The 230,686-nt window shown below is 56.4% G+C and carries 192 protein-coding genes, 8 tRNA genes and 10 pseudogenes (2 of these 210 cut by a window edge); 81 read left to right on the top strand and 129 right to left on the bottom strand.

Annotation, left to right across the window (positions count from 1 at the left end):
• The 5 genes from tsaB to OZX74_RS04890 all read left to right on the top strand — a co-directional run.
• Positions 1-203, top strand: partial view of a tRNA (adenosine(37)-N6)-threonylcarbamoyltransferase complex dimerization subunit type 1 TsaB gene (tsaB, locus tag OZX74_RS04910; protein WP_277155880.1) — the 3' end only. It extends 667 nt beyond the left edge of the window; 203 of the gene's 870 nt are visible here — the last part of the coding sequence; its start codon lies off the left edge, out of view; the stop codon is at positions 201-203.
• A gap of 7 nt (positions 204-210) precedes the next feature.
• Complete coding sequence (locus OZX74_RS04905) at positions 211-840, top strand: GNAT family N-acetyltransferase (RefSeq protein ID WP_277155879.1); 630 nt, start codon at positions 211-213, stop codon at positions 838-840.
• Entirely contained in the window at positions 837-1,880 is a 1,044-nt protein-coding gene (gene tsaD, locus OZX74_RS04900; RefSeq protein ID WP_277155878.1) for a tRNA (adenosine(37)-N6)-threonylcarbamoyltransferase complex transferase subunit TsaD, read from the top strand. The genes OZX74_RS04905 and tsaD overlap by 4 nt, the downstream gene beginning before the upstream one ends.
• A gap of 121 nt (positions 1,881-2,001) precedes the next feature.
• Positions 2,002-2,074 (top strand) — tRNA-Asn (locus OZX74_RS04895).
• Positions 2,075-2,310: 236 nt separating this feature from the next.
• The gene (locus tag OZX74_RS04890) at positions 2,311-4,290 is read left to right on the top strand and encodes an acyltransferase family protein (RefSeq protein WP_277155877.1); all 1,980 of its coding nucleotides are present in this window, start codon (positions 2,311-2,313) and stop codon (positions 4,288-4,290) included.
• 176 nt (positions 4,291-4,466) lie between these two features.
• Here OZX74_RS04890 and OZX74_RS04885 read toward each other — a convergent pair.
• Positions 4,467-4,981, bottom strand: a pseudogene (locus tag OZX74_RS04885) (DNA-3-methyladenine glycosylase I).
• A gap of 303 nt (positions 4,982-5,284) precedes the next feature.
• On the opposite strand from OZX74_RS04885, the gene OZX74_RS04880 reads away from it, so the two are divergent.
• Positions 5,285-6,052: a peptidoglycan DD-metalloendopeptidase family protein gene (locus OZX74_RS04880; RefSeq protein ID WP_277155876.1), complete on the top strand. Its 768-nt coding sequence runs from the start codon at positions 5,285-5,287 to the stop codon at positions 6,050-6,052.
• Between the two features lie 161 nt (positions 6,053-6,213).
• On the opposite strand, the gene OZX74_RS04875 is transcribed toward OZX74_RS04880, so the two are convergent.
• Together OZX74_RS04875 and OZX74_RS04870 are read right to left on the bottom strand one after the other, a co-directional pair.
• Positions 6,214-7,851 carry a hypothetical protein gene (locus tag OZX74_RS04875; RefSeq protein WP_277155875.1) on the bottom strand — a complete coding sequence of 546 codons (1,638 nt, stop codon included), beginning with the start codon at positions 7,849-7,851 and terminating at the stop codon, positions 6,214-6,216.
• A gap of 123 nt (positions 7,852-7,974) precedes the next feature.
• Entirely contained in the window at positions 7,975-9,198 is a 1,224-nt protein-coding gene (locus tag OZX74_RS04870) for an NADP-dependent isocitrate dehydrogenase (RefSeq protein WP_277155874.1), read from the bottom strand.
• Positions 9,199-9,347: 149 nt separating this feature from the next.
• Between OZX74_RS04870 and OZX74_RS04865 the strand changes: the two genes are divergently transcribed.
• From OZX74_RS04865 to OZX74_RS04755, 23 genes are all read left to right on the top strand, one after another.
• The gene (locus OZX74_RS04865) at positions 9,348-10,472 is read left to right on the top strand and encodes a GuaB3 family IMP dehydrogenase-related protein (protein WP_277155873.1); all 1,125 of its coding nucleotides are present in this window, start codon (positions 9,348-9,350) and stop codon (positions 10,470-10,472) included.
• A gap of 229 nt (positions 10,473-10,701) precedes the next feature.
• The gene (locus tag OZX74_RS04860) at positions 10,702-11,208 is read left to right on the top strand and encodes an Rv3235 family protein (RefSeq protein WP_277155872.1); all 507 of its coding nucleotides are present in this window, start codon (positions 10,702-10,704) and stop codon (positions 11,206-11,208) included.
• A gap of 80 nt (positions 11,209-11,288) precedes the next feature.
• Entirely contained in the window at positions 11,289-13,334 is a 2,046-nt protein-coding gene (locus OZX74_RS04855; RefSeq protein ID WP_277155871.1) for an AMP-dependent synthetase/ligase, read from the top strand.
• A gap of 32 nt (positions 13,335-13,366) precedes the next feature.
• Positions 13,367-13,849, top strand: a complete 483-nt coding sequence (def, locus tag OZX74_RS04850) for a peptide deformylase (protein WP_277155870.1) — start codon at positions 13,367-13,369, stop codon at positions 13,847-13,849.
• 391 nt (positions 13,850-14,240) lie between these two features.
• Positions 14,241-15,101, top strand: coding sequence for a 30S ribosomal protein S2 (gene rpsB / locus OZX74_RS04845; protein ID WP_277155869.1), 861 nt, complete (start codon positions 14,241-14,243; stop codon positions 15,099-15,101).
• A gap of 97 nt (positions 15,102-15,198) precedes the next feature.
• Complete coding sequence (tsf, locus tag OZX74_RS04840) at positions 15,199-16,050, top strand: translation elongation factor Ts (RefSeq protein ID WP_277155868.1); 852 nt, start codon at positions 15,199-15,201, stop codon at positions 16,048-16,050.
• A 283-nt stretch (positions 16,051-16,333) separates the two neighbouring features.
• Positions 16,334-17,083, top strand: coding sequence for a UMP kinase (pyrH, locus tag OZX74_RS04835; RefSeq protein WP_277155867.1), 750 nt, complete (start codon positions 16,334-16,336; stop codon positions 17,081-17,083).
• Between the two features lie 99 nt (positions 17,084-17,182).
• Positions 17,183-17,737, top strand: coding sequence for a ribosome recycling factor (gene frr, locus OZX74_RS04830; protein ID WP_277155866.1), 555 nt, complete (start codon positions 17,183-17,185; stop codon positions 17,735-17,737).
• Between the two features lie 81 nt (positions 17,738-17,818).
• Positions 17,819-18,805: a phosphatidate cytidylyltransferase gene (locus OZX74_RS04825; protein ID WP_277155865.1), complete on the top strand. Its 987-nt coding sequence runs from the start codon at positions 17,819-17,821 to the stop codon at positions 18,803-18,805.
• Between the two features lie 110 nt (positions 18,806-18,915).
• Entirely contained in the window at positions 18,916-20,139 is a 1,224-nt protein-coding gene (gene rlmN, locus OZX74_RS04820; RefSeq protein WP_277155864.1) for a 23S rRNA (adenine(2503)-C(2))-methyltransferase RlmN, read from the top strand.
• Between the two features lie 186 nt (positions 20,140-20,325).
• A complete protein-coding gene (gene hisF, locus OZX74_RS04815; protein WP_277155863.1) occupies positions 20,326-21,111 on the top strand; it encodes an imidazole glycerol phosphate synthase subunit HisF in 786 nt (261 codons plus the stop codon).
• 112 nt (positions 21,112-21,223) lie between these two features.
• Positions 21,224-21,646, top strand: coding sequence for a phosphoribosyl-AMP cyclohydrolase (gene hisI, locus OZX74_RS04810; RefSeq protein WP_277155862.1), 423 nt, complete (start codon positions 21,224-21,226; stop codon positions 21,644-21,646).
• Between the two features lie 96 nt (positions 21,647-21,742).
• Positions 21,743-22,714 (top strand): prolipoprotein diacylglyceryl transferase, encoded by a 972-nt coding sequence (gene lgt, locus OZX74_RS04805; RefSeq protein WP_277157421.1) that lies wholly within the window; start codon positions 21,743-21,745, stop codon positions 22,712-22,714.
• A gap of 135 nt (positions 22,715-22,849) precedes the next feature.
• On the top strand, positions 22,850-23,515 hold the full coding sequence (gene rpe, locus OZX74_RS04800; RefSeq protein WP_277155861.1) for a ribulose-phosphate 3-epimerase: 666 nt from the start codon (positions 22,850-22,852) through the stop codon (positions 23,513-23,515).
• 50 nt (positions 23,516-23,565) lie between these two features.
• Positions 23,566-23,829: a phosphoribosyl-ATP diphosphatase gene (locus tag OZX74_RS04795; RefSeq protein ID WP_277155860.1), complete on the top strand. Its 264-nt coding sequence runs from the start codon at positions 23,566-23,568 to the stop codon at positions 23,827-23,829.
• A 60-nt stretch (positions 23,830-23,889) separates the two neighbouring features.
• Positions 23,890-24,741: an ATP phosphoribosyltransferase gene (gene hisG, locus OZX74_RS04790; RefSeq protein WP_277155859.1), complete on the top strand. Its 852-nt coding sequence runs from the start codon at positions 23,890-23,892 to the stop codon at positions 24,739-24,741.
• Between the two features lie 8 nt (positions 24,742-24,749).
• A complete protein-coding gene (locus OZX74_RS04785; RefSeq protein WP_277155858.1) occupies positions 24,750-25,358 on the top strand; it encodes a CDP-alcohol phosphatidyltransferase family protein in 609 nt (202 codons plus the stop codon).
• Positions 25,358-26,335: a DUF881 domain-containing protein gene (locus tag OZX74_RS04780; RefSeq protein WP_277155857.1), complete on the top strand. Its 978-nt coding sequence runs from the start codon at positions 25,358-25,360 to the stop codon at positions 26,333-26,335. The genes OZX74_RS04785 and OZX74_RS04780 overlap by 1 nt, the downstream gene beginning before the upstream one ends.
• Complete coding sequence (locus OZX74_RS04775; RefSeq protein WP_277144945.1) at positions 26,335-26,667, top strand: small basic family protein; 333 nt, start codon at positions 26,335-26,337, stop codon at positions 26,665-26,667. The genes OZX74_RS04780 and OZX74_RS04775 overlap by 1 nt, the downstream gene beginning before the upstream one ends.
• Before the next feature lie 6 nt (positions 26,668-26,673).
• Positions 26,674-27,486 carry a DUF881 domain-containing protein gene (locus OZX74_RS04770; RefSeq protein WP_277155856.1) on the top strand — a complete coding sequence of 271 codons (813 nt, stop codon included), beginning with the start codon at positions 26,674-26,676 and terminating at the stop codon, positions 27,484-27,486.
• Between the two features lie 5 nt (positions 27,487-27,491).
• Entirely contained in the window at positions 27,492-27,932 is a 441-nt protein-coding gene (locus OZX74_RS04765; protein WP_277155855.1) for an FHA domain-containing protein, read from the top strand.
• Between the two features lie 53 nt (positions 27,933-27,985).
• Positions 27,986-28,648, top strand: a complete 663-nt coding sequence (locus OZX74_RS04760; RefSeq protein WP_277155854.1) for a MerR family transcriptional regulator — start codon at positions 27,986-27,988, stop codon at positions 28,646-28,648.
• Between the two features lie 120 nt (positions 28,649-28,768).
• Positions 28,769-29,152: a hypothetical protein gene (locus OZX74_RS04755; protein ID WP_277155853.1), complete on the top strand. Its 384-nt coding sequence runs from the start codon at positions 28,769-28,771 to the stop codon at positions 29,150-29,152.
• A 645-nt stretch (positions 29,153-29,797) separates the two neighbouring features.
• Here OZX74_RS04755 and OZX74_RS04750 read toward each other — a convergent pair.
• The 7 genes and pseudogenes from OZX74_RS04750 to OZX74_RS04720 form a co-directional block, all read right to left on the bottom strand.
• Complete coding sequence (locus OZX74_RS04750; protein WP_277155852.1) at positions 29,798-30,145, bottom strand: RNA polymerase-binding protein RbpA; 348 nt, start codon at positions 30,143-30,145, stop codon at positions 29,798-29,800.
• An 84-nt stretch (positions 30,146-30,229) separates the two neighbouring features.
• Positions 30,230-30,754: pseudogene (locus tag OZX74_RS04745) on the bottom strand (DEAD/DEAH box helicase); the annotation flags it as partial.
• Between the two features lie 90 nt (positions 30,755-30,844).
• Positions 30,845-32,874 (bottom strand): annotated as a pseudogene (locus OZX74_RS04740) (DEAD/DEAH box helicase); the annotation flags it as partial.
• Between the two features lie 203 nt (positions 32,875-33,077).
• Positions 33,078-33,542 carry a hypothetical protein gene (locus tag OZX74_RS04735; RefSeq protein ID WP_277155851.1) on the bottom strand — a complete coding sequence of 155 codons (465 nt, stop codon included), beginning with the start codon at positions 33,540-33,542 and terminating at the stop codon, positions 33,078-33,080.
• 75 nt (positions 33,543-33,617) lie between these two features.
• Positions 33,618-35,540, bottom strand: a complete 1,923-nt coding sequence (locus OZX74_RS04730) for a WYL domain-containing protein (RefSeq protein WP_277157360.1) — start codon at positions 35,538-35,540, stop codon at positions 33,618-33,620.
• A gap of 281 nt (positions 35,541-35,821) precedes the next feature.
• Positions 35,822-37,292, bottom strand: a pseudogene (locus OZX74_RS04725) (UTP--glucose-1-phosphate uridylyltransferase).
• Positions 37,293-37,704: 412 nt separating this feature from the next.
• Positions 37,705-38,232 (bottom strand): hypothetical protein, encoded by a 528-nt coding sequence (locus OZX74_RS04720; RefSeq protein WP_277157359.1) that lies wholly within the window; start codon positions 38,230-38,232, stop codon positions 37,705-37,707.
• Between the two features lie 525 nt (positions 38,233-38,757).
• On the opposite strand from OZX74_RS04720, the gene OZX74_RS04715 reads away from it, so the two are divergent.
• The 6 genes from OZX74_RS04715 (at position 38,758) to OZX74_RS04690 (ending at position 42,430) form a co-directional block, all read left to right on the top strand.
• Entirely contained in the window at positions 38,758-39,012 is a 255-nt protein-coding gene (locus OZX74_RS04715; RefSeq protein WP_277157358.1) for a hypothetical protein, read from the top strand.
• On the top strand, positions 39,009-39,428 hold the full coding sequence (locus tag OZX74_RS04710) for a hypothetical protein (protein WP_277157357.1): 420 nt from the start codon (positions 39,009-39,011) through the stop codon (positions 39,426-39,428). The genes OZX74_RS04715 and OZX74_RS04710 overlap by 4 nt, the downstream gene beginning before the upstream one ends.
• Positions 39,419-40,339 (top strand): hypothetical protein, encoded by a 921-nt coding sequence (locus OZX74_RS04705; RefSeq protein WP_277157356.1) that lies wholly within the window; start codon positions 39,419-39,421, stop codon positions 40,337-40,339. The genes OZX74_RS04710 and OZX74_RS04705 overlap by 10 nt, the downstream gene beginning before the upstream one ends.
• Complete coding sequence (locus tag OZX74_RS04700; RefSeq protein ID WP_277157355.1) at positions 40,336-40,836, top strand: hypothetical protein; 501 nt, start codon at positions 40,336-40,338, stop codon at positions 40,834-40,836. Before OZX74_RS04705 ends, OZX74_RS04700 begins: the two co-directional genes overlap by 4 nt.
• A complete protein-coding gene (locus OZX74_RS04695) occupies positions 40,833-41,378 on the top strand; it encodes a hypothetical protein (protein WP_277157354.1) in 546 nt (181 codons plus the stop codon). Before OZX74_RS04700 ends, OZX74_RS04695 begins: the two co-directional genes overlap by 4 nt.
• Before the next feature lie 978 nt (positions 41,379-42,356).
• Positions 42,357-42,430: transfer RNA gene (locus tag OZX74_RS04690), tRNA-Pro, on the top strand.
• A gap of 196 nt (positions 42,431-42,626) precedes the next feature.
• Here OZX74_RS04690 and der read toward each other — a convergent pair.
• Complete coding sequence (gene der / locus OZX74_RS04685; RefSeq protein WP_277157353.1) at positions 42,627-44,762, bottom strand: bifunctional cytidylate kinase/GTPase Der; 2,136 nt, start codon at positions 44,760-44,762, stop codon at positions 42,627-42,629.
• Positions 44,759-45,535, bottom strand: a complete 777-nt coding sequence (locus OZX74_RS04680) for a pseudouridine synthase (RefSeq protein ID WP_277157352.1) — start codon at positions 45,533-45,535, stop codon at positions 44,759-44,761. Before OZX74_RS04680 ends, der begins: the two co-directional genes overlap by 4 nt.
• A gap of 185 nt (positions 45,536-45,720) precedes the next feature.
• Here OZX74_RS04680 and OZX74_RS04675 point away from each other — a divergent pair, with 185 nt between their 5' ends.
• Positions 45,721-46,719 carry an aquaporin gene (locus tag OZX74_RS04675; RefSeq protein ID WP_277157351.1) on the top strand — a complete coding sequence of 333 codons (999 nt, stop codon included), beginning with the start codon at positions 45,721-45,723 and terminating at the stop codon, positions 46,717-46,719.
• A gap of 12 nt (positions 46,720-46,731) precedes the next feature.
• Here the strand turns inward: OZX74_RS04675 and OZX74_RS04670 are convergent, their stop codons facing one another.
• From OZX74_RS04670 to OZX74_RS04570, 21 genes and pseudogenes are all read right to left on the bottom strand, one after another.
• Positions 46,732-47,019: a DUF3017 domain-containing protein gene (locus tag OZX74_RS04670; protein WP_277157350.1), complete on the bottom strand. Its 288-nt coding sequence runs from the start codon at positions 47,017-47,019 to the stop codon at positions 46,732-46,734.
• A gap of 106 nt (positions 47,020-47,125) precedes the next feature.
• Positions 47,126-48,793, bottom strand: a complete 1,668-nt coding sequence (purH, locus tag OZX74_RS04665) for a bifunctional phosphoribosylaminoimidazolecarboxamide formyltransferase/IMP cyclohydrolase (RefSeq protein ID WP_277157349.1) — start codon at positions 48,791-48,793, stop codon at positions 47,126-47,128.
• Between the two features lie 26 nt (positions 48,794-48,819).
• Complete coding sequence (locus OZX74_RS04660) at positions 48,820-50,193, bottom strand: DUF6350 family protein (protein ID WP_277157348.1); 1,374 nt, start codon at positions 50,191-50,193, stop codon at positions 48,820-48,822.
• On the bottom strand, positions 50,190-51,125 hold the full coding sequence (sucD, locus tag OZX74_RS04655; RefSeq protein WP_277157347.1) for a succinate--CoA ligase subunit alpha: 936 nt from the start codon (positions 51,123-51,125) through the stop codon (positions 50,190-50,192). The genes OZX74_RS04660 and sucD overlap by 4 nt, the downstream gene beginning before the upstream one ends.
• The gene (gene sucC / locus OZX74_RS04650) at positions 51,122-52,318 is read right to left on the bottom strand and encodes an ADP-forming succinate--CoA ligase subunit beta (RefSeq protein ID WP_277157346.1); all 1,197 of its coding nucleotides are present in this window, start codon (positions 52,316-52,318) and stop codon (positions 51,122-51,124) included. The genes sucD and sucC overlap by 4 nt, the downstream gene beginning before the upstream one ends.
• Positions 52,319-52,378: 60 nt before the next feature.
• Positions 52,379-52,960 carry an adenine phosphoribosyltransferase gene (locus tag OZX74_RS04645; protein WP_277157345.1) on the bottom strand — a complete coding sequence of 194 codons (582 nt, stop codon included), beginning with the start codon at positions 52,958-52,960 and terminating at the stop codon, positions 52,379-52,381.
• An 84-nt stretch (positions 52,961-53,044) separates the two neighbouring features.
• The gene (locus OZX74_RS04640) at positions 53,045-53,554 is read right to left on the bottom strand and encodes a preprotein translocase subunit YajC (protein ID WP_277157419.1); all 510 of its coding nucleotides are present in this window, start codon (positions 53,552-53,554) and stop codon (positions 53,045-53,047) included.
• A 105-nt stretch (positions 53,555-53,659) separates the two neighbouring features.
• Positions 53,660-54,721 (bottom strand): Holliday junction branch migration DNA helicase RuvB, encoded by a 1,062-nt coding sequence (ruvB, locus tag OZX74_RS04635; RefSeq protein ID WP_277157344.1) that lies wholly within the window; start codon positions 54,719-54,721, stop codon positions 53,660-53,662.
• 6 nt (positions 54,722-54,727) lie between these two features.
• The gene (gene ruvA / locus OZX74_RS04630) at positions 54,728-55,345 is read right to left on the bottom strand and encodes a Holliday junction branch migration protein RuvA (protein ID WP_277157343.1); all 618 of its coding nucleotides are present in this window, start codon (positions 55,343-55,345) and stop codon (positions 54,728-54,730) included.
• A gap of 141 nt (positions 55,346-55,486) precedes the next feature.
• A complete protein-coding gene (gene ruvC / locus OZX74_RS04625) occupies positions 55,487-56,068 on the bottom strand; it encodes a crossover junction endodeoxyribonuclease RuvC (RefSeq protein ID WP_277157342.1) in 582 nt (193 codons plus the stop codon).
• A gap of 6 nt (positions 56,069-56,074) precedes the next feature.
• A complete protein-coding gene (locus OZX74_RS04620; RefSeq protein WP_277157341.1) occupies positions 56,075-56,830 on the bottom strand; it encodes a YebC/PmpR family DNA-binding transcriptional regulator in 756 nt (251 codons plus the stop codon).
• A 53-nt stretch (positions 56,831-56,883) separates the two neighbouring features.
• Positions 56,884-58,073: pseudogene (locus OZX74_RS04615) on the bottom strand (glycosyltransferase family 4 protein).
• A gap of 70 nt (positions 58,074-58,143) precedes the next feature.
• Entirely contained in the window at positions 58,144-59,058 is a 915-nt protein-coding gene (locus tag OZX74_RS04610; RefSeq protein ID WP_277157340.1) for a phosphatidylinositol mannoside acyltransferase, read from the bottom strand.
• A gap of 256 nt (positions 59,059-59,314) precedes the next feature.
• The gene (locus OZX74_RS04605; protein ID WP_277157339.1) at positions 59,315-59,971 is read right to left on the bottom strand and encodes a CDP-alcohol phosphatidyltransferase family protein; all 657 of its coding nucleotides are present in this window, start codon (positions 59,969-59,971) and stop codon (positions 59,315-59,317) included.
• A 29-nt stretch (positions 59,972-60,000) separates the two neighbouring features.
• Positions 60,001-62,034, bottom strand: coding sequence for a threonine--tRNA ligase (thrS, locus tag OZX74_RS04600; protein ID WP_277157338.1), 2,034 nt, complete (start codon positions 62,032-62,034; stop codon positions 60,001-60,003).
• 298 nt (positions 62,035-62,332) lie between these two features.
• Positions 62,333-62,405, bottom strand: a tRNA-Gly gene (locus OZX74_RS04595).
• Positions 62,406-62,476: 71 nt separating this feature from the next.
• Complete coding sequence (locus OZX74_RS04590; RefSeq protein ID WP_277157337.1) at positions 62,477-63,424, bottom strand: cation diffusion facilitator family transporter; 948 nt, start codon at positions 63,422-63,424, stop codon at positions 62,477-62,479.
• A gap of 205 nt (positions 63,425-63,629) precedes the next feature.
• A tRNA-Val gene (locus OZX74_RS04585) sits at positions 63,630-63,702 on the bottom strand.
• A gap of 48 nt (positions 63,703-63,750) precedes the next feature.
• Positions 63,751-63,823, bottom strand: a tRNA-Val gene (locus OZX74_RS04580).
• A gap of 39 nt (positions 63,824-63,862) precedes the next feature.
• Positions 63,863-63,933: transfer RNA gene (locus tag OZX74_RS04575), tRNA-Cys, on the bottom strand.
• 30 nt (positions 63,934-63,963) lie between these two features.
• Positions 63,964-64,036: transfer RNA gene (locus tag OZX74_RS04570), tRNA-Gly, on the bottom strand.
• Positions 64,037-64,263: 227 nt separating this feature from the next.
• On the opposite strand from OZX74_RS04570, the gene OZX74_RS04565 reads away from it, so the two are divergent.
• Positions 64,264-65,142, top strand: coding sequence for a PAC2 family protein (locus tag OZX74_RS04565; protein ID WP_277157336.1), 879 nt, complete (start codon positions 64,264-64,266; stop codon positions 65,140-65,142).
• Between the two features lie 141 nt (positions 65,143-65,283).
• Here OZX74_RS04565 and uppP read toward each other — a convergent pair whose 3' ends face one another.
• A complete protein-coding gene (gene uppP / locus OZX74_RS04560) occupies positions 65,284-66,198 on the bottom strand; it encodes an undecaprenyl-diphosphatase UppP (protein WP_277157335.1) in 915 nt (304 codons plus the stop codon).
• A 296-nt stretch (positions 66,199-66,494) separates the two neighbouring features.
• Between uppP and OZX74_RS04555 the strand changes: the two genes are divergently transcribed.
• Positions 66,495-67,286, top strand: a complete 792-nt coding sequence (locus OZX74_RS04555) for a fructosamine kinase family protein (RefSeq protein ID WP_277157334.1) — start codon at positions 66,495-66,497, stop codon at positions 67,284-67,286.
• A gap of 27 nt (positions 67,287-67,313) precedes the next feature.
• Here the strand turns inward: OZX74_RS04555 and dnaJ are convergent, their stop codons facing one another.
• Entirely contained in the window at positions 67,314-68,459 is a 1,146-nt protein-coding gene (gene dnaJ, locus OZX74_RS04550; protein WP_277157333.1) for a molecular chaperone DnaJ, read from the bottom strand.
• Positions 68,460-68,541: 82 nt separating this feature from the next.
• Positions 68,542-69,633, bottom strand: a complete 1,092-nt coding sequence (gene hrcA / locus OZX74_RS04545; protein WP_277157332.1) for a heat-inducible transcriptional repressor HrcA — start codon at positions 69,631-69,633, stop codon at positions 68,542-68,544.
• A gap of 299 nt (positions 69,634-69,932) precedes the next feature.
• Between hrcA and tkt the strand changes: the two genes are divergently transcribed.
• Both tkt and tal read left to right on the top strand, forming a co-directional pair.
• Positions 69,933-72,032, top strand: a complete 2,100-nt coding sequence (gene tkt, locus OZX74_RS04540; RefSeq protein WP_277157331.1) for a transketolase — start codon at positions 69,933-69,935, stop codon at positions 72,030-72,032.
• A gap of 126 nt (positions 72,033-72,158) precedes the next feature.
• Complete coding sequence (gene tal / locus OZX74_RS04535) at positions 72,159-73,262, top strand: transaldolase (protein WP_277157330.1); 1,104 nt, start codon at positions 72,159-72,161, stop codon at positions 73,260-73,262.
• Between the two features lie 216 nt (positions 73,263-73,478).
• Here the strand turns inward: tal and OZX74_RS04530 are convergent, their stop codons facing one another.
• The 10 genes from OZX74_RS04530 to uvrA form a co-directional block, all read right to left on the bottom strand.
• A complete protein-coding gene (locus OZX74_RS04530) occupies positions 73,479-74,279 on the bottom strand; it encodes an alpha/beta hydrolase (protein ID WP_277157329.1) in 801 nt (266 codons plus the stop codon).
• Positions 74,280-74,472: 193 nt separating this feature from the next.
• On the bottom strand, positions 74,473-75,387 hold the full coding sequence (locus tag OZX74_RS04525) for an HAD hydrolase family protein (RefSeq protein ID WP_277157328.1): 915 nt from the start codon (positions 75,385-75,387) through the stop codon (positions 74,473-74,475).
• A gap of 26 nt (positions 75,388-75,413) precedes the next feature.
• Complete coding sequence (gene secG, locus OZX74_RS04520) at positions 75,414-75,665, bottom strand: preprotein translocase subunit SecG (protein ID WP_277146709.1); 252 nt, start codon at positions 75,663-75,665, stop codon at positions 75,414-75,416.
• An 87-nt stretch (positions 75,666-75,752) separates the two neighbouring features.
• Positions 75,753-76,556 (bottom strand): triose-phosphate isomerase, encoded by an 804-nt coding sequence (tpiA, locus tag OZX74_RS04515; RefSeq protein ID WP_277157327.1) that lies wholly within the window; start codon positions 76,554-76,556, stop codon positions 75,753-75,755.
• A gap of 200 nt (positions 76,557-76,756) precedes the next feature.
• Entirely contained in the window at positions 76,757-77,962 is a 1,206-nt protein-coding gene (locus OZX74_RS04510) for a phosphoglycerate kinase (RefSeq protein ID WP_277157326.1), read from the bottom strand.
• 291 nt (positions 77,963-78,253) lie between these two features.
• On the bottom strand, positions 78,254-79,195 hold the full coding sequence (gene whiA / locus OZX74_RS04505; RefSeq protein ID WP_277157325.1) for a DNA-binding protein WhiA: 942 nt from the start codon (positions 79,193-79,195) through the stop codon (positions 78,254-78,256).
• Positions 79,196-79,400: 205 nt separating this feature from the next.
• Positions 79,401-80,309, bottom strand: coding sequence for an RNase adapter RapZ (gene rapZ, locus OZX74_RS04500; RefSeq protein WP_277157418.1), 909 nt, complete (start codon positions 80,307-80,309; stop codon positions 79,401-79,403).
• 86 nt (positions 80,310-80,395) lie between these two features.
• A complete protein-coding gene (locus OZX74_RS04495) occupies positions 80,396-81,367 on the bottom strand; it encodes a shikimate dehydrogenase (RefSeq protein ID WP_277157417.1) in 972 nt (323 codons plus the stop codon).
• Positions 81,368-81,459: 92 nt separating this feature from the next.
• Positions 81,460-83,931 (bottom strand): excinuclease ABC subunit UvrC, encoded by a 2,472-nt coding sequence (uvrC, locus tag OZX74_RS04490; RefSeq protein ID WP_277157324.1) that lies wholly within the window; start codon positions 83,929-83,931, stop codon positions 81,460-81,462.
• A gap of 44 nt (positions 83,932-83,975) precedes the next feature.
• Positions 83,976-86,912: an excinuclease ABC subunit UvrA gene (gene uvrA, locus OZX74_RS04485; RefSeq protein ID WP_277157416.1), complete on the bottom strand. Its 2,937-nt coding sequence runs from the start codon at positions 86,910-86,912 to the stop codon at positions 83,976-83,978.
• Between the two features lie 375 nt (positions 86,913-87,287).
• Here uvrA and OZX74_RS04480 point away from each other — a divergent pair, with 375 nt between their 5' ends.
• From OZX74_RS04480 to OZX74_RS04465, 4 genes are all read left to right on the top strand, one after another.
• Positions 87,288-88,889 (top strand): ABC-F family ATP-binding cassette domain-containing protein, encoded by a 1,602-nt coding sequence (locus tag OZX74_RS04480; protein WP_277157323.1) that lies wholly within the window; start codon positions 87,288-87,290, stop codon positions 88,887-88,889.
• A 207-nt stretch (positions 88,890-89,096) separates the two neighbouring features.
• On the top strand, positions 89,097-91,082 hold the full coding sequence (locus tag OZX74_RS04475; RefSeq protein ID WP_277157322.1) for a bifunctional ADP-dependent NAD(P)H-hydrate dehydratase/NAD(P)H-hydrate epimerase: 1,986 nt from the start codon (positions 89,097-89,099) through the stop codon (positions 91,080-91,082).
• A gap of 103 nt (positions 91,083-91,185) precedes the next feature.
• Complete coding sequence (locus tag OZX74_RS04470) at positions 91,186-91,851, top strand: HAD family phosphatase (protein ID WP_277157321.1); 666 nt, start codon at positions 91,186-91,188, stop codon at positions 91,849-91,851.
• Between the two features lie 112 nt (positions 91,852-91,963).
• Positions 91,964-92,887 (top strand): LysR family transcriptional regulator, encoded by a 924-nt coding sequence (locus OZX74_RS04465; RefSeq protein WP_277157320.1) that lies wholly within the window; start codon positions 91,964-91,966, stop codon positions 92,885-92,887.
• Between the two features lie 248 nt (positions 92,888-93,135).
• On the opposite strand, the gene OZX74_RS04460 is transcribed toward OZX74_RS04465, so the two are convergent.
• Both OZX74_RS04460 and OZX74_RS04455 read right to left on the bottom strand, forming a co-directional pair.
• Positions 93,136-93,792, bottom strand: a complete 657-nt coding sequence (locus OZX74_RS04460) for a DUF1648 domain-containing protein (protein WP_277157319.1) — start codon at positions 93,790-93,792, stop codon at positions 93,136-93,138.
• Entirely contained in the window at positions 93,773-94,150 is a 378-nt protein-coding gene (locus OZX74_RS04455; protein WP_277157318.1) for a metalloregulator ArsR/SmtB family transcription factor, read from the bottom strand. The genes OZX74_RS04460 and OZX74_RS04455 overlap by 20 nt, the downstream gene beginning before the upstream one ends.
• A 222-nt stretch (positions 94,151-94,372) precedes the next feature.
• On the opposite strand from OZX74_RS04455, the gene OZX74_RS04450 reads away from it, so the two are divergent.
• From OZX74_RS04450 to OZX74_RS04440, 3 genes are read left to right on the top strand one after another with little or no spacing between them, the layout of a single operon-like run.
• On the top strand, positions 94,373-94,939 hold the full coding sequence (locus tag OZX74_RS04450) for a hypothetical protein (RefSeq protein ID WP_277157317.1): 567 nt from the start codon (positions 94,373-94,375) through the stop codon (positions 94,937-94,939).
• 46 nt (positions 94,940-94,985) lie between these two features.
• Entirely contained in the window at positions 94,986-95,543 is a 558-nt protein-coding gene (locus tag OZX74_RS04445; RefSeq protein WP_277157316.1) for a hypothetical protein, read from the top strand.
• Positions 95,540-95,734, top strand: coding sequence for a helix-turn-helix transcriptional regulator (locus OZX74_RS04440; protein WP_277157315.1), 195 nt, complete (start codon positions 95,540-95,542; stop codon positions 95,732-95,734). The genes OZX74_RS04445 and OZX74_RS04440 overlap by 4 nt, the downstream gene beginning before the upstream one ends.
• 93 nt (positions 95,735-95,827) lie before the next feature.
• On the opposite strand, the gene OZX74_RS04435 is transcribed toward OZX74_RS04440, so the two are convergent.
• The 11 genes and pseudogenes from OZX74_RS04435 to pyrB all read right to left on the bottom strand — a co-directional run bounded on the left by OZX74_RS04435 (position 95,828) and on the right by pyrB (position 106,581).
• Complete coding sequence (locus OZX74_RS04435) at positions 95,828-96,919, bottom strand: hypothetical protein (protein WP_277157314.1); 1,092 nt, start codon at positions 96,917-96,919, stop codon at positions 95,828-95,830.
• Entirely contained in the window at positions 96,883-97,209 is a 327-nt protein-coding gene (locus OZX74_RS04430) for a hypothetical protein (RefSeq protein ID WP_277157313.1), read from the bottom strand. The genes OZX74_RS04435 and OZX74_RS04430 overlap by 37 nt, the downstream gene beginning before the upstream one ends.
• A 47-nt stretch (positions 97,210-97,256) precedes the next feature.
• Positions 97,257-97,697 carry a hypothetical protein gene (locus OZX74_RS04425; RefSeq protein ID WP_277157312.1) on the bottom strand — a complete coding sequence of 147 codons (441 nt, stop codon included), beginning with the start codon at positions 97,695-97,697 and terminating at the stop codon, positions 97,257-97,259.
• Positions 97,698-97,780: 83 nt separating this feature from the next.
• Positions 97,781-99,598: an AMP-dependent synthetase/ligase gene (locus tag OZX74_RS04420; protein ID WP_277157311.1), complete on the bottom strand. Its 1,818-nt coding sequence runs from the start codon at positions 99,596-99,598 to the stop codon at positions 97,781-97,783.
• 98 nt (positions 99,599-99,696) lie between these two features.
• Positions 99,697-100,389: an orotate phosphoribosyltransferase gene (gene pyrE / locus OZX74_RS04415; RefSeq protein WP_277157415.1), complete on the bottom strand. Its 693-nt coding sequence runs from the start codon at positions 100,387-100,389 to the stop codon at positions 99,697-99,699.
• A gap of 107 nt (positions 100,390-100,496) precedes the next feature.
• Positions 100,497-101,462 (bottom strand): dihydroorotate dehydrogenase, encoded by a 966-nt coding sequence (locus OZX74_RS04410; protein ID WP_277157310.1) that lies wholly within the window; start codon positions 101,460-101,462, stop codon positions 100,497-100,499.
• A 38-nt stretch (positions 101,463-101,500) separates the two neighbouring features.
• Positions 101,501-102,319, bottom strand: a complete 819-nt coding sequence (locus tag OZX74_RS04405; RefSeq protein ID WP_277157414.1) for a dihydroorotate dehydrogenase electron transfer subunit — start codon at positions 102,317-102,319, stop codon at positions 101,501-101,503.
• A 69-nt stretch (positions 102,320-102,388) separates the two neighbouring features.
• Positions 102,389-103,320: pseudogene (gene pyrF, locus OZX74_RS04400) on the bottom strand (orotidine-5'-phosphate decarboxylase).
• Positions 103,321-103,563: 243 nt separating this feature from the next.
• Positions 103,564-105,070, bottom strand: a pseudogene (locus OZX74_RS04395) (dihydroorotase).
• Positions 105,071-105,205: 135 nt separating this feature from the next.
• On the bottom strand, positions 105,206-105,625 hold the full coding sequence (locus OZX74_RS04390; RefSeq protein WP_277157309.1) for an aspartate carbamoyltransferase regulatory subunit: 420 nt from the start codon (positions 105,623-105,625) through the stop codon (positions 105,206-105,208).
• Complete coding sequence (gene pyrB, locus OZX74_RS04385) at positions 105,625-106,581, bottom strand: aspartate carbamoyltransferase (protein ID WP_277157413.1); 957 nt, start codon at positions 106,579-106,581, stop codon at positions 105,625-105,627. Before pyrB ends, OZX74_RS04390 begins: the two co-directional genes overlap by 1 nt.
• A gap of 371 nt (positions 106,582-106,952) precedes the next feature.
• Here pyrB and OZX74_RS04380 point away from each other — a divergent pair, with 371 nt between their 5' ends.
• From OZX74_RS04380 to menC, 5 genes are read left to right on the top strand one after another with little or no spacing between them, the layout of a single operon-like run.
• Entirely contained in the window at positions 106,953-108,014 is a 1,062-nt protein-coding gene (locus tag OZX74_RS04380; protein ID WP_277157308.1) for a chorismate-binding protein, read from the top strand.
• A gap of 32 nt (positions 108,015-108,046) precedes the next feature.
• The gene (locus OZX74_RS04375; protein ID WP_277157307.1) at positions 108,047-108,235 is read left to right on the top strand and encodes a chorismate-binding protein; all 189 of its coding nucleotides are present in this window, start codon (positions 108,047-108,049) and stop codon (positions 108,233-108,235) included.
• Positions 108,236-108,247: 12 nt separating this feature from the next.
• Complete coding sequence (gene menD / locus OZX74_RS04370; protein ID WP_277157306.1) at positions 108,248-109,975, top strand: 2-succinyl-5-enolpyruvyl-6-hydroxy-3-cyclohexene-1-carboxylic-acid synthase; 1,728 nt, start codon at positions 108,248-108,250, stop codon at positions 109,973-109,975.
• On the top strand, positions 109,965-110,774 hold the full coding sequence (gene menH, locus OZX74_RS04365; RefSeq protein WP_277157305.1) for a 2-succinyl-6-hydroxy-2,4-cyclohexadiene-1-carboxylate synthase: 810 nt from the start codon (positions 109,965-109,967) through the stop codon (positions 110,772-110,774). The genes menD and menH overlap by 11 nt, the downstream gene beginning before the upstream one ends.
• On the top strand, positions 110,765-111,862 hold the full coding sequence (gene menC / locus OZX74_RS04360) for an o-succinylbenzoate synthase (protein WP_277157304.1): 1,098 nt from the start codon (positions 110,765-110,767) through the stop codon (positions 111,860-111,862). The genes menH and menC overlap by 10 nt, the downstream gene beginning before the upstream one ends.
• A gap of 192 nt (positions 111,863-112,054) precedes the next feature.
• On the opposite strand, the gene OZX74_RS04355 is transcribed toward menC, so the two are convergent.
• The 15 genes from OZX74_RS04355 to OZX74_RS04285 all read right to left on the bottom strand — a co-directional run bounded on the left by OZX74_RS04355 (position 112,055) and on the right by OZX74_RS04285 (position 136,000).
• Positions 112,055-115,207: a bifunctional [glutamine synthetase] adenylyltransferase/[glutamine synthetase]-adenylyl-L-tyrosine phosphorylase gene (locus OZX74_RS04355; protein WP_277157303.1), complete on the bottom strand. Its 3,153-nt coding sequence runs from the start codon at positions 115,205-115,207 to the stop codon at positions 112,055-112,057.
• A gap of 68 nt (positions 115,208-115,275) precedes the next feature.
• Entirely contained in the window at positions 115,276-116,127 is an 852-nt protein-coding gene (gene metF, locus OZX74_RS04350) for a methylenetetrahydrofolate reductase [NAD(P)H] (RefSeq protein WP_277157302.1), read from the bottom strand.
• An 85-nt stretch (positions 116,128-116,212) separates the two neighbouring features.
• The gene (metE, locus tag OZX74_RS04345; RefSeq protein ID WP_277157301.1) at positions 116,213-118,552 is read right to left on the bottom strand and encodes a 5-methyltetrahydropteroyltriglutamate--homocysteine S-methyltransferase; all 2,340 of its coding nucleotides are present in this window, start codon (positions 118,550-118,552) and stop codon (positions 116,213-116,215) included.
• A gap of 175 nt (positions 118,553-118,727) precedes the next feature.
• A complete protein-coding gene (locus OZX74_RS04340) occupies positions 118,728-119,801 on the bottom strand; it encodes a tRNA (adenine-N1)-methyltransferase (RefSeq protein ID WP_277157300.1) in 1,074 nt (357 codons plus the stop codon).
• 236 nt (positions 119,802-120,037) lie between these two features.
• Positions 120,038-121,042, bottom strand: coding sequence for an NAD(P)-dependent oxidoreductase (locus tag OZX74_RS04335; RefSeq protein WP_277157299.1), 1,005 nt, complete (start codon positions 121,040-121,042; stop codon positions 120,038-120,040).
• Between the two features lie 50 nt (positions 121,043-121,092).
• Positions 121,093-121,953, bottom strand: a complete 861-nt coding sequence (locus OZX74_RS04330) for an ATP-binding cassette domain-containing protein (protein ID WP_277157298.1) — start codon at positions 121,951-121,953, stop codon at positions 121,093-121,095.
• A 412-nt stretch (positions 121,954-122,365) separates the two neighbouring features.
• A complete protein-coding gene (gene glgA / locus OZX74_RS04325) occupies positions 122,366-123,589 on the bottom strand; it encodes a glycogen synthase (RefSeq protein ID WP_277157297.1) in 1,224 nt (407 codons plus the stop codon).
• Positions 123,590-123,652: 63 nt separating this feature from the next.
• Positions 123,653-124,105: a tripartite tricarboxylate transporter TctB family protein gene (locus OZX74_RS04320; protein ID WP_277157296.1), complete on the bottom strand. Its 453-nt coding sequence runs from the start codon at positions 124,103-124,105 to the stop codon at positions 123,653-123,655.
• 99 nt (positions 124,106-124,204) lie between these two features.
• Positions 124,205-125,746, bottom strand: a complete 1,542-nt coding sequence (locus OZX74_RS04315; protein ID WP_277157295.1) for a glutamate synthase subunit beta — start codon at positions 125,744-125,746, stop codon at positions 124,205-124,207.
• Positions 125,746-130,332 carry a glutamate synthase large subunit gene (gene gltB, locus OZX74_RS04310; RefSeq protein ID WP_277157294.1) on the bottom strand — a complete coding sequence of 1,529 codons (4,587 nt, stop codon included), beginning with the start codon at positions 130,330-130,332 and terminating at the stop codon, positions 125,746-125,748. Before gltB ends, OZX74_RS04315 begins: the two co-directional genes overlap by 1 nt.
• A gap of 210 nt (positions 130,333-130,542) precedes the next feature.
• The gene (gene hemW / locus OZX74_RS04305; RefSeq protein ID WP_277157293.1) at positions 130,543-131,868 is read right to left on the bottom strand and encodes a radical SAM family heme chaperone HemW; all 1,326 of its coding nucleotides are present in this window, start codon (positions 131,866-131,868) and stop codon (positions 130,543-130,545) included.
• 96 nt (positions 131,869-131,964) lie between these two features.
• Complete coding sequence (locus OZX74_RS04300) at positions 131,965-133,245, bottom strand: ABC transporter permease (protein ID WP_277157292.1); 1,281 nt, start codon at positions 133,243-133,245, stop codon at positions 131,965-131,967.
• Positions 133,232-134,461, bottom strand: coding sequence for an ABC transporter permease (locus OZX74_RS04295; protein WP_277157291.1), 1,230 nt, complete (start codon positions 134,459-134,461; stop codon positions 133,232-133,234). The genes OZX74_RS04300 and OZX74_RS04295 overlap by 14 nt, the downstream gene beginning before the upstream one ends.
• 9 nt (positions 134,462-134,470) lie before the next feature.
• Positions 134,471-135,442 (bottom strand): ABC transporter ATP-binding protein, encoded by a 972-nt coding sequence (locus OZX74_RS04290; RefSeq protein WP_277157290.1) that lies wholly within the window; start codon positions 135,440-135,442, stop codon positions 134,471-134,473.
• A gap of 261 nt (positions 135,443-135,703) precedes the next feature.
• Complete coding sequence (locus OZX74_RS04285) at positions 135,704-136,000, bottom strand: hypothetical protein (RefSeq protein ID WP_277157289.1); 297 nt, start codon at positions 135,998-136,000, stop codon at positions 135,704-135,706.
• A gap of 229 nt (positions 136,001-136,229) precedes the next feature.
• Here OZX74_RS04285 and OZX74_RS04280 point away from each other — a divergent pair, with 229 nt between their 5' ends.
• Together OZX74_RS04280 and OZX74_RS04275 are read left to right on the top strand one after the other, a co-directional pair.
• Positions 136,230-137,003, top strand: a complete 774-nt coding sequence (locus OZX74_RS04280) for a histidine kinase (RefSeq protein WP_277157288.1) — start codon at positions 136,230-136,232, stop codon at positions 137,001-137,003.
• Complete coding sequence (locus tag OZX74_RS04275) at positions 137,000-137,734, top strand: response regulator transcription factor (RefSeq protein WP_277157287.1); 735 nt, start codon at positions 137,000-137,002, stop codon at positions 137,732-137,734. The genes OZX74_RS04280 and OZX74_RS04275 overlap by 4 nt, the downstream gene beginning before the upstream one ends.
• A 186-nt stretch (positions 137,735-137,920) precedes the next feature.
• Here the strand turns inward: OZX74_RS04275 and OZX74_RS04270 are convergent, their stop codons facing one another.
• Both OZX74_RS04270 and lepA read right to left on the bottom strand, forming a co-directional pair.
• The gene (locus OZX74_RS04270; protein ID WP_277157286.1) at positions 137,921-138,595 is read right to left on the bottom strand and encodes a nitroreductase family protein; all 675 of its coding nucleotides are present in this window, start codon (positions 138,593-138,595) and stop codon (positions 137,921-137,923) included.
• Between the two features lie 97 nt (positions 138,596-138,692).
• Positions 138,693-140,585: a translation elongation factor 4 gene (lepA, locus tag OZX74_RS04265; RefSeq protein WP_277157285.1), complete on the bottom strand. Its 1,893-nt coding sequence runs from the start codon at positions 140,583-140,585 to the stop codon at positions 138,693-138,695.
• Positions 140,586-140,858: 273 nt separating this feature from the next.
• Between lepA and rpsT the strand changes: the two genes are divergently transcribed.
• The 3 genes from rpsT to OZX74_RS04250 all read left to right on the top strand — a co-directional run bounded on the left by rpsT (position 140,859) and on the right by OZX74_RS04250 (position 142,458).
• Positions 140,859-141,119, top strand: coding sequence for a 30S ribosomal protein S20 (rpsT, locus tag OZX74_RS04260; protein WP_277157284.1), 261 nt, complete (start codon positions 140,859-140,861; stop codon positions 141,117-141,119).
• A 242-nt stretch (positions 141,120-141,361) separates the two neighbouring features.
• Complete coding sequence (locus OZX74_RS04255; protein WP_277157283.1) at positions 141,362-141,979, top strand: DUF2975 domain-containing protein; 618 nt, start codon at positions 141,362-141,364, stop codon at positions 141,977-141,979.
• Between the two features lie 290 nt (positions 141,980-142,269).
• Positions 142,270-142,458, top strand: coding sequence for a helix-turn-helix transcriptional regulator (locus tag OZX74_RS04250; protein WP_277157412.1), 189 nt, complete (start codon positions 142,270-142,272; stop codon positions 142,456-142,458).
• A gap of 68 nt (positions 142,459-142,526) precedes the next feature.
• Here OZX74_RS04250 and OZX74_RS04245 read toward each other — a convergent pair whose 3' ends face one another.
• From OZX74_RS04245 to OZX74_RS04235, 3 genes are all read right to left on the bottom strand, one after another.
• On the bottom strand, positions 142,527-143,240 hold the full coding sequence (locus tag OZX74_RS04245; protein ID WP_277157282.1) for a TRIC cation channel family protein: 714 nt from the start codon (positions 143,238-143,240) through the stop codon (positions 142,527-142,529).
• 242 nt (positions 143,241-143,482) lie between these two features.
• Positions 143,483-144,610, bottom strand: coding sequence for a branched-chain amino acid aminotransferase (locus OZX74_RS04240; RefSeq protein WP_277157281.1), 1,128 nt, complete (start codon positions 144,608-144,610; stop codon positions 143,483-143,485).
• 290 nt (positions 144,611-144,900) lie between these two features.
• Positions 144,901-145,569, bottom strand: coding sequence for a 50S ribosomal protein L25/general stress protein Ctc (locus OZX74_RS04235; RefSeq protein WP_277157280.1), 669 nt, complete (start codon positions 145,567-145,569; stop codon positions 144,901-144,903).
• 347 nt (positions 145,570-145,916) lie between these two features.
• Between OZX74_RS04235 and OZX74_RS04230 the strand changes: the two genes are divergently transcribed.
• From OZX74_RS04230 to OZX74_RS04205, 6 genes are all read left to right on the top strand, one after another.
• Positions 145,917-146,900, top strand: coding sequence for an alpha/beta hydrolase (locus OZX74_RS04230; protein ID WP_277157279.1), 984 nt, complete (start codon positions 145,917-145,919; stop codon positions 146,898-146,900).
• A 243-nt stretch (positions 146,901-147,143) separates the two neighbouring features.
• Positions 147,144-149,186: an AMP-dependent synthetase/ligase gene (locus OZX74_RS04225; protein ID WP_277157278.1), complete on the top strand. Its 2,043-nt coding sequence runs from the start codon at positions 147,144-147,146 to the stop codon at positions 149,184-149,186.
• Positions 149,187-149,455: 269 nt separating this feature from the next.
• Positions 149,456-150,109 (top strand): amino acid ABC transporter permease, encoded by a 654-nt coding sequence (locus OZX74_RS04220; RefSeq protein WP_277157277.1) that lies wholly within the window; start codon positions 149,456-149,458, stop codon positions 150,107-150,109.
• Positions 150,096-150,770, top strand: coding sequence for an amino acid ABC transporter permease (locus OZX74_RS04215; RefSeq protein WP_277157276.1), 675 nt, complete (start codon positions 150,096-150,098; stop codon positions 150,768-150,770). The genes OZX74_RS04220 and OZX74_RS04215 overlap by 14 nt, the downstream gene beginning before the upstream one ends.
• The gene (locus tag OZX74_RS04210; protein ID WP_277157275.1) at positions 150,763-151,629 is read left to right on the top strand and encodes an amino acid ABC transporter ATP-binding protein; all 867 of its coding nucleotides are present in this window, start codon (positions 150,763-150,765) and stop codon (positions 151,627-151,629) included. The genes OZX74_RS04215 and OZX74_RS04210 overlap by 8 nt, the downstream gene beginning before the upstream one ends.
• 332 nt (positions 151,630-151,961) lie before the next feature.
• Positions 151,962-152,867 (top strand): cysteine ABC transporter substrate-binding protein, encoded by a 906-nt coding sequence (locus OZX74_RS04205; protein ID WP_277157274.1) that lies wholly within the window; start codon positions 151,962-151,964, stop codon positions 152,865-152,867.
• A 241-nt stretch (positions 152,868-153,108) separates the two neighbouring features.
• On the opposite strand, the gene OZX74_RS04200 is transcribed toward OZX74_RS04205, so the two are convergent.
• The 7 genes from OZX74_RS04200 to OZX74_RS04170 all read right to left on the bottom strand — a co-directional run bounded on the left by OZX74_RS04200 (position 153,109) and on the right by OZX74_RS04170 (position 160,118).
• Entirely contained in the window at positions 153,109-154,179 is a 1,071-nt protein-coding gene (locus OZX74_RS04200) for a GTPase Era (RefSeq protein WP_277157273.1), read from the bottom strand.
• Positions 154,172-155,578: a hemolysin family protein gene (locus OZX74_RS04195; RefSeq protein ID WP_277157272.1), complete on the bottom strand. Its 1,407-nt coding sequence runs from the start codon at positions 155,576-155,578 to the stop codon at positions 154,172-154,174. The genes OZX74_RS04200 and OZX74_RS04195 overlap by 8 nt, the downstream gene beginning before the upstream one ends.
• A gap of 16 nt (positions 155,579-155,594) precedes the next feature.
• The gene (ybeY, locus tag OZX74_RS04190; RefSeq protein ID WP_277157271.1) at positions 155,595-156,161 is read right to left on the bottom strand and encodes an rRNA maturation RNase YbeY; all 567 of its coding nucleotides are present in this window, start codon (positions 156,159-156,161) and stop codon (positions 155,595-155,597) included.
• On the bottom strand, positions 156,158-157,303 hold the full coding sequence (locus OZX74_RS04185) for a PhoH family protein (RefSeq protein WP_277157270.1): 1,146 nt from the start codon (positions 157,301-157,303) through the stop codon (positions 156,158-156,160). Before OZX74_RS04185 ends, ybeY begins: the two co-directional genes overlap by 4 nt.
• A gap of 6 nt (positions 157,304-157,309) precedes the next feature.
• Complete coding sequence (locus tag OZX74_RS04180; RefSeq protein ID WP_277146644.1) at positions 157,310-157,642, bottom strand: histidine triad nucleotide-binding protein; 333 nt, start codon at positions 157,640-157,642, stop codon at positions 157,310-157,312.
• Positions 157,643-157,806: 164 nt separating this feature from the next.
• Positions 157,807-158,604 carry a 16S rRNA (uracil(1498)-N(3))-methyltransferase gene (locus OZX74_RS04175; RefSeq protein WP_277157269.1) on the bottom strand — a complete coding sequence of 266 codons (798 nt, stop codon included), beginning with the start codon at positions 158,602-158,604 and terminating at the stop codon, positions 157,807-157,809.
• A gap of 128 nt (positions 158,605-158,732) precedes the next feature.
• Positions 158,733-160,118 (bottom strand): polysaccharide deacetylase family protein, encoded by a 1,386-nt coding sequence (locus OZX74_RS04170; RefSeq protein ID WP_277157268.1) that lies wholly within the window; start codon positions 160,116-160,118, stop codon positions 158,733-158,735.
• Between the two features lie 233 nt (positions 160,119-160,351).
• On the opposite strand from OZX74_RS04170, the gene OZX74_RS04165 reads away from it, so the two are divergent.
• The 4 genes and pseudogenes from OZX74_RS04165 (at position 160,352) to glgC (ending at position 163,020) form a co-directional block, all read left to right on the top strand.
• Positions 160,352-160,440: transfer RNA gene (locus OZX74_RS04165), tRNA-Leu, on the top strand.
• Positions 160,441-160,588: 148 nt separating this feature from the next.
• A pseudogene (locus OZX74_RS09125) lies at positions 160,589-161,137 on the top strand (TrmH family RNA methyltransferase); the annotation flags it as partial.
• A 138-nt stretch (positions 161,138-161,275) separates the two neighbouring features.
• Positions 161,276-161,593 (top strand): annotated as a pseudogene (locus tag OZX74_RS09120) (TrmH family RNA methyltransferase); the annotation flags it as partial.
• Between the two features lie 185 nt (positions 161,594-161,778).
• The gene (gene glgC, locus OZX74_RS04155; protein WP_277157266.1) at positions 161,779-163,020 is read left to right on the top strand and encodes a glucose-1-phosphate adenylyltransferase; all 1,242 of its coding nucleotides are present in this window, start codon (positions 161,779-161,781) and stop codon (positions 163,018-163,020) included.
• A 144-nt stretch (positions 163,021-163,164) separates the two neighbouring features.
• Here glgC and OZX74_RS04150 read toward each other — a convergent pair whose 3' ends face one another.
• The 10 genes from OZX74_RS04150 to aroC form a co-directional block, all read right to left on the bottom strand.
• Positions 163,165-163,740: a metal-sulfur cluster assembly factor gene (locus OZX74_RS04150; RefSeq protein WP_277157265.1), complete on the bottom strand. Its 576-nt coding sequence runs from the start codon at positions 163,738-163,740 to the stop codon at positions 163,165-163,167.
• 190 nt (positions 163,741-163,930) lie between these two features.
• Positions 163,931-164,488, bottom strand: a complete 558-nt coding sequence (gene sufU, locus OZX74_RS04145; RefSeq protein ID WP_277157264.1) for a Fe-S cluster assembly sulfur transfer protein SufU — start codon at positions 164,486-164,488, stop codon at positions 163,931-163,933.
• Positions 164,489-164,490: 2 nt separating this feature from the next.
• A complete protein-coding gene (locus tag OZX74_RS04140) occupies positions 164,491-165,762 on the bottom strand; it encodes a SufS family cysteine desulfurase (RefSeq protein WP_277157411.1) in 1,272 nt (423 codons plus the stop codon).
• 295 nt (positions 165,763-166,057) lie between these two features.
• Positions 166,058-166,834 (bottom strand): Fe-S cluster assembly ATPase SufC, encoded by a 777-nt coding sequence (sufC, locus tag OZX74_RS04135; protein WP_277157263.1) that lies wholly within the window; start codon positions 166,832-166,834, stop codon positions 166,058-166,060.
• Entirely contained in the window at positions 166,835-168,058 is a 1,224-nt protein-coding gene (sufD, locus tag OZX74_RS04130; RefSeq protein WP_277157262.1) for a Fe-S cluster assembly protein SufD, read from the bottom strand. It abuts the gene before it with no gap.
• 3 nt (positions 168,059-168,061) lie between these two features.
• A complete protein-coding gene (sufB, locus tag OZX74_RS04125; RefSeq protein WP_277157410.1) occupies positions 168,062-169,516 on the bottom strand; it encodes a Fe-S cluster assembly protein SufB in 1,455 nt (484 codons plus the stop codon).
• A gap of 352 nt (positions 169,517-169,868) precedes the next feature.
• Positions 169,869-171,548 (bottom strand): CTP synthase, encoded by a 1,680-nt coding sequence (locus tag OZX74_RS04120; RefSeq protein ID WP_277157261.1) that lies wholly within the window; start codon positions 171,546-171,548, stop codon positions 169,869-169,871.
• Positions 171,549-171,613: 65 nt separating this feature from the next.
• Positions 171,614-172,060, bottom strand: coding sequence for a type II 3-dehydroquinate dehydratase (locus OZX74_RS04115; RefSeq protein WP_277157260.1), 447 nt, complete (start codon positions 172,058-172,060; stop codon positions 171,614-171,616).
• Positions 172,061-172,176: 116 nt separating this feature from the next.
• Positions 172,177-173,802, bottom strand: a complete 1,626-nt coding sequence (locus OZX74_RS04110; protein ID WP_277157259.1) for a bifunctional shikimate kinase/3-dehydroquinate synthase — start codon at positions 173,800-173,802, stop codon at positions 172,177-172,179.
• 100 nt (positions 173,803-173,902) lie between these two features.
• Positions 173,903-175,087 (bottom strand): chorismate synthase, encoded by a 1,185-nt coding sequence (gene aroC, locus OZX74_RS04105; protein ID WP_277157258.1) that lies wholly within the window; start codon positions 175,085-175,087, stop codon positions 173,903-173,905.
• 97 nt (positions 175,088-175,184) lie between these two features.
• Here aroC and OZX74_RS04100 point away from each other — a divergent pair, with 97 nt between their 5' ends.
• Positions 175,185-175,661, top strand: coding sequence for a peptidase A24 (locus OZX74_RS04100; protein ID WP_277157257.1), 477 nt, complete (start codon positions 175,185-175,187; stop codon positions 175,659-175,661).
• A gap of 440 nt (positions 175,662-176,101) precedes the next feature.
• Here OZX74_RS04100 and mltG read toward each other — a convergent pair whose 3' ends face one another.
• From mltG to OZX74_RS04035, 13 genes are all read right to left on the bottom strand, one after another.
• Complete coding sequence (gene mltG, locus OZX74_RS04095) at positions 176,102-177,280, bottom strand: endolytic transglycosylase MltG (protein ID WP_277157256.1); 1,179 nt, start codon at positions 177,278-177,280, stop codon at positions 176,102-176,104.
• A gap of 25 nt (positions 177,281-177,305) precedes the next feature.
• Positions 177,306-177,761, bottom strand: coding sequence for a Holliday junction resolvase RuvX (gene ruvX / locus OZX74_RS04090; protein WP_277157255.1), 456 nt, complete (start codon positions 177,759-177,761; stop codon positions 177,306-177,308).
• Positions 177,762-177,769: 8 nt separating this feature from the next.
• Positions 177,770-180,451, bottom strand: coding sequence for an alanine--tRNA ligase (gene alaS, locus OZX74_RS04085; protein WP_277157254.1), 2,682 nt, complete (start codon positions 180,449-180,451; stop codon positions 177,770-177,772).
• Between the two features lie 209 nt (positions 180,452-180,660).
• A complete protein-coding gene (locus OZX74_RS04080) occupies positions 180,661-180,897 on the bottom strand; it encodes a hypothetical protein (RefSeq protein WP_277157253.1) in 237 nt (78 codons plus the stop codon).
• 2 nt (positions 180,898-180,899) lie between these two features.
• Entirely contained in the window at positions 180,900-181,331 is a 432-nt protein-coding gene (locus tag OZX74_RS04075; RefSeq protein WP_277157252.1) for a DUF948 domain-containing protein, read from the bottom strand.
• An 86-nt stretch (positions 181,332-181,417) separates the two neighbouring features.
• Positions 181,418-182,092 (bottom strand): histidine phosphatase family protein, encoded by a 675-nt coding sequence (locus OZX74_RS04070; RefSeq protein ID WP_277157409.1) that lies wholly within the window; start codon positions 182,090-182,092, stop codon positions 181,418-181,420.
• 170 nt (positions 182,093-182,262) lie between these two features.
• Positions 182,263-183,162 carry a hypothetical protein gene (locus tag OZX74_RS04065; protein ID WP_277157251.1) on the bottom strand — a complete coding sequence of 300 codons (900 nt, stop codon included), beginning with the start codon at positions 183,160-183,162 and terminating at the stop codon, positions 182,263-182,265.
• A gap of 5 nt (positions 183,163-183,167) precedes the next feature.
• On the bottom strand, positions 183,168-183,962 hold the full coding sequence (locus OZX74_RS04060) for a hypothetical protein (RefSeq protein ID WP_277157250.1): 795 nt from the start codon (positions 183,960-183,962) through the stop codon (positions 183,168-183,170).
• Between the two features lie 5 nt (positions 183,963-183,967).
• Positions 183,968-185,251, bottom strand: a complete 1,284-nt coding sequence (locus OZX74_RS04055; RefSeq protein ID WP_277157249.1) for a hypothetical protein — start codon at positions 185,249-185,251, stop codon at positions 183,968-183,970.
• Positions 185,251-185,424: a hypothetical protein gene (locus tag OZX74_RS04050; RefSeq protein WP_277157248.1), complete on the bottom strand. Its 174-nt coding sequence runs from the start codon at positions 185,422-185,424 to the stop codon at positions 185,251-185,253. Before OZX74_RS04050 ends, OZX74_RS04055 begins: the two co-directional genes overlap by 1 nt.
• 120 nt (positions 185,425-185,544) lie before the next feature.
• A complete protein-coding gene (locus OZX74_RS04045; protein ID WP_277157247.1) occupies positions 185,545-185,985 on the bottom strand; it encodes a DUF4176 domain-containing protein in 441 nt (146 codons plus the stop codon).
• Between the two features lie 92 nt (positions 185,986-186,077).
• Entirely contained in the window at positions 186,078-186,563 is a 486-nt protein-coding gene (locus tag OZX74_RS04040) for a hypothetical protein (protein ID WP_277157246.1), read from the bottom strand.
• Position 186,564: 1 nt separating this feature from the next.
• Positions 186,565-187,530: a hypothetical protein gene (locus OZX74_RS04035; protein ID WP_277157245.1), complete on the bottom strand. Its 966-nt coding sequence runs from the start codon at positions 187,528-187,530 to the stop codon at positions 186,565-186,567.
• Between the two features lie 562 nt (positions 187,531-188,092).
• On the opposite strand from OZX74_RS04035, the gene trpX reads away from it, so the two are divergent.
• From trpX to OZX74_RS04015, 4 genes are all read left to right on the top strand, one after another.
• Positions 188,093-189,154 (top strand): tryptophan ABC transporter substrate-binding protein, encoded by a 1,062-nt coding sequence (gene trpX, locus OZX74_RS04030; RefSeq protein WP_277157244.1) that lies wholly within the window; start codon positions 188,093-188,095, stop codon positions 189,152-189,154.
• Positions 189,151-190,074, top strand: a complete 924-nt coding sequence (locus OZX74_RS04025; protein WP_277157243.1) for an ABC transporter permease — start codon at positions 189,151-189,153, stop codon at positions 190,072-190,074. Before trpX ends, OZX74_RS04025 begins: the two co-directional genes overlap by 4 nt.
• Positions 190,071-190,925, top strand: coding sequence for an ATP-binding cassette domain-containing protein (locus tag OZX74_RS04020; RefSeq protein WP_277157242.1), 855 nt, complete (start codon positions 190,071-190,073; stop codon positions 190,923-190,925). The genes OZX74_RS04025 and OZX74_RS04020 overlap by 4 nt, the downstream gene beginning before the upstream one ends.
• Positions 190,926-191,172: 247 nt before the next feature.
• Entirely contained in the window at positions 191,173-191,562 is a 390-nt protein-coding gene (locus OZX74_RS04015; RefSeq protein ID WP_277157241.1) for a phage holin family protein, read from the top strand.
• A gap of 149 nt (positions 191,563-191,711) precedes the next feature.
• Here the strand turns inward: OZX74_RS04015 and rpsD are convergent, their stop codons facing one another.
• From rpsD to OZX74_RS03970, 9 genes and pseudogenes are all read right to left on the bottom strand, one after another.
• A complete protein-coding gene (gene rpsD / locus OZX74_RS04010) occupies positions 191,712-192,338 on the bottom strand; it encodes a 30S ribosomal protein S4 (protein ID WP_277144570.1) in 627 nt (208 codons plus the stop codon).
• A gap of 270 nt (positions 192,339-192,608) precedes the next feature.
• Entirely contained in the window at positions 192,609-193,907 is a 1,299-nt protein-coding gene (locus tag OZX74_RS04005) for a pyrimidine-nucleoside phosphorylase (protein WP_277157240.1), read from the bottom strand.
• Positions 193,908-193,919: 12 nt separating this feature from the next.
• Positions 193,920-194,872, bottom strand: a pseudogene (locus tag OZX74_RS04000) (sugar-binding transcriptional regulator).
• Complete coding sequence (deoD, locus tag OZX74_RS03995) at positions 194,869-195,579, bottom strand: purine-nucleoside phosphorylase (RefSeq protein WP_277157239.1); 711 nt, start codon at positions 195,577-195,579, stop codon at positions 194,869-194,871. Before deoD ends, OZX74_RS04000 begins: the two are co-directional and overlap by 4 nt.
• A gap of 161 nt (positions 195,580-195,740) precedes the next feature.
• Positions 195,741-196,928, bottom strand: a complete 1,188-nt coding sequence (locus OZX74_RS03990; RefSeq protein WP_277157238.1) for a phosphopentomutase — start codon at positions 196,926-196,928, stop codon at positions 195,741-195,743.
• Positions 196,929-196,930: 2 nt separating this feature from the next.
• On the bottom strand, positions 196,931-197,596 hold the full coding sequence (gene deoC, locus OZX74_RS03985; protein WP_277157237.1) for a deoxyribose-phosphate aldolase: 666 nt from the start codon (positions 197,594-197,596) through the stop codon (positions 196,931-196,933).
• 88 nt (positions 197,597-197,684) lie between these two features.
• Complete coding sequence (pnuC, locus tag OZX74_RS03980) at positions 197,685-198,431, bottom strand: nicotinamide riboside transporter PnuC (protein WP_277157236.1); 747 nt, start codon at positions 198,429-198,431, stop codon at positions 197,685-197,687.
• Positions 198,432-198,714: 283 nt separating this feature from the next.
• Positions 198,715-201,468, bottom strand: coding sequence for a UvrD-helicase domain-containing protein (locus OZX74_RS03975; protein WP_277157235.1), 2,754 nt, complete (start codon positions 201,466-201,468; stop codon positions 198,715-198,717).
• A 77-nt stretch (positions 201,469-201,545) separates the two neighbouring features.
• On the bottom strand, positions 201,546-201,704 hold the full coding sequence (locus tag OZX74_RS03970; RefSeq protein ID WP_277157234.1) for a hypothetical protein: 159 nt from the start codon (positions 201,702-201,704) through the stop codon (positions 201,546-201,548).
• 289 nt (positions 201,705-201,993) lie between these two features.
• Between OZX74_RS03970 and OZX74_RS03965 the strand changes: the two genes are divergently transcribed.
• Complete coding sequence (locus OZX74_RS03965) at positions 201,994-202,572, top strand: xanthine phosphoribosyltransferase (protein WP_277157233.1); 579 nt, start codon at positions 201,994-201,996, stop codon at positions 202,570-202,572.
• A gap of 454 nt (positions 202,573-203,026) precedes the next feature.
• A complete protein-coding gene (locus OZX74_RS03960; protein ID WP_277157408.1) occupies positions 203,027-204,364 on the top strand; it encodes a nucleobase:cation symporter-2 family protein in 1,338 nt (445 codons plus the stop codon).
• 163 nt (positions 204,365-204,527) lie between these two features.
• Here the strand turns inward: OZX74_RS03960 and OZX74_RS03955 are convergent, their stop codons facing one another.
• Complete coding sequence (locus OZX74_RS03955; protein ID WP_277157232.1) at positions 204,528-205,700, bottom strand: ArgE/DapE family deacylase; 1,173 nt, start codon at positions 205,698-205,700, stop codon at positions 204,528-204,530.
• Between the two features lie 174 nt (positions 205,701-205,874).
• Between OZX74_RS03955 and OZX74_RS03950 the strand changes: the two genes are divergently transcribed.
• The 4 genes from OZX74_RS03950 to OZX74_RS03935 all read left to right on the top strand — a co-directional run bounded on the left by OZX74_RS03950 (position 205,875) and on the right by OZX74_RS03935 (position 208,485).
• Entirely contained in the window at positions 205,875-206,219 is a 345-nt protein-coding gene (locus tag OZX74_RS03950) for a hypothetical protein (protein WP_277157231.1), read from the top strand.
• A gap of 116 nt (positions 206,220-206,335) precedes the next feature.
• Positions 206,336-207,082: a LytTR family DNA-binding domain-containing protein gene (locus OZX74_RS03945; protein WP_277157230.1), complete on the top strand. Its 747-nt coding sequence runs from the start codon at positions 206,336-206,338 to the stop codon at positions 207,080-207,082.
• Positions 207,083-207,187: 105 nt separating this feature from the next.
• Positions 207,188-207,934 (top strand): hypothetical protein, encoded by a 747-nt coding sequence (locus tag OZX74_RS03940; RefSeq protein ID WP_277157229.1) that lies wholly within the window; start codon positions 207,188-207,190, stop codon positions 207,932-207,934.
• Positions 207,928-208,485: an ATP-binding protein gene (locus tag OZX74_RS03935; RefSeq protein ID WP_277157228.1), complete on the top strand. Its 558-nt coding sequence runs from the start codon at positions 207,928-207,930 to the stop codon at positions 208,483-208,485. Before OZX74_RS03940 ends, OZX74_RS03935 begins: the two co-directional genes overlap by 7 nt.
• Before the next feature lie 211 nt (positions 208,486-208,696).
• Here the strand turns inward: OZX74_RS03935 and OZX74_RS03930 are convergent, their stop codons facing one another.
• From OZX74_RS03930 to guaA, 7 genes are all read right to left on the bottom strand, one after another.
• Complete coding sequence (locus tag OZX74_RS03930; protein ID WP_277157227.1) at positions 208,697-211,564, bottom strand: glycoside hydrolase family 3 C-terminal domain-containing protein; 2,868 nt, start codon at positions 211,562-211,564, stop codon at positions 208,697-208,699.
• 92 nt (positions 211,565-211,656) lie between these two features.
• Positions 211,657-212,256, bottom strand: coding sequence for a hypothetical protein (locus OZX74_RS03925; RefSeq protein ID WP_277157226.1), 600 nt, complete (start codon positions 212,254-212,256; stop codon positions 211,657-211,659).
• Positions 212,253-213,716: a family 43 glycosylhydrolase gene (locus OZX74_RS03920; RefSeq protein WP_277157225.1), complete on the bottom strand. Its 1,464-nt coding sequence runs from the start codon at positions 213,714-213,716 to the stop codon at positions 212,253-212,255. Before OZX74_RS03920 ends, OZX74_RS03925 begins: the two co-directional genes overlap by 4 nt.
• A 168-nt stretch (positions 213,717-213,884) precedes the next feature.
• Positions 213,885-214,733 (bottom strand): aldo/keto reductase, encoded by an 849-nt coding sequence (locus OZX74_RS03915; RefSeq protein WP_277157224.1) that lies wholly within the window; start codon positions 214,731-214,733, stop codon positions 213,885-213,887.
• Positions 214,734-214,768: 35 nt separating this feature from the next.
• Entirely contained in the window at positions 214,769-214,891 is a 123-nt protein-coding gene (locus tag OZX74_RS03910; protein WP_277157223.1) for a hypothetical protein, read from the bottom strand.
• On the bottom strand, positions 214,888-215,967 hold the full coding sequence (locus OZX74_RS03905; RefSeq protein ID WP_277157222.1) for an MFS transporter: 1,080 nt from the start codon (positions 215,965-215,967) through the stop codon (positions 214,888-214,890). Before OZX74_RS03905 ends, OZX74_RS03910 begins: the two co-directional genes overlap by 4 nt.
• A gap of 131 nt (positions 215,968-216,098) precedes the next feature.
• The gene (guaA, locus tag OZX74_RS03900; RefSeq protein WP_277157221.1) at positions 216,099-217,661 is read right to left on the bottom strand and encodes a glutamine-hydrolyzing GMP synthase; all 1,563 of its coding nucleotides are present in this window, start codon (positions 217,659-217,661) and stop codon (positions 216,099-216,101) included.
• Between the two features lie 440 nt (positions 217,662-218,101).
• On the opposite strand from guaA, the gene OZX74_RS03895 reads away from it, so the two are divergent.
• Together OZX74_RS03895 and pta are read left to right on the top strand one after the other, a co-directional pair.
• Positions 218,102-220,582 carry a phosphoketolase gene (locus OZX74_RS03895; protein ID WP_277157220.1) on the top strand — a complete coding sequence of 827 codons (2,481 nt, stop codon included), beginning with the start codon at positions 218,102-218,104 and terminating at the stop codon, positions 220,580-220,582.
• A gap of 189 nt (positions 220,583-220,771) precedes the next feature.
• Positions 220,772-222,454, top strand: a complete 1,683-nt coding sequence (gene pta, locus OZX74_RS03890) for a phosphate acetyltransferase (protein ID WP_277157219.1) — start codon at positions 220,772-220,774, stop codon at positions 222,452-222,454.
• Between the two features lie 127 nt (positions 222,455-222,581).
• On the opposite strand, the gene OZX74_RS03885 is transcribed toward pta, so the two are convergent.
• From OZX74_RS03885 to OZX74_RS03875, 3 genes are all read right to left on the bottom strand, one after another.
• The gene (locus tag OZX74_RS03885; protein WP_277157218.1) at positions 222,582-226,112 is read right to left on the bottom strand and encodes a BspA family leucine-rich repeat surface protein; all 3,531 of its coding nucleotides are present in this window, start codon (positions 226,110-226,112) and stop codon (positions 222,582-222,584) included.
• A 29-nt stretch (positions 226,113-226,141) separates the two neighbouring features.
• Positions 226,142-226,999: a class C sortase gene (locus OZX74_RS03880; RefSeq protein ID WP_277157217.1), complete on the bottom strand. Its 858-nt coding sequence runs from the start codon at positions 226,997-226,999 to the stop codon at positions 226,142-226,144.
• A gap of 432 nt (positions 227,000-227,431) precedes the next feature.
• The gene (locus tag OZX74_RS03875; RefSeq protein ID WP_277157216.1) at positions 227,432-229,240 is read right to left on the bottom strand and encodes an isopeptide-forming domain-containing fimbrial protein; all 1,809 of its coding nucleotides are present in this window, start codon (positions 229,238-229,240) and stop codon (positions 227,432-227,434) included.
• 876 nt (positions 229,241-230,116) lie between these two features.
• Between OZX74_RS03875 and OZX74_RS03870 the strand changes: the two genes are divergently transcribed.
• Positions 230,117-230,686, top strand: partial view of an acetate kinase gene (locus OZX74_RS03870; RefSeq protein WP_277157215.1) — the 5' portion only. It continues 660 nt past the right edge of the window; only the first 570 of its 1,230 coding nucleotides appear in the window; the start codon lies at positions 230,117-230,119; its stop codon lies off the right edge, out of view.

Here is a 230,686-nt window from a genome sequence, read left to right as displayed (position 1 = left end):
GGCAGAATTTCGGCGAGATGCTGGGTTGCGTCATCGACCATTCCGTATTGGACGCGGGATTGGAAGGTCTGCAGATTTTTGCCGACTGCGCTAACGAAGGCGCGATAAAACCGGTCGAACCGTTATATCTGCGTCGCCCGGATGTCTCGGTACCTAACCCGCTGAAGCATGTTTTGAATCATGCCGGGGCCACGAAGGCTTGATTGCCTGATGATTGTCGAATTCGGCGAACTTGACCAACAGTGGGCATTGGAGTCTGCTTCCAAGATGGAAATGGAGCTTTTCGACTCGCAGGCTTGGGATTTGCAGACATTGCATCACGAGATGGCAGACGCTTCCAGAATTTACCTTGCCGATGTTGTTGGTGTTGCTGACGTCAAAAGTGATACTGAAAGTGGCGATGCCAGCGATGCCGCAGGTTTATCCGCTGTTGCTGAATGTAATGCGTTGTGTGGACGAAAGCCGCTAAAACAGGTTCAACGGGCTGCGGCCGATAGGATCATGCGTGGTTACGCGGGCATGTGGCATGCCGGTGGCCAAGCCGAAATCCTGACCCTTGGTGTCGCCAAACGTTTTCAGAGGAACGGCATTGGCAAGGGGCTTCTCGATAGGCTGATCCAATACGCGCGTCTTTACGGTGTCCGTCGCATCAAACTGGAAGTTCGCGTCGACAATGAACCGGCAAAACGCCTTTATCGTAGTCGAGGATTTGCGGATATCGGTCTACTGCGGCATTACTACCAGCCCGAAAACTTCGACGCCATGCAAATGGCCTTGGACCTCGAAACGCATATCATGGGATTCGGCAGCGTCAAAGAGAATATGGAGCAAAAGCAATGAGCGAACCGACAGTACTGGGTATCGAATCGACCTGCGACGAGACCGCGGCGGCCATCGTGCGCGGACGCACCCTTGTTTCCAACGTGGTCGCCTCCTCCATGGAGGAACACGCGCGTTACGGCGGGGTCATCCCCGAAATCGCCTCACGCGCCCACGCCGAAGCGTTCGTGCCCGTGGTCAGCAAAGCGCTGGCCGACGCCGACATGGACCTTTCCGACATCGACGCCATTGCGGTGTCGGCCGGTCCGGGCCTTGCCGGCTGCCTGGCCGTCGGGGTGTCCGGAGCGAAGGCGCTTGCATGGTCGGCGAACAAGCCGATCTACGGCATCAATCACGTCATCGGTCATATCGCCGTCACCCAACTGCAATTCGGGCCATTCCCGAAAGACACCCTGGCGCTTATCGTTTCGGGCGGCCATACGTCGCTGTTGCACGTCGGAGACGTCGCCCGCCACGTGGACGTCGTCGGCACGACGCTTGATGACGCCGCAGGGGAGTGCTTCGACAAGGTCGCCCGCCTGCTGGGCTTCCCCTACCCGGGAGGCCCCCATATCGACAGGCATGGCCAGCTTGGCGATCCCCACGCCATCAAGGTGCCGCAGGGCCTCACCAAGGGCAAGGCAGGCAAAGAGCATCCCTACGATTTCAGCTTCTCGGGCGTGAAGACCGCCGTGGCCCGTTGGGTTGAGGCACAACAGGCCGCAGGCAACCCGATTCCGGTCGATGACGTCTGCGCCTCGCTGGCCGACTCGGTCGCCACGGTGCTGGCCAACAAGGCCATGCACGGATGTGAGGAATACGGTTCCAAGACGTTGATCGTCGGCGGCGGTTTCTCCGCCAATTCCCAACTGAGGGCCAAACTGCTTGAAGTCGGCGAGCAGCACGGTGTCGAGGTGCGCATCCCGCAGATCAAGCTGTGCACCGACAACGGCGCGATGGTCGCCATGCTCGGAGTCAACCTGGTCGAGGCCGGCATACGTCCTTCTGCTCCCGATTTCCCGATTGATTCGGCCATGCCGATGAACGTCATCAGCGTCTGAGCCGCTTCCTTGAACCGCGACACCCCGCAAAAATCAGGCGACACGCCATTGGAGTTGCGAGCTGACGATTCTTGTATATTATATATTTCTTGTGCGGTGCTTGAGGCTTCGCACGGGACATTCCCGCATAGCTCAGTTGGCAGAGCGTCTGACTGTTAATCAGAATGTCGCTGGTTCAAGCCCAGCTGCGGGAGCGGAAAGATAATCCCGGGAGTTTAACTCCCGGGATTTTTCGTAAGTGGCAAGATCATATCGGCGCGACGTATGACATCAATGTCGTCATTGTTGGATTTTCTTATTTTCCCCGTTCAGGCGGGAATTTAGCGGCGTGTCAATTCCCCTTGCAGCATCTATGCCTTTTGTTATGGTACTGCCTTGTGACCCAAGCTGAGATCGTCACGAATTCATAAGAAGCGTAAAAGAGGTTGATGTGCCACGCACCGGGAAAAGCCCAAATACGGCTGAAATGGATGCGTCCGGTGCCTCACACCCTTCTAACGCGTCTAGGAACAACGCAATCGATGGTCTGAGAGCCTTGGCCATCATCGGGGTGGTGGCCTATCATGTGCGTCCGTCTCTGCTGCGTGGCGGCTTTCTCGGCGTCACGGTGTTCTTCGTCATCTCCGGTTTCCTGATAACCGGCAGCGTGGAACGACGGATGTCCGGACCGCAGGGGTTTCATTATGCAGGCTACCTGTACAGGAAAATCAAGCGTCTGACCTTCCCGTTGCTTTCCCTGATCGCACTGGTCGTGCCGATCGCCTATCTGCTTTCGCCGGGCATGCTTCCGAAACTGCATCTCGATGCGCTGCCCAGCGCGTTGTATGCCAGCAATTGGGTCTATATCTTCCGTAAGGTTTCCTATTTCAGTGCCGCGGGACTCCCGTCACCGCTTACCCATCTGTGGTTCCTCGCACTGACCATGCAGTTCTATCTGGTCTGGGTCTCGCTGCTGTGGCTGATGCACCGGCTCAACCTGAGGCTGTGGACCAGATTCTCCCTTACCCTTCTGATTGCCGCCATTTCCACCGCTCTGATGGTTGTTCTCTATGTGCCGGAAGCCGATGTGTCCCGTGTCTATTACGGGCTTGACACGCGCTTTTCCGAACTCATGATCGGTGCCTTGCTTGCGTTCGTGGTTGAATGGGCAAAAGCGAAACACGGTGGAAAAGATGAAAAGGAAGAAAAAGAAAAATCGATGAATACCGGGAGTTGGTCAAGCCCGATGAATCTGCTGCTCGCCGCCGCCGGATTTTGCCTTCTCGCCGCACTGGTCGTCCTGTATAGCGTTTGCACGGGTAATGATGCGATGCTCTATCGTGGTGGTCTGCAAGTGGTGGCTCTTATCGTCGCCCTGCTGCTCGCCGTCGTTCTGGTTCCGGGCAATCTCTGCCGTTCGCTTTTGGGGATGCGGGTGCTACGTTACATCGGCTCACGCTCCTTCTCGATCTATCTGGTCCATTACCCGCTGCTTGAATTCATGAACCCCGCCATCCGCACACAGCCGTTGCGTTGGTGGGAATGGATCGTGCAATTCATGGTGCTGTGGGCGTCCTGCGAGGCCTTCTATCAGATGGCCGAGGCGGTGCGCAAATCCAGGCCTGCAGGCAAGGGGCCATTGCGCGAAATGCGCCTGATCACTAAGATCCTGGCGTTGTGCGGTGTGGTGGCCGTTGTGCTGTGTACGCTACTGCCTGTCAATTTCAATAGGTTGGCCGGCGAACGTTCGTCTGTCTTACGACGGGAATATCTCGCGGTCGAGCGAAACCTGGGAATGGCGACTGCGATCAGAAGCGACCTGATGACGCTGCGCAGGTCGGCCGTGCCCAAGCCGTCGCTGAATCTGCCTGTGCGTTTGGTGCCGAAGGCCGCCAAGGTACCCAAAAACCTCGATACCAAAGGTTGGACCTACGATGCCGCCACAGGTTCATGTAGTGCGAATCCTCTGATTATCAGCGATTCCGTGGAGATGGGTGCGCACGATTATGTCCAGCAGCATATCCCGGCAAGCATTCAGGACAATATGGTCGGCCGCCACTTTTCCACAGGTGCCGACCTCTTCCGCAAGCATCAGGCGCAAGGCCAGGCCGGAAGCGTTGTCATCATGGCATTGGGGACCAACGACCGCATTGTCGACGAACAACAGGTCGAGGACCTGATAGCGGCGGTGGGCGACGAACCCATATACCTCACTACGGTCCGTATGCCCGATACCTGGCAGGATTCGAACAACCAGATTCTGCGTTCCGTGCTCGCCAGGCATCCGAATGTAGGGCTTCTTGATTGGTATTCGGTGAGCAACATGCATCCTGAATACTTCTACGACGACGGGACGCATCTGACTCCGGGGGAGAACGGCGGCCGTGAGGCCTACGGCATCATGCTGAGGCAGGGACTGTGCGGGCAATGATCCACTGACTATATGTTTTGTCCCTCGATCGTCACGATAGACGGTTTTGATAAATGTGACCAAATATCTCTTACCGGAAGAACTATTGTCGATTTCGGAGCAGTGCAATCCCTCGGATGATTTCTGGGGAAGTGTCTTTATGAAAAGTTTGCCGGAAAATTAACGCGCCTATCGAATCAGTGATCTCTTGCAGGGCATCTAAAGCAACCCTGCAAGTGGTCGTTGACGATGCCCATCGACTGCATATAGGCGTACATGGTGGTCGGTCCGACGAATTTGAATCCGGCTTTTTCATGGCCTTGCTCATATCGATTGATTCCTGGGTTACGGCAGGAACCTCCTCCCGGCTTTTCGGCCTGCGCACGCATGGCCCGTCAGGGGCGAAACTCCAAATATAATCGGCAAACGGCATATCCAGATCAAGTGCGACTTGCGCGTTGTGAATCGTGGCTTCGATTTTCCGTCTGTTGCGAATGATGGCTTTGTTCTCCATGAGTTCGGGTATTTCGTCTCTCATTTGCGCGACCCGTTCGATATTGAAATCGTGGAAGGCCGCATCGATCGCCTTGCGCTTGTTGATGATGGTGTTCCACGAGAGGCCGGCCTGCATGGCCTCAAGCGCAAGCCGTTCGAACAGAGCCTGCGAATCATAGCAAGGCGTACCCCATTCGGTGTCGTGGTAGACCAGCATGTCATGGCTCAGGTCCAGATACGATTGCGGCCAGCAACGCTGCAGGCCATCGGGCTGGACCTTCGACTGATTCGTTGCGTTTTGAGAACTGCTCTCTGATGGCTTTCTTTTGGCACTCATACCTTAGACTTTCTTTTTTGCATTTACGTCTTTTATACTCTCGAGCCTCGGCACCTGTGCAGATCCGGTGGATAACTTTTGCGACACGCCCGGGCGTTGTGGATAACCGGGGGCATCCGACCACACCTCCTGTTTTCAATGTGCTATTTAAAGGTTACGAGGCATAGTGAAAGAGACGGAAACATGGATGCCGATAGTACAGCGAAGGGAGGCACGGCAGTGAAAATGGAAGATAGAGGAAGGCAGTGGCTCAAATGGGCACGACTGAGAGCTGAAAGGGAACAATGCCGGCAAAGGATGATCGATTCGGTTCGGCGTCTGATCACGATTGTTGCGGTTTTTGCGGTATTGTTGATAGGCTTCACAACAGGAGGGCATGAAGCCTTGGCCTTGCCAAGCGACGATATCGGGGAGACGTCATATTCATCTTTGGAAAATAATCAAACTTATGTGTCCGCTCCGTCGACAGGTCAATATTCATTGGGATTCATTGAACCGATTGGCTCTGTGGACCCTCCGATCCATGACGGGAAAGGGTGCAAAGCCGATATGGGATGGCCCGTATTGCCACATGTAGTCATCAGAAGGTTCAAGGCTCCCAAACAGGTTTGGGGTCCTGGGCACCGCGGGGTCGATATCGCAGCAGTGGAGGACACGCCCTTGTTTGCCCCAGCAAGCGGTTTCATCAGCTTTGCCGGCATCGTTGCGGGGAAATCGGTGGTGAGCATCCGCCACAAAAGCCTCACCTTGACCCTTGAACCGGCGCAGACGCTTCTGCCGATAGGGACACCGGTGGTCAAAGGATTGCCGATCGGTACCGTCAAGGGTGTTTCGGACCATTGCACCGGAATCTGCGTGCATTGGGGAGTAAGAAAAAGCAGGAAGGAGTACCGTGACCCTCAGCAATTGGCGGCAAGAAGGAAAATAGTGCTCAAGCCTGTTGCTTCGTAATGGGGCGATTCGGCCCGTTCGAATGGAATGAAGGTCCGTTTTTCGTGAATCCAGAAGCCCGTGTTTAAAAGAGATAAGGCGACGAGAAGAACATTCCCTACAGAAATGTTCTTCTCGTCGCCTTATGAGCCGGAAATCCGAGGGGCAGCAATCAATCCCTTCTACAATCCTGCATCCGCCAGTGAAATGTATCCGGGTTCGATCAGCAGGTGCTTGAGGTTGCCTGCGCTGATGGCCATCGGCTTCTCGTGAATCGTGTCCATCTTTGTGCCGTTGATTGTTGTCGTCTTGACGTAGGAAAGTTCCGTGACGTTCTTCCCTGCCTCGATCGTTGTTGTCGCGCCGGCGATGTCTCCTGACAGTTTTTGGATGTTTTCCATACCTGTCATCCATTGCTTGCCGTTGACTACGTCAGGCATCATATCGGCATAAGCGCCATAACCGGTGATAATCGGCCAAGCCATATCACCTTCGCTGTCAGATTGCGATTGCGTTTCGTCTTCGGTGCCGCTTTCCTTGCTGTCCTTCGGCTTGGGCGGGGCTACCTTGTTGAGATTGTGTTTGCCGGTCAGTGTTCCGACTATGCCGGAGACTTCAATCTCAGGATTGATGTCGGCGGCGGTACCGGTGTATTTGAGGGTGGTCAGCTCATCCACAACCGCGGACGACACGAAATCGTTCATGGCCAGAATGCCATCGACATGAAGCGGCTGGCCTTCTTTGGACGAATCGGTGAGCCTGTCGTTGAGTTCCGTCTTTATCTCGGCTGTTTTGGAAGCCTTGAACGACACCGATTCCCAATCCTTGTCGGTAGTGGATGCGCTGAGCTTTTTCGACGGGCTGATGGCGCGGCCATCTTTGAAGTAGGGCTGCAGCACGTGCCATATACCCGCAAAAGCCTCTTTGGCGAACGTCTGGCTCGTATTGAGAGTCGAATCGGTGTCCTCTCCCACAGGAATCATGACCTCGAGGGATTTCGGATGCATCTTGGTCGTCTTTTCCAAAGCGAGTTTCGAGACAAGCTGCCGGGCTTGCAGAACACCGATCTGGCGTGGGGTCGATAGGCTCACGAAGACATCGGGAGTGAACCCGGCCAGCGGATTGGCGAGAATGACGGTATGCGCTCCGACTTTCCTGGCAAGTTTCAGGGTCTTCGCCAGACGCTTCCCGGCCGCGATTTCGTTCTGTTTGTCGGTTTTGTCCTTGTCGTCTCCGTTTTGTGCTTGCGTCGTCTTGTCTGCCGAGGAGGGAGAAGCCTTGGAACCGGTATTCCCGTTGGCAGCTGTATTGGTTGCGCCCGACGGCTTTTCGGTGTCGTATGCGGGCGCATCGGCGGGATTGGTGACATAATCGCCGTATTGCTCGTTGCCTTTGTTGGCCGAGGTCGCAGGTGCGACGATCAGCGTCGTATGGCGGTTGGAGTCATCCGATGCGGTGGCAAGCTGGTTGACCACATAGTCCTGCACGTCCTCACTCTGCTTGCGGAGGTTGCCGTCCGTCTTCACTTTGATGTTCTTTGACGAAAAGCCCGCATCGGTCAGCGATTTCGTGATGGCGGGGGCGAGCTTGGCCCACTTGTTCAGCGGGGTGTGCGAGGAGATGGAAATCCCATCGGACGGGGTGAACACCATTACATTGCTCTTGGCCACCGCCGAACTCACCGATATCTTGTCGGTGTCAATAGAGGTGGCCCCCGTATCCTGACCCCCGCTGCCGCAAGCGGCTGATGCCGTCGTAAGAACCAGGGCTGTGGCGAAAGCCAGGAAACGGGCCAAGGGGTGCTTGCCGCGCGTCGTCATAAGTCATCCTTCTTTTTATATATTTCGAATTAACCAAAATCGATAATAGTCTGAGGCCGATATGAAAGTGCCATCGCATGGATAATCAGGATGATATGCGACGGCACTGAATAAAGCCTTTGACTAACGTGATTGGCCCAATTCCTTTTGCAGTCCTTCGTCCAAGGCGTCCATGAAACCAGCCGTATCGAGCCAAGGCTGGTCGGGACCTACGAGCATGGCCAGGTCCTTGGTCATCTTCCCGCCTTCCACGGTGTTGATGATGACCTGTTCCAAGGTTTCGGCGAAATGGCCGACTTCGGGCGTCTCGTCGAGCTTGGCCCGCTGCTTGAGCCCTCCGGTCCATGCGTAGATCGAAGCGATGGGGTTGGTCGAGGTCTTCTCGCCTTTGAGCCAGCGACGGTAATGGCGGGTGACGGTGCCGTGCGCAGCCTCGGCTTCCACGGTCTTGCCGTCAGGGGTCATCAGCACGGAGGTCATCAATCCCAGCGAGCCGAATCCTTGTGCCACCGAATCGGACTGCACGTCGCCGTCATAGTTCTTGCAGGCCCAGATATAGCCGCCGTGCCATTTCATCGTGCTGGCCACCATATCGTCGATCAGACGGTGTTCGTAAGAAAGGCCCTCAGCCTCGAAACGGTCCTTGTATTCGGTTTCATAGACTGCGGCGAAGATGTCCTTGAATTCGCCGTCGTAGGCTTTGAGAATCGTGTTCTTCGTCGACAGATACACCGGATAGTGCCGCATGAGCCCGTAATTGAAGCAGGCCCGCGCGAAGCCGCGGATGGAGTCGTCAAGATTGTATTGCACTTGGGCGACGCCCGCACCCGGATAGTCGTAGACCACGTGTTCGATGGGCTCGCTTCCGTCGGCGGGTGTGAAGGTGACCGTCAGGCGTCCCGGTTTGTCGACCTTGAAATCCGTGGCCTTGTACTGGTCGCCGAAAGCGTGGCGGGCCACGACGATGGGCTTCTTCCAGCCGGGGACCAATCGCGGGATGTTGGCGATGACGATGGGCTCGCGGAAGATCGTGCCGCCGAGAATGTTGCGGATGGTCCCGTTCGGCGACTTCCACATCTTTTTCAGGTTGAATTCCTTGACACGTGCCTCGTCGGGGGTGATGGTGGCGCATTTGACGCCGACATGGTGCTTTTTGATGGCGTTGGCCGCATCGATGGTCACCTGGTCATCGGTCGCGTCGCGGTTTTCGATGCCGAGATCGTAATAGTCAAGATTGACGTCGAGATAGGGCAGGATAAGGCGGTTCTTGATATCCTTCCAGATCACCCTCGTCATCTCGTCGCCGTCAAGCTCGGCGACCGTCCCTTCAACCTTGATTTTTTTCATATCTGCCCTTTCTCTGCTATCAGGAAATACGAAGCCATTATCACGCCTGAAGATGTCATCGGCGTTGCTTTGACTGACTGGCGAGACGCTCTTTGTACGTCATTGCCGATCGTCTACGCTCGTCACGTAGGGGAAGTAATCTGGAAGCCATGACTCAGGAAATTGAAATCGGTTTGGGCAAAAAAGGCCGTTTGGCTTATTCCTTGGACGATATCGCCATCGTCCCCTCACGCAGGACCCGCGATCCGCAGGACGTTTCGACGTCTTGGCAGATCGATGCCTACCAGTTCGACGTGCCGGTGCTTTCGGCTCCGATGGATTCGGTGACCAGCCCTGCCACGGCGATTGCCATGGGCAAGCTCGGCGCTCTCGGAGTGCTCGACCTCGAAGGGTTGTGGACACGATACGACGACCCGCAGCCGCTGCTTGATGAGATCAGCCGGCTTGACGAGAGCAGCGCCACAGCCCGTCTGCAGGAGATCTACGCGGAGCCGATCAAGCCGGAACTGATCACCCGGCGTCTTCATGAGATACGTGACGCAGGCGTCACCGTCGCCGGCGCGCTTTCGCCCCAGCGCACGCAGGAGTTCTATTCGACCGTCGTCGACGCCGGCGTCGACCTCTTCGTCATCCGCGGCACGGCGGTTTCGGCCGAGCATGTTTCGCAGAAACACGAGCCTTTGAATCTGAAGAAGTTCATCTACGACCTTGATGTGCCGGTCATCGTCGGGGGAGCGGCCAGCTATACCGCGGCCCTTCATCTCATGCGTACCGGTGCCGCCGGCGTGCTTGTCGGTTTCGGCGGCGGAGCCGTTTCCGCGACACGGGCAACCATCGGCGTCCATGCGCCTATGGCCACCGCGATCGCCGATGTGGCCGAGGCCCGTCGTGATTATATGGACGAATCCGGCGGCCGCTACGTGCAGATCATCGCCGACGGCGGCATGGGCACCTCCGGCTCGTTCGTCAAGGCGCTGGCCATGGGCGCCGACGCGGTCATGCTCGGAGCACCTTTGGCACGTGCGCAGGAAGCACCCGGCAAAGGCACGCATTGGGGTGCCGAGGCTCGCCATCCCTCCCTTCCCCGCGGGAAGCGGACAACAGTCGGTACGGTTGCGCCGTTGCAGCAGATTCTTTTCGGGCCCAGCCATAACGCCGACGGAACGGTGAACTTCATCGGCGCCCTTCGCCGGGCCATGGCTTCCACCGGCTACGTCGACCTGAAGAACTTCCAGCATTGCGACGTAACAGTCACGCTTTCGCATCTGGGCTGATTGAGCGAGTAACCAAGTCGTTTTTCTAAGCGGACTATCTATGTGACCGGGTAGTCCGCTTTTGTATCCAAATTATCCGTTTATGTTCCATATCATCGTTTGTGATTCAAGGTTTTCTTCAAAAATCCTCAATAATCTTGATTTTTGCCGAAATAGCTTCTTCTGCCTTGACAAAGCCTTCAATATCTGTTGCTCTGGAGAGTGAATGTGAACAGTAAATGGAGGTTCAATGATGAACATGCAGATGCAGGCGCAGCCCCAAAAGATGGCATTCGGATATCGTTCCGGACTGCCGACATACGATGGATTCATCCGAATCGAATTGTCGAACCGTCCGGTTCCCTACCATATTTCGCGTTGTTATCCGGGAACGTTGAGCGAGGCCGAATGCCAGAAATTCAGCCTCGCTTCCTGCAGGCTCGCCTGTATGTGTCTTGATATGATACGACGGCGTACACCCCCGCAAAGTCTTCAGCATATCCTGAGCGGCCCCTGCCTCCAACGTCTTGAAACGATGTCGTATCTTTTGGAAAACCATCTGCGTACGCATCAGGAGCTCAAGGAGAGGTTGTGCTATCTTCCCGCGGTTCCAATGCTGGTGTATACCACCTTGGTCAGTCCGGATATCACCGAAACGGTGGTGAGCCTCGCTGTAGGCAAGTCAACCTATTGGGCCACTTTGGTGTTCAAACGCAGTGGATCGCGTTGGATTTGCACGACCGCCGACCTCGGCTGAGCCACCATAAAACATTATTCCGAGTTGCCGGAAGTTACGCTAACGTAGTTTTGGGGCAACGAGCGCGTATAGTTGTGCTTATGTTGCGAGAATTCTATTTGGATCCTGTCACCAAGACCACAGATAAGGACACCATTTATTCACTGTTGTCCAAAAGAGCCGGAAAAGACCCCGACGGCGAGATAGCTGAATGGCTGGACGGAAACACCCAGCAATGGCAAAGCGTGACAGCCGGTGAAATGCTCGATCGCGTGCGCTCGGTAGCCAAGGGACTCATGGGCCTGGGGGCCAAGGCAGGGAGCATGGTCGTCATTTATGCCGCGACCAGTTACGAATGGGGAGTGGTCGACTTCGCATGTGCCGCCATCGGGGCGGTAAGCGTGCCGATTTATGAAACGGATTCGCCCAAGCAGGCCAAAGGCATCGTCGAGGATGTGGACCCGATTGTCGCTTTCGGCGGGGATGCCGAGCATACCCAGACACTCGAGGAACTACGCCGCGACCGCGAAGGCCTCAAGTATGTATTCAACCTGCAGGAGGGCGGCCTGGACGCCATCTCGGATTTCGGGACTTCGGTCAGCGATGAAAAGCTCGACGAAGCCATCTCCCGCGTACGCGCCGATGACATGCTGACCATCGTCTACACCTCCGGTTCCACAGGCAAGCCCAAAGGCGTCATGCTTTCGCACCGTAATTTCGTTTCCACGACGTTCATCGGCTGGGCGGTGCTCGACGACATGCTGTATCAGCCGAGCAGGCTGCTGCTCTTCCTGCCCCTGGCACATTGCTTCGCCCGCTACATCCAGTATGTGGCCATCGGCGCGCACGGCGTGGTGGGCTACACCTCGAGCGCCAAGCATCTGCTCACCGATCTGAGGACCTTCCAGCCGACGTATCTGCTTGGGGTGCCGCGTGTATTCGAGAAGGTCTACAACGCAGCCTCCCAGAAGGCGGGCGCAGGGCTTCAGGGCCGCGTGTTCGGCATGGCGTTCGATCACTTCGTGCGTTGGTCGAAGGACGGGCAGGAAGGCAGGGGCCACACCATTGCCGAACGTATCAAGCACAGGTTCTACATGAAGACGGTCGGCGCTTCCGTACGCAGCGCCTTGGGTCCGAAACTGAAATATCTGGCTTGCGGCGGCGCCCCGATGAACGCCGACCTCGCGCACTTCTTCAACGGCATGGACGGCATCACCTTCATCCAGGGATACGGCATGACCGAAACGGCGGCCCCCTGCATCGTCGCCTTCCAGGACTTCAACAAGGTCGGGGCCGTCGGACGTCCCGGCACCGGCATCGCCATCAAACTTGCCGACGACGACGAGCTGCTGATCAACGGCGAGGACGTCTTCCTCGGCTACTACAAGCAGCCGAAACTGACAGCCGAGGCCAAGGAACCGGGCGGCTGGGTGCATTCCGGCGACATCGCCCAGATCGACGACGACGGTTTCGTCTATATCACCGGAAGAAAAAAGGACATCATCATCACCGCCGGCGGCAAGAACGTCAGCCCCGCCCCGATGGAAGACACCATCGGCACCTGCCCGGTCGTCTCCCATGCTGTTGTGATCGGCGACGGCCGTCCCTTCATCGCCGCGCTCATCGAGCTCGATCCCGAGATGGTGCGCTCCTGGCTAGCCAACAACGGCATGGATGAGAATATGCCCATGCCGGATATCTGCAAGAACGATGCCGTTCGGGCCTTCGTCCAGCAATATATCGATCAGGCCAACAGTTCGGTCTCGCGCGCCGAATCCGTACGTAAGTTCGTCATCATCCCGGATCAGTTCACCCAGGAGAACGGCATGCTGACGCCAAGCATGAAGGTCGTGCGCGGTGAGGTCCTGAAACACTACGCCGATCTCATCAACACACAGGTCTATACTCCTAAGACGCGAGTCAAGCCGGCCCCGTCGGCTACTGCAGGCTTCATCGACAAGACCGCGGAATCCGTACGTCAAGCCACTGATGCCATGACGCCTAAAGTCCGCGAAGCCTATGAGCAGGCCAGGCAGAATGTAGGCGTCCATCTTGCCGAACGCGAAACGGAGCATGACGGCGACGATTCTCGCGAGGATACACCGAAGGCGCAAGAGCAGGGAAACGACTCGCCAGCAGAAAAATAAACGGCCGCTAAAGCATACAGAGGAGCAGAGCATTGTCGTTACGAGAAATAAGGGTCGTGCCGGATCCGGTGTTGAGGACCCCATGCGAACCGATTCGTGAGATAACCCCAGCCGTACGCAACATGGTGCAGGATTTGCTGGATACCGTCGACGACCCCGGCCGCGCGGGGCTCTCCGCCAACCAGATCGGCATCAGCCTGCGCGCGTTCTCCTACAACATCGACGGCAAGCTCGGCTACGTGCTGAACCCCGTCCTCGAAGAGACCCGGGGAGAGCAGTACGGCGACGAAGGTTGCCTTTCGGTGCCCAAGCTCTGGTACAAGACCAGACGCGCCGATTACGCCCGCGTGCGCGGCATCGATCTTGACGGCAAGACCATCGTCGTCGAGGGCACCGGCATCATGGGCCGTATGCTTCAGCACGAGACGGACCATCTCGACGGCCACATCTATCTCGACCGTCTTGAGAAGGAGGAACGCCGCGAGGCTATGCGGCGCATGCGTGAGGGACAATAAGTCAAGCCTTAAAACGGTGATGAACGTTATGGGTTGTTCGGATATCGATGAAACGTCGGTGTCCGAACAACTTTTTATATCGAAGAATCGTTCATCGAGTAACCCGGCTATTATTGCTTGGTTTCCAAGCCCGGATACCTGCCAGGTTACGCGGATACCGAAGAACTGCCTTTTATACCACGTTTGTGCTATTTTAAAGAGCAGTGTGTTAAGTGGATTTCGAAGTGGTCACGTCGCTGAGCAATCCACTCAATATTGTCTAACAAACACACAAATTCGCGTCATGCACGTGACGGACTGTGTCGGTCGACCGACTCGCCTGCAAAAAGGCGGGGACGTTGCACGCAGACCCGCATGGCCAGGCAATAACCGACTGAAAGGTAGCATTATCATGGCTCAAATCACTATGAGCGACATGCTGAAGGCAGGACTGCACTTCGGCCATCAGACCCGTCGTTGGAACCCCAAGATGAAGCAGTACATCCTGATGGAGCGCAACGGCATCCACATCATCAATCTCTTCAAGTCGCTCGACCTGATCGACAAGGCCTACGATTTCATCAAGCAGACCGTGGCCCACAACGGCACCGTGCTCTTCGTCGGCACGAAGAAGCAGGCTCAGGAAGCGATCGCCGCACAGGCCACCCGCGTCAACATGCCGTATGTCTCCGAGCGTTGGCTCGGTGGCATGCTCACCAACTTCCAGACCGTCTCCAAGCGCGTCGCGCGCCTGAAGGAACTGGAAGAGATGGACTTCACCGACGTCCACGGCAGCGGCCTGACCAAGAAGGAACTGCTGCTGCTTGAGCGCGAGAAGAACAAGCTGGAGAAGCAGCTCGGTGGCATCCGCAACATGAACCGCACTCCTTCGGCCATGTTCGTCGTCGACATCAACAAGGAGGCGTTGGCCGTCGAAGAAGCTCACAAGCTGAGCATTCCGGTCGTCGCCATCGTCGACACGAACACCGATCCCGATCTCGTCGACTACCCGATTCCGGCCAACGACGACGCCATTCGTGGCGTCGAGCTGCTGACCAGCCTCATGGCTGACGCCGTGGCGGATGGCCTGCTGGAACGGAGCGGCAAGGCGGAGAAGACCGAGGACAAGGCCGAGCAGCCGATGGCCGCTTGGGAAAAGGACCTCTTGAAGGACAAGGAAGAGAAGCCTGCAGAGAGCGCATCGGCGACCGTCGAGACCAGCCCGGCCGCAGCCAAGTCCGAAGAGACGAAGGTCGAAGAGGCCAAGGCCTGACCGACATTGCATACAAAGGCGGTGTCGGAACCTTCCGGGCTTTCGCACCGCCTTTGGCGCATTCAATACATATTCAGCATTTTTAAAGGAGATATCAATGGCAGCAGTAACAGCAGCTTTGATCAAGCAAGTGCGCGACGACACCGGCGCCGGCATGATGGACGTCAAGAAGGCGCTCACCGAAGCCGAGGGCGACGTGGCACGCGCCAAGGAAATCATTCGCGCCAAGGGCATTCAGGCCGCAGGCAAGCGTGAGGGCCGCACCGCCCAGGAAGGCACCATCGCCTCCCGCGTGGTCGACACCGACAACGGTCAGGCCGGTTACGCCGTCGAGCTCAACTCCGAGACCGACTTCGTGGCCAAGACCCCGAAGTTCGTCGCCTTCACCGACAAGGTGCTCGATAACGCCATCGCCGCAGGCGCAAGCACTGCCGACGAGGTTCTGGCCGCCAAGAGCGAGGATGGCACCGTCAAGGAGAGCGTCGAGGAAGCGGCAGCCCTCTTCGGCGAGCATGTCAAGGTCGGCCAGGTGGCCAAGGTCGAAGGCCCGAAGGTCGAGATCTACGCGCACAAGAAGTCCGCAGAGATGCCGCCGAGCATCGTCGCCATCGTCGCCACCGATGAAAAGGGAGCGTCAGTAGCGCATGAGGCCGCTCTGCAGATTTCCGCCATGGGTGCGAAGTGGCTCACCCGCGAGGATGTGCCGGAAGACGTGGTCGCTTCCGAGCGTCGCGTGGCCACCGAGAAGTCCCAAGCCGAAGGCAAGCCCGAGAAGATCATCCCCAAGATCGTCGAAGGTCGTATGAACGCCTTCTACAAGGAGAATGTGCTGCTCGAGCAGGAGTATGTCAAGGACACCTCCAAGCGTGTGGGCGATCTGTTCAAGGAAGTCGGCGGCCAGCTGCTCGGCTTCGCTCGTATCGAGGTCGGCAAGGGCGAAGAGAAGTGATTCGTCGCTCTCCGCGGTTCTGATCTGATCTGAACAATTGGCCGGTATCTTCGGGTACCGGCCAATTGTTGTCTATCACGATATCCGAGGATTCTTTGTAGCAACAATGTCCGGCGATCGGCTGCTCCTATGAAGCACTGATTCATCGCCGGCAGTAGCGGCTGCGGTCGAAAAGATCAGCCGATCAGGGCAGTGGAGCTGGCCGGGGGACTGCTGTCGCCGTGAACAGATAACCTGTTAGTCAGTAATATGCCGCCAAACCCCAAGAACAGAGAGGCCGCTGATGACTAACGATGGCAAGGACGATACCAAGCGCCGAGTGCTGCTGAAGCTTTCAGGTGAAGCATTCGGCGGTGGTCATATCGGTATCGATACGGCGGTTATTCGCCGTGTCGCACAGGAGATCCATACAGCGGTAGGGCGAGGTGTCGAGGTCGCGATCGTCGTCGGCGGCGGCAATTTCTTCCGCGGCGCGGAACTCCAGCAGGCCGGTATCGAACGCAGCCGTGGCGACTACATGGGCATGCTCGGAACCGTCATGAACTGTCTCGCTCTTCAGGATTTCCTCGAACAGGAAGGCCAGGCCACCCGCGTCCAGACCGCCATCACCATGGGCCAGGTTGCAGAACCCTATATCCCGTTGAAAGCCATTCGCCACCTTGAAAAGGGACGGGTGGTTATTTTCGGTGCAGGTGCGGGCATGCCGTATTTCTCCACCGACACCGTCTCCATCCAACGTTCGCTTGAGATTCACTGCGACGCGGTGCTTATGGGCAAAAACGGCGTGGATGGCATCTATACCGCGGATCCTCGCAAGGATTCGAGCGCCAGGCGTTTCAAGACCCTGAGCTACAAGCGGGCTTTGGTCGACAACCTCGCCGTCATGGATGCCGCAGCGCTTTCCATGGCCCGCGACAACGACCAGCACATCCGTGTATTCGGCTTGGAAGAAGCCGGAAACGTCACCAAGGCCCTGGTCGGGGAGCCCATCGGGACCCTGGTGTCCAACATGGAATCGGAAATCGCCCAATAATACGGCGACATCCCTTTTCGATGTTTTCCAGAAGTCATTAATCCACCCAACACAAAACGCAAACCAGTGGCTCGCATCGCGGGCCGTGAAGGAGAAACCATGGCAAATCCTGTAGAACAAGCCAAGCTGCAAATGCAGAAGTCCGTCGAGGCGACCAAGGAGAACTTCTCCGGAATCCGTACCGGTCGTGCCAACCCGGCGCTTCTGAACGGCATCGTCGTGGACTATTACGGCGCCCCGACGCCGATCAAGGCCGTCGCGTCAATCGGCGTGCCCGAACCGCGCACCCTTTCGATCACCCCGTTCGACGGCTCGCAGGCCAACGCCGTCGAAAAGGCAATCCGCGATTCCGACCTTGGCGGCAGCACCAGGCGAGACGGCAACGTCATCCATCTGACCATGCCGGAACTCACCGAAGACCGCCGCAAGGAATACGTCAAACTCGCCAAAGGCAAAGCCGAAGACGGCAAGGTCGCAGTACGCAACATCCGCCGCAAGGCCAAGGAATCGATCGACAAGTCGGTCAAGGACGGCGATATGGGCGAGGACCAGGGCGATCGTCTGCAAAAGGATCTCGACAAGGTCACCAAAGAAACGACCGAGACCATCGATGAGCTTCTCGATGCAAAGGAAAAGGAAATCATGGAGGTCTGATCGATATTTTGCACTTCTCTCCGGATTACGATCGCGCAGAGAAGTGCAAAATCCATTCGGCAGACATGAAAGAGAAGGGTAATGACCAGCAAACAAGGGCATGAGGCAGGCGACGAAGTGAGTTCGGCGCTCAATGACATCAATAAGAAGACGGGGCGCAACATGCCTCAGGCCGTTGCCACAGCCGTATTCCTCGTCGTGCTCATCGTCGCATGCCTGCTGATCAGGATCGATCTGTATGTCGTGATGATCGCGGTTTTCCTTGTTCTGGCGCTGCGTGAGCTTCATGTCTCATTTGCGACAGTGCATCTTTATATTCCGCTGATTGTACTATGGCTGTGCTGCGTCGGCACCCTGCTCTCCATTTACTACGTGCCTGACCATGTGCTGGCGGCAGGCGTCGGCATCACCGTTTCCACGATCGCGGTCGCCATCGCGGCCAATCTCCGTCATAATGTGGGTAAACGCCTTGCCGGGGCCATCGAAGGAAAACTTAAAGCCGCCCAGGGCATCGAAAAAACGGCGGCCCCATCGGCTGCCAATAAGAAAAACGGCGAAAGCAGCATTGACAATGTCGCGGTTTCGGTGTTCCTGGTACTCTATATTCTCGTACTGGCCTCATGCATCATCCTTCCGGAGACCTTCAACGGCCACCCCGTGGCCCATGCCATCATGCTCATCTTCCTGCCGGCGCTTTCCGACACCGGAGGACTTTTCTTTGGCGCGTTCTTCGGACGTCACAAGCTTTCGCCGCGTATCTCACCCAAGAAATCCGTTGAGGGACTATGCGGTTCGATTCTTTTCGCCATGGTCGGCGCATTGGTGATTTTCGCCATCACCTACCCGGGTCTATGGGCAACACGCTGGTGGATGCCGATTCTCACCGGAGTGATGGTCGGCGTCATCGGCACGTTCGGCGATCTATGCGCCTCGATGCTCAAGCGCGACATGGGATTGAAGGACATGGGCCATCTGCTCAAAGGCCACGGCGGGGTCATCGATCGCGTCGACTCGATTCTTCTATGCGCACCCTTCTTTACCGTATTGCTGTGGGCGACCGGCATGTAACTACTGAGAAATCCCGATTCCAGAGGAATTTCTCTGCGACAATGCTTTTATTCTGCACGGATACCAGCAGACACCCGTAAAGGTTCCTGGTTTATTGAATGATGATAATGATGAATGATGCTGTACAAGACAATTCGAAGAACGGCGGACCCGCAAGCGTTCTTTCACCCACAAACGAACCGGTCGAATCGGGAGTGACCGCCGGAGGCAACTCCGGTGCTTTCCGCGATGTGCTGGCCAAGAACCACGCACGCCGAGGAAAGCCGCCGCTGCACTTCGCCGATATGAACGAGGAGCAGCGCATAGAGACGGCCAAGCAGCTGGGCATGCCGAAATTCAGGATCAAACAGCTCGGCAACCATTATTTCGAACACTTCGACAACGACGTCTCCGCGTTCACCGATTTTCCTGCCGCCAAACGCGAAGCGGCACAGCAGGCGTTCTTCCCGACCCTGATCCGCGAAGTGACTCGTCAGGTCGCCGACAACGGCACCACCGTCAAAACGCTGTGGGAGCTCTTTGACGGCTCGCACATCGAATCGGTGCTCATGCGTTATCCGAACCGTGCGACGCTGTGCATCTCCAGCCAGGTGGGTTGCGGCATGGGCTGCCCGTTCTGCGCCACCGGAGGGCTCGGGCTGACCCGCAACCTTTCCACCGCGGAAATCCTCGAGCAGGTTCGTGTCGCCGCCAAGGCCATGGCATCCGGGGCAGTCGCCGGAGGTCCGGGACGTCTGAGCAATGTCGTCTTCATGGGCGAGGGCGAGCCCATGGGCAACTACAAATCCGTGCTTGCCGCCGTTCGTCAGATCAGTGCCATGCCGCCGGTCGGTTTTGGTATTTCGGCGCGTAACATCACCATCTCCACCGTCGGCGTCGTTCCCGGCATCAAAAAGCTGACGAACGAGGGAATTCCCGTACGTCTCGCCGTTTCCCTGCACGCCCCCAACGACACCCTTCGCGATGAGCTGGTGCCGATGAACCGACGTTTCGATTCCGAACAGGTACTTGATGCCGCCCATGATTACTATCTGGCCAGCCATCGCCGGGTGAGCATCGAATACGCACTGATGCGAGGCATCAACGACCAGGCGGAGCACGCCCGCCAACTGGCGCATCGTCTGAACCATTACGGCGACAACTGGGTGCACGTCAATCCGATTCCGCTGAACCCTATCGAGGGCTCGAAATGGACCGCCTCCAAACCCGAGGACGAAGAACGCTTCCTCGATATCCTGCATAGCGCCGGCATCACCGCGACATTGCGCGATACCCGTGGTTCGGATATCGACGGCGCCTGCGGACAGCTGGCGGCCAAGAATATACGTGCGTAGAAGGGTATCGTTATATCCAGCGATTGCAACCACATGGATTGCCCGCGTATATAAATCGCAGACTATGTTTATTCCATTGAACCGGTATGAACCAGATCAAGCGATGTTTTGAGACGCTGCGTTCCTTGTTCCCAGCGATGAATTAGTCTTGAGTCAGATATCTGACGGTTGAGTAGGAGTTGCACTATGTCATTGGCGGTACGAGTGATTCCATGTCTGGATGTGGATGAGGGACGGGTGGTCAAAGGCGTCCATTTCGAGAACCTGCGCGATGCCGGCGATCCTGTCGAGCTTGCGGGACGCTATTACGATGAGGGTGCCGACGAACTCACCTTTCTCGATGTAACGGCCTCGAGCAGCCATCGGCAGACCATGATGGACGTGGTCGCGCGCACCGCAGGCCAGATTTTCATCCCGCTGACCGTCGGAGGAGGCGTCCGCACCGTGGGCGACGTCGATGCACTGCTGCGCAGCGGGGCGGATAAGGTCAGCGTCAACACCGCCGCCATCAACAATCCCGGGCTCATCAGTCAGGTCGCCGAGCGTTTCGGCAACCAGGTCCTGGTGCTTTCCGTCGATGCACGGCGTGAACAGGGGGAGCAGCACACCGAGTCCGGTTTCGAGGTCACCACGATGGGCGGACGGCATTCCACCGGTATCGATGCACTGTGGTGGGCGAAACGCGCGCAGGAGCTTGGCGTCGGCGAGATACTGCTTAATTCGATGGATGCCGACGGCACCGGAAACGGGTTCGATATCGAGATGCTCAAAGCCATGCGCAAGGTGGTCGATATCCCCTTGATCGCCAGCGGCGGCGCCGGAAAACTCGAGGATTTCCCGCCTGCTGTCGAAGCCGGGGCGGACGCGGTGCTCGCGGCTTCCGTGTTCCATTACGGCAAGATGACCATCGCCCAGGTCAAGGCAACCATGAAAGAGCATGGCATCACCGTCCGTGAGCCTGTACACGCCTGATCCGCCGAATGACCGTCTGGGTATCCTTAACCGGATATGGAGACATGACGTCGAATTCGCAGCTGGCAGGTGATTGCATGCAGAAAATAAGGAAAGTTGAAAAGCCAAAAAGATGAAGAGCAACGATATTGTCTACGATAATGCCGAAACGCTGGATCCAAGGCTTGCGGCAAGGCTCAAACGCGATGACAAGGGGCTTGTAGCCGCCGTCATCCAGCAGTACGATTCCCAGCAAGTGCTGATGGTCGGCTACATGAACGACGAGGCGCTGCGCCGCACCCTCACCACCGGCAGGGTCACGTTCTGGTCGCGATCCCGTCAGGAATACTGGCGTAAAGGAGACACCTCCGGCCATGTCCAGTATGTCAAAAGCCTTTCGCTGGACTGCGATGGCGACGCGCTGCTTGTCGAAGTCGACCAGGTGGGGGCGGCCTGCCATACCGGTGCGCGTTCCTGTTTCGAACAAGGAGGGGAAGTCCCCGTCGTCGTGGGCGAACGCAAGCCGGCGGACGCCGCCAACGACGTCTGCCGCTGAGGTGAGCGGGTTATGGCCACGCGTATGATGGCCGGCAGAGACAATAATCAGTTAACGATGCTTTGAGGGGCTATGACACAAGGATCACCATTGAATTTGTTTGCAGGTCGGAATCTGGCGTATATTCCGTCGCCGACCATCTCGAAAATCGTCATCCCGCAGATAACACTCGGCAATTGGTCGATCGGCCCTGTCTCGATTCGTTTCTATGCGCTGTGCATTCTTCTCGGAATCGTGCTGGCAGTATGGATCTGCGAAAAGCGATGGAAGAAACTCGGCGGCAATTTTGATCAGATTCTCGACATCGCCCTGTGCGCGGTGCCGGCAGGCATCATCGGTGCACGCCTCTACCATGTGGTCACCACGCCTGAACGGTTCTTCGGACCTAGCGGCGACCCGATGGAAATACTGCGCATCTGGAACGGCGGCCTCGGCATCTGGGGTGGGGTGCTGTTCGGCGCGCTGGCCGCTTGGGCATGGTGTCGGCACAAGCATTATCCGATGGCGTTGCTCGGGGATGCCGTCGCCCCGGGGCTTCTGGTGGCACAGGCAGTAGGAAGATTGGGCAACTGGTTCAATCAGGAGCTTTATGGCGCTCCGACCACCTTGCCTTGGGGTCTGAAACTCAACATGACCGGCGCGATAGGTCACACCGAACAATGCTATGACGGTCAGACCTGTCCTACAGGGACGCTTTTCCAGCCTACATTCCTTTACGAGATGATTTGGAACCTCATCGGTGCGGCGCTGATCGTCTGGATCGGCCGCAAGGCGGTGAACAAGCTCAAAGCCGGAAGCCTGTTCACCGTTTACGTGATGTGGTACACCGCCGGACGCACCTGGATCGAGGCGTTGCGCATCGATTTTGCGCACGAAATCCTTGGGGTACGAGTCAATGTATGGGTTTCGATGGTCGTCTTTGTGCTGGGCGTAGTGGCGTTTATCGTCGTGCAGAAGATCGGCAGTTCCACCATAAGCCTGTCCGAACGTCTCCGCACCTTGACGGAAGTCGAAGAACTCGCACAAGCCGACGCCGAACAAGCCAAAGACAAGTCCGAAAAGAAGTAGCCCGGACCAAGGGACACATCAACCTCAACCGACATTGCGAGAGAAAAATCCAATGTCTCCAAAAGCGAATAGGATTCTCAAAGGCTTTGCTACGAGCCGTTTTCAAGTCGTTCGCCCAGCATAGGATATACAGTTATGACCATTCAAATCGCACCAAGCATTCTTTCAGCGGATTTCTGCAATCTTGAACGTGACCTCAAAGCCATCGACCATGCCGACTTGGTCCACGTCGATGTGATGGACCATCATTTCGTCCCTAATCTCACCCTTGGCGAACCTGTGGTCAAGCGTATCTGCGAGGTCACCGACCTGCCGGTAGACGTGCATCTGATGATTGAGGATCCCGATCGCTGGGCTCCCGAGTACGCCAAACTCGGAGCCGCTTCGGTGAGCTTCCATATGGGAGCCGTCCACGCCCCGGTGCGCCTTGCCCGTCAGCTGCACGAGATGGGTTGCAAAGCCTGTTTCGCGGTTCGTCCGGCAGAGCCTGTGGAGCCGATTTTCGACATCCTCGAAGAATTCGACATGATTCTGATCATGACGGTCGAACCCGGATTCGGCGGTCAGAAGTTCCTCGACAACCAGATGGCAAAAGTCCGCCGTCTGCGTGACGAGATAACCCGTCGTGGCCTGAAGACCCATATCCAGGTCGATGGCGGGGTAAGCCCCAAGACGGCCGACATCGTAGCCAAGGCTGGAGCCGATGTGCTCGTCGCCGGTTCCGCGGTCTACGGGGCCGATGACCGAGCCAAGGCGATAGATGACATCCGCGCCAAGGCACAGGCCGCATACCAGGACTGACCCAGCTACGCCAACGCACCATGATGTGCGAAAACAACGGAGAGATAACCATGAAGACATTCGAATCACTGTTCAAGGAACTGAGCGAAAAAGCCGAGAGTCGACCGGTCGGCTCCAAAACGGTCGACGAGCTCGACAAGGGCACGCATTTCATCGGCAAGAAAATCACTGAAGAGGCGGGGGAGACCTGGATCGCCGCGGAATATGAAGGCGCCGAGCGGACCGCAGAGGAAATGAGCCAGCTCATCTACCATATCCAGGTGATGATGATCAAGCACGGCATCAGTCTGGAAGACCTGTATAAGAACCTTTAGGAACCGATGCCAGCGCACACCGGACGACAGCGATAAGCAAAGAAGCGAAGGAGGAGGATAATGCTGAGAATTGCCGTTCCCAACAAGGGCATGCTCTCTGAGCCTGCATGGAGTCTCTTGAAGGAAGCCGGATACCAATTGCGTACCCAACCACGTCAACTGGTGGTCGAAGACCAGGACAACCAGGTTGAGCTCTTCTATCTCCGTCCTTTGGATATCGCCATATACGTGGGGCAAGGCGCCATCGATGTCGGCATTACCGGCCGGGATATGTTGCGCAATACCGATACGGACGCCACCGAGGACCTTCCGCTCGGTTTTGGGGCCTCGACATTCCGTTTCGCGGCTCCCAATGATTCTTCAATTAACACGCTCGAGGATGTCGAAGGCAAGCGGATTGCAAGTTCATTCGACAAGCTAGTCCGCGATTACTTGGGCAAGCATGGACTTCATGCCGACATCACCCACTTGGACGGTGCCGTGGAATCTTCTGTTCAGCTCGGTGTCGCCGATTTGATCGCCGATGTGGTTTCCACAGGTACCACTTTGCATAATGCCGGCTTGAGGATTTTCGGCGATCCGATTCTTCACTCCGAGGCCATCCTCATCCGTTCCCCGCACATCAACGAGGACGATAAGCAGCTTATGATTTTCAAGCGGCGTCTCGAAGGCGTGCTAACCGCCCGACGATACGTGATGATGGACTATGACGTACCGGTCAGCAAGGTTGGCGCAGCCGTGGCACTTACACCCGGACTGGAAAGCCCGACCATCTCACCGCTTCACGACCAGCAGTGGTGTGCAGTCCGTGCCATGGTGGAACGCGAGAAGGTGAATCGGACGATGGACCAACTTTACGACGTCGGTGCCCGAGCCATCATTGTCACTGCCCTGCAAGCTTCAAGAATCTGAACCCTTTTATGAAACTTCCGATCAATTCCAACAACCGTTACAGTCCGGACGCGCGTGATATCTACTTCACCGTCCCGAACCTCATCAGTGTTCTGCGCATCGTCTCGATACCTTTCATCTCGTGGCTGACGGCGCAACACAAAATGATTGCGGCGCTTGTCGTGCTCGCGATTTCAGCGGCAAGCGACGGGCTGGACGGAATCATCGCCAGGAAATGGAACCAGGTCAGCAAAATAGGCCAGATCCTTGACCCTGTGGCCGACCGATTGCTGATATTCTGCAGTATTCTCGCACTGGGCTGGGCCGGGATAATACCATGGTGGATGCTGTTCGTAGTAGGCCTGCGTGACCTCATGTTGCTGGCATTGATCGTTGTCCTCGCCCAGCACGACTACGGGCCTTTGCCTGTTCATTTCGTAGGCAAAGCCGGAACAGCGTTATTGATGATTTCCATCACCGCGCTGATTTTCGCCGACCTGTGGAGCAATACGTTTACGCAGATCCTTCATCTGGGCGCTTTGGCCGCGGGCATCTGGGGCATCATCCTCTATTGGATGGCCGGTTACATCTATATTCGTCAAGGCATCACCCTGCTTCGGCACGATTCGGACCGATAATGGCAAAGCCGGAACGAACACCCGCATCCTTCCGTGTGGAAATCGACGGACAACTGATCAAACGACGCGCGGTGTTCTCGAAGGCCGTTCGAGATCTCGGCCCCTGGCACGCCGTCAGCGAAGACGCCGCTGCCTCCCTCTCTGCACGACACCGGCGCAAAGTCGTCGATGACAGCCTGCGGCTCATCGACGACCTGACCAATCGCCCGCTCGACCCTCTTTTTTCCGATGCCCGGCTTACCCAGCAAAAGCAACGCTCGAAATTCTCCACCTGGTTCACCCGCATCATCGTCTTCATCATCTGCATCGCGGTGGGTTTCGTCGGCATCGTTTTCGTCAGACAGCTCAATACCGACCCACGCAGACAGGTGCGTGCAAGCCTTATTTCAGAACTGCAAGCCCAGAATGCCAGTCTCAAAAAGACGACCACCGAAGTCACCGACTTGCATACCAAGGTCAGCAGGCTTTCCGATTCCATGCCCAATGCTGGACCGGATTCCACCCTTACCCAGGATGAGATGACGAACGGCGCACTGGCCGTAAAGGGATCCGGGATCGTCGTCACACTGGCCGACCCCGTGGCCTCCGGAACCGCAAACGGCAATGGTCCAAGGGAGAACAACGCCAACCATATCCGCGTGGTCACCGATTCGGACCTGCAGAATATCGTCAACCTGCTCTGGAAAGCCGGGGCCGAGGCGATTTCCGTCAACGGTTATCGTCTCGGAGTCTCAACTTCGGTGAGAACAGCGGGGCAGACAATTCTCATAGGAGTGAATCAGGTGGCCAGTCCCTATAAGATAGAAGCGATAGGGAACCAGAAAAACCTGTCGCAGGCAATGGACAGCGACTCGCAGCCTGGGTTGTATCGCACGCTTAACGCCGCTGGTATCAACCCGCAGGTGTCAAGATCCTACTCATTGAGGTTGCCTGCGGCGCAAGCCACAGGTGTGACGCACGCGAAAAGGAGCAAATGATGGCAGCAGTGCTCGGTCTCATCATCGGAGTCATCATCGGCATCTTCGTGAAGCCGGACATCCCCATCGTCCTGCAGCCTTACCTGCCGATCATGGTGGTGGCGGCCCTCGACGCCCTACTTGGGGCGGCAAGGGCGTATTTCGAACGTTCGTTCTCCGACAAGGTGTTCGTCATATCCTTCATCTCCAATGTCCTGACAGCCACATTGCTGGTGCTTCTCGGCAACCAGCTCGGGGTCGGGTCCCAGTTGCAGACCGCCGTCATCGTCGTGCTCGGCATACGAATCTTCTCCAACGTCTCCGCCATTCGCCGATTCATCTTCAAGGGCTGAGCGACCATGGGAGACAAAAAGAATCGCAACATTCTCAGCAGCATGCATATCCAGCATGCCCAGGACCGTGAAAACGACCGGACAGACACCGGTTCCTTCCCCATAGTGCGTCAAAGGCCGAAAAAAATGGGCGGCGGGCTTGTCAGCAGGTTGATGACCAGCCTGTTGATCGTCCTTTTGTGCGCGTTGCTTGGTTTCGGCTATGCCATTCAGCTCAACAACAAGACCTCCACCTACGAGACGATGAGCGAAGAGGAACTCACCAGACTCATCAGCGAAACCAGCACGCAGGTCCAGAATCTCCAGCAGCGCAAAACCGAACTGACCGGCCAGCTCAATTCCTTGAAGGCTGCTGCCAACAAACAGCAGGAAGCGCAGCGTATCGCCAAGGAAAACGAGGATACCAGCGGTATTCTTTCCGGTCGTTTGCCTGCCGTCGGCAAAGGCGTCATCATCACCATTTCTCAAGGAAGCAAGGAACGCATCGATGCCGCCACCATGTTTCAGCTGCTCGAGGAGCTGCGCAATGCCGGCGTCGAGGTGATGGCATTGAACCATGTGCGTGTGGTGACCTCGACGTATATCACCGAGACCAGGAAAAGCCTTGAATGCGATGGACAGATATTGAAGCCCCCATACAGGGTCAAAGCCATCGGTGACCCGCAGAATCTGCAGAATGCCGTCAATATCGCCGGGGGCGTGGGTTCGAGGTTCAAGGTGAAATTCGGAGCCAAGGTCACCGTGACTCCGAGCGAAAGTGTAGATATCAGCGAGACACGCGATGCCGAGCAATATCAGTACGCAAAAACGGTAGAATGAACATTATGACTAATCCGATTCCAAGCGCAGGCGAGACAACCATCATAGGTCTTCCTGCTGTAAATATTCCGGTCACCTCCGCAGGAGACCGTCCGTTGACCCAAGACGATCTTGATACCATGACCAAATTGTCGCCGGGCTCGGCATTGCTGATTTCGACCAGGGGAGCGGTGTCGGGTTCCCGTTACCTCCTCGATGAGGATGAGGTGAGCGTCGGTCGTGACCCGCACGCGGATATTCTTTTGGATGATTCCACCGTCTCCCGCGCTCATGCGGTGTTCCGCCGCACCGGTGACACGTTTGAAGTGGTGGATGCGGGCAGTCTCAATGGCACTTACGTCAATCGTCAACGCGTCGATCGTGCGACGCTGCACAACGGCGACGAGATCATGATAGGCAAGTTCCGTCTGGTGTTTTTCTCGTCATCAGCGGTGGTTGCCAAATAAACAGGTAAGACCGTGCACTGAAACGGTGTTTGCGAGGAGGAGAGGAGGCCAGCATGGACCGAGATGACACGGCATCCATATCTCGTTCCTCCTTTTCGGGCAGGGCACGCAAGGCACGGCATGACACTTCGGCAGACTTGGTGCAGGGGGAGTTGTTCTCCGAACCCAACGAAGAGACGGCCACTCGAGGTTATCGCGGAACAGTGGCTTCCAAGGTCGCCGGCATCACTTACCGTCAACTTGATTATTGGGCCCGCAAGCAGATTGTGGTGCCTTCCATCACCCAGTCGCATGGCTCCGGTTCAAGAAGACTGTACTCATTCAAGGATGTCCTTATCCTGGCGGTTTCCAAGAAACTGCTGGATACCGGCGTCAATCTGCAGAATGTCACGGCGGCGATTAGATTTCTTGCACGGCATCGCACCAAACAGCTTGAGCACATGACCATCATCTGCGACGGTCAGGATGTCAGGGAATGTGAGAACGGCGACGAAGTGCTGAAACTGATCGATCAAGGTACAGCTGTTTTCGCGGTGTCGGTGGGGAAGTTGTGGCATCAGGTCGAGGAGCAGCTCAAGCAGGAAAAACACATGGATATTACGCCAGGTGACTCTCCTGTATCCGCCCTGCCTGTTTCGCCCATTGATGACATTGCTGCAGAACGGATGCGTCAGAAACTCGAAAACCAACGTTTGGAACGAGCTTCGCAGCACTGATATCGGCATTTTTCGTTATTTGCTTTAAAATTATCGAATATCGTTATTTACAGTTTATACTTATTTGGATTCTTAAATTTCAGAGTTACCGACAAACGCCGACACGAAGGTTTCGAGTACATGGCCGCTATACTTCCGGGATTTCTTTGGATTTTCGCTTTGCTCTGGGCGCTGGGAATCTGCGCGATTTGCCTGGTCAACGGTGCACTGCGAAAAAAAGACGATCATCGCAAGGTCGAAACGGTGCAATGGTCGGTCATCATCATGCAGGTGGTCTCGATGTTCCTGTGCTGCGCACCGTACGGAGTCTACAAGTTGCTGCGAGCCCAGATTCACGGCACAATCCATCATGTCTACGCCGTACTTGGCATTCCGTCTGTCATCGTTCTGGGAATCTTTTTCGTAACCGAATTGGTTCTGATGTATCTGCAGGCAGAGCAAGCCCAGAGAAGTATCGTCGATGAGGTCCTCACAAAGCGGCATCACAACGCAACTGTCAGGTGAAACTAAAAAATTACCAAGAACAGTTTGAAGTGATTGCATTGCCGATTGATTGCTACTGCGTAAGTTCACAGCAAAGCCTAGGTAACGACTGCGAGCCAGTCTTTTTGCAAACATCTATAAGCGCATATTGTTGTGTAAACCACTGCAAGCCTAAATATAAAACATAGTGATTGTAAACTGTTGTAGGCAAGTCTGCTTGGTATAACCGCAAAGCATTCTTTATTCATCGGCATCAGTAAGGACGAGCCACGTTATATAAGCAAGCGAAACTAGATATATAACGTAGCGACCACGAGCGATTATTAAGCCAAGCGCGTACTTCGGTATATAACCGCGAGACGTTATATCAAGATTTTCTTAGTATCGTAGGGGATGCGCGCGTCACGTTATGTAAGCCAAGCGAAACTAGGTACATAACGTGTAGCGACCGCGAGCGATTATGTAAGCCAAGCAAAGCTTGGGTATATAACCGCGAGACGTTATGTCGAGATTTCTCCGAAATCTGACATAACGTACATTATCGGATATTTAATTACTTGATAATCCACTACCGCAAGCGTACGAATTCGAATACAAAGAACGGTGACCGCTTGCATATCGTCAAGCCATCACCGTCAGTGAAATCCTTTTTAGTGAACCGATGATTCACTCGTAATCCGGGAACCAACCCTCACGATGCATTTTGAGTCTCTTGTCGAGCAAGTCCTTCAATTCGCTTTCGGTACGACGTTCCATGAGCATGTCCCAATGCGTTCTGGTCGGCTTCTTGATCTCGTCGACCTCATCCGAATCGGCGTCTTCACGTTTGGCGACCTCACCGCAACGGCATTCCCATTCGGCAGGAACGTCCGCGCCCTCGGCGAATGGCAAAATCGTGCGATGACCTTTCGGGCATACGTACGCTACATCAGATCTCGCTGCAAAATCGACGTTTTCATCGGATTCGAGTGACTTCGCCCCGATACTCATACCACGCAGGCTGCGTTCCGCCATACATTCTCCTTGTAGTTAGTCTAGTTCTAAAGTACAGAACAGTTCGGACGAGTCTATTATTCCCTGTCCACAATGTTTTGCCGCTCAGTCGACCCCCGAGTATGCGACGATACCACGGTTGACCAGCTTATTGGCCTTGCTCGCATTCTCGGCAAGATGCGGATTGTCCGCCTCGTAGTAGGTCTGTGCGGTCGAAATCTGTTGAAGGACGTCTGAGAGACGTTTTGCGTTACGAACGAAATCGCCGCCGGTCAGCTCGCTGCCGTGCAGAATCTGGGCGAGATCCTCTCCCCGCGCCCAGTCGTAGATGACATCGACAAGGCCAAAATCAAGCGGTTCTAATTCGTCGAGATCGGCATCCTCCCGCATCATCTCGACATCGGCAAAGACATCCCTCAACTGTCGGCAACTTGAAGCCACTGGACCACCAGGTCCTCCGGGGTAACGCCGTGGCTCGTTGTCTGTTCCCCTGCGCGCCTGATATACCAACGAAGACAGGGTCGCAGCGAGTTCCTCTGGTTCCAGCTCATCCAGGAAACCGTCGGTGATGGCTTCCGAAAGCACCAAGTCGTATTCGCTATACAGATGCCTGAGCAATTGCCCCCGCATGGTGAGCTGATAGTCTCGTGTCACCGATACAGACTGTGATTCGGGCATTCGTTCTGATGATTCGTTCTGATCATTCGACGCTTTCGAAGCCGTTCCGTCATTCGTAATTAAGGAAGACGAATCATGATAGCCTTCTTGCGATGCATCAACGCCGAAATTCTCTTTGGTTTCCTTAAGATAACCGAGTGAGGAAAGCACGGTGCAGATCTGGTCGAATTGGCGCGCAACAGACCCGGTGCGTGACTCGTAGCGTCCTCGTGCATGCCGCAGCTCTTTGGATTCACGCAGCCAGCGATGCCCCCACTTCAGATGGTTCTGGAAGTCCGGGCATGACTTGCAGGGATGCTCGCTTTCTTCGGTTTTCAGTTGCTCGATACGTTTGTCGAGATTGCGGAACTCTGCGCTGCGTTCCTTGTCGCTGGTAAAGCTTCTGCGCTTGAGATGCCTGCGTTCGTCCTTCTGCAGATAGGAAAGCTTCTGGCGGATGGTCATGAATTCCTTGAAATCACCGTGCGAGCAGGCGAACGCCTTTTCATAGCCTGCAACGGCCTTTTCGAGCGTCTGTATACGACTTTCCAAGTCTTCGGCGGACTCGTTGGCCTCCCATTGCGCGAACGAGTGGTCGAGCGTGTCTCGCGCGGTTTCGTAACTGCTGGAATTGAGCAGGTTCACCGCCATATTGAACGTGGGTTTGAAGCTGGAATGCAGCGGATAGACACGTTTGCTGGAAAGCGAGGCGGCCGTGGCCGGCACGAAGCCCTGATGGTCGACGATGATCGCATGCCCGATGGTGTCGATGCCTCGTCTGCCGGCGCGACCGGTGAGCTGGGTGTATTCGCCCGGTGTCAATGTCACGTGGTCCACGCCGTTGAATTTCTCAAGCTTTTCGATGACCACGCAACGAGCCGGCATGTTGATGCCCAAGGCAAGCGTTTCGGTGGCGAAGATCATCTTGATCAGCCCATCTTCGAAAAGCCGTTCGACGATCTGCCGGAAAAGCGCCACCATACCTGCGTGGTGGGGCGCGAAGCCCTCTTCCAACGCATAGCGGAAACGCGCGAAACCAAGCGCTTTGAGGTCGGCGTGGTCGAGTTCGCCTTCAACCATTTCGTCGACGATGGCTCGTATGCGCATCACCTCGTCTTTGGTGGTCAGCTCCAATCCGGCACGAAGGCATTGCTCGACGGCCTCGTCGCATCCGTTGCGCGAGAAGATGAAGTAGATGCCTGGCAGAAGACCCATGAAGTTCAGTTCATCGACCACGGCCCATCGGCGTGGGATATAGCGGCGAACCTGACCGGGCCTACGACGCTTTTCCACTCCCCTGCGATGCCGGTTTTTGCCGCCTCGCCGTTCTTCATGGGCGCGCACGACGGCTTTTCTGTCGAGCTGGTCGATACGGTCGACGAGCTTCGCGTTGAGTTTGTCGGTCTGCACGCCGTTGTTGTTGTGACGGTACAGGTCGATGAGTTCCGGCTCATGCTGGTCGTCGCTTTGTACCATGACGTGCTGTTCAAGCGGCACGGGACGTTTTTCGGAAACGACGAGTTTCGTGGCCCCGCGAACGGATTCTATCCATGCGCAGAAATCCTCGACGTTGGATACTGTGGCGGAAAGTCCGACGATTTTGACGGACTTGGGAAGGTGAATAATAACCTCTTCCCACACCGGCCCGCGGAATTTGTCGGCGAGATAGTGGACTTCGTCGAGGATGACATATCGCAATGCGCGCAATGTCTCCGAATTCTCATAGAGCATGTTGCGCAGCACCTCGGTGGTCATCACCACGATGTTGGCTTCCGAGTTGATGGATGTGTCACCGGTCAGCAGTCCTACGTTCTCGGCACCGTATACGTCCACGAGATCATGGTATTTCTGGTTGCTCAGGGCCTTGATGGGCGTGGTATAGAACGCCTTGACGCTCCTTTCCTGCGCCAAGTGCATGGCGAAATCCGCGACGATCGTCTTGCCGGCACCTGTCGGGGCTGCGAGAAGAACATTCTTGCCGGCTTCAAGCGCTTCATCCGCTTCTATCTGAAAGGGATCGAGCTCGAACGGGAGCCTCCGAGCGAATCGTGCCGCTTCCGAGCGTTCGTAGGTGCTATTTTTTTGAACACCATATAGCGTTGCGACGGCGACAAAGACTGTTCCTCTGATGAATATTGGTCTGTCCGGGCGCTGAAATCCTCGGATTCCAAGGCCGGATGTTTTTTATGACGATAATGATGTGAATGACTCATAGAAGTGAAACTGTCGATTCATGAAAGACGGATATGCTGCTATACAGAGGCAGGATATTCGAAAGGGGCGTTGCAACGGCCATTTAATCGGCCTTTGCAATATTGCGACTGGAATCGTCTCGGCTTTTCTCATCCGACGAAAGCTGACTGTCCAGTATGATGCCGTCAAAAGCCTGGTTTGACGATGGGGAAACCGCTTGGTTCCTTTGCGAAGGAACGTTTCCGGTGAACGGGACCTTGTTATGCCTCCAGATGCTCCAGCGTTCTGCGTGACGGTTATGTCGCGAGATTCGCCGGCGCTCAACTTCGGTTTGTGCAAGGCTGTAACGATGCGCCGCAGTGGAAAGAGGCTGGGTAAACAGCGGCTTTTCCGGACTTTCGCTGGAAGGCTCAGACTGTTGCATCGCATTCAGATAGTGCTGAATTTCCTTGCCCGTGCCCGCAATGCTGCGAGCCGCGCGAAGCGCATGGATACCGGCATAGACCAAACCGACCACAAGAGCGGCAAGCACGACTACGGCGACGATGATCCAACCCCACCAAGGCATGTGACTCCCCTTTCCCGGTTTCAATGATTTCGATTTATCTTATCGCAATCGAAATCTTCGGTTTCCGTTACGAACCTACTTATCCTGCTGAATATTGTTCTCAAGAGTCAGCTCTCGATGGGCTCTGGCTACAATCATCGTCAACAGCGGTTCCGGTGCGACGGCGATGATATGGCGAGCATGCGCGATGGCGAAAGCGACGAACCACGAATCCGAGGAAACCGTGAGATGGACTTTCTCCCCCTCGCCACAAGGTTCGACGGTGGCTCCGGGAAGCGTCTTGGTGAACGCCAGATCAGGTTTGTCGGTGATGAACACGGTCGAGGTTCCGTTGTCGAAGCTCCACTTGCGCAGCTCGGCGACAGGGACATCCGGGATATCAAGCTGGCTTGTCGGCTCGACAAGGTCCGCCTTTTCGATGCGCGAAAGACGCAGGACCTGCCAGATGCGCGGATGACCGGTGGCCTTGTTGATGGTCGTGTCTTTGGCAACGAACTTCTTCTCATCCTTGGGCGCGGCCTTGGCGACATCGGTCCACACGGCGACATAGTAGACGCCTTCATCCACGAAGATCTTGGAGGGAGCGACGAGCTTACGCCGAGTGCGGCCCGTGCCGTCGGTGTATTCCATATCCAGAAGCGAATCAGTGGAGATCGCCCGCTTGACCACGCTGAAACTGCGAGGCTCGACTTCGTAGCCGGTGAGGGAAAGCCAAGGGGTCTCCCCCGGCTTGACATGCTGGCGCAGACGGACATACAGGGATTCCGCCTGTTCGCGCTGAGCCAGGGGAAGCAAGGAGGAATGCGCAAGATAACTCACGGAAGCCGTCAGCATGCTCAGATATTGCTGCGAAATACCGGCAAGACGTTCGAGACCAAGCGAATTGGTGGCCGAGACGATGCCATCGGCATCCAGCAGCGACCAATCGATGTCGAAGAACTGGCTGCCTGCCATCTCGCCATCATCGGAAACGGTGGTGAGCGTGTTGATGTCCTTGCGGATGACGGCAACACCCTTCTTCTTCTCGTCCTCGGTCTTCGGCTCGCCGATGAAGCGTTCCGCAAGCTCATCCAGGGAATACTCCTCGCCCAGATGCGCAGAGAGGAACAGCATCAGACGCAGCCTGCGGTCCACTTCGCTGCCGGTCTGGAAGGAGGAGCTGCGCTTCGAGTGCGACTTGCCGTTTTCGGGGTCGACATCGCTGTTCGCCGTGGTTTTGTTGATGGACGGGGTGACGATGGTCTCCCCCATCTCGCCCTGGCTTTCGTCGGCCAACGTGAAATTGACCGCGGCGTTGAGCCTGCGGTTCCAGGCATCCACCGCTTCTTGAGGAGAGACGACCGAAGAGCCTGGATGCTCAAGCATGAACATGGCCAGATCGTCGGAATCCGTGTAGGCGACGTTCATATGCCCGCCGTCCACGTCGATGGTCGCGGCGAAACGCCGCTGATCGACGACCTTCATCAGATTGTCAGGAATCGGCTGCGTGCCAAGCCCCGGGGCAATCGAGTCAAGCCCGAGTCCCGGCGTCGGGGTCTGCGGCACACGCGGCGCGGTGCGGGAGGCGTGCTGTTCTTCGTGCTTCGACGAGGACGAGGAAATCGACATCGAACGCGCCAGATAGTTCGCGGCGGCGAGCACCGGCAGGTCTTCCTGCTTGAAGCGAAGGCGCACCCTCGGCTCATCGCCCAACTGCAGACGGTAGGATGCAAAATCCTGCCCTTCGGACTTCGAAGAGTATTCGGGTTGACGGGATTCGATGGCTATGCCCATGGCCGCCAACTTGGCGCGGTCACGCTGGAATTGCTTGGCGAACGCGGCCTTGGCCGCCTGATCGGCAAGTTCTCCGTAAGAATCAGCATAAGCCTTGACGCGTTGCGCGATCTGCCGTGAAGTCAACCATTGGGGGAACGCAGATGATAGAACGGCGAGGACATCTAGTTCGTGCTTGCCCCACTTGTCGGAAAAACGTCGCCTTCCGTTGCTTCCTTCTGCCATTAGTCCTCACGTATCGTTATTGTTCAGGTAAAAGCGTGCGACTTGTGACGCACGCCCTTATCTATATTAGATGCTTTTTTTAGTAAATTGCGGAATTTCGCAAATTTAATTCTTTTTATCACGTTTTTTACGCGTGTCCCCGCGCTTTTCGAGGCTATGTGATTGGTTCATCATGCTCATAATTGAGTTTGCCGATCATTCGCATCGAACATCAATACCCAGCGAATAAAGAACCGCAAGGCCATGGTTGCGACATTGCGGTTCTTGACGTTTGTGGCCAATCACCAAAGCCATTCGTCCGGCTCGATGCCCTGCGGACCCACGAATTCGCCATTGGGAACGTAGCTGGGTTTGCCCTGATCCTCCAAGACCGCATCACCGTAAAAGACGACATCGTGGCCAAAGGTCCAGTCTCCGTGGATGGTCACGGAATTGGCGGCCGCCAGCGAAGGGATGGCGTACGGGAAGCGGTCATTGAAATCCTTGATATTGCGATAATATTGCGAATCCAGCGTGACGTCGGGGAAAATGTAGTTGCCGTCCTCCATTTCGTAGGAATCGGTCAGATGGAACCGGTCCGAACGCATGATGAACAGGTCGTCGGTGGTTTTCACCGGCAGGAAGCGCATGCGGTCGACCTGCACGCAAATCGCACCGTCGAAAAGGCCGACTGCCGCGCCCATGGCGGTTTCCAGCTGCACCACTTTCGTGCTGGACGGGATCGGTGGGATCCACGGTTTTGTAATTGCGGATGATCGGCAAGGGCAAAACGCCGTTATGCTGTTCCAACGTGGCCTTCAGCACATCGATGCGCACCCAGATGCTGTTCGTATTGAAATAGGGGTGGCGATCGATATCCTCCGCAGCCTCCCTGTCATCGGGGTGGACCTGCGTCATTTCGCGCAAGACGAGACGGCCGGACTTTTTGTCGCGTACGAGATGGCCGCCCTTGCGATCCGCATAGGTGCGGTTGGCCACTTCTACCATGAACGGCGCACCGGTGTTCTCGAAATACTGGGCAAGGGTACGCGAGGGACGCGCGCCCAGATTGTCGGAATTGGATATGAACAGGTATTCAAAGCCCTTGTCGGCCAGGATGTCCAAGAGACCGGATTCCCAGATGGTGGAGAACAAGTCGCCGTGGCCAGGCGGGCACCATTCCAATTCCGGGTTTTCGGGAAATTCCACGGGTTTGCCGGTCGCTACGTCGATTTTTGGCTCCCGATGCTGCACGATCTGCGTAGGAATGTCTTCCTGTTGGAAATCCTTGTTCTGTTCAAGGGCCTCTATGGTGTCAGCGGAAGTGCGGAAGGAGTTCATCATAGTCAATGGCAGCGGGACGTTGAGGCGCCTTCGGGCCGTGACCACCTGACCCATGATAATGTCGATGAAACGCATCGGCCGCGCCTTGTGACGACGGACCGGAAGCAACGACTTCGCCTTGTCAAGCCCCATCGAGGTGCCGAGCCCGCCATTGAGCTTGAGGAACGCGGTTTTGGCGAAAGCATGGACAGCCTTGTCATGGTCGATGGTCTTATAGACATCGTGGAAACTTGGGACATCGCGCAAAGGTTCTACGTCATCCTCGCGAATCCAGCTGCTGGCATCGTTGTGCCGCCACTCGTCATAGAGCCTTTTGAATTGTGCAACAGCCACATCGCTCATGTGCGCCTCACGCATCTTTTGCGCCGAAGCTTCGAAGGCGTCTTCCAAACCGCACCTCTTTCGTAGTTGTGTTTCTTCTTGCTCCATCGGTCGAGCCCGAAGCTGCAACCGATACACATAGCTTTCAACTGTACTAGCTTTTTTGAAAGCTCGCTGGACACCAAGGCTCTGAAACGTAAATGAACAGTAAAAATGTGAGGTTTGGGGATGTCAAATTGCTGTCGTATTGTGCATGAAATCGCTACTGGAATAGGTTTGTAAAAAGAATAATCGCCGGAACCTTGCGATTCTGGCGATTATTTGTCCGACCAGCTGAATTCGAACCCGCGGTCATCCGTTACTGTCGGCTCTTGAACGGATGTATCTGTGAGATGCAGCAATGAGAAAAATCGCTGAAACTTAGATGTTGCTAAAGACTTCTTATAAAGCAGAAGCAACAATGATGCCGTTGTCTCACGGTTTCAACGTTGATTGGACCGATAGATCAAACAGCGAAAATTTATCTTTGATCCGAAGATTGTCGGAATCGATCCTTGGCAACGTTATATTTATTGCTGCCATTGTACTCACACCATACATAACGGCGATAAGGAATTCTGAATCCGATGCCATGGCTATGTGCAAATCTGCCTGAGTCAAATCCAAACAGATCACGGCCCTCTGGTCTTAATCCAGTAAGATTGTCGCCGAGCCAAGTCTCAAGCAGTTTTCTTTTTCTGCGTTGCCAAACCCAGTAAGTAAAGTATTGGTCATCCTTGAGTGTCTGCCTGTTTCTTAGGAGTTCTACAGTATCGGGTTCCGTTTTCTTATCATAATTTACTGTCCGATCGATCAGGAAACCTGGCACACACAACAAAGCAGTAACCACTATGATCAAAACCAAAATGATGAGAACCAAGCCGATGATTATATCCAAAACAAACCAAAGGCCGGGTAATTCCTGATAGTTGGTTACTACGATTCCTTGTGCATTGACAATGAAACGAGTTAGAGGAAACCCCATCCGGCAAAAATCGAAATCAACCATTTTAGGAAACCCATTATTGTATTTATCGCTTCCATATCATCTCCTTCAGAACAGACATATATAATTATAATCTTTTGTGATGCAAACTTACATAATTGAAACCACGGGATGAAAGATTGTCACACGTAAGTTCTGTATGACAATTTATGTACTCGTATGCGTCGAATTCGTCGGTTGTATGCTTTATTCAGCAGGTGCGCATGAAGTCGTTGCAAATCATCACCTAAATATGTTTCGCCAAAACAAGATACCTAACCTCATCCGGTTTATCGTCATCATCCGGTCATGCCGCATCAGCGCGAGCAACTTTCCGTGGGCTACATTAAGGCAAGGCCACCTGCATCTCGGAATGCCTCAGCAATCGGGCCATCGACGTCATTGACGCCACGAAAGCAAAACGACGGCAATCAAAGAACCTTCAATATTACGAGAGCCTAAATTATTTCTGATTCTATTTACCTGCTGTGCGATCAATGTCGCATGGCAGTGTTGAATACATTGTGATTGGTGTTATCATTTTGTGCTATGAGTGAGATCAGGAGCGGCGAGGCGGTGTCGGCCGGCCACGCCCACGATATGGAGGCGGCGGCGGACGGTGTCACGGGCGCGGTGGGTTTCGGTTTCTCGGTGTCGAACCTGCCGGCCGCCGGGGCGGCGAGGGCCGCGTGCCTGGCGCTCGGGTCCGCGGCGGAAGACGCCCGCGATACCGGCAGAGGAACCGCGATGGCCCACAAGCGGCTGTCGGAGGCGGACCGGTCGAGCGCGGGGACAATGCAATGAACGACGATTACCAGACGCGCATGGACCGCTTGGACGGTCGAATCGCGGATTGCGAGCGACGCATCGGCCAGGCGCAGGAGTCGGCCCGCGAATCCGAAAAACGGGCGAAAGCCTACGACGAGGCCGGCGGGATCCTCGCAGGCTGGGGCCAGCAGGCCTCCGGCATCTGGCAGGACCTGCACCGGCACGTCAGAGGCGACGCCGAATGGCGGCGGCTCGAACAGGAGCACGAGGAACGGGCGGCCATGTGCGCCCAGGCCCGGAACGCCTGCCTCGAGGCCCACGACGACCTCGCCCGCCGGTCCAGGCGCGAGCACGAGCACGCGCTCGACATCCTCGACGAGCAGGACAGCCTGCGGCGCGCGAGACGCGAATACGAGGACGACGGGAACCGGAGGAGGGGCCCATGGGCCTGATCGTCGACAAACCCGAACTGCTGGCCGCGCTCGACCGGTCCGACCGCGACATACGGTCGCAGCAGGCGGAGGCGGGGCGCGCCATGAGCGCCCTCGACGGCCTGGCCGGCGACGCGTCGCTGGACGGCCGGGGATGGCAGGCCGCCAAACTCCACGCCGCAGACGCGGCCAGACCCCGGCTGGAAGCGGCCGTCCGGCAGGGCGACCGGGTCATGGCCGACAACCGCGAGTTTCGCATGCGCCTGGAGTCTCTGATCGAGGATGACTACCTCGACGAGGACGGCATCGCCGACTGCGTCCGGCGCCTACGCCGCAACGACGGCCTCCTGCGCCAGGCACAGGACCTGCTGCCCGCCGACGGCGGCCCCCTGAAGGGCCTGATCGACCAGCTCCGGCAGCAAGGCGAACAGCAGGCCGACCGGCTCGAGGACAAGATACAACGCCTCCACACCCTCGACCAAACCACCCGCAACCTCTACCAAGACACAGCCACGCCACAACCCGGAAACGACACCAACCTCGACGGCGACGCCAACGCTCTCATGGCCAAAGTCGTCAACGGAAAAATGAACCGCAAACAACTCACCGACTTCTTCGAGAAAAAGATGCACATGAGCCACAAGGACGCGGCGGAGCTTGCCTATTTCACCATGCGTTTCCGCACTTATGCCAAAAACAAGAAATTCAGTAGCAAGCAGGCTGTGTACGAGTACGTACGCATCCTCGCTTCGGTCAGCTATAACAGCCGTATATGGCGCACCGCCGGGGAACCTACAAGAACGACAAGCTCATTAGCATCCTTAAGAGAATGGGTTATACCAATGAAACTGCAAAAAAATTCATCGCGGATATGGACAAGATGCATAGTTCAGATGGAAGGAGCAGAGACAGTGTCGATTTCATCCATATGATGGGGTCGTTGTCGTGTATGCTCAATCCCGGTCCCGGCGGAGGGGCCTATCACGCCGGAGGGATGGAACCGGATCTTTCCGGACCAGGCGGAGCAGCGAGCCAACGGGACCGGTCCGCGGAAGCGGCCAGTTGGGGCGGTGACGTTGCCAGCGGGGCCGGCGGCAGAGCCGACTGGAATGCCGATATGGATGCAATCAACCTGAGCCACTACATTCAGGCCCATCCCAAAGTGGACCGTCAGGAAGCCGTCAGAGACTACTATGCGCAGCTTTCAAAAGGCAACTTGGAACGCAACCGCATACGCCAGTTCTGTGGTAATTACGATCCCCGAAACGAAGGAGACCCACAACGTGGGCTGGACTACCTGAAGGAAAACGGCCTCTATATCGCCACAGGTTCGGCGGAGGGCCAGTACCTTGGCGCCGGTATCGGCGAGGACAAGCAGCGGGCCACGCTCAAGGACTTCCTCGACATGCTCCGAAAGGGTATGGGATGAACGCAAGAACGCACAACCGGCACAGAACGGCCATCAGGATTGTGGCAGCCACCGTCATAACGGCTATGATACTGGCATGTCTCGCCGCCTGGTGGCAATTCTTTGCTCCGCTGCCCATCAAACACCGAGCGCATGCCGACATCATCACCCAAACGCAAGCCCTCTACGATAGCGACCCTTACCACGTCCAACAAGCCGTGAAACGCGCCCAAGGAAGCAACATCGTCATTCGCGCGTCCGATGATCCCGGCAACCACCGCATCCAGGCGATAAGCGTCAAGTTCCACGGACTCTATTGGCTGATTGACGAGCCCGCGCATTATGACAATCCGCCATCGGACACGCACGGAGAAACTATCATGGTGTGGATCAGCCGTAAACCATTCACCGATTCTTTCGACCCGGATTCAGCGGTCATCGTCAACAATAAAGATATAACGGCGCTGGATACCAAAGAGTTTCCCCGTTCAACCGACAAACTGCACATGACGCAAAAAGCGCATCAAGGCACTGGCGCTCCAAGCTGCGTGGGAGATAATTGACACAGTGTCAGACAACTGGTGATATATTGCCTCTTATCTTCAGATTCGACGTAGGCAGTATTCTTCTCTACCCCACCAATTCAAATCGTTATTGCGATTCTTGTTATGAAGGGCGAAGGCATCATCATTTATTTTCCCGAGGTGCGAAATCCATGCGTCAATCGAGATTGGCGCAATTAGGCCAATATGAGGAAACTCAGAAGCAGCACCGGCATCACGAAACACATATCTCATTGATCGGAAGGTTACCGTTTTAGGTGTCAAAGACGATGGGAAGCCTGCGGTCATCATGGCTGGTCAAGTCCGACTTTGGCAAATCTGGACAATCAAACACAAACAGCGAATAGGCTATAAATGATCCTATTTCAAATTTCGGGCATCTTTATCAGCACAAAAAGCCACTATTCCACTCAAGGCTATGATTAGAACGATTGCGATTATTTCAATAATAGTAGAAAAATATTTGACCTGCTGGCTCGCCACCAACGCACTACTGCTTAAAAACAAGGCAATACCGACGACTAGAAACAGAAAAGCGCCAACAAGGGAAAACTACGCATATTTCTTGTGTATCTGCTGCCAGATCTCCTCTGAGGCCATTGTCGCCCTTGTTCTGATACCGATCTGACTATTTTTGGCAGTCTTCCCTCTTTAGCTTTGTAATATAAACTCGCGAAATAAATAGCAACTGCTATTAATATAATCAAACCGACATATTCCATGTCATTTCCTTAGAAAATATTCTTTTTAACAAGAATACCGCAGCCAGGGTCCTGTTTCATGGCATGGGGTCATCGGACCTTATGCTCTTGTAAATCGCCAACCTCGAATAGCGAAACACATAGTTGATACCGTTTGCAGCCGTCTTGGCATCCACGGTAGTCAAGGTAACAAAGATCCAGATGCGTCTACGCCACGCCGATAGTAGTGCCAATGTCGCATTTGTGCTAGACTTTCTTCTTGGTGCTTTGCACTGTTCGGGTCGTAGCGCAGTTTGGTAGCGCACTTGACTGGGGGTCAAGGGGTCGCGGGTTCAAATCCCGCCGACCCGACGAGAAAGGCTCGGAATTCTAAGTTTTAGATACTAGGAATTCCGAGCCCTGTTATTTTAAAATACGATTAGCCCTGACACTCATAAAATCCATTTATCGGTTTGATCAAGACTTAATTTTACAAAATAAATGTGGGTCATAAGTTCAGACCAAACTCACGACCCACATTCCTAACGTTCGCTAACGTATATATCCGTTATTTCTTCTTCGACTTGCGCTCGCGGATGTGCACCGAGATCTGGATCGGGGTGCCTTCGAAGCCGAATTCCTCACGCAGCTGGCGTTCGATGTAACGGCGATAACCGTGCTCAAGGAAGCCTGTGGCGAAGATGACGAAGCGCGGCGGGCGCGTCGACGCCTGCGTGGCGAACAAAATCCGCGGCTGCTTGCCGCCGCGCAACGGGTGCGGATGGGCGGACTGGATGCGGCCGAGGAACGAGTTGAGCTTGCCGGTCGGTATGCGCTTGTCCCAAGAGTCCAGAGCCGTGTTCATCGCCGCCAGCAGACGGTTGGTATGCCACCCGGTCTTGGCCGAAAGATTGACACGCTGCGCCCACGTGACCTGATCGAATTCGGTCTGCCATAGGCGTTCGAGACGCTGCCGGTCGAATTCGTCCATCAAGTCCCACTTGTTGAACACCAGCACGACGGCTCGTCCGGCGTCGACGGCCTGGCTCATCACCTTGAGGTCCTGGTCGGAAATCGGCTGCGAGGCGTCGAACAGGACCAGCGCAAGCTCGGAGCGTTCGATGGCGGCCTGCGTACGCAGCGACGAATAGTATTCGGCTCCGGAAAGCTTGTGCAGACGGCGCTTGATGCCGGCGGTGTCGATGAACAGCCAGTCCTCGTCGCCGATCCGAATGATCTCGTCGACCGGATCTCGTGTGGTTCCTGCCAAGTCATTGACCACACTGCGTTCCTCGTGCGCCAGCTCGTTCAAAAGCGAGGATTTGCCGACGTTCGGCTTGCCGATCAGCGCCACACGACGCAGGTCGGTCGGCGTGAGGAATCCCGAGGTCTTCTTGGCTTTGGCCAGCGTATCCACCGCCACGTCGAGCAAGTCGCCCACTCCCCTGCCGTGCATGGCGGAAACCCCGTAGGGCTCGCCCAGCCCGAGCTTCCAGAAATCGGCGGTCAGATATTCGTTGGCACCGTCATCGATCTTGTTGACGGCCAATACCACCGGCTTGCCGCTTTCGCGAAGCATCTTGACGATTCGCTCATCGGTGGCAGTGATGCCAACCTGACCGTCGACCACCAGAACAACGGCATCGGAAAGCCCGACCGCCACCTGAGCCTGTGAGGCGATGGCTGATTCGATGCCTTCGACGTCGGCCTCCCAGCCACCGGTATCGACCAGCTTGAAGTCGGTTCCGGCCCATTCGGCGTCGTAGCTGACACGATCACGGGTCACGCCGGGCGTGTCCTCGACGACCGCGGCACGACGGCCGAGAATACGGTTGACCAACGTCGATTTGCCGACATTCGGCCGGCCGACCACGGCGAGAACGCCGACGGCCTTCTGCTTGGCTGACGGCCCCTCACTGCCGGTTTCGCCGGCAAGCAGAGCTTCGTCTTCCTCATCAAGGTCGTAGCCCTCGAGATTCGCGGCATACTGTTGGTATGCCTGCTCTTCGGCCGCTGCATCGACCAGAGAAATCAGTCGGTCAAGCGTCTCTTCGAACGTCAGGTCGGAATTGTCGACGGTCGTCACGCCGTCGGCGGCCTCGAGGAAGCTGGTGACCTTGGAGTCGGCCTTGTCACGCGCAATGACGTTATCGGCGCCGACACCCGCCTGCGACGCGGACTGCCCGGTGCGCCGGGCCTGACGGACTTCAGGGCGTGCGGTCAACAGCACTCGCACTTCCGCGTTCGGCGCGACAACGGTCGTGATATCGCGTCCTTCGGCGACGATTCCGGCACCCTTCGAGAAGGAGTCAAGGGAAGCTTCGCGGTTGATATAAGCACGTTCCGCGGCGATCAGCAAGTGCCGGACCGGAATGATATTCGAGACTTTGGAGACATGCGACGAAACATTCGAATCGCGAATCGCCTCGCTGATATCCTCTCCGTCAACCAAGACCTTCGAATCGTCGGGATCGACGCCGATATCGAAATGGTCACCGGTGAACAGGTCCCCCACCATTTCGGTGATGGCCTGCTCGTCGACACTCTCCGCTTCCAAATCAGCACCCTGCTTCAGGCACCACCAAGCCGCAGCGCGGAACATGGCGCCGGTGTCGAGGTACGCATAGCCGAAATACTTGGCCAATGCCTTGGAAGTCGAGGATTTGCCCACTCCCGCAGGCCCGTCGATGGCTACTCGAATCACAGCCCTACCTCCTTGGAAAGCGAGCGGACTTCCGTCTGCGAAAGCACGCGGTAGGAGCCCGGCTTGAGATCGCCCAGCTTGATAGGCCCAATCTGCGTACGCACCAGCCTGCGCACCGGGAAACCGACGGCTCCGAAGATACGGCGGACAATACGGTTCTTGCCCGAATGCAACACGACCTTGACGATGGTGGAATCACGTGAGGAATCGATGATGGCGCAGTGATCCAGTCTGATGAGCCCGTCATCCAGATTGACGCCTTGGGTCACCAGACGGCGGCAGATGTTGCCGCTGATGCGCCCGTCCAGCGTGGCGACATACGTTTTCTTGACCTCATAACGCGGATGCATGACGTGTTGGCTGAGCTCGCCGTCATTGGTCATCAGGATGAGGCCCTCGGTTTCGTAATCGAGACGCCCCATATGGAAGATGCGCTCGTACTTGTCGCCGACGATGTCACGAAGCGTGAAGCGCCCCTTCGGATCGTCCATGGTCGAAAGCACCTTCTTCGGCTTGTTCAACGCCAAGGTGATGTGCCGATTGTTCAGCCTGATTCTTGATCCGTCAACGCGAATCTGCTGGCTCGAAGGATCGACACGGGTGCCGAGTTCGGTCACCAGTTCACCATCGACCTCGACCCGGCCTTCGGTAATGATTTCCTCGCACTTGCGCCTTGAGCCGAAACCTGCCTGCGCCAAGAGTTTTTGAAGGCGAATCCCTTCATCGTAATTATCGTGATGCGCCTTTTCGGCGTGTGAATATGCGTGTGGCATCGTTCTCCCAACGTGGCCTTGCGAAACTGTTTGATTCAACGTTTCGTCGCGTACTGTATCAGTTGCCCCTCCATGTGATAGCACATGCTGAAAAGACAAACCAAGACAATTATACAGTACTTACTGCCCCCTTGCTATCATATTATGCTGTATGGCTTCAATCTGTTAATAAGAAGGAATAATTAATGACGGAACAAAAAGCACAACACACGAACAGCAAAGCTGCAGGTGTTATTTCAATTTCTGGTATTTTAAGCGAACTCGTTGGCAGCTTCCTTATTTTTGTAGCTATCTATCTCGTTTCCGCACTCAGCCCATCGCTTTATGGCCCCAGTGCGATTCTTATAGCCGCCACCACCGGTCTCGCCTACGCTGCCATGACCTTCATCTTCGGTAAGTTCTCAGGCGGCCAGTTCAACCCTGCGGTAACCTTGACGGCGATGCTGATCAGCAAAACAGGCATCGTAAACGGTATCTGCTATATCATCGCCCAGGTCATCGGCGCCATTGCGGCCGGTGGCGTCATCAAGCTGGTCATTCCGACCTCCAAGGCCGCTCCGGCCAAGATGTGGTTCGCCAATGTCGTCAACGGCTATGATCAGGGATCCATTTCATCCGCACAGCTGCAGCAGGCCGGCGTAAGCTTCGGCATCCTCTTTGCGGTCATCGCCGAGGTCATCGCCACGATCATCGTCGTAGCCGCTTCGTTGCAAGCCATTGACGATCAGGGTCATGCCTCGAAGAATGCTCCGGCGATGATGGGCATCGCCTACGCGCTCGGCGTCACCTTCACCTACCCGCTTACCGGTTCCTCGCTGAACCCCGCACGTGCCCTGGGCATCGCCCTCTTCGCCAATAAAGTCGGGCTTACGGTAGACCCGCTGAAGCAGTATTTGGTGTTCTTGATCTGCCCGATTCTCGCAGCCGCCGTCGTCGCCATCGTCGTGATCATCGCCCAGCTGATTTCCGGTCGGAATAAGGGAGATGCTCAGGCATCAGACATCACCGCCGATTGGGAGAAGGATGAGGACGAGAATGATTCTTCTGAGAACTCTGATGATTTCCAGATGCCGTCTCTCAGCGATTCGGGTCAGGCCTCGAATTCTGCGGATGCAGACGAAGCCGACAATGATGCTACTATCGAAAGCCTTGATATCAAGGAAACCGAGACGGATAAGGACTGATGAACGGATCGTTTACATCAGCAGTTGAATACTGAAGTAAACGACCAACAATCCGATTCCCAAAACGATACCGATAAAGGCATCGAATCCGACTGAACGGATTTTCCAGGGACTCCGGTCTTTAAGGATCAATCTGATCAGTCCGGTAATGATGGCCGTCGCAGCGAACACCGCTGTGGCGGCCATCGTGTATCCGAAACCTGCCAGCAGGGCGGCGATAATGACCAGGGCAAGCACTCCCCATTCGAACAGTGGTTTGCCTTCGTTTTTCTCGGAGACATAGGGGTGCTTGTGGGACATGGTCATTCCTTTGGAAACAAAAATACCGGTACGCGGCCTATTTTAGCCTTGTACCGGTATTTTGGTGCATCAGACTATCGCAAGTCCGACACCGCAGCGAGCGAACTCAGTGGAAGAAATGCCTCGTGCCCGTCAGATACATGGTGATTCCGCGCTTCTGCGCCGCCTCGATGACTTCCTTATCGCGGATGGACCCGCCCGGCTGCACGATGGCCTTTACACCGGCGTCAATCAGCGCCTCGGCACCGTCGGCAAAGGGGAAGAACGCGTCGGAAGCGGCCACGGAACCTTGCGCACGGTTCGCGCCGTCAGCCAAGGTATTGGCACGCTCGACCGCCAGATGGCAGGAATCGACACGGTTGACCTGCCCCATACCGATGCCTACCGTAGCCTGGTCGTGTGCAAGAAGGATGGCATTGGATTTCACGCATCGTATCGCCCTCCACGCAAATTCCAGATCCTTGAGAGTATCGGCATCGGCGGCTTGGCCCGAAACCAATTTCCATTGATCGGGATTATCGCCCGAAGCGTCGATCCTGTCGATGGACTGCACCAGAATGCCGCCGTCGATCTGACGGAACTGCATATCGGTGTGCGGCCGCTGTGCCACTTTGAGGATGCGTAGGTTCTTCTTGTGCGCCTTCAGCAGTTGAAGCGCCTCCGGCTCGTAATCGGGAGCCACGATGACTTCGGTGAAAATCGGTCGGACGTTCTGCGCCATCTCAAGGGTGACCGTCGAATTGGCTGCGATCACACCGCCATAGGCGCTCATGGGATCGCAGGCGTGCGCCTTGAGGTGCGCCTGCGCAACGCTCTTGCCGACCGCAAGCCCGCAAGGATTGTTGTGCTTGCACACGGCAACGGCAATCTGCGGTGCAAAATCCCAAACCGCGCGCCAGGCAGCATCCGCATCGACGTAATTGTTGTAGCTCATCGGCTTGCCGCCAAGTTGCTGCGCATGGGCGAAGCCGGTCTGGTCCAACACGTCGACGTACAGACTTGCCTGCTGATGCGGGTTTTCGCCGTAACGCAGCCCGTGCTCATAGTTCCATGTACGGGTGAGATGAGCGGGAAACAGCTCGGTTTCATGGTTTTCTTCGGGTTGCTTACTCTCCTGAGATCCGGCGGCGTCCTGCCCGTGCGAAGCAGCGACGTCGACGATGCCCGCCGGTTGAGGCCAATGGCTTCCGGTCCACTCGGCTATGGTGGCGTCGTAAGCTGCTGTAGTCGCAAAGGCCTTGGCGGCCAGCCAGCGACGTTCTTCCAACGAGAACCCGGTGCCATCGGCCACGCGCCGTGCAGCGAGAGCGTAGTCCTGAGGATCGGTGATGACCGCCACACTGGCGCTGTTCTTTGCTGCTCCGCGAATCATGGAGGGCCCGCCGATATCGATTTTCTCGATGATATCGGCTTCGCCGGCCCCCGACCGGACAGTGTCCGCAAAGGGGTAGAGGTTGACGATGACCATGTCGAAAGGCTTGATATTCAATGATTCAAGTTCTTCAGCCTGCGCGGGATTGGTCATATCGGCCAAGATGCCCGCATGAATGTGGGGGTCGAGCGTCTTGACGCGTCCTCCAAGACTTTCGGGGAAACCGGTGACCGCCTGTACTTCGGTCACGTTCACACCGAGTTCAAGAAGTCGTTTCGCGGTGGACCCGGTGGAAACGACTTCGGTTCCTGCCTTGACGAACGCCTTGGCAAGCCCTTCGATGCCGGTTTTGTCATAAACCGATACCAGGGCCCGTTTGACCATGCGATTGGTTGCTGTCATCTGTCTCTCCCTTTGTTGTGGCGGTACTATGGGATTTCCGTCTCATCTTCCGGTGCAAGACCGGTTGCTGATGACGAGACCGAAGAATTGGAAACATCGGGGACGAAAGCGTCGTTATCGGTATCACCGTGGCTGCCGTGCGTTTCGTTGGCGCCCATCTTGCCCTGTGCTCTCAGATATCCGAAGAACAGCCTCATCGCAAAGACCAAAGCGACGACCACAACGGAAAGGAGCCAGGCGGCGGAGAAGCCGAGGGCGCTGGGCAGGCATACCACCCGGGAAGACGCTGCCGAATCGACACCTACGTGGGCCAGGCGGTGCTGTCCAAGAGCACCGGAAGAAAGTCCGAAGAGAACGTTGACGCACAAGGACATCAAGGCGCTGGTCAGGAAGAAGGAAAGCATCGGATACAGGAACTGAACGATGATTTTGCCGACGTTCACGGGCTCGTCCGGCTTACCTGCACCGATGGCGAAGCAACGTGGCAGGAACAGTTCGATGACACCGATGAGAAATCCACAGACAAGGGGTATCGATATGAAACTGATACGGAGCATATCGTTGGAAACGGCCTGTGGGAATATCGCAAAAACCGGCACAGCCGGAAGACCTGCGGCATGGTCGTTCCACAAGGTAAACGACGCCAGATCGCCGATGGCAAATCCGGAACCGAACAGCCATGAAAGCGCCCACAGGCAGAGATTGGGCAACCAAGCCAAGGTGCAGATCGTGGTCAGAATCCGTGACCCTGTCTGCATGTTGGCCATGTGAAAGACGCGAAGCATCGCACTTTGATTGGTGACGACCCAAACAATAAGCGTGACAAGGCCGATGGCGAAATAGCCCAGCAGTAGCGCAAGTGTATTGACTAATCCGAGTTTCAGGGTCACGGCCAGTCGCTGCGAAATATTGGCACGGATGAACTTGACACAACGTTTCATCAATGGGGACTGCGGCAAAGACCCGCATAGAAAACCCACGCTGAACACCATGGCGGTCTTGAGCATCACCAGCCAGACAGGATCCTGGAGGATGACCGCGACGTTCTGCGCGAACACCCACATAATCGCCATCCACAGCAAAATACCGGAGACATAGGCTTGTAGGCTGCGGGAAAGCACTTTGGTCAACCATGCAATCAGCCAGATGAGCAGAACCGTCAAAAGCAGAGGAACAACGCTCAAAGTGATGGCCCCTGCCCGGAAACCCGCGCCTTGGCTTAAGAGCACAATCGCCAAGGTCAGGGGAACAGAATCATTGGAAAGGGTTCCGCCGCCTTCTTCCATGGAGACGACCAACAATGTCAGCGCCATGAAAAAGCCCAGGCACACCGTGAAAATCACGGATGCGCCAAGAGCTATCAGTATTCCCTTGAACCATGGCCGCTGGTGTGTGCTCATGCCTTGGAAGTACCGCCGTTCATGAGCTGGCGAACGAGCTGAGCCGCCTGCCCGGGGGTCTTGCCTACCGAAATACCAGCGGCTTCGAGTGCTTCCTTCTTGTCTTTGGCTGTGCCTTTTCCGCCGGAGACTATAGCACCGGCATGCCCCATCTGCTTGCCTTCAGGAGCGGTGAAACCAGCGATGTAGGCAACCACGGGTTTGGTCATATGGTCTTTGGCCCAAGCAGCGGCATCCTGCTCGGCGTTGCCGCCGATCTCGCCGATCATGACAACGGCTTTGGTGTGCTCATCTGCTTCGAATTGCTGCAGGGCTTCGACCAGCGTCGTCCCCACTATAGGGTCGCCGCCGACACCGACACAAGCGGTAAAGCCGATATCGGAAAGTTCTCCCATCAGCTGATAGGTGAGCGTACCTGATTTGGAAACCAGACCAAGTGGGCCCGAAGAGACAATACCGTCAGGAATGATGCCGAGATTGATGCCTCTATCGGCAGGATCGTCGGTCTCGGGAAGTTTCAGAAGACCAGGGCAATTGGGACCGATGATTCTGATGCCCTTGCGCAACGCCAGCTCAACGCAATAGGCGGTGTCTGCCACGGGAATACCTTCAGTAATGACGACAATCAGGCCGATGCCGGCTTCGATTGCTTCCAGCATCGCATCCTTGGCAAAACGCGGAGGGACGAAAATCACGCTTGCCTTGGCACCGGTAGCCTTTTCGGCTTCGTTGCAGGTGGCATATACAGGGACGTCCACATCACTGTCAGACATATTGACATGGAAGGTCACGTTCTGTCCGGCTTTTCGTGGATTGACTCCTCCGACGATATTGGTGCCTGCATTGAGCATACGAGCAGTATGGTTCATGCCCTGATGGCCGGTCATGCCTTGGACGATGACCGGAGCATCGTCTTCAATAAACAGTGTCATTTCGTGGCCTCCTTGGCATGCATGGCAAGCTTTGCAGCTTCTTGTGCCGCCCCTTCCATGGTGCCACTGACGTGGATATTGGGATTGTGCGCGTCCTCGAGTATCTTCAAGCCGAGCCGCGCGGCGTTGCCGTCGAAGCGAACGACAATCGGCTTGGAGACATTCAGCGTCGTAAGGGCTTCGAGGATTCCGTGGGCCACCTCATCGCAAGCCGTGATGCCGCCATAGACATTGACGAACACCGATTCCACCTGCGGATCGGAAAGCACGATGGACAGGCTTTCACTCATGATCTCCGACGATGCGCCTCCTCCGATATCAAGGAAATTGGCTGGCTTGGCACCGTTGCCTTGTTCCTGCCCGGCACCGGAAACGGCATCCAGCGAGCTCATCACAAGCCCTGCACCATTGCCGATGACCCCGACCTCGCCTTTCAGATGAACATAATGCAGTCCATGCTCTTTGGCACGTTCCTCGAACATGTCCGTATGCGTGGTGTCAGCGAATTGTTTCCAGCTGTCATGCCGGAAGGCGGCATTGTCGTCCAACGATATTTTGGCGTCAAGAGCGCAGAGCTTCTTGGAGGATTCGTCATCGGGATCGCCGATTTTTGCCAATGGGTTGATTTCCACCAGCGTCGCGTCGTTGTCCTTGAAACATTTCCACATTTTGAGCAGCACGTCCGCAGCCTGATCGACATCCGCGTGGTAAAAACCGATCGATTCCGCCATTGTACGAGCAGCATCGAGGTCGAAATCCTCCAAAGCGCTGATATGCAGGCGTTTGACCGATTCCGGATGTTCCCGTGCTATTTCCTCGACCTCGGTACCGCCGTTGGCCGTGGCCAATACGTCAAAATCTCGGGAGGAACGATCGAGGGAAATCGAAACATAATACTCATGGAGCACGTTCTTGGCTTCGGCGACCAAAACGCCGTTCACCTTGTGCCCGCTGATGGTCATCGGCAGAATCTGTTCCGAGGAGAGAATCGCCTCATCCTGCGTCTTCGCGAGTTTTACCCCGCCGGCCTGCCCACGATGCCCGGTACGAACCTGCGCTTTGACGACACAAGGATAGCCGATTTCATCAGCGGCAACGGCCACTTCATGGGAATTCTGGGCGAATATGCCTTCGGGCGTATCGATACCTTGTTCCGCAAGCAAATGCCTTGCCTGATATTCATAAAGATCCATTTGACCCCTCTTACCGATAGATGCTCATCCATCTGTGCTATTGAAGTAAAGACAACTACGTCAGGCAGGCATCGTCACCAAGGAGCTGATCGGTACATCGCCCAAATCGCTTCGTCCCGTAAGACCGATGAGTTCCATCACGAAGCTGAAACCGACGACCTCGCCACCTGCCTTGTTGATAAGGTCTGCAGCAGCCTTGGCCGTGCCTCCTGTTGCAATCAGATCGTCTACAATCAGCACTCTGTCGCCTGGTTGGATCGCGTCTTTTTCGATTTCAACCTTGGCTTCGCCATATTCCAGCGAGTAGCTTTCGCCAATGGTCTCCGGAGGTAGTTTTCCGGCCTTGCGTACAGCGAGGAAACGCTTGCCGAGCCGCGCCGCGAGAGGCGGTCCGATCAGAAAGCCGCGGGCCTCCAGGCCAGCGATGTAGTCGAAGGAATCAGCGGGAACCGGCAGTGCCGTTTCCAGTGCCTTCATCAGGATGGAGAATCCACGAGAATCTGCAAGAACCGGGATGAAATCACGGAACATCACACCCTTTTTCGGAAAGCCCGGAATGGTGCGGATGAGCGAGGCCATGTATTGTGCATCCTCTGCACCGACCTTGCCAAGTTCTGTGATGGTGATATCAGATTGTGTCATGAGCAAGCCTTACTGCCTATTGGCCATTGATTATTGATCTTGGGTCTATGTTCGAGACATCAACCCACAACTGTGAACGAGGAATCACTTGTCTTTTGGACTATCCTCTTGCGTAGCGGCATCATCCTTGGGAGTGCCACCGGCGTTTTCCGCGCCGTCATCCGAGCGCTGTTCCGTTTCTTCGGTTTCGTCGAGACTGTCAAAGGGTTTCTGCGCCTGATCATCGGATGCCGATGTCCGATCTGTCGTATTGTTGACATCCTCTGCATCATTTGCAGGTTCCTCATCAGCATCGACGATAGGGTTGCCGTCCTCGTCCACCTCGTCATCATCGATGAAAGCCGGACGTTCGTATTTCTTGCTGATGGCGCGGAAGGTGAAGCGAAGCTTCGAGCCTTCCGAGTCGATGACGATCTCTTCGTACTTGGTGTCTACGGAAACGACCTCACCGATAATGCCGCCAATGGTCTGCACCAACTCGCCGGGCTTCAACGAACTGCGGAAATCCTGAACCTTCTGCTGCTGTTGCTTCGATTTGCGCGACTGCCACCACATCAATGCAATCATCGCAACAAAAAGAACGAAAATAAAAATCGTATTGCCACCAGTCACAGGTAACTCCAATCGGACGAGACGTTCACTACGGACTTGCTGAAGATGCCAAACTCTCTGATATCTACATACCTACCGTACCGGATTTTAGAATAACTTATTGACATCATCTCTGGGAACAAGGCCCAGATGACGCCAGGCTTTTTCGGTCGCGACCCTCCCTTTCGGGGTACGAACCAGGAATCCTTCACGCACCAGATAAGGTTCGCAGACGGTTTCCACCGTTTCGGATTCCTCACCCACCATCGCCGAAAGATTGTTGAGACCGACCGGTCCGCCGTCGAAATTCCTGACAATGGCGTTGAGCACGGCCAGATCGAGCCTGTCAAGGCCTTCCGAATCGATCTGATAGAGCTCGAGTGCCGCCTGAACATCATCAGGTCCGATTTCATCGAGGTCATGGACAATCGCCCAATCACGAACACGCCGGAGCAGACGGTTGGCGATACGGGGCGTACCACGGCTGCGCAGGGAAAGCTGTTTTGCACTCCCCGACGCCAAACTGATGCCAAGCACACCCGCGCTGCGTTCGATAAGCCGCTCAAGCTCCTCGTGAGGATAGAAGTCCAGATGGGCGGTGAACCCGAAACGGGCGCGCAACGGTGAGGGCAGCATGCCTTCACGCGTCGTGGCACCGATGACGGTGAATCGAGGCAAGGTCAGGGGAATAGAAGAAGCGCCTGGGCCCTTGCCCACCATCACATCGACTCTGAAATCCTCCATGGCGATATACAGCAATTCTTCCGCCGGTCGAGGCAGACGGTGAATCTCGTCGATGAACAGGACCTCACCCTCATCCAGGGAGCTCAGGATGGAAGCCAAATCGCCTGCATGCTGGATGGCCGGACCGGAAGTCACACGTATCGGCACCTGCAACTCATTGGCCACGATCATCGCCAGCGTGGTCTTGCCTAATCCAGGAGGGCCCGCAAGGAGGATATGGTCAGGTGGCACGTCACGTTTTCTTGCAGCGTCCAAGAAGAGCTGTAATTGGGCTTTCAGCAAGGGTTGACCGATAAAACCTTCAAGTGCCCTCGGGCGAAGCTCCTCATCACTGACGGGTTCATTGCCTATCGGCTCGGAGGAAATCATGCGCAACGATTGCTCATCGGCCCCTATGTTGGACTGTGATCCGTTGGTCTCTGCCATAATGATTTAGCGCCCCCGATCCAAAGATGTCAATGCCAGTTTCAAAACTTTGGGAATATCCGCATTCTCCAGCGGCGTCCTGATGTCGTTGTCCTTGCAAACCTTCGTCACCGCGCGAGCAGCGTCGCTTTCCCGCCAACCCAAGGAGACCAAGCCTTCGATGACCTCGGTGGTGCCGGTGTCGTATTCGGGTTCGTCGGAGGCGCGACCGCTTTCGATCTCGTCGAGATTAATGGATCCACGCAGTTCGAGGATAATCTTCTGCGCACCTTTTTTGCCCAACCCCGGCGCCTTGGCCAAGGCCGCCGCGTCTCCGTCCATGACGGTTCTCGCGAGCTTGTCGGGAGGAAGCGTCGAGAGCAGCGACAACGCCACACGCGGACCGATGCCGCTGACCTTCTGCAACTGCAGAAACATACGCTTCGAGGACGGCGAAAGAAACCCGTAGAGTGCAATGGCATCCTGCGATACGTTGAGCGAGGTGAACACCTTGGCATCCTGGCCGGTATGCAGAGCCGAAAGCTCCGCGGCAGGCATACGCACTTCGAAGCCGATGCCGTTGACATCAATGAGAGCGGAGTCGTTGCCGACGTTTTCCACTCTGCCGTTGAGCATTCCTATCATGTCTCGCTCCCGCCGCAAAGATGAGTTAATCCAACTCGACCAAGCATGTATCAATCAATAATTCGAAATCTGAGCGAATCGAGCCTTCACTTGAAAACTGAAAACCGAACCTCAGAAGTATTCGAACATCTGTTCGATAGCTTACATGCCCCTATCGACGCTGTGGCGTTTCTTGGCGTGCTGCTGCGCCTGCGCCCATTGGCGCTGGGCCAAGGTGAGATGCTGCTCGCGTTCTCCGCCCTGGAGCGCACCGGAGGGACGCAGCGCATGGCATATCGCCTGTGCCAAGGCATCGGCCGCGTCGGCGGGTTCCGGAATCTTGTTGAGGTTCAGGATACGCGCGACCATGCGTTCCACCTGGATCTTTTCGGCGCGTCCGTTGCCGGTCACGGCCATCTTGGCTTCGGTCGGCGTGTGGAGGGCCACGGGAATCCCGCGTTGAGCCGCGGCAAGCATCGCCAGTCCGGCTGCTTGTGCCGTGCCCAATACCGTATTGCGGTTTTCCTGCGCGAAGACACGCTCGATGGAAACGGTGTCCGGCACGAACCGGTCGATCTTCGCCGCCAGTCCGTTGTAGATGGCCAGAAGACGAAGATCCTGCGAGATATGCGGATCACTGCGCACGACATCGACATGAACAAAAGAAAGCCGGCGCGACGCGTCGGCTTCAATTACACCGACCCCGCAGCGGGTAAGCCCGGGGTCGACGCCAAGAATAATCACAGCGAATTACTCCGCATCCAGCTGTTCCATGACCTCGTCGGAGGCGGTCCAGTTGCTGTAGATGTTCTGCACATCGTCAAGGTCGTCGAGGTTGTCGATCAACTTGGAGACCTTCTGAGCATCCTCAAGACCAAGATCGATCTCGGTCTTCGGAATCATGACCAGATCGGCCGAATCATAGTCGACATTGGCCTTCTGCAGAGCCTCACGAACCGCGACCATGTCCTCGGGTGCGGTGACGACGACGTAGACTTCGCCCTCGTCCTTGACATCCTCGGCGCCAGCCTCGGCGGCGACCTCGAAGATGTTGTCGTAATCGAGCCCCTCGGAAGGCACCACGATCTGGCCCTTACGCTCGAAATTGAAGCTCACGGAGCCGCTGGTGGCCAGCGAGCCGTTGCCCTTGGTCAGCGTGGAGCGCACTTCGGCGGCCGCGCGGTTGCGGTTGTCGGTGAGGCACTCGATAATCAGCCCAACGCCGGCAGGCGCATAGCCTTCATAGTTGATGGACTCGTAGTTGGCAGCGCCGGCCTCGGCACCGGAACCGCGCTTGACGGCGCGCTTGATGTTGTCCGCCGGCATGGAGGCCTTCTTGGCCTTGACGATGGCGTCATAAAGGGTCGGATTGCCGTCCGGATCACCGCCGCCCAAACGGGCCGCGATCTCGATGTTCTTGATGAGTTTCGCGAACAGCTTGCCGCGCTTCGCGTCGATGGCGGCCTTCTTGTTTTTAGTGGTCGCCCACTTGGAATGCCCTGACATATTGCTCCTAGCAGGTATACGAATACGTTAAACGTAACAATTTTAAAGCAGTTTCACGACAATACACGGGCGTAGACCTCCAAAACGCGGTCGGCCACTTCAGCCCAGTCGTACTGTTTCGAATGTTCAAAGCCCGCCTGACGCAGACGTTGCCGACGTTGTGGGTTGTCCAGCAGCGAAATTATCCGACGCGCGCAATCATGCCCGTCGCCATTGGCAAACAACGCCGCATCCTCACCGTTTTGAGCGACGGCCGCAAACGCATCAAGGTCGCTGGAGACCACGGCGCATGAGGCGGCCATGGCTTCGACCAGGACGATGCCGAAACTTTCACCGCCTGTTTGCGGGGCCACATAGACGTCGAGTGATTTATAGAACCGGGCCTTGTCCTTGTCGCTTATCCTTCCAAGGAATTCGAAGCGTTTGGCCAACGTCCCGGTGGAATCGACCTTGGCGAGAATCTTCAAGGCATCCTGCTCCCCAGTTCCAGCACACAGAAACCTTGCGGAGGGATAGCGTTTGATGATGTCGTTTGCTGCCCGAGCAAAAACGCTGAATCCCTTGCGGGCCTCTCCCATACGTCCCAAAAATCCGATGGTCGGCCGTTCCGGGGTGCCCTGCCAGGTTGCCTTCGGCTCTGCGTTGGCGAAGAACCTGCAGTTGATTCCGTTGGGGATGACGTTGTATTCGATATCGCGCGGACCATAATGATCGACAACTTTTTAGCGGCTTCGGAGACGCAGATACCTGCGGAAAGCGGGGAGAGATAGCGCCTCAGATAGCCCTGGAAGAAACGCAATGCCAACGGATAGGGGTCGAACGCGGCATGGAAGGTGCCGACGAACGGCGGATGGTGGATCATCGTCAGCGGCTTGTGGCTCAACGACGGGGTCTCCGGTTCGTGCAGATGAACGATATCGAAATGGCCCTGTTTGACCCAACGCCGGGTGCGCGGGCCGACGAAACCGAAATAACTGAGGCGTGCCACCGATCCGTTGTAGGGTATGGAAAACGAGGAATCGTTGGTGGTCACCCACAACGGCATGTCCCTGGTGCGTCTTCCGGGCGCAAGCACCTCTACGGTATGCCCGCGTTTCATCAGTTCCTCCGCGAAATCACGGATGTGGAACTGAACGCCGCCAGGCGTCTCAAACGAATACGGGGAGATGATACCGACATTCAGTTTTCTGCCATGAAGCGGATCCGGGCGCTCGATGGTCTCTTCGTTTTCTACATAGGACATGATTCTTCATTCTGCCATAGCTTCGGTATTTCGCGGTTTGATTCCTGGCCAATCACCATAGAGACAATAATCACTTTCCGATGGACTTGGTGTTATCGTCTGCATTGATCTGTCTGAGTTCGGCCAACACGTCATCGGGTACATCCTTGAGTCGGGACATATCCAAATCCTCGACGAAAATCGGCTGCAGCATGTGCCAATCCTCGGGATGCGCAGCAATATCACGGCTCCACACGTCCACCCATGCCTGACTGATGGCGTGAATGGCCTCTTCACGAGGCAGACCGCGGAACTGAGCGATATCGATCGGAGCGCTGAGATCGACGACGTAACCATAGCCGATGCCCGCTTTGCGTCGTGCCTCGCCGTGAAGCCTCTCGCGGAACATATTGACCACGAACAGCGGCTTGCCGGTATCGAGAGCCAGCGTCGCCGGCCCCCGCGCCACCCTGATGGTGGAGCCGAAGGCATGCACAAATTCACCGTACCGGCTCAAGTCACGGTCGGCAAGCAGAGGCACCAAGACGTGCGGCTTGGAAAGGGCATCCTCGAGTTTTTCGATCAGATGCGGTTGGCCGGTAAGCAAGACGGTGATATCCATGCGCTTGCGGATCTCGATAAAGGTGTTGAGCAGTTTCTCGTTTTTCAGCCGTTCCGCGGTTACCGTTACCGGCGCAAGCACGTTGGCCGCAAGGAATCCTTCGTAATCCCAATTTCCCTGATGGCTAATGGCCATGGGAGCGCTTCCTGGATTATCGTGTACCAGTTCCTTGCAAATCGGCAGTCCTGGTCCGATTGGCCGAGCGCGTGCAAGAAGCCGTTCATCGGATTGACCGTCAACGGTCATCGCTTCTGCGAAATAGGTGAAATAGGAACGCATGCCTTGGAGACTGGCTTTGCGGAGGCCCTTTTTTGAAACCGAACCGTCCCGTGATTCGAGAACATGACACAGGTTGCGTTCGAGCTGTCCCACTCCCCCCGACATGCAGCAGCCAGCAAACGTCCGCCGCAAACAAAAAGAGACCGCGCAGCAATGGTTCAGGGACAACACGCGGATGCTTGGCGAGAAATATCAGAAAATTATCAAACATATCGGTAATCGGTCTTTCGGAAATCTTGAAGATAATCGGTTCAATCGATTCATGAGTTTCGGGCTTGTACAAGTAAATCAAGCTTACTTATACGCGAAAGCCCGTCTCGTATCATTACGACAACGATATGAGGCAGGCTTTGCGAAACGGTCAGATGGCGCCGTCGGTCTTCATCTGCCGGCGTACTTCGAGAATACGCTGGAACACGGTAATCGTCCCCAGCACGGCGAGAATGACGATAAAAGCCATAAGCCATCGTGGATCGCTGAAGATGCCACTCAGGAGCATGCCGACAAGGATGATGACCAGGCGGTCGCTTCTGGTGGCGATGCCGTTTTTGGCCTCATACCCTACCGATTCCGCTCGGGCACGGGCGTAGGAAGTCACGAATGAAGTCATCATTGCATACATCGATGCACCGACGCCTACCCAACCGATCACATCGTCCATGTCGACGGTGCCGGAGGCTATTGACATACCACCATGCAGCAGGAAATACAACACGACCGCGACCAAAACCGCCCAATCGGCAATGCGGTCGAGCGTCGAATCCAGGAAAGCTCCGAATTTGGTGCCTCCCGTGGTCAACGCCGCCACCGATCCGTCCAATGAATCGAACGCCGCAAGAATGGCCAGCAGTATGGAACCTGGGATGAGCCAGCCGGTGATTCCCGTGGCAATGGCCACGAGAATCGTACCGACTGCCCCGATAACGGTCACTGCGTTTGCCGTCAGACCCACCGCCACCAACAGCTTTGCTATCGGGGCGATGAGGCGTTTGAACGGTGGTCGTAGTTTCTCAAGCATGCTTTAGCTTTTCCTTGGGGCAGGTTTTCTTACTTCGTCGCTTCTGCGAAATCATCGGCGTTGTTGACCTGGGCACGGGACTTGATGACCTTCAGGATATCGGCCTTGGCCGTCTCGACCGGCACGCCGTTGAGCTGGCTGCCGTCGCGGAAGCGGAAGCTCACCGCGTTCTTGTTGACGTCATCCTCGCCGACGATCAGAGTGAAGGGAACCTTCGACTTCGAGGCATTGCGGATCTTCTTGCCGAAGCGGTCGTCGGAAGTGTCCATCTCGCAGCGCACGGTCTCCTGCGTCAGGGAATCGATGAACTTGCGCAGATGAGGCGCGAACTCGTCGGCCACAGGAATGCCCGTGACCTGGACCGGGGCCAGCCAGACCGGGAAGGCGCCGGCATAATGCTCGAGCAGGATGGCGAAGAAACGCTCGATGGAACCGAATAGGGCGCGGTGAATCATCACCGGGCGCTGGTGGGTGCCGTCCTTCGCGATGTACTCGAGCTTGAAGCGCTCGGGCAGGTTGAAGTCGAGCTGGATGGTCGAGACCTGCCAGGTGCGGCCAATGGCGTCACGGGCCTGCACGGAGATCTTCGGTCCGTAGAAAGCGGCCCCGCCCGGATCGGCGACGAGCTCGAGCTTGGATTCCTCGGCGACCTCACGCAACGTCTCGGTAGCCTCGGTCCAGATCTCGTCGCTTCCGACGAACTTCTTCTCGTCCTTGGTGGAAAGCTCAAGGTAGAAGTCGTTCAGGCCGAAGTCCTTCAGGACCTTCAGCACGAAGTTGAGGATGGACTTCAACTCGTCCTTCATCTGCTCACGGGTGCAGTAGATATGGGAATCGTCCTGCGTCAAGCCGCGCACGCGGGTCAGCCCGTGGACCTCGCCGCTCTTCTCGTAGCGGTAGACGGTGCCGAACTCGAAGAGGCGCAGCGGCAGCTCCTTGTAAGAGCGCTGGCGGGACTTGAAGATGAGGTTGTGCATCGGGCAGTTCATGGGCTTCAGGTAGTAGTCGAAGCCCTGCTTGGTGACGTTGCCGTTCTCGTCGCTCTCCTCGTCGAGGTGCATCGGCGGGAACATGCCGTCCTTGTACCACTGCAGGTGGCCGCTGGTCTCGTAGAGGCCGCCCTTGGTGATGTGCGGGGTCTGCACGAAGCTGTAGCCGGCCTTGCGGTGCATCTCACGGGAGTAATCCTCCATGGCGTTGATGATCGCGCCGCCCTTCGGGTGGAAGACGGCCAGGCCGGGTCCGATCTCCTCCGGGAAGGAGAAGAGGTCCATTTCAGCGCCCAGCTTGCGATGGTCGCGCTTGGCGGCCTCCTCCATGCGGGTCTGATAGGCCTTGAGATCTTCCTTGGAAGCCCAGGCCGTGCCATAGATACGCTGCATCGACGGATTGTGCTCGTCGCCGAGCCAGTAGGCGGCGGCGGTACGTTCCAGCTTGAATGCCTTGATATAGCGGGTATTGGACAGGTGCGGCCCTTGGCAGAGGTCTTTCCAGACGATATTGCCGTCACGGTCAAGATTGTCGTACATCGTGATTTCGCCCTGATTCGGCACCTCGGTGCCGACGGTTTCGTCGATGTCTTCCTTCTTCTTGCCGATGAGCTCGAGCTTGTAAGGCTGGGCGGCTTCCTCGGCCTTTGCCTCGTCCTCGCTGACCACACGGCGGCGGAACGACTGCGAGGACTTGATGATGCGCTTCATGCGCTTGTCGATTTCCTTCAAGTCATCGGGAGTGAAGGGCTTGTCGACGTCGAAATCATAGTAGAAGCCGTTTTCGATGGCCGGGCCGATGCCGAGCTTGGCATCCGGTCGAATCTCCTGGACGGCCTGCGCCATGACATGGGTGGCGGAATGGCGCATGATCGCCAGGCCGTCCTCGCTGTCCAGAGCGATGGGTTCGACGGTGTCGCCGTCATGAAGCGGGGTGTAAAGGTCACGAGGCTTGCCGTTGAGACGTACGGCGATGATGTTCTTGTCATCGGCAAAGAGATCGGTGCCGGTCTTGGTGGCTTCCACCTCCTTTGCGCTTCCGTTGAGTGTGATGGAGATGGTTTGTTCAGCCATGGTAGGTGTCCTTTGCTTTCAGGGTCCGCGTTACTAGGGGCAGACCTGGACGGTAATTCAACAGTGACAACGATATTGGTTATGCCCGACATGAGACTAAAAGCAATATATGTTTAAGGATTCTTACTGTGCAGGGGTTGACAGATATACCTTATTCGGGACACTCAAGGCCGTTCGGCCAAGCCTACGCCCGAACAAGGCATATCTGCCAACCCCAGTCAAGATTGATAAAGAACAACAATTAGTATCTAAAATATTATTGAGATTCGTTGGCACTGCCGTGATGGGAGGGAATGAGAGCGGACAACGGGACTCGGACCCGCGCTCTCGACCTTGGCAAGGTCGCGCTTTACCAACTAAGCTATGTCCGCAAAAGACAACAATCAAGAAATATACCGGAAAGATCGGATTGTTGCAACTTTCGGCGGGTTGAAAGAATAGGTCACTCGCCATCGGGCTTTCGGTACAGATCAGGTTCCACGTAGATTTCGAAACGGTAGAAAGGCAATGCTTGACGCACTGCGGATTCGATCTTGTTGACGGTTTCGACATCGTAGTCACGGTCGAGTTTGGACGTCTGCACCTTAAGACATAGCAGGATATCGTCTTCGGCCATATGCATGGCCTGCATGTTGATCAGCCGGTCCACCCCGCTTGTCTGCTCCACGGCATCTCGAATGCGTGAGACCATCACAGGCTCCACCGCCTCTCCGATAAGCAACGAACCCGATTTGAACCCGAGCGCCACGGCTCCGACGATAAGGATGACGCCGACGCACATGCCGCCTACGGCATCCCAGATCTCATCACCGGTAACCAGCGCCAGGGCGATGCCCAAGCCGGCGAATACCAATCCCACGAGAGCCAGCGTGTCTTCCATCATCACCGAAGCGAGCTCGGCGCTTTTGGTCTTTCGCCAGAACGCGAACAGATTGATGTCGCCGATCTTCAGCGTCTCCATGCGCTCTCGGGCTTCACGAATCGAGGTATGCAGGCCATAGCCTTCCAAGCACGCCGAAATGACGATAACCGCCAAAGAGGCCAGCAACTCGATTGATTCGACGTCTCTCGGCAGCGAGCCGTTGGCAAGCCCGACAAGCTTTCCGAAGCTCTGTGACGACGAGAACCATCCGCCCACGAAGAACAGCAGGGTCGCCACGAGAAACGAGGCAAGGTATTTGGCCCGGTAAAGACCGAAAGGATGGTCCCGGTCCGACTTCGCAGCAGCCCTGCCGCCCACCATAAGCACCAGTTCATTGGCGCAATCGGCCACGGAATGCACCGCCTCGCTCAGCATGGCCGACGAGCCGGTGAACGCGGCCGCAAGCCCTTTGGCGACCGCCACTCCGACATTCGCCAACAACGCGGTCTTTACGGAATCACTTGCCATTCGATCTCCCAAATTATTTTCGCAATATATCTAATGCTCGGAAATCCAATGATAGCGGCAGGCAATGAACGATATCTGCATATCAGAGGACCTGTGATATGCCATTCATGGCGATGCGAATCAAAAATGATGTCAGACCACGACATCAAACAGCGACAGAATAATTGAAAGAACGAGCATAAAATGCTGACTCGTAAGAAAACTGTGGGTGATGCTGGAATCGAACCAGCGACCCCTTCCGTGTGAGGGAAGTGCGCTAACCGCTGCGCTAATCACCCGATTACTTTGAATTATGAAACAAAAACCGGAGTTTCCTCCGGTCCTTGTGGGCGATACAAGATTCGAACTTGTGACCCCTTCCGTGTCAGGGAAGTGCGCTAGCCTCTGCGCCAACCGCCCAGGTTGTTTGGATTCGGAAACCAAAGGTTTCCTCTTCCGAGGTGGGTACGAGAGTCGAACTCGTCTATACGGCTTTGCAGGCCGCTGCCTAACCGATTGGCTAACCCACCGTAAGGTCGTGTACAACTCCTCGGACCTAGAGCGGACAACGGGACTCGGACCCGCGCTCTCGACCTTGGCAAGGTCGCGCTTTACCAACTAAGCTATGTCCGCAAAGTCTCAGTGGATTTCTCCACCGAAGCACGAGAGATAACTATATATGCTCTTGCCCGATTTTACAAATGGCTGCGTGTCGCCGCGGAATATCAATGTTCTGCAGGATAATTGGTCACCTCAATACGGTCTGTGGCAATGTCTGTTTCTACTCCCGTAGATGAAAGTCATTCACCGATGGCTTAAGCCCTCAAATTCCAAGGTTTCCACCAACTACATTAGGATTCATGACAATTGATGCGAAAACAACGAAGCCTATGATGGTCTGCGCTTTCGAGGGGTGGAACGACGCCAGCCAGGCAGCCACCAACGTGATCCGGCATCTCGTGGCCACATATGAATCACGCGAAATCAGGCATATCCGCACCGACAGCTATTACGACCTGCAGTCCGCGCGTCCGATGATCTGCCACATCACCGGTCAGGCCCGTATCGTCTGGCCGCAAACGACCTTCTACGAAATCACGGTTGCACCCGAAACCCGTATCTATGCCCAGATAGCCCCCGAACCCAATTACCGCTGGATCGATTATTGCCGTCACTCCCTGCGTATCGCCGATGAACTCGATATCAGCGAAATCGTGACTCTGGGATCGATGTTCGCCGACTGCCCGCACACCCGCCCACTGCCCATCGAAGAATCAGCGTTGCGACGCGGCGAATCAAGCATTCGCGGAGGTGCCGTCAAAGACTCCGAGAGACACAGCAAAGGTGGTAACCCCTACGACGGTCCGGTCGGCATCCCCACGGTGCTCGACATGTTCGCCGAGCAGGAAGGGTTCAGCACCAATTCGATGTGGGTCTCCGTACCCCAATATCTGGCCGGGGACGAATGCCCGCAAGGCTCGTTGCAGTTGTTGCAGAGGCTTTCGCAGATACTCGGCGTCGAGCTCGATGCCGGAACCCTGCCGCAGCAATGTGTGACATGGAAGGCGCAGGCCGACGTCCTTGCCAATTGCAACGACGACCTGAAGTTCTATATCCACCATCTTGAATCCAAATACGACCTTGACCAGCAGCTCGACAAGTTGGGCGACGGCACGGTTTCACGCGGCGACGCGATAGCCCAGGAGGCCGAGGAATTCCTTTCGCACATCCAAGACTGAATATCACGCTCAACGGATATTCGAATTACTTGTAGGCCGATAACCGCCAGATCATTCAAATGCAAAGTGGCCTGCCGAACTTGGGATCGGCAGGCCACTTTGCATTTGTTAGTATTAGCTCACTCAAGCCCATCGGGCAGATCAAATCAGAGCAGCCATCGGCGCAATCAGGGAAGAAACGGCCTCTGCCGCAACAGGAGAGGCCTGAAGCACGCCGGCAATCAAAAGAATCGCGACCACGACGGCGATGATGATGCGGTAGACGGCGAATGCCTTGTACGAGAACGTCGAAACGAATTTCAGGAACGCGATGATCACGAAATAGCCGACCAGGAAGCTGACCACCATGGCGGCCAATGTCGCACCCCATCCCGGGAAGTTCGGCTCGCTTTTGTAATCCTCGACCGCTTTGAGAGCTTCAAGGACGCCGGAGCCGAATACAGCGGGAATGGCCATGATAAAGCTCACACGCACGGCATCCTCGCGCGTATAGCCCATCGCACGGCCGAAGGTGATGGTGCCGCCGGAACGGGAGACGCCGGGAATCAGCGCCAGCATCTGGCCGACGCCGAAAAGCAGGGCGTCTTTCCAATTCATCTCGCGAACGGTCTTGCGTTCGGGGAATCGCGCGTCAACGACCCACAGAAGGATGCCGAAAAGCAGAAGCACCGTGACGGTGATCCACAGATTGCGCAGCGTGGTCTCGATGGCCTTCTGGAAGAGGAGGCCGGCGATGAGGATGGGAATGGTGCCGATGATGATGTACCAGCCAAATGTGGCATCACGGTCGCCTTTGCCAAGCCGTGATTTCCAGTCTTTGCCGCGATGGCCGAACAGGCAGGAAAACCAGTGGGCCAGAATATTGGCGATATCACGGCGGAAATAAAGGATGACCGCAAGCTCGGTGCCGAGCTGGATGATGGCGGTGAACGCGGCACCCGGGTCGGAATGAAGCATCAGCTCGCCGACAATGCGGATATGCGCGCTTGAAGACACCGGAAGGTATTCGGTGAGCGCCTGGACCAGTCCCAGAACGATGGCTTGGAAGAAATTCATAATCCCTCTTTGTGCGTATCCCCGCCGGGAAACGGCCCACATTCACGTATCGATATGGTGAGTGTCTTGCGGGGGTTCGTGTCTAACGTGTTCAGATTACCCAATATCTCGGAACTTCGGGCGCCCTCGCATGGGATTGTCTCACATCGCTCACACAATCGAAACCACAGGACCGCGTGAGCGCGCGGGACGGACGTCGTGCGACGAATCACGAACCGGTGAAATCCATAAATCCATCGTGCGCAAGCTGGTAGGATTCCTGTATAGCCGCTAAAGGCGGAACAAGGGGTGGCATCATGGCAACATATCGTAAGAGCAGGGCGTTTGCGCCAAAGGGATTCTTCGAGTGCGAAGGCAAAGGCCTCAAATGGCTGGGCGAGGCCCAATCCCAGGGCGGCCCGCGTGTGGTCGACGTGTACGGTTGGGGTGACGGCTGGCTCGATATCGAACGGGTGAACTCCTGCTCCCCTACACCCAAGGCCGCGCATGACTTCGGTGCGGCGCTGGCGCATATGCACGACGCAGGCGCCGACTATTTCGGTTCGGCCCCGGCCGATTATGACGGGACATGCTATTTCGGGCCGTTGCAGGACCCTGTGGCGATGGACACCGGCCAATGGACGAATCCCGTGGATTATCTGGGCGAAGGACGTCTGCTGCCCATGGTCAGGCTCGGCATCGAACGCGGTGAACTGAACGACAACGACCTGAAGATGACGCAGGAAGTCATCGACGCCTTGCCGGATCTGCTCGGCCCTGCCGCCGAAGACAAGCCGGCCCGGGTGCACGGCGATCTGTGGAGCGGCAACGTGATGTGGACCGACGATTCAGGTCAGGCCGAGGCGGTCCTGATCGATCCGGCCGCGCACGGCGGTCACCGCGAAGAGGATCTCGCGATGCTCAATCTTTTCGGTATGCCGTATCTTGACGAGATTCTCGACGGCTACGAATCGGCACATCCGCTCAAAAAAGGCTTCCCGGATCGAATCACCATCTGGCAGCTCTATCCGATTGCCGGGCACTGCGTCTTCTTCGGCGGCGGCTATGTCAGCGAATACCGTGCGATGTGCCGCTCCCTGCTGTCCTGAACGGCACAGGGAAACCGCACACAACCGTTAGTGAAGGGCGTCTTTGATCTTGTCGAAGAAGCCTTTCCTGTTGGTGGCAGGCCTTGCGCTTTGGCTCACCTTGCCGGCATGCGCGTCGTGGCTGTGTGCGAATTGCTCGATCAGATCACGTTCGCCGTCACTGAGCTTGGTGGGAATGTGCACGCTGACATGTGCAATGAGATCGCCGCGCTCTTCGGGCTTGCGGATCTTCGCCACACCGATTCCCTTGATGGAAACGGTCTCTTCAGGCTGGCAACCCTCGGGGATGCTGATGGTCTGTTTGCCGTCGAACGTATCGATATCGAGGTCATGGCCAAGTACGGCCCAACTCATCGGGATCTGGATCCAGCAGTGCAGATCGTCGCCTTCGCGGGTGAACTGCTTGTCCGGCTTGATGCGGATATCGATGTAAAGGTCCCCTGCGCCGCCGCCGCCTTCACCGACCTCACCCTGATTGGCAAGGCGAAGGCGGGTATTGTCTTCGATGCCGGCGGGAACGGTGACGCCGACCTCGCGAGAGGTGCGGATTCGGCCATGTCCGAGGCATGTCGGGCACGGATGCTCGATGATGGTGCCATGCCCTTCGCAACGCTCGCATTGCACCGTCGTCATCATCTGTCCAAGCATCGTTCGTCTGACCTGCTGACGCACGCCCTGACCGCGGCAATCCGGGCAGGTGATCGGCTTTTCGCCATTGGCCGTTCCTTGCCCGCCGCATTTCGGGCACAGCCCGAACGTATTGATCTTCACATGCGCGGTGCCGCCGAATACCGCTGTCTTGAGGTCGATGGAGATGCTTGAAAGCGCATCGCGTCCGGGCTGGGTGCGGGGAATCGGGCCCTGCCCGCCACCGCCGAAGGCATTGCCGAAGAACTGCCCGAAAATGTCGCCCATGTCGCCGAAACCTGCGGAGGAGAAGCCGGCGCCCGCATTCGGGTCGTTGGGATCGATGCCGGAATCATACATGCGCCGCTTGTCGGGGTCCCTGAGCACTTCGTAGGCGTTGTTGACTTCCTTGAATTTTTCCTCGAACTGAGGGCCTGCGATGTCGGGATGGTATTTGCGGCTCATCTTGCGGTAGGCCTTCTTGATCTCCTCGTCGCTTGCGCCACGGGAAACGCCCAACACTTCGTAATAATCTGTTTCTGCCACTGAAATTCCTCGAATGTATTGCTATAACCGATTGATATTTATGCTACGTTCTGCCAGTCATTGTTTCATAAGCCTTGGAAGACTAAGCCGTCTCATCGCTTGCTATCAGGTCCGTCAGATATCTGGCGACGGCCCGCACCGCCGTGATGGTCGTCTCGTAATCCATGTGGGTGGGGCCGATGGAGCCGACAAAGGCGACAGGACGTGAGATCGATTCCATCGCCTCATCCTTACCGGAGCCGTTGCCGGCATCCGACACCTCGTCCGTCTTGCTGCGTCCATAGCCGGAAGAGACCACGGAAGCATGGATGAGCCCGGGCGTTCTGGTCTCGGAACCGATGGCCACACCGACTTCCCCGTCTCCCTGGCTGAGGTCACTCATCAAATGCATGATGACGACCTGTTCCTCCAGCGCGTCGAACAACGGAGCAAGGTCGACGCGGGATTGCTGGTGGGCCAGCTGCGAGGTCCCGGCCATGTACATTTGCCCGGTGCCTTCATCGTGGGCCATGGATTCGACGGTTTTGGCCAGGCTCTCCCCCAGCGGACGCACCGAGTTGTATTCAGGCGCCTTGACGATGGATCGGATGTGCTGCGAGGCCTGCACCAACGGCATATCCATGCATTGCTCATTGACGAGTCCGGAGAACCTGTTCAACGCGACGGTGTCAGGCAACTGCCTCAAAGTAAAGGTATGCTGAGCCACCGAACCGGAATCGGTGATGATCACGGCAAGCATGGTGACAGCGTTCAGCGGGACAATCTCGATATGACGAAGTTTTGATTTGGAGAGGGCCGGCGACGAAACCACTGCGACCTGGCCGGTGATATTGGCCAAGAGACGGGCGGCTCTCTGCAAGGTGTCGGAAAGGCTTACCGAACCCGAAAGAAACGTGGTGATCCCTCGGCGCTGCGCCTCGGAAAGCGGAACGAGAGAAGCGAGCCGGTCGACGAAATAACGGTAACCACGTTCCGTCGGGATGCGTCCGGCCGAGGTATGCGGCTGGATCAGGTATCCCTCTTCCTCCAAGGCCGACATGTCGTTTCGTATGGTCGCGGAGCTTACTCCCAAATCGTGCGCCCGCGTCAAGGCGGTCGACCCGACCGGCTCCTGCGAACGGATATAATCCTCGACCACGGCCCTCAGTACCAGCATGCGTCGTGACTGTGCCATCGGTCCTCCTTCCATGGTCATTTCGATACTCAAAGCGATACCAAATTCTTTGATAAGTATAGCAAAGTATTAGCACTCTTGACCAGAGAGTGCTAATTGTTCCACTCTCAGGGTATTCCGGCATTTCGGAGATTTTTGTTTACGTGAACGTTAACATAACAAAACATACCAAAGACGTTCAAAATCTTACTTTTCGTCGGCTCTTAAAGTTAGCATGAAAGAGCAATGTGAGGGTGCTTTGCGGCGCGGAATAAGCCGCGTTTGCGGCACCCGAAATATTGGAAGGAAAGTATACACCTATGACCGATTTCACATGGTCGGATTTGGACGAGCGCGCCGTCAAGATGGCGAAGGTGCTCTCCGCGGACGCGGTTGAGCGGGCTGGCAGCGGCCACCCGGGCTCTCCCATCTCCCTGGCTCCGATTGCCTACACACTTTATCAGCATTACATCAAGCACGATCCCAACGATCCTCACTGGGATGGCCGCGATCGCTTCATTCTCTCCGGCGGACATGCCTCGTTGACGCAGTACGTCCAGCTTTACTTCTCCGGCTATGGCTTGACCATCGACGATCTCAAGTATTTCCGTGGCGGCGCCGACACGCGTACCCCGGGCCATCCTGAGGTCGGTCTGACCCCGGGCCTTGAGATGACCACCGGCCCGCTCGGCCAGGGTCTCGCCTCCGCTGTCGGCTTCGCCTACGGCCAGCGCTTCGAACGCGGCCTGCTCGACCCGAACGCGCCGGCCGGCACCTCGCCCTTCGACCACAAGGTCTGGGTCATCTGCGGCGAAGGCGACGTCGAGGAAGGCGTCTCCTCCGAGGCTTCCTCGCTCGCCGGCAACCAAGGTCTCGGCAACCTGACCGTGATCTTCGACGCCAACCATATCCAGATCGAAGGCGATACCAAGCTCACCTTCTCCGAAGACATCCTCAAGCGTTATGAGGCCTATGGCTGGTACACCGACGAAGTCAGCTTCATCCAGCCCGACGGCTCCTACAAGGAAGACACCGAGGCTCTGGCCGCGGCGCTCGACAAGGCCGAGAAGGTCACCGATCGTCCGAAGTTCATCAAGGTCGACACCCTGATGGCCTGGCCGACCCCGGGCAAGACCAACGACGAATCCGCCCACGGCTCCAAGCTCGGCACCGAAGCGGTTGCCGGCTTGAAGAAGGTCCTCGGTTTCGACCCGTCCGTCGACTTCCCGATCGACGAAGAGGCTTTGGCCCACGCTCGCAAGGTCGCCGATCGCGGCCTCGAAGCACACAAGGAATGGGACGAGAAGCTCGCCGCCTGGCGCAAGGCCAACCCAGAGCAGTCCAAGCTCTATGACCGCATCAAGGCCCACAAGCTCCCTGTTGGTTTCGACGAGGCCATCGACGAACTCGAGAAGAGCTTCGCAGCCAGCGATCAGGCCGCAACGCGCAAGTCCTCTGGCCAGGTGTTGAACGCCATTGCCAAGGTCATGCCGGAACTGTGGGGCGGCTCCGCCGATCTCGCAGGCTCCAACAAGACCGATATCGACGGCGCAGCCACCTTCGGCCCGAAGGCTGACGAGACCCGCACCTGGCCCGAGGCCAACGAGTACGGCCGTCAGCTGCACTTCGGCGTTCGTGAGTTCGCCATGGGCGCCATCACCAACGGCATCCTGCTTGGCAGCGACACCCGTCCGTACGGCGGCACGTTCTTCCAGTTCTCGGATTATGAGCGTCCGGCCGTGCGCCTCGCCGCGCTGATGAAGCTGCCGAACCTCTACGTCTGGACCCACGATTCCGTGGCCCTCGGCGAAGATGGCCCGACCCACCAGCCGATCGAGCACCTGGCCGCCTTCCGCGCCATGCCCGATATGGAAGTCGTTCGTCCTGCCGACGAGTTCGAGACCGCCGAAGCCTACCGTTACTTCTTCGAGAAGAAGAACACGCTGCCGACCGCGATGATCCTGACCCGTCAGGGTGTGCCGACGCTCGCCGAAACCGCCGAGAAGGCGCACGACGGCGTTCGTAAGGGCGCTTACGTCCTCGTCGATACCGACGGCGAGCCCGATGTCATCATCATGGCCACCGGTTCCGAGGTCCAGTGGGCCGTCGAGGCCGCCAAGACGCTGGCCGGCAAGAACATCAAGGCCCGCGTGGTCTCCATGCCGTCCATGGAATGGTTCGAGGAACAGGACGAGGACTACAAGGAAGCCGTGCTTCCTGCGTCCGTTCGTGCCCGTGTTTCCGTCGAGGCCGGCATCGCCATGCCGTGGTACAAGTACCTCGGCAGCTGCGGCAAGCCCGTCTCCATCGAGCGCTTCGGCCTGCAGGGCGACGGCGCGCAGAACATGATCGACCTCGGCATCACCGCCGAGCATGTGGTCGAGGCTGCGGAAGCCTCCATCGAGGAAGCTCGCGCCTGAGGTTTCCACCTCTTGATGCATAAGCGATGTGGTTGTTCATGAATCTCGTAAGAATCGTAAGCAGCCACATCGCTTGCAACAAATAAAATCTTTCCAATACCGATATTGGAATAAGGAGATAAGAATATGACAGAAGCAACGCAGCGCACCAGTGATTCCGGTGTTTCGATCTGGCTTGATGACCTCGATCGCACCCGTATCACCTCCGGCAATCTGCAGGAACTCATCAAGGACAAGAACGTTGTCGGCGTGACCACCAATCCGTCCATCTTCCAGAAGGCTCTGGCTCAGGTCGGACCTTATGACGAACAGCTCAAGGAACTCGGTCGCATCAACGTCGAAGACGCCGTTCGCGAACTGACCACCACCGATGTGCGCAACGCCACCGATATCTTCCGCGAAGTCGCCGAGAAGACCGATTACGTCGACGGCCGCGTGTCCATCGAGGTCGATCCCCGTCTGGCCCACGACACCGAGAACACCGAGAAGCAGGCTGAGCTGCTTTGGAAGATGGTCGATCGTCCGAACACTTTGATCAAGATCCCGGCAACTCTGGAAGGCCTGCCGGCCATCACCGCCACGCTTGCCAAGGGCATCTCCGTCAACGTGACGCTGATCTTCTCGCTCGAGCGCTATGAGCAGGTCATCGACGCCTACATCTCCGGTCTCGAGCAGGCCGCGAAGAACGGCCACGATCTGAAGCACATGGCTTCGGTCGCCTCCTTCTTCGTCTCCCGCGTCGACACCGCCGTGGACAAGCTGCTCGAAGCCAACGGCTCCGACGAAGCGAAGGCTCTGGAAGGCAAGGCCGCTGTGGCCAACGCCCGCCTCGCCTACAAGCTCTATGAGGAGAAGTTCGCTTCCGATCCTCGCTGGCCCGCACTCGAGGCCAAGGGAGCCAAGAAGCAGCGTCCGCTGTGGGCTTCCACCGGCACCAAGAACGCCGCCTACTCCGACTGCAAGTACGTCGACGAGCTCGTGGCCCCTGACGTCGTCAACACGATGCCCGAAAAGACGCTGAACGCCCTCGCCGACCATGGCGACGGCAAGCCCAGCATCGCCGGCACCTATGAGGAGAGCCAGGCCATCATGGACAAGCTCGCCGCCCTCGGCATCAACATCAAGGACGTCACCGATCAGCTCGAAGCCGACGGCGTCTCCAAGTTCATCGCCTCCTGGGATTCGGTACTTTCCGACACCCAGGCCGGTATCGACCGCGTCAACGGCTGATTTTGGCTAATTCCCTTTAACAGGTAGTCGTAGAACCCCGGGGATATACATTGTTGTGGACGCTCCTTGGCCGCTCGGCCGTGTCTTACGCCACAACAACGCATATCCCCGGGGTTCTATTTATGCTAAAGGAGACTCTTTCTGCCAGCGAATATAAAAATACTGTTGCAACCACAATGTAGTGGAAGTTGATAGAAAAGCCTGATTCTAATTTAACTAACTATTTAATAGCTTCTTGGACCACTCAGCGAGGAGTGATTTTACGGCGTCGGGCTGGTCGATGTGGATGTTGTGGCCGGATGGGTCAATGATTTTGTAGACGGCATTGGGATAGTGCGGAAGCAGGGCCTTTTGGTCCTCGTTGCCGACAATCTGATCCTGTTGGCCGGTGACGATGAGCGTCGGACCGGTATACGTGCCCATGCGCTGTTCCGGATCTCCGTCGAGCCAGTAACGTTTGCTAAGTCGAGCGTTGGCCTCACGATCGCAGAGCTTGGTTCCGGGAAGAATATAGCGCTGGTAGCGACGCCAGGCGTCGAAGGACTGGTTGACACCCATGGTGATGAAATCGATGACCTTGTCCTGCGGCAGGCTCTGGGTCAGCTGCGGGTTCGCGTCCGCAATGACATGCTCGGCCAAACGACGATGCGACATCACCGGATCGACCACAGGAGCAATCAGCGCCAGACCGGCGACACGCTTGGGCTCGCGTGAAAGCGTGTCACGTACCAACGCACCTCCCATGGAATTGCCGAGAAGAGCAAAACGTTGATGGTCGCCGACCAATTCGTTGACGGTATGCATGAACCATTCGGCAAGCTCCGGCAGACCACCGATACCAGACAAGGCCGGTGTCCGCCCATAGCCCGGCAGATCCACATAGATACGTTGCGTCCCTGCAGGAAACGCGTCATCGAGCATCATCAGCGAGCGATGGTCGACACCCATGCCGTGGGCTATGACGATGGGCAGCCCCTCCCCTTTGACAACCGTATACGCTTCAGGCTGCGTGACCATATAACTGCTCCCTTTTCATCCGAACATCTCGAGCTTCAGAATGCTGAATCCTCGAAAAGTATCCTGAAACTTCAGAACACTAAGAAGAGGATTTCCGTTTCATTCGTTTGTCGAACTCATATATTCTATTACCAATTTTATCCGTTTCTGATATTCTGCGAAAAGCCGTATATCGTTGGAAACGGCTAATCGGCTACAAATGGTTTCCGATCCACTGAGCCACTCCATCTTCGTTATTCGACGGGCAGCGGTCACTAGCAATGTCTTTGACTTCCGGCTTGGCGTTGGCGACAGCGACCCCGCAACCTGCATATTCCAGCAAATCCATATCAATCAGATCATCACCGAACGCGACAGTATCCGAAACCGGTATACCGAAGTGCCGGCAGGCCAGATCCATCGCATTGCGTTTTGTGGCTCTGGGATTCATCAATAGCCAGAGGGCATCTTCGGAAATCAGCAAGGCCATGTCATCCGGAACCAACGATCTTACCGATTCCCGCTGTTCATCTGTCGGGAACATCATTATCTTCTGGGCCATTCCCTCCGGCATATCATTGAAATCTGTCAGTCGATACTCTTGAGAAGGCCAGACATCGGTCAAATCGAAATTGGTATAGCGGGTGTCATTGAGTTCGATGCCCATTCGAAGATTCGGAATCCGCGCCAAGATTTGGCGACAGACTTCTACGCAACGCTCGACAGAGACACCAAACCGCACAATATTACCATTCTCGGTATTCTGGTCATCGCCCAATTCCTGAAGCGAAGAATGTTCGCAATCCAAATCGACGACACCGCCGTTATGGTATGCACAAGCCGAAGAGCCCAGACGATGGACCAGATCGAAGGCGGTCATCGGGGGTCTGGCCGTTGCCACCATCACCACATTGCCAACTTGCCGGGCGGTCGCAAAGGCTTTCTCGCTACGCTGCGAAAGCCATCGTTCACCGTATTCGTCGCCGCATAGCACGGTCAAATCCAAATCGACCACCAACAGTTTGCCGCCAGTCGACAAATCAACATCGGTCACATCTGTTCCTTGATGAGAAGAATTCCGGAAAATCATAAAACCCGCAATAAAAAAATGCGTTTCATAAACCAGCATGAAACGCATCAATACAAATACAAAAATTACTTGATCAGGTTGAACTTGGTCATCAGACCCAGCGCGATGATGATCGCGACCCAGAGCAGGGCGATGATGATGGTCCAACGATTCAGGTTCTTTTCCGCGACGCCGGAAGTACCTGCGTTCTGGGTCAGACCACCGCCGAACATATCGGAGAGGCCGCCCCCCTTGCCCTTGTGCATGAGAATCAGCAGCGTCAACAGAACGCTGAAGACAACAAGAATGATTTGCAGAACCAGCTTGACGATTGCCATTGTCGACACAGTTGAACCTCCAGTTCGAAACACTAATTATCTAGTATACCCCGAAGTACGGAAAACGTTCTATTACGCTTACGTAGATCAACGGGAAGAAGCCACGGTTTTCAGCGTGAGGCGGCAGATCTTCGCAAGCTCATCCGCATCGAGCGAGGCACCGCCGATGAGGAAGCCGTCGACATCAGGCTGGCTGATGAGCTCGACTGCGTTCTTCGAATTGACCGAGCCGCCGTACAGGATGCGTACCGCTTCCGAGACCTTGGAACCGAACGTTTCATAAAGGTTGCTGCGGATGGCCTTGGCCGCGTCCTGGGCGCTGGCCGGAGTCGCCACCAGCCCGGTGCCGATGGCCCAGACGGGTTCGTAGGCGATGATCAGTTTGGCCGCTTCTTCGTCGGAAAGGTCGCGGGTGACGTCATGGACCTGGCCGACCGCGAAATCGAGCTCGATGCCCTTACGGCGCTCCTCCATGCTCTCCCCCACGCACAGGATCGGCTGCATGCCAGCGGTCAGCACGGCACGCACCTGATCGACGATGTTGGCATCGTCCTCCGGATGGTACTTACGACGTTCGGAATGACCGACGATGACGTATTTGCAGCCGAGCTGGGCCAGCATGTCAGCGTTGACGTCACCGGTGAACGCGCCCTGGTTGGTCACCGAAACGGTCTGCGCGCCATAGTTGATCTTGAGCTTGTCGGCCTCGACCAAGACCTGTACACTGCGAATCGAGGTGAAGGTGGGCATCAGCGCCACTTCGACGCGTTTGTAGTCAAAGTGGGCGTCGCGCAGGAGCCACGCGAGTTTTTGCACGAAATACGTGGCTTCCAAATGATCGAAATTCATCTTCCAATTGCCTGCCACCAACGGAATACGTGCAGAGGACATTGCTTTCCTTTCCCACTTACCTAAGGCTTGCGTCCGTCAAGGACGAACCGGCGCGACCGCGGTACATGCGATCACGACAATCCATCGCCAAAAAGAATGCGGACATACCAATCGGCATGTCCGCAAACATTCCTGTTAGTAGTGTAGCGCAACTTGACACTCAGCTGCAAAGCGCTACAGCACCAACGGTTTCGATTCGATTACTCAAGCACCTTGAGACCGGGCAGGGTCTTGCCTTCGAGGAATTCGAGGGAAGCGCCGCCACCGGTGGAGATGTGCGAGAAGCCATCCTCGGGGAAGCCGAGGTTACGCACTGCGGAGGCAGAGTCGCCGCCGCCGACGATGGTGAAGGCACCCTTGGCCGTGGCGTCGACCATACCCTGGGCGACGGCCTTAGTACCGGCCTGGAACTGCTCGACTTCGAACACGCCTGCGGGGCCGTTCCACACGACCGTCTTGGAATCGACGATCTTGTCGTGGAAGAGCTTCTGGGTCTTCGGGCCGATGTCGAGGCCCATCTTGTCAGCGGGGATCTTGTCGGCGTCGACGACTTCGGGGGCAACCTCGGTCTTGCCGTCGGGGAAGCCCTTGTTGACCACGACATCGACGGGAAGAATGAGCTCGACACCGTTCTTCTTGGCCTCGTCCATATATCCCTTGACCGTCTCGATCTGATCGCTTTCCAGCAGGGAGGTACCGACCTCATAACCCTTGGCCGCTAGGAACGTATAGGCCATGCCGCCGCCGATCAGCAGACGGTCGGCCTTCTTCAGCAGGTTCTCGATGACGCCGAGCTTGTCGGAGACCTTCGAGCCGCCGAGCACGACGGTGAACGGGCGCTCCGGGTTCTCGGTGGCGCGGGACAACGCCTTGACTTCCTTCTCGATGAGCTTGCCGGCTGCACTCGGCAGATCGGCGGCCACATCGTAGTCAGAGCCTTGTGCACGGTGCACGACACCAAAACCGTCGGAGACGAAGACCTCGCCCAAGGCGGCGATCTTCTTGGCGTAAGCGGCGCGCTCGGCGTCGTCCTTGCTGGTCTCTTCGGGGTTATAACGCACGTTCTGCAGCAGCACAACGTCGCCGTCATTCATCGCGGCGACCTTGGCTCGGGCATCCTCGCCGTAGGTGTCGCTCGCCAACGTCACGTCAACGCCGAGCAGCTCGCCCAGACGCTTGGCGACCGGTGCCAGCGAAAGCTCAGGAACGACCTTGCCCTTCGGGCGACCGAGATGGGCCATCAGGATGACCTTCGCGCCATCGGCACGCAGTTCCTTGATCGTCGGCAGAGCGGCGCGGATACGGCCGTCGTCGGTGATGGTGGTGCCCTTCAGCGGCACATTGAAATCAGCACGGACAAGAACCTTCTTGCCTTTCAGATCTCCTAAATCCTTGAGTGTCCTCATTGGTATCCTTTCCTTGAAAACCACAGCTGAGCGGAAAATCATGTTATCTAGTCAAGAAACAGTACAAAGCTGTGGCCTATGTCACTAGCAATGGTACAGTCTTCGCCCAACAAGAAAGCTCATTTGGGTGAAAATATTTCCGAAAACAAGCGTTAATTTGTGAACGCTAACAATATATATTTCCCAATAATGACGCCGGATTGTCAGTCGATGAACGACGTCGATCCGCTTTTCTATTGCCTATCCAACCGAATCGACAATCAACCGCGAATGGCCGTCGTCACCGCCCTGCTATTGCTCCTGCGCACGTTTGGTCTTGGCCGCCAACTGCAGCAAACGGCGTATACGTCCGGCGATGGCGTCTTTCGTGATCGGAGGATTTGAAAGACGGCCCAGCTCTTCGAGACTGGCATCCGTGTGCTGGAGCCGCAGATCACCGGCCGCCTTGAGGTTTTCGGGAATATCGTCACCCAATATCTCGAACGCCTGCTTGACTTTCTGGGTGGCCTCGGCAGCGGCCTTGGCACTGCGGCGCATGTTCGCATCGTCGAAGTTCGCCAGGCGATTGGCCTTGCCGCGAGCTTCCCCATCCGTGCGCTTGCCGGTCCATTCGCGGGCCGAACGCGGCGCTCCCATCAGCATCAGCATGCGTTCGATGGAATCGGAATCACGAAGTGTGATACGTTCGGAGCTGCGGACCTTGCGAGCCTGGGCGGAGATGCCGAGCCTGCGGGCCGCACCCTGCAATGCCGTCACCGTCTCATGCGAAGGGCAGATGATTTCGAGATAGCTAGACTTGCCAGGATCTGAAATCATGCCACGCGCGAGGAACGCACCGCGCCAGGCAGCCTTTACCTGGGCGATATTGCCACTGATGACCTCTGCAGGCAACCCCTCGACCAGATGCATACGCCGGTCGAGCAGACCCGTCTGCAGAGCAAGCGCGGTCGCTCCGCGCTCGACGAGCAGATCATAGCGTTGCACGATTCCGTTGGGAGTCTGCCTGCTTATTTTGGTGACTTTAGCTTCGCGCTGAAAATAATGCGCGATAGTCTTGCGCAACCATTCGGTCGCCTCAAGCGAATCGAACTGCGCGCGGATGACAGCCTTGTTGCCGACGGGACGCAGACCTCCCCCGAACCGCATCATCGTCGCAGCTTGCGCCATCTTTGCGGTCGGCAAATCCGTCTCCACGCTTGCCAACTCGCTTTTGACCTCGTTCAGAAGAGCCAAAGCCCAACCTCCTACTTCCCGTTCTTCATATAAGTGTAATTGGAACATTAAACGGAGTCATCTCACGCCTATGCCACGGCTATCTGTGATAGCGAATGACTTGGACAAGAATCCATCGTTCTGCTTCCCTTTGTCCGTTTTATGTCGATACCGAATATCCTGGTCCATCACCAGATTCAAAAACGATCGACAATTTCACACCTGGCTATTGTCGCTCATGACGATGCAACTCCCTCGCCGATACCGTCACACTAAGCCCGTGAGCCTTGAACCTTCTCGCCAGCTCATTGCTGATAGCCACCGAACGATGCTGGCCACCGGTGCAGCCGATGGCAATTGTGACATAATGCTTATCTTCCTGAGCGTAACCTTTGATGGCCACCATGATGGCCTTCTCGTAGGAGTCGATGAAATCCCTGGCGCTTTCGCTGGAAAGGACGTAATCGCTGACGGCCTGATCGTTCCCGTTGAGTTCACGCAGACTCGGCACCCAATAGGGGTTGGGCAGGAATCTGACGTCTGCGACGAAATCCGCATCAAGCGGAATCCCGTATTTGAAACCGAAACTGAAGATGTGGACGGAAACGGTTTTCGCGCCGCTGCCAAGCAAAGCCTCATACAGTTTCGTCGAAAGCTGATGGATGCTCAGCGTTGAGGTATCGATGACGGTATCGGCCCGTTCCTTGAGATTTTCAAGCAGCTCACGCTCCTCTCGAATCCCGTCGATAAGGCGGTTGCCGCGCTGAAGTGGATGCGGACGCCGCACGGACTCGTACCGCTGCACCAGAACCTTGTCGCTGGCGTCGAGGAAAAGAATATGGGTACGCACACCCAGATCATCCAGATGACTCAAAACAGCGGACAGATCGTCGAAATAACTGCGTGAACGCACATCGATGACCGCCGCGAGCCTATGGACTTTGGAACCGGAAGAGGTCATCATATCGACCAGCGGTATCAACAGCTTCGGAGGAAGGTTGTCAACCACATACCAACCCATGTCTTCGACGCAATCCGCGGCATGGGAACGGCCGGCCCCGCTCATGCCGGTGATGAGCATGACCTCGAATTCCTTGGCTGGCTTGGGGCTATCGCTATCCGTTTGTGATGACACGACGCTTTCGAAGTCATTCGCATTGGTTGCAGGGGCCGTCTTCTCGACCTTGTTCCCGGTGCTGTCCGATCCCCGCGTTTCCGAAATCACAGTGCCTCCTGTAAGGCGCTTCTCATCGCCTGCTCGAAATCTGCCGTTCCTATAATATGCGCCCCTACCGTCATCAACCGGACTTGGGCAATCGCCTGATACAGCAGCATTTCCTCGCCGCCGATTGCGGTTCCGCCGTTGGCGCGCCAGGACTGCATGAGGTTGGTGGGACGGGGATCATAGACAACGTCCAACAGGGTTTTCCGGGACAGGACAGGCGAGGAACCAATACTGATTCCTTCTAATTGAGCGGCTACGTCATCGGCTCCATGGGACGGAATCGTATTGATGACAATATCAGCTTCAAGCAAATACTTTGCTGATTCTGATAATGACACCTGCTGGTACGTGAAACCGGATTCCGACTGGGCAAGCTGCTTCATGGGATCGTTTTCGTGCTGGTGTCTGGCACACACCGTTACCTGCGCTATCGGGCCTTTACCGGGAACGTTGATTCCCGTACAGGCGGCCAAGGCTGAAAGGGCCGTATTGCCATTGCCGAGAATAACCGCGTTCGCTCCGTTTGGAAGGACTTGCAGATCGAGGGCATTGCCGGTTTCTCTTGTCGGTACGGGGGCTGCATTGTCGAAAATCTGCCATGCATGCGAGAAGGCTTTCTCGATACCCTCCACGTCGGTGTTGTATAGTCTGATATTCGGTTTTTCGGATGTACCTGACCAATCGAATATCGCGGTATTAGCGACAAGGAGTTTGCGAGACCAGTCATCGGACGGGGTTCCGTAAGGCTGTATGGTGCGTTTCAACGGCATGGTGAGACTCAGTCCCACCCAGGTGGAATCCAAACCTTCAAGAAAACCATCCAAGTCAGATTCTCCGACCTCAGCGCGTTTGTAATACCAATCATCCAGTCCGAGAGCTCGATAGGCCGCGTTGTGTAGCAACGGCGAAAGCGAGTGGGATATGGGTTTGCCCAAGACCGCACAGCGATGGTGTATCTCATTGGCCATGGTGATTTCCTGATTCCTTTCCTTGAAGCTCATCTGGTTGTTTTGATTGCCTATTCTGACCTGTTTATAGGGTATTTTCTGATTTTAAGCACTCAAACCGTCCGGGATGTGGCCGTCGATGAAGATTTTGAATCATCGGAACCACTATGGAGGGCATTGTAAACGGCTTCGGCCTTGGCCGTTCCAATTCCTTTGACGTTTTGCAAATCTTCGAGACTGGCTTTTCGGATACCCTTTACCGAGCCGAAGGCACGCAGCAGTTTCTTCTGGTAGCTTTCGCCGATGCCCGGGATGTTGTCGAGCGCGGAGCGAAGGGCACCTTTACGCCGGGACTTGCGGTGATAGGTGATAGCGAAACGATGGGATTCATCACGAACCCGCTGCAGAAGATACATGCCTTCGGACTGCCGTTTGAGGATAAGCGGATAGTCTTCCCCGGGCATCCAGACCTCTTCGAGCCTCTTGGCGAGACCGCAGACCGCCACATCGTCGACACCGCAGTCCTTGAGGGCCTTGGCCGCGATTTCCACCTGGGGCTTGCCGCCGTCGACCACGATGAGGTTCGGCTTGTAGGCGAAATGACGCGGATGGGTGTCTTGTTGGACGACGGCATCCGCACTGGTCAGGCCGTCAGTTTTATCATCTGTTTCATTTTTTTCCTGAACACGTTCACTGCCATCTGCATGCTCAATCTGATTTGTCAGAGTTTGAGAAGACGACTCGGCCTCTTCGATCCGCTTCTCGTTGTCGATGCTCTCGCCCGTGTCTCCGGCGATGTTGCCATGGCGGAACCTGCGGGTGAGCGTCTCGTACATCGCGCTCAGATCGTCAAGCGCACCTTTGCCGTCTTTGCCGCGAATGGCGAAACGACGGTATTCGGACTTCTTGGCTATCGCATCCTCGAACACCACCATGGAGGCGACCTGATAGATGCCGCCGATGGTGTTGGAGATATCGTAGCCTTCGATACGCAACGGGGATTCGCTGAGACCCAACGCCTTGGCCACGTCGTTCATCGCCTGCGTGCGGGCACCGATGTCGCTGATGCGGCTCATCTTGCTGCGCTGCAACGCCTGCTTGGCATTGCTGTCGGCCCGATCCATCAGAGCCTTCTTCTCGCCGCGGCTCGGTACACGGATTCTCACCGCAGCCCCTCGCAGGCCGCTGAGCCATTCTTCAAGTTCGTCTCGTCGGGCAGGCTCAATCGGAACCAATACTTCTCTGGGAACCGGCGAGATCGGGGCCAGCAGATCGCTTCTGCCGGTCTGCATCCTACGCTCCCTGCGGATGCGTGTCGCTTGCGCGCGCGAAAGGCTGTCGGTGGCGGTGATGCTTTGTGTCGCGCCCAATGCGTCACGCCGTTCGACGATGTCGATGGCGCTATCGGTAGAGGCAGAGGCCGGAACGGAGACGGAGCCATCGTCATCAAGACCCTCCGAATCCTTGGCGACTTCGCTGTCCTGTTCCAGCAGTTCCTCGCCGTTGCTGGGAAGATTCAACGGTACGTTGGCCTGGCTCTCCGTCTCCTCCATCATGTCGGAATAGACCTGTGTGATGAGGTCGGCGATGAGGTCGGCATCATCGATGTCCTCGACGCGTTTGACGCTCCAATTGCGTTCGCCACGGATGGAACCTGAACGGACGAAGAACGCATGGATGGAGGCTTCCAGCTCATCCGATTCCATGCCGAAGACATCGGCGTCCACATCCGAATCGAAAACGACCGCGTTCTGCTCGGACATGGTTTTCAGCATGGAGATCTGGTCGCGCAGCCGTGCCGCCTTCTCGAATTCCATGTCGTCGCTGGCCTGTTTCATCTCGCGGGTCAGTCCCGCGATAAAGGATGTGCCGTAACGCCCGGTGAGCACGCCGACCAGCCGCTCGCACATGCGTCGGTGATCTTTTTCGCTGATTCTTTCGACACATGGGGCCGAACATTTTCCGATGGATGCCAGCAGGCAGGGTCGGTTGGTCAGATGTGCGCGGTTGAAGACGGTCTTCGTGCAGGTCCGCACCGGAAACGCCTTGAGCAGCTTGTCAAGGCTATGGCGCAAATCCCATGCCTTGACATATGGCCCGAAATACCGTGTGTCACGGCGTTTGCGGTTGCGTGTCACCCACACCCGCGGATACTGTTCGCCCAACGAGACCGCCAGATAGGGATAGGTCTTGTCGTCTCGGAACACGACGTTGAATCGCGGATCGAATTCCTTGATCCAGGTGTATTCGAGCGTGAGTGCCTCAAGCTCGGTGGCGACCACGGTCCATTCGAGGCTGCGAGCGGTGAGCACCATGTTCTGCGTGCGTGGATGCAGCTCACTCAACGGCTGGAAATAGAAGGTGAGGCGGTTGCGCAGGTTCTTGGCCTTGCCGACGTAAATGACCCTGCCGTCGCCGTCACGCCATTTGTAGACGCCCGGATCGGTGGGAATCTCGCTGGTTTCGGGGCGGAACAGGTCACGGGTGTCCCCCAACAGCCGCTTCGGCTTACCGGCATCCGCCTGAGCGGTCTTACGCCAGCCTGTGGTCGTTGCACCACCTTGTTCGTCCGCTGTTACCGCCATTGCCTGCCTTCCTGCATATCGCTTGGTTCCGCCTCAGTGGCCATTCAGCCGAGCATGGGGCCGAGGTATTTGCCCGTCCAGCTCTTTTCGCATTTGGCCACATGCTCCGGCGTGCCTTGGGTGACGATGGTGCCGCCGCCGTCGCCGCCTTCCGGGCCAAGGTCGATGATCCAGTCGGCGCACTTGACCACGTCAAGGTTGTGTTCGATGACGATGACCGTGTTGCCTTTGTCGACCAGGCCTTGAAGGACCTGCAGCAGTTTGCGCACATCCTCGAAATGCAGACCGGTGGTCGGCTCGTCGAGGATGTAGACTGTGCGCCCGGTGGAACGACGCTGCAGCTCGGTAGCGAGTTTGACACGTTGGGATTCGCCGCCGGAAAGCGTGGTCGCGGGCTGGCCGAGACGGATGTAGCCCAGTCCGACATCGACCAAGGTGTCGAGATAGCGGGAGATGCCGGTATAGGCCTTGAAGAAGTCGGCGGCCTCGGAGATGGGCATGTTGAGCACGTCGGCCACGGATTTGCCGTTGTACTTCACCTCGAGCGTTTCGCGGTTGTAGCGTTTGCCGTGGCATTCCTCGCATTGTACGTAGACATCGGGCAGGAAATTCATCTCGATTTTGATGGTGCCGTCGCCGTGACAGGCTTCGCAACGTCCGCCTTTGACATTGAACGAGAAGCGGCCAGGGCCATAACCGCGGACCTGGGCTTCGGGAGTCTTGGCAAACAGCTGACGGATTTTGTCCCACACGCCGGTATAGGTGGCAGGGTTGCTGCGTGGGGTACGGCCGATCGGGTTCTGGTCGACGTGGATGACCTTGTCGCACTGCTCGATGCCTTCGATGCGTGTGTGCTTGCCCGGCACGATGCGTGCCCCGTTGAGCTTGTCGGCCAGAGACGGGTAGAGAATCGAATTGATCAACGTCGACTTTCCGGATCCGGAGACGCCGGTGATGCAGGTCATCACGCCGAGAGGGATGGAGACGTTGATGTTCTTAAGATTGTTCTCACGAGCTCCGATGACCTTGAGCTGACGACTCCTGTCGGTCTTCCGACGTTTCTTCGGCACCTCGATCGTACGGCGGCCGGCGATGTAGTCGCCGGTAATGGAGCGCGGGGCGTCGATGACATGCGCCGCAGGCCCTGAATAGACGACTTCCCCGCCCTTTTCACCGGCTCCCGGGCCGATGTCGACCAGCCAGTCGGCCTTCTCGATGGTCTCCTGATCGTGCTCGACCACGATCAGCGTATTGCCGAGATCGCGCAGGTGATGCAGCGTCTTGATCAGGCGTTCGTTGTCGCGCTGATGCAGACCGATGGACGGCTCGTCGAGCACGTACATGACGCCGACCAGTCCGCTGCCGATCTGGGTAGCCAGACGAATACGCTGCGCCTCGCCGCCGGAAAGCGTCTTGGCGGCACGGGAAAGGGTCAGGTAGTTCAACCCGACGTCGTTCATGAAGCCGAGACGCGCTCGAATCTCTTTGAGGACCTCTCCGGCAATCACCGCGGCCGAGCCTTCGAGCCGAAGCGACCGAACCCATTTGAGGCTGCGTTCAACCGGCATATCGCAGACGTCGGCGATGGATTTGCCGTCTACGGTGACCGCCAGCACTTCAGGACGCAAACGCTTGCCTTGGCAGGTCTGGCAAGGAACCTCACGCATATAGGATTCGTAATAGAGCTTCATCTGGTCGGAATCGGTCTCGTCATGACGGCGCATCAGGGTACGCACCACGCCTTCGAAACCGGTGCTGTATTCGCGAAGCCTGCCCCAACGGTTGCGATAGGAGACCTTGACCTTGAAATCATGGCCGTACATGATGGCATGCTGAATCTTCTTGGGCAGGTCTTTCCAAGGGGTGTCGAGGCTGAATCCCATTTCCTCGGCAAGGCCTTCAAGGACGTGACGATAGTATTCGCCGGTGCCCTTGGTCATGCCCCACGGTTCGATGGCGTTCTCGTTAAGCGATTTGCTCGGATCGGGAATGACCAGTTCGGGATCGATTTCCAATTTGTAGCCGATGCCGTCGCATTCCGGGCAGGCGCCATACGGGGCGTTGAAGGAGAACGTTCGCGGTTCGATCTCGTCGAGTTCGAGTTGATGGCCATTTGGGCAGGAACGCTTCTCGCTGAATGGTTCACGACGGTTCGGATCCTTTTCGTCCAGATCGACGTAATCGATGACCACGATGCCTTTGGCCAGCCTCAGCGCGGTTTCGATGGAATCGGTAAGGCGTTGGCGGATGCCGTCTTTGATGACCAGACGGTCGACCACGACCTCGATGGTGTGTTTCTTCTGCTTGGTCAGTTTGATGTCGTCGGAAAGCTGGCACATCTTGCCATCGATCAATGCGCGCGAGTAACCGTCGCCACGCAGCAGCTCGAGCAGGTCCTCGAACTCGCCTTTGCGACCGCGAACCACAGGAGCCAGAATCTGGAAGCGGGTCCGCTCCGGCTTCTTCATCAAGATATCGACCATCTGCTGCGGCGTCTGGGCGCTCACGACTTCGCCGCAGACCGGGCAATGCGGGATGCCGGTACGCGAGAACAGCAGACGCAGGTAATCGTAGATCTCCGTGATGGTGCCGACGGTGGAACGCGGGTTGCGGTTCGTCGTCTTCTGATCGATGGAAACGGCCGGGCTCAGTCCTTCGATGAAATCGACGTCGGGTTTGTCCATCTGCCCCAGGAACTGGCGGGCATAAGCGCTCAGGGATTCGACGTAGCGGCGCTGTCCTTCGGCGAACAGCGTGTCGAACGCCAACGAGGACTTGCCGGATCCGGAAAGGCCGGTGAATACGACCATGCGGCTGCGCGGGATGGCGAGGTCGACGTTCTTCAGGTTATGTTCGCGAGCGCCTTGAATCGTGATCTTCAGGTCGCTGGGGATGTGCGAGATGTCCGCGACCAGCGAATTGCCGGTCTTTTTGAGCGGTGCCTTCGCTATCTCCTGGGACAGGAACGAATCGCTGTCCATCAACTTCTGCGCTACTACGCTTGCCGACGAATCGTCGGTCTTTCCTGATGTATGCGCCGTCGATGATGTTGCCAATGCTTACCTCCGCTTGATGCCGAATGCTCCACTGTAGGATAACCCATCATAGCGGACGGTTCGAACAATTGTTCGACAGCCTGTGGTGCAGGCCCGATTCCCGCATATGATTCAAGATCTGCCAATGCCGTAACACCTTGTCTGCGTAACTTGGAATCAGCGCAACCAGAATGCCCGCCCTGTTATCTCGATTACCCTGCGTCTCCTATCGCTTCGTGAAAAGCATACGTGTCGCTATGATGGCATGTTGGTATATTTCACCGTAATTTCAGTAAAAGAAAACAGGACAGGTAATAAGGTATGGCAATCGAGGCGCAAGGGCTGGAAATTCAGATCGGAGCACGTACGCTGCTCAACCCCACTGATTTTCACGTGAGCAAGGGCGACAAGATAGGTCTGGTCGGCCGCAACGGCGCCGGCAAGACCACGCTGACCCGCACCATTACCGGAGACCTGCTTCCCACGGCCGGCAAGGTCCGCGTTTCCGGCAAGCTCGGCTACCTCCCTCAGGACACCCACGCCGACGACCCCGAGCAGAGCGCGCTGGACCGCATGATGAGCGCCCGTGACATCGCCAGCATCATCAAGCGTATGCGCAAGGCTGAAAAGGAAATGACCAACGAGAATCCGAAGGTCATGGAAAAGGCGATGGACAAGTACGACAAGGCGATGCAGGCGTTCGACAAGGCCGGCGGGTATGCGGCGCAGTCCGAGGCGATTTCCATGGCGGCCAGCCTGGGGCTTCCCAACGAAACCATGCAACAGCCGATCGGCACGCTGTCCGGCGGGCAGAAACGTCGTATCGAACTGGCGCGTATTCTGTTCTCCGACGCCGACACGCTGATTCTCGACGAGCCGACCAACCATTTGGACGCCGATTCGATCGAATGGCTGCGCGGCTATCTCAAGCGTTTCGAAGGCGGGTTCCTGGTCATCTCCCACTCCACGGAACTGCTGGACGAGGTGGTCAACAAGGTCTGGCATCTGGACGCGCAGACCGCACAGATCGACATGTATTCGCTGGGGTGGAAGGCGTACTTGAAGCAGCGCGTGGTGGACGAGGAGCGCCGCCGCCGCGAGCGCGAGGTGGCCGAGAAGAAGGCCGCCCGTCTGATGAAGCAGGGAATCCGCCTGCACGCCAAGGCCACGAAGGCCGTCGCGGCACAGAACATGATGCGGCGGGCGCAACGTCTTTTGAGCGAGACCAGTGAGGCGGAGGCCAAGGAAAAGGTGGCAGACATCCGCTTTCCCGAACCGGCGCCGTGCGGCAAGACGCCGATTATGGCCAAAGAAATCTCCAAGGCGTTCGGCTCAAACATCGTCTTTGCGGGCATCAACCTGGCCATCGACAAGGGCTCGCGTGTGGTCATCCTGGGCTACAACGGCGCCGGCAAGACCACGACGCTGCGCATCCTGGCCGGCGAGGACAAGCCCGATACCGGCGAGGTTGACTATGGGCACGGCTGCAAGATCGGCTACTTCGCCCAGGAGCACGACACGCTGGAAATGGACGCGACCGTGCTCGAGAACCTGCAGCATGTCGCCCCCGACCTCGACGACACCCACGCCCGTTCGATTTTGGGCAGCTTCCTCTTCTCCGGAGACGACGCATTCAAACCGGCTCGCGTGCTTTCCGGCGGCGAACAGACGCGCTTGGCTTTGGCGACTTTGGTGACTTCACGCGCGAACGTGTTGCTCTTGGACGAGCCGACCAACAACCTCGACCCCGTTTCGCGTGACGAGATTTTGAAGGCCATCGCCAAGTATGAGGGTGCCATCGTTCTGGTCACCCACGACGAGGGCGCTGTCAAGGCGCTCAACCCCGAACGGGTGCTGCTGATGCCGGACGGCGACGAGGACCTGTGGAGCGACGATTATCTGGATCTGGTCGCCGAGGAGTAGCCTCACGACGTTTTCCGTTTCCGCCATAAACGAGCCGCCGACGAACACCAAACGGCCTGTTGATGGCGGATTTTTTATATCGCGCCATCAATGGGCCGCTGACGGGCGCCGAGCGGCTTATTGATGGCGAGTTCCGCCCACGGCAACCCCATGTGGCCGCGCTGGGGTAACATCGAGCTAGATATCGGCGGACATAGGAGGTCGGCAATGGACGAGGTAACGATGACGGAACTGATGCGCAAGTCGATGCTGCAACGGCGTGCTTTCAGCGTCGAGACCGTGCGAGGCATGGAACGTCCGCTGCTGGATCAGGGCGTACCTCTGATGCGTATGGCCGCCTCAGCTGCGGCACGGGTTACCGCGGAACTACTTGACGAGCATGACATCGACATCGCCGAGGCAAAAGTCGTGCTGCTGGCCGGAGCCGGAGACAACGGTGGTGATGGACTGTTCGCCGCCGCTCAATTGGCTCGAGCCGGTGCCCGGGTCACGGCAATCGCCGTAGGCAAATCCCTGCATTTGCAAGGTCTGCTGGCGTTCACACGCAGCGGCGGTAGACTGCTAATCATCAATCCAGAAGCGGACATTCCAGGCGTTTCCAACGGTTTCGGCGCAGGCGAGGCCGGTGAACGGTTGCAAGCGGCGATTGAATTGACGCAGCAAGCCGATGTCGTGCTTGACGCCATGACCGGTATCGGCGTGCACGGCGCCCTTCGCGGGCCTGCCGCAACGATGGCGAATATCCTCCACCCCACCAACGAGGATGGGACAGAGCCGGAAAAGCCGCCGTTTGTAACCAACACCGAGCAGGAACAGAAGCCGCTTGTGGTAGCCATCGATACACCCTCCGGAATCGGCGTCGATGACGGAACCCTGCCCGGCAGCTATATTCCCGCCGACATCACCGTCATGTTCGGGGCCATGAAGCCTTGCGCGATGCTGCCTCCTGCTGCTTTCGCCTGCGGGCGCATCGTTCTGGTCGATTTCGGCTTCGACATCACGCGCGCCTATCCCGTGGTCTCTTCAATCGACGGCACGGCCGGCAACATGATACGGCTGCCAAAACCAACCGATTCCAAATATTCGCGCGGCGTGGTCGGTCTGATTACCGGATCGGCGAAATACCCTGGTGCAGCCGTCCTGAGTTCCGGCGCGGCCGTCCGTTCCAATATCGGCATGGTGCGTTATCTGGGGCCGGTCAACGCGTCCGATATGGTGCTGCGCAATGCGCCGGAAATCGTTATCGGCAAAGGACGCGTCGAGGCTTGGGCCGTCGGTTCCGGAGTTCCTACGGGTGAGGCGTTGGCGGATAGCACGGACCCGAATACCGGCAGGCACAGCTTGCACGCACCCGATGGCCAGCGCGAAGCCATTGCGGCCCTGCTCAAGCATTATGCATTGCCAGCTGAGAATACTTCCAAGACCATGGATGAAACCGAGATTCCGGTTCATGATCCGGATGAAGAAAAATTGTCATATGTCTCTCAACGAACAGGAACCGTTTGGGGTAATGCCGACCCGGATATCGATTACGAGCGTGAGCCTTGGACCATGCCGCCGATCTGCGTCGACGCGGGTGCGCTCGATCTGCTGCCGGAACGTGTGCCGGCGCATGTTATCATCACTCCGCATGCCGGCGAGCTTGCTGCGTTGCTTCGTCAACGCGGGGAAAACATTGATAAGGCCGACATCACCGCCGAACCATGGCGCTGGGCCAAACGTGCGCACGAGCTGACCGGTGCGACCGTGCTGCTCAAGGGGGCTGTGACCATCGTTGTCGGAGACTCCAACGTGGCGGGATTACCAGTCGGCACTGAAACAGCGCCAGAAAATGCCGATGGAACCAATAAGATGACCACGACCTTTATTTCCGGAAGCGGACCGGCATGGCTATCGACAGCCGGCGCCGGTGATGTGCTTGCGGGCGTCATGGCCGGCCTCCTTGCCCAGCAAGGCGAGGAACAGTTGCAGCACGATCCAAGCCTCAACATCATGGCAGCCGCCAGCGCAAGCTATATTCACGGTTACGCCGCAAGCCTGGCCTCCGAGTCCGACCAGCATGGCTGGGAGCCGCCGGAAATCTTCGACGCGGACAGCACCATTACACCAAGCGGAAAGCCGGGACATCCGATTGTGGCGACTGACGTCATCGCGGCATTGCCTCAGGCATTCGAGGAATTGATGCAGGATTAGCTTTCGGTAACACCGATCATTTGGTTTTCGGCCAATTGATCGGTTTCCGACAGCAAACTGTGCCATCGCACGAAACGAAAACAAGAGCAGGCAGGAGAGAACCATGTCTAACAACGGGAACAATGACGCTTTCAATAGCAACGGCACTGAAATCCATGATGTCATGTTCGACTTCTGCGGGGTTCTGCTGGAGCTCAATTATCGTCCCTGCCTTCAAGGCCGTTTTCCGCAGCAAGTTGTCGATAGGCTTTGTGCGGATGAAAGCGATGTCTACGGGTTCTTCGCCGCCGAGGCGCGTATGGATGCCGGCGAAGACTTCGCGGTGGTCATCAAGGACGTCGAAAAGGAATACGGCGACAAGGCGGCCACGATGTTCCGCTACTATATCGAGCATTATGACGACGCCCTACCGAAGATGATTGACGGTATGGAGCAGCTGCTGACGGATCTGCGCAAAGCCGGTTATGGCGTATGGGGTCTGACGAACTGGTCGGCAGAGACATTCCATTTCGCGTTCGAAAAATTCCCACAGCTCGAACGGCTGCTGCAGGGCACGATGGTTTCGGGCGTCGAAAAGATGCACAAGCCGAACGCCGACATCTTCGATCTTGCCTTGAGCCGCTTCGGACTTGATGCGGGCCGAACGGTGTTCTTCGACGATACGCAGGCCAATGTGGATGGCGCGAAAGCGGTCGGTATCAAAGGGATTCGATTCAGGAATGCAACCGATGCCCGAAACGACCTGCGACGTCTGGGCGTAAATATTTGAACGTAGCTACGATGATTGCAACTATTGTGCGTTGAAATCTTCAGACGGATTCAATATCAACTATCGTTATAAGTTAATCTCGTCGATACACGCGTTGTTATAAACTTCTGCTATGACACTGCTGCAGCTGAAATATATCGTCAAGATCGTGGAATGCGGCTCGATGAACGAGGCCTCCCACGAGCTGTATGTCTCCCAGCCCGCGCTGAGCTCGTCGGTCAAGGAACTCGAGCACGAGATGGGCATCGAGATCTTCACACGCTCCTCGCAGGGTATCGCGCTGACCGTCGACGGTGCGGAATTCCTCACCTACGCGCGTCAGGTGCTCGATCAGGCCGAGCTGATGGAGGAACGCTACAAGCATGCCAAGCCCCGCAAGCAGCTCTGCAGCGTTTCGACCCAGCACTATATGTTCGCCGTCGAGGCGTTTGTCGAGATGATCAATTCCATCGAATCCGACGAATACGAATTCACACTGCGCGAGACCCGCACACGCGACATCATCGACCAGGTTGCCAACATGCTTTCCGAAATCGGCATCCTCTACCTCTCCGACTTCAACAAGGACGTCATCGGCAAGCTCCTGCGCGGCAAGCACCTCGAGTTTCACCCGCTCTTCCGTGCCGGGCTGCACGTCTTCATCTCACGCGACAACCCGCTCGCGTCCAAGACAATCGTAACGATGGACGATCTCAAGCCGTACCCGTTCATCCAGTACGAGCAAGGCGAGGAAGGCAGTTTCTACTTCGCCGAGGAGGCGGTCTGGCCCAAGGACTCCCCCAAGCTCATCACCGTGAGCGACCGCGCCACGATCCTCAACTTCATCATCGGTCTCAACGGCTACACCATCTGCACCGGCATCGACAACGGCGACCTTAACAACGAGAAAATCGTCACCGTTCCGCTCGACACCGACGAGACCATGCTGGTCGGCTGGATCACCAACGAGCGCGCCAACCTCTCCAAGGCCGCCGAAAGCTACCTGGGCAAGCTCAAGTCCGTCATCGCCAGCCACGGCTACACGCTGATTGAGTAAACAGCTTCCGAGCAGTTCCATTAGGGATATTTCATAGACGTTTCTAAGATATGACCGGTTGGAAAGACCGGTTTACCTAGTTATGCTTCATTATCATTTCTTGTTGATTGTTCCGCCAACGTCTCCGTATTTCTTGCCGGCGTAGGAACTGTAGACGGCAAATACAGCTACTATGATGACCAAACCGACAGCAAGGATCGCAAATAATTCAACGAAGCGGGATGAGTGTGCGACGATACCGATAAGTATCAAAGCAACACCGCCGATAATAAATTCCAGGCCGCCGAAATGCTGGCAACGACGCCAGGACTCGCGGCTTTTGAAAGCTCCACGCATACGCATACCGGACCATCCGTTCGGCTTCGTATTCGGCAAGACATTTCAATAACAATGAAGACGAAACCAGTAGCAACGTTCACAATCGGATTCAACGGTATGCTGGACGCCGTTCCTCCCCTACTGAAGCCGTCTGCAATCTCCCAGATAGTCATAATGGTAGACACTGCGAACATGCAGCATCCACCGATGGCCCACACTCGTATCGTCGTTTGCGGGTTCATATCAGAATTCGACTTTTTATGCGCTGAACGTTCAAGAGGGATCTCGCCGAACAACCAACCTGCACATATCAACAACATAAACAGAGGTAGAATGAGCTCTTCATATTTGCTGCCCCAACGGTCTAGCTCACCACTGGCGCTATAATGCGCAGGAACGATATCCGGCAAATACGGCAAGGCGAGCAGAACAATTATCAGCGGCAATAAGCCGAGAAGTACCATCGCGATATTTTGCTTTTTCGCACCGGCTATCACTGCTTTCCAGCTGGTACGTTGCTCGATATCCATGGATTTATCCTCACTCAATTTTTGAGCTTTGATTTTCTTATTTCCGTGCTTTCTCATCTCTCACCGCCTCAGTCGCCACTTCTTGTGAACCATGGATAACGTTTCCCTTTTCCATTGGCTTCGCTTTGTATCGGGAAGCCTTGAAAACGGCATTGCTGCGCTGCAGCTCTTTCAACCAGACGATGGTGTCGTCGAGCACGGTCAGGTTCGGCTCATACCAGATGGTCGTGCCCTCACGGCTATCCGTCACCAAACCTGCCTCGCGCAGCTTTTTGAGGTGGTACGAAAGCCTCGACGCCGACAATCCCGTCGCTTCCGCAAGCTCGCCGGCGTTCATGACCCTCTGCCGCAGCAACTGCAAAATCTCGCGCCGCGCCGGGTCCGCGAGCGCCGACAACGTGGTCTGCACACCCATATCCTCTTCCTTTCATGAATCCCACAACTTATATATTTCAAATGATTTTGAAATATATAAGTAGCATATCGCGTTCCCGTTTTTATTTCAACTTTATTTGAAATAATCTTGTTCAAAATCAAATTGACAACCGGGAATCATCCATGTACAGTTTCTTTTACATAGTAAAGTTTGCTTTACTATAGAAATCGACCAAAAATCAACGGACGTAAGGGAGGCATTATGAGAGTCAAAGATCAAGCTTTAGCTAGTGAGATGAATAAGGAACGGAAGAAAAATACCGGCAACGATGTGAAGAAAGCAGAACAAAACACCCCGCAGACCAGCAAATTCGGAAACCGCACCGTTCTCGGAGGCGGCAAAGTGATACTTTGGGGAATCTCCATCGCCATCGGGTGCGTCCTTGGACTGATTGTGGGCATAGCCATGTTCCTGTTCAATACGAACCTTGGGAAAGACAGGTTGGCAGCTGGAGTCATCAGTGGGGTCGGAATCGCGATTCTCGGCTGCATGTTTGCGCTGGATGCCCTAGCTGATAAACGTTCCGTGAAAGGAGCCGGCCCCGAAGTCGCCAGCGAAGAGAACATCGAACATTCATGGTTTGAAAGCGCAAAAAGCTGGGCCTTCGATGCGATGATCATCAGCGATTTTGCGGTCCTTTTCCTCCTCAAGTTCGCAGCCAACCCCATTGATGTGAAGATAGCCTATCTCGCTGTAGCGGTAAGCCTGATCGTCGGGTTCCTCACAGCCGCAGGCCGATATGCCTATTTAGGTTTTAAAAACGCGTAGTAAAAAGATATTTCCAAGAAAGTAATTGATACAGCGAAAGATTTTTATGAGCAGCAAAGAACCCAACCAAAAAGAAGAATTGCGCACCGAATCAACAAACGCAAGCGATACAGCGAGCCCCGCAACGCCAGTCCTGAAAACTAGTGCTTTTGGCACCAAGACCATTTTCGGCGGAGGAAAAGTCGCGCTTTGGAGCGTATCGTTCTTTGTAGGAATCGCTATCGGTCTGTTAACAGGAGTCGTAGCTTTTCTAATGAGGAAGCCAACCCAATTCAACGATTGGACTTTTGTCATATTAATGGCCATATTGGTAGGCGGCTGCAGCGTTTGCTTCTGTTGGATAGCACTCGTAGACAGAACAACCATTACCGGTGCAATCCCTCATCCCGAAGAGAACGTGGAAGACGCATGGCGTACAAAAGCTATGGCCGCAGCCCTTATCGGAATACTGTTTGCCAACGTAATATTGGTCATGCTGGTAGCGTTCTACGATAAACCTATTCCTGCAACCACGGCTGCAGGAGCGCTGCTGATACTTGAAATCGTCGGAATCGTTACAGGAACTTGTTCTTATTTCATATTCCGTAAAAAGGACACGGAATGAAGAACAACCTTCCACAACTTCGCGAACAACTCCATCTTTCACAAGAAGCGTTGGCACAGGCCGTCGGCGTAAGCCGCCAGACCATCATCTCCATCGAAAAGGGCCGTTTCGACCCTTCCCTACCACTTGCGTTTCGCTTGGCAAAACTGTTTAATTGCAACATCGAGGATATTTTTACGCCAGAATCTTGAGCTTCAGACAAACAGGATACAGGGCGAATTTACCTTATCCCATCTTTTACATTGACTTCAAGCGATTGACTCTGCTGATCCTAGGCTCGAGCACTATTCTTTGGAATCCTTATATTTTAACAACAAATCATGCAACTTTGGCCTTGATTCGGCTTTCCCAGTCTTAGGTTTTTGTGTTTCTTTCGCACGTTCACTAGCGAGTTTTTCGGCTAATTTATTTTGGTTCTCTTTTATACTCTCACCAAGCTGCCCGGCATAATCACCGACAAGTTCAGCACCTTCTCCAAGCTTCTGGCCAGCACCCTTGCCAAATTTTACTGCGCCACTGCCTATCTGCTTTGCACCTTCGCCAATTTCGACGGTGGTATCAGCAATGAGTTTTCCGGCAGCGTCTTTCCAATGCGGCGCCATTTCAATCTCCACAAAATCTGTGTCAACACCGATCTTTACGGCGAATTCCGATAAAAGATCATTCGTTTCTTTTAATGATTTCAAAGCTTTTGTCACTTTGCGAGGAGACCAGACTTTTTGTTCACGAATGATTTGTGCTGAATCTTGAATATTCTTACTCAGCAAGGTAATTTCATTGGCAATATCATGCAGACGTTTTCTACGTGCCGCATTGATTCCCTCGCGATATTGCGACACTTCCTGAGGATACTCAACCATCACCCGATCCAACTCAATGACATACAGCTTATCTTGCTCATTGATCGAATTCGCGATAACGGCACTCCAGTCAGTTACTTCTTTCAATAATGTATCGGTGAGCTTCTCGGAGTCTTTTACGTCTTTCTTTTTCGAAAGATCAGTTGCAAGATTTTTCATTTTAATCAACGCATAGCTTTGTGCACTTGCCAAGTCTTTGGGGCAATCGGCAACTTTCGACCATGTGGTATCAGTCACCATTCCGACTTTGTCACGAATAGTCATGGTCTCGTCAATCATGTTCGCTGTCCCGACTAGATCAGCAATAACCTGATCTTTTTGATCCTGAAGCAGGTTATCAATTTTTCGATCGATCTCCGCCAAATAATCGGTAATCTCATCCATCGACTGCTGGAGCGCCATTTGAGTCATGACTCCACCAACATTCGCCAACATTTCCGGATTGACTTTCGAAGATACCTTGGTCAAATCCTTGAACTTCAGATGATAGGCAATTTGTCCGTGTTCCTTGCGCAATACCCCGGTTCCCGTCGAACCGTATTTTTCATTTGCTCGGCCGACTCTTTGGTGAGCTTCACCCAACGTCCGCTTTGTTGAGAAGCGTCTGCAAGAGCCTGAATACCGGTGCCACAAGCTTGCAAGGCATGGTTATTCAATTTCTGTGTAGGCTCTTTATCCAACCCTTCACTTTTCAGCCAAGCATCAACTGCCGAATCGTCACCCAGCACCATAATCTCTTGATCATCTTGAATGACCTGAATGGATTGCTGATTATCCGGAACAGGAACCATATCTTCTGAAGTCATCGATTCTTCTCTCTATGCAACCAGACGGAACAGAGCAAACGACTACGCTATTTGCCGATGACAGCAATGAACACGCTGTTGTATAGCTTGCTGGCACGTTTTTCAAGCGCTTTGATCTTTTTCGTGTCGTTAGTTTTGGCTTCCTTGACCAGTTCAGTGCCAGTGCGTATCTTCTCCAACTCGACTCGCCATGCGGAAATCGGCGCATCATCGGCAAGCATCGAGGATCGGGTTCGAATCAATTCTTCAACGGCATCACATTGGTTCTCGACTTTTGCGAACAGATCATGTTTGTCCTGAAAGTGAATCTTCTTGGTCAGCTCGATGAACTTGTCGGAGAATTGCTGGTCCTTCAACCAGCCCACAACCTGCTTCACCTGTTCAGGAGGAATGATTTGCTCAATAAGCTGAACAATATCAGCAGCGGTCTTCAATTTGCCGACAATTTTTCCTTTTGACTTGGTTACAGGCTTCTTTGTGGCAGTCATCACAACTCCATGATCGATATTGTTTTCAGATACCTCTTATTATCGCATCACCAAAGCGGTAAACGCAACTATCGTCTTATGAGTCACTGCCTGCTTTTCGGCGCGTAGATGACGTTGTCGATAAGGGCCTTGTAGTGCTCGGTGATGACCTGGCGTTTGGCCTTGAGACTCGGGGTGAGCATGCCGTTGGCCTCGGTGAATTCGTCGGGGACGATTTCGAACTTGCGGATGGATTCGGCGCGCGAGACCAGCTCGTTGGCCTTGTTGACGGCTCGTTCGACCTCGGCGCGGACGATCGGGTTCTCGCTGGCCTCTTTCAAGTCCTTGACGGGTTCCGCCCCTTCGGACTTCAGCCAGGTATTCGTCTCCTGCAAATCCAGCGAAATGATCGCGGCGATGAACGGCTTGCGATCGCCGACCATAACGCACTGGCTGACCACCGGCGAAACCATCACGGAGGCCTCCACCTCGGCCGGCGAGACGTTCTTGCCTCCGGCGGTGATGATGATGTCCTTCTTGCGACCGGTCAACGTCACGAATCCATCGGCACCGATGGAGCCAAGGTCACCGGTGTGCAACCAGCCGTCGACGATCTGGGCCTTGGTGATTTCGGGATGGTTGTGATAGCCGGCGCATACCGCGCGGCTCTTGATGCACAGTTCTCCGGTCTCATCCACGCCGACGGTGACGCCCTGCAGAGGAATGCCCACAGTGCCGATTCTGTACCCCTTGGGAGGGTTGACTATAGCCGGAGCGCAGGTCTCGGTCATACCGTATCCCTCAAGCAACGGCAAACCGACGCCATTGAAGAAATGCGCGATGGTCGCGTTGAGCGGAGCTCCGCCTGATACCGCGTACTCGACCTTGCCGCCGAAGATCTGCATGATGGCGGAATAGACCAGCTTGTTGTAGATGGCGTGACGTATGCGCAACACCCACGGAATGGGCTGACCTGACTGCTGCACCTTCGACCATGCAATGGCGGTCTCCGCGGCATGCGAGAAGATATGACCGGCGACACCGGATCCGGCCTTCTGCGAGGCCGCATTGTAGATTTTCTCGAAAATACGCGGGACGGCGAGAATGAAGGTCGGTTTGAACGTGCGGAAATCGGTCAGGATGGTCTTGAGATCACTCGACAATCCAAGTGTCATGCTTCCGGCAAAGCAGACCAGCTCCATGAATCGAGCGAAAACATGCGCCAGCGGCAGGAACAGCAGCATTCTGCGTCCGGGCTTGTTCAAGGCGTCGTGCATGAACTGAACGCCGGAGATGGTGATGAACACGAAATTGGAATGGGTCAGCTCGATGCCTTTCGGCGTTCCGGTGGAACCCGACGTGTAGACGATGGTGGCCAGATCACTGCCCTTGACCGCTTTTTCGCGCTGCCAGAATTCCTCGTCCGTGACGCCCTGGCCGAATTTTTCGATGGCCTCGATGGCACCCAAAGCGATGACATAGACGTCCTTGAGATCAAGGCAGGAATCGCGCACGACATCGATTTTGTCACGTTGTACGTCATCTTCGGCGAATGCCATCTTGACGTTGGAATCGTTGAAGATCATCCGCACCTGAGCCGGTGAATTGGTCTCATAGACCGGGATCGTCAGCGCACCGATCGACATGACGGCCATATCGAGCGCCGTCCATTGCCAGGAGGTGTGAGCGATGATGGCCACGGAATCCCCCGGCTTGATGCCACGGGCGATCAGGCCTTTGGCAAGGGCGATGACCTTGTCGCGGAATTCCACCGGCGTAAAAGACTTCCACTTGCCGTCATCGCCGACATACTCGATCAACGACTCGTCAGGCGTGCGCCTGGCACGGTCGTCAAGCAGCGAGAAGACGTTCCTGTCACTTTCAATCGGACTATCCAACGGCTGTGTGTATTCCTGTCGCATGCGTCTCCCTTGTCTACGTAATACTAGCGAAACCTTACTCCAAGCATAAGAAATCGGTGCCAACAACCGCGACTGTCCAATTATCTCAATGTTTCATATCACGCACCATACCGCTCGAGATAGTCGCCGGCACGCTTTTTGATATCGTCGTCGAGCAACGGCTTGCCGTCGACGGTGACCATGCGGGAGGCGGCGGCGAAGATCTCGCGGACGTTGGCGATGGACAGCACCGGGAAGCCGAATTCCTGCTCGACCGACCTGACGGCGGACATGTCGGAATCCTTGGTCTTTTCCATACGGTCGACCGACAGCACCAGGCCTACGATATCCACGTTCGCGGCGGACTTGAGCTTCGGGACCACCTCGCGCACAGCGGTGCCGGCGGTCATCACGTCATCGACCAGCAGGACCTTCATGCCGTCCTTGAGCGGCGTGCCGACGAGGATGCCGCCGTCACCGTGATCCTTCTTTTCCTTGCGGTCGAAGGTGTAGCCGACTTCCATGCCATGCATACTGGTCAGCGCGATGGATGTGGAGACCGCAAGCGGGATGCCCTTGTAGGCCGGGCCGAAAATCGTGGCGATGTCGTGCGGCAGCGTGCCGCCTGCGATGGCCGAGGTGATCTTTTCGGCGTAGAACGCACCCAATGTGGCAATCTTACGGCCGTCGTTGAACGCACCTGCGTTGATGAAATAAGGAGATTGCCGGCCGGACTTCAGCGTGAAATCGCCGAATTTCAGCGCTCCGGATTGCAGCAGAAACTCGGTGAAGCGCTGGTCAATCGGTGTCATCGCAGGCTTTTGGGAATTGTGAGTTTGTGATTTGGTTTTGTTTTCGGTCATATTTTTAACCTTTCATATTAATAAACATCATAAAATACTGAATCTTTGGATTCGTCTTACCATGTCTGACCTTTGGCGAGTTTCGCGGCGAGGTCCGGGCGCGAATCCAGCAGGTCGTCGAGTTCACGGGCAACACGCATCGGCGCGGTCGGGTCGACCAAGGCCGCGGCGCCGACCTCGACTGCGTTCGCACCGGCGTACAGGTATTCCAGCGCCTTCTCGCCCGAATCGATGCCGCCGATGCCGATGATCGGAATGCCGGGAATGGCCTGGCGCACGCGCCAGACGAAACTCAGGGCGATCGGGAAGATGGCCGGTCCGGAGACGCCGCCGGTGCGGTTGGCCAGGATCGGCTTGCCGGTGTTGATGTCGATGCGCATGCCGACCAGTGTGTTGATGAGGCTCAGCGCGTCGGCCCCGGCATCCACCGCCGCATGGGCGACTTCGACGATGTCGGTGACGTTCGGGGAAAGCTTGACGATCATGGGTTTGCTGGTCAGCGCCCGCAAATGCTTGATCAGACGGCTCAGCGCGACCGGATCGGTGCCGACGCTCATGCCGCCATGGCTCACGTTCGGGCAGCTGACGTTGATCTCGAGCATGTCGGCCTGGGAGTCGGCGAGTTTGGCGACGACCTGAGCGTAATCTTCATCGCTGTGCCCGGCGACGTTGGTGATGACGGTGGCGCCGAGTTTCTTGAGTCGCGGCAGTTCGTCGACAAGATAGTGGTCGACGCCGGGATTCTGCAGTCCGACCGAATTGACCATGCCGGACGGGGATTCTGCGGTGCGCGGCCCGGGATTGCCCTCCCACGGCACCGGTGCGACGCCCTTGGTGCAGATGGCGCCCATCTGGCTCACGTAGTAGTAGTCACCGCAGGCATCGAGCTGGAACGTGCCTGAAGCCGTGCCGACCGGATTCTTCCATTCCCTTCCCGCGACGATGGTCTTGTGTCGCCATTCGTGGGGTTCGAGAACGTTCATCGGTTTAGCTTGTTCATCCTCTTTCATGTGTTCGTTCATCGCAGCAGCTCTTTCGTTCGTCGTATCCGTCATCGAACTCACGCCTCCCATCCCAGTTCTTCGGTGGTGAAAACAGGGCCATCCTTGCAGACTTTCAATCTTCCGCTCGGCGTATCGACCACGCAGGCCACACACGCCCCATAGCCGCAACCCATCCGCGCCTCAAGGCTCAATTGTGCAGGAATATTACGCTTGCTTGCCCAAGCTGCAACGGCTTTCATCATTGGCGTTGGCCCGCAGGAAAGAATCACCGGCGGCTGACCGGCATTGCTCAATGCGTCTTCAATGTCGTTCAGCAAATCGACGACGTTGCCTTGGGCATTGACGATGCTGTGAGCATGGTCGGCATAAGGCGCGACCAAATCGTCGGCAAAACGAGCGTTGCGATAGCCAAAAACGGAAGTGACCTCACTACCATCGTTGCACTCGCTGAGCTTCTGTGCTGCATACAGCAGCGGCGGAACGCCAAGGCCGCCGCCCACCAACACATAATTCGCGGGCTTAGTGGTATCGAACGGCTTGCCCAACGGTCCGAGTACGTCAATGACATCGCCGGCCTGTAGCAGCGAAAACTCGGCCGTTCCCGCCCCGACAATCTGATAGATCAGTGTCACGTCATCGCCCTCGACCTGGGCCACGCCGAACGGACGAGGCAGCGCCATCGTGGCGTCAGCGGGATAGAGATTCACGAATTGCGCCGGCTGAACGGTTCGAGCAACGTACGGGTCGCGGATGACCAGCTCATAGATTCCTTCGGACAGCATGGAAGCGGCGATTACTTCATCAGTGCGCCTGCCGGGCTTTTTCCCGGCCGCATCAGCCTGCCGTTCGACGGTTTCCGTGGTGACAGTGGGCATAAAAGCGGTTGCGTTCATGTCTCTCCTTCTGAAAAATTCTGTTGATTAATAAGTTTGAAAGTTGCTATTTCAATGCAGGGCTTTTCTCAAGTCGTCGCGCATCGCGATGGCTGCGGCCCGTGCGCTGCGACCGACCAAGTCAAGCGCCTCTTCCTTGGTCATATCTTCGCGATACTCCCCGACTTCTTCCAGGAACCGATGATGCCACGGGATGAATTGACGATGGCACCCCGTCCGTTCTTGTCGAACATCTGTGCGGCGTCGGCAGCGGTGCCACCCTGCGCGCCGTAGCCGGGAACAAGGAAGAAGGTGTGCGGCATGCGCTCGCGCAGTTCCCTGCCTTGTTCGGGGTGAGTCGCACCGACAACTGCACCAAGCCGGGAATACCCATATTTGCCGATGGAGTCCGCACCCCAGCCTTCCACGAGATCGGCTACATGCTCGTACAACTTGTCCCCGTCTGCGAGTTCGAGTTCCTGAATCTCCTTGCTGGAGGGATTTGAGGTGCGCACCAGCGCGAACACGTCCTTGTCGGTTTGCTTGGCAGCGTCGGTGAAAGGGATGATGCCATCAGTGCCGAAGTACGGATTGACCGTGACAGCATCCTCATACCATGGGCGACCATTGTAGTCGTCTTCGTGTGAGTTGATGCGGGTCAGATGCTTGGCATAGGCGGCGGCGGTCGAACCGATGTCACCTCGCTTGATGTCGCCAAGCACATACAGCCCCTGTTCCTGTGCATATTCGCAGGTCAAGCGATAGATGTCTAAACCGATGGAACCGTATGCCTCGTACATGGCGATCTGCGGTTTGACGGCCGGCACGATATCCTTCACTGCGTCGATAATCGCACGATTGAACTCGTAAAAACCCATAACAATCTGGGCACCCGAATCACTTTCCAAAACGTCCTTGGCAACCTTCATTTTGGCATCTATGCCGTCAGCGTTGTTTATTGAAGCCAGAACTCGCTGGTCGTCGCGATTGTTGCTCCTCCCCAATCCCTCAACGAATGATTCGAGATCCTTTTCGTTGAATTCAATCTCCATAGTGCACGCCTGCACAGGAACCAATGCCTGCGTCGGATCCAGCCCGACGACGCTGGGATTGTCTTTGGCTTCGATGGCTTCAATCAGCCGATCCATTGTTCTACCTCGTTTTCTGCACTATCGATACTGTTCTGTTATTGATTATTACAGTTGTTTTGACTGTTATGCTTACCTGTATATCAGTTTGAATTCCGTTTAAACCGTCATCGAATCGTCTTGCTTGTTCTCCAAACTATCCGGTAACCGGCTAAATACCAACCTTGAACCGATGATCGTGGCCATGGGTCTGCCCATAAGCTCCCAACCGTCGAACGGAGTGTTGCGTCCCTTCGAATGGAACCGGGACGAATCGACCGTCCATTCACTGGGTATCAATCAAGGTCAGCTCGACGTTTTCGGGATGTTCGACCTTACTCAAATCCAGCGTTCGTTTCGTCGCACATTTTGCAGAGGTGTTGAGGAGCATCGCTATATCCGTCGGCGTGTGGCCCATCAAGCGCTCAGGAGCCAGCGACATAAGTTCGATCAGCCGTTCGTCGCTGATGGCACCGCCCTCGACTAGCACCTTGCGGCAGACGCCGTACGCGCATTCCAATCCGATGATGCCGTTCGGCGCATCGACCAGCCCGGCAGCCTTTTCCTCGGCCGTATGCGGGGCGTGATCGGTGGCGATCATATCGACGGTTCCGTCGGCGATCGCGGCGACCGTGGCACGGCGGTCCGCTTCACTTCTCAGCGGCGGGTTCATTTTGGCCATCGTGCCATACTTCAATATGTCCTCGTCACACAACGCCAGATAATGCGGTGCCGTCTCGCAGGTGATCGGCAAGCCTTCGGCTTTGGCCTTGCGAACGGCATCGAATGCTCCGGCCGTCGAGACATGCTGGAAATGGATGTGGGCGCCGGTACGCCGGGCCGCTTCGATGTCACGGTTGACGATCGTCAGTTCGGTTTGCGCAGGAATACCTGCGATACCGAGTTTCCTGCTAATCGCACCATCGTTGATGGCACCGGAATCGTGATGCTCGCAATGCTCCAAAACCGGCAGTCCTGTCGCTTTCGAATCAGCCAGAACAGCATCAAGTATCTCGTCGGTAATAGCTGAGCCGTCGTCAGTGATTGCACGTAGCGGATGTTCCATAAGAGGATTATCTGTGCTCTTGATCGTCTTCACATTGGTATTATCGCTTCGCAGTGATTGGCTGGCGGAATCCATGAAGCGTTCATAATCGGCCGGTCGAATCGGCAGTTTTCCTGCACGTCCCAGTGAAGCGCAGACGGAAATGTCGTAACGAATCGGAAGTTTTACGTCGTGCAACTGCTCGTAGCGTTGCAGATAATCGAGCGTGTTGTAGACGCCTACTTCTTTGAGTTCCTCGCCGCCATCTACAACTTCCTGGACATTGATGTCACGTCCGTCGGCCGCCGGCAATGTGTTTGGCATGATGAGCACGCACGTATAGCCACCGGCGGCAGCGGCCTGCGCACCGGTAAGCATGGTCTCCTTATCAAGTTGACCAGGGTCGCGAAAATGCACATGCGGGTCAGCAAGTCCCGGCGCCACTATCAGCGACGAACCGTCGATATCGCCGGAAACGATAGCACCCGACTCAGTAAGCAAGCGTTCATCGTCGACTTCAGGCACAACGAGATCGATGCGCTCGCCGGTGTCCCACACCGCAATGTCATGAATGGTCAGCATGTGCATTCCGTTCTATCAGTAACCGCCTATTGGTTATATCTTATGTGTTCCAGCTTGCTTACTTGCGCAACCAAGCGTTGGAACCTGTGCCCAAATCCGAATCAACACAGCGGATTTCGGCCACAAGCGACTTCGTTACCGCTGTGCTTCCTCGTCGCAATAGTCGCAACGGTATTCACGGCGTTCGGCGTTGGCCAGGTGGAACCGCTGCTCCAATCCCGTCTCGGCGGTGGTCACGCAGCGTGGGTTCTTGCAGGAGATGACACCGACCAAGTGTTCGGGCAGCTCCGGCTTCGCCTTGTCGACGATTCGGCCGCCCCGGACGATGTTGACGGTCGCGTGCGGCGCGATGAAGCCGAGCGCGTCGAGGTTCAGGCCTTCGACGTCCTCGAGCTTGATGATGTCCTTGGCACCCAGCGCATGGCTGGTCGCGTTCATGATGAGCGCCAGCTTGGTAGTGGTCGGGTCGATCTTGAGATAATGCAGGACGGTGAGCGCCGTGCCCGCGTCAACGTGGTCGATGATGATGCCGTTGGTGATGCTTGTGACTTCCATCAGGCCAACACCTCCTTGCTTGTCTCGTAACCGGGCAGTTCGTCGCCCAGCACCGAACTTTCCAGCGCCATGCGCATGAGCATGCCTCGACGTACCTGCTCGAAGTAGGCGGCACGCGGATCGTCATCGACTTCCTTGGCGATCTCGTTGACGCGCGGCAACGGGTGGAGCACCGCCATCTTGGGTTTGGCAAGCCTCATCTTGGCCGTGTCAAGGATGTAGGTGTCGCGCAGGCGCAGGTAATCGTCCTCGTTGAAGAAGCGTTCCTGCTGGACGCGCGTCATGTAGAGCACATCGAGGTCGCCGATAACCGCTGACAAATCCTTCGCCTCCACGTAGGAGCAGGTCGGGCTGGCGTCGATGCGGTCGAGCACGTACTGCGGGGTCTTGAGCTCGTCGGGGCTGATCAGCACGAACCGGATGTTGCCGAAGCGGCAGAGGGTCTCGATCAGCGAATGCACGGTACGCCCGAACGTCAGATCGCCGCACAGCCCCACGGTCAGGTCGGTGACGCGCCCGAAACGCGCCTGAATGGTGGAAAGGTCGGCCAGGGTCTGCGTGGGGTGCATATGGCCGCCGTCACCGGCGTTGATGACCGGCACATCCGAGGAATGGGCGGCAACCAGTGCGGCGCCTTCCTTGGGATGACGCATGGCGATCAGATCGGCGTACTGCGAGACGACCTTCACCGTGTCGTGGATGGTCTCGCCTTTGGTGGCCGAGGAAAGCTGGGCGCCGGCGAAGCCGATGACCTTGCCGCCGAGCCGTAGCATCGCGGTCTCGAAACTCAGGCGCGTGCGCGTACTGGGCTCATAAAACAAAGTGGCCAACACCCGGCCTGTGCAGGTGTTCGCCACTTCTTTTCTATGGGAATCAATGTATTGCGCTTTGTCAAGCAATACCCGAATCTCCGGAATCGGTATATTATCCAACGTCACCACGCTGGAACCGACCAATGATGATCGCCCGCCCCCATCAGCGGGATTCTTCGTAGGTTTTTGTGTTATCGGCATCGGCTCACCTTTCTCTTGGAAGAAGGTGGCCACTTCATGTGACCATTCACAAGATACCCGCACGCGGCGACACGCGCAGGACGTATTCTCGTGTCTGCGCATGTTCGACATATGTGACCAAGCCGTAGTCAGGAAAGGGACTTCTGTCATTTCTTACGTAATGTATCATGAATGGATATGCCAACGCCAACGTCTCACTTGTAATTGTAAGGTCCGGTTAGCATTGACGGCAGATAATAGGTAATAGTATAATTCCGACACAGGTAGCTGAGTCAACGTTTTGTCATTTAGGCATAGGAAAGAGGCTTGTTTCCTTGGCGACGATTTTAAAAGTTAAGACAATCAAGCTTAAGGAAACTTTACAAACGACGCAGGTCATGCATTGGCTGCAACAACAAACTGGCCCAGTTTTTGCTTGGGAGAACCCCGCACGCACGCAACGCCTATTCGCGAGCGGAGTGGCTTTACAGCCACGGGTGAGCCAACTAACTTTTGCGACGGCACGGCAGTGGTTCCAGAATCTGTCCCAACAATTAATTTTGACACCATCAAGTAGTTGGCACGATGTTAAAGCAGTGGGGAGTTTCCTGTTTGACGAAGCCGATGGTCGTACGCAGAATTGGGGTCCGTTAAGTGGCGGCTTACTGTTTGTGCCACACATTTTGGTGCATTATCAAAAGCAGCAATGGCGTTTGACTTTAATCGACGCCGATTCCAGCGCGATTGATCAACTGGGCCAAGAACTGAAAAACCAGCCAGCTTTGCCGGCACAGCAAGGTTGCATTGATGGCTATCATGAAATCAATCCGCAAGCTTGGACGCATAGGGTCCAACAAGCGCTGGATTGTATCCATCAACACCAATTGACAAAAGTCGTTCTGGCGCGGACTGCCCAGGCGCACGTCCAACAAAGCGTGCCCGAAAGCCTGTGGTTGCAATTGCGTCAGCAACACCCCCACGTTTACCACATTCTATTGCGCAATCATGATACTAGTTTCATCAGCGCGACACCGGAAAGACTGGTAAGGTTCCAGCCGCAACGGATTTTAACGGGTGCGCTGGCTGGGACAACACGGCGCAGTGGGAATTTGTCAACCAATCAGGCTTTGGCACAGCAATTATTGCATGACACCAAAAATCTGGCAGAACACAAATTCGTGGTGGATTGGCTCGATCAAAGGTTACGTGCCTTATGCTTAAAGGTCAGCCATGAAGCGCAGCCGCGAATTTTAGCCACAGCTAATTTGCAGCATCTCTATACACCGATTGTGGCACGCGGCAAGTATGACCCGCTGAAAGTTTTGGCCATCTTACACCCCACACCGGCTTTGGCGGGTACGCCGCAACGATTGGCCCAAAAATCATTCGGCGATTAGAGCCCCAAGGGCGCGGCCTATATGGAGCGCCTGTGGGTTATTTCAGTTTAGACCAAGAAGGTGAGTGGGCGGTTGGTATTCGCAGTGGTTTGTTAACTGATCAGGGATTAACGTTATGGGGCGGTGCCGGAATCGTAGCTGCATCACAGCCAACGACCGAATTACAGGAAACGACACACAAAATGCAGTCTTTACTGTCGATTTTTCAAATAAAAGATTGAAGAAGCAAAATCATGAGTGATGGATATGCTTACTTAACACGACAATTGCGCCCTTTATTACAGGCCTTTTTGGTCGCCGGCGTGCAAAAAGTGGTGCTTTCGCCGGGTTCGCGCTCGACTCCGTTGGCTATTCTATTAGGGCAATTAGAAGATCAAGGCAAACTGCAATTGTATGTCGATGTCGATGAGCGTTCAGCGGCTTTCTTCGCTCTCGGCCTGTCGAAAACGAGCGGACAACCGGTATTGCTGGTATGTACATCCGGAACAGCGGCGTCTAATTATTATCCAGCTATTTGTGAAGCGAAAGCAAGCAATGTGCCGTTGATTGTTTTGACAACTGACCGTCCACCTGAATTACAGCAAGTCGGTGCGCCTCAAACATTGACGCAGGATTATATGTACGCGCAGCAGGTGAAAGCTTTCTATCGGTTGGTCATGCCGCAATCTGCAACGACACTGAACGAGATCAAATACAATATTTATATCGCGCAAAAGGCAGTGTATCAAGCCCTTGCTTATCCACAAGGACCAGTGCATTTGAATCTGCCGCTGCAAAAGCCGCTATTACCTAATCTGGATGTGACCGATGATTCATTGCAAGTGCGGCCGATTTTTACGAAGCCGCAGACTTTGCCTGAACCGGCATTATTACAACTGGTTGAGCAATATTTATCGGGTAAAAAGGGCCTGCTGGTAGTTGGCCCAGCACTCAATTGCGCCACCGGCAGTCAGGTTATTTGCCAATTTGCGCAACGCTATCACTGGCCCATTTTGGCCGATCCTTTGAGCGGCTTACGGGGACAAAGCCCCGAAGTTCTGTCTACCGGGGACTGGATTTGTAAAAATATGGCATCCCTACCTGCGAGCTATCACCCCGAAGTGGTGCTGCGCTTGGGAGCCACCCCTGTTTCGGCGGCGTTGAGTTCGTGGTTGACGCAAGCCCAAATTACGACGGTTTATCTCGATGCCCAGCGCAGTTTTTTGGATCACACCTTGCAGACCGATCTGGTTGTTCCTTTTGAGCCAAGCACCATTCTGCCCAAGTTGCATTTGCAAAAAGCATCTCAGAGCTGGCTTTTACAGTGGCAGCAATTGGACCAAACAATTCAAAAAAAGTTACAATCTCATCTATGCAAGACACATACCTTAACGGAACCCAAAGTAGCTTTTGGTCTTGCACAAGCTTTACCACGAGACGCCGCTTTATTCGTCAGCAATTCAATGCCGATTCGTGAAATTGACGATTATTTTTGGCCTGCTGCGCCGGTCAAGCTTTGGGCGAATCGAGGCGCCAACGGGATAGATGGGATTAATTCGACGGCGTTGGCCATGGCCACACAACATCAGCCGGCATATTTATACATCGGCGACCTGGCCTTCTTCCATGATCTAACCGGTTTGATGATGGCGCGTCAATATCAATTGGATTTGACGATTATCGTCCAGAACAATAACGGCGGCGGCATTTTCTCGTTCCTACCCCAAGCCCATGAAACATCACAATTCGAAAAAGTCTTTGGTACTCCTTTGGATTTAGATATTGCCACCATTGCGCGTTTGTATCAAGCCAAATACTGTCAAATAACGACTTTTGATCAATTGACTAGCGCTTTGCACGCTCCCGTCAAGGGTTTGACCATCTTGGAAGTGGCGACACAACGGGCATCACTGGTTTCCTTTGAACAGCAATTGGCGCAACAAGTTACGCACGCCATCAAGGACTTGCCACATGCAAATTAACGTGGGTCAAAATTCATATCACGTGTCCGTTTACGGAGCAGGGCAACCGTATTGGTTGTTCTTACATGGCTTTATGGGGAGCGGCCAAGATTTTGCGCCTATCGCACGGCATATCAAAGGGACGGCGTTGTTACCTGATTTGTTAGGTCATGGACAAAGCGGCAAGCCTACACAGGCCGAATCTTACGCAATGGCTCGTCAAGCCGTGGATTTAAAAAATATTTTACAACAGTTGCAAGTTGAACAACCGCTGCGGCTTGTGGGCTACTCGATGGGCGGCCGTCTGGCGTTATATTTTTCCTGGCGATATCCACAGTTGGTCCAACAGCTAATACTGGAAAGCAGTACAGCAGGATTGGCGACCGCAAAAGAGCGGGAAAAACGACAACGACAAGATCAGGCAAAAGCACGGTTTTTGCAAACCAGACCGTTGGCTGAATTTGTGGCACATTGGGAGCAGCTGCCTCTATTCGCCTCGCAAAAAACCTTGCCGTCACAGTTACAAGAACAAGTGCGGCAACAGCGCCTAAGTCAGGAACCGCAAGCTTTGGCTGCTAGTTTATTAGGTATGGGGACCGGGGTGATGCCCAATTTGTGGCCATATCTGGCGCAAATATCTTTGCCAGTCATGTTGATAACGGGACAAGAGGATCGCAAATTCCAAGGCATTATGCGACAAATGGCTGCCCGGCTACCCCAAGCTCAATTACATGTCATTGCCCAAGCAGGGCATAATGTACATCTGGAACAGCCGCAGTCGTATTGCCGACTATTGAAGGAGTTTTTGCCATGCGTCTAACGGGCTTGAAATTATTACCGATTCGCCTCCATCTCAAGCATCCTTTTGTATCCGCCCACGAAACATTAAGCGAACGCCTGGTGACTTTGGTCGCTGTACGTGATGAAAACGGCAATTGGGGTTATGGCGAGCTGGAAGCATTCACCACACTGTTTTACACGAATGAAACGCAAGCCATCGAGCAAATGGTGTTGCGACAGTATTTGTGGTCTGTGGTGCGAAATCAAGAATTTACGACACCACCAGACCTGTATGCGCATTTACAAGTTTTAAAGGGACATCATTTTGCCAAAGCCGCTTTGGATATGGCGGTTTGGGATCTCTACGCCAAGCAACAACAGCTACCACTAGCCGCGGTTCTAGCCAAGCAAGTTCATGCTCAATGGCAGGATCATGTGGCGGTGGGTATCAGTTTGGGCCTCCAAGACGATGAACCGCTGCTAGCGGCTGCCCAAAAAGCACAGGAACAAGGCTATCAGCGTATCAAATTAAAGGTTAAAGGCAATGCCGATTTGCAGAGGATCGGTCGCTTGCGTCAACGAACGTCAATAAAGTCTTTGACAGTAGACGCCAATCAAAGCTTGCAGTGGACCAAAGATCTGGCGGCAACCATTGATCGCCTGCAGCTGACTTTTATCGAAGATCCGGTGCCCCAACCTAGCGCCAAATGGGCACAGCAGATGCACACTCCAATTTGTTTAGACGAGCCGATCACCAGTGTGGACCAAGCCAAGTATGCTTGGCGATTACAATTAGGTCAAATCATTAGTGTCAAACAGGCGGTAATTGGTGGGCTAACACCAGCTTTAGAATTGATCATGGCGCACCGCCAGTTGGGTTTTGATATTTGGTGCGGCGGAATGCTGGAGGGAGGCATTGGGCGCGCGGCCAATTTGGCCTTAGCCAGCTTAACTGATTTTGCTTATCCAGGCGACTTATCGGCAACGGAACGTTATTATCAAAAAGACTATACGACACCTTTACATGTAACTCAGGGTCTGATGCCGGTATCGCATGACGCGGGAGTCGGTGTCGATTTGCTGCCCATGTACCAAGAATTATTGGACCAACAAAAAACAATATGCTAATTGAGCGATAACGGGGTACGGTGGAAAAGATATCCAAGTCCCACCACACCCCGTTTCAGTTCTACTTGGCTTGGCAACCAGGGCATATCTCAAGATGGAATTAGAGAAAGATTTTCTACTATCTTTTTCGGTAATGCATCATGAATGGATACGTAAAACGCTGATGCCAAACATAGTATAAAGCACTGCCTTTTACTGTCCATAGAACAGACGTTCCATTACCTCGCGGCAGCGGCGCATCACCGCCTGCAAATCATTTCCGAAGTATTGGCCTCGATTTGCATCATATCCAAGAAACGTCGCTACTCCCCCGAGCCCGTAGAAATCCGACGGCAGCACATCGGCCTGCGAAAGCCTTGCGCCCCATAGATAATTGCCGTTGCGGGCGGCGGTCAGCATTTTCCACGCTCTGCGCAACGCGTCGACGTCATCGCCACCGATATATCCCAACCGCTCAAGCTCATCAAGCGCGGCCAGCGTCGAATGCACACGCAAGCCCTCATGCTTCCCCGCATGCTCGAGCTGCAGCAGCTGCACCGTCCATTCGACATCGGAAAGCCCACCAGCCCCGAGTTTCAGATGCTGGTTGCGTTTCACGCCATGTGGCAGACGCTCCGCCTCCATTCGCGCTTTGAGCCTGCGGATCTCGCCAATCTCCTCGTCCGTCAACGCCCGGTCCATATAGCGCAGAGGGTCGGCAAGCTGGGTGAGGAAATCCTTGGCCAATCTGGCATCGCCCGCGGCATACCTCGCTCGCAGCAAGGCCTGACGTTCCCATGTGCTGTACCACTTGGTGTAGTAGTCGCGGCACGATTCATAGGAGCGGATCAGCGGCCCGTTCTTGCCTTCCGGACGAAGACCGAAATCGAGGTCGATTTTCGGCTCCAGGCTGGCAGGCCCCTGCAGGATGTTGCGCAGGTCGTTGACCACGTTGCGCGCGAAGTCGGCAGCCGTTTTTGCGCAATCATCGCTATCTTCGCCCCTTGCGGCCTGCATCGGACGATACATCATGATGACATCCGCGTCAGAGCAGAAATTGACCTCCTGGCCGCCATAACGGCCCATGGCGATGACGCTGATGGCCACCGGAGCGGCATCAAACCCCATTTCAGTGCATTGATGACGGATGGACCATTGCAGAGCCGCTTCGATGGCGGCATCGTAGACATCGGTCATACCGGCCAATCCCGTACCGTCATCGAAAACACCGGAAGTCCACCCAAGGCCGATGCGTTCGATCTCATGCCGTCTCATCGCACGGATGGAAGCGGCGAAATCGTTCATGTTGTCGGCATAACGCGACACCGCAGCCTGCGAGCGCACATCAAGGCTTTCACGGGTTCGCGGCATCAGCATCCCGTCATCGCCGAGCCAGGTCACCGATTCGATGGACTGGTTGAGCGCGTCGCCCAGCAGCCTCGAGTTGGAGAGGATATGACACAGTCTGATCAGCGCCTGCGGTGAATCACGCAGGAAACCGAGATACTGGCTGCCGCCGCCGAAACGTTCCTCGAGCTTGCGCCATTGCAACAACCCCATGTCCGGGTTCTGCCCTTGGGACAGCCATTGGAGTATCGAGGGCAGGAGAATGCGGTTGATCTTGGCCGCACGGGAAACCCCTTCGGTCAACGCCTTGACATGACGCATGGCGGCATCCGGGTCGGCGAAGCCGATGGATTCAAAGCGCTCTCGAGTGGCCTTGTCGCTTAAGGTGATCTGATCGTCGTCCAGTTGCGCCGCGATCGGCAGCATCGGCCGGTAATAGATATCGGAGTGAAGACGGCGCACCTCACGGCGGACTTTGTCGTAACGTTGTACCAGCTGATCGGGCAGCAGGCCGAATGCACGGGCCATACGGCGCAGTTCCGGATTGCCGTCTATCGCACGCGTGTCGGCGTTGCGCACGATATCGAGTTCGTTCTCCTTGACCTTGCCGAGGTCGGCGAAGAGATGCGTGCGTTTCAGCTCCCACATCTGCGCCCGATGCTCCAGCACTCTTTCAAAGCGATAGTCCTTATCGAGCCTTGCAGCTTGCGGACGCGCGACGTATCCTCCGGCCGAAAGCGCCTGCAACGCACCCAACGTGGACCGGCCGCGCAACGATTCGTCGGAGCGGCCATGGACCAGCTGCAGCATCTGCACGGTGAACTCCACATCGCGCAACCCGCCTTTGCCGAGTTTGATTTCCCTGTCCCGCAGATCGGAAGGAATATTGTCTTCGACGCGTTTGCGCATCTTCTGGCAGTCATAGACGAAATTATCGCGTTTCGACGCCGACCAGACCAGCGGACGCGTCAGATCGAGATAGGCCTTTCCCAGCTCTTCGTCACCGACGACAATGCGAGCCTTCAGCAGCGCCTGGAACTCCCAATTGCTGGCCCACTTCTCGTAATAGACGCGACACGAATCGACCGTGCGCACCAGCGGGCCGTCCTTGCCTTCCGGGCGCAAGGCGGTGTCGATCTGCCACAACGGCGGCATGGCGACACCGGGGATGACCGATTGGCAGATTTTTTGCAGCAAGGTTCCGATTTTCGTGCCGATGCGGGTCAGCGTCACGTTATCGATTTTTCTTTCGGTTTCCTCTGATTCGATGGCCTTGACCACATACACCAGATCGCAGTCAGAGACGTAGTTCAGTTCCTGTGCGCCGAGCTTGCCCATGCCGATGACGGTGAACCCGCAATACTCGCTCTGGTCAACATTTTCATTGGCGATATCCAGCGCCGAAGTGATGGCGGCATCGGCCAAATCGGAGAGCATCGCGCTGATTCTCGGTTGAATTTTGACAGGATCGGCTGCAGCGGCGTCCTCGGCCATGATGGCAGATAGCTGAAGGTAATAATCCCTGCGCAACGCTTCGGTACCGACACTCAAGGAGGAAACAGACGAACCAGATGATGTGGAGATTGCGGCATTGACGGCAGTTCTGATATGTAGGATACGCTGGTCGCGAGTAAAGCCGAGGCTCTGGCAGGGATCACAACCGGCTGCGAGGGCGAAGTCAGGGTTGGAACGCATCAGCCCGCCAAGCGCGTCCGAGGAACCGAGCACAGCAATGAGCCGCGAAAACGCCTCGGGCCGGTGAAGAAGCGCCTTGAGTGTCTCGTTGCGGCTATCCGAACGCTCCGGGTCTGAGTCCGGGGTATAGAGTTCCGTCAGATGATACAGCGCCGCATCCGGGTCGCACGCCTTTTGCAGGGAATCGAGAATACTCTGCAAGCAATCGCCGCCGAAACCAAGCTGTGCCAGACGCGCGAACCGGTCGCGAGCGTCCCCGAGATTCTGCACCCCTGCATGAATCAGGTCATGGGTCGTGATTTCGAATTCCTTGGAAGCTTCCATAATCCCAATCTACAACCGGGTCACGTTTTTGCTCGCACGCTCAACATGAATTGACCGCTGGTGCAAACCTATTCCTTGATCGTGAACAATTGCTCGACGTTGGACCATATGCGGCGTGCGATCGCCGGACGGTTCATCGTGTAGAGGTGGATGCCGTCGACGCCGTGCGCCACCAGATCGGAAATCTGTTCGGAGGCGTAGTTGATGCCGGCCTGTTGGAGGCAAGGCAGATTGTCGCCCCACTTGTCGACGATGCGTCGCACCCTTGCGGGAATCTTGGAACCGTTGCGCTTGGTCATGTTGTTGATCGATCTGACGCTGCGTATCGGCATGATGCCGGCTTCGATCGGCACGTCGATGCCTTTGGCGCGCGCCAGATCGAGGAAACGGTAGAAATCCTCGTTGTCGTAGAACAGCTGAGTGATCAGATGGGTGACGCCGGCGTCCACCTTCTTTTTGAGGTTGTCGACGTCGACTTCCAGGCACGAGGCCTCCAGATGGCATTCCGGGTAGCAGGCGCCCATGATCTGCATATCGGGGTCATGCTGGCGGATGTAGGCGGCCAGATCGCTGGCATGTTCGAAATCCCCGCACGGCTCGTTGCCTTCGACATAATCGCCGCGCAACGCCAGCACGCCGAAGACCCCGGCCTTTCGGAAGAGGTCCAGCGCCTCGTCGACCGACGCCTTATCGCTGTATAGGGCGGTCAGATGGGCCACGACCGGAATGCGATAGTCGGCATTGACGGTGTGGGCTATCCTGGCGGTGTTGAGCCGGTTGGCATGGCTGCCATGACGATAGGTCACCGAAATGAAATCGGGGTCCAAACCCTGCAGCCCGTCAAGCGCATCATAGATGGTGCCTACCGGCGCGTGCGGTTTGGGCGGGAACACTTCAAGCGAGAAAATCGGCGAATGCATGTCTTGTCTCCTGTGACAAATGATGTGGCCGGCATCGTTTGCTTCTGCTTGATGTCGGCCACACGTTGATGAATTTCAATCTTCCTTAGTTACGCGAGGCCTGCGAACCATCCGCCAACTCAGCGCGAACCGTCTTGGCGGCCTCGACCATGTGCTCGAGGCTCGGCCAGGTCTCCTCATTGCCGCGGGTCTTCAGGCCGCAGTCGGGGTTGATCCAGACACGGCCGGCATCGGCCTTCTTCAGGATCGCGTGGATGCGCTCGACCAGTTCCTTGGTCGACGGGATGCGCGGCGAATGGATGTCGTAGACGCCGGGGCCCACTTCGGTCTCGAAATGCGCGTCATGGATGGCGTCGAGGACGACCAGGTCCCCTCGGGAGGCCTCGAAGGAGATGACGTCGGCGTCCATGTTGTCGATGTCACGAATGATGTCGTTGAACTCCGAGTAGCACATATGCGTGTGGATCTGCGTGGTCGGTTTGACAGCGGAATGCACCAGGCGGAAGGCGGGAATCGCCCAGTCGAGGTACTTCTTGTGCCAGTCGGAGCGGCGCAACGGCAGCTTCTCGCGCAACGCGGCCTCGTCGATCTGGATGACCTTGATACCGGCGGCCTCGAGGTCGAGCACCTCGTCGCGGATGGCCAGCGCCAGCTGCTGGGTCTGCAGCTCGTTGCTGATGTCCTCGCGCGGCCAGGACCAGTTGAGGATGGTGACCGGGCCGGTGAGCATGCCCTTGACGACGTGCTTGGTGCGGCTTTGCGCGTACTTGCTCCAGCGCACGGTGATCGGCTCGGCGCGGCTCACGTCGCCCCAGACGATCGGAGGCTTGACGCAGCGGGTGCCGTAGGACTGCACCCAGGCGTTCTTGGTGAAGAGATAGCCGTTCAGGTGCTGGCCGAAGTATTCGACCATGTCGTTGCGTTCGAATTCGCCGTGAACGAGCACATCCAGTCCGATCTGCTCCTGATGGGCTATGACCTGGTCAATCTGGCTGGCGATGAAATCGTCATAGGTCTTCTGGTCGATCTCGCCCTTACGTGCCTTCGCACGCATCGAGCGAATCTCGCGGGTTTGCGGGAAGGAGCCGATGGTCGTGGTCGGCAGCTGCGGAAGATTCAGCTCCTCATGCTGCGCTTTGCGGCGCTCGGCACGGGCCGGCTGGCGGACGAAGTCCTTTTCTGTCAACGAGGCAAGACGCTTAGCCACGGCCGGATCGGGTGCCACGCGGCTGCCGTCGAACAAGGCCTGATTGCCGGCCAATGTCTTCGATGTCTTGCGCGTCTCGTCATCGACATCGGCAAGCTTGGCCACATCCACCAACTCACCGAGCTTCTCGACAGCGAAGGCGAAGTGCTTCAAAACCTCCGGCTTCAAGTCTGTCTCGCCTTCGGTGCTGAATGGCACGTGCAACAGGGACGAGGCGGTGGAAACGGCCACACTGCCGGTCTTGGTCTTCAACGCGTCAAGTAAACCGAGGCTTTGCGCGTAGTTGTTGCGCCAGATGTTGCGTCCGTTGATGACACCGGCGAAAATCGTGGTGTTTTGCGCGACACCGTATTTCTCGACGGCTGCGAGATTTTCGTCGCGTCCTTCGATCAGGTCGAGGCCGACCCCGTCGAACCCGAAGAGATTCACGGTTTCGTAGATATCGGCGATGTTGCCGAAGTAGGTGTTGAGCAGGACTTTGACACTCTTGCCCGCGAGCGCGGAGCGTGCCGGCAGGATGGCGGAATAAAGCGCCTTGAAAAGCTCGGTGTCGCCGTCTTCCTTGTCAAGTACCAGATACGGTTCATCGAACTGTACCCACTGGGCACCGAGTTCGGCGAACTTGCGGAGAATCTGCGCGTACACGCCGGAAACCGCGTCGACCAGGCCGCGGTCAAGTTCCAGCTCTTCGGCCTGCGGATTGCGGGCCAGTTTGAGGAAGGTGTAAGGGCCGATCAGCACCGGCTTGGTGAGGGTGCCCTGCGCCTTGGCCTCGTTGAACTCGTCGAAGGGCTTGGTGGAATTGAGCTTGATTTCGGTGCCGGCGTCGATTTCGGGAACCAGATAATGGTAGTTGGTGGTGAACCACTTCTTCATCGGCAGCGCGGTGACATCGCCCTCCGGGCCCTGATAGCCACGGCCCATCGCGAACAGCGTGTCTTCGGGATTTTCAAAGAAAAGCCGACGGTAGCGTTCCGGAATCACATTCAGCAGGATGGCAGTGTCGAGCATCTGGTCGTAATAGCTGAAGTCGTTGCTGGGGATCAGGTCGACTCCGGCATCGGCCTGCAGCTTCCAATGCTCGGCCCGCAGCTGCTTGCCCGTCGCGCGTACGTCATCGAGGCTGGACTTGCCTTTCCAGTAGCCTTCGATGATCTTCTTCAATTCACGGTCGCGCCCGATGCGCGGAAAGCCTGAAACCGATGTGAGAGCTGACATAATTCCTCCAGTGGTTGACAACGCCTATCGAAAGCCTATCAAAAATCGGCGTTCTAAGCTCATCAGTCCACTTAAGGTGTCGTTATAGATTTCGGTTATATATAGATTCCGCTATTCCCGCTTAAGCATGACACTTGGGGAATCGACATATGCATTATCTATAAATGATCACTGCTTAGTGTTCACTGCTATTCGGTTCAATCTCATGCAACTGGTCACCGAGGTCGCGGAGGACCTTGCGCAGCTTGCGGTCGCTGATGTCGCGCAGTTCGAGATCGGCGAGACGTTCGGCCTGTTGCTGCGGGGTCAGGGAATCGATGTCGGTAACCGTGTCCTTGGTGGCGCGGTCGCGCTTGCGCAGGGCTTGGAAACCAGGAGCCATGGCACGGGTGACGATCAGGAAACCGGTGTGCCCGATCATCTGGTGGTCGGGGCGCACGGCGAGGCCCTGCGCCTTCCATGTGCGCTCGAAGGTCTCCTGAATCTCCGGTTCAGTCCAGCAGCCGGCTTCGCGCAACGCCTCGCAGAACCGCGACATCTGCGTGGTCGTGGTGATGTAGGCGACGAGCACACCGCCAGGCGCGATGACACGATAGGCCTGTTCCAGCCGATTCCACGGGTCGAGCATGTCGAGCATGATCCTGTCGAAGGAATGTTCGGGTAGCGTGGCGGCAACACTGTCAAAATCACCGGTGAGCAAATCCCACCAATCCGGGCGTTCGCCGTAATAGAGCGTCGCGTTGGCCTCGGCGATCTTGGCGAATTCAGGACGCATCTCGATGGTGGTCAGATGACCGGACTCCCCCACTGCGTCAAGCAGGTTGAGGCTCATCGCCCCGCTGCCTGCACCGGATTCAAGCACGTTGAACCCCTCGCGAATGTCACCGAGCTGAATGACCTGGGCGATGTCCTTCGGATACATGATCTGCGCACCGCGGGGCATCGAAAGCACATAATCCGCCAGTCTTGGCCGCATCACCGTATAATCCCAGCCGCCGATGGCCCGGGCCGCCTTCCATGGCTTCGGCTTGTCATGGCCCGGCGTGCCCCCGCTTATCTGCGTTTCGCGCTTGGAAGTCACCGTGGTGACGATGGTGCCTTCGGTTCTGCCGATAACATCGTCGTGCAGAATGATGCCGTGGTCGGTCTGCGTCGAACCGCCGGAGACAAGTTGGTCAGTGATTTTCTTGGACTTGCGATCCGTGAACTGGACCTTCTCCCCCGCTTGCAACGCACCACGTCTCGGCATATCCACTCCCTATCGTCACATAATACAAAACTATGACGGGCTACAGCTCGCCAACTTCATCCTGCCTTATATTCTCACGTCGCCTCGATGGAACCCGACGCAATAAAAAATCCAAGCACACCGATCTTCGATAATGCGCTTGGATTCCTTATTCGTTTTTAGCATCTACCTAATGCCTGCAACCTAACTGCACAACGGTGTCTGCCAACCGATCAGGCAAAAGCCGAGCAAAGATCTCAGCAGTCCACCTTATAGACCGGTTCCTTGCCTTCCGTGACACGCTTGACGTCAGTCATACTGTGCATAACCATGTTGCGCACGGAAGTCTTGGTGTAGAAGGCGGAATGCGGGGTGATGATGACGTTGTCCATCGCCGAAAGCTCACGATAGAACTGCGGCAGCTGCGACTCGCTATCGAACCGCTTCATGAACAGGCCAGTCTCCTCGGCAAATACATCAATGGCGGCGCCAGCAATTTCGCGGTTCTTGAGTGCCGCAATCAAAGCCTGCGTATCGATGAGTGGCCCACGCGCCTGGTTGACGATGAACGCCGTGTCTTTCATCATCTTGAACTGCTCGGCACCGATCATGCCGACCATATACGGCTCAAGAGGGGTGTGCAGCGTGAGAATATCAGCCTCGCGAACAACGGTGTCGAAATCGGTGTATTCGAGGAACGCATCATTGGCGGCGTTGGTGATCAGATCATTGCCGATGACGGTGGCGCCCAACGCATGGAAGAGCTCAGCCACGGCGGAACCGATACGGCCGACGCCGATGATACCGACGGTCTTGTGGTAGATTTCGTCGCTCATTTCCTCGGAAACGCGTATGAAATCGCCCTTGCGCTCGTTGCCGAGAATCTGGCCGTAATGGCGCAGCAGATACATGGTGGAGGCAAGCGTGTTCTCGGCAACGGCGCGCGGCGAATACGCCGGGGTGTGGGTGACGAGAATATGATACTTTCTCACATAGTCGAGATTGAGAATATCGAAGCCGACGGTACGCAGCGCGATGTGGTGGACACCATAGTCGACCAGCCTCTGATAAATCTCCTCATCAGCGACATCGGGAACCTGCTGGAGGCTGACAGCGTCATAGTCCCGGTCCTTGGCCATATCAACGGTCTCGAGCGTAAGGTCATCCGGCGTCGTCACCAATTCGTCCTCAGGATGGCTTTTCATCCATTCGTCGACATAGTCCTGCCCCTCGGGACGGATGTTGTATAGGAGGACTTTCATAGCAGTCCCTTTCTTCTCTTTACTTTTTCTATAGTAAATAATATCGGAAATTAATTATTTTCGATGGCATAGGCCGACCACCGGCCCTGATCATGGGTCACTTTGAGCGGCAGGCCGAAGATATGGCTCAGGCGTTCGGCAGTGAAACCGTGCTCAAGGTCACCGGTGTAAATAATGGTCCCGGGCTGCGGGTCGGCCCCGGCGACGTTGTCCGCATGCGCGTCGGTCTCGTTGCCGGCCATGCGTCCCATGATGGCGACGTGGTCGAAACCCTGCGGAATCTCCTCGAGCCGGTGGGTCACCAGCAGCACGGTACGCTCGGTGTCGTGCCTGCCGATGTCGCTCAACGCGCGCAACGCAAGCTCACGGCCGCCCAGATCGAGCCCGGTGGTCGGCTCGTCCAAAATCAGCAGATCGGGGTTGCCCATCAAGGCCCTGCAGATGAGCACGCGGGTGCGCTCGCCTTCCGAAAGTTTGAACATCTGTTTGCCCTCGAGGTATTCGATGCCGAACATGGCCATGAACCCGCGAGCCTTGTCGTAATCGGCCTGCGTGAACTGTTCGCGCCAGCGGCCTGTGGTCGCGGTCAAGGCCGTCAACACGACATCGAGCGGATCTTCCTCGTTGGGGAAGGAACGCGACAATTCGGCGGAGCTCAACCCGATTCGATTACGGTAGGAAAAGACATTGACCTTGCCGAGTCGGTTGCCCAGAATATCAACGGTTCCCACGGACGGGAACCCGCGGGTCGCCATCATGGCCACGAGGCTGGATTTGCCGATGCCGTTGGGACCGAAAAGCACCCATTTCTCACCATATTTGAGGTCGAGGTTCACGTCGGTCAAAATGACGCGACGGTTCCTACGAAATTCCACATTGCTCAGTTTCAGCGCCGAAACGGCCTCACTCATCCCTATCCCCTCATCGTGGTCATGCGTCTATTGCGCGGTTTTGCCTATCAACACAGACTAACCCCGAAGCATCGGCGAAAAAATCTCGGTTCCATAATGTGATGAGGCCACGCAGCCGCTTAGGTGAGGAAACTGGCCACCAAAAGGATGACGGCAAAGAAATAAAGGCAACAACCGACGACGATTTTGAAGGTATGCAACGTTCGTTTCTTGCCGAAGGCCGCAGAAAGGCACAGCGCCGTTGCCAGAATGAAAATGACAACAATCAATGTGTACAGCACATACTGGAACATGTCGTGCCTTTCCTGTTCATCTCCGTCAGTCCGTCGATTTGTGTCAAACGCGGTAAGAGCCTAAGGCCTCTGCAATATCAAACTTAACATTTCTACTCCGAATGACCAAAACAAACCCGTCAACGCAACACCTGACGGTACACGTCCATCGTCTCGTCGGCGATGCGTTCCCAGCTGAACTCGTCACGGGCACGCCTGAAACCGGCCTCGCCCATCGCTTTGGCCCGCTTTGGATCCGACATGAGACGATTGATGGCCGCAGCCATGTCGTGTACGAAATCATCAGGATGCGTCGGCGTGCCGGTGCCGTCATGCTGCTGCTCGATCGGCACCAGATAACCGGTCACACCGTCGACCACGACTTCCGGAATTCCGCCGGTGGCGCTGGCGACAACCGGCAGGCCGCATGCCATCGCCTCGAGATTGACGATGCCGAGAGGCTCGTAGATGCTCGGGCAGACGAACGCGTCGCTGCCGTGTTCCAGCGCGTTGAGCTCGGGACGCGGCAGCATCTCCTCGATCCAAACGACGTTGCCGCGTTCGGCCTTGAGCTGTGCGAACGAGGAACGCACCTGCGCGCCGAGTTCCTCGGTATCCGGGGCTCCCGCGCACAGCACGACCTGGATATCCTTGTCGATCAGGTGGATGGCCCGCAGCAAATAGGGCAGGCCCTTCTGCCGTGTAATCCGTCCGACGAAGAGCAATGTGGGCATGTTTCGGTCGATACGATAACGCTCGAACACTTTCCAGCCCGGATCGTCGGGATCGGGAGTGGCGAAGTCGGCAACCGTGATGCCGTTGTGGACGACGGAGACCTTTGCCGGGTCAATCGATGGATAGGCCGTGCGAATGTCCTGTTTCATGCCCTGAGAGACGGCGATGACACGGTCGGCATGGGTGAAGGCGTCACGTTCGGCCCAGGAACTCAGGTTGTATCCGCCGCCAAGCTGGTCACGCTTCCACGGGCGAAACGGTTCGAGGCTGTGGGCGGTGACGACAAGCGGGATCTCGTGCATCTGAGCCGCCAACCGACCGGCCAGGCAGGCATACCACGTGTGGGCGTGGACGATGTCACCATCGACATCGTTGGCCATTTGAAGGTCCACTGCGAATGTCTGCAACGCCATGTTGGCCTGCGACAGCTCTCGGGGAACGTCGTAACCGACCACGCGCAAGCTGCCGCCGGGTACTTGAGGAACCTCATCAGGTGTTCTGGGGCCGTCGAAGGCGCGAACCGTCACGCCGGCGCGTTCGGCGAGCACTTTCGACAATTCCTCGACGTGCACGCCGGCGCCGCCATAGATATGCGGAGGATATTCGCGGGTCAGCAAATCAATTTTCATACGCGTCAATCAACCTTATTCGCCTGTCACTATTGCACGGCGGCCTGCAGAATGAACCATCGCCTAAATGGCCGTACCGTTGGAGTCAAGGTTCGGGTTGTGCCGATAGTTGCCGGCGGTGAAGAAAAGGCTCAGCACGCCGATGACAAACACCACGGAAACGGTGACAATCAGCCACAGCGGATGCCTGGGCACCCACATCAGCACCGCGAAGGCGACACCGGCGAGGATGATCAGCGTCCAGCTGATGATCCTGAACCACTGGTGCAGCGAATGCGGCGCCTTCATGACTTTCGGATCGCTGTAGTTGGGGTCGAGGTTTTGCGCCGGCGCCGAAAGCTTCTCGGCCTTTGGTTTCCATTCGGCATCGCCGTTCTCCTCGAGGCGACGGCTGCGCTCCTGCAGTGAGTACTCGTCAATGAGCCCTCCGCGGCCACGATTCTGTGGCTGATTGGGCTGCGGCACCCCCCTGCGGCTCTGCTTGGCTTGGGCACGGCGTTCGGCGCGATTCGGCATCTCTGTTCCTTTCGGCTTTTGAATTTCTTTCTTTGTCCGATTTTAGCCCAAACCCTGCCAAGCTGTTTGGGCCGGGACTTCTTGGGCCTACTGGGAGTTTCAGATCTTAGGAAGTGCCATCGGCTTTTGGGTGGAGACGATCGGAGCGGGGAGTTCGGTGGTTCCGTTGAGGAAGCGGTCGACCGCCGACGCACAGCTGCGGCCTTCGGCTATCGCCCAGACCACAAGACTTTGGCCACGTCCGGCGTCGCCACACACGAACACGCCGTCCTGGCTGGTCTCGAACTGCTTGTTGCGTGCGAGGTTGCCCCGACGGTCAAGGTCGACCGGAAGCTGATCGAGAATCGTGGAGGTGTCTGGATGGAGGAAGCCGGTGGATATCAATACCAGATCCGCGTCGATGACCCGCTCGGTTCCGGCAATGTGCTGGCGTTTGCCATCGGCCGTGCGTTCGACGTCGATGACCTTGACACCGGTGACATGGCCGGATTCGTCAGCTACAAAACCGCTTGCCAAACCGGTGTCATCCAACGTCACGCGCTCGGTTGCCGCAACTTCCTCAACCCCAGTGAAGCTGACGGTATCCGTGTTGTATTCGTAGGTTCCGCCTTCTTCCATCGAGGTGGTCGGCTGGTAGAGACGCGCGTAGGTCGGCCAAGGCTGATTGTCCGGGCGAACGCTGGGCTCTTTGGGATTGATCTGCAGGACGGTGATGCTGGTGGCACCTTGGCGAATGGCGGTTCCCAGGCAGTCCGAACCGGTGTCGCCGCCACCGATGATGACGACCCTCTTGCCGGCGGCGTCAATGTCGTTAACCGGCTTCTTGCCTTCGACACGCCGGTTGGCATCGGGCAGGAAATCCATGGCGAAATGGATACCGTCAAGTTCGCGGCCCGGTACGTTCACGTCGCGCGGCACGCCGGAGCCGATGGCGACGACCACGGCATCGTAACGCGAACGCAGCTCGTCCCAGCTCAGATCCTTGCCGATCTCCATGTTTGTACGGAAGACAGTGCCTTCGGCCTCCATTTGTTCGATGCGACGGTCGATCAGATGCTTGTCGAGTTTGAAGGACGGGATGCCATAGCGCATGAGCCCTCCGATCTCGTCGTCGCGTTCGTAGACGACGACGGTGTGACCGGCGCGGGTCAGCTGCTGGGCGCAGGCGAGGCCGGCAGGGCCGGAACCGACGATGGCGATGGTCATATCGGTCAGACGTTGCGGCGGCATCGGCTTGACATAATCGAGCTTCCACGCCTGATCGATGATGGCCTGTTCGTCGGCCTTGATCATCGTCGGCGGCTGGTGGATGCCCAGCACACACGCCTGTTCGCACGGTGCCGGGCAAATCAAACCGGTGACCTCGGGGAAGTTGTTGGTTGAGGAAAGCCGTTGATAGGCCTCCTCCCACTGCCCCTGGCGCACCAAATCGTTGAAGTCCGGAATGATGTTGCCCAGCGGGCAGCCGGTCATGCAGAAGGGGGTGCCGCAGTCCATACACCGCGCGGCCTGCTCCTTGGTCCAGGGCTGGAAGCCGGACTGGGCGTGCACGTCCTTCCAATCGCGGATGCGCTCGGCGACCGGACGATCCTGCGCCTCGTGGCGGGTACGCACCTTCAGGAATCCTCTGGGATCGCTCATCAGTCCACTCCTTCCATCACATGTTCATAGACGTGCTCCCACGCCCCCGGCGCGTTGAAATCGACGTTGTCGGCGCGGGCTTCATCCATGGCCGCGCTCATCGCCACGAATTGCTTGGGCACGATATGAGTGAATCGGGTCTTGTTGTGCTCCCAATCGGCAAGAAGATCTTGTGCGAAAGCCGATCCGGTCTCTTCGGCGTGCCGCTTCACCAGCTGGTGAATATGTTGCGCCTGCGCGTCATCCAACGTTTCGAACAGCAGGGACCCGGACTTGAGAGCACCCGGATTGACCTTGTTCATATCCAGATCGAGCACATAGGTATGGCCTCCGGAGAAGCCGGCACCGAAGTTGCGTCCGGTGGGGCCGAGCACCACGACGGTGCCGCCGGTCATGTATTCGCAACCGTGGTCGCCCACGCCTTCCACGACGAACGTCGCGCCGCCGTTGCGTACCGCGAAGCGCTCGCCGGCCCGCCCGGCGACGTACATCTCGCCGCTGGTGGCACCGAAGCCGGTGACGTTGCCTGCGATGACATTGGTGTGCGGGTCGAAATGCAACGCCCCGTCTACCGGGCGCACGATGACGCGTCCGCCGGAAAGCCCCTTGGCCGCATAATCGTTGACCTCGCCGTAAATGCGCAACGTCTCGCCTCTTGGAATGAACGCGCCGATGGACTGGCCTCCGGAACCACGCAACGTCATGTCGATGGTGTCGTCGGGCAGGCCTTTGGCACCGTAGCGTTTGGTGATCTCGTAGCCGACCATCGTGCCGACGGTGCGATTGACGTTGCGAATCGGCAGGTCGAGGCGAACGGGTTCACGGTCGTCAAGTGCGGGCTTGACAAGCTCGATGAGTTTATTATCGAGCGCCTTGTCGAGCTCATGGTTCTGCGCGATCGTCTGATGCAGAATCGTCCCCGGTGTCGGGCCAGCCTGGGCGAGCACGTTGGAGAGGTCCACGCCATCGGATTTCCAGCGTTTGATGGCTTCGTTCTGATCAAGGCATTCGACGTGGCCGACCGCTTCCTCAAGAGAGTGGAAGCCGAGCTGCGCCAACAACTCACGTACTTCGCGGGCGATGAACATGAAGAAGTTGACCACATATTCGGGCTTGCCGGTGTAGCGCGCCCGCAGCTCCGGATCCTGGGTGGCGATGCCCTGCGGGCAGGTGTTGAGGTTGCAGGCTCGCATCATGACGCACCCCTCGGCCATCAGCGCGGTGGTGGCGAAACCGAATTCCTCGGCACCGAGCAGCGCGGCGATGACGACGTCACGGCCGGTCTTCAACTCACCATCACACTGCACGACGATACGCGAACGCAAACCGTTCAAGATCAAGGTCTGCTGGGTTTCAGCCAAACCGATCTCCCAAGGAGTGCCGGCGTGCTTGATCGCGTTGAGCGGAGCCGCGCCCGTGCCACCATCAGAGCCGGAAATTAGCACGACGTCGGCATGGCATTTGGCCACACCCGCAGCGACGGTTCCCACACCGAACTCGGAGACGAGCTTCACATGGATACGCGCCTTGGGATTGGCCATCTTCGCATCGTAGATCAGCTGCTTCAAATCCTCGATCGAGTAGATGTCGTGGTGAGGCGGCGGGCTGATGAGCTCGACACCGGGGGTGGCATGGCGCACCTTGGCGATCCACGGCGGTACCTTCGCTCCGGGCAGATGACCTCCCTCGCCAGGCTTGGCTCCCTGCGCGAGCTTGATCTGCAGGTCCGTGGCATGCACGAGATAGTCGCTGGTCACGCCGAAACGCGCCGAAGCGATCTGCTTGATTCTGCTGGAACGCATGGGGTCTTCGATGCGGTCGTCGGATTCGCCGCCCTCACCGGAATTGGAACGTGCCCCGATGGAGTTCATCGCGATGGCCAATGTCTCGTGGGCCTCTTGCGAGATAGACCCATAGCTCATCGCACCGGTCGAGAACCGCTTGACAATCTCGCTTTCCGGTTCCACTTCATCCAGCGGAATCGGCTTGCGTCCCTCGGCGAATTTCATCAGGCCGCGCAAGGTCATGATGCGGTTCGACGTATCGTTGACATGCTGGGAATACTTTTTGAACAGGCCATAATCACCGCGTTGGGTGGCCTGCTGCAGCAGGAAGACCGATTCCGGATCGTTGAGATGGTCCTCGCCGGTGCGACGCCATTTGTACTGGCCGCCGACGCGTAGCCTGCGGTGCGGAGTCGCCGTCCATTGGTTCGGATAGGCGACGCGGTGACGGGTGGCGACTTCCTCGGCGATCTGGTCAAGCCCGATGCCACCGACACGCGAGGTGGTGCCGGTGAAGTACTTGTCGATGACATCCTGGTTAAGGCCCACAGCCTCGAAAAGCTGAGCGCCGCGATAGCTCATGATGGTGGAGACGCCCATCTTGCTCATGATTTTCAGCACTCCGGTGGAAAGCGCCTGACGCAGGTTCTCCACGCCTGTCTTGGCATCGACCTTCAGGAACCCGCCGCGAGCGAGGTCCTCCACGGATTCGAAGGCAAGGTAGGGGTTGACGCAGGCCGCACCATAGGCTATCAGCAGGGCGACGTGGTGAATCTCGCGCACGTCTCCCGCTTCCACGGCCATCGAAACCTGCGTGCGGGTATGCGTGCGCAGCAAATGATGCTGCACCGCACTGGTCAGCAGCAGCGAGGGAATCGGACCCCACGTGTGGTTCGAGTCACGGTCAGAGAGCACGAGGAAATTCTTGCCATCGGCGATGGCCTGGTCGATCTCATCGAAAATCTCTTCAAGTCTCGCCTCGAGCGCCTGCCCTCCCCCGGCTACCTGATAAAGGCCGTGGATAACGAACGGCTTGTAGTAGCCGCCGAGCACTTTGGCACGGTCGAGACGCTTCAGCTGGGCCATCTCATCGGAGTCGATGACCGGATTGTCGATCACGATCTTTTTGGCCGCGAGCTGCACATCCTCAAGAAGGTTCGGTTCCGGGCCGATGGCCGAAGCCAGCGAGGTGACGATCTCCTCACGCTCCCAATCCAGCGGCGGATTGGTGACCTGCGCGAATTTCTGGGTGAAATAGTCGAACAGCATGCGGCTGTGGTTGGAAAGCACCGGCTGAGGAGTGTCGTTGCCCATCGCGCCGATGGGCTCCTTACCGGTGTTGGCCATCGGGGCCAGCAGAATCTTGATGTCCTCCTGCGTATAGCCGAAGGCACGCTGGCGGCGAACCACGGAAACGTTGGAATGACGGACATGCTCACGCGCCGGCAGATCGCGCAGACGCACGGCATTGCCTTCGATCCACTTTCGATAGGGATGTTGGCCTGCCAGCTGGTGTTTGATCTCGCTGTCCTCGATCATGCGCCCTTCGAGCGTGTCGATGAGGAACATCCTGCCGGGCTCGAGCCTGCCTTTGGCGACGATACGCTCCGGCTCGGTTTCGGGCAGCACTCCGGCTTCACTGGCCAATACGACATACCCGTCGTCGGTGATCTGCCAGCGTCCGGGACGGAAGCCGTTGCGATCAAGCTGCGCGCCGACCAACCTTCCATCGGTGAAGACGATGTTGGCCGGCCCGTCCCACGGCTCGATGAGGCTGTTGTTGTACTCATAGAACGCACGCACATCGGGGTCGAGCGTCTTGTCCTTCTCCCAAGCGGGAGGCAGCATCATCAACACCGCGTGCGGCAGGCTGCGGCCCGCGAGATGCAACAGCTCGAGGCATTCGTCGAACGTGCCGGAATCCGAATAACCGGGAGTGGTCACCGGCAGCAGCGGCTTGAACTCCCCCAGCAATTCGCTGCTGAATTTGCCCTCGCGCGCCGAAAGCCAGTTGCGATTGCCCTGAATGGTGTTGATCTCGCCGTTGTGGGCGATAAGGCGGAACGGCTGGGCCAGTGGCCAGCTCGGGAACGTATTGGTGGAGAAGCGAGAATGGACGATGGCGATGGTCGTCTTCATTTTCGCAGCGAGGAGGTCGGGGAAGAAGCTGGTGAGCTGCATCGTGGTGAGCATGCCCTTGTAAGTGATGGTGCGCGCCGAAAGCGAGGCGAAATAAACGCCGGCTTCGTGTTCGACGCGTTTGCGGACGCGGAACGCCTTGCGGTCAAGTTCCAGGCCACCCAATGAATCTTCTTCATCGGATTTCGGCGACGACATAACCAGCATCTCGAACGCCGGCATGGAAGCAAGCGCCTGCAAGCCAAGCCCGTCCGGGTTGGTGGGAACCGTACGCCACGCGAGGACTTCCAGACCTTCCTGTGCCACAATATCGGCAATCTGGCGCTTCTGCTCGCTCGCTGCAGCCAAATCGCGGTCCAAGAACGCGATGCCGGCGACATAATGACCGGCTTCGGGCAGATCGGCCTCGATAACGGAACGCATGAACTCATCCGGCATCGCCATGAGGATTCCGGCGCCATCACCGGTGTTCTCTTCGGCGCCCACTGCCCCGCGGTGGTTGAGATTGACGAGCACCTCGATCGCGTCGTCGACGATTCTGCGTTCCGGTTCCTTGTTGAGGGTGGTGACCATGCCGACACCGCAGGCGTCATGCTCTCCCGCCGGGTCATACATACCGACCGCTGGATGAACCGTCAAATCAAGTGGGCTCTTACGTGTCACCACAATCACCTCTAACTTCCGTGGAACCGATGCCATCCGCGAGACCTTAATTGCCTTACAAGTACATACTCAGTCGAAGCGGCTTTCATAGAATATCGTCATGTCATGTCAGGAATGTGTCGCCGTCCATTTTGACGCAAAATCTTCCACATCGTGGACATCGCTTGTTGCGCTGACGAATAGTCCAAGAGGCATTCGTCTAATTATTCGCTACCAACCGCAGATATCAAGTACCTGTTCGATCACGGTGTCGTTGAGCAGACGTCCTCGCAAAGTCGGGACAATACGGTTGTTGTTGTGAATTTCTATCAAACCTGATTGCTCGATTGCTTGAAGTTTTGCTCGATTGACCGTACGTCCGGACGCCTGTTCGATCCTTGAGATATCAAGCCCTTCGTGCAAACGCAACCCCAGCATCACCGTTTCCTCGAGATTTTCCTCGTGCGTGATGGCTTCGCTGCCTTCCCATGGCGCATTGCCGGCATGCAACGCTTCGGCCCATTTGCGCGGATGCTTGATATCCCAAGCCCGCACACCGAACTGGCTAGCATCGGATTGCATACTATTTTCGGCATCGAGTTCAGCTTGATTCCCAGATACGTCACGTTCAACCTGAGTGGTGTCCGTCTTTCTGAATCCGTCTTCGCTCATATCGCGAGCGCCGGAAACCGCATGTTCTTGCCACGCGCCGACGTTCGAGGTGCGATAGTGCGAGTGAGCTCCGGGACCGATGCCGGCCCAATCGACGTTGCGCCAATAGCCCAGATTGTGACGACTCTCATAACCGGGACGCGCCCAGTTCGAGATTTCATACCACTTGAGACCGGCCTGTTCGAAAACCCCGTCCGCAATCTCGTATTTGGCGGCTTCGTCGTCATCATCGGGTTTGGCGATGGTACCTGCCTTGATCTGCCGGCCCATTTTCGTAGTAGGTTCGACGGTCAACGCGTATGCCGAAACATGATTCACACCAAGTTCGATGGCGGTTTCGACGGACTTTCGCCAGTCGTTCATGCTCTCTCCGGGAGCGCCATAGATGAGGTCGACGCTGGAACGCAGGCCGACCCTGTTCGCCGCCTTCACCCCGGCAGTGACGTTGGCCGGCGTGTGGGTGCGGTCAAGCGTTTTCAAAACGTGGGGGACAGCCGATTGCATCCCGAACGAGATACGGGTGAATCCCGCAGCCGCCAAGGTTTCCAGATAGTGCTCATCGGCGGTGTCGGGATTGGCTTCGGTGGTGATTTCCGCGCCGTCCTCGATGCCCCACGTTTCACGCACCGCACGCAGCATCCGACCAAGGTCGTCCGCCGGCAGCAACGTCGGCGTCCCTCCCCCAAAGAACACCGTCGACGCCGCAGGTTCGTCGATGCCGTGCCGCTGCTGCCACGCACGTACCAGCCGCATTTCATCAATGACGAGATTCGCGTAATTGCCACGCGACGCGCCACCACCCATATCGACGGCCGTATACGTGTTGAAATCGCAGTATCCGCACCGCCGATAGCAAAACGGCACATGAATATACACTTCGAACATAGCCCTCTACCCTAGCGGCAGCCCCTTCCAGACATGGGTCAGGAAGAGATGTAATCAGATCCATTGCCGGATTTTCGGCATTTTGCCAGTCTTATTTCAGGTACGACTTCGCTCTTTAAGCCGCTTCGGGGAGCCGAGGGCGAGGCCGACGCATACAAGTGCAATCGCGAAGAGTGCGACCATGCCGGTGGAGGTCGCCCAGCCGCCAAGACTTGATGCGCCTCCTGCATAGGTTCCCAAGCCCATGGCCCGGTCGATGGCATCAAGGTACCAGCGTCCGCACAGCAATTTGCCGATGAGAGCCACAGGGCCGGTCATCACCGAGGAACCGAACGACCATGCGCCGGAGGTAAACGCAATGGCAAGGCCCACCACATTGGCTATGCCGTTGGCGGCGCTTGCGGAGATGGCAAGCCGGCCAAGCACGAAACCGATCGAAATGCCGAAGAACACGTAGATGGCCATTGAACACGTCGCCAGCAGTACCGGGCGCAACGCTAATCCTGCAAGCGAGCCGGTCATGATGCCTGTCACCGCCAGCGAGAGGAGCAGATAATAGATGGTCACCAACGCTCCGATACCCGCGCAGGCCGCCAACAGGCCGAAGCCGGTGGCACGCGGGCGCGTCCGGGACACTTCCATGCGACGACGGGTCGATTCCACGGAAAAGGCCCCGATCACCATGGCGATGACCACAATCATGGACGTGACAATCGGGTACGAGCCCAGCGAAAGCGAGCGGCCGAACACCAATGTTGCCGAAGCATTGCCTGAGGTGCGGTGGGTAGAGACGACGGAAACATGCGAGTCTGATTTGACTGAATGGCCCGCCCTCACAACCTCACGGACGGCGCTATGCATAACGGCAGAGTCGTCAACCCGAGAAGTCCCGTCTTGCACAACATTTCCGGCAAGATATGCCGTACGCAAGTTCGAAAGGAACGTCGAAACCTTCGTTTCCGAGAGATCTTGGGTATCCTGCCCTTTGAGAATCACCCTGAGCTGTTTCGGAGCACGGCCGGCAGAAGCGGCATCCGTGAAGTCACGCATATAGCCTTTCGGCACCACATAGATGGCGTCCGCGGAATCAGTGGCCATGGCGTCCTGCATCGCACGGCGGTTGTCATCGACATGCACAACAGTGTTGGTCTGACCCAAGTAGTTCTGCAGCCCGGTCGCGATGCCACCGGCACCGCCGTCCCGGTCGATGACCGCCACTCGCGACGCAGATGGTGAATATTCGGGCGTCGAGCCATGCGTGTCAGAAACGCTTTGGAACAGTATGGCCGTCATAGCCAGGCTGAGCGCCACAAGATAGAAGAGTATATAGGTTCGATGCCGTTTTGCTACGGTAAGCGCGGCTTTACAGATGTTCATAACGTTGTCTCCTCAACATCGCCACGACAATCAGAATGAAGACGACCATGGTGACGGCCATGACGGCCAGACCGATAAAGAACGGATGATAATTGTCGTAATACAGTAAGTCGTAGAACAGATCGCTCACCTGACGGGCGGGATTGATCCGCGCAATCACAGGCGCTTTGCGCTGCAGGGCGTCTCCCAATGCCATAGCGCCAGTGCCGTACAGCCCGGTAAACATCGACAGGAAGCAGGTAAGGACGACATTCAACGAGAGTTTGGCACGTGTCGTCAGCTTCGGCAAAGCCCCGATGACAAGCCCCATCGCGCTGGCCATCAGTGTCGATGCGGCCACCGCAAGCACCGCCGCCGATTCCCGGCCTGCGACACCGACACCGATGACATAACGCATCGCAAAGAAAGCAACGAGCATGCAGGCGAAGGAGATAACCCAGGAGGCCAATAGTGTGGCGACTGTCTGCCGAATCTTCGGCAACGGCGAGACGCTTGCCCGTATCCCTAGAGCCGTGAGGTTCGCTTGGGTAAGCGTAATGAGATTAATAGATATGGTCGCACCCAACAGGCAGGCCATGCCAAGCATCGCGAAATAGTAGCGTGCAAAACGATGCGGCTTGATCGTTGTAACGCTGACTTGTTTCATGAATCCGTCGGAAGATCCAATGCTTGGCCTGACCTGCGGATCTGCCATAGCGGCATGGTTTTTCGCCGCGACAGCACTGACCACATGCCCTGTCTCATTGTATTGTTGCAACGCGTAATCGAGGGCGGTCACACTCATCGAAACGACCTGATCGCCGGAATTCACCGTCGTGTCCGCGAGCGCCATACGCAACGCTCCGTTATCGTCCACGTAAAGGTAACCTTTGGTCTTGCCGTCCGCCACCATGCGTTTCGCCTCCGTGACCCGGGAGACCTGCTTGATGCTGATGAGCTTCTCGTCATCGTTCTTGGCCGCCTTTCCCCTGGCCTGGCTCTTGTCGCTTGAATCACCTGCAAGCGCCTTGACCACCTGTGCGGCCCCGCTCGCCTTGTTCCAGTTGGAGTCCTCGGCCACCGCCATAGATTGCGGGTCGACATGGATCATATCGTTGATATCGCTGAACATCAGCTGGAACATCGCCAGCATGATCAACGGAAAGGCAAGCACCCAGAAAACGATGCTGGGATTTCTCACCCCGGCCTTGAGATACGTCTTGAACGTCGTGAACATACCGCGCCCCTAGTCCCTCAACGCCTTGCCGGTCATCTCAAGGAACACGTCATTCAGGGTCGGCGGATTCGAGGAGACATGGCCGATATTGGCGCCTGAACGTTCCAGAAGGTCGAGGACATCGACCAGATTGCGCTCGCCGGACTTGCAGCGCACGGTCAGCGTTTTACCGTCATAGTCGACGTCGACGATGGTGGGCAGTGCCTTCAAATCGGCAAGTGCCGCGTCGGCAAGATCGAGCGTTTCGATAAGTATGCGGTCGCCGGTAGATACCATCGCCTTGAGCTCGGGCACCGTGCCTTCCGCGACATGGCGGCCGTGGTCCATGATGAGTATCTGGTCGCAGATCTGCTCGACCTCTTCCATGTAATGGCTGGTATAGACCACGGTCGCTCCAGCACGGTTCAGCCTTTGAATTCCTTCGAGGATGGCGTTTCGGCTCTGCGGGTCAACGGCCACGGTCGGCTCGTCGAAGAAGATGAGGTCGGGTTTGTGCGCGATGCCGCAGGCTATGTTCAAGCGACGCTTCAATCCGCCAGAAAGTTTCTTCGGTCTGTATTTGCGGAAGTCGTCAAGTCCGACCAGCGCGATGGCTTCGTCCACAAGCGGTTTGCGCTGTTCCTTTTTCGGCACGTAAAGCGCACAGAAATAATCGATGTTCTCCTCGACCGTCAGCTCTTCGAGCACCGCGACATCCTGCGGCACCAAACCGATGCGAGCTTTCAGGGCGTAGGCGCTTGGTGTCATCGGTTCGCCGAATACCCTGATATCGCCCGAATCGTAGGTCAAGAGCGAAAGAATACAATTGATCAGCGTCGTCTTGCCACTGCCGTTCGGGCCGAGCAGGCCGAATATTTTGCCTTGCGGTACGTCGAGGTCGAAGTCGTCAAGCACCAGATGGTCGCCGTATCGTTTGACCAGATGGCTGATCTTGACCGCGGGAACGTTGCCGATTCCGCTCGGGTCTTGTTTCGCGTTCATAGATGAACCTTCCTATCTATTGCGAACGTTGTGTATGTTGATGGTTCCATTGTGACGCGGGAAATCGGGCAGGTCATGGTGAGTGTCGTCATTTTCTTTCCGTATCACTAATTACATTTGTCACCACTTTTTTTCTTTGCCGTTTTTGCAGCGCACCATACATGACATCGAAAACCATTGAAACGATATGGCTGACAACAATAAAGCATGATTGGCCTCGATACATAATCCGGTTTTCTGCACGGAGACCGGGTGATACTCTCAAATCGTGAATAGACGGTATCTTGAAGACGCGGCCAGAGCTGCACTGCTGCTTTGCTGCGCCCTGCTTGAGGCGGCAAGACAGCATGGTTCGTTCGACGTCACCGCCATCGCAGCCTTGCTTGCAGCAATATGCTGTTCCACACTGAGCCAATGGCTCCGCAACGACGAACGTAACTTTGGCGGCAATGCGCCCGATTTCGCGCCGCTCCCTCTGCTGCTGTTCTGCATACCATCGTTATTATTTCCTGAATTTCTTGCGTTCATGCCATTGGTGGCGTTCGAATCGATGGTCATTGCAACCGGTCAATCCGAAAATATTTGGCACAAGTTGATCTCGTGTTGCTGGATTCTTCCGCTGGTATGTTCATATTGGATTTACTGTCGTAACGGGCTTCTCCCGCTGAACAACAACAATCGCCCGGCAACCCATCCCGTATTGGATACCGCCATAGTGGTTCTTCTTTCATGTCTCACAGCTCTCCTGGGATATATTTTCTCCGTTTCTGATTGCGAGCACCATGCTTTGCTCTCTCTCAAAGACGCCATCAGGACGACCCGTCGCCGCAACGCGACACAAATCGATTCGTTGCGCGAGCAACAGGAGGAATCAACCCGGGTGGCGACCCTGCGCGAACGCACGCGCATCGCGCGCGAGATTCACGACAATGTCGGCCATCTGCTCACCCGGGCCCTGATGCAGACGCAGGCGGCGAGCGCTGTGGCCAATGCAACCGGCGACGACACCGCAACAAAGCAACTTGCCGGAATCAACGCAAGCCTCAACGAAGCGATGACCATGGTGCGACGTTCGGTCCATGACCTTGAGGACGATGGTACAGATTTCGAAGCACAGATTGCAGACGCCGTGCATGTCATGGATAGCGCAAGGCCAGATTTTTCCGTTACGTTGGATTGCGATATTGAAAATACTCCGGCCCCGGTCGTTCGTTGCCTCACCGCTATCATCCGCGAATCACTGACGAACGTCATCCGTCACTCGGATTCAAGCAGTGCCAGCGTCTCGTTGCACGATTACCCTGCATTCTGGCAACTTGCAGTGTTCAACAAAACAACGACAAAACCACTCAATCAACCTACGAATCCAAGCAGCCCGGACCTCCGTGGGATGGGCCTGGCGGATATCGAGCAACGTGTTCATGCCCTCGGCGGCACCTCGCTGTGCGGCCCATACCGCGACGGATGGCGAGTATTCGTCTCATTGCCAAAAGCTCCATGGACGAAAGCGGACACAAATCCGAACACGAATATCAACACGAAGGAAGAGGAAACGGCATGAAAACGGCAATTGTCGACGACGATCCCATTGTCTGTTCGTCGCTTACCACGATTCTTGAGGCCACGAATGCGGCCGAGGTTCTGTGGACGGCAAACGACGGCGAGACAGCGGTGACGAACTATTTCTCCGACCCTGCGAACCGACCGGATGTGTTGCTCATCGACATCCAAATGCCCGGCGTCGACGGCCTGGAAACCGCACGCCGAATACTCGCCAAAGACAAGGCCGCCCGCATTCTTTTTCTTACTACTTTCGATGACAAGGAATACATCGATCAGGCCATCGCGCTAGGCGCCAAAGGCTACCTCATCAAGCAGGATGCGGCCTCCGTCGGCCCGGCGCTTCAGGCCGTGATGGCAGGTCAGGTCGTTCTCGGAGCGCAAGTGCTGAATAAGCTTTCTACAGCCAACGAACATAACACCGAACGCAATATCAATGCCCCACGCGAGGCCAAAAGAGACGCCAGTGCTCTTACCTCGTTGAATATTCCATCCAACGTGCCTTCAGGCGGCTTCGCCAATGTGCCCGCTTCAGCATTCTCGACATTGAGCGTTCGCGAACGCGACATCGCCGGTCTCGTAGCCCTTGGCCTCGATAACCACGACATCGCCGCCCAGCTCTACCTGAGCGAGGGCACCGTCCGCAACCGCATCACCGACATCCTAGACAAGCTGTCTCTGTCCAACCGTACCCAGCTGGCCATCGCCTGGCTCAACGCCGGTCAGCACTGATTTTTCATCAATCTTAGCAAATTAATTCCGACTAACCGGTTGGATTAATGTACATTTCTAGAGCAAATATGGTTGGGTAAGTGTACAACCATTCGAAAAGTACGGTTGGATTTATACCACTTTTCGATCAAAATCGGGTTGTATTCATCCATAAACAGTTGGAATAACATGAGAAATAAGCAGAGTTTACGCCCAAACGAAACCGGCATCAGGGCCGGCACCTATTTCGAAATGATATTTGGCTATTCCTAGATCGGTGTGGGTGCAGGGGCCTAAGCCGGCTTTGGCTTCAACGGTTCGGCCGTCGGGTTCGAGAGTGAAGACGAATTTCTGCTGGTTTAGAGACGTAGGGGCCAGTAATGCAGCTTCTACGCCGTTACGGAACCACTTTGGAGTTTCCATACCTTCAGGAACTCGCGTAACCTGATCGTAGCGCTTGGAACGATGCTGGTGGCCGTGGTTGGTGCCGTAACCCATGACGATGGCGAACCTTGGCCGTTCGCCGTGTTCCAGCGCGACGTGCTTGGAGAGATGGCGTCCGAACTGGCGCACCCAACCAGTGTCAAGTCCAAGTTGAGTAGCCCGCAGCAAAACGTGGGCACCGTAGTAGCCGCAGCGTTCCTTCCAGTCCGGAGTTTTGTCCGCAACGATAGCGACAAGATTGCGCGCACCTTTGTAGATGCCATAATCGGTGAGGAAACCTTCAAATGCTGCAGGATCATTGATCTTCAGCTGCATGCTCAGGTTGCCTTCGTGGTTGCAACGATCAATGGTCCGCTGAAGCTCGTTTGCGATATCCTGCGGAATCGGCTTGTCCGTATAGCTTCTGACAGCATGCCGCACCCGAATAGCTTCACTCAATTCCATAATTTTCCTACTTTACAGTGCTGTTAGGCACCGCATAGATTTTCATCAACTCAAGACAAGGCACGAACCATCCGACAGGTTCCCAAATGCTTTACTTCACAGCCTTTTCGGCGGCGCGAATCTTATTCTTGGTGTCGATGTCCATGGACTTGTTGGCGCCGGCCTCGCCGGTGGATAGGGCGGCCACGAACGCCTCCTGCGGCACCTCGACATGGCCGAGCATCTTCATGCGTTTCTTTCCGGCCTTCTGCTTCTCGAGCAGCTTGCGCTTACGGGTGATGTCGCCGCCGTAGCACTTGGCGAGCACGTCCTTGCGCAGCGCACGGATGGTCTCACGGGCAATGACGCGCGAGCCGATGGCCGCTTGGATGGGAATCTCGAACTGCTGGCGTGGGATGAGCTTCTGCAGCTTCTTGGTCATCATCACGCCGTAGCTGTAGGACTTGTCGCGGTGGACAATGGCACTGAACGCGTCGACCTTCTCCCCCTGGATGAGGATATCGACCTTGACGAGGTCCGCGGCCTGTTCGCCGTCCTCGTGGTAGTCGAGCGAGGCGTAGCCTTTGGTACGGCTTTTGAGCTGGTCGAAGAAATCGAAGACGATCTCGGCCAGCGGGATGCGGTAGTGCATCTCGACGCGCTCGGGGCTCAAGTATTCCATCGTGCCCATCTCGCCGCGGTGGTCCTGGCACAGGTCCATCACCGAACCGATGAACTCCTTTGGCGTGATGATGTCGGCGGCGACCATCGGCTCGACGATCTGCTTGATCTTGCCGTCCGGGAATTCGCTCGGGTTCTTGACCTCGTGCAGCGTCCCGTCTTCGGCGGTGACCTTGTAGGTCACGTTCGGGGCGGTGGAAATGAGGTCGAGCCCGAATTCGCGGCTGAGCCTTTCGACCACGATCTCCATATGCAGAAGGCCTAGGAAACCGCAACGGAAGCCGAATCCCAGCGCCACCGACGTCTCAGGCTCGTAGGTCAAGGCAGCGTCGTTCAGCTTGAGTTTGTCGAGCGCATCGCGCAGCTCGGGGAACTGGGCATTGTCGATCGGGAAGATGCCGGCATAGACCATGGGATGAGGGTCGCGGTAGCCGGGCAGCGGCTCGCTGGCCGGACGCAGCGCCGAGGTGACGGTGTCGCCGACCTTGGACTGACTGACGTCCTTCGCGCCGGTGATGATGTAGCCGACCTCGCCGGCTCCAAGCGCCTTGGTCGGAGCCATATCGGGGCTGATCACGCCGATCTCGATGGGCTCGTGCGTCATGCCGATGCCCATCATATGCACTTTTTCGCGGCTTTTGAGTTCGCCGTCGACCATACGGATGTAAGTGACGATGCCGCGGTAGGTGTCATAGACGGAATCGAAAATCAGCGCGCGTGCAGGGGCCTTCGGATCGCCGTGCGGCGCAGGAATTTCCAGCACGATCTGGTCGAGCAGGTCTTTGATGCCCTCACCGGTCTTGCCGGAAACGCGCAGCACGTCGCTCGGTTTGCAACCTAAGAGGTTCGCAATCTCCTCGGCATGCTTGTCGGGTTCGGCGCTGGGCAGATCAATCTTGTTCAGGACCGGAATGATGGTCAGATCATCCTCGATAGCCATATAGAGGTTGGAGAGCGTCTGCGCCTCGATGCCCTGCGTGGCGTCGACCAGCAGCACCGCGCCTTCGCATGCGGCCAGCGCACGCGAGACCTCGTAGGTGAAGTCGACGTGCCCCGGGGTGTCGATCATGCCCAGCGTATATTCCTGCCCGTCGAAGGTCCACGGCACGCGCACGGCCTGCGATTTGATGGTGATGCCGCGCTCCTGCTCGATATCCATGCGGTCAAGGAACCGGTCGTGCATCTCACGCTGCGGCACGATACCGGAAAGCTGGAGAATACGGTCGGCCACCGTCGACTTGCCATGGTCGATATGCGCGATGATGCAGAAATTACGGATCAGCGATTGGTCAGTGAATCCCGGTTTGTTCTTCGCCTCAGTCACTGATGACGCTCCTTACCTATACAAACGGTTCTCGGTGGAATCTCTACGATTCCGCTTTTCCTCTTACTAGGTCCCATTCTATCGGCCGAGGTAGGCAAAGGAATGCCGTGATTGTTGCCTACGAACCCCACGGCACCCTGCAACAGAAGGATAAGAAACATGGCAACAGCGAAACGCGTAACCTTATTTCCTTCAAATCCGCGCGAAATATCGGCATACAGTGTTATTCTAGAGTCTTGTATGTCCTTATAGAAAACGTTGTTTGGAGAAATTGTGGCAAACATTAAGTCGCAGAAGAAGCGCGTGCTGACCAATGAAAAGGCGCACAAGCGCAACGTGTCCGTGAAGTCCAGCCTGAAGACTGCGATTCGCAAGACCCGTGAAGCCATCGAGTCCGGAGACAAGGCCGCCGCCGAGGCAGCTTACCAGATCGCCGGCCAGAAGCTCGACAAGGCCGCCAGCGCGGGCGTGGTTCACAAGAACCAGGCCGCCAACCGCAAGTCCAATCTCGCGGTTGCCATCAACAAGATGTGAGATGGCCTAGGGTGAAACGCCTTTAGATCAGTGAAGTCCTGTGGAAAGCAAACAAGTGGTTATGCTTGCTTTCCACAGGACTTTTCGTATCCGGTTATAAATTCCATGGCCTAAGTTGCTTTATTCTATAAGGTTTCATTATAACGAAATTCAATATGAATTTAATGATTATCGTTAATTTCTTGTTGATTAGTGATATGCTCTTGCTATCAAGTCGTTTACGATTCAAAAGGAGCAATGCCATGTACGAAACGAATAAGGTCGACGCCTTCATCATGTGGGCGGCGAAAATCCTCGAGTGGTTCAATATCGCCGCATCGGCGGTTCTGCTGGTTGGCGCGATTTATCTCGGTGTCGGACAACCTTGCCCCGGTTTCCTTAAAGACACCAAGCTACCCAACATCTACGGCTTTGGTCTCGACACAACGTTCCAAAAGGCTTCGGAACATGAGGGAGTACTTGTGTGGTATGCAATTGAAGGCATTGCCGTATTACTCATCATCGCCTACGCCGCCAAAAACCTGAGTGACGCGTTCAAAACCATCCATAATCCCGGAAACGGCGAAGAGCCAACACCCTTCCGAAATTCCATTGTCAAGAACGTACATAGGATAGGCTGGTGCTTTATCGCTGTGGCCATCGTGATAGCCTCCGTTGATTATTGGATCGGCTTTGTAACCGGCTTTACAGGTGGGATGGCAGATGCCTATGGAATTGGTGCGGCCAATCACTACTACGATAGTATTACTGATTCTACCGATGGTTTCGCGTACCTCATTATCGGAATTTTCATGCTATGCATCACAAGAATCCTCAGGTACGGCGAGCAACTGCAACGCGAACATGACGAGCTGATTTAGGAAGACAAATCATGATTTTCAAACAACACTCTGACCGTTCGACGCCTCGGGATGCCACGTCATCCCCGAACGATGAAAACCAATCCACAAATACCGCAAAAGAGGCGGGCCGAAATGATACCACCACTTCCCTATCAGAAAATTGGAGCTCTTCACCACTGACATATGAACAAAGGGTAAGACTCGCCCAACAACAGCACACGACAACTGATGCAGTCACTCCACCCGTTTCGACGGCCAACGAACCTCACCAGCCCAAAGGCACCATCGTCCTTGAGCTAGACAAGGTGATGGTCGACCGACATATGTCGCTCAAGGAGCTGGCGGATGAGGTGGGCATCTCCAACGTCAATCTCTCGAAAATCAAGAACAACCGCGTGGCAGCCATCCGTTTTACAACACTGGCCGGCATCTGCGAGGCGCTGGAATGCCAACCCGGCGACATCCTCAAGTATGAAGTTGACGAAGGGCAGCAATAATTCAACCAAGCGAACGGCAACAACCGGCCAAACATCGGTTAATCAGTCAGCAATTACTGAAACGAATTTCACTTGTTGCTGTCGGTTTTCTTGCCATTCTCTTTTGCCGACAATGGCAAGTAGGCATGACTGCGCTTAATCGCCCCCGGCACCTTCCAATCGAAACGTACCGAAAGCACGCGCAGAACGACGATGAACGCGACGATGACGATATCCCCAACGACTTCGAAGGTAAACGAAATATGCCCGCCCTGATAGGCGCGGGTCACGAACACCGTCAGGATGCTTCCGATCAGGGCAGGCACCGCATACCAATGGCTGTCGCGGATGACTGCGGGCACGACGTTGAGGAGCATGTCTCTAATAAGGCCTCCCCCGATGGCCGTAATCAGCCCCATGAAGACTGCGGTCATCCCGGAAGTGTGATAGATCAGCGCCTTTTGCGTCCCGTTGACCGCGTAAAGTCCCAACGCCAGCGCGTCCAGCGCGACCATCGTCCATTTGAGTCTGTCGACTTCGGGATAGATGACGGCGACGGCGACGCCGGTAACCAACGAAGTAATGACCAAGCCTTTGTCCGAGACGCCGACGGGAGGGAAAATTCCGAGCAAGACATCACGGATGATGCCGCCGCCGAGACCGGTCAGCCAAACGGTCATCAGGATGGCAATGAAATCATATCTTTTCTTAACGGCGCACAGCCCGCCCAAAAGGCCGCAGCAGAAGGTGGCGATATATTCGATGGCCCAGAAAAAGACGTTACTTTCCAGCGCCAGTTGCATTTCGCACATCCTTCGTATTCGGTACGGCTAGTTGAAGAATATACCAGACAACAGCCAAAAACGAGGACGCAAAACGCCTGATCATCGCATGCTCGGCAAGAAACCCCATCGAAGCGGTCGATGGGACAGCAGCTTCAACGCTTCAACATGATTCTGCGGATAAAAAACGACCTGCACATTCCCAACATTGCAAGGTAATGTGCAGGCTGTTTGAAGCCGAAAGCCGGTCGGCGCCGAACCGCTCAGCAGACCTTCCACATCCAATCATGCGGGTCTTCTATCTCGCCGAGCTGGATGCCCAGAAGCTCGTCGCGCAACGCGCAGGTGAGCTCGCCGGACTCGCCGCCGCCCACCTCGACATCGAACGTCTCTGACTTGAAGCGGCCAATCGGGGTGATGATCGCCGCGGTGCCGCAGGCGAAGACCTCGGTGACCTCGCCGGACTTGATGTCTTCCAACAGGTCGTCGAGCTTGATCATCGTCTCGACGACGTCGCGGCCGTGGTCCTGCGCCAGCTGGATGAGCGAGCGACGAGTGACGCCGGGCAGGATGTTGCCCGTCAGCGACGGGGTCTCCAAATGGCCGTCCTTGTGCACGGTGAACATATTCATACCGCCGAGTTCCTCAAGGTAGGTCTTGGTGGCCGCATCGACGAAGCAGACCTGCTCGCAGCCGTGGTCGGCACCGCGGTATTCGCCCAAGAGCGAGGCCGCATAGTTGCCGCCGCACTTGGCGAAGCCGGTGCCGCCGGGGCCGGTGCGGAACCACTTGTCTTCCACCCAGATGCTCACCGGCTTGACGCCGCCGGGGAAATACGGGCCTGAAGGCGAGGCGATGACGCAATAGTCGACAGTCTTCGGGGCGCGCACGCCGAGGAACGCCTCCGAGGCGAACATATAGGGACGCATATACAGCGTGTACTCGCGGCGGGTCGGCACCCAGTCGATGTCGCGCTTGACCAGCGCGGCGACGGAGCCGAGGAAGTCGTCCTTGGAGAGTTCCGGCAGGTAGAGTCGCTTGGCGGAATTGGCGAAGCGTTCGGCGTTGGCGTCCGGGCGGAACAGCCAGGTGCTGCCGTCGGTGTGGCGATAAGCCTTGAGGCCTTCGAAGCATTCCTGTGCATAATGCAGGACGGAGGCACCGGGATCCATGGCAAGCGGACCGTATGGCTGAATCTGGCGATCGCCCCAGCCGCTGCTTTTATGCCAGACCATGTGGACCATGTTGTCGCTGAAAAGCTGGCCGAACGCCGGCTTGTCAATCAGTTTCGCCCGCTCGGCATCGGTTGCGGGATGTGGGTTGTCGAGCACCTTGAAAGGTTCGGTTAATTTCGACAACGCTTCTGGATCATGATGGGATTGCTCAGTCATTTGCACTTCTTCTTTACTTCAGCCGCCGTGGCGGCCGGAATGGTGGTCTGCCGTACGCTTGTGGCGCTTGGTTATGGTGCTACCTTTGCACAGAAGTACACCGGGATGGTGGAATAGTTCACATTTTGAAAACACTGTCCCATCCATTCGACGCTTCCGTGCGCCAAAACCATAGGGCAAACAAATGACCCGCACAGTCCATTACCCATAGACCATGCGGGTCAAACGAAGAGTTCCATGAACCGTCAATGAGTCCAAAAACCTCGGATATCGCTAAAAATACCGGCTAATCACTTCTTGTCGGCATCGGAAGCCGCGGCATCGCCGGCAGAAGCGGCGTCATCACTCTCGGCTGCGGCGCCGGCGGCACCTTCGGCGGTGGTGTCCTCAGCGGAGACCGCGGTGGTGGCGGTGGCGTCCTCAGGTACTTCGACGGTGACGACGGATTCTTCAGGATCGGTGTTGACGAACTCGACGCCTTCGGGCAGATCCACATCCTTGGCGAAGACCTTCTCGCCGTCCTGCAGGCCGTCGACGTTGACATCGATACGCTCGGGCAGCGCATCGACACTGGCGCGCACGCGCAGCTGCTGGATATCGACGAACGCGACAGCCGCGCCCTTCGGGGTGCCCACGGCGAAGACCGGGACCTCGACCTCGATCTTCTCGCCGGCCTTGACCTCGTAGAAGTCGATGTGCTCGACGATGCGCTTGACGGGGTTGCGCTGGACGTCCTTGACGACGGCCATCTTGGAATCCTTGCCGTAGTTGATGGTGAACAGCGCGTTCGTGCGGCGCAGCGCCAAGGTGGTCTCACGCATCGGCAGCTTCACGAAAACGGGTTCATTGCCGCCGGCATAGATGGTGGCCGGAATCTGCTTGGCCACGCGCATACGACGGGCCACGCCCTTGCCGAACTCGTTGCGGACTTCGCCTTCGATGGTAATGGTGTTTGCCATATCTAATCTCCTTGAGATTGCTTTTATTATTCACTGTGTTGTTTCGGTGCACCGACGCGCCGAAATCACAGCCTCAAAGAGACCCGAACCATTCAGCCCAGTCGATAACGGGAATCACTTCCCCTCGCCAAAGCGCGGCAGATATAAAACCTGCCGAAACAACCTCTTCATTATACCGTTGAAGCAGACATCCGCGGAATGCAATGAAAAATAAAAATTTGTGAGCCTGCTCTTTTATAATTTGTATCAGCATTATGCATTATGCATTATGCCAAAGAAAGATTGGAGTCCGTTATGGTTCAGCGCAGTAAAGCCAAAACGTTGGCCGTCGGTCTTTTTGCGGCGGCTTGGCAACAGCAGGCAGTCTTTATGTCGCCGCCGATTATCTGTTCCGATTTGTGCTCGAGCCCGGATCAAAACGTTCGCTGTTCAAAAGCAACCGGCCCGACACCACTCTTGCGGCGCGCCAGCCTCATCACGATGCCAGGGAGGAGGCGCAAGCCGGGCATTGGTTCGACAACGCCAAACGAGGCGTGACGATCAAGGCGTCGGACGGAACACGCCTGCACGGCTGGATACTCGACCCGGATTGCGCCGACCCCCCACGCCATCTCTATGCCATTTGCTGCCACGGATTTTCGGGAGATCCAAAGGAAATGGCGAAATACGCCCATCGTTTCGCCGGTATGGGTTTCACCGTACTCACCCCGGCCAGCCGCTGCCACGAACTGAGCGGCGGAAAATACATCGGCATGGGCGCGCTCGAACATCGCGACCTGTTGCTGTGGATCGACGCCATTGTGGCCAACGACCCGAATGCCCGGATCCTGTTGGACGGCAATTCCATGGGAGCGGCGACAGTGATGCTGGCAGCGGGCGACCCGCGGTTGCCGAAGAACGTCAAGGCCGCCATCGCCGACTGCGGCTACACCGGTCTTGAAGACCAATTCCTATACAGCGCCAGGCACCTCTACCATGCCCCAACATTTCTGGCACGCCCGGTGATCGGCATCATGAGTTCCATCGCACGCCGACGTGCCGGCTACGATTTCAAGGAAGCCTCATGCCTCAAGGCGTTGCGTCATACATCGATTCCCATGCTCTTCATCCATGGATCGGCCGATGATTTCGTCAATCCGACAAGTCTCGACCTCAATTTCCGGGCCTGTGCGAGCCCCGTCAAGCAAAAACTCATCGTTGCCGGAGCCGCTCACGCGATGTCGGCTTCGACCGACCCCAAACGATACTGGAAAACCGTCACAGCCTTTGTGCGCAAAATATTCAAGCTCAACAAGACCAAGGGGTTATCGGGATATATCGTTTTTAACTGATAGCACAATAACAGATGTATTCTTCAGTTCGCATGACAACAACGAAAAGACGAATCCTCCGGCCTGTTTTCGAGCAATCGCAATATTTCCTGCCATCCGTAGCTTGAACAGGATAGACGCCCAGTCACCTTGCGATATATGGCCTCGCTTACGCTACCGTAAGGTGACGAAACGCGACAAATCCTATAGAATTGGCGTTATTACTTGGAATACAGTTTTCATAGAAGGTCGAGGAAAGCGCACGTGTCAGTCATCAATTCACTGAAAAAGGGAACGCTGAAGCTAAGTCAGAAGGCTTTCCATCTGGGAAGCGGCTTCGAGCACCCGGTCAATACCGAGGATCCGGAAACACCGGATTTCAATGACGAGCGCCACCTTGCAACCGTAAAACCCGTCGATTTCTCAACGCTGCCCCATACCCACGAATGGGGGCCGGGCTACCCCACCAAGCTTTTCGTCGACGAGAAGACCGGATTGCTGACCGTGACCACCGCCGGCAATCCTCCGATAGACGACGACATGTCCATTTATGACCTCTATGTCGACCGCGCGCAACGCATGGGCGATGACCCGCTGTACAGCTTCAAGGTCGGCAACAAATGGGTCACCAAAACCGCCAACGAATTCCTCGAGGACGTACGCGGAGTGGCCAAAGGCCTGATGCATTACGGTCTTGACAAGGGCGACGGCGTCTCCTTCATGTCCCATACTTCTTACGAATGGGACGTTGTCGATGCGGCCGTAATGGCCGTGGGCGGCGTGCTGGCAACCATCTACGACACCGATTCTGCTGAGCAGATACGCAACATCGTCAACAATTCCGATTCACGCCTGCTCATCGTCGAGACCAACGACATGCGCAAAAAGGCCGATGGAGCCGTCGAAGACTGCCCAACGCTGGAAAAGATCTATACGCTCGAGGCGGGCGCACTCGAGGAGCTGCGCGATTACGGAAAATCGGTAACCGACGAAACGCTCGACCAACGCATCGATTCCATCAAGAAGACCGACCTGTGCTCCATCGTCTACACCTCCGGTTCCACCGCAGCGCCCAAGGGCGTCGAGATGACGCACGAGCACTATTGCACCACGGCGCTGAACCTGCGTGACTACATGCCCAAGCTGCTGCAACAAAAAGGCAAATCCGTCCTGCTCTTCCTGCCGCAGGCACACACCTTCGCACGCGCGGTCAACTACATCGTGGTCGCCAGCGACCTGCACATCTACATCGCCGGCGGCATCAAGACGCTGATCGGCGACCTGCAGGTCGCCAAGCCGGCCGTCACCATTCTCGTGCCCCGAGTACTGGAGAAGGTCTACAACGCCGCCTCGCAGAAGGCCGGGAACGGCCCCAAGGGCGTCGCATTCGCCGCGGCTGTGGTGGCGGCACAGGAATACGAGAAGGAAATGAGCGAAAACGGCAAGGCCAGCTTCACCACACGTGCACGCCGCGCCGCCTTCGATCCGATCGTCTACAAGTCGTTGCGCGAGGTTCTTGGCGGACAGGCCGAATGGTTCGTCGCGGGCGGTGCCCCGCTCGACCCGGAACTGCTCGCCTTCTTCCGCGGTGCCAATGTGCCCGCCTACGAAGGCTACGGCCTGACCGAAACCACCGCTCCCTGTGCGTTCAACCCGAAGGGCACCCCATTCCACGAAGGATCCGTCGGCATCCCCTACCCCGGTTTCTCGATTCGCTTGGGTGAAGACGGCGAGATCCAGGTCAAGGGCACCTGTGTCTTCCCTCGTTACCACAAGAACGATGAGGCGACCGAACTCGCCTTCACTCCCGACGGCTGGTATGCCACCGGCGATCTTGGCCGTATCAGCGACGACGGTTTCCTTTATATCACCGGTCGCAAGAAGGACCTCATCATCACCGCAGGCGGCAAGAACGTCGCCCCAGGGCCGATCGAAGAGATCATCCAACGCTGCCCGTTCGTCTCTCAGGCTCTGGTGCTCGGCGACAAGCGCCCGTTCATCTCCGCGCTCATCACACTTGACGAGATCTCGTTGCGTTCCTGGCTCGACGCCGCCGGTCTCGACCGTGACATGTCCATGGAAGAAGCTTGCAAGAACGCCGTGGTCCGCGCCGAGGTGCAGAAGTGGGTCGACAAGGCCAACGAAGGCGTATCGCGCGCCGAATCCGTACGCAAGTTCATCCTGCTGCCCGAAGAGTTCACGCAGGAGAACGGCCTGATGACTGCATCGATGAAGGTCAAGCGCCCCGCAGTCATCAAGCACTATGCCAATCTGCTCAACACACAGATGTACACCAAGAAGAAGTAAGCCGAAAACAGGAATGTTTTATCTACTCGGAGTGGCCGCTGATGAGATTTTCATTGGTGGCCACTTCCGTTTTGAATGAACATTTGGGATTTCAGTGCCAGCCAATAGCACCCTATCAGTTATTCATATGGCACAATGTGTGCATTTCGGCGGATTCGCGTCTAGTATAACAACGAGTGCCGCGAATTGAAACTCATTGAAATTTCGGCAATTGTTCGGCTGTGACACTGGTAACGAGTAAGCATTCACCACGAAGCGGGAGGGCAACCATGGACTGGAGCTTTATAGCCCGCAATGCCCACTACTTCGTCGATGCCGGTTATATGACCGTCTTCATCTCGTTGTTCGGAATCGTCTTTAGCATCGTTCTGGGCATCCTTTGCTCGGCCATCGAAACGGCGAATATCCCGGTTTGCAAACAAATCGTCCGCATTTATATCGAACTATCCCGTAATACACCATTGCTGGTCCAGCTGTATTTTCTTTATTTCGGACTGCCGAAACTCGGCGTCTCGTGGTCGGCGGAAACCTGCGCGATCGTCGGACTCGCCTTCCTGGGCGGGTCATATATGGCCGAGGCATTGCGCGGCGGTTTCGAAGCCGTTCCGCAAGTCCAACGGGAATCAGCGCAGATGCTCGGCTTCAGCCCGTCACAAATGCTACTGCATGTCACCGTGCCGCAGGCGCTTTCCACCGCCATTCCGGGAGTGGTGGCCAATATCATCTTCCTGGTCAAGGAATCTTCGGTGGTCTCGGCCATTGCACTGGCGGACGTCATGTACGTCACCAAGGACTTGATGGGTCAGACCTACAACACCTACGAATCGTTGACTTTGCTGATCGTCACCTACCTGATTATCCTCCTGCCGATCTCCATCATCGGCACGGTGGCCGAGAGGAGGTTCGACTATGCACGGCGCTGAGATACTGCTGCAGCCGGGCGTCTTCCCGCGTCTGCTGCAAGGATTGTGGGTCACGATCTGGATTGCCGGGGTCTCCGTCCTGCTTTCGTTGCCGGTCGGGCTGATTGTCGGTTGGCTCATGACCATGCGAAATCCGATCGTGCGGTTTGTGATGCGTGTCTATCTTGATTTCATCCGTATCATGCCGCAGCTGGCCCTGCTGTTCATCGCCTTCTACGGTTTCGCACGCGCCTTCAATTGGAATCTCGACGCCACCGGCGCCTGCGTGCTGGTCTTCGTGCTTTGGGGCGGGGCCGAGCTCGGCGATCTGGTGCGTGGCGCATTGGAATCGATTCCTCGCACGCAGTATGAATCGGCTCAGGTGCTTGGTCTCAATTCGTGGCAGACCTTCAGCAGGGTCATCCTCCCTCAGGCCCTGTGCCGCCTGCTTCCCGCCAGCGTCAACCTCATTACCCGTATCGTCAAGACCACCTCGTTGGCCGCGCTGTTGGGTGTGATTGAAGTGATCAAGGTGGGCCAGCAGATTATCGATGCGAACCGCTTCCAATATCCGGATGCGACGCTGTGGATCTACGGCGTGATCTTCTTCATGTATTTCTTCGTATGTTGGCCGCTCTCCCTTGTGGCCAGAAAGCTTGAAAAGAGGTGGGCCCATGACTGATACGACGGTTACGACGATTCCAACATCACGAGCGAACGCGAACGCCCCGCACGAAACCCTGCATATCCGGCATATCACCAAACAATACGACAATGCAGACAAACCGGTGCTGAACGACATATCCTTCGACGTGCCGGCCGGCCAAGTGTTCGTCATCCTCGGGCCTTCCGGCTCGGGCAAGTCCACGTTGCTGCGCACCATCGCCGGCCTCGAGCCCATTCAGAGCGGCGACATCGCCATCGGCGACGAGGTGCTACGCGCTTCCGGCAAGAAGAAGGACACCGGCAAATCCAAAGCGGCAGGTGCGGCCAATTCCCAAGATAGAAACATCGACACGAATCCTGTCAAGGTCGGCATGGTCTTCCAAAGCTACGACCTCTTCCCCAACAAAACCGTACTCGGCAACATCATGCTCGCGCCAGTACTGGTGCAGAAACGCAAGAAAGCGGAAGTCAAGGCCGAAGCCATCCAGCTGTTGAAACGCGTGGGCTTGGCCGACCGTCAAGACGCTTGGCCGCACGAGCTTTCCGGCGGACAGCGCCAGCGCGTCGCCATCTGCCGCGCCTTGATTGAACACCCTCAGATCATGCTCTTCGACGAGGTGACCGCTGCGCTCGACCCCGAAATGGTGCGGGAGGTACTTGACGTTATCGTCGAACTTGCCGACAGCGGCCAGACCATGCTCATCGTCACCCACGAAATGGCATTCGCCCGCGCGGTAGCCGACCATATCATCCTGCTTGCAGACGGAAGCATTGTCGAAGAATCCGACGACGCGGAACAGTTCTTCACCCATCCACAATCCGAACGCGCCCAGCAGTTCCTGAACACGTTTACGTATGCTCGTGAGAGACAATAGCCGATATTTTTTATCAGCTCAAACCGAACAACAAACAAAGGGAGGTCGAAATGATGAACCGGAACTTACCGAATATGAGCGTGACGGCACGAATGTGCAGCGCTACGGAGCCGAACCGATGTCAACTCATGGCCTCCATGTCTCGCTGATCCGCATTCACCAGATCTGACATCTTGGGTTTGCCGATCCATTACGTAGATATACCGATTTGAATCTGCAATGGACAAACCCGTGCAACATTGGAATTTCGATATTCCATCTTTTCAGATAGAACCATCACTTTTTATATTCACTTCCGATATTACTTAGTAAAAGAAAAGAAAGAAACAACCATGACAACGAATGTATTGAAACGTGCGGCACAAGTAGCGATCTCAGCGGCAGCGGCCGTGGCTATGCTGGCAGGATTCGCCGCATGCGGCCCAAGCGGAGCGACACCGAGCAGTGACAATAATTCCGGTTCCGGCACCTCCGGCGCAGGCAAACAGCAAAGCGCACGCACCCTTGCGGAAATCAAGAAATCCGGTAAGCTCAAGGTCGCCGTTTTCTCCGACAAGGCACCGTTCGGCTACGTCGACAAAGATGGCAAGAACCAAGGTTACGACATCATCTTCGCCGAACGTCTGGCCAAAGATCTCGGCGTAAAACCGGAATACACCACCGTCGACCCGGCGGCCCGTGTCGACGTGCTCGCCAGCAACAAGGTCGACGTCACCCTTGCCAACTTCACCGTCACCCCCGAGCGCGAAGAGAAGGTCGACTTCGCCAAGCCATACATGAAGGTCGCGCTGGGCGTGGTCTCCCCCGACTCCAAGCCGATCAAGAGCGTCGACGAGCTCAAGGGCAAGACGCTGATCATCGCCAAGGGCACCACCGCCGAGCCGTACTTCGCCAAGTACCCCGACATCAAGCTACAGAAGTACGACCAGTACGCGGACGCCTACAACGCTCTGCTCGACGGGCGCGGCGATGCGATGAGCACCGACAACACCGAAGTGCTCGCCTGGGCCAAAGCCAACAAGGGCTTCACCGTCGGCATCACCAAGCTCGGCGACGAACAGCCCATCGCCCCCGCCGTGCAGAAGGGCAACAAGGAACTGCTTGACTACATCAACGAAGAAATCGTGAAGCTCGGCCGCGAACAGTTCTTCCACAAGGACTACGAGCAGACCCTGAAGCCGGTCTACGGCAGCTCCTCCAACCCAGACGACATCGTAGTTGAAGGCGGCAAGATCTGATTTATTCACTGGCTTGACAATAAAGCCAAGAAATAATCGGTCACTACAAGTTGTGCCCGCTAATTCGTATCAATTACGATTAGCGGGCACAACAGTTTACGGAACAGGCTCATTTTCTCAAGCTAATGATTTAAGATACATTTAATTCGTGCCTTTCCCTCTCTGAGGGGTCTGGGAAGTGGAAGCCGGATGTCCCTATGTTTCATGGGGCCCAGCGTCCGCGCTTTTCAAGCTACTTGTATCAGAAGCCTAGACGCTCGAGCTGCTTGGGGTCGGACTGCCAGCCTTTGGCGACCTTGACGTGCAGGTCGAGCTTGGACTTCTGGCCGACGATACGGTTGACGGCGGTGCGCAGGCGCTTTTTGACCTGGACCAGATGCTCGGCACGGTGACCGATGATGATGGGCTTCTGCGAGTTGCGCTCGACATAGATAGAGACCATGACGTGGGCCTTGCCGTCTTCGGTTTCGGGATTGTCAGACTCCCCGGGACGGTCGATGGAGTCGACGACCACGGCCAGCGAGTGCGGCAGCTCATCGTCCAACTCCTCGAGAAACGCTCCGCGTACCAGCTCGGCGATGGTATCCTCGGGCTTCTCCTCGGTGATCTGGTCGTCGGGATACATCTGCGGGCCTTCGGGTATGTTGTCGATCAGCACGCGCTTGACTTCTGAGACGTTGTCGTGGCCCAGAGCGCTGACCGGCACCACGTCGGTGAAATCGGCGAACTGGCTGATCTCGATGAGCTTGGCCATCAGCTCCTGACGGTTGAGCTCGTCGATTTTGGTAACGATGGCGATCAGGGGCACCTTCCAGACGAACTTGCCATGTTCATGGTCATCGTTGCGTTTATTATTTTGAGCACCGTTTCCACTTTTGCCAGCACCGGTATGCTGTTTGCTGCTTTCGCTGCCATCCTTGACCTTGCGCGCGAACTCACTACGCAGCCGGCTCAGGATGCGCTTGTCCCCCGGACCGATCTCCTGATCGGCGGGCAGCAGGAATGCGATCTCGTCCACGTCGCTCAACGACTCATCCACCACGTCGTTCAGACGCTGCCCCAGCAAGGTGCGCGGACGGTGGATGCCGGGAGTGTCAACCAACACCAGCTGGGCGTTGTCGGTGGTCAGGATCCCACGAATGGCCTTGCGTGTGGTCTCCGGACGCGAGGAGGCGATGGCGACCTGCGTGCCGATCAATGAATTGATCAGCGTGGACTTGCCGACGTTCGGACGTCCGACCACCGCCACAAAACCGGAACGATATGGCTTGTTGCCTTCATCCGGCTGTGTGTTGTTCGCTTTATCAGTCATGTTGTTCGTTTTCCTTTACGTCCTGTTTCATGTTTTCATCGGTTTTATTATCATCGTCTTCAGATTTGAATGTTGCCGGCTCCACCACGATGGTCGAAACCTTCTTGCGACGGCCTGCAGAATCGACGGCGGTCAGGCGCAAGCCTCGTGTCACCGCGCTCATCCCGACGATTGGCACGCGGCCGAGCAACTTGGTCAGCAAGCCATAGACGGTGTCCACATCGTCCTCGTCGATATCGACCTCAAAGAGCTCCTCGAGGTCGGCGATCGGCGTGCGGGCAGGCATCTGCCACTTGCGCTCCCCGACCTTTTTAGGCTCGGTGTGCTGGATGCGGTCGTGCTCGTCCTCCAGCTCGCCGACGATCTGTTCGATGGCGTCCTCGATGGTCACCAATCCGGCTATGCCGCCGTATTCATCGATGACCACAGCTACATGCTGACGGGTGCGCTGCATCTCGTGGAACAGATCATCGACCGGCTTGGATTCCGGTACCAGCATCGGTTCCCGGCAAATCGATTTGACTTCGCGCGTTCGAGCCTCCGGGTTGAAGGCCGTGGCGCGCACGGCGTCCTTCAGGTAGGCCATACCGACCAAATCATCAACGTCTTCGCCGATGATCGGGATACGCGAGAAGCCGGAACGCGAGCACAGCTGCAGAAAATGCTCAAGCGTGGAATCGGATTCGACGCAGATCATGTCGGTACGCGGCACCATGATTTCGCGGGTCAAGGTGTCGGAAAGCATGAGCACATTGCGCAGCATCTCGGCAACCTCGGGGTCGAAATCATCGGTTTCGACCAGCCGATCGATGGTCGCACGCCCCTGCTCGCGCTGGATCTTCTCGAGTTCTTCGTCGTCGGAAAGCTCGTCCTCCTTGTCGCGACGGCGCTGGTCTTTGCCTTCTCCGGCCTTGGCGAAAGGCGTCAAGGCAACCGCCAGTGAAATAGTGCCGGAGAATCGCATCATTACGTCGAGCGGCTTCGACGCGCCTGCGGAACGCGGACGCAGCAGCACCGACACCACCGCCACAATCAACGCGAAAATCACGCCGGTGACCAGCGCAACCCACAGCGGCTGCGAAACCAGCATCACGATGATGGCGACCAAAACCCCGTCGAAGACGTTGCAGAAAATACGGAAGAACGCGCAGGAACCTGAGGTTGCATAGCGGTCGACGATCAGCTTCTGCACCTTGTGGACCTTACGAATCTGCTTGGTCTGCGCAAACTTGCCGAGGTCGTCATCATCGGTCTGAATCTCGATGATCCGGTTGTTGAGGCTGGCCTTGGTGACGCGTGAAACCGCGGATTCGCTCGATGCCATCATCAGCGACAACCACACCAGCAACGCCGCCACGATGACGAGCACCACCACGGTGACCATGGTCAAGGTATCCATTTTCTTACGTACTTTCCTAGTTCTTCTCACCGTTTAACGGCTTATCAATGTTACGCCCAGAGGCATGGTTCGCGTCCCATTGGGCCAGCAAATCCGTGGAACCCGCCGGCAACTCGGCCTGCGGCACCGGCTGGTCGCGCACGGCGAAGAAGGTAAGCAACAACTGACGTTGCAGACCGAACATCTGTCTCTCCTGTACAGGGTCGACGTGATCGTAGCCGAGCAGGTGCAGAGTACCGTGAATGGCCAGAAGCATCATCTCGTCCATCGTGGAATGTCCGGCAGCCGCAGCCTGCTGCGCGGCGACCCACGGGCAGATGACGATATCGCCCAACACGCCTTCCATGATCTTGCCATCCTCGCCCGGACGCAGCTCATCCATGGGGAAGCTCATGACGTCGGTCGGCCCCTCGAGCTGCATCCAGCGCATGTGCAGCTGGGCGATCGGATCGGGGTCGACGAAGAGTATGGTCAGGTCGGACTGCGTGCTCACCTGCATGCGTTCCATCACCCACAAACCCAGGTCGGAGAAGAGTTTCGGATCGATCTGCCAGACCGTCTCATTGGTGACTTCGACGCTCAACGGCGTTCCTTTCCGTTCGGTTTGTGCCCGGATTGTTCAGCGGCATGGGCGTCATAGGCCTCAACGATCTTGCCGACCAGCTCATGACGCACCACGTCCTGCGCACCGAGATGGGCGAAGCTGATGCCATCGATATGCCCAAGGATCGATTCGATGGATTTGAGCCCCGAATGCGGCACGGCCAGATCGATCTGGGTGACGTCACCGGTGATGACCATCTTGGTGTTGAAGCCGAGACGGGTCAAAAACATCTTCATCTGCTGTTCGGTGGTGTTCTGCGCTTCGTCAAGGATGACGAACGCATCGTTCAAGGTGCGGCCGCGCATGTAAGCGAGCGGCGCGACCTCGATGGTTCCGTCGGTCATGTAGCGGTGCATCTGGCCGGCGCCGAGCATATCGGAAAGCGCGTCATAGAGCGGACGCAGATACGGGTCGACCTTGTCGTTCAGCGTACCAGGCAGGTAGCCGAGGCTTTCGCCGGCCTCGACCGCCGGACGCGTAAGGATGATGCGGCTAACGCGACCATCTTCGAAAGCACGCACCGCCTTGGCGACGGCGAGATAGGTCTTGCCGGTTCCTGCCGGTCCGATGGCGAAGGTGATGGTATTGGCATCGATTGCTCGAACATAGAAGACCTGACCGGCGGTTTTCGCACGGACAGGCTCGCCGTTGGCGAACGCGATGACACCTGGGACATGGCGATTGGCGAAGGAACGTTTGGCTTGCGAATCATAGTCTTCGTCATCGGTACCGAAACGGGATTTCGTACGCTGGCCCACCCCAGCACCGGCGAATCCGCGCGTATACGAATGCTGCGCATAACCGCGTCCGCGACCGCCGTCACCCATCAGGCCGGCCTTCTTGCCGACCTGCCGGGCCTCGAGCATCCGCCGCACGTTCATCGCATCGGCCGGCGCCTTGTACGCCGCGTCGATGATGTTGTTCAGCACGTCGAAGACCTTGTCGGCCTCGACGTCATCACGCTTGTTGTAAGCGGCGATCTCGATGCGATTGCCCCGTACGAACACGTTGACTTCGGGGAATGCGTGCTGCACTTCGGCAAGCACCTTGTCGCCCGAGCCCAGTACGGCAACCGGATCGAGTTCGGTAGGAATGGTGATGACACGTTTCGCGCTGGCCACCCCTGCCTACTCCTCCATCGTTTCGCCGGTCAGCACATGGGCATGCACATGGAAGACGGACTGCCCGGCATCCTTGCCCGAGTTGAAAATGAGACGGAACGCACCATGGAATTCCTTATCCGCAATGGACTGCGCGACCTCGACGATATGCGCGAGTTCGGCGGGATCGGCCTTGGCCAGTTCGGCCACGTTGGCATAGTGCTTCTTCGGCACGACCAGCACATGGACCTTCGCCTTGGGGTTGAGGTCGTTGAACGCGTAGGTGGTGTCGTCCTCATACACCTTGGTGCTCGGGATCTCACCCGCGATGATCTTGCAGAACAGGCAATCGTCGGCCATATATGCTCCTTGGATAAAAGCTTCTCGGACGCTGTTGCGCCCTACTCCCCCATGCTATTAGCCCGCACGGATAATTACGCTGGCGATTACACGCGCCGATCGTAAAATGTTCGCACAACGTACGTCAAACGCGACGAAGGCATTATTTTCCCCGCAACGATCATTCAGGCGAACCGTCCGAGCGTTCGTGCCAACAGCGACAAAGCCACCGGTCCGGCGGTCGAGGCGCGCATGATGTTGCTGCCGAGCACACAGACCTCGGCACCGGCGTCGGTGAATTGCCCGACCTCGTCATCGCTGATGCCGCCTTCGGGGCCAACCACGACGTAAATCGTGCGCGGTTTGCCGTCATCCAGACAACGCTGTTCGAGTGCGGCGACCTTGCGCTCGATGCCGTCCCAAGTCGCCGTCGCGTCTTGGTGCAGTACAATCACAAGCTCATGATGGACGCAGGCCCGCCGGCAGATCGCCACAACGCCTTTGGTGTTCACACACTCATCCAGCGCGGGTTTCCACGCGCGACGCGATTGTTCCGTGGCGGCCACCAGCGTCTGGTCCCATTTTCGGTCGGTACGCCCGGCCTTCCACTTGGAAATCGAACGATTGGCCTGCCAAGGTATAACCTCGTCCACGCCGATCTGCGTAGCCATATCGATGGCCTCAACGTCATGTCCGGTTTTCGCGAGCGCCTGCACTAGAGCCAGCCTGGTGACCGGCTGCTCAACCGTCGTGAATTCCGAGACCTTGACCAGCCCGTTTTGCGTATCAGCCACTTCGGCGTCGATGCATAGGCCCCGTCCGTCAGAAAGCTGGAGCCTATCTCCGTTTTGCAGGCGCATGGCACCCATCGCGTGCCGTTTGATGGCAGGCGGCAGGGTTATCGTCCAGCCTGCGCGCAGCTCGTCGCGATTGACCGGCACGTCGTCGTTCTCGGCGTCGAATACAAAAAGTGGACTTGTCATGATTCAAGGCTACCGGAGCCTCGGACGAATCGGTTTTACGGCTGGCTTCGATCATTATTTTAAGGCCATTAATGGATATTCAATAAAGCCATACCATCCATGTCCTCGGCTCATTCGCAAGCCAGAACCTACATATGCAGAATATCGTCACGGGAATAGTAGACGGCACCGGCTCGCGGATATTCGCCGGTGAGCTCCGGAATCGTGACGAAACGATAGCCTTTCTTTTTAAGCTTTTCGATGACACCGGGCACGGCCTCGACGGTATGCGGGTGGATATCGTGCATCAGCACGATGGCGCCCGGCTCGATCTGCGACATGATTTTGCGCGTCAAGCTCGCCGAAGTGGCCCCATTCGACCAGTCGTAAGAGTCCACACCGTAAACGGCCACGGCGGCACCTGTCTTCTGGCCGATATACGTACGGCTCGCCTCGTCTACGGCGCCATGCGGGGGCCGGACAAGACTGACGGGAAGCCCTGTGGCCGAAGCGATGGCTTCGCCGGTATCGTCGAGCTGCTGCCGCTCGTGATGGTTCTGCATGATGGCCGGCAGGTCCTCATGGCTCCAGGTATGGCTTTCCACCGGGAAGCCAGCCTGAGAGACCTCACGTGCGAGCGCCCCACCGTCGGCCTGCACCTTCTGGCCCATCTCAAAGAACGTCGCGGCGGCGTTCGCGGCTTTGAGACCATCTACCAGTCTTGGAGTCAACGTCGGATCCGGTCCGTCGTCAAAGGTCAGCGCCACGCAATGTTGTGCGCCACAATCGATGCCTTTTGTCTTGTTATGCGCAGCTACGGCTTTGTCCGCCGCAGCATAGAGAGCATCTTCGTCACGTTTGCAAACAGAGTAGGGGGCCGCCTTCGTAACGTCGGCGTTTGCTCGATCGATCTGCTTATTGAGTTGTGCCAACGTTCCGGCATCGATGCTGCTTTTCTGCGATTTTGCAAAACCTGCCGCGCCGTCAGACACGAACTTCAGTTCAACCTGAGCGGTATTGGAAGCCCCGGCATCTGAATCATACAGAACAAACAGGGGTTTGAACGCCTTGTTGAGCATCGCAATCTGCCGTTGCAGTGTTGCCGTCCAGGCACGTTCCCGTTTGGTTTCAGCGTTGAGTTTCGGGGTTAGTTGACGGGTCGTGCAGGCCATGACGGGATTGGCAAATTCCTCCGCCGCAATCTGTTTACGTTGATTCTGTGCGATCTTCAAAGCGCTTCGTACCTGTTCAGGAGTATGCCCGGACAGGGTTTTCGAGTGAGAGCCGTCGTCCGTTCCAGCTTGCCTGACCAATGCAGCATCTTGCGCGATCACCGTATCCAGATGCGCAGCGGCCAGCTTATACGAATTCCCCCACTGCACACACTGCCCCATACCCTTGCGGTAGTAGGAATACACCGGATTAAACAAAGCTACACCTAAGGCCGCAACCAGTGCAACCACCAGGACCACCACCAAGACGACACGCGTGCCACGTTTCTTTCCGCTTTTCCGTGACTGCTGCACTTGTGCCATATCGTCCCCAATTCCGGTGTATCCAACCAACAAGCTCTTATTCTATCGTGTGTCCGTTAAAAATATTCGCTTGATTGATACGGAACCGATATTTAACTTTGTGGCAGTATTCTCACGGAATCAGGCAAGAATAAATCCCGATTCTCAGTAATCGAATAAAGTCTTTCGACACACCGGGCTGCCAAACAGCGACGGATTGGTGTATAGTATTATCTGTTGCTTAAACGACACCTGCCCAGGTGGCGGAATGGTAGACGCGCTAGCTTGAGGTGCTAGTTCCTATAATTTTACAGGAGTACGGGTTCAACTCCCGTCCTGGGCACGAATATTGAAAGTCTGAAACCCCTTGGAAATCAAGGGGTCTTAGTGTATCTGGCCACTTTTAGGTGCCAAGTTTGGCAGCGTTTTGGCAACAGATGACACAAAATGGCACAGTTTATAGCGACTTCGTTATCAAAGGACTTCAGAGTATGCGGATCATCAATATCGAGTCGGTCGACGACGAACGGGTGGCCGCGTACGTAAGCCTGACCGAAGCGCAGCTGCGCAACCGGCTTGAGCCGGAAAAGGGCATTTTCATCGCTGAATCGCCCAAGGTCATCGACCGGGCTCTGGCCGCCGGACGCGAACCGGTCTCGCTGCTGGTCGAGGAACCCTGGCTTGCCGGCATGGCCGATATGTTCGAGCGCATAGACCAACGCTGGGGCAAGGACGTTCCCGTGTATGTCGCCTCTCCTGAACAACTGAAAAAGCTGACCGGCTATCGTCTCCATCGTGGAGCGCTGGCCGCTATGCGTCGCTGGAAACTGCCGAGTGTCGCGGAACTGTGCAAGAACGCACGTCGGATTGCGGTGATGGAGAATATCGTCGACCACACCAATGTCGGCGCGCTGATGCGTTCGGCCGCCGCGCTTGACGTCGACGCCGTGTTGGTTACGCCTTCCTGCGGAGACCCGCTCTACCGTCGGGCGGCCCGAGTCTCCATGGGTACGGTATTTCAGGTCCCGTGGACGCGTATCGATGCCGAAACGCTGGGCGCCGACAACCCTGATCACCACGATGCACTATCAGGGAACACCGCCGACAAAACAGACCCCGCAGCCGACGACAGCAACCGTATGGGAAACAGCGACTCTCGAAATCTCCACACCAAAGAGGAGGACCGGAAATACTGGCCGGTCCGAGGGCTCAAGGAATTGCACGAGTTGGGCTTCACCACCGTCGCGATGGCGTTGACCGACGATTCCATCAGTCTGGATGAGCTGACCCGACGTCTTGACAATGATCCGCAGAATCCCGACCATATCGACAAGCTTGCCCTCGTTTTCGGCACGGAAGGCGACGGGCTTTCGCACCGCACCATCGCCAACACCGACCTCACCGTCAAGATTCCGATGAGCAACGGCGTCGACAGCCTCAACGTGGCCGCTTCCAGCGCCGTCGCCTTCTACGCGACACGAGCGAAGAAAAATTAGACGTTTGCAGACTTCCTAGGCGTTTCGCGTCGGCTCAATCCGATACAGTGATTGATAGAAGTGGTCGTGTGCAACGAAGAACGCCTCACGGCTCCGCAGGTGGTGCAAGTACGGTTCCTATTGCATCGGCACTTGGGCCGGAGAATGAAAATGACTGGTAGAAAGCAGTAATCAGGAGGTCAGGAATGGCGAAGAATCCCAAAATACTGGCTATTGTATTGGCGGGCGGCGAAGGCACGCGTCTGATGCCGCTGACAAGAGACCGCGCCAAACCTGCGGTGCCGTTCGGCGGCGTCTATCGTCTCATCGATTTCCCGCTCAGCAATCTGGTCAATTCGGGCTATTCGCAGATCGTTGTATTAACGCAATACAAATCTCATTCGCTTGACCGCCATATCTCCAAGGTATGGCGTTTCTCCCCCCTGCTCGACGCGTACGTCTCCCCCGTCCCAGCGCAGCAACGGCTCGGCAAGCATTGGTATCTGGGGTCTGCGGACGCGGTGTACCAGACCATCAACATCATCGAGGACGAACAGCCCGACTATGTGGTCATCGTCGGCGCCGACCATGTCTATCGCATGGATTTCAACCAGATGCTGAAACAGCATATCGAGTCCGGTGCCGCATTCACCGTCGCCGGCATCCGTCAGCCCATCGAGGCTTCCAATCAATTCGGGGTCATCGACGTCGACCCGGAGCATCCCCATATGATCCGCGGGTTCAAGGAAAAGCCCGAAACCACCGAGGGACTGCCGGGGCATCCCGACCAGATACTGGCCTCCATGGGCAATTACATCGCCAATACCGACGCGCTTTTCGATGCGCTAGCACGCGATGAAAAAGCCGAAAACACCAAGCACGACATGGGAGGCGACATCGCCCCCTACTTCTCCGAACGGCACGAAGCCGGCGTCTATGACTTCAGCGAAAACGAGATTCCCGGAGCCACCGGCTACGACCGCGCCTACTGGCGCGACGTGGGCACCATCAAACAGTTCTATGAGGCCCACATGGACCTGATCGAATACAATCCCCCGTTCAACCTCTACAACCAGGATTGGCCAATCTACACGCTTTCCGGCAATCTTCCGCCGGCCAAGTTCGTCCGTTCGGAGACCAACCGCATCGGGCGGGCCACCGAGTCCATCATCTCCCCCAGCGTCATCGTTTCGGGCGGAGACGTGCAGCATTCGGTGCTTTCGCCTAATGTCCGTATCAATTCATGGTCGCAGGTCGTTGATTCCATTCTCTTCGATGGAGTCATCGTCGGCCGCCGCGCACGTGTCTGCAAGGCCATTCTCGACAAAAACGTCATTTTGGAAGAGAATGCGACCGTGGGCATCGACCATGAGCACGACCTTGCCCGAGGCTTCACCGTTAAAGACGGCATCACCATCGTGCCGAAGCATACGGTCATCAAGGACTAAAAATTCTTAGTCACTTTTCAAAACGCACGATCGCAAAACTGACGATCGCAAATCATGATATTGCCTTGAATATTGCGAAACCGCCGTACCCGGATAATCTTGGGTTCGGCGGTTTCATGATGCCTTGTAAGGCTCAATCCGCAATCAGTATTTCGGCATGTTGTCGAAGTTGAAGCCGATGGCCTCCAGCTGTTCGCGGCCTTCCGGTCGGATCATATCGAGCGTCCAGCGCGGTTGCCATGTCCAGTCGATGCGGAATTCCTCAACCAGACCGGCCAAGGTCGAGGCGCATTCATCCTCAAGCAGGTCGGTCAGCGGGCAAGCGGGAGTCGTCAGCGTCATCGTAATGATGGCCCGTCCCTTTTCGTCGATCTCGATGCCGTAGACCAGGCCGAGGTCGATGACGTCGATGCCGAGCTCGGGGTCGATGACCTGATGCAGCGCTTCCCGCACGTCGGCGGCCGTGGCCTTGCCGATGTCATTGAACGAAGTCAGCGGAATACCGGTCTCATCGTCTTTGACGGTGTCACCTGCGGATTGTGCAGAAGCCTCTGCCGTTGCAGGATCCGTTTCATCCTGTCGGTCGAACTTGTCGAGCGAACCCACCGCGTGGGGATTGGCAACGGCGGCCTGGCCCTTTTCCTCACTGCCGAGCGCCTTGACCGCTGAATCGAGAATCGAGGATTGCGGTGTCGGAACGAGATTGTCTTGGCTTTCCATGTTGCCTCCTGTTGCGGTGAAACCATACACCATTATGTCATGTCTTCAGTTCGATTACACAAGCGAATAGCATAATCAGCCTATCCACAAAATGCCGATACCAGAGTTCGTAAACGGCCTGCCTGCGCTGGTATCGGAATGCGGCAACGATTCTTGAGCCTGCCGGATTATTGCCGGTCGGACGTTTGGCTTATTTGTCCGCCGCCAACGCCTTGGCGAGCGAATCCTTGAGACCGGCCCATCCCAGCAGCGCGCATTTGATGCGCATCGGGTATTTCGAAACGCCTTGGAACACCACGGCATCGCCCAACGCCTCTTCGTCGGCATCGCTGTCCAAGCCGGCACCACGGGATTTCATCAGCTTCTGGAACACGCCTTCAAGCTCCATGGCTTCTTCGACGGTCTTTCCGTCGACCAGATCGACCATCATCGACAGGCTGGCCGTGGAGATGGAGCAACCGCTGCCGTCCCATACCAAACGCTCGATCTTGTGCGGTTCGTCCTGCGAGACCTCGACATGGACCGTCACCTGATCGCCGCAGGTCGGGTTGAACTGGTGTGACTCCCCCGGCGTGCAGTATTCGTGGCTGGCACGTACCGTCGTCTCCCCGGTATCGCTGCTTTCATTCGGCTCGATCGTGACGTCGGAGGCGAAATGCTCCTTGCCATGCGGATGTTTCGAGGCGTCGAGAATGACCTCCTGATACATCTGCTCGAGATCGTCGCCGCTCATGCCAAAATCACTCATATTCACACCTCAAAAAACGCGCGGACCTTACCGGCCGTTTCGACTACTTGCTTGGCCTCCTCGACGGTATTGTACACGCCGGTCGAAGCACGGGACGAAGCGAACAGGCCGAAGTGGCGGTGAACGGGCTGGGCGCAATGATGACCGACACGCACGGCGATACCCTGTGCATCGAAGAACTGACCGACGTCATGCGGGTGCACGCCTTCGACATCGAAGGAGACCGTACCGATGCGGTCCTTGGTCTCCACCGGACCGAGCACGCGGAAACCGGGGACATCGTTCAACTTCAAGAGTTCCGCGGTGATGGCCTTTTCATGGGCTTCGACGTTTTCCATGCCGATGTCGCGCATCCAGTCGGCGGCAACACCCGCAGCCACGACCTGCGCCACCGGCTGGGTTCCGGCTTCGAAGCGTTCCGGTGGAGCCATATACTGCGCCGGCTTGTCCAGCCAGGCGAGCTCGACCATCGAACCGCCAAAGCTGGCCGGCGGCAAGGCTTCCAACAGCTCACGTTTGCCGTAAAGGAATCCGGCACCGGTGGGACCGTACATCTTGTGGGCGCTCCAGGCGGCAAAATCGACGTTCATCTTATGGAAATCGATCTTGAGATGGGGCACGGACTGGCAGGCATCGAGGATGAAGATGGCACCGACTTCGTGCGCCCGCCTGATGATCGGGTCAATGTCGGTGATGGCACCGGTGACGTTGCTGATATGGGTGATCGCCACAATCTTCGTGCGATCGGTGATGACCTCGTCGGCGGTGTCCGAGCGAACACGTCCGTCCTCGGTCAGATCGAACCACTTCAAGGTGGCACCGGTGCGCAGGGCCAGTTCCTGGAACGGAAGCAGCACGGAATGATGTTCGGCCTTGGAGACGACGATCTCGTCACCCGGACCGACGACGAAACGTTTGGCCGCTTCTCCCCCGCGTCCGAGCGAGGCATTGCCGATGGCCGTGGCCAGCAGATTCAGCCCTGCCGTGGCACCGGCGGTGACGACGACCTCTTCCTCGCCTTCTTCGTAGTTGGCGCCGACCAGCTTGGCGACCTTGGCACGTGCCTCCTCAAAGGCAACGGTGCTGCGAGCAGCCAGCTCATGGGCCCCACGATGGACCCCGGCGTTGATCGTCTTATAAAACTCCGACTCGGCGTCAATCACGCACTGCGGCTTCTGCGCCGTAGCCGCCGAATCAAAGTACACGAGCTGATGCCCATGTACCTCCTGATCCAAAATAGGAAACTGTTCCCTCAACCCAACAAAATCCACCATCATAGCCTTCAATCTTTAAGCTACCGCTCTCAATGACTTCTATTCAATCCTAATATTATTTTTCAGGCGAAAGCCTGCAAGATTTCGATACTCGATGTATCGAAATCTTCCAAAGCCCTAAAAAACCTGACCAACAAACGTTACATAAGCGGATTGGGGAAAAAATGCGATGCTGAGGAGTAAAGCTTGGCCTACCGGCCTGGAGGGTTCCGAAGCATTGTATATTTTCCCCAATCCGCGACCAACCCCTAAAAGTAGGTTAATCGCGAAACGTAACTGAGCAATCAGAGAAGAATCAGGCCATAGCCGATTCAGTCGTTCCCTCCGGCAGATACTGATCATATCCAGTCTCTTCGAGTTCATCAGCCAATTCCGGTCCACCGGTCTTGACAAAGCGTCCGCCGGCAAACACATGCACGATATCCGGCTTGATGTACTTGAGGATTCGCGTGTAATGGGTGATGAGCATGATGCCGAGGCCGGTGTTCTCCTTGGCGCGGTTCACACCTTCGGAGACGATGCGCAGCGCGTCGACGTCAAGGCCGGAATCGGTTTCGTCCATAATGGCGAACTTCGGCTTCAGCAGTTCGAGCTGCAGTACCTCAGCACGCTTCTTCTCGCCGCCGGAGAAGCCCTCGTTGACGGAACGTGAAGCGAATTTCTTGTCCATGCGAAGGTTCTTCATCGCATCCTGCAGTTCCTTGGCCCAAGTGCGGATGGCCGGAGCCTTGCCGTCGACCTCGGTCTTGGCGGTGCGCAGGAAGTTGGTCATGGAGACGCCCGGCACTTCGACCGGGTACTGCATCGCGAGGAACAGACCGGCCTTGGCACGCTCGTCGGCAGTCATCTTCAGGATGTCCTTGCCGTCGAGCAGCGCCTCGCCGGAGTCAACGAAGTACTTGGGGTGGCCGGCCAACGTGTAGGCCAGCGTCGACTTGCCGGAACCGTTGGGACCCATGATGGCGTGCGTCTCGCCGGAGTTGACGGTCAGGGTCGCACCTTTGAGAATCTGCTTGCGGCCTTCCTTGGTCTCCACCGATGCGTAGAGATCCTTGATTTCCAATGTAGACATTTACTTATCCTCCAATACCGCTTGCATATCGGCGCTTTCGCCGCGCGCGAGTCTGCGGTCTATGACATTCATAAGGTGTTCGGCGATGCTGGGCACGCCGATTTGTTCGATCAGGTCGGCGAAGAATCCACGGACCACAAGCTTGCGGGCCTCGGACTCCGTGATGCCGCGCGACTGCAGGTAGAACAGTTCCTCGTCATCGAAATGGCCGACGGAGCTGGCGTGGCCGGCACCGATGATGTTGCCGTTCTCGATCTCAAGGTTGGGCTCGGAATCAGCCACCGGGCCGGGGGTCAGCACAAGGTTGCGGTTGAGCTCGTAAGAGTCGGTGTTCGGCGCCTGCGGCTGGATGAGCGCATTGCCCACCCATGTCGAATGTGCGTCCTTGCCGTCGAGCGCGCCCTTGTAGACCACACGGGACTTGCACTCCGAATAGTTGTGCACCACCATCGTGCGATGTTCCAGATGCTGACCGGCTTCGGCGAAGTAGATGCCGAGCATGTTGAGGTCGCCTTGCGGTCCGCCGAACTCCTGATCCATACGGATACGCACGATGTCACCGCCGAGGGTGACCATCGCGTGACGCAGCGAGGCGTTGTCGCCGACATGGATGCGCTGGTTGCCCACGTGCTTGGAGCCCTTGTCCCATTCCTGGACGAAGGTCGTGGAGACGTGAGAATCACGCCCGGTGATGATTTCGACACCTTCGGCAAGACGGGCCAGACCCTGATGCCGCACGACGATGTCGCCATGCGTACGGTCGGCCACCTCGAGCACCAGATGCAGGGAATCAAGATCGGTTCCGTGTCCTTCAACGTCAACCAGAACCGGCTGATCCAGCTCGCCGGAGATGGAGACGACGACGGTCTTGCTGCCGCTGTTCCATTCGACGGCCGAAACGCGGTCGTTGGGCTTCATCACAGAGCCGGAAGGCGCCTGGCCACGCTCGATAACCGATTTGGTCACCTTGCTGTCGTCAATCGGGCTGCCGTCGATATTGCTGACAGTGACCTTGGTTTCACCGCTCGGGGTAAAGACGTCGAAGAACTCGCTGATACGATCAAGTGGCGTATAGCGCCAGTCCTCCTGCTTGCGTGTCGGCATCTTGAAGTCGTCCACCTCAAACGAGCGGGGCTCGTTGTCGGCACTGGACGGCATCGCCGCCGGTATCGCGTAGGGATCATTGGGGTCCGCTACTGGAATATTCACTTCTTGTTCGGCCATCGATCAGCCCACCGATCCTTCCATTTGCAACTCGACAAGCCTGTTGAGCTCCAACGCGTATTCCATCGGAAGCTCACGGCTGATCGGCTCCACGAAACCGCGCACAATCATGCCCATGGCTTCCTTCTCCTCAAGCCCTCGGCTCATCAGGTAGAAAAGCTGGTCTTCGGAGACCTTGGAAACCGTCGCCTCGTGCGCCATCGTCACGTCGTCCTCGCGGATGTCGACGTGCGGATACGTGTCGGAACGCGAGTAATCGTCAACCAACAATGTGTCGCAGACCACCGAAGAGCTCGAGCCCTTGGCGCCATCGATCACCTTGACCAGACCACGGTAGGCGCAGCGTCCGCCTCCACGTGAAATCGACTTGGCGACGATGGTGGAGCTGGTGTGCGGAGCGAGATGGATCATCTTGGCGCCCGTGTCCTGATACTGGCCCTTGCCTGCGAAGCTCAACGACATGGTGGAGGCCTTGGCGTACGGCTCGGCCAGGATGCAGGACGGGTATTTCATACTCGCCTTGGAACCGATGTTGCCGTCGACCCATTCCATGGTGCCGCCCTCTTTGACGTAGGCGCGCTGGGTGACGAGATTATAGACGTTGTTCGACCAGTTCTGCACCGTCGTATAGCGGACGCGCGCGTTCTTGCCGACAATGATCTCGACGTTGGCGGCGTGCAGGGAGTCGGTCGCATAGATCGGGGCCGTGCAACCCTCGACGTAGTGGACGTAGGAGCCTTCCTCGGCGATGATCAGCGTGCGTTCGAACTGGCCCATGTTCGGGGTATTGATGCGGAAGTAGGCCTGCAGCGGGATGTCGACATGGACGCCCTTGGGCACGTAGACGAACGATCCGCCGGACCAAGCCGCGGTGTTCAACGCCGCGAACTTGTTGTCATCATAGGGAATGACGGTCGCGAAATATTTCTTGACCAGGTCCGGATACTCACGCAATGCGGTGTCGGTATCGGTGAAGATCACGCCTTGTTTTTTCAGGTCCTCCTGAATGGAGTTGTAGATGACCTCGGACTCGTACTGTGCGGCGACACCGGAGACCAGACGCTTCTTCTCGGCATCGGGAATGCCCAGCTTGTCGTAGGTGGTGCGAATATCCGTAGGCAAATCGTCCCAGCTCTTGGCGGGCTTGTCGATTGGCTTCACATAATATTTGAAGTCTTCTGCATGGAATTCGGAAAGATCCACACCCCACTTCGGCATCGGCTTCTCCACAAACGCGCGATACCCTTTCAGGCGCATGTCGAGCATCCATTGCGGTTCGCCCTTGTCGGCGGAAATGGCGCGGACGACGTTCTCGTCGATGCCCTTCTTCGCGGCCTCACCAGCCGCATCGGAATCGTGCCAGCCGTAGTTGTACTCGCCGAATTCCTGGATGATCTCGTCATCCTGTTTGATTTTATCCTCGTTGACACGTTCGCGATCAGCCACATATTGGCTCATCTCCGTATCAGACGCGGCGTTTGGTGTTGGTTTTTCTGCCACCGTACGCTGCCTCCCATCATTGACTACACTCAATATAAACCTAACAGAATTGGTCTTTCATTACTAGGGATGTGCCTAAAACAATGCCGACAATGAAAGTGATTTAATTCACAAGTTTTGTCTATATTGTACCTATTTGTACCATTGTGTATTTGCTTTTCAAGCGCCAAGGCCTGCATCGCTGCATCGCTGGATACAGTAAGAAGACCCCACCGAAGCAGGGTCTTCTTACGCACGCTATCGAAAATACGGACTACCGGCATCGCCGGTTGACGATGAAGCGGAAGCAAGCATCGTCAAAGACCCGTTTTCAGTCCTCTTCAGACCCACTTTTCCGGGCTTCCTGATGGTCGAGCGCTGCTTTCACCAGACCTTGGAAGAGCGGGTGCGGCTTGGTCGGACGGGACTTGAATTCGGGGTGAGCCTGCGTACCGACATAGAACGGGTGCACGTCCTGCGGCAGCTCGACGAACTCGGTGAGCTCGCCGTCCGGGCTCTGACCGGAAATCTCGAGGCCCGCCTCCTGCAACGGCTTCTTGTAGGCCACGTTCACCTCATAACGATGACGGTGACGCTCGCTGACATTGGTGGTGCCATACAGCTTGGCGACCAGCGAATCCTCCTTCAACACGGCCGGATAGGCACCGAGGCGCATGGTGTGCCCCATATCGGAATTGGCGAGGATGTCCTTCTGCTCTTCCATCGTGGCGATGACCGGATTCTTGCAACCGGGCTCGAACTCGGAGGAATCCGCATCCTCAAGCTCAAGAACGTCGCGGGCATACTCGATGACCATGCACTGCAGGCCCAAGCAAAGGCCGAGCGCAGGCAGCTTATGCTCACGGGCGTAGCGCAGCGCGCCGATCTTGCCTTCGATGCCGCGGATGCCGAAACCACCGGGGACGATGATGCCGTCCATGTCGCGCAGTTCTGCGTCGGCGCCGGCTTCGCTCTCGCAAAGGTCGGCCGCAACGAGCTTGACGTTGGCCTTGGCGTAATTGCCGAAACCGCCGGCCTTGACGGCCTCGATGACGGAAAGATAGGCGTCGGGCAGGTCGATGTACTTGCCGACGATGGCGACGTTGACTTCCTGCTTCGGATGGTGCACGCGCTCCAGCAGATCGTCCCACTCGGCCCAATCCACATCGTGGGCGGACATCTCAAGGTAGCGGACCACATAGGCGTCGAGGCCTTCGTTGTGCAGAATCTTCGGCACGTCGTAGATGCTCGGGGCATCCACACAGTTGACCACGCCCTCTTCGTCCACGTCGCACATCAGGGAGATCTTGTCCTTGATGCCTTGGTTCAGCGGGCGGTCGCTGCGCAGCACCAGCGCGTCGGGAGTAATGCCGAGCTGGCGCAGGGTCATCACGGAATGCTGGGTCGGCTTGGTCTTCAGCTCGTGGGCCGCGGGCAGATACGGCACCAACGAAACATGCACGAACATGCAGTTGTGCGGGCCGAGTTCGCGCTTGACCTCACGCGCGGCCTCGAGGAACGGCTGCGACTCGATGTCGCCGACCGTACCGCCGATCTCGGTGATGATCACATCGACGTCGTCTGCGGCCTGGGCGCGCATACGGCTCTTGATCTCATTGGTGATATGCGGGATGACCTGGACGCACTGGCCGAGGTACTTGCCGGCGCGCTCTTTGTCAAGCACGGACTGGTAGATCTGACCGGTGGTCACGTTAGCCTTCTGGGAAAGGAACACGTCGAGGAAACGCTCGTAATGGCCGATGTCCAGATCGGTTTCGGCACCGTCTTCAGTGACATAGACCTCACCGTGCTGGAACGGGTTCATCGTGCCCGGGTCAACATTGATATAGGGATCGAGTTTCTGCTGAAGAACACGAAGACCACGACTACGAAGAAGACGACCGAGAGAGGATGCTGTCAAGCCCTTACCGAGGGATGAAACAACGCCACCGGTGACGAAAATATGCTTGGTGACATGCCCATGGGAACTATCATTATTATCTTTAACCATGGAACTTCAGTCTATCAGTGCCTATTGACCCGGCGTGTTCGTAGGCGTGAGACAATGTAATGCTTTTATTGCTCCAGCAGATGAGCGACGGCGTCGAGGGCGAGCTTGTAGCCGTAGAAGCCCATACCCGTGATGGTACCGGTGGCTACCGGGCTGATGACGCTGTACTTGCGGAACGTGTCTCGTGCGGAAGGGTTGGAGATATGCACTTCCATCAGCGGCAGTCCGGCGTCGGTGACCATTTTCGCGGCATCGGAAAGACCATAGCTGTAATGGGTGAACGCGGCAGGGTTCATCACCACCGGAGTCTTCTCGTCGACTGCCCGATGCATCCAGCCGATGACCTCGGCCTCATCGTCGGACTGGCGCACTTCGACCTCCAGGCCGAGTGCACGACCCCATTCGGTGCAGTCCTTGCGCAGGGTCTGAAGATCCTGACGCCCGTAGATATCGGGTTCGCGTACTCCCAGACGCCCGAGATTCGGTCCGTTGACAACGATTACCTTGGTCATGATTTTGTCCTTTGTGTTGAAATGATGAATGACATATCGCAGGTCGATAGATACGTGTTCGGCAAATGGTGAAATATCAACGTTTCTCAGACCCATCTACCGACTTGCGATAGCGCTCAACTGCGAATACGCTTAAACGCCTCCACGAGCGCATCCATCGGCGGATCCTCAAGGTGCATCGGATGGCCAACACCGTCGAGAATGACGAAACGCAGGGTGTTGCCGCGAGCCTTCTTGTCCTTGTGCATCAACGCGAGCACATCGTCCCAATTCCCGCCGTCCCACGAGATCGGCAGACCAAGCGAGGAGAAGATCGAACGGTGCAGGTCGACGGTCTTCTGGTCGATGTGGCCGAGAATATGGGAGAGTTCCGCTGCATAAACGCAACCGACGGCCACCGCATTGCCATGGCGCCAACGGAAATGTTCGAGCTTTTCGATGGCGTGGGCCAGTGTATGCCCGTAGTTCAGGAATTCACGCAGGCCGGCTTCTTTCAAGTCATTGGAGACATGGTAGGCCTTGACGCGAACGGTGCGCTCAATGAGTTCGGCGACCACATCCTCGAGTGGTGTTCCGAGAAAATCTTCACCATTGAAATTGCGCAGTTCCGCGGCATGTTCCTGCAAAATGTCAAGAATCGCGGTGTCACGGATAAACCCGGACTTGGCCACTTCCCCGAGCCCCTCGGTGAAGATATCCTGTGGTAACGTCTTCAACGCACGCAAATCGGCAAGTACGCCGGCAGGGGTGTAGAACGAGCCGACCAGATTCTTGCCTTCGTCGGTGTTGATACCGGTTTTGCCGCCGGTCGAGGCGTCTACCATCGCCAGCAGCGAGGTCGGGCAGTTGACGTAACGGATGCCGCGCATCCAGGTCGCCGCGATGAAACCGGCTAGGTCGGTCGCGGCTCCCCCGCCCAGGCCGACAATGGCATCAGAACGTGTGAAACCGATTTCGCCGAGCCTCTTCCAGATGGTTTTGGCCACGTCGATGGTCTTGCCTTTCTCAGCGTCGGCAATGACCATGTCGTAGACTCCATAACCTGCCTGACGCAACAGGGCGCGCGCCTGATCGGAGTGCCGCTGGACGGGTTGGGTATGGATCAATGCCACCCGTACCACGTCTTGCCCGACGACTTCCCGCAGACGGTTCAACGTGCCTTCACCGATGCAGACGTCATAAGGTTCGATTCCCGAACCGGTGACATGAACAATGCGTTCCTGAATCATATTGCTCAGCTTTCTTGCCGCCACACGCGGCGTCGAACCATGGGTGTGCACCTGCAGATTGGATATTTCGCGGAAAACGGGGTCGCGCTCTTCGTAGAGCTTCATCCAGCGCTTGTCGGCGTTACCTTTGAGCATCGGCCGGTTTCCGCCGCGTGAGGCGCGTTCCATGGCCTCGTGCTTGTCGGCTTGCAGGTAGACCAGTTTGCCACCGGCGGCGGCGTAATCGATCAAGGCGTCACGGGTGGACTGCGTCATGGGGGCCCCGCCGCCCAACGCAAGCAGACCATCAAACGAGACAAGCAAATCGGCGATGACATCGGCTTCCAACTTTCGGAATTCGGGTTCGCCGTATCGTTCGAAATACCGGGGAATCTTCATACCGGCCTCATGTTCGATCTCGATATCCGCATCGGCGAAATCGACATCGAGCATCTGCGCCGCCTCACGTCCCACACGTGTCTTACCAGCACCGGGCATACCGATGACCACGGCAAGCGGACGATGACCACTCATGATTGTTGCACCTTGTCTCTCTTAACTCTACGTTTCTCTGTGTTGTTATCTATCCTAATTTCGCATGCCCCAAACACGCCACGCAGACACGAGATGGCAATCAACGCATATGCTCCGGCCAGGAATCAAGATAATTACGTGCATTGCGGCGCGTTTCCTCAACGCTGTCACCGCCGAACTTCTCAAGAACGAATCCGGCCAGCGTCAAACGCACCATTGCCTCGGCTACGACCGAAGCGGCGGGGACCGCGGTGGTGTCGGAACGTTGGTTGATGGCCTTGGCCTCCTCACCGTTGGCGACATCGACGGTGCGCAAAGCACGAGGAATGGAGGGAATCGGCTTCATCGCGGCCCTCACCCGAATCGGCTGGCCATCGGACATACCGCCTTCGGTGCCGCCTGAACGGTTTGAATAACGCTCAATATGGCCATTGTCATCCACAAACATCTCATCGTGGGCCTCGGAGCCAAACCGGTCTGCCTCGAGGAACCCGTCACCGACTTCCACGCCCTTGATAGCCTGGATGCCCATCAGCGCGCCGGCCAGTGCCGCATCAAGCCTGCGGTCGCTCTCCACGTATGTGCCCAATCCGGCGGGCACACCGTAGGCGATGACTTCGACCACGCCACCGAGCGTATCGGCGCGGGATTTGGCCTCGTCGACCTTGGCCATCATGCGTTTCTCCGCATCCTTGTCGAGCGTACGCACCGGCGAGGCATCGAGCGCTTCGACATCAGCGGGCGTCGGCAAAGTGCCGGTATCGGCCTTTTCGCCGCCCAAAGCGACCACATGAGCAACCGTGCGAATGCCTACACTCTGCTCAAGGAATTTCGCTGCCACGGCCCCCAAAGCCACGCGGGAAGCCGTTTCTCGGGCGCTGGAACGTTCGAGGGCGTTGCGGGCGTCGTCGAACCCGTATTTGCGCATACCGGTCAGGTCGGCGTGGCCGGGACGCGGACGGGTCAGCGGCTCGTTGCGTCCGGTCGGCGGCAGCTCATGGTCAAGCGGGTCGGCGCTCATGACCTCGGTCCATTTCGGCCACTCAGTGTTGGCGATCTCGATGGTCACCGGCGAGCCCAGTGTCAAGCCATGTCGCACACCGGTGAGCATGCGCACCTTGTCCTGTTCGAACTTCATGCGCGCGCCACGTCCGTAGCCTAGACGCCGCCGCGCCAGCGCGTCCACGACATCCTGCGAGCGCACCTCGACACCGGCCGGTAGGCCCTCGATCATCGCGACCAACGCCTCACCGTGCGACTCCCCTGCCGTCTGCCAACGCAACATGCTTACTCCTTGCCGAACATGGACGAACCGACCAAAGAAAAATCAAACCTTGAAATTTCCGCGTTTTCGCGCTTTCCATTCGTCGAATCATGGGTTTATGAACTATCTTACCGATATGGCCTACATTGCTGCACTCCCGAGTCTGATCTGCGGACTGGCGCTTGCGCTCGAAGACATCCGCCGTTTTCACGTGCCCCGAGCATGGGTGGCGCTGGGAGTGTTGATACAGTTGGCCGTTTTTCTTGCACTTTCCATCGTCGAACACAATCCCGCTAAAACCTTGCTCCCCCTTGGATACGCAGCCCTATCCGCAGCCATCCAGTACCTGCTCTCGCGCTTGAAGCCAGGCGCCCTAGGTTTCGGCGACGTCACCGCATCATTCCTCGCAGGACTCACAGTAGGATCGTTCGGTCTGATGCCCTACCTCTATTGGTGGCTGCTTATGGGCGCCTTGGGCCTACTCTGGATTCTACTATGGCCCAAGCTCGCCAAGTCCTCATCCCCCAAAGCCCCGTTCGTCCCCGTAATCGTATTAGCTGCCATCATTGCAGTGTTGTTAAATGCTTTTAGTTAGGCTCGTTACGATTTCGCTTGATTAGTCACGTTTATCGGTTGGTCGCGGATTTGGGGGAATATACAATGCTTAGGCACCCTCCAGGCCGGTAGGCCAAGCTTTACGCCTCAGCATCGCATATCCCGCCACAACAACTTATGCTGGTTGACTATCTTACGGAATTTCAGAAAACTTTATTTCTACCCAGTATGAGTGGGTTTGCCGGGATATGCGATGGTCGGGCGTAAGACATGGCCGTACAAAATCGAAGATTTTGCCTTCGCACGGGTAACGTGCTCACTTCGTCTAAACGGAGCCCACAGGGCTTCGTTCTTCACGGCTCAGCCAAGGAGCGTCCCGAACATTGTATATCCCTCCAAATCCACGACCAACTTGTAAAAGCAACGATATAAACAAACTCAAACCAAATTAAAAATAATTAAATAACTAAATAAAAAAAATCAGTTGGCGTTTTGGTTTTGGGTCTTGTATTCGTTGCGAATCTGGGTGAATTCGTCTTGGGTGGCGACGAACTTCGTCTCGCCGGTCTGCAGGTTCGTGGTGACGAAATAGAGCCAATTGCCGGGCGTGGGATTCATGGCCGCCTTGATCGCTTCGTCTCCGGGGGAACTGATCGGGGTGGGCGGCAAGCCCTTGTTGACACGCGTGTTGTACGGGTCTGAGGCATCGCCCAGCATCGCGTTGGTCAGTTGGCTTGGCTTGACGTTCGCGCCGTAGGCGACGGTGGAATCCATCCCCAGAGCCATGTTCTGACTGAGCCGGTTGACGATGACACGCACGACCTTACCGTAGTATTCCGAACGGTTCACCTCGGATTCGGCGATGGAGGCCATGTTGAGGATGGTTTCGCGTTGCGCCCCGGTCGGCACTTTCAGATCGTCGAGTTTGGCCACGCGTTTATCTACGATCTGTTTCAAAATAGAAGAGGCGGTGCTGCCTTTCTTCTTCACATCGTAGACGCCCGGTTCAAGCCAGCCTTCGAATTTGCCTCCGGCTTCGGCGGGAAGGATGCCCTGGCCTCCACCGGCGATGATCGCATCGAATTGTGCCTTGTCGATACCGGAAAGCTGCGCGGCTTCCGCTATGGCCTGCGAGCTGCGTTCCCCGGCCTTGACTTCCAAAAATCCGGTGGCTTTGGTTCTGTCGGACAGAATCTTCACCGCCTGAATGGACGACATGTGTTTTTTGAGCTGGTACATGCCCGGATAGAGCGTACTGTTGTTGGCCGCGACCGTACTGGCAAACGTATCCGCATTCTTGACCACATCGGCCTTGACCAGATGTGCCGCGATCGTGGCGACACCTTCACCGGTTTCGACAGTGAACCAGACCTTTCCGGTTCCGGGGCCTTGGTAATCGGTGGAGACCTCTTGAGAATTATTGACGTTGGACAGATGGGTGAGCGCTCTTATGCCGAAAAATCCGCCACAGCCCACGATCAACACGATGACTGCCACAATGGCAGCGATGGTCATCTTGCGACGGCGTAGCCGCTGCTTGCGCAGACGCATTTCGTGACGAGATTTGGGAGACTTCGGCGGCCGGGCATCAGAAGAAGAACCAGTGGAATCCACCCACTCGGCGTTCGTGTCGAAAAGCTCGTTGAAGTCTTCTGGCATGAATTCCCTCTCTGCTTCAGGACCGTCAGTGACGTCCATCCAAAGCCGACTGAAGAATGACAACCGCCGACTGCTGATCGACCACCGGCCTGTGATTTCTGCTTTGAACGTTGGCTTGGCTCAACTGGTGGTGTGCGCTCACGGTGGTGAGACGCTCGTCCTGAAGTACTATTTCAGGTACCTTGTCTATTGTATAATCCTCGCTCTGGACGGCTACTCCAAGGCGCTTGGCAAGGTTTGCGGCCCAACGTCTGGCCTTTTTGGCACTTTTCCCGGCTTCTCCGCTCAGCAATAAAGGCAGGCCGATGACGACCCTATCGATATCGGGGTGCCCGTCAATGAAGTCCACGACCTCATCCAGGGCACGGAACGAATCACCGTTGGCCGCAATATTGCCTTCCGGGTGCGCGAAGGAGAGCTCAGGGTCGCTTAAAGCCAAGCCGACCCTAGCATCTCCCAAATCAACACCTAACCACGTCATAGGAGGTTTCAGTCCTTGCGCACGGCCTGACGCAGAGCCTTCAACGCCTCGTCGATCTTGGAGGCATCGGCACCGCCGCCTTGGGCGAAGTCCGGCTTACCGCCGCCACCGCCGCCGAGCACCTTGGAGGCTACCCGCACGAGGTCCCCGGCCTTGAAACCGGCCTTGCGCGCCTCGTCGTTGGTGGCCACGGCGACCATCGGCTTGCCCTGTTCGTTGACACCGGAAAGCGCGATGATCGCGGACTTTTTATCACCGATCTTGGTACGGATATCCATCACGGTCTTGCGCAACGCATCGAAGGAACCGAAGTGGCCAACGTTGGAGGCTACCAACTCCACAGAGGCATCAGCATCGGCTTGTGCCTGTGCGATCAGGGCCGGCACCGCGGCCTCGAGCTGGGATTCGTAGAGCGCGTTCAGGCGCTGGTCGGCTTCCTTGACCTTCGCTTCAAGGGAGAGTACACGGTCGCGCAGCTCCTCGGGACGGACCTTGAGCTCGTCGGCAAGACCGGAGACGGTCTTGTGCTGCTTGTCGTTGTATTCGTAGGCCTTCTTGCCCATGAACGCCTCGATACGACGCACACCCGAACCCACCGAGGACTCGGAAGTGATGACGAATTCGCCGATCTTGCCGGTGGCGTCGAGATGGGTGCCTCCGCACAGCTCACGGCTCCACGCGTCCTCGCCGATGGTCACCACACGCACGCGGTCGCCGTATTTCTCGCCGAAGAGGTGCATGGACCCGAGTTTGATGGCTTCCTTGTAGTCCATCTCGACCATGGTGACCGGCAGATCGTCGCAGGCGCGCTCAACGACGCGGGCCTCGACCTTGTCGATCTCCTCGCGGGTCATGGCGGCGGGCCACTGGAAATCAAAATGCAGATAATCGGGAGCCACCAGCGAACCGCGCTGGGTCGCCTGCTCGCCGAGCACCTCACGCAGTGCCTTGTGCAGCATGTGGGTGGCCGTGTGGGAACGGGCCAGGCCGCGACGGCGTTCCTCGTCGATGGTGGCATTGACCTTCTCGCCGACGCTGAGTTTGCCTTCGGTAAGCCTGCAGCTGTGCACAATCAGGTCCTTGATGGGCTTCTGCACATCATCGATCTCGAGCACGGCACCGTCGTCGGAAATCATCTCGCCTTCATCGGCCAGCTGTCCGCCCTGCTCCGCGTAGAACGGGGTGCGGTCAAGCACGATTTCGACATTGGCCGGGCCTTCGATGCTTTGCACGCTGCCCTTGCCCTCCTCGAAGATACCGAGGATGGTCGAACGGCTGGAATGGTCTTTATAGCCCAGGAACTCAATCGGCTTGTCAAGGGTCTTCTTGAAATCGTCGTAGACGCTGACATCCACGTTGTGGCGCTTCTTCAGCGCGTCGGCGCGGGCTCGGGACTTCTGCTCGTCCATCAGCTCACGGAAGCCCTTCTCGTCGACTTTGACGCCCTGTTCCTCGGCCATCTCGCGGGTCAGCTCGATGGGGAAACCGTAGGTGTCGTGCAAAGTGAACGCGTCGTGTCCCGAGATTTCGGCGTCTTCGGTCTTCTTGGCCTTCTTGACGGCCGTGTCCAGGATAGTCGTTCCGTTTTCGAGCGTGCGGCGGAAGGTGTCCTCCTCGCCGTATGCGGCTTCGGAAACGTCGTGGAACGTGTCGTTCAGTTCCGGATAGCTGGGCACCATAGCGTCCTTGGAGACCGGGAAGAGCGTGGGCAACACCGGCTCGTTGACACCGAGCATCTTCATGGAACGTACGGTGCGGCGCAGCAAACGACGCAGCACATAACCACGGCCGACGTTGCTGGGACGCACGCCGTCACTCATGATCATCAACGCGCTGCGCACGTGATCGGCCACGACGCGGAAGCGCACGTCGGATTCCTGGTCTTCGCCATACTTGTGACCGGAAATCTTCTCAGCGGCCTCGATGACCGGATAGATCTCATCGGTTTCGTAGATGTTCTGCTTGCCCTGCAGCAGGTAGGCCACGCGTTCGAGGCCGGCACCTGTATCGATGTTCTTGTGCTCGAGCTCGCCGACGATGTGCAGGTCGGTCTTGGACTTGACGTTGTCTACGGCGTAGTTTTCGAAGACCAGATCCCAGATCTCGATGTAGCGGTTGTCATCGGCGCTGGGACCGCCCTCCTTGCCGTATTCCGGACCGCGGTCGACGTAGATCTCGGAGCAGGGGCCGCCGGGGCCGGGGCCGCCGGTGGTCCAGAAGTTGTCTTCCATGCCAAGGATCTCCATGTGCTCGGGATCCATGCCTTCATTGGCCCAGAGGCTGCGTGCCTCATCATCGTCGGTATAGGTGGTGACCCACAGGGTCTCCGGGTCGAAACCGAGGCCGCCCTTGTCCTGCGGGGTGGTCAGCAGATCCCATGCATAATGAATCGCTTCGGCTTTGAAATAGTCGCCGAAGGAGAAGTTGCCGAGCATCTGGAAGAACGTGCCGTGACGGGTGGTCTTGCCGACCTCGTCGATATCAAGGGTACGCACACATTTCTGGTTGCTGGTCACGCGCCTCGACGGCGGGGTCTGTTCGCCCAAAAGGTAGGGAATGAACGGTACCATGCCGGCAATGGTGAACAAGGTCGTCGGATTCGGCGAAATCAATGACGCCGAGGGAAGGACCAGATGGCCTTGACTCTCGAAATAATGTTGGAACCGGCTGGCGATTTCAGAGGTGCGCATACTTGCTGCTGCTCCTTGCTTCCTTCGCAACGAAACTGTTGCGATTCTAATAATCACATTTACATGAACAACCTGATTGTCGGCAACCGATCGCTCGGCTCCCGACATCTCGAAGCGTGTTCTAAAAAATATTGGACTGTATCTATTGTATTGCCGCGGCTTGCACTCGTGTGGAGATCCACAGGCCATGAACGACGTCGAACGGAAAATCAGCCGAGCTTGTCGGCGTATTGCGCGTTCAACTCCTGCTCGCGTGCCAGACGCGTGGCATTGAACTCATCGAACAGGCCGCGCAAGGAACGCTGCATCACGTGGTCCTGATCGGGACCGAGCACGAACTGCCGCGCCTTGTCGGGGGTATTGGCCCGCACGTAGGCTTCGGCTTTGGCGACGGCGACCACACCGATGACCACGCCGAGGGATACCCAGAACATTCGTTTGACCATCGTTACTTACTCCTTGCCGCCGTTTGTTTGGCCGACGCGTCCGTGGCCTTGGCAGCGGCACCGTCCGAAGGGGCCCCGCCTTTCTGATGCACGAAACTCTGGGCGGTCGACTTCAAGGCATAGAACGACGAGGCCAGTTTGATGACCGGCTTGCCCAGGAACGAGCCATAGAGATCGGCCAAAGCCCCGATATTGCCTGCGGTCGTGGAAGCGGCCGAGGAGATCTTGTTCACGTCTTCAAGCGATTTGTTGACCTGACGTACGGTGGTGACACCCTCGTCAAGCGCCGGGATGGCATGGTCGCCGGAATCCTTGACGGTCTGGGCAAGCTGGTCAAACAGTTTGCCCAACCTGATGAGCGGATAGATCAGGAAACCGGCCAGCACAGCGAATGCTATGGCGGCGATAAGCCCTGCGATGTCCCCAATACTCATGTAAGCCTCTTTCCGATACAATCCCTAGACATTTTCAGCCATAATAAAACTCAAGATTACCCAACGCCAACGACGCTGAAAGAGAATCACTGATTATAAGCCACGACCGTCACTGCGGATTCAATAGGCTTGGCTGTGTCGAAATCGAGCGAGGTGACACTGCCGTTGGCCGGCCGCTCGGACAAATCGTAACCTGGACCTGCGAAACGGTGCATCAGACTCAGCAGCGTATTGCCATGCGAAATCTGGAGCACGTCGTCGCCATCCTTGAGATCGGGGTTGGTCGCTATCAGCGCGAAACCGCCTTCCACGCGCTTCCAATATTCCTCGTCGCTTTCGGCGTCATGGAACGGGTCGGCTTCCTTCAGGAAATCCCTAGTACCTTTCAGGCCGTATTGCTCCACAATCTGGTTGTAGGTCTTGGCACCGTGCGGCGCTCCGGCTGCCCACCACGCCATGTTCATGTCCTGACCTTCGAAATACCCGTAGAACTGCTCGCGGAAATGCATGTCGGCGACAAGATCGGGACGCCCATGGCCGTTTTGCTCGTTGATGTCAAGAATGCGCGCAGCGGTCTGTTCGGCCCTGGTCGTGTCGGAGCAATAGGCTGCGGCGAAATCGATGTCTTTGAGTTTCGCACCCGCCTTGTCCGCATCGGCGAGGCCGGACTGGGTCAACGGTGAATTCGACCAGCCCTGCAGACGGTTATAACGATTGAAATAGGTCTGTCCGTGGCGGACCAGATGAAGATGCAACAACATACCTTCATTATCGCACATATCGCAACTGCCTCGACTGCGACACTGAATACAGGAAAAACAGATTCTCAAAACCGGCGATATCGTTTGCGTCACTAAGACCTTGCTTATACCTAAAGTTGGGATACCGATTTTCACAGATTATCTTGCGATAAAAAAACATTCGACTTTGCCTACAAATCATCGCCGTGGAACCAACGACGGAAACGGACTCTGCGGCTCATAGGCCTCCGCAAGGCGGGATGCATCGCCAGCACACGCGCCCAGCAATCCGCAACGAACTGAGCCACGCTGCCAACGCACTCCTTAGGTATGATCACGCAATTGTTGACATCGCCAGCTGTCACCGAATAGCCATCCAGACGTATGGTATGGGTCTTCGACCACGCCGACGGACCCAACACAATCGCATGCGGCGTCACCCGAACACACTCCACCTGCTCCCACGGGCAACCATCCTCATAAACCCTATCCGACACCCACCGAACCATATGCACCCCACCTTCGGAAACCGATACACGACACGGCGTACACCATCTAGGGCCCTGCACCAGTGAATCAGGACCAATACCAAACACCACTTTGTAAGCTTGACGTCGACTCCTGGACGCCGCACACCCCGAAAACCAAGACGGCAACGCAGGCAACATCCATGGCATCAATACAAAATGCCGTGCTCGGCGCGACACAACCATCCAAACCATCACCAGCGCCATTAATAGTAAAATGATGAAACCCGCCATATTCTGATAATGGTAACGGCCGTTGATTATCACTATGCATTCTCCGCCACAAAATACACAAATAAAAAGCATACAAAATAGCTGCCAATGGCGTCCATAAGCATTAGCGGCATCCGCAAATTCATTCATTAAAGGCGGTGTCAACGTGAAGTTATAGTCACATGCCGTCCCCTCTTCGACAAATTCTATCGGGTCTTCGTCAAACGCCTGCTGCATCTTGTTTGATACCATCATCGTATCCTGTCCAAACCAGCTATCTGCCCATCCAGCCACTACGCCTAGAATCATTCCACCGCTGACAGCGGCAGGAATATCTCCATGCAAACTCAATGAATCTACAAATCATCGCCGTGCAACCAACGACGAAAACGGGTCCGGCAGCTCAAAGGCTTACGCAAGTCGGGGCGCACAGCCAGAATATGCATCCAGCAATCCGCAACGAACTGATCCACGTTACCGACCGATTTTCTGGGTATGACCACACAATGGCTAACGTCACCTATCTTTATCAAATCACCATCCAGACGTGTGGTATGGGCCTTCGACCACGCCGACGGACCCAACACAATCGCATGCGGCGTCACCCGAACACACTCCACCTGCTCCCACGGGCAACCATCCTCATAAACCCTATCCGACACCCACCGAACCATATGCACCCCACCTTGAGAGACTGACACGCGGCATGGCGTACGCCACTCAGGACCATTAAAAGTGCGATGAGTGATCTGCCGCCACTGCAACTGGCGGATGGCCGACCGATCATGTGCCGATGGAAACCATGCCTGAAATTCGTAAAACAGACTAGACATAGTCAATAAATGTCGAACCGAACGTGACCCCACCAAAGTCAAGGCAATCAATAACAACAGTCCGCAACCGAACAAAATAAATTTGTTTTGTCCAAAATCCAAAAGTCTGCCATTCGCTATTCCCATACAACATATTACTGTAATAAACGTAGTGGCGTATATTCCAAACCACTTCCAATGCTGTCCATAAGCGTTTGCCGCATCCACAAACTCATCCATCAAAGGCGGTGTCAACGTGAAATCATAGTCATACACTGTTTTTTTTTGATATAAAGCAAGTTGAAAATCAGTCAGCATCTTGGAATTATCATCAGACACCACTATCACCAATCCTCACCGAATAACTGCTCTGCAAGTTCCTCAAGTAAAAAGCTACCAACAAGGCCTCCGCTTGCGGCAACCACAGGATTTACGATCAAATCTCCCGGCAAACTACCAACCAAGGCCCCCAAATCCGTCGCAGCAGTCACTGTGGTATCTTTGATGGCACGCTTCCCACCCTTTTGGAAGGCTTGCCAGACACTACCGGATGAAGAATACGTATCACTTGTCACTTGGACTACATCGTAAACGTTATACACCGCAGTTGCTCGACCTATAAACTTTCCGGCAACCCCGGCAACTTTACCCAAAGCCATCCAATTTTTGTTCTGCTCGGTACTTTTCCCGATACTTTTCAGGTCTTCCTCCAATTCTGAAGGATTCTTTTCCTTTGGCTGCTTTGAACCGTTCCCAGCATTCTTGTCGACATGAAGATGCTCACCATCAGTCCCTTTTTTCGAGTGTCTAAACAAATAGTCGAAAGGAATCACATTGGTTTTGAAACTTTCAGAAAGTTTGTCAAGAAAAGCCTGTTTTGGATCATTTAGCAGTTTTCCCATCTCTTGCGGATTGTCCGAATACTTCGCTATATCGCCTAGGAACGAAGGAAGTTTCTCGGTGATTTTGGTACCGTATTCGTCTATCAAATCTTTATCATTTGCAGCCGTCTCTTGTGCATGTTTATCGATAACCTCTTTACTGAATAGACCAGAGAAATGAGCTTCAAAAATGTTAATCGCACCGACGTATGTATTCCAACTATTCAGTAAGGAGTCGCTAAGTTCCTTTTCTCCTCCGGCAAATAAGCGAAGTTTAGAAAGCGCCTCGCAAATTGCATCTACTTCATGACCGCCATTGTCGAGTCCGCGCGCCGCATCAGTTGCTGCTGGAATAGCGTTTTCCAAAGACTCGGCAGTATTATGCACCGTCGAGCAGGGACCCTGCATATTAGCCGATTCTTCACAGGCAATAACGGTTTTTTTACTCACTGTCCCAGAAACCCAAACGAGCACGTTCTGTCGCTTCGTGGTCAGATCACCCGTCAATTCGCTACTCGCGTCATGAAGGTCCTTACGATAGGTGTCGATACCATCGATGAACGCATCCATGCTCGCTCGGAGCATCAGCATTTTCCCGCTCTGCGATTGTGCAGCCATACCGCTGTTTGCCGAACTCAATGCATTGTCCTGCAGTTTCAGACACGAACTGATTGTTTTTGCCGAATCACACATTTCTTTGACCGCTTTGGAAGCCTCACCGATCTGATCTGAGTCCGCTTTGAACATTATTCTCCCCCAGCTACGCACATTCCGGCCATATCCTCATCGACCTGCTCCATCAGGACCTTGCCACGTCCAACACCGTCGGCGAACTCGCCAATCTGGTCCGCGAGCGCATCGATAAGCACCTTAATGGACTGCGACTTTTTCTTGCGCCGTCGCCGGCTTGTCCTTGCCACTCCTCAAGGTCGGTATCCACCCTGTTGAATTCGCGTGCCACATCCCTTAGATTCGACTCAATCGTTTTCACACCACCAATGACGTTATCGGTAGCGCCTTTGTCAAGCCTGATTTCGCTTTTACTCTGCGGTATCATGTTCCACTCCCCATTGTTCTTCGAACAGATCTTGATCGGACTCATCGGTTGTTGATTCATAATCCGCATCATTCACTGCGTCATGTGAAGCCGGTGCCTCTCCTGCCTGCCGTACAGCTTCTTCGGCCGAAAGTTGGCGCTTGCGGAACTCAGCCTCATTCTTCTTAAGGAACTCCAGAAAATCGATGCCCGACAACGACTGATAGCCCAAAAAGTAGACACGATCGATATCAGAGCGATTGAACATCAAGCTTTCGCCTGGTTTCATATTGCCTTCCGGGTACGGGAATCCCATATAGTCCCAAAGCCTTCCGGTGTTTTCGTCACGTTGCATCGCGCCTGCAATCATCACCAGGTGACCATTCTCGTTGAGATGCACCACAGACCCAATCGGCAGCCACCCCTCTCCCTCCAATACAGACATATCATTTCCCTTCTTTTCTTTTTATACGAATTTTCGAAAGCTCTGATTTGATTATGAGGACATTCGCATCATTTGAAACAGAACATCCAAAGTCATTGAGGATAATTCTGCCTCAGCTCGTTATCCACTTGCTGTTGAAGCCGTTGGTTGCTTTTAACTGCAGCATTCTCACGGTCAAGATCAGCCTGAGCTTTCGTAAGTGACCCATTAAGTGAGACCAGATCGCGGTTAAGCCTGGTGATAATGGCATTGCACTTATCGCGAACGATTTTCAGCTGAGCGCCATTATTCTTATTAAGGTTTTTGGCACCAGAGCCCGCATTTTCGTCCGCCAGCCCCGCACTTACAGCTTTACCCATATTTTTCAAATCATCAGTAAGCGTGTTATTAGTCGTTTCCAGCCCGGTCAAGGTCCCATTCTCAAAATTCACGACAGCCTGAATGCGCGATTGGGTATCGCTTATTTCGCCATTGATCGCATTGACTTGGTTCTGAGCCTGCACTGCCGCGTCATAATGCCACTTGGCTCTTGCCTGATAAGTCTCAGATTCATTGCGAAGATTTTTTTCGCTTTCCATGTCACTCCTTAGTCGCAGCCAAAGAACTTTGCCCCCACTGCGCTCGAGGTATGCCGGAAAAACGTTCCAGCAGGCTGCCTTTCTTGGCAAATTCAATACTCACATGGGAAGTGCTTTCGCCTTCCCAGACCGAAGCATCTACGCCCGGCTTGGCGTCGAAATCAATCACGAAAAACGCCCCGGCCCCAGGGAACACCTCTGAGGCACGCCAAGGCTGCGGGCCAATGCGCAAATCACGCAATTGAGATGATTCGGCAAGTCTCGTGCGCCGATAGTCAACACCCTGAATGGTCAAGCGCCGGTATTTTCGAGTTCGTATGTCCCTCGCCAGATTGACGAATGGCTCCTTCGGTAGCCCTTTAGCCTCCGCAAACTTCTTGGCATCATATGAGGATCCATCTAGCGCTCCGTTAAGCAGAGCCTTTTCACGAGAGTCGTCGACGGTTGCTTTCAGGTTTAGAGAGGCTTGTTTGAATCCTTTTAAGACACCGGTCTCGTCAAGAAAATTGTTTTCCCATTGATCAGGCCTGCCCAGCCCGATGAGGTTATAGCCAAGCTGATAAGGAACCGTCGAAAACCTGCATAGCGTCGCAAAGCGAGTACCGAAATACGCCACATACGTCCGGATATCCTCGTGATCATCGTCCGGCGGCATCACACCGTCGCCCACCGCGAAAGCCGTGTCGCGAATCGGTTCGATCAGCTGCTGCAAAGCGGAGCATGGAACACCGTCGGCATCCACCAAGCCCATGGCACTGCAGGAATCCACCAACCGACGGCGCATCCAGGCAAATACATCATCGCCTGCGTAACTTGCGAACGGGACATCCTTGGCCGGTACGACATAGCGCAGATAATCCGGGCCGCCGATCATCGTATACATCTGTTCGGAGGTGAATGCGACCTTGCGCAAAGAGCTGATATCCCAATCGGTATGCTGGCCGAGCGAAAACGAAACGCCTTCCACAAGCATTGACCCTTCTATTAAAAGTAAATAATATTTGATACATTATAACCACTCCGCTATATCCTGCTATACAGCTGTCGAGCAAAGGCCTCTGCGTACAACGACCAAATCGGCTGTCAAAACCAGCGTCTGGCCTTGCTGCTCCAAGCCTGAACATTCATCGAATTCCTAGATTGGTCACACTTTACCATTTGAAAACACTCGGGCAAGAATCTCATTATGTGAACGACGATTTTGCCGTTTTCCATGCCTCCCCTATTTTGGGAAACAGTTTTCAAATGCATGGAAAGGAGCAGTCAACATGATTTCGACATCACGACTCCTCTTGCATTTCGTTTGGCGTGGCTGGCGTAGCTAACAAAAGAAGTTAGATAAACCAGAACTTAATATCGTGCCTTCGCCTGGGTGTCATTTGTTTTTCGCAATTCGTATTATGGTTGCGTATCGGAAATCTGAGTCATTGTTGCGTTGTATTCGGTGATTTCCGCTATTTAGATAGATACAGGGAACAATCTCACTTGGCGTGGGCTTACCAACCAATCGAAAGAGCAACAGGAACGCTATGAGCAACGAAAACCACCAAACCTCGCACGGCAAGGCGCTGACCGCGACCATCATCGTCATCGCCCTCATCCTCGTAGGAGGGTTCACCTACGAACTCGGCCGGCGGCATGCGCTGGGAAATGCAAAGACCGCTTCGACCTCACAGCACGCGCTGAAGCGTGTCGGCATCCTCCAATACGTCAGCCACCCGGCCTTGGACCAGATCCATAAGGGCGTGGTCGACGAACTGAAAAAGGAAGGGTTCGTCGAAGGCAAGAACATCCAGATCTTCGACCAGAACGGACAGGCCGACCAGAGCAAGCTCGCCACGATGAGCGAGCAGCTGGTCAACAAGAAGTCCGACGTGCTGGTCGGCATCGCCACCCCCGCAGCCCAGGCGCTGGCCAACGCCACCACTACCACCCCAATCGTGCTGGGCGCGGTCACCGACCCCGTCGCCGCAGGACTGGTCCACGATATGAAGGCTCCCGGCAAGAACATCACCGGCGTCTCCGACCAGCCGCCGGTCGCCGCCGAAATCAAGCTCGGCAAGCAACTGATTCCCCAGGCCAAGACGGTCGGCATGCTCTATGCCTCCACGGAGGTCAATTCCAAGTCACAGGTCGAAACCGCTTCAAAGGCGGCTGAAGCGCTCGGTTTGAAAGTCGAGAAATTCCCGGTGCCGTCGACCAACGAAATCGCGCAGACCGTGCAGGTGATGAGCGATAAGTGCGACTTCATCTACACCCCGCTCGACAACACCATCGCCAACGCCATGCCCACGGTGACCGAAGAGGCCAACAAGAAGGGCCGGCCTGTCATCAACTCGGTGGACACGATGGTCAAGCAGGGCGGATTGGCGACCATCGGCGTCAACCAGTACCAGCTCGGCATCCAGACCGGCAAGATGGCCGCCCAGATCCTCAAGGGCAAGGGCAAGCCGGCAACCATGCCCGTTTACACCTTCTCCACCGGTGACACGATCATCAACAAGGAGCAGGCGCAGCACTTCGGCATCACCATTCCCGCCGATCTGCAGAAGAACGCCAAGCTCGTCACCACGGAGGTCGGCCAGCAATGATCATCTCATCGATCGGCCAGGGCATGCTATGGAGCATGCTCGGCCTCGGCATCTTCATGACCTACCGTATCCTGGGCTTCCCCGATATGACCACGGAAGGCTCGTTCCCGCTGGGAGGCGCGGTGTGCGTCGCGGCCATCACCGCCGGCGTCAATCCGTTCCTGGCCACTTTGCTTGGTGTGCTCGCCGGGATGTGCGCAGGCCTGGTAACCGGTCTGCTCTACACGAAAGGCAAGATCCCTGTGGTCCTCGCCGGGATTCTGGTGATGAGCGCACTCAATTCCGTCATGCTCTTCGTGATGAAGTCCCCGAACCTTTCGCTGCTGAATCTTCCGAAAATCCAGGACGTCTTCATCCCGCTGAACCTGCCGACGAACTATGACACTGTTTTCATCGGACTGTTGGCCGTGGCCATCGTCATCGGCCTGATGTCGCTGTTCTTCAACACGGAGTTTGGGCAGGCCTACATCGCCACCGGCGACAACGAATCCATGGCCAAGTCGCTCGGCATTCACACCGAACGAATGACCAACGTCGGACTCATGATCTCCAACGGACTCATCGCGCTTTCCGGAGCATTGATTTCCCAGCATGACGGCTACGCTGACGTGAGCAAGGGCGTGGGTACCATCGTCATCGGCCTCTCCTCCATCATCATCGGCGAGGTCCTCTTCGGCGAGCTTTCCTTCTTCCAGCGCATGCTCGCCACCGTGGTCGGCAGCATCATCTACCAGCTGCTGATTCTTCTGGTCATCCGCCTCGGCTTCGACACCACGTACCTGAAGTTCTTCTCGGCGGTCGTGCTCTCGCTGTGCATGCTCATCCCCCAGTTCAAACGCGCGTTGCATCTGACCACGGGATTCGAGAAGTACTTCAGGAAGAATGACGTTGTGGAATCAAGCGGAAAGGCCAACGCATGAAAGACGAGACGACGATACAACCTGATAACAATGCCACTGCCCTGACTGCCAGTGAGACCGAAACCCAGGAAGCCACCGACCCCAAGGATATCCGCCTTGCCATCGAACACTGCACGGTGAAGGTCAACAACGGCATGGACGACACCAAGGAAATCCTGATCGATGCCAAACTCGCCGTCAAACCGGGCGATTTCATCACCGTGCTCGGAGGCAACGGCGCGGGCAAAAGCACGCTGTTCAATGTCATCGCCGGCGGCATCCACCCCACTACCGGACATGTTTTGCTCAACGGCGAGGACATCACCTCAAGCTCGCAGGTGGCGCGTGCGAAGTACATCGCCCGCGTCTTTCAGGATCCGAAAATGGGCACGGCCCCGCGTATGACGGTTGCAGAAAACCTGTTGCTCGCCACCCGTCGCGGCCAGACCCGTCGCTTCAAAATGCGGGAGATGGCGGCAAATCATGACCGCTTTTACAAGCTGTGCAAGGGAATCGGCAACGGACTCGAAGAGCACCTGAACACTCCTGCCGGCAACCTTTCCGGCGGACAGCGTCAGGCGCTGAGCCTTATCATGGCCACCATCACCAAGCCTGACCTGCTGTTGCTCGACGAGCACACCGCAGCCCTCGATCCGAAGACCTCCAAGCAGCTCATGGCCATCACCGCCAGCACCATCGCGGAGCAGCAACTGACCTGCCTAATGATCACGCACCGCCTTGACGACGCGTTGAAATACGGCAACCGCCTCATTGTGCTGCAAAAGGGCCAGATCGTCCGCGACCTGAATGCCGAGGAGAAGAAGAAACTGAGCATGGCCGACTTGCTCGAATTCTTCGAGGACGGGTTCTAAAAACCCAAAGTCGTCGGCTTTCGAAATCGGCTTGTCGAAAACCTATCCAACTTCCAAAATACTTGGATACGGCATTCGACAAGTCGATTTTTCATTGTTATTCCGGCACTTCTTCTCGATTATCCGTTTTTAATGACACTTGATACTACTTTTGAAATCAGCCGGCCGGATTCAACCAATGGCGAATTGCTTGGAAAGGTTTGTGAAACCGACGTTTTGAATTACCGTCGTTTGCCATACTGGTCTTATGACACGATTCTTTACCCGTTGGATCATCCTGACCATCGCCGCTGCCGCGATGGTGCTGCTTATCCCCAGCATGCAGCCCATTGGCACTCCCCCGATTCTGGGCATCGCCGTGTTCGCGCTGTTTCTGGCACTGGTCAATGCCGTCATCCGTCCGATTCTCAACGTGGTCACGCAGGTTTTTGCCCTTCCGCTTTCGATCATGTCGCTGGGTCTGATTTCGATCATCCTGCTGCTGATCGTCAATTGGCTGTGCATGCGTCTGGCCTCATGGCTTGCGGTATCGCTTTTCGGCGTAGGCGTTTACATTTCCGGCTTCTTCGCCTCGATCATCGGCACCATCATCATGTCGATCGTCTCCGCCATCGTCGATTCCGTCATCGGCGAGTAACCGCCAATTAATGGTCTCGCCGACGATAATCTTGCGATGAACAGACTCGAACCTTAGCAATAATTTATCCCGACAACGCCAAGGGCCCTGTGAGCTTGAAACTCACAGGGCCCTTGCGGTATGTCCTTTAAAGGAATGGGATTCAGAAATCAGCGAGCGTAGAACTCGACGACGTACTGAATGTTGACCTCAACCGGAATCTCTTTGGTTTCCGGCTTACGGGTGAGAGTCGCCTTGAGCGAAGCGAGGTTGACGTCCAGGTATCCGGGGACGGCGGGCAGCACATCGCGGTGCACGCCCTCAGCGGCGATCTGGAAGGGAACCATGGTCTGGCTCTTCGGCTTGACCTGGATGGTCTGGCCGGGCTTGACACGGTAGGACGGACGGTCCACCACGTTGCCGTCGACCATGATGTGGCGGTGCACGACATACTGACGTGCCTGGGCGGTCGTGCGGGCGAAGCCTGCGCGAAGCACCAGAGCATCGAGACGGGTCTCGAGATCGACGAGCATTGCATCGCCGGTCTGGCCCTTGGTGTGGGTGCCCTTTTCATAAGCTGCACGAAGCTGCTTCTCGGAGACGCCGTACTGGGCGCGCAGACGCTGCTTCTCGCGCAGACGAACCGCGTAATCGGATTCGGTGCGGCGACGCGTGCGGCCATGCTCACCAGGAGCGTACGGACGCTTCTCGAAGATGCGCTGAGCCTTGGGGGTCAGTGCGATGCCGAGGGCGCGCGAAAGACGCACCTGACGGCGAGAACGCTGAATGTTAGTCATTCTGTTGTTCCTTTGTATTCTGTCGTTATCTGAACGGAACGCGATTCTTTTTCAAGAACGCGCTGAGCCGGGCCTCTCCAGTGCTTCAAGGCGCCAAGCGCCAACGATGTTCTCGTTTTGCCGGGCACACCGCCGACCCACTGATGGGCTAAGACTCCAGATAATGCCCGCCTTATGGCAGACACAAGTTCTTATTTTACTCGCAGACTATGGACGTGTGCCCCGTCGAGCTGGACGGGGCACACGTGAATTCGAATCAGCTAGGCAACACTACTTGATGATCTTGTAAATCATGGGATAAGGCTCGGCCTTGTCACCGATCTTGATGCAGCTATACAGCAGTTCCTTGATGTCGTCCACATCCTCACGGTCACTGCAGATGGTCAGCAAGGATTCGCCTTCACCGACTTTGTCGCCGACCTTCTTGTTGAGCTCGATGCCGACACCGTAATCCAGCTTGTCGTCGGCCTTCTCGCGTCCGCCGCCGAGCTTCATGCTGGCGATGCCGACCTCGTCGGCAAGCATCTGTGAGACATAGCCGCTGGACTTGGCGGGCAGATCGATGCGGTACTTCGCATGCGGCATGATGCTGTAATCGTCGACGACCCGACCGTCGCCGCCTTGCGCAACGACCATGGCCCGGAACCGGTCAAGCGCCGAACCGTCTTCGATGGTCTTGACGAGCATGGCTCGCGCCTCGTCTTCATTGTCGGCTTTCTTGCCGAGCACGACCATGTAGCTGCCCAGGGTGAGCACCAGCTCAAGCAGATCCTTGGGGCCCTTGCCTTTCAGGGTATCGAGGGTCTCCTCGATTTCAAGGGTGTTGCCGACCTTGCGGCCCAGAGGCTGGTTCATGTCGGAGATGACCGCCATGCATTGCATGCCGACACCCTTGCCGATCTCGACCAACGCCTTCGCCAGTTCCTCGGACTTCGACAGCGTCTTCATGAACGCGCCGGCCCCGGTTTTGACGTCGATCACCAAGGCATCGGTGCCGGAGGCGATCTTCTTGCTCATGATGGAGCTGGCGATCAGCGGAATCGAATCGACCGTGTCCGTGACGTCACGCAAGGCATAGATCTTCTTGTCGGCGGGGGCGATGTTGCCCGTCGCGCCGATGATCGCGAGCTTCTCGCGCTTGACCTGATCGATGAAGTCCTTTTCGCTGATTTCGACCTGATAGCCCGGGATGGCTTCAAGCTTGTCGAGCGTGCCGCCGGTATGGCCCAGCCCGCGCCCTGAAATCATCGGGACGGGAATACCCGTGGCCGCCACCATGGCGGCGAGCGGCAGGCTCACCTTGTCGCCGACCCCGCCGGTGGAATGCTTGTCCACCTTGATGCCCGGAATGCCGGAAAGGTCAAGCCGATCGCCCGAGTTCATCATGTCCAGCGTAAGCTGGGAGCGCTCGTGATCGTTCATGTCCTTGAAATAGACCGACATCAGCAGGGCGCTGGTCTGGTAATCGGGAATCTCCCCGCTGACCACACCGTCGACGAAGAATTTGATCTCCTCGTCGCTCAGCTCTCCGCCGTTCCTTTTCTTGTCGATAACATCAACCATTCGCATCGTTGCAACACCTCAATCTTCATAAGTTAATAATTCCTGGGCTATCGCCTGATCGACGATGAATTCGTTGGCGTACCCCGCCTTCATCACCGCGTAAATGACAGGAGCCTTGAGGATTCCGGCAGCCACCACAATCGAGTGCTCCTTGTTTTTCAGGTCCGCCAGCCCGATCCCGACGGTCCGATCGTTCAGATCCTTATTGACGACCTTGCCGTCCTTGTCGATAAAACGCGACACGGCATCGCCTACGGCAGTCTGCTTCAACGCGGCCTTCTGTTTGGCGTTGAAGTATCCAAGCTGAAACAGCAACGCATCGTTACGCACGGTGCCGACGCTGTAAAGGGCGATATTGGCCTTTTGCCGAGCTCGAGGGTCTGCTTGATGAAACGGTCGCGTTCCACGATCTCCTTGGTCACCTTGCTGTCGAAAAACGGCGGCAACGGAAGGAAATGCGGGGTCGCGCCCAAGGCCGAAGCCAGTTCGGTGACGCTTTCATCGGCATACGTGTCCTGATAGCGGATATTGATGCCGCCCTTGAGCTGGACGACCGTGGTGTCCTCCACCGGATGCCTGTTCAGATGAGTGGTGACGCAATGAATGGTCTTGCCCCATCCCAGGCCGATGATGTCACCCGGCTTGATCATCTGCATCAGATGCTGCGCGGTGTAGGCGCCGATGCTGGCCAACGTGGAAACCTCACCGTTGTAGTTGTTGGGAACAACGTGGATATCGCGATGGTATTTCTCAATCAGCCGCTCGTTGAGGTCGCCGGCGTCGATGAAGGGGTTGTCGATCTCGATCTTCAGCACCCCGGTTTCCCTTGCCATTTTCAGCAGCCGGGAAACCGTCGGCCTCGAAACCCCCATGCTATGGGCGATTTCGGTCTGTCCGAGACCGTCTTCGTAATACAGCCTGGCGGCGGTGATGCTCTGTTTCAGCTTCTTCTTGTCGTATCGCTCACTCATGATTGCTGATAAGCCACCTCCAGGCAGATTTCAATCATTTCGTTGAAAGTGGTCGCACGCTCTTCGGCGCTCAGACCCTCATTGGTGCCAATCATATCGCTGACGGTTGAGATGGCCAACGCCTTGACATGATGCTTGGACGCAAGCAGGTAAAGGCCTGCCGCCTCCATTTCCGCACCCATGATGCCGTAATCGGCAAGCTTGTCGATATCGAGCTCGTCATCGTAGAAACGGTCTTCGGAGAGGATATTGCCGACCTTCACCGAGATTCCCCTGGCTTTCGCCACCTGATAGGAATCCTCAAGCAGCCCGAAGTCCGCTGTGGGTGCGAAATAGACGCCCTGGCCGAAGGTGTTGTGGATGATGGAGGAGTCGGTGCTGGCGCTTTGGGCGATGAGGATATCACGGAGTTTGACGTCCTTGCCCAAGCCTCCGCACGAGCCGACGCGGATCAGGTTCTTCACTCCGAAGTCCTTGATGAGCTCGGTGGTGTAGATCGACAGCGAGGGAATGCCCATGCCCGTGGCCTGCACGGAAACGGGCTTGCCCTTATACGTGCCGGTGTAGCCGAACGCGTTGCGCACGGTGTTGTAACGCTTGGGATCGGTCAGGAAGTTCTCCGCGATGTACTTGGCGCGCAGCGGATCTCCTGGCATCAATACGGTTTCCGCGATATCGCCGCGTTGTGCATCAATATGAGTGCTCATTACAAATCTCCTTTAATTTGCATCGGCCACTGCTCGAAAGTGGCCAAAAATATTAATTTGGTATCAATTCCGACGTACCGCAGTCCGTTGGAAACGTCGAGACGGTACGCGGAATTATATACCGATATGTTTATTTATATATAGATACCGCTTGGCTGGGATCAGTTGAGTTCCGAAAGGAAGCTGGTGCCCGGCATGTCGGTTTCCACACCGAAATTGTCGAGGACGGTGGCGCCGTAATCGGAGAAGGTCGTACGGGTGCCAAGGCTTTGCGGATGCTTCATGCTCGGCGAATAGGCCAGCAGAGGCACATATTCCCTGGTATGGTCCGTTCCCTTGAAGCAGGGGTCGTTGCCATGGTCGGCCGTGATCATCAGCAGGTCGTCATCGCGCATATTGTCGATGACCGTGCCCAGGCGACGGTCCAGGTCCATCAGAGCCTTGCCGTCGCCTTCCGGGTTGCGCCGGTGGCCGTACATGGCATCGAAATCGACCAGGTTGGTGAAGCAGAAACCAGTGAAGTCCTGCGTCATGACGTGGTCGAGATGGTCCATGCCGTCCATGTTGCTCTGGTTGTGGTAGCCCTCGTCGATGCCCTGGCCGGAGAAGATGTCATTGACCTTGCCGATGCCGATGGTCTTGAAGCCGGCTTCCTGCAGCTTGTCCAGATCGGTGGGGCCCAACGGCTTCAAGGTGAAGTCGTGACGGTTCGCGGTGCGGGTGAAATGGCCCTTGCCGCTGCCGACATACGGGCGTGCGATGATGCGGCCGACGATGTATTTCGGTCCGTTGACCAGGCTGCGGGCGTATTCGGAGATCCGGTAGAGCTCTTTGACAGGGATGATGTCCTCATGCGCCGCGATCTGCAGCACGGAATCACCGGACGTGTAGATGATCAGGTCGCCCGTCTTCATCTGGTGCTCCCCCAGCTCCTCGAGAATCTGGGTGCCGGATTCGGGACGGTTGCCTACGATCTTTCGCCCGGAGAATTTGGAAATCGGGTCGAGGATATCGTCCGGGAAGCCGTTCGGGAAGAAGCTCAGCTGCTGGGTGACGGGGAGACCCATCATTTCCCAGTGGCCGGACATGCTGTCCTTGCTCACCGAGACCTCTTCCATCTTGCCGAAGCAGCCGATGGGATGCTCGGCCGCAGGCACGCCCTCGATGGGCGTATCCCTCAGGTTCGAGATGCCGAGCTTTGCGAAATTCGGCAGATGAAGCTTGCCATCGAAGAACTTGCCGATGGTGCCCAAGGTGTCGGAACCTTCGTCGCCGAACTTTGCGGCATCAGGCGCTGCACCCGTGCCGATGGAATCCATCACCAAGCCAAAAATACGATTGTATTTCATAATCAGTTCTCCGCTCCCTCAAGAATCTTGATGGTCGCGCTGACGCCCAAACGGCTGGCACCCGCATCGATCATCTGCATGGCCTCTTCATAGCTGTGAATGCCGCCGGACGCCTTGACGCCCAAGCGATCGCCAACGGTCTGACGCATCAGCGCGACATCCTCGGCCTTGGCACCGGCAGAGCTGAAACCGGTCGAGGTCTTGACGAAATCGGCCCCGGCCTTTTCGCTGAGCTGGCAGGCACGCACTTTCTGGTCATGGTCGAGGAACGAGGTCTCGATGATGACCTTCAGCAGCTTGCCGGAGGCATGTACGGCATCGGCAACGGCCTTGATGTCGGCTTCGACGTTGTCATCGGCACCGGCGATCAGTTCGCCGACGTTGATGACCATGTCGATTTCCTCGGCACCGTCCTTGATGGCCTGCTGGGCTTCGAACACCTTGGAAGCAGTGCTCGTGGCTCCCAGCGGGAAGCCGACCACGCAGCAGGTGTTGATGTCGGTGCCGGCCAGCTGCTCGGTGACCAGTGGGGCCCAATACGCGTTGACACACACGGAAGCGGTGTTGTATTGTTTGGCTTCATCGCAGATCTTGATGATATCGGCCTTGGTAGCGTTGGCCTTCAGATAGGTATGATCGATATATTTTGCCAATGTTGCTTTGTTCATATTACTTTTACCTCTTGTTCTGTGGGTTCGGGTCGCCGTATTTGCCGCCTTGGGACCGATACGGCGACCGGTGGATGACAATAAACTATCAGGCTTTCGCTACTTCGCTATTGGCGTTGCCTGCCTTGTGCCAGATGCTGAAGAACTGACCGTAGACCGCGGTGGCGGTGTACATGAGCGTGCTGACGAGCATCGGCAGCGCGGACGGGCTGTAGCCGTCCTTGAGGGCATAGAACCAAAGGACGACGTTGACGACGTCTTCAGCGAGCCACAGGGTGTAGGTGTTGGAGACGTGCATCACGCACAGCACCGAAGCCGTGGCGCCGAAGGAAAGCACCAACGAGTCGACCGCCGGCTGCGAGTCCTTGAGGATGCGAGCGACCTGGAAGAGGATGATCCATTCGACGAGGATAGCCGCAATAGTGACCATCCAGCCCTTGAGATGCAGCTTGCGCACCTTGGCGCCGAAGTCCTCACCCCAGGTCCTCCACTTCATCATCAGCGGGATATCGATGGCGCAGGCGAAGATGAGCTGATCGATGACGCTCCACCAATGATGGGCAAACAGGTTGACGGTGACGAAGCCGAAGACACTGATCAAGCCGAGAAGCCCGTTGATAGGCGCCCCCACCATCATATAAACGGTGCAACCCAGGCCAACCACGGTGGCCAGATAGGTGATGATAGCCTGCCATGTAATCGGGTTGGTGACCAGCAACGCCGTCTGGAAACCGATGCCGAAGAACCAGATCATGGCAGCAACCAGATTGATCTTCTTGAATTCCGAACCAAGCCATTGTATGTAATTGCCTTGGAATCTCTCTTGCGTAGGCATATACAAATCCTTTCGCCATTAAAAAGTTTTGCGACCGCAATTCGGCCTCCTTGACCGAACTAATGTCAGAATATCACTTTTTTACAAATGTAAAGTTTTTAAATTGCACTTTTGTTCTGAACATAGTTCAGAAAAATTAGGCCCGTGCCGAGCAACACGTGAATGAAATGAGGGCCTGCACTGCGGAAAACAGTGCAGGCCCTCATTTGAGGACGGACTTCAATCCTTTTGAAATTGCGGGTTCGAACGTTTAAGACGTTTCCCCGAAAGCATGGAAATCAATTCATAGCTTCTCGATGGGTGCGACGCGGAGCATCAGGCGCTTGATGCCGTCCGAGCCGAAGTCGACCGTGATGATCGAATTACGGCCTTTGTCCTGCGTGTCAACGACGGTCCCCAAACCGTACTGGTCGTGGGTGATCTTGTCGCCGATGCTGAAATCGGAGATGTCCAGCTTGTTGTCTTTTTTGAGGCTTGACGCCGGCACCGAACGAGACGCGGACTTCGGCGCGGTACGGCGAGTGGTCACTTTGCCGCCGCGGGTATGAGAGCCGGAGCCATACGACGATGAGCCGTATGAGGAACCCCCGGAGGAATGCGAACCGTATCCTGAACGCGATGACGAACTGCGATAGCCAGAACCTTTGCCATAGAGGGAATGGGTTCCTGAACGCGAACCACTGGAGGAACCGTAACTCGAACGGGAACCATACGATGAGCCGGAACCATAAGAAGAACCCGAATGCGAACCGTATCCGGAACGGCCAGCGCCATAACCGGAACGTCCCGAGCCACGAGAGCCGCTATAAGATGAGGAAGATCCGGAACCACCGAACGTGGAACCGGAAGAGAAACCGTCGTCATCCTCCCAGCCGCCGAACTCGTCGTCGAAATCACCGTCGCCGGATCCACTGCCCCAGCCTGAACGCATGCGCTCCACACCGGCCTCGCGACGCTTCCATTCGATGAGCTCGTCGGGAATCTCGTCAAGGAACTGGCTCGGCATCATGTCGTTGGCCTGCCCCCACTGCGAGCGCACGGCCGCGCGGGTGACGTAGAGCCGCTGCTTGGCACGGGTGATGCCGACGTAGGCCAGGCGACGCTCCTCCGAGAGTTCCTGTTCGTCCTCGAGCGAGCGTGAATGCGGGAATGTGCCCTGCTCCATGCCCGTGAGGAACACCACGGGATATTCGAGGCCCTTGGCCGTGTGCAGGGTCATCAGCGTGACCTTGCCGCTGTCCTCCCCTTCGCCGGGCAGCTGGTCGGAATCAGCGACCAACGCCGTGGTCTCGAGGAATCCGGAAAGCGTGGCGTCCGGGGTCTTCTGTTCGAATTCTGCGGCGACGGACTGCAACTGCGAAAGGTTCTCGACGCGTGACTCGTCCTGCGGGTCGGTGGAGCGCTGCAGTTCTTCGAGCAGCTTGGACTGGTTGAGCACCTGCGCCACGATCTCGGAAGGCTTGGAATCATGGTCAGCAGCGAATTGCATCAACCCTCGCATCAAATCACGGAATTCGCCGAGCTTGGTCCGTGTTCGTGTGGGCAGGTCGGGGATCTGGTCCATCTGGTCGATGCCGTTCCAGAACGGTACGTTGTGTGCCTCGGCGTAGGCGGCCACCATGGATTCGGCTCGGGCGCCAAGCCCGCGTTTGGGCGTGTTCATGATGCGACGCATATTGACGCTGTCGGCGGGGTTGGTGATGGCCTGCAGATAGGCGATGGCGTCCTTGACCTCACGGCGTTCGTAGAATTTCGTGCCACCGACGAGCTGGTAGGGAATGCCGGCGTTGATCAGCGCCTCCTCAAGTGCGCGGGACTGCGCGTTGGCGCGGTACATGATGGCCATGTCGGCATAGCGGTAGCCGTTCTCGCTTTTGAGGTTGGCGATCTCGTTGGCGATCCAGCCGCCTTCCTGCTGAGCGTTGTCGGCCGCGTAGCCGACGATCGGCTCGCCCTTGCCGAGCGAGGTCCACAGTTTCTTGGGCTTGCGCCCGGTATTCTTGGAAATGACTGCGTTGGCGGCATCGAGGATGGTCTGCGTGGAACGATAGTTCTGCTCCAGCATGATGGTCAGCGCCCCCGGGAAGTCCTTCTCGAAATCCTGGATATTGCTGATGTCGGCGCCGCGGAACGCGTAGATGGACTGGTCGGAATCGCCGACAACGGTGACCCAGGCCGGGCCTTCGCGGCCTGCCGTCGGCTGGCTGGAAGGCTCCGAGCCCATCGCCGGGCGATTGGTGGCGTCAATGCCGGAAAGCTCGCGCACCAGCTGGTACTGCGCGTGGTTGGTGTCCTGGTATTCGTCGACCAGAATGTAGCGGAACTTGTGATGATAATAGTCCGCGACATCCGGGTGGTCGTGCAGCAGCTCGACCGTGCGTACGATCAGATCGTCGAAATCGACGGCGTTCGCTGCGGCAAGGCGATGCTGATACTCGGCGTAGACCACGGCATACAGTGCTTCGGTATTGTCGTAACGCCCCAGCTGATAGCCCTGCTGGCCGGGTGTGTAATCCGGCGCATAGGTCTTGAGCATTTCCTTCCAGCCAACCAACTTGTTCTTGTAATCGGAGATCTGACCGAGGATGGCGCGAGGCGTATAGCGTTTCAGATCGACGTTGAGACTGGTGGCGATAAGCTTGATCAGCCGTTGGCTGTCGGTCGTGTCATAGATGGAAAAGCCGGAATTGAGACCGATGGTTTTGCCGTCTCGTCGCAGAATGCGTACGCAGGCGGAATGGAACGTCGAAATCCACATACGCTCCGCCACCGGACCGATCAACGATTCCAATCGTTCGCGCATTTCAGCGGCGGCCTTATTGGTGAAGGTGATGGCCAGAATCTGGCTGGGCCAGGCCCCGAACTGCGAAAGAATCCATGCCACGCGACGGGTGAGCACACGGGTCTTGCCCGACCCGGCACCTGCACCGATCAGCAAGGCCGGCCCTCGATACTGCACCGCCTTGGCCTGCTGCTCGTTCAGGTCGCCGACGAGTTCCTCTGCGCTTCGTGCAATCAAATCCGGATCCTGTGCCACACCCGTTCCCTTCGAAAATGCCGTTTTGCGAGCGCCCCGAACCCGGCTCGCCCGCCTGCCATAGGACTTCATTTCTATCACACTCGCTGGTCTTGAAAGATACGGATGATTAATGAGCGATAAGGAATAAATATAAGCGACAATGCCCCAACTTTAATCTTGCCTGCCAGTTTTACCCCACCAAAATTTCGCGTTTCTGCCAGTTTAACCATAGGAAAGCAATCATTACCGATCATTTTCTATTCGATAGCGATTGGAAGCAAAACCGAACCCATGCATCAACTAAAACCGATCAGGCCCGTCTTGCTTTTCCTTGGATAGGCCGTCGACAATATTTCTCAAATCAATACTTATTATCAATTTATCAATAATAATACAATTACGAACAACCAAAAAGAACAAACACAACAGTTGGTTCGCACTCGATTGGACACTCGTCACCTCCAGTGATTATGCTCGTAGACCATACATGTATGCATGGCGTCGGGCATCGCCAAAATCTACCGACGGAAACGAGAGGATGACATGAAGGAACTTGAAGACAGAATCCGCCGGGACGGAACCGTAAAACCGGGCGAAGTGCTCAAGGTCGACGCCTTCCTGAACCACCAGTGCGACGTGACGCTGTTCAACCACATGGGAGACGAGTGGGCACGTATCTTTGCCGGCAAGAAAATCGACAAGATTCTGACCATCGAGGCAAGCGGCATCGGCATCGCCTGCATCGCAGCCCAGCACTTTGGCAACGTTCCTGTCGTTTTCGCCAAAAAGACCCAATCCATCAATCTGGACGGCGACCAATACACCGCAAAAGTCTATTCCTATACCAAGCAAAAAGAATTCCCGGTCATCGTCTCAAAGCGTTTCCTGAACCGCGGCGAACACGTGCTGCTGATTGACGACTTCCTCGCCAACGGCAAGGCCATGCACGGACTTATCGACATCTGCAACGAAGCCGGGGTCGTTATCGAAGGAATCGGCATCGCCATCGAGAAAGGCTTCCAGCGCGGCGGCAAGGAGCTGCGCGAGGCCGGTTACGAGGTCGCATCGCTCGCTATCGTCAAGTCGATGGACGGCGAAAATGGAACCATCGAATTCGCATAGATTTTCTTAAATTCGTTTGCGATTTCATAATTTTGTAGCATAAATCAAAAATCTCACAAAACGGTTTGTCCGAAACATACTTTTCGGCGGCCGTTTTTTGTTTTTGTTATCGGAACAGCTAAATTCCTGTCAAGAAACACCATAAAAGACACTGCCCACTACCGGGCGTAGACTTTTGGGCTATCAGCACTATCTCAATTTCATCAAGAAAAGAGACCCTTTGAGCACTGATCAGCACGGCACCCGAAACGGGGCCGAATCAACGAATATCTCCCAAACAAATAACGAAGGCCCGGCTGCTGGCAATGCAGCAACGACTCCATTAACCGCACAGACCTCATCCGGCGGAAAATCGGCTTCGGGACTTGCATCCCACCTGCCATGGCGAAAACACAACGACGAGGAGTCTGGAGCAGACGAGCCCGAGCAGCCGAAACCCAGCACCGAAGAGGCACTGACCAGCCTCGACGGGCAGATCTCCTTCTGGCGCGGTGTCCCCTTCGGTCTGCAACATGTCATGGCGATGTTCGTCGCCAACCTCGCACCGATTTTCCTGGTGACCGCCGCTGCTCACCTGACGCCGTCACAATCGGCGATGATCATCCAGAACGGCCTTCTGGTGGCGGGCCTCGGCACCTGCCTGCAGCTCTACCCGCTCTGGCGCGTCGGCAGCCGACTGCCCATGGTCACCGGCATCTCCTTCACCTACGTCGCCGCCGCAAGCGCCATCGTCGGCAAGCAGGGTTACGGGGCACTTGTAGGAGCCATCATCGTCGGCGGACTGCTTGAGCTGGCACTGGGGCTGACTGCGACCTTCTGGAAGAAGTATGTGCCGCCGATCGTCTCCGCCATCGTCGTAACCTCAATCGGCTTCTCCCTGCTTTCCACGGGCGCTTCCTCGTTCGGCGGCGGCTCCGGAGCCAAGGACTTCGGCAGCTGGCAGAACCTTACGCTGGGCCTGATCTCGCTGGTCGCCTGCCTTGCTTTCCAGCTGTTGATGAAAGGGACAGCCAAGCAGCTTTCCATCCTCTTCGGCCTGGTCGTGGGCTATATCGTCGCCATACCGATGGGCAAGGTCGATTTCTCCGGCTTCCAGAATCTGCAGGTCGTCAGCCTCCCGCGGTTCATGCCGTTCGCTCCGACCTTCGACGCCGGTTCCATCATCTCCTTCGCACTGCTTTACGTCGTTTCCTCCGTTGAGGTCTTGGGCGACACCGCAGCGCTCTCACAGGTCGGTTTGAACCGTCTGCCGACCGACAAGGAGACTTCTGGAGCCATCGCCGGCGACGGCCTGATCTCCGCCGTTTCCGGCTTGTTCGGCTGCCTGCCGCTGACCTCATTCGCCCAGAACATCGGGCTGGTCGCGGTCACCAAGGTGGTCAACCGCAAGGTCATCCTTTCTGGCGGACTCATCCTCATCCTCGCCAGCTTTGTGCCAGGCGTGGCGCAGCTGTTCAACTCCATGCCACAGGCGGTGCTCGGTGGCTGCACCATCATGATGTTCGGCAACATCATTCTCTCCGGCTTCCAGATGATCGCCGAGGCGGGATTCAGCCAGCGCAACACCACCATCGCGGCGCTCTCCCTGACCATCGGCATCGGATTCACACAGGTCGGCGGCATCTTCGCCCAGTTCCCGCAGCTGTTCCAGTCCATCTTCGCCACCAACTGCATCGCCGTTTCGTTCGTGGTCGCCGTCATCTTGAACGCCGTGCTCCCCAGCGAATCGCATTTCCTGGTCAACACACACAACGGTTCCGGCGAACACAATACCGCAGAAACCAAAGACTGAAGCTAAAACAGGCGCCTTCGCCCGCAGCATCGCACTTTAGTGCTGGTAAGCGTACTTTAATCACTGATTACAGTACGCTTACCAGCACTATCACATTCCGATGCTGGGAAAACGCACCGCAACCGTTTATCTGAGTCCGTTTACCAGCATCAAACGCAATCAACTACTTGCCGATGCCCATGTATTCGTTGATGATGTCGTCATAGATGCCGATGAAGTCGAGATACATCGCCTTGGGCAGGCTTTCGTTGACGCAGTGCATCGTATCGTTGCCTGGCCCGAACATCACGTAGGCGGTGTCCTTCGGGCTGTCGAGTAGGAGCACGCTGCCGTCGGTACCGCCGGACACGCCGAACATCGGAATCTCGGCAGGCTTGCCCTGCTCCTTCAAATGGCGCTCCCCCACCGACTTGACGATCTTGGCAAGCTTGGCGTCCTTCGGGCCGATCGCAGGAACGATATCCATACCGACCTCATAGGAGACGGTGGCCTTGTGACTGTCGTTGAACTTCGCCACTTCATCGTCCAAAACAGCGAGAATCTCTTTGTTGCTGAACTCGGGGATGATACGCATGTTGATTTCGGCACTGGCGGACTCAGGAATCGCATTGACCTGCTGACCGCCACGGATGACGTCAATGTTAAAGACGGTGTCGCCGAGGTCCGGGTTGCTCTTTCCGGCCGCTGCGTCCTTGATGCGCTTGGAAATGGTATCGAGGAATTCGATCAGATTCTCCACTGCATTGATGCCCGCGGCCGGAGTGGAGCTGTGCGCGGCCTTCCCTTTCATCGCGATGTTCAGATTAAGCTCGCCCTTGGTGGCGTAGACGATGTTGTAGCCGGAAGGTTCGCCGACAAGCAACGCCCCGACGCCTTTCATATACCCTTGCTTTTGAAGTGCGGTGGCACCCGGCATACCGACCTCTTCACCGGCCGTGACCAGGAAGCGCACGGTGCCGTGCATCTGCTGCTCATGCTTTTTGAGATTGAGCATGGCGATGACCATGGCGGCAAGACCGGCCTTCATATCGGTCACACCGCGGCCGTAGACCAGATCGCCGTCTTCGGTGAGCTTGAACGGATCGGTCTTCCAGCCTTCCTGCTGGGCCGAGACGGTGTCCATATGCCCAGTCAATCCAAGAATCGGCTCACCGTGCCCGAGTTCGGCGACCAAGTTGGCACGGGTCGGATCGTCCTCAAGCGGCAGAACCTTGCAGGGCACGCCGGCCTTATCGAAAATCGCCTTGATCTCATCAGCTACGACCTTCTCGTTGCCGTTTTCGGTATGTAGCCCTACGAACTTGCGCAGCAGGTCCATGGCTTCGTTTTCATTCATATTGTCTCCTTTCGAAAGCGTCCATTCGCTTCGCACCATTAAATCACGCCCTGCCGTTCTTTTATTCCAAGCGGAAAACTACTTTTGATACCAGCAAATAAAAACACCCTGAGTTTCGGTTGGTGTACACTTCATGAGTTGTTGCTTATACAAAAGAAAAGTTGGTGATATTTTATGGAAATTGGATCGTTAGCAGAATGGGCCACCGCCGTCGCCGAGACCGCAGCAGTCTTGGTTGCACTGTTCCTGCCCTATTTCGAACGCCGTAATGAGAATCGCAAAAGCACAAGAAACCTCAAAATCATGCTGCAGGGAATCGTCAAACGGGCACTGGCGGAAAACGACCCGAAATCCTTGGAGAACTTCATCAACATCTCGACGTTCACCGATGCCGGCACTCGCGACAAGGAAACACTCGACATCGCCCGTCAGATACTCGACCTCTTCCATGCAGAAGGTATGAGCGAAACGCGACGCAACGAGGAGATCAATGCCTTGCTCAAGGCAATTCAACCGTGATCGGACATAATTCGCGTTTCAATCAATCCCGACTCATCTTCCTTGGCATTTCGACATCATTGCGGAAATAGACTACAATTGGTTAATAGTTCAATGAATATACCAATTGAGATATCATGTTACGTTTAGCCATTGCCGAAGATAATGCCAATGATGCGCAGAAACTTCGTGATTATATTGCACGCTATGCCACAGAGCATGGCGTGCAATATAATATTCATGCCTTCAGCGACGGTGTGAATCTGGCGGAGGAATACCGTCCCGAATTCGACATCATTTTTCTGGATATCGAGATGCCGCTGCTGGACGGCATCAGCACGGCGCGCAGGATTCGAGAATCCGACCCTTCGGTCATCATCGTCTTCACCACCAACCTCGCCCAGTATGCCATTACCGGTTATGAGGTCAACGCCTTCGATTACCTGCTCAAGCCCATCACCTACCCCTCTTTCAGCAGCCACTTCGAACGCATCTTGTCGAGCATCCCGTCCCACGACGAAGGCAAGGCCATCGTCATCACCGCAAGGACCAGCAGCGCAAGGGTATTGACAGACGACATCGTTTGGATCGAGAGCAGAGGCCATCTGCTGACCTTCCATACGATCAATGGGGTGTACCAATCCAGCACGCAAAGCCTGAAATCGGTGTATTCGCAGCTCAGGGACCAGGATTTCTTCCAGTGCAACAAGGGTTGTCTGGTCAATCTGAAATTCGTCGAACGCGTTGAACACGATGAGGTGGTATTGGTCAGAACCGCGCATCCGGCGGATGAGCGGAATCAGCCGGCCAGACTGCAGGTGAGCCGAGCACGGCATGGACCGCTTATCCAGGCTCTGGGAGATTCCATTGCAAAAAGCTGCTAGAACCCGACAGCTGTTCCTTCATTTCCTGCCCTCGGACGAAAGAACGATATGACCGTTACCCTTCTCGCAGACACGACCACCGACATCCCCAAGCTTTATACCGCCTTGGCCGAATGGCTTTCCTGCCTGCTTTACGCGCGAATCATCCTGAGAGGCTGGCCGAAAGGGAAGAGAATCGTCGTTCTTGTCGCAGGTCTGGCCCTGCTCTGCCCGTTGCAGATGTTCATCGGCATCGTCAACATTTGGTGGTGGCTACCCTGCATGGCGCTGGCGCTGCTGATCATGTTCGTCACGCTGAAGCTCACCTGCCAGACACCGGTGGCGGAAACGATTTATTGGCTTGCCCGTTCCTTCACTCTCGCCGAACTTGCGGCATCTTTGGAATGGCAGTTGTACACATTCTTTGCGCATAGGTATTCAATATTCCGCCTCCTCCCGGTTTCGCTGGTTTTTCTGTTCGTCATCTATGCCGTCGTCTTCGTCGCCGCTTTTTTGCTTGAACCCCGCCACGGCGAAACCCATCTCGATATCGACGGACGACAGCTTTGGATCGTCATCACGATAGCGGCGCTGACCTTCGCCCTGAGCAACCTGAGCTATATATCATTGCAGACGCCGTTCAGCGCGGAAGTCGGCCCGCAATCCTTCAACATCCGCACGCTGGTCGAAATCGGGGTTTTGCCTTCCTGTACGCCTATCACTGGCAGCTTTGCGAAGCACATACGCAACGGGAACTCAACGGCATCCGCGACGTCCTCTCGACGCAATACCGGCAATATCAGAACTCCAAAGACAGCATCGAAATCATCAATCGGAAATACCACGACCTCAAACAACAGATCTCGGTGCTGAGAGCCGAGCCCAGCGAGACCAAACGCGAGCATTATCTCGACGATATCGAACATGATCTGGCGGATTACGGGGCCACCAACAAAACCGGCAACCCGACCCTTGACACCGTACTGACCTCCAAAAGCCTGTACTGCGCCCATCACCACATCGAGCTGACCTGCGTGGCCCAGGGCGAGGTGCTGGATAAGGTCGGCATCTCGGAAATGGACATTGCCGCGATGTTCGGCAACGCGCTCGACAACGCCATCGAATACTGCGAGACGCTCGACGACCCGGGGCAACGGCTTATTCGCGTGGTCGTCCGCCAGGTCAGAGGCTTCGCCTTCATCGCCGTGGAAAACAAAATCGCTTCGGCGGACGCAGCAAGGCTACAGACCCGTAACGGGCTGCCGCGAAGCACGAAAGGCGACGACCGCTATCACGGTTTCGGCCTCAAATCGATACAAAGCCTCACCCGGCAGTATGGAGGGGAGCTTTCGGTAAAGGCGGAAAACGATTGGTTCAAGGTGCATATCACCATTCCGATCCCGGCTTCCCAAAAGCAGCGCTAAAAGCGAACCTTCAGACGGATATCGGCCCATTGGTGCAAGGGTTTGCGCAACAAAGCAGACCACCGAGGCAAACCATCGAACGAAGATGCATTCACTGACGAATGGAAAAAGGAAACGATAAAGGCGATGCAGCCGATGCCGAGCGCCGGATCTGAATCCGGTTACGGCATCAACCGTATCGCCTTGTGTGCTATTTACTGGATTGCCTCGTTCACGCCTTCTCGGTGCGGCGACGCATCGGAACGATCACGGCGCAAAGCAGAGCCAATGCGATAATCGCGAGTTCGACGCTGGCGATGACCACATAGAGGTGCCAATTGAGCACGGTGACCGGCAGACGCTCGGCATTCGCCAGAGTGTAGAGAATGTTGTGCGAAGCTCGCTGGAGATAGTAGATATCCGCGTCACTGTCGCCAGAGACATTGAACTTGTTGAACGTCAGCCAGGAATCGGTCCCCGCACGCATTGCCGCATCGGCGCCACGGGCGAGTTTCGCCTCATCCATATCGGTGATCGAGTGCCCACGGAAGCCCCATTCGCCGCGAAGGACGTCCTGCTGCAATGCCGAATCGGAGCCGACATACACATCTCCGAGGAAGTTCATCGAAGTCATGACCCCAAGAGGATGACCGACCTTGACCGAGGTCTCGAACGGCTCGAGATAGATCTCGCGGATGGACTGCTCGTTGGCATACGTATGCAGGTTCTGCGAACGGCAGCTTTCCTGGTCGTTCAAGGCGAGATGCTTGATATACACAGCCATCTTTTTCTTGGATGCCGCACGCACCACATTGCTTGCCATGGTGGCCGACAACATCGGATCTTCCGAATAGTACTCCCCGTTCCTGCCGGAGAACGGCGAACGATGGTTGTCCATCGCGGGAGCAAACCAGCCGGTGACACCGCACTTGTGCCCCTGATCGGCCATCTGGGAACCGAACTGCGCCGCAAGGTCAGGGTTGAAGGTGGCGGCCATCAGAGGAACGCACGGATACGAGATTCCGGTGACATCCGGGCTGAACATGCTGGAAAGCCCAAGAGGACCTTCAGCATCCATGGTCAGATAGTTCTTGCCGATCGAAGGCAGCTCCGGCGTCCTGTAGAGCGAATCCTCCACCAGAGACTGCATTTCCGGCACGGTCAGCTGCGAAAGCAGCTCGTTCCACTTCGGATCGTCGTATTTCAGACCTGCCACGTCTTCAAGGCGAAGCTTGCCCTTTTTCGCGTAATCCTTGCCCTTTACCATCTTGTGGGCTTTGGCGTCCAAGGACTTGGGATAGTCGTTGGCATTGTCTTCCTGAGCGGTGGTCTTGATGGTGGATTTCACCGATTTCATGGCTTCCGTATAGTTCGCAAAGCCATTGCTCCTGCTCAGATACTTGCCGCGCGCAACATCCGCGAACCTGTTGACCGCTACCTTCTGATCCAGGTCGCGCTTGTTCTTGCCGGAGAAGAAATAGGTTTCGGGCATTTGCGCCTCGACCTGGTCGAGCGGATGATGGGCATCCGAACGCACGGAGAAAACATACTGCCCCTCATCGAACATGTAGGAGCCGTGGGTGCCGTCACCGTTGTCGTGGGACGAATCCCAGGAGGCGATCTGCTGCATGGAGACCGGCACTGTCACCGTCTGCGATTCCCCGGCGGCGAGAATCTTGGACTTGGCCACACCGACCAGCGAAACCGCGGACTTCTCGATACCTGCGCTCTTGTCATAGTCGGTATACGGAGCACTCATATAAAGCTGGACCGCATTTCTTCCGGCACGCTTACCGGTATTGGTGACCTTGACCTTGACGTTGAGCTTGCCCCTGGGATCGAGGGAAGCCCCGTTTGCAAGCCCGTCGACGATCTTTTGCGAGAAGGTGGTATAGCTCAGGCCGTAGCCGAACGGGAACGCGACGATATCGTCGTAGTGCTGCCCGTAATCGAAGGTCTTGCCGGTCTTGTTGCTGGTGATGACGGCCTTTTCGGCATATGCGGTCTCATACCATTTGTAACCGACGTAGATGCCTTCGACGTAATCGACATAGTGGCTCTTCGGCGCATTCGAAGCGGCCTGGGTGCCGTAGTTCTCATAGGACGGGGCGCTAGTATTGTCATACACCCATGTGTCCGGCAGGCTTCCGGAGGGGTTGACCTTGCCGGAGATGATCTTGCCCAACGCTCCAAAGCCTTTGGGGCCAGGAATACCGGCCCAAACGCAGGCATCGACGTGGAATTCGTTGAGGAAGCCCGTTTCCATCGCATTCGACATATTGAGCACGACGATGAGCTTCTTCGAATGCGCCCTCGCCTCTTTCAGCAGGTTCTTTTCGTTTTCGCTGAGCTGCAGATAATTGTGTCCGTCAGGACTCTTGTACGTGATGAGGTCGTTGCCTTCACCGCCGGAACGTCCAAGCACCACCACCGAAGTGTCGGAATACTGTTGCAGCTTATCGAACGAAGCCTCGCCCTGGTATTTGTCAATCGGCACTTCCGCATTCGAATAAGTGGCCGGGACGAATCCGATGACCTTCTTCGGCGGCTTGGGAGCCGGATACACCGAAGCCTTCTTCAAAGCCTGGTTGACCTGTATGCCCGACGATTCCAACGAATCCTCTATGGACACGGCATCGGAAATCTGCACATGGCTTGAACCGAGAGGGGAATACATGGGGTTGTATGCGTAATAACCCAGCAGATTCACCTTTTTGGCCTTCAACGGCAAGGTGCCGTTTTCGTTACGCAGCAGGACCATGCCCTGATCGCCGATATCGTGGACGAGTCCGGTCCAGTCCTTGGCGTTGGTCGTGACGCTGGCGTTGCTCTTTTGGATATTCTGGAACACGTTGTTGATGGAAGCCTTATATTGCCCGGTCTCCACATTGAGCACCACTGCGAGCACCACGGCAAGAACCGCGGCGATGACCTGCAGCACACGCACCCAGATGCTCGCACGGGTCTTGACCATCACCTCGCCCTCATGCCGGGGACGGAATCTTCGTAGCGCGACCGTGGCTACGCAAGCGAGGGCGACTAGACCCAGCACTATCACAGCTATAATGCAATATAGCTGGAACTGTTTTGCTGTATTCATTATTTTTCTTCTCCTTTGAAACGTTGGTCGAATGGAACAACAAAATTTCTTTCAACGACCTGCCGGCCGTTTGCTTTTCACTCCTTCAACGATTATTTCTGCTTGAAGATCAGCTTCATGATGGGATAGAACACCCAGAACGAGAGTGCACAGTTGATGAGCATGGTCACCAGATCGGCGAGCGTGACGCCGAAACCGGAGCCCATCCACCCCACGAAGAGCCGGTAGAGCGGGGCTTTGTACCATCCCTGCAGAGCGGCGGCGACGAACGTGACCACCACGTAGGCGAACGCATACCAGAACGCGGCCGTCCAGATACTGCCAACGGCCTTGAAGGTGATGTTGCGCTGCATAAAGAAGTTAATGACCTGTGCGATGGCCATGGTGATCTCCACGGCCAGGAAATACGCCAGGCCGCCTCCCCCGCCGCGCTGCACTGCACCGGCGGCGTAATCGAACAGGTAGTAGATGCTGCCGTTGGGGTTATGCCCCAGGCGCAGTACCTGGAATGACGTGTTGACCAGCGATGTCATGCCGAATATCCATTTGAGCACCGGCATGAGGATCAGCTGAAGCACAGTCACGGCGTTGCAGACTATGAAAAACATGATGAATTCCGCCAACCCGTGATGACGGGCGCTGAAGCGGGACCACAGGCCGGTGATGCTGGTGACGATGGCGTTCTTCTTCATTTTGCCTCACCTTGTGTCAACGAGAAACGCAGGAAGTCGATGCTTCCGCTGCCCTCGAATGTGAAATACAACGGGTATGTTCCCTTTGTCGGCGTCGTTTCGGCTTCGAAAGTCGAAAATTCCCCGGCATCGTGGTCAATATGGATTGTCGCAATCCTGTTGCTGCATGCGGCATCGAGCCAGACGGACAGCTTGCCTGTGCCCTTCCCGCGAATTTCTGCAGCGATTCTCGATTCTGTTCCGTCGAATTCGTAATATTTGAAACCGGCCGTCGCCCCGTCACACATATTGGCGATGAATTGATGGCGCGAATCCTTGCCTCTCACCTTTTCCTCGGTGATGAACGGATGGTTGCGCAGCCTGGATTTGACACCGGAACCGTCATAGCGTCCTGTCACGCCGCCTTTGGCCCATAGATTGCAGGCCGTATAGGCCTCGTGCACGCCGAGTGCTGTGAGCGGACCATCGTTGAGACCGCAGCTGGTCATTTCAGCCTGGTTGAAGCCGCCGTCAGCCCGGCGTTCCAACCGCTCGGCACACGCCTGACGGGCGTAGGAGCTGCGGTTGGTCTGACGGTGATAGAAGATATAGAACCGGTCGTTCAATCGCAGGATGCTGCCGTGGGTGTTGCCGGCATAGTTCGCAGCATGTTCCTCGTCGTGGTATCCGTTGATGCCGATATCGGCATTGCTGACCAAGGTCCCGCCATAGACAAAGCCGCTGTCCGGCTTGTCGCTGACAGCATAGCACAGCTCATGATTGAGCCGTGAGGAATAGATGAAATAATATCGGCCATCATATTTGCGGATCGAACTGGCCTCGAAGAACTCATGGCCTGGGAAGGAACCTTCGCCTTCTTTGGGGAAGAGAAGCTTTTCCGGGGTCTTGATGGTGACCATGTCTTCTTCGAGTTCGAGAACATACCCGCCTTCGAACTTGCGCCGGCCGCCCGTGACTATGGAGGGAACCGGGGTGTAAAAGCCCGAATAAAGATAAACTTTCCCGTCGTCATCGACGAGGACGCCGGGATCGAACGGGAACGAATCGCCCTTGCAACGGCCCCATATCTTCCCGTTGGGATAATGCACGTGGCCGTAGAATTCGAAGGGGCCGGAAGGCTTATCGGAGACCGCAACCCCCATGATGCCCATGAAATCGAAAGCGTAATACAGATAATAGCGGCCGTCAGTGCCAACGGCGACGTCTGGCGCGAACAGCAGACGCAGGCCGAGCCTGTTCTTCGGATCTTGGTTCTTTCGATAGAGAACGCCGTCATAGCGCCAATCCGAGAGGTCCGAAACCGGGGCGGACCAGCAGGCGTAATCACGCACGCAGAACATGGGCGCATTGAATTTATCGTGCGAACCGTAAATATAGACCCGATCGCCAAAAACGTAAGGTTCGGCATCCGGAATGTATTCGCATTGTGGCAAATAGGGATTGACTGCTTGTCGACTCATACCACGCTCCTTTGCTGATTTCAGTGTGGCACGGCAAAGGGGCACGGAAAGGGCTATCGCACAAACGGTCGATTTATCGCATAAGAAGGTCCGGCAAAGTACCGATGCACTCTGCCGGACCCGGCTGAATAAGAGATTTCAGATTCAAATGAATTAAATCATGATGCGCTAGCGTTGGCTGGGATTGTGGTTGTCCGGATTCGGATCGGTAAAGACGTTAAGCGTGTCCATATCCGCGTCGCTGATGGTGAAATCGACATCGGCGTTGTTTTCGATATGTTCACGATGCGTGGCTTTCGGAAGCGGCAGCACACCGTTCTGCAGGCAGAAGCGAATCGCCAGCTGGGCGGTTGAGACCCCGTACTTTTCGGCCATCGCCTTGAGTTCCGACGAACCGAGCAGCCCACCGGTGGCCAACGGCGAATAGGCCTCGATCAGCAGGCCGTGCGACTGGGCAAATGTCCTGTTGCGCGGCTCAGTGGCACCTACGTAATACTGAATCTGATTGACCGCGGGCGTCACCTCGGCATGGTCGAGGATGTTCTTCAAATCGTGGTCATCGAAATTCGACACCCCGATGGCACGCACACGGCCGGACTGGTAGATTTTCTCCATTTCGCCCCACACGGCAAGGTTCTCTTCGTCCATGCGCATATGCCCCGCGTGGCTCCACGGCCAAGGCGCGTGGATGAGATAAAGATCGAGGGTATCAAGCCCGAGGTTCTCCATCGTCTCTTCGAAATGCGGCAGCACCCCATCCGCAGTCTTGACCTCGGCCGGAAGCTTCGAAGTCACGAAAATCTCGTCGCGTGCTACTCCCGACTCGCGGATGGCACGTCCGACGCTGCGTTCGTTGCCATACACATAGGCGGTGTCGACATGGCGGTAGCCGGCATCCAGCGCCATCCGCACCGAATCATAGGCCACTTCCCCATCGGGAATCTGCCAGGTGCCGAACCCGATCTTCGGAATCTTCATCCCGTTGTTCAGCGTATAAGTATCAGTAAGAATCGTCATCGCTTCTACCTTTCGTTTTATGCGAATACCATTATTCAGTCTAGACCCTCGTAGATATCTTGATGGGCAATGACGACCAGGCCGGCGATGAACATCACGATGACGACCACGAGGACGAGCACGACGATGGGTGTCCATGTGTGCAGCAGTCCGTTCAATGCACCCAGGGCGACCGGGCCGATGGCAGCGAACAGATAGCCTCCGGATTGTGCCATTCCCGACAGACGAGCGGTGTCGGCCGCCGAGGTGGTGCGCTTCTGAAAGAAGACGATGCAGATGCTGAACGAGGCCGCCGTCGCAAGTCCCATGCATACCGCCGAAACCACATTGAGCGGCAGGTTCGCGCCGGGAACGAGAATCCCCAAAATTCCCAAAGCAAAGCCTCCCCGGCGATGCCGTTGACGATAGCCAACCCGTGCTTGCGTTCTGCGATCAGCGGCACCGTCATGGTCAGCGGCATACCGCTCAACTGGAAAAGCGTGGCGAGGTTGCCCGCAACCACGGCGCTGAAACCGGCCGTCTGCCATATCGACGGCAACCAGGTCAGCAAAGAGTAATACAGCATCGATTGCATGCCGAAATAGGCCAGAATCACCCATGCCAGCCGCGAGCGCCATGGCGTTCTATCGACAAGCGGACGCTCGTCACCGCCCGCTTTCACTTTGTTGCCTCGAGCGGATCCGGAAAGCATGATGACCAGCCAGGACATCAGCGCCACGGGGCCGAGCAAGGCGAAGATTCCCATACTGCCCTTAATGCCGATATGGGAGGCGATGATGCCTGAAGTGGCCGTGCCCAAAGAGGCGACCAGGACCTGCGCGGTGGTATACAGCGTGGTTTTCCCAGCGATACTTTCGGGGAACCGTTCCTTGATGACCGCAGGCAGAAGCACATTGCCGCCGGCGATGCCGATTCCTAGAGCGGCCGTGCCGATCAGCAGCGCCCAGACCGAGGGGATGATGCGCAGGAAGCTGCCGATGCTCAACACCGCAAGGGAGGCCACCAGCACTTTCTCGCTGCCGTGCCGTGCCCCGGACTTGCCCATCAGCGGGGATGCGAGCGCGAAGGCAAGGAGTGGGATGGTGGTCAGAAGTCCGGCAAGCGAGGTAGGCAGGCCGATTTCGGCTTTGAGGTCCGGCAGCAGCGGAGGCATCATGGTGATCGGCATACGTAGGTTCGCCGCGACCAATACAAGCCCCAAGATAACCAGCCATGTGCGTTTGCGCTTGCTCACTTACTCTCTCCCTCGGGCTTTTTGCCGATACATTATGTTCTATTGTGTTCTACAAACCAATGGTGCCCTCACGCCGAAACGAGGGGCACCACCATTAATTTTTAATCACTTGTGCTTTTAAGCAGCCGATATCACTCCCACTCGATGGTGGCCGGCGGCTTGGAGGTGCAGTCGAGCACGACGCGGTTGATACCGCGGCACTCGTTGGTGATACGCGTGGAGATCGTGGCCAGCACGTCGTAGGGCAGACGATACCAGTCGGCGGTCATCGCGTCGTCGGAGCTGATCGGACGCAGCACGATCGGCGAGCCGTACGTGCGCTCGTCGCCCTGCACGCCTACCGAATGGACGTTGGCCAGCAGCACCACCGGGCACTGCCAGATATCGCGGTCCAATCCGGCCTTCGTCATCTCCTCACGGGCAATGGCGTCGGCCTCACGCAACAGATCCAGACGCTCCTTCGTCACCTCGCCGATAATGCGGATGCCGAGGCCCGGGCCCGGGAACGGCTGGCGCCAGACGATGTTGTCGGGCAGACCGAGCTTGGTGCCGATGGCACGAACCTCGTCCTTGAACAGGCTACGCAGCGGCTCGATGAGCTTGAATTTGACATCCTTGGGCAGACCCCCGACGTTGTGGTGGGACTTGATATTGGCAGTGCCGTCCCCGCCGCCGGATTCGACGACATCCGGATAGAGCGTGCCTTGCACGAGGAACTTGACCTCCTTGCCACGCGCACCGGCCTCTTGCAAAACCTGCTTCTGGGCCTTCTCGAACGTGCGGATGAACTTCTCACCGATGATCTTGCGTTTGCGCTCAGGCTCGGTAACGCCCTTCAAAGCCGTAAGGAACTCGCTGGAAGCATCGACCTCGATCAGCCGGATGCCGGTCGCTTCGACAAAGTCGTGACGAACCTGCTCGGCCTCGCCCTTGCGCAGCATGCCGTGATCGACGAAGACGCACGTAAGCTGATCGCCGATGGCCTTGTGCACCAAGGTCGCGGCGACAGCCGAATCCACGCCGCCGGAGAGCCCGCAGATAACCTCGGCATCGCCGACCTCCTCACGAATCTTTTTGACTTGCGTGTCGATGATATTGTCGGCGTCCCAATCGCTGGGAAGCCCCGCGCACTCGTGCAGGAACGTGGAGAAGAGCTCGTTGCCAAGCGGGGTGTGCTTGACCTCGGGGTGCCACTGCACGCCGTAAAGCTTGCGCGACTCATCTTCCATCGCGGCCACCGGAGCACCTTGAGTATGCGCGAGGACTTTGAAGCCTTCCGGCGCTTCCTCCACGGCCACGCCGTGGCTCATCCAAGTGGTCTGTTCGGTGGGGGAACCGGCCAACACGCCCTCAGCGTCGTCGATCACCGCTTCGGTCCTGCCGTATTCGCCGAGCGCAGCCTTGTCGACCTTGCCGCCCAGTTCGTTGGCCATAACCTGGAAGCCGTAGCAGATACCGAGCACGGGCACACCGGCGTCGAATATCGTCTTGTCGATCTCGGGCGCACCGGGCTCGTAGACGGAAGCGGGGCCTCCGGAAAGAATGATGGCCTTGGGATCTTTGGCGAGCATCTCGGAAACCGGCATGGAATGCGGAACCAATTCGGAATAGACATGCGCCTCGCGCACACGACGCGCGATGAGCTGGGCGTATTGCGCGCCGAAGTCAACGACAAGCACTGGACCTTTTGCCATGGATTCTCCCTATTATTATCAGTACAAAACAGATGCAGAATATGTCCATTCTCGCGGTTCAAGGCGACAAAATCAAGTGTCCAGACAATGCACGCGGAACAAACAAAAAACAACATCACAAAAAACAACACGCCGCGTGAATTTTCTGTGAATCGAACATCGCTAAGCCTTGGCGTTGCGGAGTTTGTGGCGCAATTTCAACGTTTGTAAGTCATTTTTTTACGTTCGAAAATCTCACAAATTTTTTGTATAATACGACATTACTTGACAAAAACATCTCAAGACAGCACACAGATGAAAAAAAACGTCCAAAAAGTCGGAGTCGACACGTAAAGTGAACATCGATTGGGCACGAACCCGGAACATCAATAGTAACAAAGGTTTGCGCCCGAAGGAAATAATCAATTGCACACAATGTGTACAGGAGTACAGGAGCATAAATGACTAGTCCTGTTATTGGCACCCCGTGGAAGAAGCTCGGCAAGCCGGTTTCTGATGAGGCTCTCGAAGGAGTCGACAAGTATTGGCGCACCGCCAACTATCTTTCCATCGGTCAGATTTATCTGCGTAGCAACCCGTTGATGAAGGAGCCCTTCACCCGCAAGGACGTCAAGTACCGTCTCGTGGGCCACTGGGGCACCACTCCGGGCCTGAACTTCCTGTTCGGCCACATCAACCGTCTCATCGCCGACCACCAGCAGAACACCGTGTTCATCATGGGTCCTGGCCACGGTGGCCCCGCAGGCGTCGCTCAGTCCTATCTCGACGGCACCTACACCGAGTACTATCCGAAGATCACCAAGGACGAGTCCGGACTGCAGAAGTTCTTCCGTCAGTTCTCCTATCCTGGCGGCATCCCCTCCCACTATGCACCTGAGACCCCGGGTTCGATGCACGAGGGCGGCGAGCTCGGCTACGCGCTGAGCCACGCCTATGGCGCCATCATGAACAACCCGAGCCTGTTCGTCGCGGCTGTGGTCGGCGACGGCGAGGCCGAAACCGGCCCGCTGGCGACCAGCTGGCAGTCCAACAAGCTCGTCAACCCTCGCACCGACGGCATTGTGCTGCCGATCCTGCACCTCAACGGCTACAAGATCGCCAACCCGTCCATTCTTTCCCGTATCCCCGATGAGGAGCTCCACGAGTTCTTCGAGGGCATGGGTTACGAGCCTTATGAGTTCGTCGCCGGATTCGACGATGAGGACCATATGTCCATCCACCGTCGTTTCGCCGACATGCTCGAAGAGATTTTCGACAAGATCTGCGACATCAAGGCCAAGGCTCAGACCGACGACATGGATCGCCCGACCTACCCGATGATCATCTTCCGTACGCCGAAGGGCTGGACTTGCCCGAAGTACATCGACGGTCAGAAGACCGAGGGATCCTGGCGCGCTCACCAGGTGCCGCTGGCTTCCGCCCGCGATACCGAGGCTCACTTCCAGGTCCTCAAGGGCTGGATGGAATCCTACAAGCCTGAGGAGCTCTTCGACGAGAAGGGCGCCATCAAGCCTGACGTCACCGCGTTCATGCCTAAGGGCGAACTGCGCTTGGGCCAGAACCCGAACGCCAACGGCGGCCGTATCCGCGAGGATCTGAAGCTCCCCGATCTCGATGCCTACGAAGTCAAGGGCGTCAAGGAATTCGGCCATGGCTGGGGCCAGCTCGAAGCCACCCGCCAGCTGGGCAACTACACCCGCGACATCATCAAGATGAACCCGGATTCGTTCCGCATCTTCGGACCTGACGAGACCGCTTCCAACCGTCTGCAGGCCGCTTATGAGGTCACCAACAAGCAGTGGGACAACGGCTATCTCTCCGAGCAGACCGATGAGCACATGGCTGTCACCGGCCAGGTCGTCGAGATGCTCTCCGAGCACCAGATGGAAGGCTTCCTCGAGGGCTACGTCCTCACCGGTCGTCACGGCATCTGGAGCACCTACGAGTCCTTCGGCCACGTCATCGACTCCATGCTCAACCAGCACGCCAAGTGGCTCGAAGCCACCGTGCGTCACATCGATTGGCGTAAGCCCGTCGCTTCGATCAACATGCTGATCTCCTCGCACGTCTGGCGTCAGGATCACAACGGATTCTCCCATCAGGACCCGGGTGTGAGCTCCGTGCTGCTGAACAAGACCTTCAACAACGATCACGTTGTGGCCGAATACTTCCCCGCCGACGCCAACATGCTGCTGGCCGTCGCCGAGAAGGCCTTCAAGTCCACCAACAAGATCAACGCCATCTTCGCGGGCAAGCAGCCTGCGGCCACCTGGCTGACCCTCGACGAGGCTCGTGAAGAGCTCGAGAAGGGTGCTGCCGAGTGGAAGTGGGCCTCCACCGCCAAGAACAATGACGAAGCGCAGATTGTGCTCGCCTGCGTCGGCGATGTCCCCACGCTCGAGATCATGGCCGCAAGCGAAAAGCTCAAGGCGTTCGGCATCAAGTTCAAGGTCGTCAACGTCGTTGACACCCTGAAGCTGCAGAGCCCCAAGGAGAACGACGAGGCGCTGAGCGACGAGGAGTTCACCGATCTCTTCACCGCCGACAAGCCGGTCCTCTTCGCGTATCATTCCTATGCGCACGACATCCACGCCCTCATCTATGACCGTCCGAACCACGACAACTTCAACGTTCACGGTTACAAGGAGCAGGGTTCCACCACGACTCCGTACGACATGGTGCGCGTCAACGACATGGATCGTTACGAGCTGACCGCCGAAGTGCTCCGCACGCTCGACGCGAAGAAGTACGCCAGTGACATCGACAAGCTCGAGAAGTTCCGTACCGACGCCTTCCAGTTCGCCGTCGACGAAGGCTACGATCACCCGGATTACACCGGCTTCGTATACTCCGACGTCAAGAACCAGGACAAGGAAGCAGCTGCCAAGGCTGCCATGAGCACTGGTTCCGACAACGAGTGAGATTATCTCACCCCCGCGCTTAGCGCAATCATCTGAGTAAAGGAAAAGGACGTCCGGCTTCGGTCGGCGTCCTTTTTCTGTTTCGTTCGTCGGCAGTCTACTACGTCACACTCTGCGCTTAACATATAAATGATCGATATCGTTGTTGATCCGCAAAAACGTGCATAGCATGCACAAAGGAGTTATACCGTGACGAACGAAGTCATTTATATCAACAGCCCTGAGGGCAAGAACGGCCGTAACGTGGTGGCCTACGGAGTCGTAAAGGCTCTCGCATCCAAAGGCAAGACCGCAGTGTTCCGCCCAGTGGCTTGCAAAAAAGAGGCCTTTACCGGCGAACTGCTCAAGGCCTCGAATGCCGACCAATCCGTCGAACAAGTGCGCGGCGTATGCCCCAAGTGCGCGCGCAAAGACAAAAGCACTGCCCGTGGTGACATCGTGGCGGCGTATAGTGCCGAACTTGAGCGTGTCAATCCCGACACCATGGTGGTCGTGGGTTCCGACGGTTCCTCCGTTTTCGACCCTGAAGCGTTCACTTTCAATGCCGATATCGCCTCGGATCTCAAGGCCAAGACCTTCCTCGCCATCTGCACCATTCCGCGCAACGGTGAACAGGTGAAGGCCACCGTAGAGACCTGCACGGCCGAGGTGGAGCAGGCCGGCGGAAAGATCGCCGGAGTTTTCGTCACCGGTTGCACCGACGAGAAGGCCGCAGACGCCAAGAACGCTTTGAAGGACTCCCCCGTACCGGTCTGGACCATTCCGGCCGTCGACTTCCCGTCCGACACCGATCCCGATGCCGCCAGCAAAGCCGCAAAGGCATTCGCCGACAATGCGCCGACCGATGAGGTAGTCGCCGCCGCACAAACTCCATTCGACGCTCCGACCACTCCCTATGCGTTCCAGAACGATCTTCTGGTGAAGGCCAAGGCCGCCAAGAAGACGATCGTGCTGCCGGAAGGCTCGGAAGACCGTATCATCAAGGCTGCGGACTACCTGCTTGCCCGCGACATCGTCAATCTCATCATCGTCGGCGATAAGGATGCCATTCTCGCCCGCGGCAAGGAACTTGGCCTCGACTCGCTTTCCAAGGCCAGCTATCAGCCGATGGATGACGAGGAAGTGCTGGAGCCCATGGTCGCCAAGCTCTGCGAGCTGCGCGCCAAGAAGGGCATGACGCCAGAACAGGCCCGCAAGCAGCTGACCGATCCGAGCTACTTCGGCACCATGCTGGTCGTACTCGGCAAGGCCGATGGTCTGGTCTCGGGCTCCATCAACTCCACCGCCAACACGGTTCGCCCGGCGCTGCAGGTCATCAAGACCAAGCCCAGCGCCTCTCTGGTCTCCGGCGCGTTCCTGATGTGCTTCAAGGACCATGTCGCCGTCTTCGCCGATTGCGCCATCAACCTCAACCCGAACGCCGAGCAGTTGGCCGACATCGCCGTTCAATCCGCCGACACCGCACGCGCCTTCGGTGTGGATCCCAAGGTGGGCATGCTCTGCTACTCCACCCTTGGGTCCGGCAAGGGTCCGGATGTCGACCTGGTCGAGGAAGCCACCAAGCTCGTCCATGAGAAGGCCCCGGATCTGCCGGCAGTCGGTTCCATCCAGTTCGACGCCGCTTGGTCTCCCACGGTGGCCGCCACCAAGGCCAAGGGCAACGATGTGGCAGGCCACGTCAACGTCTTCATCTTCCCGAGCTTGGCCGCAGGCAACATCGCCTACAAGGCCGTGCAGCGCACTTCCGGTGCCATCGCCATCGGCCCGGTGCTGCAAGGCCTCAACAAGCCGGTCAACGACCTCTCGCGCGGTGCCCTGGTAGAGGACATCATCAACACGGTAGCCCTCACCGCTGTGGAAGCTCAGCAGTAATAGACGTGTTGCTCGTTTAGCAGACATGTAATACATACCTGCTAAACGAGCTCACAAAGGAGGGGCTGCAAGAAATCAATATCTGGTTTCTTGCAGCCCCTCCTTCATACCATCAAGCGGCAATCAATCAGCTGGCATCGGTGTGGGAATCAAAGCGCTTGAGCTTGCGCGAGAACGCCATCACTGCCAGCACACAGCAGAAGAATATCCCTGCAAGGATGAAGACACCGCCACCGGTCAGCGGCAGCGAGGAAGCGGATCCGTCATCAAGCTGCGCCCTGTCCGCAGGTCTTACGGTATGCTCAGCCTCCTGCGAACGAGAGGCGGAAACGCCCATGGTACCTGAGCCGTGATGCGACGACATCATTCCGCCTTCGCCGTCAGCGTCGAAACTCCACGTGGCGGTGCCGTCGGCGCCTATCTCAATATCGTCTTCTTCGTTGAACCCGCCGTCAGGCCAGTCCATGTAAATATCGACGTAGTCGCCGGGATCGAGCCCCTTGATGGTGCCGGTGATTGCCTGGCCCGCCGTGTAATGGGAATGGTCGAATTTCACGATGACGCCGCTGAAGGATTTCTCCGCCCATGAAGCCGCCAGCTGCATCGGCTTGGTCGGGCTGATCAGCTCGCCAAATGCGTACGAGCCCTTCGTCCCGTTCTTCTGGGGCAGCCACTTTGCCAGATAATGCCCCGGCTTCGTGCGTAAGCCAGTGAAGTCCGTGGCTTTCAGCACATGATAGGGGTCACCATAATCGGTGGTTTCCGTCTTCAACACCGGGTTGTCGATAAGGGAATAATTGCCGTAGTAGGTGATGGAAAGCCTTCTGATGTATGTGCCGATCACCTGCTCGTCCGTCTCGGAGCCTGTGCGCTGGGTCCTGCTTATCAGAGCGGCGTCATCGCCGATGGGCAACCTGGGTGTAATCGCCGCACCGGCCGAGTCCTTCGCCTTCAGCCATGAGCTGCCCTCGGCGATGGTGTCGCCAATGAAAGCCGTGTCACCGAGCTTTTGGGTTGTACCTACTTTCAATAAGTCCAGATTCGGCGGCAGCATGGAGGTCGTTCCATTGATCGGCGTGAGTTTCCCGACGGTTCGACAAGGCCCGGTGCCGGCCCCGCAGGCGAACGCGGCGCTGTTATTCCATCCGCTGATATCGAGTTCGATCAGTTTGTCGGCACTGGAGAACATCTGCCCCATGGCCGTGACCGCATCGACGTCCATGGTCGACAGGCCTGGGATCTTGGACGCCTCGGTGCCTGAGAACATATTGCTCATATCGAGGACCCCGGCGGTGTCCAAACCGGAGATGTCAATCGAATCGACGTGGGTGTAGGCGAACATGGAGTTCATGGTCTGCACACTGTGGGTGCCCCTGGCTTTCCAGTTCGGCATGGTGTAGGAGGCAGGGAAGGTCGCGGCGTCGAACATGGCCGTCATATACACCACATGGTCCGTTTTGGGGAACAGGGTGATGGCCGACATGCTCGCACATTCATCGAACATCGCGTCCATGTTGATGACGCTTTCGGTGTTCCATAGGGTCATATCGAGCGCGGTCGACGGTTTCAGCACCACCGATTCGAACATCTCCCGCATGGTGGTGACATTACCGGTATTCCAATGACTCAACGACGACAGGTCGATGGGAGCTTGGGGAGCATGGAACATGGCCGTCATATCGGTGACGCTGCCCGTGTCCCATTGGGAGAAATCAAGATTCGAATCTCCCAAGGCGTTATTTTCGAACATGTTCGCCATGGTGGTGACGCTGCCGGTGCCCCAGTGTGATATGCCGCCTTTTAGGGTGGTGAGCACTTCGCAGTTTGCGAACATCTCCCCCATATCCTTGACATTGCTGGTGTCCCATCCGGACAGCCCGTCGATCTCGGGGAGCGCATTGTCGCCCACGAACATGCCGTGCATGCCGAATTTGCAATCGGATTCGCTCATGGAGTTCCCGTCGGGGTCGACGGTGCAGGGACTGTTGGGGTCACCGGCACCGGTCACCTCTCCCGTCTCCCAATTGGACAGGCCCGACAACGATGTGAGACTGTCGCATGCGGCGAATAGCCGGCTCATATTCGTCACCTTTGCAGTGTTCCATGTCTCCAAGCCTGTTATTTTGACAAGGCCTTGATCCTCGGAAAACACACCGCGCATATTCGTGACATTGCTGGTGTCCCATACGCCCACGCCACCGACGCTGAAGTCGAGTTCCGTTATGTGATGCGATTCGGCGAGCATATATTCGATATTGGTCGCGTAACTGGTCACCAACCCATTGATGTTGATATGCTCGAGGCCCCAATCGTCATAGATCATATGGCTGAGATTCGTGGCATGGTTGCCCGCCCACGACGACAGGTCAAGCGAGGTGAGCCCCTGCGTATAGGCGAACATGTAGCTGAAATTCCTCACGTTCGGCCCGATGCTCCAACCCGTGAAATCAATGCTGGTGAAGCTGGAGTGCTCGAACATGGCGGTCATGTCGACGATGCTGTCAAGATGCCAGCCATGCAGGTCAAGCGGCTTGGGCTCGGCCGAAAACCTGAACATGCCTCTCATGGTGGTGACCGTGCTGACGTCGATGTCGTAAAGATCGTTGAAGTTCCCGGAGGTGAAACCCGTGGCGTAGGCGAACATGTAGTCGAGGTCCTTCAGCTGGCCCATGTTCAAAGCTCGCCACGGGATATTAAGATGAGACAAATCAGCATGGTAGAACATGTAGCTCATGTCCTCGATACCGCTTTTACCTCCTAAACCACCCAGTGCAAGCTCATGCAGGGTTGTGTACTCAAACAGGCCCTGCACGCTCTTGACCGTTCTGAGGTCAAGATTTGACAGATCGATTGAGGGAAGGCTCTGGTCCTGTGCAAAACCGTAATCGATACTCAACGACGGAACCTGATAAGTGGTTTGGAACACGATATGCGAGGTGTCGATGCTGGTCACCAAAGGGTCGTTGTAAAAGATGAGATCAGCCGCATACCCCTGCAAGGTAAGCGAGCAATACTGATTCGACAGTCTGAAGGTGCGCAGATTGGGAAGATTCGCAAACAGACCGCCAGCGTTTTCGGGTACATCGCCTTTATCCACATTCACCTTGGCCGATGCGTTGACAGTCACGGCACCATCAAGCTCGATTTTCGTGATTTGATCACTCTGAGTTGACCACGGAATATTCGTGATTCCCGGCGCAGGACGGAGGTCAGGTTCAGTACCGCCATATATATGAAGGACGCAATCACCGCCATCTTGTTGGATCTGCCAAGCCGGACCGGAACCAGAAGGATTATTGGCGGCATTTACATTAGACCATGATAACAGGGACGTAGGGGTACATGCGGTTCGAATCGCACCGGGAATGGTCTTTGCGGATATACCACTCCGAACCGAAGACGGTCGACTCGGTTGAGCCACGCTCTTGGGCGTTGTCTGCGTCGAAGTAGAGGACGTACCCGGTTGATCACCATGCTGCGCGGCAGCGGAAGAGAACGTGCTGGCTTTACCTGCCGTGCTCATGCCGGGCACCTGCGTAGACGTATTCGACGGCGTGGACGGCTTGTCGGAAGTGGCCGCCGAAGATATGGAAACAACGCCTGCCACCAGCGCAGTCGAAAGCACGACCGCAAGCACTGAAGCGAGCTTGCGCCACAAAGTCTTTCTCTTTTTTGTATCTTTCAATCTTACCGATCCACTTTCAAAACGTTCGATTTTTTGGTTTTATGCCGCTTCCTGGCATGCAATGGTTCCAAACCGATGGGAGGCAGGCCGCGGGCGTCCGTCCTGCGCGGGAACATGCTCCACCAGGCCACCGGCGAGCCGTCATAATGCCACGGCGGCGGTACGAGCAGCCGGTAATTGCGGTGCATCGCCCAGACCAGCCCCAAAAGCAGGACGATCGCCCCAACGATTTCAGCCATGAGCACGGCGTCCTTGTCGCCGTCGTAGCGAGGGATGTCCTTGGGAATGTTGCCTCGCCTGGCGGTGACGACCAGCCGCTGCGTGTTGACCCCATAAGGCGTGCAGGTCATCAACGTCACCAGATCCTGGCCCGGAACCACCTTGTAAAGATGGACATCATCGGGATTGACGACATGGATGCCGATGACCCGATAGCCCATGGTACGGTTGAGTGTCTGGATGTAGATGATGTCGCCCTTTTTGAGCTCGTCGAGCCTGGTGAACAGTTCTGCGCCCACGAGGCCTCGGTGGCCGGTGAGCACGCTGTTCGTCGACTTGCCGCCCACCGGAAGGCTGGTTCCGTAGAGATGGCCGACGCCGACCTGCAGGATGGCCTTCGAAGTGCCGTGGTAGATAGGCAGTTTCACGGAGATCTTAGGAATCCGGATGGTGCCCATCACACCGTTCGTCGTTTTCAGCATCAACTGATAATTCTTGTCACGCTCAGATATGGTGTCTTCGTCGGGATCGTCAACAAACGGATCGATGGCCTCGCCCAGCTTGTGCTGGCCGGAATCCGCGATGCCCCTGTTGTAGGCAAGAGCGTCGTGATATTCCTTTTGACATGGCCGCGCGGCCATTTGGCCATTTCCTGAGCGGCCTGAAACGAAGCGATGCTCTCGTTCCTGGCGCTGATGGTCCTGGAGACGGGTGCCCACAGCAATACGATCACCGTGAGCAGGACGCACAGATCACGCAACGCCTCGATGACCGCACGATAAATGACCACCGAACGATTCCGGGGATAACGCACGACGGCTTCGAACGACAGAAAGCCAAGCGGCGGCCTGGACGCACCAGCCTGCTTCGCCTTTTCCGCTTTCCTCTCGTTCATTCTCGTCTCACCCCGGATTGCATGAATTTCATTACCCATTCCGGTCCGCCTCCGCAGCCTTGCCGCGTTGAGACGAACCGAAAATCAGACCCTGTTACTGATACCGTGCGGTTGATTGCTTGCCGTTGTCCAAACGGCGTTGGCAACAGCGACTATCAATCGCACAGTCTCGGTATCGTTACTTCTTGCTGTTGAGCAGGCTGTGACGGCGCAGCATCGTCAAGGCGATGGCGCCGCTGCCGAACACAACGGCCAACACAGCGATAAGGATGAGGCCCATGCCACCGGTCAACGGCAGGTTCGTAAGCGCATCGACGTAGTCGATCCTCACGTTGAAGTTGGTCGACTCGACCTGGGTGCCGTCAGCCACGCTGTGGGGCTCACTGCCCACGACGTTTTGGGTATCGACACTGGCGAGACCCCAGATATCCGCATGGAACACGAACTTGGTGTCCTTCGGGTGGTCGGCCACGTTGGCGTCGATGATCTCAACCTTGAAGCTCGGCTTGACGCTTTGCAACACATTGGTCGGGCCGGACTGCTCGACGAACGAATACGTGTCGGTCTTGAGACCATCGATCTTCAACGTGTCGTAAGCTGCAACACCCACGGTATTCGTGCTGCCGGCGCTGGTGTCATAGGTGTATTCGCCTTCGGTGCCGGAGATCGGGGTGTCGGCCTTGAACGTCAGCGCAGTGGTGTGGTTGGGATCGGTCGTATCATCATAGACCTTGAATATCGCGCCTTTGATCGCTGTCTTGGTTCCACCGTCATTGAAGAAGTCACGGATGGTGACCGAGTAGCTGACGGCTTCGCTGGAGCTGTTGTCGGTCGGCGGCGTTTCCGTCGTGCAGCCGCTGGCCGTGGGGTCCGTGGTGCAGTCGCTGCCGTTGTCCTTGCCGGAATGCACGATCTTGGCCTGGTTGACCAACGACTTGCTGGCATCCTTGACCGTCATCTTGTAGGTGACCACGATATCCAAATCAGGCGTATAGTCTTCGATGCTGTTGTTGGTGAAGACGATATGGAAGTCTTTGCCGCCATTGGTCCCGGCGGTTTCGTCCTTGGTCACGGTATATTTGTCCGTGCCGACATTGTGACCGCCAATCGTGATTGCAACGCTGCTTGCATCCAGGTCGAGGCCTGCACCAGGCATATCGACGATCTCGAAGTAATACTTGGCGTATCCGGTCCAAAGCGGCACTTTGCTCGTGATCTTATAGCTCAGCTGGGAGCCGTTGACGGCGGTGCCGCCGGTCAGGCTCTTATTGACCGTGACGGTATCGGTCTTGTCGTTGACCTCACCGATCTTGGTCCCGTTGAGGGTGGCATTGGTCCCGATCGTGGTGCCGACCAGCATCGGAATCGAATCCGAATGACCGGCGGTCCCGGCGCCCGGCATCGCGGTCACATCCTCGACCAAATACAAGCCGACCGACAGGTCTGAGAATGTTACCGTGGCATTGGTCGTGCCCACGGCAGCCACTGCGGAGCTGAAACTGTAATTCGCCGCAGCGAGCGCCTTGTCCAGCTGCTGGACGAAATCGCGCAGCTTGCCGGTATACGGCGACGTGCTCGAACCCGTATCCGAATTATTCGTATCTGTTGCATCGTTGAATCCCAGCCAGTGGGTACCGACCCAGCCGATGACGTTGCCGGTGCTCGGCGCAGTGCTATCAGCGGTGTGGGCTGCCGTGCCGACTGCGGTATTCACCGTCGTGACGTCGGTCGACTCAAGCGAGATGCCGGTCAGTTGCGTGCCATCCGTGGCGGCGTGGGAGTACTTTCCCACTTGTACTACGGCGTAGGAATGGCCGGGGGTGGCGTTCTTGACCACGATCGTGCCCTTTTTATTGGCGCTGGCGGTCAGATCGACATTTGTCGTTTCAGCCCCAGCCGTGCCGGCACCGGTCACGCCCAAAGCCAGCAACGTCGCTGCGGAAAGCACCACGCCGATGATGCCGTTTATCCTTTTGCTTATTTTCATTTGTCTTCCTTCTTAAACAAACCATGCCTTGTTCAAGTCAGGGTCGGACCTCACTATGCAACCGTGCATCTGGCCTTGGCAGTAAGCAGACATGCCAATTTTTACCTTTTGGTCACTGAACGAATTACGTTGACTTAGCCCCCTCTGCTCAATGATGAATAATTCAAGTGCTCATATTTGTTTGGCGCACCCTCGATGGTGGACGACGTTGAGCACAACAGGCTGTGCTGTGTTTGCGTGAATTTTGTTGAGTGCGGACCACGCATGCAAGGCATTCGGCCTTTCCGAAGGTCTAATAACCGGAAACGTGGAAAATTTTCATGCCCTCCCAAGGGCAATGAGATCAACTACATATGCAAATCCAAAAGCCTTCACCAAAGGCCGATCAATTATTACTGCTGTGAATTCTTAAGCCCTCCCCAAGAGCTTTGTAAAACCATCTGCGCAGATTCCCAAGCTTTCCCCAAAAGCCCGATATCGGAAACGCGCAATTTATTTGTCGCTTTCCAAAAGTGACATAAATCATAGTAAACGGTAATTGGACAAACGTTAAAGCGATAAACCATATATTCAACATATTTTTCCCTAAAAATACGGCATTTTGTTATTTCCTGGTCGATTATATTTCGCTATGAGCAAACAACAAGTTTTTGCAAACATGCCCCCACTGCAAATTCGTCGGATGTGAGAGACACAGTCGTTTTCCACTTCACATGTTCCGATTCGATTCGGCAGACGAACGAAAGCACTTTTCCAAACTCACGTTTCACCTGCGAATTCCCTACGGCCGCTTTGTAACAGCTCGTGAGTAAACTGGAAACTTGGCAGCCGCGGTACAATCCACGGGTCAATTTATCTATATGGAGGATGCAAACAATGGCGAAAACCGTCCTTGTCATCAATTCCGGTTCCAGCTCGATCAAGTATCAGCTGGTGGATCTCGAAACTGGAGGAGCTCTTGCCAGCGGCCTCGTGGAGAAGATCGGTGAACCCATCGATGGCCATTACAAGCATGAATACCAGGGTGAGAAGCACGAGCTCGAGGAGCCGATCAAGACCCACGCCGACGGTCTGAAGCGCGTCCTCGGCTTCTTCGACGAGTACGGCCCGAACCTCAAGGAATCCGGCATCGTCGCCGTCGGTCATCGTGTGGTGCAAGGTGGAGCGGTCTTCCCGAAGCCAGCTCTGGTCACCAAAGAGACCATCCAGCAGGTTAAGGACCTCGCCGTACTCGCCCCGTTGCACAACGGCCCGGAGGCCACCGGCGCCGAGGTCATGGAAGAGCTTCTTCCCGACGTGCCGCAGGTCTTCGTCTTCGATTCCTCCTTCTTCTTCCAACTGCCGAAGGAAGCCAGCACGTATGCGCTCAACAAGGAAGTCGCCGAGAAGTACAAGATTCGTCGTTACGGCGCGCACGGCACCAGCCACGAGTACATCGGCTCCGTC

It is taken from the genome of Bifidobacterium sp. ESL0798 (assembly GCF_029395415.1).
Taxonomy (GTDB): Bacteria; Actinomycetota; Actinomycetes; order Actinomycetales; family Bifidobacteriaceae; genus Bifidobacterium.
Note: the sequence above shows the minus strand (reverse complement) of the source record. Positions and strands in the feature narration are given on the sequence as shown.

Bases quoted from the DNA above. Each gene is read 5' to 3' on its own strand.
- ruvX (WP_277157255.1), bottom strand. From the start codon at position 177,761: ATGACGTGGTTAGGTGTTGATTTGGGAGATGCTAGGGTCGGCTTGGCT.
- alaS (WP_277157254.1), bottom strand. From the start codon at position 180,451: ATGCGCACCTCTGAAATCGCCAGCCGGTTCCAACATTATTTCGAGAGT.
- OZX74_RS04075 (WP_277157252.1), bottom strand. From the start codon at position 181,331: ATGAGTATTGGGGACATCGCAGGGCTTATCGCCGCCATAGCATTCGCT.
- glgA (WP_277157297.1), bottom strand. From the start codon at position 123,589: ATGAAAATTGATTTGCTGACCCGCGAATATCCTCCGCATATCTATGGC.
- OZX74_RS04730 (WP_277157360.1), bottom strand. From the start codon at position 35,540: ATGGCAGAAGGAAGCAACGGAAGGCGACGTTTTTCCGACAAGTGGGGC.
- OZX74_RS04355 (WP_277157303.1), bottom strand. From the start codon at position 115,207: ATGGAAGCTTCCAAGGAATTCGAAATCACGACCCATGACCTGATTCAT.
- purH (WP_277157349.1), bottom strand. From the start codon at position 48,793: ATGACAGCAACCAATCGCATGGTCAAACGGGCCCTGGTATCGGTTTAT.
- deoC (WP_277157237.1), bottom strand. From the start codon at position 197,596: ATGAACAAAGCAACATTGGCAAAATATATCGATCATACCTATCTGAAG.
- OZX74_RS03880 (WP_277157217.1), bottom strand. From the start codon at position 226,999: ATGGCCGCGCGGCCATGTCAAAAGGAATATCACGACGCTCTTGCCTAC.
- OZX74_RS04870 (WP_277155874.1), bottom strand. From the start codon at position 9,198: ATGAAAAAAATCAAGGTTGAAGGGACGGTCGCCGAGCTTGACGGCGAC.
- OZX74_RS04290 (WP_277157290.1), bottom strand. From the start codon at position 135,442: ATGAACGCGAAACAAGACCCGAGCGGAATCGGCAACGTTCCCGCGGTC.
- trpX (WP_277157244.1), top strand. From the start codon at position 188,093: ATGAGCAACGAAAACCACCAAACCTCGCACGGCAAGGCGCTGACCGCG.
- OZX74_RS03915 (WP_277157224.1), bottom strand. From the start codon at position 214,733: ATGACGATTCTTACTGATACTTATACGCTGAACAACGGGATGAAGATT.
- OZX74_RS04340 (WP_277157300.1), bottom strand. From the start codon at position 119,801: ATGCCGAGACGTGGTGCGTTGCAAGCGGGGGAGAAGGTCCAGTTCACG.
- uvrC (WP_277157324.1), bottom strand. From the start codon at position 83,931: ATGGCGGTAACAGCGGACGAACAAGGTGGTGCAACGACCACAGGCTGG.
- OZX74_RS04180 (WP_277146644.1), bottom strand. From the start codon at position 157,642: ATGGCCGACGATTGCCTGTTCTGCAAGATCATCGCGGGTGAGATCCCG.
- OZX74_RS04795 (WP_277155860.1), top strand. From the start codon at position 23,566: ATGAAGACATTCGAATCACTGTTCAAGGAACTGAGCGAAAAAGCCGAG.
- metE (WP_277157301.1), bottom strand. From the start codon at position 118,552: ATGTCAGCTCTCACATCGGTTTCAGGCTTTCCGCGCATCGGGCGCGAC.
- guaA (WP_277157221.1), bottom strand. From the start codon at position 217,661: ATGGCAAAAGGTCCAGTGCTTGTCGTTGACTTCGGCGCGCAATACGCC.
- OZX74_RS04425 (WP_277157312.1), bottom strand. From the start codon at position 97,697: ATGACTGCCACAAAGAAGCCTGTAACCAAGTCAAAAGGAAAAATTGTC.
- OZX74_RS04020 (WP_277157242.1), top strand. From the start codon at position 190,071: ATGAAAGACGAGACGACGATACAACCTGATAACAATGCCACTGCCCTG.
- OZX74_RS04315 (WP_277157295.1), bottom strand. From the start codon at position 125,746: ATGAGCGATCCCAGAGGATTCCTGAAGGTGCGTACCCGCCACGAGGCG.
- rpsD (WP_277144570.1), bottom strand. From the start codon at position 192,338: ATGACTAACATTCAGCGTTCTCGCCGTCAGGTGCGTCTTTCGCGCGCC.
- OZX74_RS04205 (WP_277157274.1), top strand. From the start codon at position 151,962: ATGACAACGAATGTATTGAAACGTGCGGCACAAGTAGCGATCTCAGCG.
- thrS (WP_277157338.1), bottom strand. From the start codon at position 62,034: ATGGCTGAACAAACCATCTCCATCACACTCAACGGAAGCGCAAAGGAG.
- OZX74_RS03990 (WP_277157238.1), bottom strand. From the start codon at position 196,928: ATGAAATACAATCGTATTTTTGGCTTGGTGATGGATTCCATCGGCACG.
- OZX74_RS04285 (WP_277157289.1), bottom strand. From the start codon at position 136,000: ATGACCATCGATTCGAACGCCACCAATGGCATGAACGCAAGAAATTCA.
- OZX74_RS04750 (WP_277155852.1), bottom strand. From the start codon at position 30,145: ATGGCGGAACGCAGCCTGCGTGGTATGAGTATCGGGGCGAAGTCACTC.
- OZX74_RS04025 (WP_277157243.1), top strand. From the start codon at position 189,151: ATGATCATCTCATCGATCGGCCAGGGCATGCTATGGAGCATGCTCGGC.
- OZX74_RS04720 (WP_277157359.1), bottom strand. From the start codon at position 38,232: ATGGTTGATTTCGATTTTTGCCGGATGGGGTTTCCTCTAACTCGTTTC.
- sufB (WP_277157410.1), bottom strand. From the start codon at position 169,516: ATGAGCCAATATGTGGCTGATCGCGAACGTGTCAACGAGGATAAAATC.
- OZX74_RS03970 (WP_277157234.1), bottom strand. From the start codon at position 201,704: ATGATCGGTAATGATTGCTTTCCTATGGTTAAACTGGCAGAAACGCGA.
- menD (WP_277157306.1), top strand. From the start codon at position 108,248: ATGAGTGATGGATATGCTTACTTAACACGACAATTGCGCCCTTTATTA.
- OZX74_RS04235 (WP_277157280.1), bottom strand. From the start codon at position 145,569: ATGGCAAACACCATTACCATCGAAGGCGAAGTCCGCAACGAGTTCGGC.
- OZX74_RS04100 (WP_277157257.1), top strand. From the start codon at position 175,185: ATGAACTATCTTACCGATATGGCCTACATTGCTGCACTCCCGAGTCTG.
- OZX74_RS04015 (WP_277157241.1), top strand. From the start codon at position 191,173: ATGACACGATTCTTTACCCGTTGGATCATCCTGACCATCGCCGCTGCC.
- OZX74_RS04855 (WP_277155871.1), top strand. From the start codon at position 11,289: ATGTTGCGAGAATTCTATTTGGATCCTGTCACCAAGACCACAGATAAG.
- OZX74_RS04525 (WP_277157328.1), bottom strand. From the start codon at position 75,387: ATGCTGGTTTATGAAACGCATTTTTTTATTGCGGGTTTTATGATTTTC.
- hisI (WP_277155862.1), top strand. From the start codon at position 21,224: ATGAAGAGCAACGATATTGTCTACGATAATGCCGAAACGCTGGATCCA.
- OZX74_RS04530 (WP_277157329.1), bottom strand. From the start codon at position 74,279: ATGGTCACGCAGCCTGAAGCGTATACGGTTGTCAAAGGGGAGGGGCTG.
- OZX74_RS03955 (WP_277157232.1), bottom strand. From the start codon at position 205,700: ATGAATGAAAACGAAGCCATGGACCTGCTGCGCAAGTTCGTAGGGCTA.
- hisF (WP_277155863.1), top strand. From the start codon at position 20,326: ATGTCATTGGCGGTACGAGTGATTCCATGTCTGGATGTGGATGAGGGA.
- ruvB (WP_277157344.1), bottom strand. From the start codon at position 54,721: ATGGCAGAGACCAACGGATCACAGTCCAACATAGGGGCCGATGAGCAA.
- OZX74_RS04465 (WP_277157320.1), top strand. From the start codon at position 91,964: ATGACACTGCTGCAGCTGAAATATATCGTCAAGATCGTGGAATGCGGC.
- OZX74_RS04755 (WP_277155853.1), top strand. From the start codon at position 28,769: ATGGCCGCTATACTTCCGGGATTTCTTTGGATTTTCGCTTTGCTCTGG.
- OZX74_RS03965 (WP_277157233.1), top strand. From the start codon at position 201,994: ATGAAGGAACTTGAAGACAGAATCCGCCGGGACGGAACCGTAAAACCG.
- uppP (WP_277157335.1), bottom strand. From the start codon at position 66,198: ATGAATTTCTTCCAAGCCATCGTTCTGGGACTGGTCCAGGCGCTCACC.
- OZX74_RS03875 (WP_277157216.1), bottom strand. From the start codon at position 229,240: ATGAAAATAAGCAAAAGGATAAACGGCATCATCGGCGTGGTGCTTTCC.
- OZX74_RS04275 (WP_277157287.1), top strand. From the start codon at position 137,000: ATGAAAACGGCAATTGTCGACGACGATCCCATTGTCTGTTCGTCGCTT.
- OZX74_RS04040 (WP_277157246.1), bottom strand. From the start codon at position 186,563: ATGGAAAGCGAAAAAAATCTTCGCAATGAATCTGAGACTTATCAGGCA.
- mltG (WP_277157256.1), bottom strand. From the start codon at position 177,280: ATGCCAGAAGACTTCAACGAGCTTTTCGACACGAACGCCGAGTGGGTG.
- OZX74_RS04700 (WP_277157355.1), top strand. From the start codon at position 40,336: ATGATGGGGTCGTTGTCGTGTATGCTCAATCCCGGTCCCGGCGGAGGG.
- OZX74_RS04480 (WP_277157323.1), top strand. From the start codon at position 87,288: ATGGCAATCGAGGCGCAAGGGCTGGAAATTCAGATCGGAGCACGTACG.
- OZX74_RS04140 (WP_277157411.1), bottom strand. From the start codon at position 165,762: ATGGTGGATTTTGTTGGGTTGAGGGAACAGTTTCCTATTTTGGATCAG.
- OZX74_RS03925 (WP_277157226.1), bottom strand. From the start codon at position 212,256: ATGAAGAAGAACGCCATCGTCACCAGCATCACCGGCCTGTGGTCCCGC.
- OZX74_RS04215 (WP_277157276.1), top strand. From the start codon at position 150,096: ATGCACGGCGCTGAGATACTGCTGCAGCCGGGCGTCTTCCCGCGTCTG.
- OZX74_RS04620 (WP_277157341.1), bottom strand. From the start codon at position 56,830: ATGTCAGGGCATTCCAAGTGGGCGACCACTAAAAACAAGAAGGCCGCC.
- OZX74_RS04715 (WP_277157358.1), top strand. From the start codon at position 38,758: ATGAGTGAGATCAGGAGCGGCGAGGCGGTGTCGGCCGGCCACGCCCAC.
- OZX74_RS04590 (WP_277157337.1), bottom strand. From the start codon at position 63,424: ATGGCAAGTGATTCCGTAAAGACCGCGTTGTTGGCGAATGTCGGAGTG.
- hrcA (WP_277157332.1), bottom strand. From the start codon at position 69,633: ATGGCACAGTCACGACGCATGCTGGTACTGAGGGCCGTGGTCGAGGAT.
- OZX74_RS04710 (WP_277157357.1), top strand. From the start codon at position 39,009: ATGAACGACGATTACCAGACGCGCATGGACCGCTTGGACGGTCGAATC.
- rpsB (WP_277155869.1), top strand. From the start codon at position 14,241: ATGGCTCAAATCACTATGAGCGACATGCTGAAGGCAGGACTGCACTTC.
- OZX74_RS04170 (WP_277157268.1), bottom strand. From the start codon at position 160,118: ATGGCACAAGTGCAGCAGTCACGGAAAAGCGGAAAGAAACGTGGCACG.
- OZX74_RS04410 (WP_277157310.1), bottom strand. From the start codon at position 101,462: ATGAACGAACACATGAAAGAGGATGAACAAGCTAAACCGATGAACGTT.
- tkt (WP_277157331.1), top strand. From the start codon at position 69,933: ATGACCGATTTCACATGGTCGGATTTGGACGAGCGCGCCGTCAAGATG.
- OZX74_RS04735 (WP_277155851.1), bottom strand. From the start codon at position 33,542: ATGCCTTGGTGGGGTTGGATCATCGTCGCCGTAGTCGTGCTTGCCGCT.
- sucC (WP_277157346.1), bottom strand. From the start codon at position 52,318: ATGGATCTTTATGAATATCAGGCAAGGCATTTGCTTGCGGAACAAGGT.
- menC (WP_277157304.1), top strand. From the start codon at position 110,765: ATGCGTCTAACGGGCTTGAAATTATTACCGATTCGCCTCCATCTCAAG.
- OZX74_RS04660 (WP_277157348.1), bottom strand. From the start codon at position 50,193: ATGAGCACACACCAGCGGCCATGGTTCAAGGGAATACTGATAGCTCTT.
- OZX74_RS04765 (WP_277155855.1), top strand. From the start codon at position 27,492: ATGACTAATCCGATTCCAAGCGCAGGCGAGACAACCATCATAGGTCTT.
- OZX74_RS04865 (WP_277155873.1), top strand. From the start codon at position 9,348: ATGACTCAGGAAATTGAAATCGGTTTGGGCAAAAAAGGCCGTTTGGCT.
- OZX74_RS04175 (WP_277157269.1), bottom strand. From the start codon at position 158,604: ATGACAAGTCCACTTTTTGTATTCGACGCCGAGAACGACGACGTGCCG.
- pnuC (WP_277157236.1), bottom strand. From the start codon at position 198,431: ATGCCTACGCAAGAGAGATTCCAAGGCAATTACATACAATGGCTTGGT.
- OZX74_RS04510 (WP_277157326.1), bottom strand. From the start codon at position 77,962: ATGAGGACACTCAAGGATTTAGGAGATCTGAAAGGCAAGAAGGTTCTT.
- pyrE (WP_277157415.1), bottom strand. From the start codon at position 100,389: ATGACACCGATTGACCAGCGCTTCACCGAGTTTCTGCTGCAATCCGGA.
- OZX74_RS04055 (WP_277157249.1), bottom strand. From the start codon at position 185,251: ATGTTCAAAGCGGACTCAGATCAGATCGGTGAGGCTTCCAAAGCGGTC.
- OZX74_RS04070 (WP_277157409.1), bottom strand. From the start codon at position 182,092: ATGTTGTTGCATCTTCATCTGGTCCGCCACGGACAGACCTATTTCAAT.
- tpiA (WP_277157327.1), bottom strand. From the start codon at position 76,556: ATGTCCTCTGCACGTATTCCGTTGGTGGCAGGCAATTGGAAGATGAAT.
- tal (WP_277157330.1), top strand. From the start codon at position 72,159: ATGACAGAAGCAACGCAGCGCACCAGTGATTCCGGTGTTTCGATCTGG.
- menH (WP_277157305.1), top strand. From the start codon at position 109,965: ATGCAAATTAACGTGGGTCAAAATTCATATCACGTGTCCGTTTACGGA.
- OZX74_RS04555 (WP_277157334.1), top strand. From the start codon at position 66,495: ATGGCAACATATCGTAAGAGCAGGGCGTTTGCGCCAAAGGGATTCTTC.
- OZX74_RS04080 (WP_277157253.1), bottom strand. From the start codon at position 180,897: ATGGTCAAACGAATGTTCTGGGTATCCCTCGGCGTGGTCATCGGTGTG.
- OZX74_RS04875 (WP_277155875.1), bottom strand. From the start codon at position 7,851: ATGACGACGCGCGGCAAGCACCCCTTGGCCCGTTTCCTGGCTTTCGCC.
- OZX74_RS03945 (WP_277157230.1), top strand. From the start codon at position 206,336: ATGTTACGTTTAGCCATTGCCGAAGATAATGCCAATGATGCGCAGAAA.
- OZX74_RS04450 (WP_277157317.1), top strand. From the start codon at position 94,373: ATGAGAGTCAAAGATCAAGCTTTAGCTAGTGAGATGAATAAGGAACGG.
- OZX74_RS03950 (WP_277157231.1), top strand. From the start codon at position 205,875: ATGGAAATTGGATCGTTAGCAGAATGGGCCACCGCCGTCGCCGAGACC.
- OZX74_RS03920 (WP_277157225.1), bottom strand. From the start codon at position 213,716: ATGAGTCGACAAGCAGTCAATCCCTATTTGCCACAATGCGAATACATT.
- OZX74_RS04295 (WP_277157291.1), bottom strand. From the start codon at position 134,461: ATGTTCACGACGTTCAAGACGTATCTCAAGGCCGGGGTGAGAAATCCC.
- OZX74_RS04110 (WP_277157259.1), bottom strand. From the start codon at position 173,802: ATGAGTGGTCATCGTCCGCTTGCCGTGGTCATCGGTATGCCCGGTGCT.
- OZX74_RS04430 (WP_277157313.1), bottom strand. From the start codon at position 97,209: ATGACTTCAGAAGATATGGTTCCTGTTCCGGATAATCAGCAATCCATT.
- OZX74_RS04335 (WP_277157299.1), bottom strand. From the start codon at position 121,042: ATGAAAGTCCTCCTATACAACATCCGTCCCGAGGGGCAGGACTATGTC.
- OZX74_RS04300 (WP_277157292.1), bottom strand. From the start codon at position 133,245: ATGAACATCTGTAAAGCCGCGCTTACCGTAGCAAAACGGCATCGAACC.
- OZX74_RS04330 (WP_277157298.1), bottom strand. From the start codon at position 121,953: ATGAGTGAGGCCGTTTCGGCGCTGAAACTGAGCAATGTGGAATTTCGT.
- OZX74_RS04770 (WP_277155856.1), top strand. From the start codon at position 26,674: ATGGGAGACAAAAAGAATCGCAACATTCTCAGCAGCATGCATATCCAG.
- rpe (WP_277155861.1), top strand. From the start codon at position 22,850: ATGACCATTCAAATCGCACCAAGCATTCTTTCAGCGGATTTCTGCAAT.
- OZX74_RS04150 (WP_277157265.1), bottom strand. From the start codon at position 163,740: ATGGAAAGCCAAGACAATCTCGTTCCGACACCGCAATCCTCGATTCTC.
- OZX74_RS04220 (WP_277157277.1), top strand. From the start codon at position 149,456: ATGGACTGGAGCTTTATAGCCCGCAATGCCCACTACTTCGTCGATGCC.
- sucD (WP_277157347.1), bottom strand. From the start codon at position 51,125: ATGACACTGTTTATTGAAGACGATGCTCCGGTCATCGTCCAAGGCATG.
- OZX74_RS04785 (WP_277155858.1), top strand. From the start codon at position 24,750: ATGAAACTTCCGATCAATTCCAACAACCGTTACAGTCCGGACGCGCGT.
- OZX74_RS03895 (WP_277157220.1), top strand. From the start codon at position 218,102: ATGACTAGTCCTGTTATTGGCACCCCGTGGAAGAAGCTCGGCAAGCCG.
- frr (WP_277155866.1), top strand. From the start codon at position 17,183: ATGGCAAATCCTGTAGAACAAGCCAAGCTGCAAATGCAGAAGTCCGTC.
- OZX74_RS04880 (WP_277155876.1), top strand. From the start codon at position 5,285: ATGGATGCCGATAGTACAGCGAAGGGAGGCACGGCAGTGAAAATGGAA.
- OZX74_RS04455 (WP_277157318.1), bottom strand. From the start codon at position 94,150: ATGGGTGTGCAGACCACGTTGTCGGCGCTCGCGGACCCGGCGCGGCGC.
- OZX74_RS04320 (WP_277157296.1), bottom strand. From the start codon at position 124,105: ATGCCGAATCGCGCCGAACGCCGTGCCCAAGCCAAGCAGAGCCGCAGG.
- OZX74_RS04825 (WP_277155865.1), top strand. From the start codon at position 17,819: ATGACCAGCAAACAAGGGCATGAGGCAGGCGACGAAGTGAGTTCGGCG.
- OZX74_RS04670 (WP_277157350.1), bottom strand. From the start codon at position 47,019: ATGTCCCACAAGCACCCCTATGTCTCCGAGAAAAACGAAGGCAAACCA.
- OZX74_RS04605 (WP_277157339.1), bottom strand. From the start codon at position 59,971: ATGCTTGAGAAACTACGACCACCGTTCAAACGCCTCATCGCCCCGATA.
- OZX74_RS04760 (WP_277155854.1), top strand. From the start codon at position 27,986: ATGGACCGAGATGACACGGCATCCATATCTCGTTCCTCCTTTTCGGGC.
- OZX74_RS04115 (WP_277157260.1), bottom strand. From the start codon at position 172,060: ATGACCAAGGTAATCGTTGTCAACGGACCGAATCTCGGGCGTCTGGGA.
- OZX74_RS04240 (WP_277157281.1), bottom strand. From the start codon at position 144,610: ATGACTGAGCAATCCCATCATGATCCAGAAGCGTTGTCGAAATTAACC.
- OZX74_RS04460 (WP_277157319.1), bottom strand. From the start codon at position 93,792: ATGAGAAAGCACGGAAATAAGAAAATCAAAGCTCAAAAATTGAGTGAG.
- hemW (WP_277157293.1), bottom strand. From the start codon at position 131,868: ATGTTCGAAGTGTATATTCATGTGCCGTTTTGCTATCGGCGGTGCGGA.
- OZX74_RS04420 (WP_277157311.1), bottom strand. From the start codon at position 99,598: ATGCGACAGGAATACACACAGCCGTTGGATAGTCCGATTGAAAGTGAC.
- OZX74_RS04475 (WP_277157322.1), top strand. From the start codon at position 89,097: ATGGACGAGGTAACGATGACGGAACTGATGCGCAAGTCGATGCTGCAA.
- secG (WP_277146709.1), bottom strand. From the start codon at position 75,665: ATGGCAATCGTCAAGCTGGTTCTGCAAATCATTCTTGTTGTCTTCAGC.
- OZX74_RS04495 (WP_277157417.1), bottom strand. From the start codon at position 81,367: ATGGCCAATGAGATACACCATCGCTGTGCGGTCTTGGGCAAACCCATA.
- OZX74_RS03930 (WP_277157227.1), bottom strand. From the start codon at position 211,564: ATGAATACAGCAAAACAGTTCCAGCTATATTGCATTATAGCTGTGATA.
- hisG (WP_277155859.1), top strand. From the start codon at position 23,890: ATGCTGAGAATTGCCGTTCCCAACAAGGGCATGCTCTCTGAGCCTGCA.
- sufC (WP_277157263.1), bottom strand. From the start codon at position 166,834: ATGTCTACATTGGAAATCAAGGATCTCTACGCATCGGTGGAGACCAAG.
- OZX74_RS04390 (WP_277157309.1), bottom strand. From the start codon at position 105,625: ATGGAAGTCACAAGCATCACCAACGGCATCATCATCGACCACGTTGAC.
- tsaD (WP_277155878.1), top strand. From the start codon at position 837: ATGAGCGAACCGACAGTACTGGGTATCGAATCGACCTGCGACGAGACC.
- OZX74_RS04120 (WP_277157261.1), bottom strand. From the start codon at position 171,548: ATGGTTAAAGATAATAATGATAGTTCCCATGGGCATGTCACCAAGCAT.
- metF (WP_277157302.1), bottom strand. From the start codon at position 116,127: ATGCATTCGCCGATTTTCTCGCTTGAAGTGTTCCCGCCCAAACCGCAC.
- deoD (WP_277157239.1), bottom strand. From the start codon at position 195,579: ATGAGCACTCATATTGATGCACAACGCGGCGATATCGCGGAAACCGTA.
- OZX74_RS04210 (WP_277157275.1), top strand. From the start codon at position 150,763: ATGACTGATACGACGGTTACGACGATTCCAACATCACGAGCGAACGCG.
- OZX74_RS04680 (WP_277157352.1), bottom strand. From the start codon at position 45,535: ATGCCACACGCATATTCACACGCCGAAAAGGCGCATCACGATAATTAC.
- OZX74_RS04705 (WP_277157356.1), top strand. From the start codon at position 39,419: ATGGGCCTGATCGTCGACAAACCCGAACTGCTGGCCGCGCTCGACCGG.
- OZX74_RS04775 (WP_277144945.1), top strand. From the start codon at position 26,335: ATGGCAGCAGTGCTCGGTCTCATCATCGGAGTCATCATCGGCATCTTC.
- uvrA (WP_277157416.1), bottom strand. From the start codon at position 86,912: ATGGACAGCGATTCGTTCCTGTCCCAGGAGATAGCGAAGGCACCGCTC.
- ruvA (WP_277157343.1), bottom strand. From the start codon at position 55,345: ATGATAGGAATGCTCAACGGCAGAGTGGAAAACGTCGGCAACGACTCC.
- OZX74_RS04250 (WP_277157412.1), top strand. From the start codon at position 142,270: ATGGTCGACCGACATATGTCGCTCAAGGAGCTGGCGGATGAGGTGGGC.
- OZX74_RS04200 (WP_277157273.1), bottom strand. From the start codon at position 154,179: ATGACTGATAAAGCGAACAACACACAGCCGGATGAAGGCAACAAGCCA.
- OZX74_RS04695 (WP_277157354.1), top strand. From the start codon at position 40,833: ATGAACGCAAGAACGCACAACCGGCACAGAACGGCCATCAGGATTGTG.
- sufU (WP_277157264.1), bottom strand. From the start codon at position 164,488: ATGAGTGATTTTGGCATGAGCGGCGACGATCTCGAGCAGATGTATCAG.
- tsf (WP_277155868.1), top strand. From the start codon at position 15,199: ATGGCAGCAGTAACAGCAGCTTTGATCAAGCAAGTGCGCGACGACACC.
- OZX74_RS04045 (WP_277157247.1), bottom strand. From the start codon at position 185,985: ATGTCTGTATTGGAGGGAGAGGGGTGGCTGCCGATTGGGTCTGTGGTG.
- OZX74_RS04195 (WP_277157272.1), bottom strand. From the start codon at position 155,578: ATGGATACCTTGACCATGGTCACCGTGGTGGTGCTCGTCATCGTGGCG.
- rlmN (WP_277155864.1), top strand. From the start codon at position 18,916: ATGAATGATGCTGTACAAGACAATTCGAAGAACGGCGGACCCGCAAGC.
- OZX74_RS04905 (WP_277155879.1), top strand. From the start codon at position 211: ATGATTGTCGAATTCGGCGAACTTGACCAACAGTGGGCATTGGAGTCT.
- pyrH (WP_277155867.1), top strand. From the start codon at position 16,334: ATGACTAACGATGGCAAGGACGATACCAAGCGCCGAGTGCTGCTGAAG.
- OZX74_RS04565 (WP_277157336.1), top strand. From the start codon at position 64,264: ATGACAATTGATGCGAAAACAACGAAGCCTATGATGGTCTGCGCTTTC.
- OZX74_RS04405 (WP_277157414.1), bottom strand. From the start codon at position 102,319: ATGCCCACTGTCACCACGGAAACCGTCGAACGGCAGGCTGATGCGGCC.
- aroC (WP_277157258.1), bottom strand. From the start codon at position 175,087: ATGTTGCGTTGGCAGACGGCAGGGGAGTCGCACGGTGAGGCGTTGGTC.
- OZX74_RS04245 (WP_277157282.1), bottom strand. From the start codon at position 143,240: ATGCAACTGGCGCTGGAAAGTAACGTCTTTTTCTGGGCCATCGAATAT.
- OZX74_RS04470 (WP_277157321.1), top strand. From the start codon at position 91,186: ATGTCTAACAACGGGAACAATGACGCTTTCAATAGCAACGGCACTGAA.
- glgC (WP_277157266.1), top strand. From the start codon at position 161,779: ATGGCGAAGAATCCCAAAATACTGGCTATTGTATTGGCGGGCGGCGAA.
- sufD (WP_277157262.1), bottom strand. From the start codon at position 168,058: ATGGCCGAACAAGAAGTGAATATTCCAGTAGCGGACCCCAATGATCCC.
- OZX74_RS04255 (WP_277157283.1), top strand. From the start codon at position 141,362: ATGTACGAAACGAATAAGGTCGACGCCTTCATCATGTGGGCGGCGAAA.
- OZX74_RS04645 (WP_277157345.1), bottom strand. From the start codon at position 52,960: ATGACACAATCTGATATCACCATCACAGAACTTGGCAAGGTCGGTGCA.
- OZX74_RS04860 (WP_277155872.1), top strand. From the start codon at position 10,702: ATGATGAACATGCAGATGCAGGCGCAGCCCCAAAAGATGGCATTCGGA.
- OZX74_RS04445 (WP_277157316.1), top strand. From the start codon at position 94,986: ATGAGCAGCAAAGAACCCAACCAAAAAGAAGAATTGCGCACCGAATCA.
- OZX74_RS04005 (WP_277157240.1), bottom strand. From the start codon at position 193,907: ATGCGAATGGTTGATGTTATCGACAAGAAAAGGAACGGCGGAGAGCTG.
- OZX74_RS04780 (WP_277155857.1), top strand. From the start codon at position 25,358: ATGGCAAAGCCGGAACGAACACCCGCATCCTTCCGTGTGGAAATCGAC.
- OZX74_RS04610 (WP_277157340.1), bottom strand. From the start codon at position 59,058: ATGTCGGGGGGAGTGGGACAGCTCGAACGCAACCTGTGTCATGTTCTC.
- OZX74_RS04440 (WP_277157315.1), top strand. From the start codon at position 95,540: ATGAAGAACAACCTTCCACAACTTCGCGAACAACTCCATCTTTCACAA.
- OZX74_RS04675 (WP_277157351.1), top strand. From the start codon at position 45,721: ATGACGGAACAAAAAGCACAACACACGAACAGCAAAGCTGCAGGTGTT.